The organism is Geodermatophilus sp. SYSU D01036, from assembly GCF_054050435.1.
Genome location: NZ_JBJGZJ010000008.1, coordinates 1 through 167,768 on the forward strand (window position 1 = coordinate 1; position 167,768 = coordinate 167,768).

The following is a 167,768-nucleotide window of genomic DNA, read 5'->3' on the forward strand; positions in this document are numbered from 1 at the left end:
GGGTGTCGGGCGCCAGCCCCGGGGGCCGGGGCGGGGCGGCGTCCGGCGGGCTCGCGGGCGCGGGGGCCGGCGGGCCCCCGCGGCCCCCCGGGGGGTGGGTGCGCTCGATGAGCTGGAGGCAGTTGTCGGTCATCCAGCGGATCATTCGGCCGATCTCGCCCCAGTGGGTGGCGTTGCGGAGAGCGAAGATGACGAGGAACGCTGCCATCACCGGAACGGCGCACGTCAGGGCCACGGACACCTGGGGCACGGGGCCACCGGTGTCCGGGTCGGGGAGCGCCCGGGCGACGAGGATCACGAAGGTCATCGCGCCGACGAGCGCACCCATGGCATGGCGTTGCACGGGATCGGTGAGGAAGCGACGCCGGACCCGGGCGGACAGCGGTTCCGCGCTCATCTGCAGCGCATAGATCCGGACCATGAAGACGACCGAGATCACGAAGAGCAGGCTGGTGCCGAAGCCGGTGGTCAGGGCCTGTGCGACCGAGGTGCCGACGTGCAACCAGGACGGCGTCCGGTCCGGGCCGAGCGATCGGTCGAGCGTCAGCGTCCCGGCCGCCAGGGCCGCCCCGCCCGCGACGTACAGGAGGGCCACGACGACGGGGTGGTCGGTCGGTGGCCTGAGGCTGGAGGCGGCAGAGGGACGCCGGCCGGCCGGCGTGCGCCGCGGGTCCGGTCGTGTCGGGGACGCCACCGTCGGACCTACCTCGATCCGGGCACGAGCCGGGCGAACTCCCCGCCCAGCTGGGACAGCACGTCGTCGAACTCGCCCGGCTCGACCGCGTCGCGGGTCGTGGCGAGCACGGCGACCATCCCGTCCCGCGCCTCCTGCTCGGGCAGGTGCGCCATCCGGGCGACCCGCCGGGCGAACTCGTCGGGTCCGAAGGGCTGCGCCTCCGGTTCCGGCGGGATGAGGTCGGGCTGCAGGGCCCCGGGCAGCTGGGCACGCAGGTCGTCGGCCTCACCGGCGGTGAGCCGCTGGGCCAGCACGCGCAACGTGGCGTGGACGAGCGTCTCGGTCTCGTCGCGGGGGCGCCCGCCGCGGGCCTGCACGGACGAGACGAAGTCGTCGTACTGCACTGCTCCTCCTCCTCGCCGGAGACCGGACGCGTCGGACACCGGCCGGTGCTCCCAACCTGGGGGATGCCGCCGCCGGAACACATCGGCAGACCTGCCGATGTGCACGCGCCGTCCGGGTACCGGTGCGCGAGCCGGGTAGGGCTGCCGCGCCGCCGACCGCGGCGCCCACCGCCGTCCCGGGGAGGACCACCATGCGAGTCGAGGACCTGTCGGGGGACGACGCCGCGGTGTACCGGGCCGTGGCCGAGGCGGAGGTCGGTGCCGGCGCTCCGCACCTGCAGGACATCGCCCGTGGTGCCGGTCTGGACCTCGAGCGGGCGCGGGCCGCCGTCCACCGTCTGCTGCACAGCGAGCCGAAGATCCTGCACGAGGTCCCCGACACCAGCCGCACCGAGCTGGGACCGGTGTACGAGCTGGCGCCTCGCACCTGACCCTGCTCGCCTGTTCCTGCGTACGCCGGGGCCCGGTCCCTCGCCCGCGTCCCGTCGTGGAGGGGGCGCGCTGGCCAGCCGCCGTGGGCGTGTTCTCTCTGGTGCCGGCGGACCCCTCAGGGGGACGTCGACCGGCCCGGTATCGGCATGTCTGCCGATTCCGGGCGCCCCGCCGCGGCGGGTGCAATCGGGGTCCCGACCCGAGCCGGGAGCGGGGACCACCCCGACGAGGAGGCAGCGTGAAGGCAGTTGTGTACGACGGACCCCGCCAGGTCAGCGTCAAGGACGTACCGGACGCGCGGATCGAGCGACCGACCGATGTCCTGGTGCGGATCACCTCGGCGAACATCTGCGGCTCGGACCTGCACATGTACGAGGGCCGCACCGACTTCGAGACCGGCCGCTGGTTCGGGCACGAGAACATGGGCCAGGTGGTCGAGGTCGGCGACGGGGTCGACAAGGTGCAGGTGGGCGACTGGGTCGTCCTGCCGTTCAACATCGCCTGTGGGCACTGCAAGAACTGCGAGCGGCAGCTCACGAACTACTGCCTGACCGCGCAGCCGGAGCCGAAGATGGCCGGCGCCGCCTACGGCTTCGCCGACATGGGCCCCTGGGCCGGTGGGCAGGCGGAGCTGCTGCGCGTGCCCTGGGGTGACTTCAACTGCCTGCGGCTGGGTGAGGACGCCGAGCAGCGCCAGACCGACTACGTGATGCTCGCCGACATCTTCCCGACCGGCTACCACGCCACCGAGATGGCCGGCGTGAAGCCCGGCGACCAGACGGTCATCTACGGCGCCGGCCCGGTCGGGCTGATGGCCGCCCTCTCGGCCACCATCCGGGGGGCCGGCAAGGTGATGGTCGTCGACCGGCACCCCGACCGGCTCAAGCTGGCCGAGTCGATCGGCGCGATCGCCATCGACGACTCGAAGGTCGACCCGGTGCAGGCCGTCCTCGAGCAGACGATGGGGCTGGGCGCGGACAACGGCTGCGAGTGCGTCGGCTACCAGGCGCACGAGCCCGACGGCCAGGAGCAGGCCAACCTGACGATGAACCGGCTGGTCGCCTCGGTGCGCTTCACCGGGACGATCGGCACCGTCGGCGTCTACGTGCCGCAGGACCCCGGCGCCAGCGACGAGCTGGCGAAGCAGGGCAAGCTCGCCTTCGACTTCGGCATGTTCTGGTTCAAGGGCCAGCACATCGGCAGCGGCCAGGCGCCGGTCAAGAAGTACAACCGGCAGCTGCGCGACCTCATCGCCGGGGGAAAGGCCGAGCCGTCGTTCATCGTGAGCCACGAGTTGCCGCTGGATAAGGCGCCGGAGGCCTACGAGCACTTCGACGCCCGGGACGAGGGCTGGACGAAGGTCGTCCTGCACCCGGCGATGGCGGGGAGCTGACGTGGCCGGGGAGCTGAACGGACGGCGGGTCGCGATCCTGGCGGCCGACGGGGTGGAGCGCGTCGAGCTGGAGCAGCCCCGTCGGGCCCTGGACGACGCGGGCGCGCGGACCGACGTGCTGTCGATCCACGACGGCGAGATCCAGGCGCGCAACAACGACCTCGAGGACGCCGGCACCTTCGGCGTCGACCGGCTGGTCGGCGCGGCGTCGGTGGACGAGTACGACGCGCTGCTGCTGCCGGGCGGCACGGTGAACCCGGACCAGCTGCGCATGCAGCCGGCGGCGGTCGAGTTCGTGCGGAACTTCGTCGAGTCGGGCAAGCCGGTGGCGAGCATCTGCCACGGGCCGTGGAACTTCGTCGAGGCCGGCGTCGCGCGAGGACGGCGGCTGACGTCGTTCCCGAGCATCCGCACGGACCTGCGCAACGCCGGCGCCGAGGTGGTCGACGAGCAGGTCGTCACCGACGGCAACATCACCACCAGCCGGTCGCCGGACGACCTGCCGGCCTTCTGCGAGCGCATCGTGCAGGAGTTCGCGCGGGCACCGCAGACCGCCGCCGCGGGAGGTCGGGCATGACCAACTCCATCGGGAACGTGGCGTCCTTCGCCGCCCGCGCCGGCGGGAGCGTCGTCCGCCAGGTGCGGTCGGCCATCGACCCGTCCGCCGCCCGGCCGGCCGGCGCGGGCCGGCCGGCGTCCGGATGGCTCGTGGTGACCGTGTTCCGCGAGCCGTCCGACGTCGACACCGCGCGGCTGCCTGCCCCCCTCGCGGGGTTCGGGGACCGGATCGAGGTCCGCGTCCGCCCGGCCGCGGGCGGCAAGGGCACCGAGCTCGCGGCCCGGTTGCGCGACCGGCCGTCGCCGGGCACCGCCCTCGGCCGGCTGAGCGGCAACGACCCGCAGGCCGACCTGCGGTCCGCGCTGCGCCAGGCCAAGCAGCTCATCGAGGTGGGCGAGGTGCTGGCGGTGGACCCGGCGCCGCACGGCAGGCGGACGGCGACGCCCGGTGGCGTGCTCCTGGAGGCGTGGACCCGGATGGCCCCCAGGGCAGGTGTGCGATGAAGGCGGTGACCTGGCGCGGGGTCAACGAGATCGGCGTCGAGGACGTCCCCGAGCCGAAGCTCCTCAACGACCACGACATCATCCTCGAGGTCGGCCTGTCGGTGACCTGCGGCTCCGACCTGCACCTGATGGGCGGGTACATCCCCGCGATGCGCGCCGGTGACGTGCTCGGGCACGAGTTCATGGGCACGGTCGCCGAGGTCGGGGCCGGGGTGACCAAGCACCGGGTCGGCGACCGCGTGGTGGTGGTCTCCTTCATCGGCTGCGGGCAGTGCTGGTACTGCAAGCAGGAGCTGTGGTCGCTGTGCGACAACGGCAATCCCAACCCGGGGATCACCGAGGCGCTGTGGGGTCAGTCCATCGGCGGCTGCTTCGGCTACTCGCACGCGATGGGCGGCTGGGCGGGCAGCCACGCCCCCTACATCCGGGTGCCCTACGCCGACCAGGGCGCCTTCACCATCCCCGACGGCGTCTCCGACGAGCGGGCGCTGTTCGCCTCCGACGCCGCACCCACCGGCTGGACCGGGGCGCACCAGGCCGAGGTCCGGCCGGGTGACGTGGTCGCGGTGTGGGGGGCCGGCGGCGTCGGGCAGATGGCCGCGCGCAAGGCGATGCTCATGGGTGCCGAGCGGGTCGTCGTCATCGACCGGTACGACAACCGGCTCGAGCAGGTCCGCACGCACATCGGGGCGGAGACCCTCGACTACGAGCAGGTCGACGTCCCCGCGGAACTGCGGGAGATGTCCGGCGGGCGCGGTCCGGACGTCTGCATCGAGGCGGTGGGCATGGAGGCGCACGGCAACGGCCCGCAGTACCTCTACGACCAGGTCAAGCAGCAGTTGCGGCTGCAGTCGGACCGGCCGACCGCCCTCCGGGAGGCCATCTACGCCTGCCGCAAGGGCGGGACGGTGTTCGCGCTGGGCGTGTTCGGCGGCCTGGTGGACAAGTTCCCGATGGGGGCGGTGATGAACAAGGCGCTCACCCTGCGCGGCGCCCAGCAGCACGGGCACCGCTACGTCCCGGAGATCCTCGACCTGATGAGCCGGGACGAGGTGCGGACCGAGCACCTCGCCACCCACGTGATGCCGCTCGACGACGGGCCGAAGGGCTACCGGATGTTCAAGGAGAAGGAGGACGGGTGCGTCCGTGCGGTGTTCCGTCCGGGTGGCTGAGGCGACACCGGCCGGCCCACCGTACGGCCCGGCGCCGGGCCGTACGGTGGGCCGGCGCCGGGCCCCCGCCGGCCCGGTGCGGGGCGACGCGGTGAGCGCCGCACCCCGCACGACGGCGGTGGAGGCGGGCCCACGGCCGACGATCCTGTCGTGGCGCCGCCTGCTGATCTGCCTCGGCGGCGGCCTCGTCGCGGGCGGACTGACCACGGTCGCCGGTGTCCCCGACCTCGCGGTCCTCGTCGGCTGGGCCGTGGCCGCCGGCGGCCTGCTGTTCTGGGTGTGGCGGATCAGCTGGCCGCGCGACGCGGAGGGGAGCAAACGCCTGGCCGAGGAGGAGGGGCAGACCCGGGTCACGGACACGGCCGTGCTGGGTGCGGCGGTGGCCAGCCTCGCCGCCGTCGTCGAGGGCCTCGTCCGGTCCAGCTCCGGGGGTGTCGTCGGCGTCGCCACCGTGGTGCTCGGCGTCCTGGTGGTGATCCTGTCGTGGGCGCTGGTCAACACGGTCTTCGCCCTCAAGTTCGCGCGCCACTACTACGCCGGTGGCGACGGCGGCATCGACTTCGGCCAGCGGGAGCCGCCTGCCTACAGCGACTTCGCCTACGTCGCGTTCACCGTCGGGATGAGCTTCGCGATGCCGGACACCCAGGTCGAGGACACGTCGATCCGCAAGGTCGCCCTCGGGCACGCTCTGCTGTCCTACCTTTTCGGCACCGTGGTGATCGCCGTGGCGGTGAACCTGGTGACCAACCTGGGGCAGTCGTCGTGAGGCCGCGCCGCCGCCGTGGTCCATCAGTCGCGGGCGCGCGGAGGTAGCCGTGGTCGCCGTGGTCGTCGGTCTGGGGTTGGTGGTGCTCGTGACCGTGGACGCCGTTCTCACGGTGCTGCACCCGACCCGTCGGGGGCCGCTGACGCTCGTGACCGGTGCGGCGGTCTGGACGACGGCGAGGGCCCTGGCCCGCGCTGTCGGACGTCCCGGTCTGCTGGCCGGGGCCGGGATGCTGGCTGTCGTCGCGGTCTTCGCGCTGTGGACGGCGCTGATGTGGTTGGGGTGGGCGCTGGTCTACCTGCCCAACCTCGATGACTTCTCCTACGACAGCGCGGTGCCATACGGCGACCGTGGGGCGGCCGAGGCGCTGTACGTGAGCGGCATGGCGCTGACCACGGTGGGCTACGGCGACGTCGTCGGGGCCACCGATCTGATGCGCTTGGCCACCGTCACCGAGGCCGCCGCCGGGTTCGGCCTGATGACCGCGGCGATCACCTACGTCCTGTCGATCTACCCGCTCACCACCGACCTGCGCAGCGCCGCCCGGATGGTGGAGACGCAGGCCGACGACCCCACCCGGGCCGCGCAGCTGGTCGTCCTGGGTGAGGCCTCGTACCTGCAGAACCTGCAGCACGAGCTGCTGACCATCGACGAGAACACCGAGCGTTTCCCGTTCCTCTACTACTTCCGGGCCAAGGACGCCGCAGCCTCCCTGCACACCCTGATGAGGGGTGCGACGATGGTCTGCCTGGCGGCGCGCTGGGGTGTGTCCGCGGAGGCGGCGCCCTACGCCCGGGTGCACGGGGAGGAACTGCAGCTGCGGCTGCAGCGGATCATGGACCACTACGCGATCCGCTTCCTCATGCGCGCCCGGGAGCCGCTGGGGCAGCCGCTCGACCTGGACGACGCGCGGAGCCGGCTGCAGCGGCTGGTGTGCGCAGCCGGGGACGACGGCGCCGATCCGTGCCCGGACGATGCGGAGATCCGCCGTTTCGCGCTGTTCGTGGGGCAGTGCCAGGCGTTCCTGGAGGACCTGGCCAAGCACCACCTGCAGCCTCCGACGCAGATCCTCGCCGCCGGCTGAGGGGCCCCGCGCGCTCTCCGGCACCCGGTCCGTGCCGGACGGTCCAATTCCGGCGGGATGCGCAGGCCGGTGCCCACCACCCGAGGTCAGCGGTGGCGGGTCCAGGGGCGTCGAGTGCGACCTGGCCCGGGGGAGGGCCCACCCAGCACGCCGAGGACGCCCTACGGGTCGAACCGCGGTAGTCGGCCCGGTCGTCCCGGCTGCCGCAGTGGGAAGGGAGGGCTGAGTCGATGGTCCGGATCGGTTCCTGCTTCTCGACCGCATCGACGAGATCGTCGCCCCGGACCTCGCCGTCGACTTCGACGACAACCGCTACGGCGCTTCCGAACTCACCCCGTCGGCACATCGCCGCCGACGGACCGGCCCCGGCCGGTTGCAGTTCTGGTTGCAGGTGTGGTGATTCCGGGGTGATGCGTCCCCGTCGGCCGCCGTCCCGAAGGATGACGAGCCCGCAGCTCAGAGCCCCGTCGCGGGCCATCGACGGACGCCTGGGAACGCGACCACGACGGCCTGGCGGTGTGGGGGTCGGGGATTCCAGTCCCCTCAGCTCTACCCGTTCGACGAGGGCCCGACCTGCAGCAACGCAGGGCGGGCCGTCGTCGTCGTGCGGGGGCGGCGCGGTCGCACGGCAGCCGGGGTCTCCTCCCTAGAGTTGCTCCATGTCGATGTCGCCGGTCTCCGGCCTGGACGTCGGCGTCCTGCTCGACCGGGTCGAGGGGACGGCGCCGATCGAGGCCCTGCGGGCCGCCGCGGAGGCGCTCGCGGAGATGCTCGGGGCGCGGGACCTGACCTTCCTGATCGCCGACTTCAGCGGCCGCGCCGTCGTCCGTCTCACCACGGGGATCGCCCGCGCCGAGGGCGGGCGGTCGCAGGCGGGCGCGCACGCGGAGACGCTGCAGCTGTCGGGCACCGTGTACGAGCGGGTGCTGTGGACCCAGGAGGCCGACGTCCGCCCGCTCGACGACGGGGCCCGGGTGATCGCCCCGGTCAGCGACCGGGGGGACGCGATCGGGCTGCTGGAGCTGGTCCTGCCGGTGCCCGCAGACCCGGCGGTGGTCGCCGACGTCGCCGCCGCCGCGCACGCCCTGGCCTACGTCGTCGTCGCCGCCCGCCGGTACACCGACGTGTTCGAGTGGGGGCAGCGCACCACCCCCTTCTCCCTGGCCGCGGAGATCCAGCGCCGGCTGCTCCCGGCGTCCTACACCTGCGAGGCCGGGCAGTTCACCCTCGCCGGCTGGCTCGAGCCGGCCGCCTCGGTGGGCGGGGACACCTTCGACTACACGCTCAACCAGGACTCGCTGCACGTGTCCATCACCGACGCCGTCGGTCACGAGGTCGAGGCCGCCCTGCTGGCCACGCTGCTGGTCGGGGCCCTGCGCAACGCCCGCCGGAAGGGCCTGGACCTCGCGGGGCAGGCCCGCTACGCGAACGACGCCCTCACCGACGGCGCCGCACCCGGGCAGTTCGTCACCGGACAGCTCCTGCGCGTGCACCTGTCGTCCGGTACGGCCGTGGTCGTGAACGCCGGCCACCCGCTGCCGCTGCGGCTGCGGGACCGCCGGGTGCAGGAGATCGGCCTGGACGTCGAGCCGCCGTTCGGTGTCGTGCCCCGCGCGTCGTTCCGGCCCCAGGAGTTCCGGCTGAGCCCGGGGGACCGGGTCGTCCTCCTCACCGACGGGATGCAGGAGCGCAACGCCGCCGTCCTCGACGTCGCGGCGGCCCTCCGCGACACCGCGGACCTCCACCCCCGGCAGGTCGTCCAGGAGCTGGGGGCCGCGGTCCTGCGCGCGACCGGCGGCGACCTCCGCGACGACGCCACCGTGGTCTGCCTGGACTGGTACGGAGGTCCCCCGCGCCGCCGGGACAGCGCGCACGGCGCCGACGCCGGCCGCGCCTCGTCCGCGCGGTCCCCCCACCGCCCGGACGCCTGACCGCGGGCGCGGACCCCCCCGGGGGTCAGGACGGCCGGTCCGTCTCGCGCCCGGCGGCCCGGTCGCGCTCCCGCGACGCGAACTCCCGGGCGTCGCGGGCCTCGCGGCGGAGGCGCTCGCCGTCCTCCGGACGGGTCTCGGCGAGCTGGTCGAGCGTCGCGGCGAGCCGCGTCTCGGTGTCGACGATGCTGCGGGAGGTCCGGACGAGCGCGTCGGCCAGCTCCTCCCGCCGGAGCAGGAGGTCCGCGGCGCGGCGCCGCCCGGCCTCCGCCCGCCGGGCGAGGTGCCGGGTCCGGTCCGCCGCGCCGGCGGGCGGTGCTCCGCCGTCCTCCCGGGACGCCATGGCCGACAGCGTGACGCACCGGCGCGCGCCGCGGCACCCCCGGGCCCCGGGACGACGGCGGGGGCCGGGACCCCACCCCGACGGGGGACGGCCCGGCGCGGCTGCTTGCGCAGGTCGGCACACTGCCGGGGTGATCGAGAGCGCCGACTCCGCCGGGACGACCGCACGCATCCCCTCCCTCCCGGCCCCCCGGACCGCTCCGGTCCCCACCCCGTCCGACGACACGCTGCTCGTCCCCGGGGAGACCTGCTGGCGGATCGAGCGCGCCGACCGGCACGCCGTCTTCGTCGACGCCGCCGACTACTTCGCCACCCTCAAGCGCGCGGTGCTGCGCGCCGAGCGGCGGGTGCTGTTCATCGGCTGGGACTTCGACCCGCGCATCCGGATGGACCCGCGCACGCCCGGCCGCGCCCGCGACGACCGCCTGGGCCGCGTGCTCGAGCACGCCGTCCGCGCCAACCCGCGGCTGGAGATCGGCGTCCTGCAGTGGGACCTCGGCATGGTGGTGGCGCTGACCCGCCGCATGGCCCCGATCGTGCTGCTCGACCGGCGCACCCCCGACCGGCTGCGGTTCACCGTCGACACGCACCACCCGCTCGGCGGCGCGCACCACCAGAAGATCGTCGTCATCGACGACTGCCTGGCCTTCGCCGGCGGCATCGACGTCACCGCCGACCGCTGGGACACCTCCGAGCACCGCGACCGCCACCCGCTGCGGCACCGGCCGCACACGACCCGGCTGCGGGGCCCCTGGCACGACGTCACCAGCCTGGTGTCCGGCCCGGCCGCCCGGGCGATCGGCGACCTCGCCCGCGAGCGCTGGGAGAGCGGCACCGGGGAGCACCTGGAGCCGGTGACCGACGTCGAGGTCTGCTGGCCCGAGGGGGTCGAGACCTTCCTCACCGACGTCGACGTCGCGGTCTCGCGCACCCGCCCCGAGTACGGCGGCGCCGAGCTGGTGCACGAGATCGAGCTGCTGTGGCTGGCCGTGGTCGCGGCCGCCCGGCGCACCGTCTACGTCGAGACGCAGTACTTCGCCAACCGCCGGGTCGCCGAGGCGATCGCCGAGCGGCTGCAGGAGCCCGACGGGCCGGAGTTCGTCGTCGTCCTGCCGCGGTCGGCCGACGGCTGGCTGGAGAGCAAGGCCATGGACACCGCCCGGGTCAAGCTGTTCGACCTGGTGTCCCGTGCCGACCGGTACGACCGGTTCCGGCTGCTCGTGCCGGTCACCGAGGAGCGCCGGCCGGTCTACGTGCACGCCAAGGTGACCTGCCTCGACGACCGGCTGCTGCGGATCGGCTCGGCCAACCTCAACAACCGCTCGATGGGCCTGGACACCGAGTGCGACCTGTCGATCGAGGCCCGCACCGGCGACCCGCGCCGCGACGAGCTGGCCGCGGCGGTCCTGGGCATGCGCCACCGCCTGCTCGGCGAGCACCTCGGGGTCGCACCGGAGGAGGTCGCGGCCGCGGTGGAGGAGCACGGCGGGTCGCTGGTGCGCGCCGTCGACGCGCTGATGCGCCCGACCGGGCGCTCGCTGGTGGCGTTCGAGGCGCCGGACCTCGACCCGGTGGAGCGGCTGCTCGCCGAGACCGAGCTGCTCGACGCCGAGCACACCCCCAACCGCTGGCGCCGGGTGCGGCGGGCCTTCGCGGGCCGCCGTCGCCGCCAGCGGGGCTGAGCGCGAGCGGGTCAGAACCCGAAGAGGAGGCCCAGGCCCGCGACGGTGAACAGCACCATCACCAGGACCAGCGGCAGCTGGTCCGACGCCGGGGCCCGCGGCGCCACCCGCAGCGCCTTCTCGTGGGCCAGCAGCACGCCGACGACGTGGCCGAGCACGACCGCGCCGACCTGCACCCAGGCGATGAGGTCCGGGCTCACCGCGCGCAGGTCCACCACGTTCGCCGCCGTCCCGAACAGGTCGGCGCCGGTGCCGAACGGGTCGCTGGCGAGGATCCACGTCGTCTGCCCGTCGAGGGCGAGCAGCGAGAAGTAGTGCGCCACCGTGTAGCCGACCGCGATCGGCACCACCGACGCCGCGTACAGCCGGGGCTGCGGGCCGACCGGGAGGCGGCCGAGGCGGCCCGAGAGCCGGGTGCCGAGCAGGTAGAGGACCGCGACCAGGGCGGTGCACGCGGCCAGCCCGGCGGTGCCCGACAGCGCGTCGTCCGCCGCTCCCGGTCCGGTCTGCCACCACGCGGTGCGCGACAGCCCGTCGAAGCCGGTGGAGCCGAGCAGCACCACGACGACGGCGGCCAGCCCCCGGCCGTCCGGGCCCGCCATCGCGTTGGTCAGCGGCGAGCGGACGACGACCACGCCGTCGTCGCGCCGGCCGACCACCGACAGCCGGCCGAGGACGGCCGAGTACACCTCGAAGCCGTCGCCGCGGGCGAACCACCCCTCGCCGAACCAGGCTGCCGCGGCCAGGTGCACGACCGCGTACCCGACGAGGAAGACCGCGACCGTGACCGCCTCCGACCGGCCCGGGTACACCAGCTCCAGCCAGACGAAGGCCAGCAGTGAGCCGGCCGCCGGCCACAGCCCCAGGGCCGGCAGCCGGTCGGCGCCGCGCGGCGGCCCGGTGAGCGCCCGCAGGCCGCGGGCGAGCAGCCGCAGCGGGTTGAGCACCCGCCACACCGGCCCGAGCAGCAGGCTCGCCGGCACCAGCCCGACCCAGAAGGTCACGTAGAGGACCCAGGGCGCGAGGTTGTCCGCCGTGTCGTCCGGGCCGGCCAGCGCCACCGCCAGCACCAGGACGGCGACGGCGAGCGCGACGGCCTGCAGGCCCCGGCGCAGCGGCACGCTGTCCACGGCGCGCTGCACCCAGGCCGGCACCGGGTGCCCGGAGGCGGCGTCGCCGAGCCTCGGCCGGCGCCAGAACAGCAGCAGGACGGTGAAGCTGACCAGGACCGCCGCGCCCGCGCCGTAGAGCGCCAGGCCCAGGGGGAGCGGCAGGTCGGTGCGCGACCCCACGCCGTGGGCGAGGACGGTCACCCGACCTGCAGCGACAGCAGCACCGTGCCCGTCCCGTGCAGCTCCACCTCGAACACCCCGGGGACGTCGGCCGTGAACTGCACCGTCGCGGGCGCGCCGGGGGCGAGCTCGGCCGTCCGGTCGTAGCCGTGCACGTGCACCTCGTCGGCGACGTCGCCGGTCACGGTGAGGGTCACCCGCTCCCCGAGGGGGACGGGGACCCGGCCGGTGTCGCCGGTGACCCGCCCGCCGGCGACCGCCACCGCCAGCGCGCGGCCGGCCGGGGTGGGTGCGGCCGCCGTCGACGCCTCCGGGGAGGGGGCCGGGGTCCCCGACGGCGCGCCCGCGTCGGACGGCGCGGTCCCGGAGCACCCGCTCAGCGCGAGGACCGCGAGGGCGGCCAGGGCCAGGCGGCGGGTCACCGGCCGGCCCCGCTCGGCGCCGGGGCCGGGCTGTCCACCGGCCGGTCGGGGAGCCGCTCACCGGCGCTGCCGCGGCGCGAGTAGCGGCCCACGCCCCAGGAGATCGCCGCGACGATCGCGACCGTGCAGGCGAGGACGACGAGGTTGGCCGCGGTCCACAGCCCGCCGCCGGAGTCCTTCAGCTCCCGCTGCAGCAGGTCGACCTCGGGGATGGCCGCGCGGGTGACCCCGTCGGTGGCGGCGATCTCCTCGGCCGGGATGGCCGGGTCCTCGGGCAGGTAGACCGGCACCGCGGTGAGCACGCGGCCGTCGTGGATGCGCAGCATCGTCTTCCAGTCGTCGTGCACCGGCACCGGCTCGGTGGTCCGGTACTCGCCCGGCCCGGTGCGCTCGAGGTCGGTGACGACCAGCCCCTGGCCCTGCCACGCGGTGATCTGCACCCACGCCGGGTCGTCGAGGGCGTCGGCGGGGTCCAGCCGCACGGTGACGTCCGCCGTCCGCGGGTCGGTGGTGACGTCCTCGATCGCGAGGGTGGCCTCGAGGTCGTCGGGCACGGTCGCGACCAGGCCGTTGGCCACGCCGCCGGCGAGGGCGAGCAGGCTGAGGACGAGCACGCCGCGCGCCACGGCGGGACGGGGCAGCCGGCGGCGCAGGCCCAGCGCCAGCAGGGCGCCGAGCAGCCCGCCCGCGACGCCGCCGACGACGGCCATGAGGGCGCCCTCGACCAGGACGTCGCCGTTCCACTCGAGCACCTGGGTGACCCGGGTCCACAGCCCCTCGACCGCGGTGCCGACCGTGCCGACCAGCACGCCGGCGACCGCGCCGAAGGCCAGCGGACGGCGGGCGAGCGGCCAGGCCAGCGCGAGCAGCTCGACCAGCAGCGCGGAGCCCAGGTAGAGCGGGAACTGCGGCGTGATCTCACCGAGGACCGGCCCGACGACGACCGCGATCGTGCCGCGGACGACGAGGAAGAACCCGGCGGCGGCCAGCGCCCCGCCCCGGCCCATCCAGAGCCGGGCGGCGACCAGCGCGGCCCCCGCGGCGCCGGCGATCATGAACGGCTCGAGCACCAGGCGGAACTGCGGGACGTCGAAGTCGAACTCGCCCTGGAACACCGACAGGCCCAGCAGCAGGCCGCCCATGGCCGAGGCCTGGCGCAGGAACCGGGCGCGGTGGCCCACCTCCCGGCCGCCGTGCCCCCGGTCGCCGTGGCCCTCCATCTCCAGCACCAGCAGCCCGACGATCGACAGGCCGGCGCCACCGATGAGCATGAGGTGGGTGGGGCCCCACAGCGTGACGTCCTGGCCGAACAGGCGGTGCCAGACGTCGTCGAGGGGGAAGCCGAGCAGGGCGTAGAAGCCCGCCGCGGTGAGCAGCACGCCGCCGACGGGCACGTCCCAGCCGCGGACGAACCGGACGGCGGCCGGGCCCGGGCGCTCGTCCAGCGGCATGGCGCAGGCCAGCACGCCACCGGCGAAGACCCCGAACAGGCCGAACAGGATCAGGTAGTGCGCCGGGTTGGCCAGCGGGCCCTCGTCGCGGCCGACGCCGATGTGCAGCGCGATGTCCCACATCATCCCGAGCAGCGCGACCAGCAGCGACGCCGTCGTCAGCACGGTCGGGAGGGCGACCCAGCCGGGGACGTGGGTGGCCCGGCCGAGGGCGTCCCCGGCGCGGGCGAGCACCGTGGTCCGGCGGGTGCGGTGCGCCCACACCAGGCCGAGCAGGGCGGCGGTGAGGGCGAACCCGATGGCGGAGGCGAGCACGACCTCGCCGAGGGCGGCACCGCCGGCGGGACGGTCCTCCACGGCGAGCAGCACGGGTCCCAGGGGCGTCACGCCGCTATAGAACACCGATCGACGTGACATCGCAAAGTGACACATCCTGATACCGTTACGATCGGGTCCTGATGGAGGCTGAGGAACGGGCTGCCGAGGGCGACCACGAGCGGGAGCTGACGGTCGACGAGCTCGCCGCGCGGGTGGGCATCACCGTGCGCAACGTGCGGGCGTACGCGGCCCGCGGGCTGCTGCCCCCGCCCCGGCTGGTGGGGCGCACCGGCTACTACGGGCCCGAGCACGTGGCCCGGCTGCTGCTGGTGCGCGAGATGCTCGCCGAGGGCTACTCGCTCGCCGTCATCGAGCGGACGCTGGCGACCGCCCCCGCCGTCGGCGGCTCGGCCGCCCTCGCGCTGCACCGCGCCCTGCTCGCGCCCTGGCTGCCGCCGGAGCCGGAGGAGACCACCGCCGAGGAGCTCGCCGCCCGGGCGGGCGTGCCGGTGGACCCGGCCACCGTCGACGAGATGGTCCGGCTCGGCCTGGTCGAGCGGCTCGACGACGGCCGGCTGCGGGTCAACGACCCGCCGCTGCTGACCGCGGGCCTGCAGGTCGTCCAGCTCGGCGTGCCGCCGTCGGCGCTCATCGCCGCCCAGGCCCGGGTCATCGAGCTGGTGCGGGAGATCGCGGCCACCTACGTCGGCATGTTCGTCGAGACCGGGTGGCGCGCGCTGTTCGCGGAGGGCTCGCACCCGGACCAGCTCGACCGGGTGCGGGCCGTGGTGGACCGGCTGCAGCCGGCCGCCGCGCAGGCGCTGCTGGCGAGCTTCCGCACGGAGATGGCCGCCGCGGTCGGCGCCGCGGTCGAGGCCGAGCTCGGCGCGCTCGCCGAGGAGTGAGCCGGGGCGTGCCCGTCAGCCGGTCCGGCGCCGGGGCTCCGGGAGGACGCCCAGCTCGCGCGCCCGGTCGACGGCCAGCAGGCGGTCGTGGCGGTCCAGCTTCCGGTAGGCGTTCTCCAGGTGCTTGCGCACCGTGCGGTCGCTGATCCCCAGCAGCCGCGCGACGGCGTCCGAGGTCAGCCCGGCGCCGACGTGGCCCAGCACCTCGACCTCGCGGGCGGTGAGCGCCGGCCGCCCGTCCGCCGCGGCGCCCCCCGGTGCCGCCGTCGCCGCGCCGACGGTCCGGTCCAGCAGCGCCAGGACCGGCTGCACGGCGCGGGCCGACGCCAGCTCCGCGTCGGTGAAGTCGGCCCCGCGGCGGTTGACCGTCCAGACCCGGCTGCCGCCGGCCGCCCGCCGCGCGGTCATGATCGTCATCTGGTGCTCGGCGCCGCCCGGCCGGAGCATCTCCACGTAGGCCGGGGACCGCAGCAGCTCCGCCCGCGTCGCCACGTCGCTCAGCCGCCGCGGGGCGGGGAGGCCGCGGGACCGGTCGGCGCGGTAGCTGCGCACCACCGGGTGGCCGTCGGCGAGGTCGAGCAGCTGCCGCGCCAGGTCGCCGGCGGGCCGCCCGCCCCGCGGGTGACGCTCCACCCGGGCCGACCGGCTCCCCAGGTCCAGCGCGACGCGGCCGACGAAGTCGGCGCCCAGGAGGTCCGCCAGGCTCTCCGCGACCACGCGCAGGTACTCGTCCCGGTCGACGACCCCGTCGAGCCGGTCGGTGAGTCCCGGCGCCGCCGCCGGCATCCGTGCCCTCGACAAGGCGACTCCCGCCACTCGCCGCCGCAGGTGTGCGGAGGTCAGCCTGGCACCGGCCCGCCCGGTCCGCGAGGGGGTCGGCCGGCCGACGGCTCGTCGACGTGCTCGTGGGAGCCGTCGAGCCCGTCGCGCTCGCGGGCGGCCAGCCGCCGGTCGCGCACCACGGCGGCGACGACGACCGCGACGAGGACCGCCGCCGGCACGAAGAACCCGGCGGTGGCGATCAGGCTCAACCCGTCGGTCGCCAGGACGCTCGTGCCGGACACGTCCCCCATGTGACACCGATCGATGTCACGGTGTCAAACCGGCGGCCTTGTCGGCACCCGGCGGTAGGACACCGGCATGAGCCCGCGCCGCCCGCTCGACCTGCTGGCCGCCCCCTCCAGCGCCGCGGGCACTGGCCCGGGCAGGAGCGCGCCTGGGCGGCCCTGGCCGCGGCGGGCCTGGCGGAGGAGCTCGGCCGGGCGCGGGAGGTCGCCGTCCGGGAGCTGTTCCCGCCGGCCTGGCCCCGGCGGGGCGGGCGCGCGACGCCGCCCGCGTCGCCGGCGGCCTGGCCGCGGTCCGGGACGCGGTGGCCGCCACGCTGCGGGCCGGCCGGCTGCCGGTCGTGGCCGGCGGCGAGTGCACGACGACGGTCGGGCTGGTCGCCGGCGCCCGCGCGGCCGGCCGCTCCCCGGGGCTGGTGTACGTCGACGGCGGCGTCGACCTGCGCACGCCGGCCGACAACCCGACCGGCGTCGCGGACTCGATGGCGCTGGCCCACGTGCTGGCCCTCCCCGGGTGCGACCCCGACCTGCTCGCGGTCGGCCCGGTCCGGCCGCTGCTCGCGGTGGACGACGTCGTGGCGGTGGGCGTCCGGGACGCCGAGCCGGACGCGACGACGGCGCGCCGGATCGGCCTCGCCGCCGTCCCGGCCGGCGCGGTGGCGGCCGACCCCCAGGGCGCCGCCGCGGAGGCCGCCGCGGCGGTGGACGGGCCCGACGGCTTCCTCGTGCACCTCGACGTCGACGTCGTGGAGTTCCTCGACCTGCCGCTGGCCGACGTGCCGGACCACGGGCGGGGCCTGCCGCTCGACGCCGTCGCCGCGGTGCTGCGCCGGCTGTGCGCCGAGGACGGCTTCGGCGGCCTGTGCCTCACCGAGGTCAACCCCGACCACGCGCCGGACCCGGGCGAGGTCGCCCGGCTGGTGGCGGTCCTCACCGCCGCGCTGGCCTGAGCCGCGGTTCCGCTCGGGCGCCGCGGGGGAGGAGCAGGACATGGCCACCACCACCTTCGACTTCACCGGCTCCGTCGTCCTCGTCACCGGCGGCGGGACCGGCATCGGCCTGGCGATCACCCGGGCCTTCCTCGACGCCGGCGCCACCGTCGCGATCACCGGCCGCCGGCGGGAGCGGCTGGAGTCCGCCCTCGAGGGCGTGCCGGCCGAGCGCGGGGCGGCGCTGCCCGCGGACGTCTCCGACCCGGCCCAGGTGCGGCGGCTGGTCGCCGGCGTCGTCGACCGGTTCGGCCGGCTCGACGTGGTGGTCAGCAACGCCGCCGGCTACGAGAGCGGGGAGGTCACCGACCTCGCCGGCGAGCGCTTCGACGCCGTCGTCGCCGTCGACGTCCGGGCGTTCTGGACGCCCCCGGCGCCGGAGTGGGACGTCGTCGCGCGGGTGCTGGAGCCGGGCGGGCGCGTGGTCCTCGGGTTCTCGGTGATGCGCCCGGACGACCGGGACCGGGTGCGGGCTGCCGTGGCCGGGCCCGCGGGGGAGCGCGGGTTCGCGGTGACCGCGACGGCGGAGGCGGCCACGGTCCCGTTCCCGACGGCCGCGATCGAGGTGCGCCGTCCCGGGTAGGGGAGGGGCACCCACCGACCGGAGGACCTGCGATGACCGACGAGCTGCCCGGCGACCTCTACGGCTACGAGACGCTGCTGGACGACGACGAGCGCAAGGAGCTGGCGGGCATCCGGCGCTTCCTGGCCGAGGAGGTCAAGCCGCGGGTCAACGACGCCTGGGCGGCGTCGGAGTTCCCGATGGACCTGGTGCCGCGCTTCGCCGAGGAGGGCATGGTCGGGCGCAGCTACGACCTGGAGCACCGGCCGCGCGCCTCGCGGCTGTTCACCGGGTTCATCGCGCTGGAGGCCGCGCGGGTCGACCCGTCGATGGCCACGTTCCTCGGTGTGCACAACGGCCTGTCGATGGGCTCGATCGTGCTGCTGGGCTCCGACGAGCAGCGCGCGCGGTGGGTGCCGGACATGGTCGCGCTGGAGAAGATCGGCGCGTTCGCGCTCACCGAGCCGCACGGCGGCTCCGACGTCGCCCGCGGGCTGGAGACCACCGCCCGCCGCGACGGCGACGGGTGGGTCATCGACGGCGCCAAGCGGTGGATCGGCAACGGCACCATCGCCGACGTCGTCGTGGTGTTCGCCCGCGACGTCGCCGACGACGCGGTGAAGACCTTCGTCGTGGAGAAGGGCACCCCCGGGTTCACGCCCACGAAGATGGAGGGCAAGTACGCCCTGCGCACCGTGCAGAACGCCGACATCGTCTTCGACGGCTGCCGCGTGCCCGCCGAGAACAAGCTCGAGCACGGCAACTCCTTCAAGGACGTCAACCGGGTGCTCAAGCTGACCCGCGGCGGCGTCGCGTGGTCGGCGGTCGGCTGCCAGATGGGCGCCTTCGAGGCGGCGGTCGCCTACGCCAGGGAGCGCGAGCAGTTCGGCCGTCCGATCGGGGGCTTCCAGCTGATCCAGGACCTGCTTGCCCGGATGGCCGGCAACGTGACCGCGAGCCTGGGCATGGCGGTGCGGGTGTCGCAGCTGCAGGAGGAGGGCGTGTTCAAGGACGAGCAGGCGGCGCTGGCCAAGGCGTTCGTCACCGGCCGCGCCCGCGAGACGGTGGCACTGGCCCGCGAGCTGTTCGGCGGCAACGGGATCCTGCTGGAGAACGACGTCGTGCGGTACTTCGCCGACGCCGAGGCCCTCTACTCCTACGAGGGCACGCGGGAGATCAACAGCCTGATCGTCGGGCGGGCGCTGACCGGCCTGAGCGCCTTCGTCTAGGGAAGGGCCCCTCGCGAGGGGGAGGCCGCCCGCGCCCGGCTGCACCCCGCGGCCCGGGGCGCCGATGCCCTCCAGGAGACGGGCGGGACCGCCGCCCGCGGGCCGGGGAGGTGCGGTGGGCGCGCAGTCGGTGCTCGTCGTCGAGGACACCGAGGAGATCCGCGAGCTGGTGGTCACGGTGCTGGAGCGGGCCGGGCTCGACGTCCGCGCCGTCGGCTCGGCCGCGGAGTGCCTGGCGGAGGTGCGCCGGTCGGCGCCCGACCTCGTCGTCCTCGACCTCGGCCTGCCCGACGGCGACGGCACCGAGGTGTGCCGGCAGCTGCGCGCCGAGAGCGGCTGCTACGTCCTCATGCTCACCGCCCGCGCCGAGGAGGTCGACCTGCTCGTCGGCCTCGCCGTCGGCGCCGACGGCTACATGGCCAAGCCGTTCTCCCCGCGGGAGCTGGTCGCGCGGGTGCAGGCGATGCTGCGCCGCCCGCGCACCGTCGTCGCCGTGCCGGAGCCCGACGACGCCGTCGTCCGGCTGGCCGACCTCGAGGTCGACGAGGACACCCGCGAGGTGCGCGTCGACGGCGTCGTGGTCGACCTGACCCGCACCGAGTTCGACCTGCTGGCCGCGCTCGCGTCGCGGCCGGGCCGGGTGCTGCAGCGCGAGACGCTGCTGCGCGAGGTGTGGCGCACCGACTGGGCCGGCAGCCTGCGCCTGGTGGAGGCGCACATGTCCAACCTGCGCCGCAAGCTGACCGCCGCCGGGCTGCGGGCGGCGCAGATCCGCACCGTCCGCGGGGTGGGCTACCGGCTGGTGGCCTGACCCCGCCGGGGCTCGGGCAGCCGGGTGCCGGCGCAGCAGGTGGCCCGCGCGCGCAGCCGCCGCACCAGGACCGGGTCGGCCGCGGGGGGCTCCGGGGCGGAGGGCGCCGCGGAGGAGTCGGCGAGGAAGGCCAGCAGCCGGGCCGGCAGCTCGCTGCCCGGCTCCGGGGCCCGCTGTACCGGGTCGGCGTCCTGCGTGCTCACGCCGGGGAGCCTGCCACCGGTCCCGCGGCCGGGCCGCAGGGCCCCCGCACGATCTCCGCGGGACCGGTGTGCTCAGCGCGGCAGGACCAGCGTCGCGGTGGTGCCGCGGCCCTCGGTGCTCGCGAGCTCCAGCCGCCCGCCGTGCGCCGCCGCGATGGCGTGCGTGATCGACAGGCCGAGCCCCACGCCCGGCACGCCGGCCCGCACGGCGGTGGTGGCGCGGGTGAAGCGGGTGCCCAGCCCCGCCCGGTCCGCGCCGGGGATGCCGACGCCGGTGTCGCGCACCTCGATGCACACCTCGCCGTCCGCCGTGCCCAGCCCGAGCTCCACCCGCCCGCCGCGGGGGGTGAACTTCACCGCGTTGGACAGCAGGTTGTCGACCGCCTGGCCCAGCCGCAGCGCGTCGCCGGGCACGACCGGCCCGGCCGCGGGCGCGGTCACCGCCAGCGTCACCCCGGCGGTGTCCGCGGTGACCTGCGCCGACTCCCCGGCGGCGCGCACGAGCGCGGCCAGGTCGACCTCGCCCGGGGTGAGCGCGAACCGGCCGGCCTCCACCTGCGCGGTGAACAGCAGGTCGCCGACCAGCCGCTCGAGGCGGGAGGCGTTGCGCTGCACGGTGGCCAGGTGGCGGCGGGGGCCGGCGCCCAGCGTCGGGTCGTCGAGCACCAGCTCCAGGTAGCCGAGCACCGACGACAGCGGGGTGCGCAGCTCGTGGCTGACCAGGGCGACGAACTGGTCCTTGAGCCGCTCGGCCGCGCGCACCTCGGTCATGTCGGTACCGACGAAGGTCCAGCCGGCGGGGCCGCCGTCGTCGTCGGCGCGTGGTGTGACGGCCACCGAGACGGTGCGCCGGGTGCCGTCGGCGGCCACGTAGGTCCAGTCGCGGACGTCGCTGCCGCGGTCGGCGGCGACGGACACCAGCGCGTCCAGGCCGCGGCCGGCGAGCTCCGCGGGGTCGTGGAAGTCGGTGATCCGGCGCCGGCGGACGACGTCGGCGCGGGGGAGCCCGAGCAGCCGCTCGGCACCGGGGTTCCAGACGCGGACGACGCCGTCGCGGTCGGTGCCGACGACCGACTGCTCGGTGATCGCGTCGACCACGCTGGTCATGGTGGCGGCGCGGGCGCGCAGCATGCGGGCGGCGACGGCGAGCTCCTCGCCGCGGGCGTCGACCAGCGCGGTCAGCGTGGCCCGCTCGGCCCGCAGCGCGGCGACCTGCGCGCGCAGCTCCGCGACCTCGGCGTCCGTCACACCGGCAGCGTCGGCGCCCGCCGGGCGCGGCTGCAGCCGGGGCCGGCCCGGGTCACCCGGCGAGGGGAGACGCGACAGCGCCCCGCCGGGGAGGACCCGGCGGGGCGCTGTCGACCTGCTGGAACGGCCCCTCTGCAGCGGCCCGCCGCGAGCGTGCGAGCGGTGGGGGCAGAGGGGTCCTTCGTCTAGCTCGACGAGGCCTGGCTCTGCACGGACTCGCGGGACTGCTGGGCCTGACCCTGCACGTCCTGCGCGGCCGACTGGCCCTCCTGCTTGACGTTCTGAGCCGCGTCCTGCGCGGTCGACTTGACCTCCTCGACGGCCTGCTGGGCGGCCGGCTTGAGCTGCTCGCCGACCTCCTGCGCCGCCTGCTTGGCCGGGGCGAGCAGCTCGTCCTTGTGCTCGCGGACCGCGCTCTCGGCCTGCTCGGCCAGCTGCCGCTCCTTCTCGGTGGCGGGCAGCAGGCTGGACACCAGCCAGCCGACACCGAAGGCGATCAGCCCGGCCGCGAGGGGGTTGCCCTGCGTCTGGCGGACCACCGCGTCGGGGGCCTGCTGGACGGCGTGCGCCGCCTGGGAGGCGGCGTCCTGGACGGTGCCGGCCGCGCTCGACGCCGCGCCCTGCACGGTGCCGGCCGCGTTGGAGGCCGCGCCCTGCACCGAGCCGACGGCGTGCTGTGCCATGCCGCGGGCGTCCTGCGCGGTGCCGCGCGCCGAGGACCGGGTGTCGTGGGCCGAGCCCATCACCTTGTCCTTGACGTTGGCGAAGCGGCCCTTCGCCGAGGACATCCGCCGGTCGATGACGCGGGCGGGGTTGACCTTCTCGTTGAGGGCGTCGACGTCGTAGCTCAGCTCGCGACGCGTCTCCTCGATCTGCCGCCGGATGACGTCCGGGTCACTGCTGCTGGTCATGTCTGCTCCAGGGGGTGTGGTGGCCTGACCGGTCGGGTCGCGGGCCGAGGGTCAGTGGGGCTTGAGGGCGCCGGGGACCTGCTGGAGGGTGTCCACGGTCCGTTCGGGCTTCGGGTTCACCTGCCGGAACTTCTTGCGTCCCATGGCGTAGGCGACGGCCCCGATGACGCCCCAGATGACCGCCACGATCAGTGCGGCCAGGCCGGCGTCCATCACGTTCTCCAGCGCCCACCACAGGGCGAAGGAGAGGAACAGCACCGTCATGTAGCCGGCGAAGCCCGCGGCGCCGAACATGCCCGCGCCCTGCCCGGCCTTCTTGGCCTCGACCTTGAGCTCGGCCTTGGCCAGCTCGAGCTCCTGGCGCATGAGCACCGAGAGGTCCGTGGTGACCTCGCTGATGAGCTCACCGACGGAGGTGCCGGAGACCTCGGGCCGGCCGGCCTCGGTCATCGGGGTGCCGCGCTCACCGGCGTGCGCCCCGTAGGACTGGGTCGGGTACTCCTGCTGGCCCGCGTACTCCTGCTGGCCGGCGTACTCCTGCTGGCCGGTGTAGCCCTGCTCGTAGCCGGGGGTCACGGCGTAGTTCGACTGCGGCGGCTCCGGGGGGTAGCCCTGCTGGCCGCCCACCGGCGTGGCGCCGGAGTAGGGGGAGCTCATGGTCAGACCCCCTGGCCCGGGCGGCGGGTCGGGTCGTCCCACCCGGCGGGCGCCGACGGCGGCACCACGCTGCCGGCCGGCGGGACAGTGCCGTACGGCGGGGGCGGCACCGGGGTGCCGGGGGTGGCGGCGTGCTCGCCGTAGGAGCCCGTCGTCGTCTCGTAGCCAGCGGTCGTCCCGTAGCCGGTGGTCGACTCGTAGCCCGTGTAGGTCGGGGCCGGGTCGACGTAGTTGCCGGTGGTGTAGGACGGCGGCGTCGAGGCGAACTGCTGCGAGCCGGACGAGGAGCCGTTGCTGTGCGCGGCCTTGACGCCGCTGGTCAGCCGCCCGGCGAGGACGCCGGCGACGGCGGCGCCGAGCAGGAAGGTGCCGGGCCGCCGGCGGGCGAAGGAGCGGACCTCCTCGAGCAGGTCGGCCGGCTCGCGGTTCTGCAGCATCTCCGCGAACTCCTGGACCTTGCCGGCGCCCTGCTGGATCAGGTCGCGGGCGGGGCCGGGGGCCGGGGCGTTGCCGTCGACCATGCCGCGCAGCTGCTCGGCCAGGCTCGACAGGCTCTGGCCGGCCTTCTGCTGCTGCGACACGACCTGCTGGCGGGCCTGGGTGCGGCCCTGCTCGACCAGGCTCTGCGCCTGCTGCTTGGTCTCGGCGACGACGTTCCTGGCCTCGTCCGCGGCGGTCGAGGCGACCTGGGAGCCGGCCTGCTTCGCGGTCTGGCCGACGTTGCGGGCCTCGTCCTTCGCGACGTCGGTGGTCAACGGCGAACCCGAGGTGGTGGTCGAGGTCGTACTCGTCTCCCCGTAGCCGCTGGCGCCCGAGGAGGGCGGCGGCGGGAGGGGGGCGTCGATGGAGTGGGTCATCGTTCCTCCTGAGTGGATCTCGGTCGAGGCTGGCGCTACCCAGAAATGGATCACTCACACACATCCCGGCGACGGCCGTCGCCGGGGCGGATGCGGGTGGAGCGGGGCCGGCGACCAGTGGCGCCGGCCCGGTGGACCGTGGGGAAGTGCGGTCGGGGAGCCGGCCGGACCGGACGTCCGTGCCCGGCGGCGTCGCCGTTCCCGCAGGCCACGGGCTACCCGGACGCGCGGGTCCGAAACGGCGGCGGGGCTCCCGGGGGACGCAGGTAAGGTGAGCCTTCCCTGATCCGAGGAGAGTTCATGGCCGACCAGCCCCCGCGCCGCAGGCGGACGCCCCGTACGGGCACCGTCGTGCGCACCAGCCGCGTGACGCCGCACGTCGTCCGCGTCGTCCTCGGCGGGGAGGGGCTGGCCGGCTTCGCGCCCGAGCACACCGACTCCTACGTCAAGCTGCTCTTCCCGCCGGCCGGTGCGCCCTACGCGGCCCCGTTCGACCTCGACGACGTGCAGGCCCGCCTGCCGCGCGAGCAGTGGCCCGCCACGCGCACCTACACGGTCCGCTCCTGGGACGCCGCGGCCGGCGAGCTGACCGTCGACTTCGTCGTCCACGGCGACCAGGGCGTGGCCGGCCCCTGGGCCCGGGCCGCCCGCCCCGGCGACACGCTGCAGCTGTTCGGCCCGGGCGGCGCCTACAGCCCGGCCGCCGACGCGGCCTGGCACCTCATGGCCGGCGACGAGACCGCGCTGCCGGCGATCGCCGCCGCGCTGGAGGCGCTGCCGGCGGGTGCCCGGGCGGAGGTGTTCGTCGAGGTGGCCGGGCCCGAGGAGGAGCAGGACCTCGCCACCGGCCCGGGCGTGCGGGTGACCTGGGTGCACCGCGGCGCGGCCCCCGGCGTCGCGCTGGTCGCGGCCGTCGTCGCGGCGGACCTGCCCGAGGGGGACGTGCACGTGTTCGTGCACGGCGAGGCCGGCGCCGTCCGCGAGCTGCGCCGGTTCGTGCGCACCGGGCTCGGCGCCCCGCGCGAGCGGCTGTCGGTGTCCGGCTACTGGCGGGTCGGCAGCACCGAGGACCGCTGGCAGGCCGAGAAGCGCGAGTGGAACGCCGCCGTCGAGGCGGAGGAGCAGGGCCTCGGCGTCGCCTAGCCGGGGGTCCAGGGGAAGCGCGGGGTGCGCCGCTCGGTGAAGGCGGCCACGCCCTCGGCGAGCTCGCCGGCGGCGATGGTCTCCCGGTACCAGCGGCGGGCCACCTCCTCGCCGTCGCCGCCCGCGGCCAGCGCGGCGGTGACCTCCTTGGCCGCGCGCTGGGTGAGCGCCGACCGCTCGGCCAGCACCCCGGCGAACCGGCGCACCTCGCCGGCCAGGTCGCCGGCGGGCAGCAGCCGGTCGACCAGGCCGGTGCGCAGCGCGGACCCGGCGTCGATGAGCTCCCCGGAGTACAGGAGGTAGCGGGTCGTCGCCGGGCCCACGAGCTCCATCAGCTGCCGGGTCGACGTCGGCGTGTAGACGATCCCGACCTTCGCCGGGGTGACCCCGAAGACGCCGGTCGGGTCGGTGAACCGCAGGTCGCAGCAGGTGGCCAGCTCGACGCCGCCGCCGATGCAGTGGCCGCGGATCATCGCGATGGTCGGCCGCGGGAAGTCCCGCAGCGCCGCCTGCGCGGCGAGGTTGTCACGGCGCAGGTGCGCCATGGGGTCGTCGGTGTCCGGCCCGCCGAGCAGGTCGGAGATGTCGGCGCCGGCGCAGAAGCTCGTCCCGGCGCCGGTGAGCACGAGCACCCGCACCGACGGGTCCTCGGCCAGCCCGGCCAGCACGCGGGGGAGCGCGGCCCACATGCCGGCGGTGAGCGCGTTGCGCTTGTCCGCGCGGTCGATGGTCAGGACGGCGACGGCGCCGTCGCGGCCGACCCGCAGGTGGTCGGTGGGGTCGCTCGAGGTCACGCGCTCAGCCCAGGTCGTCCGTCGAGAAGGTGTCGCACTGCCGCGGGTCGCCGGTCTCGTACCCGGTGAGGAACCAGCGCTGGCGCTGCTCGGAGGAGCCGTGGGTGAAGGTGTCCTGGTCCACGGTGCCGCCGCCGAGGTTCTCCTGGATGAAGTCGTCGCCGATGCGGCCGGCGGTGTCCAGCGCCCGGTCGACGTCGTCCTGGGTGATCTCGGCAATCAGCGGTGCGCCGGACTCGTCGGGCACCGTCTCGGCGTGGTTGGCCCACACGCCGGCGTAGCAGTCGGCCTGCAGCTCCAGCCGCACGGTGCCGCTGGTCGGGCCGGTCTCGCCCGGGGTCACCTGCCGGTTGGCGCCGAGCAGGTTCTGCACGTGGTGGCCGTACTCGTGGGCGAGCACGTAGGCGTTGGGGAAGGCGCCGCCCTCGGCGCCGAACTGGCTGCGCAGGGTGTCGAAGAAGGTCAGGTCGATGTACACGAGCTGGTCGGCCGGGCAGTAGAACGGCCCCGACCCGCTGGTGGCACCGCCGCACTGCGTCTGCACCTGGCCGGAGAAGAACACGGTGTCGGTGGGGACGTAGTCCGCGCCGAGCGCCTGCGACCAGTAGTCCTGGATGGAGTCGATGTCGGCGACGACGGCGCACTCGACGGAGGTGTTGGCGTCGCCGCTGTCGTCGCAGGACTGCTCGAGGGCGCTGTTGTCGGCCGTCTCGCCCTCGCCGAGGCCGCCGGACAGCGCGCCCAGCCCGGCCCCCGCGCTGCCCCCGCCGCCGAGGACCTGGAACAGCACGATCACCAGGAGCCCGACGAGGCCGATCCCGCCGCCGCCGACCGCGAGCCCCCGGCCCCCGCCCAGGCCCCCGCCGCGTCCGCGCCGGTCCTGGATCGACGACGTGTCGAGGTCGCCGCCCTCCCTGTACCTCATCCTGTGCAGTCCTCCCGGTGGCTGGCCGTCGTCCGACCGTGCCACCGGCCCCCGCACTCCGCGACCGGAGCGTCACCCGTCCGCGACCACGGCGTCGTGACTACTCCGGGACGCCGGACCGTGGTCCCGGCGCCGTGGTCGCGGAGAGGACGGAGGCGGGTCAGGCGCGCTCGGCGGGCTCGGCGCCGGTGCGCGGGGCGGCGTCGCGGTCCTCGCGCAGGAACAGGTACCAGTACGACGTCCCGACGAAGAGCACCGCGCCGACCAGGTTGCCCGCGCCGGCCAGCAGCCAGTTGGTCGCGGTGTCGCCCCAGTTCGCGCCCTCGACGCCGGCGAACACCGCCGCCGGCAGGAAGAACATGTTGGCGACGACGTGGTCGAAGCCCATCGCCACGAACGCCATGACCGGGAAGAAGACCGCCAGGATCTTGCCCGAGACGCTCGAGGACGCCAGCGACATCCACACCGCCAGGCAGACCAGCCAGTTGCACCCGACGCCCCGCAGGAACGTCTCCCACGCGGTGTGGTGGGTCTTGCCGTCGGCGATCTCCGCGAGCCGGGTGAAGGTCAGCTGCGCGCTGCCGGTGCTGTCCGGGTCGCCGATCACCCCGGTGGAGACGGCGAGGAAGTAGGCGACGAACAGCGCGCCCAGCAGGTTGCCGAGGAGCACCAGCGTCAGGTTCCGGAGGACGTCGGCGCCGGTGATCTTGCCGTTCATCGCGCTGAGCGGGACCAGCATCATGTTGCCGGTGGCGAGGTCGGAGCCCGCGATGAGCACCAGCACCAGTCCGAGGGTGAAGGCCGCGCCCATGAACAGCGTGGGCAGCGTGCCCCACGTCTCGCTGGACAGGCCCGAGGAGACGGTGATCGCCACCAGCGCGCCGAAGGAGATGTAGGCGCCGGCGAGGAAGGCGCTCACCAGCACCCGGTCCCAGGCGCGGTGCACCTTCTTGGCGCCGGTCGCGGCGGCGACCTTCGCGATCTCGGCGGGTTCCTTCGCGGTCATCGCGCCTCCCGGGACGGCGGGTCGTCCCGGGACGCTAGTGGAACAGCACCGTCCGCGCCGCCCGGGCACGCCGACGCCGCAGGTCGGGCCTAGGGTCGGGCCGACGATCACACGGGGAGGAGCCCATGGCGTTCGGCAACCGGGTGCGCAGCGCCCTGACCACCACGGTGCTGGCCACCGCGGCCACCGGCTTCCTCGCCGGCTGCGGGTCCGAGGACGAGCAGGAGCAGGTCGCCTACTGCACGAACGAGGACGGCGAGATCGTCGACGAGGACTACTGCGACGACGACTACCGCGGGGGCGGCGGCCTGTTCTTCCTGTACCTGGGCGCCTTCCGCCCGGGCCTGCCGGTCGGCACGGTGCTCCCGGCCGGCGGCACCCGCGTCAACCCCACCGACACCGCGGCCCGCCAGCGCTACGGGCTGCCCGCCACCGGCAAGGTGTCCGCCGGCCAGCGGGTGACCGGCGGCATCGGCTCGGGCGTCGGCGGCGGCTCGGGCTCCTGAGTGCGGCGCGTCGAGGGAGGCGTCGTCCGGCCCGGCTGGGAGGCCGAGGTCGAGGCGCAGGGGCTGGTCTACAACCGCACGACGACGCCGGGCGGCGAGGTCCGCAGCTACTGGCGGGAGGGCCCGTACTACGACTTCAGTGCCGCGGAGGTCGAGCGGCTCGAGGGCGCCGTCGCCCAGCTGTTCGAGATGTGCGTCGCCGCCGGCGACCACGTCATCGAGCACGACCTGTTCGACCGGATGGGCATCCCGCTGATCGCCCGCTCCGGCATCCGCGCCTCGTGGGAGGCCGAGCCGCCGAGCGTCTACGGCCGCTTCGACCTGCGCTACGACGGCGAGGGCCCGCCCAAGCTGCTGGAGTTCAACGCCGACACCCCGACCGGGCTGGTCGAGGCGGCGGTGACCCAGTGGAACTGGCACCTGTTCACCGGGCAGGGCCGCGACCAGTGGAACGCGCTGCACGAGCGGCTGGTCGCCGCCTGGCAGCGCAACCTGACCCGCTGGGAGCGGCGCACCGGGGTGCGGCCCCGGGTGCACCTGGCGTGGACCAGCGCGGAGACCTCCGGCGAGGACCGGATGACCGTCGCCTACCTCATGGACACCGTCGTCCAGGCCGGCTACGAGGCGGTCGAGGTCCTGGTGGAGGACATCGCGCTGGACTCCGGCGACGGCCGCTTCTACGACCCCGCCGGCCGCCACCTCGACGTCGTCTTCAAGCTCTACCCCTGGGAGTGGCTGGTCGACGACGAGTTCGGCGCGGCCGTCCTCGCCGACGCCGCCCGCCCGGGCGGCACCACGTGGGTCGAGCCGGTCTACAAGATGCTGTGGAGCACCAAGGCGCTGCTGCCGGTGCTGTGGCAGCTGTTCGGCAGCGACCCGGTGCTCGGGCAGTACCTGCTGCCGGCCTACTTCGCCGACGAGATGCCCTCGTCGTGGCGGGACTACGTGCGCAAGCCGCTGTGGGGCCGCGAGGGCGCCAACGTGCAGGTCGTCCGCGGCGGGCAGGTGGTCACCGCGATGCCCGGCCGCTACGGCACCGAGGGGTTCGTCGTCCAGGAGTTCGCGCCGCTGCCGGACTTCGCCGGCGTCGACGGGCCGCACCACCCCGTCCTCGGCGCCTGGGTGGTCGACGGCGAGCCCGCGGGCCTGGGCATCCGCGAGAGCGACGGGCTGATCACCGACAACCTGAGCTTCTTCGTCCCGCACACCGTCGACGCCCGCTGAGCGGCAGGACCCGCCGGGGCGACCTACGGTCGGGGCATGCCGCTCGAGGGTGAGTACGAGCCGAGTCCGCAGCAGTGGGTCCGCGACCAGGTGGAGCGCTACGAGGCGACCGGCGGGCGCGAGGCCAACACGCTGCTCGACACCGGCCTGCCGGTCGTGATCTTCACGACCCGCGGGGCGACGACCGGGAAGGTCCGCAAGCAGCCGCTCATGCGGGTGGAGAGGGACGGCGTCTACGCGATGGTCGGCTCCCAGGGCGGGGCGCCGAAGGACCCGGCGTGGGTGGCCAACCTGCGCAAGCACCCCGACCAGGTGACCGTGCAGGACGGCCCGGAGCCCTGGGACGGCGTCGCGCGCGAGATCACCGGCGGGGAGAGGGCCGAGTGGTGGGAGCGCGCGGTGGCCGCCTACCCGCCCTACGCCGAGTACCAGCAGAAGACCGACCGGGTCATCCCCGTCTTCCTGGTCGAGCGGAAGGGCTGACCCGCCCGCTCGACTGAGGGAAGGCTGTCCTAAGTTGACTCCCGGCGCCGGGTGGTCCGGCGCCGGGAGGGGGCAACGGTGCTCTGGGGACGGACGGGCCGGCGGGTCGCCGGGACGACGGCGGGCGGGCTGCTGGCGGCGGCGCTGCTGACCGGGTGCGGGGACACCGACCCCGTGGCCGCGGCGGCGCCCGCGGAGGAGACGCGCACGGTCGAGCACGCGATGGGGGAGACCGAGGTGGCCGGCACCCCGGATCGGGTCGTCGTCCTCGACACCGGTGAGCTCGACGCCACCCTCGCCCTCGGCGTGACCCCGGTGGGCGCGGTCCGCACCGACGTCAGCGACGAGCTGCCCGGGTTCGTGGCGGAGGCCGGCGTCGACCCCGCCGACATCGCCGCCGTCGGCACGATCGCCGAGCCCGACCTGGAGGCGATCGCGGCGCTGCAGCCGGACCTGATCCTGTCCAACTCGGTGCGGCACGCCGACGTCTACGACCAGCTCGCGCAGATCGCCCCCACCGTGTTCGCCGAGGCCATCGGGGAGAGCTGGCAGGAGAACCTGCTGCTCGCCGGCGAGGCCCTCGGGCGCGAGGAGCAGGCGCAGGACCTGCTCGACGGGTTCGCCGCGCGGGCCGAGGAGGTCGGCGGCCTCTACGGCGACCCGGGGCAGACCGAGGTCAGCGTCGCCCGCTTCCTCGACGGCACGACGGTGCGGCTCTACGGCGAGGGCTCGTTCATCGGGGCGGTGCTGGCCGAGGTCGGCTTCGCCCGGCCGGAGCTGCAGCGGACGGCGGAGACCTTCGTCGAGGTCTCGCCCGAGCAGGTGACCCAGGCCGACGGCGACCTGCTGTTCCACGGCGCGTACGGGGCCGACGGCGCGACGGCGGCCGACCAGGTCACCGCCGGGCCGCTGTGGCAGTCGATCCCCGCGGTCGCGGAGGGCCGGGCGGTCGCGGTGGACGACGACCGCTGGTTCCTCGGCCTGGGCCCGCTCGGCGCCGGGCTGGTGCTCGACGACCTCGAGGAGCTCGCGCCCCGGTTGGCGGGCTAGGGCGCGGCCAGCCGGCGGCCGAGGTCGGCGGCCACGGCGTCGTCACCGCGGGCGCGGGCGCCGAGCAGGCCCCAGCCGAGGTCGGCCACGACCCGCGCGGCGTGCACCCGGGCGGTGAGCGCCGGGGTGGTCGGGCACCACCTGCTGGGCAGCCCGGACGGCGCCCTGGCCGGGCGCGGCCCCGCCGGCGAGGCCGCGCCCGGCGCCGACCGGACCTCCGCCGTCGTCTACCTGACCCTGCAGGGCTGGTGAAGCTGGGCCTCGTCGTCGCGCTGCTGCGCGAGGTGCGGCCCGCCTGCCCGGTCGCCGCCGCCGTGCTCGGGGTGTTCGGCGCCTACGGGCCCACCTGGCGGTGGGCCGGGGCTCGTGGGGGATGTGGGCCGCGGGCGGCCTCGACCTGCTGCTGACCGTGCTCGTGCTGCGCGAGTACCGGCGGCTCAGAAGCCGACGACGGCGTGCGGGCGGTACGGCTCCTCCAGGCGGGCGACCTCCTCGTCGGTGAGCCGCAGGTCGACGGCGGCGACGGCGTCGTCGAGGTGGGCGGCCCTGGTCACCCCGACGATCGGCGCGGTGACCACCGGCTTGGCCAGCAGCCAGGCCAGCGCCACCTGCGCCCGCGGGACGCCGCGCTCGCGGGCCACCTCGGCGACCCGCTCGACGATCGCCCGGTCGCTGCGCTCGTCGTAGAGGCGGCCGCCGAACGCGTCGTTCTCCGAGCGGTGCGTCGTCTCGTCCCAGTCGCGGGTGAGCCGGCCGCGGGCCAGCGGGCTCCACGGGACGACGCCGATGCCCTGGTCGGCGCACAGCGGCAGCATCTCCCGCTCCTCCTCGCGGTTGAGCAGGTTGTAGTGGTCCTGCATCGAGACGAAGCGGTGCCAGCCGCGCTCGCCCGCCAGGTGCAGCGCCTTGCCGAACTGCCAGGCCCACATGCTGCTCGCGCCGAGGTAGCGGACCTTGCCGCTGCGCACGCACGCGTCCAGCGCCTCCAGCGTCTCCTCCACCGGCGTGGCCGGGTCCCAGCGGTGGATCTGGTAGAGGTCGACGTGGTCCACCTGCAGCCGGCGCAGGCTCGCCTCGAGCTCGCGCAGGATCGCGACCCGGGACAGCCCGCCGCCGTTGGGCCCCGGGCGCATCCGGCCGTGCACCTTGGTGGCCAGGACGACGTCGTCGCGGGTGGTGAACTCGCGGATCGCCTTCCCGGTGATCTCCTCGCTGGAGCCAGCCGAGTAGACGTTCGCGGTGTCGAGGAAGGTGACGCCGGCCTCGAGCGCCTTCCGGATCAGCGGCATCGCCTCGTCCTCGGGCAGGCTCCACGGCGTCATCCCGCGCTCGGGCTCGCCGAAGCTCATCATCCCGAGGCAGATCCGCGAGACCTCCAGGCCGGTGGCGCCCAGGCGCACGTGATCCATGCGCCCAGCCTTCCCCGGCGGCCCCGCCGTCGCCTCCTGGCCGCGCACTGCCGGGGTTCCTCGTGCACTGTCGGTGCCGCAGCGCGGGCAACGGACGAGGAGAGCCCGCACTGCGGTCGGGGCACGGCTCCCGGGGTGTTCTCCGCGCTCCTGGGGTCCTGCGGAGCTCCAGCTGCGCGAGACGGGCTCCAGGACCGGCGTCCCGGCCGACTCCCGCGGCGCCGCCCCCGCTCCTGCGCTGCTGCAACCCCGCAAGAGCGTCCACAGGACCGCAGGAGCGTCTTCTTGCCGGCGTCCCTCGGCGTCAGGGGAGGGCGGCGGCGAGCTCCGGCACGCGCTCGGCGACGCCGTCGGGGAAGGCGGTGAACGGCTCGGCGGTGGCGACCCGCTTCGCGCCCCTCCCGGTCCACCGCCACGTGCCCACCACCTGCCCGCCGCAGACGACGGTGGACCGGAACACCCCGTTGCCGCCGGGCACGATGCGGTCGGCGAACTCCGGCGGCACCGTGCCGGTGCGGTCGGCGTAGCCGAGGACGACCTCGTCGAAGCCGGGCAGCAGGTGCAGCCCCTCGGCGTCGGCGCGGCAGGCGGCCAGCCGCTCAGGGGTCTCCGGGTCGAGGTACATCTCGGTGCCGGCGACGTCGACCGTGGCCAGCCGCTCGCGCACCGGCGCCAGGCCCGCGCGGGCGTCGCGGACCGTCGTGCCCGCCCAGCGCACCAGGTCCGCGACCGTGGCCGGCCCGTGCCCGGTGAAGAACCGCAGCGCGAGCTCGGCCAGCGCCTCCTCGCGGTCGAGGCGGCGCGGCGCGGACACCCACTCGTCGAGCAGCACGAACGCCTGGTCGCCCTCGTCGGGAGGGCCGAGGACCAGCGTCCCGGTCTGGGAGAGGTACCAGAGCGTGTGGTAGCCCTTCTGGCCCGCGACGTCGCAGCCGGCGTCGGCCAGGGCGGCCAGCAGCGCGGCCCGGCCCAGCCGCCGCCCGCCGGTCAGCGCGGCGACGGCGACCTCCCGCGACCGCTCGAGGTCGCCCTCGGTGAGCCCGACGACGGCCCGCCGCTTGGCGGCGCCGGCCAGCACCCGCCCGCCGAGCAGCTCGAGCATCCAGGGCAGGTCGTCGGCGGCGACCAGGTGCAGCGTCCCGCGCATCGGCCAGGACCGGACGACGTCGCCGGCGTCGAGGGCCGCGGTGACCCCCCCGCGGGAGCGGCCGGCGGTGCGCAGCGCCACCGACGTCAGCGCGCCGGGCAGGTCCTGGCCCTGCACCGCGCCGAGCGCCCGCACCGCCGCCGCGGCGTCGGGGAACGGCGGCCCGGCCACCCGCTGGGCCACCAGGCGCAGCAGCGCGACCTCGTGGGGCGTCACCGTCGTCATGCCGGGAGGGTGCCAGCCGGGGGTGACGTCAGGCGTCCTGCCCGCGCTCGATCCCCAGCGTGGCGAGCAGGTCCTCATGCAGCTGGATCCACACCGTGTGGCAGGAGTCGACCTCGGGGGAGTCCACCCAGCGCCGCTCGCCGTGGTCGACCCGGGCGAGCGCAGCGGCGTAGCGGTCGGAGTAGCCGTCCAGGCGCTGCAGGCAGCGGGCCAGCGGGTCGGTCACCGCGGCCAGGTCGCGGCCGAGCGTCCCCAGCGCACGCAGCACCCGCTCGTCCCACCTCCAGTCGGTGTGGTCGTTGGCGGCCATCGGCTCGGTGCGGGTCGGCCGCAGCTGCCAGTCGGTGCACACCTTCCCGAACCTGCGGTTCAGCGGGACGAACCGGCCGTGGGCCTCGGCGACCACGTCCCGCGCGCCGGTCAGCTCCAGCTCCGCGCCCATCCGCCGCTCGTCCTCGGCGCGGCCGGCCTCGGTCAGCGACCACCCGGCGCTGTCGGCGAAGCGGGTGTGGGTGACCCAGCCCCGGGTGGCGTGCTCGATCAGCCGGTCCTCGACCTCGTCGCGGTCGAGCCCGTAGCGTGCGGCGATCCGTCCCGGGGAGGCGAAGCCGAGCACCCGGGGGCCGTGCAGCGCGAGGTCGTCGGGGTCGGAGACGTGTGCGGGCACGGGGCCATCCTGGGTCACGGCGCCCGCCCCGGTCAGCGCTCCCGGTGCAGGTAGACCATGTCCTCCGCGTCGGGCTCCGTGGTCAGCGGCGTGAACCCGGCGGCGGCGGCGACGCGCAGGCTCGCGGCGTTGTCCGGCTCGATGCCCAGCACGAACTGCTCGACGTCGGCGGTCTCGGGCGCGGCCACCAGCGCCCGGAGCGCGGCGCTGCCGTGCCCGCGTCCCCGGCACGCCGGGTCGACGACGTAGGCCACGCCCATCGTGCGGCGCCCGTCGGTGGCGAGGACCCGCTCGGCCACCGGGTCCCACGTCGTCCACCGGTCGTAGACGTCCCCGCCGATCTGGGCGAGCGGGCGCCCGGCGTCGTCGAGCGCGACGAACGAGTGGCTGCGCAGCAGTCGGCGTCCGCGGAACTCGTCGGTCCACCGCGTGCTGCGCAGCGCCATCTCGCGGACCGGCCACTCGCGGCCGCCCAGCCGCCGCCGCGTGGCCTCGTCGTCGAACCAGGGCGTGACGGCGGGCAGGTGCTCCGGCTCGAAGCGGACCAGCCGGAGGGTGCTCACCCGCCCACCCTCACCCCGGCCCGGGCGGCCCGCACGTCGTCGCCGCTCCACCGCGCCGCCGCACTCCGCTGCCAGACTGCGGCCCGTGCAGGCCGAGGACTGGGACGCGCGCTACGCCGAGCGGCAGCAGTGGTCGGGGGAGCCCAACCCGCTGGTCGCCGCGCTCGTGGAGGACCTGCCGCCGGGCGACGCCGTCGACCTGGCCGCGGGGGAGGGGCGGCACGCGCTGTGGCTCGCCCGGCGGGGCTGGCGGGCCACCGCCGTCGACTTCTCGGCCACCGGCCTCGCCCGCGGGCAGGCGCAGCCCGACGCCGACCGGGTCACCTGGGTGACCGCCGACGTGACCACCTGGTCGGCGCCGCCCGCCTCCGTGGACCTGGTGCTGGTCGCCTACCTGCACCTGCCGGACCCGCCGATGACCGACACCCTCCGCCGGGCCGTCGGCTGGCTGCGCCCCGGGGGGCGGTTCCTGCTGCTGGGGCACGACGCCGAGAACGTGACCGCGGGCGTCGGCGGGCCGCAGGACCCGGCGATCCTGCACAGCACCCGGCGGCTGGCCCCGGTCGCCGGCCTGCTCGACGTCGACCGGCTCGAGCAGGTCCACCGGGAGACGCCCGACGGCACCGCGCTCGACACCCTCCTGTGGGGACGGCGACCCGCCTGAACCCGGAAGGACCTTCTGCCCCCCGCCGCTCGCACGCTCGCGGCGGGACCCTGCAGGGGCCGGGGTCGATACCGTCCGGTCCGTGACCGACAGCGTCGAGGAGTGGTTCGCCGCCGCCGGGCCGCGCGAGGCGGAGCTGCGGCGGGTCGACGCCCTGGTCCGCGAGGCCGCACCCGGGCTGGACCGCGAGCTCGTGCCGGCCGGCGCGGGGCGGGTGCTCGGCTACGGCCTGCTGCCCTACCGGCCGCGCTCGGCCAGGGAGACCACCCGCTGGCCGCTAGTCGCCCTCGCCGCGCAGAAGCGGCACCTGTCGCTGTACGTGTGCGCCGTCGTCGACGGCGAGTACCTGCCCGAGGCGCGCGCCGCGCGGCTGGGGCAGGTGTCGTGTGGCAAGAGCTGCATCCGGTTCACCTCGCTGGACCGGGTCGACCGGGCCGAGCTCGCCGCGCTGGTGCGCGACGCCGCCGCGGTCACGTCGTCGGGTGGCAACGCGTTCTTCGTGTCCTGACCGACACGCCGGGCCGATCCTCGGCGGGGGACGAAGGTCCCTGTTTCACACCCGCCCCACCCGCCACCGTGGAGGCCGTACCCCGCACGGACCGAGCGAGGAGTCCCGCGCGCCCATGATCACGACCGAGCAGCCGACCGCCGACCCCGCCGTCGAGCAGGCCGTCACCCGGCTGGTGGACGAGTTCGGCACCCGGCTGCGGCCCCAGGTCGTCGGCAACGTCGTCCGCATGTGCCGGCAGGACCTCAGCGGCGTCCCGGCGACCGCGCTGCCGGAGATGGTGGAGCGGCTGGCCCGGACCCGCCTGCAGTCCGTCGGCTGACGAGGCCCCGCCGAATCCGGTTGCCCGGCCCCGGACGATGTCGGGGTGGGTTACGTCGACGTGAGCGGGGTCCGGCACACGCTGCCGGGCGGCCGGGTGCTGCTGGACGACGTCTCGTTCCGGATCGGCGAGGGCGCTCGCGCGGCGCTGGTCGGCGAGAACGGCGCGGGCAAGACGACGCTGCTGCGGATCGTCGCCGGTGACCTCGTGCCCGAGGCCGGCACGGTCGCGCGCAGCGGCGGGCTCGGCGTCATGCGGCAGTTCATCGGCTCGGTGCGCGACGACACCACCGTCCAGCGCTTCCTCGTCGACCTCTCCGCGCCCGCGGTGCGCGCCGCCTGGGACGCCGTCGAGGCCGCCGAGCTGACCCTCATGGAGACCGACGACGAGCCCGCGCAGCTCGCCTACGCCGACGCGCTCGCGCAGTGGGGCGACGCCGGCGGCTACGACGCCGAGGTCACGTGGGACACGGTCACCGTCGCGGCGCTCGGCGTCCCCTACGACCGGTGCAAGTACCGCGAGCTGTCCACGCTGTCCGGCGGCGAGCAGAAGCGGCTCGCGCTCGAGGCGCTGCTGCGCGGGCCCGAGCAGGTGCTGCTGCTCGACGAGCCGGACAACTACCTCGACGTCCCCGGCAAGCGCTGGCTGGAGCAGCGGTTGCTGGAGACCCGCAAGACGGTGCTGTTCGTCAGCCACGACCGCGAGCTGCTCGCCACCGTCGCCGACCGGGTGGTCACCGTCGAGGGCGGGACGGCGTGGGTGCACGGCGGCGGGTGGTCCTCCTACCCCGAGGCCCGCGAGGCGCGGCACGAGCGGATGGCCGAGCTGCGCCGCCGCTGGGAGGAGGAGCACGAGCGCCTCGTCGACCTGGTCCGCACGCTGCAGCAGCAGGCGGCCAACTCCCCGGACATGGCCTCGCGGTACCGGGCGATGCAGACCCGGCTGGCGAAGTTCGAGGCAGCCGGGCCGCCGCCGGACCGGCCCCCGCAGCAGCGGGTGACGATGCGGCTGCGCGGCGGGCGCACCGGCGTGCGGGCGGTCACGGCCGAGCAGCTGGAGCTGACCGGCCTCATGCGGCCGTTCGACCTGGAGGTCTGGTACGGCGACCGGGTCGGCGTCCTCGGGGCCAACGGCGCGGGCAAGTCCCACTTCCTGCGGCTGCTGGCCGGCCAGGACGTCGCCCACACCGGGTCGTGGCGGCTGGGGGCGCGCGTCGTCCCCGGCTCCTTCGCCCAGACCCACGCGCACCCGGAGTGGCAGGACCGGACGCCGGTGGACCTGCTGTGGCACGGCGAGCCCGGCCGGCCGGGCGTGGACCGCGGGCGGGCGATGGCGGTGCTGCGCCGCTACGGGCTCACCGACTCCGCCGACCAGCCGTTCCGGACCATGTCCGGCGGGCAGCAGGCGCGCTTCCAGGTGCTGGTGCTCGAGCTGTCCGGCGCCACGCTGCTGCTGCTCGACGAGCCCACCGACAACCTCGACGTCCTGTCCGCCGAGGCGCTGGAGGAGGCGCTGGCCGCGTTCGACGGCACCGTGCTCGCGGTGACCCACGACCGCTGGTTCGCCCGCTCCTTCGACCGGTTCCTCGTCTTCGGCGCCGACGGCCGGGTGTACGAGTCCGCCGAGCCGGTGTTCGACGAGACGCGGGTCGTCCGGGCGCGGTGAGGCGCCGTCAGGCCGTCCTGACGGAGGATGGGTCATGGACGTCGACGACCTCGAACGGCAGCACACCCTCGCCAGCGCCGTCCGCCGCTACGACGAGCTGCGCACGCGCGACTCGCTGGCCGACCCCGACCACCCGGCCGGCCCGCGGCCGCTGACCCGCGAGGAGGCGCTGGAGCTGCTGGCGCTGGGCGAGGTGGTCGCCCGGCGGGCGGCCCAGGGGCGCCAGCTCACCGTCCGGACGGCGCGGGCGACCGGCGCGTCGTGGGCACAGATCGGCCGGGCGCTGGGTGCCACCCGGCAGTCGGCGTGGGAGGCGCACCGGCGGTGGATCGACGCGCAGGTCGACCACCCCGAGGGCTCAGGCGGGCTCACCGCGGACGAGGCCGCCGAGGCCCGGGCCCTGCTCGCCAACGACGCCGACTGAGGCGGCAGGAATGGCCATTTCTGTCGCCGCTCCCAGTCGATCATCGGAGGCGTGCACGGTCGGCCGGCGTGTCCCGCCGTGTCGCGTGCACGCATCCGGTGATCGACACCTGCGAGCCGCACCGACTCAGCCGAAGGTGCAGCCCTCGCCGCGGTAGGTGGCGACGGCGCCGGTGAGCCGGTCCCCGGCCAGCGTGTGCAGGACGTCGACGTGCTCGCAGACCTCGCCGGCCTTGGCGTGCCGGAACCAGACGCGGTCGCCGACGGCGAGCCCGTCGGCGTCCGGACCGCGCAGCGGCGTCTGCACCTCCCCGGCGCCCTCGGTGCCGAGCACCCGCAGCCGCGCCGGGTGCACCGGGCGCGGCAGCCGGTCGGCGCCGGGCGGCCCGGAGGCGATCCACCCGCCGCCCGCGACGGTCACCGTCCCGGGGGCGGGGCGGCGGGTGACCGGCAGCGCGAACAGCAGCGCCGGCCGGCCGCGGAAGGCGCGGTACCCGTCGAACAGCGTCGGCTGGTACAGCCCCGAGCCCGCGGCGACCTCGGTGACCGACGGGTCGGCCGCGGTCCGCTCCAGGCTCCCGGTGCCGCCGCCGTTGACGAACGCCAGCGGCGCGACGGCGGAGACGGCGGCCACCGCGGCGGCGCGGCGTCCGGTCAGCTCCCGCACCGACAGCGCCTGCACCCCGCGCACCGCCAGGCCGCGCAGCGGGCGCCCGGGCGGCGCGTCCGGCACGCCCGCGACCTGCGCCTCGTAGGCCATGAGCCCGACCAGGGCGAAGCCGGGCCGGTCGCACACCGCCCGGGCCAGGGCCGCGGCGGCCGCGGGGTCGTGCACCGGCGAGCGGCGCACCCCGACGTGCAGCCGCCCGGCCCGCAGCGACGCGTCGAGGTCCAGGCAGATCCGCACCGGCGGCCGCGAGCCGGGCGGCGCCACCGCGTCGACGGCGTCGAGGTGGTCGGGGGAGTCGGCCATCAGCGTCACCCGCGCGGCGAGCGCGGGGTCGGCCACCAGCGCGCGCAGCGCCGCGCGGTCCACCGAGGGGTAGGCGACGACGACGTCCTCGGACACCGGGTCGTCCCCGCCGGCCAGCCACAGCGCCTCGGCCAGCGTGTAGGCGAGCACGCCGGCGAAGCCGGGCCGGGCCAGGACCCGCCGCAGCACCGCGCGGCTGCGCACCGACTTGCTCGCCACCCGGACCGGGCGCCCGCCGGCGCGGCGGACCAGGTCGGCGGCGTTCGCGTCGAGCGCGTCGAGGTCGAGGACGGCCAGCGGCGGGTCGAGGTCCGCGGTCGCCCCGTCCAGCCGGGCCCGCGCTGCGGCCGGGGAGGTCATGGCGCGGCAGCATCCTCGCGGAACGCCGACTGGGTCAAGCGTCCCAGTCGCTTGACCCGGTCCGGCGGGGCACGGGACGCTGCCGCGCACGACGGAGGAGGCGGGCGTGGGCACCTGGCGCAACTGGGCCGGCAACCAGCGGGCGGACGGCGTGACCGTGCGGCACCCGGCGGGCACCGGGGAGATCGCCGCCGCGGTGCGGGACGCCGCCGCCGCCGGCCGCCGGGTCACCGCGCTGGGCAGCGGCCACTCGTTCACCGGCATCGGCCGCCCGGAGGACGTCGCCCTGGCGCTGGACCGGCACGCCTCGCTGGTCGGCGTCGACGACGCCGGCCTGGTCACCGTGCAGGCCGGCATGCCGCTGCACCGGCTGGACGCGGAGCTGGCCGCCCGCGGCTGGGCGCTGACCAACCTCGGCGACGTCGACCGGCAGACCGTCGCCGGCGCGATCTCCACCGGCACCCACGGCACCGGGGCCCGGTTCGGCGGGCTGGCCACGCAGGTGCGCGCGCTGGAGCTGGTCACCGCCGACGGGTCCGTCCTGCGCTGCTCGCCCGAGGAGCACCCCGACGTGTTCTCCGCCGCGCGGGTCGGCCTGGGCGCCCTCGGCGTGCTGAGCACCGTGACCCTGCAGGCGGTGCCGGCGTTCGCGCTGCGCGCCGAGGAGGGCACCGCCGCGCTGCCGGACCTGCTGGCCGACTTCGCCGGGTTCACGTCCTCGACCGACCACGTCGAGTTCTACTGGTTCCCGCACACCGACCGGTGCCGGACCCTGCGCAACACCCGGGTGCCGCTGGCCGAGGTCGCGCCGCTGGGCCGGGCGCGCGCGTTCTGGGACGACGAGGTGCTCGCCAACGCCGGGTTCGCCGCCGTCGTCGCGGCCGGGCGCCGGGTGCCCGCGCTCGTGCCGCCGCTGGCGCGGTTCGCCACCGGGGCGCTGGGTGCCCGCACCTACACCGACGTCGCGCACCGGGTCTTCGTCTCCCGCCGGCGGGTGCGGTTCCGGGAGACGGAGTACGCGCTCCCGCGGGAGACGGCCCCGGCCGTGCTGGGGGAGCTGCGGCGGGTGGTCGACGCCGGCCCGCACCGGGTGCCGTTCCCGGTCGAGGTGCGCGTCGCCGCCGCCGACGACGTCCCGCTGTCGACGGCGTACGGCCGCGACACCGCCTACGTCGCCGTCCACGTCCCAGCCCGCGACCCTTCCGGCGGGTGGTTCGCCGCCTTCGAGGCGATCGCGCTGGCCGCCGGCGGGCGCCCGCACTGGGGCAAGGAGCACGGCCTCGACGCCGCGGCGCTGGCGCAGCGGTACCCGCGGTTCGGCGAGTTCGCCGCGCTGCGCGACCGGCTGGACCCCGCCGGGGTGTTCACCAACGCCCACCTCGCCCGGGTCCTCGGCCCGGCCGGGCAGCGGGCCGGGCAGGCCTGAGGTGCCCCGGCTGCCGGCCGCCCAGCGCCGCGCTGCCCTGGTGGAGGCAGCGCTGCGGGTGATGGCCCGGGACGGCCTGGCCGCCGGCACCACCCGCGCGGTCGTCGCCGAGGCGGGGATGCCGCTGGCCGCCTTCCACTACGCCTTCGCCTCGCGCGACGAGCTGCTGCGCGAGCTGGTCGCCCGCGTGGTCGGCCGCGAGCTGGCCGCCGCCACCGCCGCGCTGGACCCGGCTGCGGGCCTGGCCGGCTGCCTGCGCGCGGCCGCCGCCGGCTACCTCGACCACCTCGAGCGCGAGCCCGGCGCCGAGGCGCTGATGCTCGAGCTGACGCTGCACGCGGTGCGCGACCCGGCGCTGCGGGCGGTGGCCGCCGCGCAGTACCGCGCCTACACCGCGGCGGCGACCCGCCTGCTGGAGGAGGCCGCCGCCGCGACCGGCGCCACCTGGCGGCGCCCGGTGCCGGAGCTCGCCCGGCTGCTGGTCACCGTCGTCGACGGCGCGACGACGACCTGGCTGGTCGACCGCGACACCGCCGCCACCCGCGCGGTGCTCGACGCCGCGATCGACCAGCTCGCGGCCTGGGGCAGCTGACTCAGAGGTCGACGTCGGGCTCGCCGGTGCCGCCGATGCGGTCGAGCTCCGCCATCTCCAGCGGCCCCAGGACCCGCGCGCCGGCCTGCAGGTTCTCCTCGAGGTGCGCCACCGACGACGTCCCCGGGATCAGCAGGACGTTGGGGGAGCGGGCCAGCAGCCAGGCCAGCGCCACCTGCATCGGCGTGGTCTCCAGCCGCCGCGCCACCGTCTCCAGCGCCGCGGACTGCAGGGGCGTGAACCCGCCGAGCGGGAAGAAGGGCACGTAGGCGACGCCCTCGCGGGCCAGCGCGTCGAGCACCGGGTCGTCGGCGCGGTGCACGAGGTTGTAGTGGTTCTGCACGCACACCACCGGGGCGATCGACCGCGCCTCGGCGTACTGCTGCGTCGTCACGTTGGACACGCCCAGGTGCCGGATGAGGCCCTGCTGCTGCAGGTCGGCCAGCGCCTCGAACGGCTCGGCCAGCGAGCGCTCCACCGGCGCGGCGAACCCGGGCATGCGGAGGTTGACCACGTCGAGGACGTCGACGCCGAGGTGGTCGAGGTTGTCGTGCACGGCCTGCTTGAGCTCGTCGGGGGACAGCGCCTCGGGCCACGCGCCGTCCGGCGTCCGGCGGGCGCCGACCTTGGTGACGATGGTCAGCTGCTCGGGATAGGGGTGCAGCGCCTCGCGGATGACCTCGTTGGTCACGTGCGGGCCGTAGTAGTCGCTGGTGTCGACGTGGTCCACGCCCAGCTCCACGGCCCGGCGCAGGACGGCGACGGCGGCCTCCCGGTCGGCCGGCGGGCCCATGACGTGCGGGCCGGCCAGCTGCATCGCGCCGTAGCCGATGCGGTTGACCGTGCGGTCCCCGAGCGCGAACTGTCCCGACCTCTCGGCCGTCGGAGTCGTCATGCCCGCCTCCTACCCCGGGAGCCCGGGGGAACCCTCAGGCGGCCAGCCGGCTGCCGACCTCGGCGTGCCACCGGCCGACGTCGGCGGTCACCCGGGCGGTCTCGCGCCGGTCGGCCCGCCGGGCGACCAGCGCGAGGCCGCTGCCCAGGAGGGCGAGGCCCGCGCCCACCCACATCGGCGCGGTGTAGCCCAGGTCGAGGGAGATGACCAGCGCGCCCAGCGCCGCGCCCACCGCGTTGGCCACGTTGAACGCCGCCTGGTTGGCCGCCGACACCAGGCTGCCGCCGGAGACCCGCGCGGCCACGATCACGCCGTTCTGCACGACCGGGCCCATCGCGAAGGCGACCGTGCCGAACAGGACCAGCAGGACGACGGCGGCCGCGGGGGTGCGGGCGAGGAAGGCGAAGGCGGCCAGCAGCAGCGCGGTGGCGAGCAGCCCGACGACGACGAACGTCCAGCCGAACCGGTCGCCGAGGCGGCCGCCGGCCAGCGTGCCGACGGTGGTGCCGACGCCGAACAGCGCCAGCACCGGCGTCACCCAGCCCTCGGGCAGGCCGGCCAGGTCGGTGAGGATCGGGCTGACGTAGCTGTAGACGGCGAACAGCGCGGCGAAGCCGACCATCGTCAGGCCGAGCACCAGCCACACCTGGGGGCGGCGGAAGGCGGCCAGCTCGGCGCGCAGGTCCCCGCGCTCCCCGGTGCCGGCGGGCAGCCAGGCCAGCAGCCCGGCGATGGTGACCAGCCCGATGCCGGCGATCGCGCCGAGCACCAGCCGCCAGCTCAGCTGCTGGGCGACGAACGTGCCGAGCGGGACGCCGACCACGTTGGCCAGCGTCAGCCCGACCATCATCAGGGAGATCGCCTGGGTGGCCCGCTCCGGCGGGACCAGCCGCCGCGCGGCCACCGCGCCCACGCCGAAGAACGACCCGTGCGCCAGGGCGGTCAGCACCCGCGCCGCCGCCAGGGTCTCGTAGGTGGGCGCCACCGCCGACAGCGCGTTGCCGACGACGAACACGACCATCAGCGCGACCAGCGTCTGGCGCGGGGAGAACCGCACGCCGAGCGCGGTGAGGGTCGGCGCGCCGAGGACGACGCCGGCCGCGTAGGCGGAGATGAGCAGGCCGACGGCGGACACCGAGACCCCGAGGCCGCCGGCGATCTCGGGCAGCATGCCCATGACGACGAACTCGGTGGTGCCGATGCCGAAGGCGCCGATGGCGAGCGCGAGCAGACCGCGGGGCACGAGGGGACTCCAGGAGGGACGACGGCGGACGGAGAGCGTGCGGACGTCGTCGTCCGTGCTGGGTCCTGCGGGGTGGGACTTCCTACGGATGGGCAAGGCACCGGCCGCGCGGGACATGCCCCGCGCGGCCGGTGGGTGTGCTCACACCCGGGTCAGGGCTGCAGCAGCACCTTGACCGCGCCGTCCCTCTTCTCGCGGAAGTCGGCGTAGGCCTGCGGCGCCTGCTCCAGCGGCACCCGGTGGGTGGCGAAGTCGTCGACGCCCAGCGGGTCGCCGTCGACCAGCAGCGGCAGGATGTCGGGCACCCAGCGCCACACGTTGGCCTGGCCCATCCGCAGCTGGATCTGCTTGTCGAACATCCGCATCAGCGGCAGCGGGTCGGTGGCGCCGCCGTAGACGCCGGACAGCGAGATGGTGCCGCCGCGACGGACCGCGTCGATGGCGGTGTTGAGCGCGGCCAGCCGGTCGATGCCGGCGACCTGCATGACCTTCTCCATGATCGCGTCCGGGACGACCGCGGTCGCCTTCTGCGCGATCTGCGCCAGCGGCGAGCCGTGCGCCTCCATGCCCACGGCGTCGATCACCGCGTCGGCGCCGCGGCCGGCGGTCGCGTCCTGGATCTGCCGGACGACGTCGTCCTTCTTCGTGGAGCGGATGACGTTCGTGCCGCGGGCGGTGGCCCGCTCGAGCCGCTCGGGGACGACGTCGGAGGCGTACACGTTCTCGATGCCCAGGTGGTGGGCGATCCGGGTGCACATGTCGCCGATCGGCCCCAGGCCCAGCACGAGCAGCGTGCCGCCGGGCGGCGTCGCGGCGTACTGCACCGCCTGCCAGGCGGTGGGCAGGACGTCGGAGAGGTAGACGAAGCGGTCGTCCGGCGGGCCATCCGGGACCTTGATCGGCAGCGTGTTGCCGAAGGGCACCCGCAGGTACTCGGCCTGGCCGCCGGGCACCTGCCCGTAGAGCTTGGTGTAGCCGAACAGCGAGGCGCCGAAGCCCTGGTCGCGGTTCTGGGTGGTCTCGCACTGCGACTGCAGGCCCTGCGAGCACATCCAGCAGGTCCCGCAGGAGATGTTGAACGGGACGACGACGCGGTCGCCCGGCTTCACCGCCGTCACCGCGGAGCCGACCTCGCGGACGATCCCCATCGGCTCGTGGCCCATGACGTCGCCCTTGGTCATGAACGGCGCCATCACCTCGATCAGGTGCAGGTCCGACCCGCAGATGCCGCTCGAGGTGATCTCGACGACGACGTCGGTGTCCTCCTGCAGCGTGGGGTCGGGGACGGTGTCCACCTGTACGTCGGCACGTCCGTGCCAGGTCACTGCGCGCACGAGATCCTCTCCTCGGGTCGTCGGCCGGCAATGCCGTCGATCGGGCTGTCCAGGGCCTCGTGCCCGGTGTGGGCCTCCTCGCCCCTCGTTCAACGCTCAACCGGCGTGTTGATCACTCGGAGTCACATCGGTTCGACGCAACGTCGAATGACAACCGTGCAGCTCAGTGGCCCGCGCCACACATCCGGCCCTCCATACCCAGGTCCGCAGATCACGTAACGGTCACGGCGTGTTTACATGGGCCCCGCCCGCTCCCCCGGGCACAGAACGACGTCCCTGTCCCCGACGGAAGTCAGGTGCATGACCGAGCTCCACCCGGACCGCCTCCTCGACGGAGGGACGGCCGCGCAGTCCGCGGCCGGCACCCCCCTCCGGAAGGCAGCGGCAGCGTCGCCCGACCGGCGACCCGCCGACGCCGCGACGACGGCCCCGCGGCCCACCCCGTACCGACGTCAGGGGGAGACGTCGCCGAGCGGGGACCGCACCGAGTCCCGATCCGCGTCCCGCCCCGCCCGCCGTCCGAGCCCCCGGCCGCGGCCCACGCCGGCGCCGCGGACCTCGCCCGAGGCGACCGCCGCCGAGACGCCCGCTCCCGCGACCCCGGTGGCCGGCCTCGAGGTCCGCACCGTCGTCACCGGGACCGAGCCCGCCGCTGACGCGGCCGCCCCGCCCGCCGAGGTCCTCGCCGTCGCCGACGCCACCGAGCTGGTCGTGGCCGCCGACGCGCAGGCGCTGGCCGCCGTCGCGGCCGCGGGCGCCGACGACACCGCCGCCGAGGAGCCCGGGGGGACCGACGCCGCCGAGGAGCGGGTCCCGGTCACCGTCGTCGCCGGCCACGGCCGGCACCGGGCGCTGGCCCGGCTGCGGCAGCTGCCGTGCCGCCGGCCCGCCTTCTACCTCGCCGCCGCGCTGGTCGGCGCCGTCGGGATCGGCTCGTTCTCCGTGGGCGACCGCGTCGCCCAGGCCGACGGCCCGGAGGCGGTCAGCCACTCGGTGAGCGTGGCCGAGGAGCTGGGCATCGCCGACCAGGACCTCCCCGCGGCCGCCGAGGTCGCCACCCTGCGCTCGGAGGCCACCCTGCTCGGCGCGGTCACCGCCAGCCGCAACGCCCGCGAGGCCGAGGAGGCCGCCGCGGCGCAGGTCCAGGCCGACGCCGACCGCGCCGCCCAGGAGGCCGCCGCGGCCGCGGCCGCCGAGGCCGCCCGCCCCAGGACCGTGCTGCCGGTCAGCGGGGCGCGGCTCACCAGCGGCTTCGGCGCGCGCTGGGGCACGCTGCACGCCGGCATCGACCTCGCCGCGCCCATCGGCACGCCGGAGTACGCGGCCGCCGACGGCGTCGTGCTCGAGGCGGGCCCCGCCAGCGGCTTCGGCCTGGCGGTGTACATCCAGCACGAGAACGGCGACGTCACCGTCTACGGGCACATGGAGGAGATCCTCGTGCAGCCCGGCCAGGTGGTCCGCGCCGGCGACACCATCGCGCTGCTGGGCAACCGCGGGCAGTCGACCGGCCCGCACCTGCACTTCGAGGTGCACGTCGGCGGCATCGACGGCGAGCGGATCGACCCGGTCCCGTGGCTGCGGGACCGCGGCGTCGCGATCTGAGGAGGGACCACCCTTCCCCCCGCGCCTCGCAGGCTCGGCGCGGGCCCCTGAAGGGTGGCCGTTCCAGCACGTCACCAGACACGCGCCCCCATCCCGGCAGGTCCGGGCAGGGGGCGCGTGCCGTCGGAGGACACTGGAGGGGGAGGTGGGCCGATGGGAGCCGGGCACGCACACGGCCGTGCACACGGACACGCGCACGGGCACGCCACCGCCGCGGCGGCCTCGCGCGGGCGGCTGGCCGTCGTCCTCGGGCTCACCCTCGCCGTCCTCGTCGCCGAGGTCGTCGGGTCGCTGGTCTCCGGCTCGCTCGCCCTGCTCGCCGACGCCGGCCACATGGCCACCGACGCGCTCGGCGTGGGCCTCGCCCTCGGGGCGGTGACGCTGGCGCAGCGCCCCGCCCGCGGGCGGCGCACCTTCGGCTGGCAGCGGGTGGAGATCCTCGCCGCGGTGGCCAACGGGCTGCTGCTGGCCGGCGTCGCGGTGTTCGTCCTCGTCGAGGCGGTGCGGCGGATCGGCGACCCGCCCGAGATCACCTCCGGCGTCGTCCTCGCCGTCGCCGCCGGGGGCCTGGCCGCCAACCTCGCCGGGCTGGCGCTGCTGCACCGCGGCCGGCGGGGGTCGCTCGCCGTCCGCGGCGCGCACCTGGAGGTGCTCGGCGACGCGCTGGGCTCGGTGGCCGTCCTCGTCGCGGCCGGCGTCGTCGCGCTCACCGGGTGGACGCCGGCCGACACGATCGCCGCGCTGCTCATCGGCTGCCTGGTGCTGCCGCGGGCGTGGGCGCTGCTGCGCGAGTCCCTCGACGTCCTGCTGGAGGCCGCGCCCCGCGACGTCGACCTCGACCAGGTGCGCGCGCACGTCCTCGGGGTGCCCGGCGTCATCGGCGTCCACGACCTGCACGCCTGGACGATCACCTCCGGCCTGCCGGTGCTGTCCGCGCACGTCGTCGTCACCGACGAGGCGCTGGCCGCCGGGCACGGCGGCCGGGTCCTCGACGCGCTGTGCGCCTGCCTCGGCGACCACTTCGACGTCCCGCACTGCACCTTCCAGATCGAGGCCGAGGCGCACGCCGGCCACGAGGCCCCCGTCCACGATTAGCCGCCGCCCGCTGTCCGACCGGGTGGGACAGTGGACGAGTACGTCGGACGGTCTGGAGGCGCAGGTGGAGCACGGGCACCACTCGGGCATGTGGGTGCCCGACGAGCCACCCACGTGGGGGCGGGTCTTCCTGCCCCACCTGGACGCGTGGTCGGTGCTGCCGGTCCTCGCCCTGCTCGGCGTGCTGGCCTACCTGGTCGGCCTCGTCCGGCTGCGCCGCTCGGGCGTGGCCTGGCCGTGGTGGCGCACGGCGTCGTGGGTGGCCGGCTGCCTGTCGCTGTTCGCCGTCACCGGGACCTGGCTGAACGGCTACGGCATGGTGCTGTTCAGCGTGCACATGGCGCAGCACATGGTGCTGTCCATGGTCGCGCCGCTGCTCCTGCTGCTCGGCCGGCCGGTGACGCTGGCGCTGCGGTCACTGCCGCGGGGGAGGGGAGTGGCCGGCGTCCCGCGGGCGCTGCTGCTCGACGCCCTGCACAGCCGGGTCGCGCGCTTCCTCTCGCACCCGCTGTTCACGCTGCCGCTGTTCCTGGTCAGCCTCTACGGCGTCTACTTCACGCCCGTCTTCGACGCGCTGATGGGCGACCCGGTCGGCCACCAGTTCATGCTCGCCCACTTCACCGTGACCGGGCTGCTGTTCTTCGGCCCGATCCTCGCCCAGGACCCGTGGCCCCGGCAGGTGGGTCACGCCGGCCGCATGCTCGAGCTGCTGATCCCCATGCCGCTGCACGCCTTCTTCGGCGTCGCGATCATGATGTCGACGTCGCTGGTGGTGCGGACCTTCGCCGACCCGCCCGCCGGCTGGGGCGTCGACCCGCTCGCGGACCAGAACGCCGCCGGCAGCATCGCGTGGTCCTTCGGCGAGCTGCCGACGGTGCTCGTCCTCGTCGTCGTCCTGTTCAGCTGGATGGGCTCCGAGGAGCGCCGCGGCCGCCGGATCGACCGCGTCGCCCAGCGCACCGACGACGCCGAGCTCGAGGCCTACAACGCCCGCCTCCGGCAGCTCGCCTCCCGCCCCGGCTCCTGAACGCGGCACCGCCCGCGTCCCCGGGCGGGGACGCGGGCGGTGCGCTGCGGAGAGGCAGGGTCAGCCGACGTGGACGGCGACGTCGCCGGCCGGCAGGTCCTCCTTGGTGGCCTTGATGAGCACCGCGGCCACCAGCGCGCCGACGACGAGCAGCGCGGCCGCCCAGGTGAAGGCGGTGGTGTAGCCCTCCACCTGGCCCTGCAGGCCGACCGCCGGGTCCTGCGGGTCGGCGCCCGAGGTCAGCGCGTCCGCGGTGTAGGCGCTGATCGCGCCCACCGACAGCGAGGCCAGGACGGCGGTGCCGATCGAGGCGCCGACCTGCTGGGTGGCGTTGAGCATCGCGCTCGCCGCCCCCGCGTCGTGCTCGCCGGCGCCGACCAGCGCGAGGTTGGACAGCGGCACGAAGGTGAAGCCCAGGCCCAGGCCGAGCAGCAGCTGGCCGGGGAAGGGCAGCTCCCAGAAGCCCGTGTCCAGGCCGACGAACGACAGCGTGAACAGCCCGCCCGCGGCGAGCAGGCCGCCGAGCACCATGAGCGGCTTCGGGCCGACCCGCGGCACCAGCGCGCTGGCGGCGCCGGCCGAGACGAACACGCCCAGCGTCGTCGGCAGCGAGGCGACGCCCGCGACGACCGGCTCGTAGCCGAGCACCTGCTGGAAGTACAGGCTCAGGAAGAAGAACGCCCCGATGAGCCCGGCGCCGACCAGCGTCGAGGTGAGGTAGGCGCCGCCGCGGTTGCGGTCGAGCACGATCCGCATCGGCAGCAGCGGGTTGCGGGTGCGCAGCTCCAGCAGCACGAACAGCGCCAGCAGCACGAGGCCCGCGACGATGAACACCCACGCCAGGCCGTCGGCCCACCCGCTCTCGGGCGACACGAGGGTGGTGCTGCCCTGCGCGGCGGCCTGGGCGTTGGCGGCCGCGGCCTCGGCGGCGTTGGTCTGCGACGCCTCGGCCACCCGCGTGAAGCCGTAGACGATCGAGGCCAGGCCGAGGGTGACCAGCACGGCACCGGGGATGTCGTACTTCGTGTCCCCGGGCGCCCGGCTCTCCGGGACGATCGGGATCGCCAGGACGACGGCCAGCAGCGCGACCGGGAGGTTCACCCAGAAGCACCAGCGCCAGTCGGCGTACTCGGTCAGGACGCCGCCCAGCAGCAGGCCGACCGCCGACCCGCCGCCGGCGATCGCGCCGTAGACGCCGAACGCCTTGGCGCGCTCCTTCGGGTCGGTGAACAGCACGGTCAGCAGCGCGAGCGACGCCGGCGCCAGCAGCGCGCCGAAGACGCCCTGCAGCGCGCGGGCGCCGAAGAGCATCGCCTCGTTCTGCGCGATGCCGCCGAGCGCCGAGGCGATGGCGAAGCCGGCCGCGCCGACCAGGTAGGTGCGCTTGCGGCCCCAGAAGTCGGCGATGCGGCCGCCGAGCAGCAGGAAGCCGCCGAAGGTGAGGGTGTAGGCGGTGACGATCCACTGCTGGGTCGCGGCCGAGATGCCGAGGTCGGCCGACACCGCCGGCAGCGCGATGTTGACGATCGTGGCGTCGAGGATGACCAGCAGGACGGTCATCGCGATGACGCCGAGGGCGAGCCAGCGCTTCTCGTAGGGCGCCGCGGCCGGGGTGTCCGGCCCGGCGGCAGGGGTGGACGACGGGTGGGTCATGGGGTCCTCAGGGAGTCGTGAGAGGGGGCCGAGGTCGTCGGCCGAGGGAGCAACCTAGCCCCCTGCGACCATGGGGTCGTGTCCGTCTCGCTGGTGGTGACCGCCGACACGCACCTCCCGAAGCGGGCCCGTGACCTGCCTCATTCCCTGTGGGCGGCCATCGAGGCCGCCGATCTCGTCGTGCACGCCGGCGACTGGGTCGACGTCGCCCTGCTCGACGCCCTCGAGTCCCGCGCTCGGGCCCTGCTCGCGGTGTACGGCAACAACGACCACGGGCCCCTGCGCGAGCGGCTGCCGGAGGTGGCGCGCGCCGAGGTGGGCGGGCTGCGGGTCGCCGTCGTCCACGAGACCGGGGACGCCAAGGGCCGCGAGCGCCGCTGCGCCGCGCGTTTCCCGGACACCGACGTCCTGTTCTTCGGCCACAGCCACATCCCGTGGGACACCACCACCGACACGGGCCTGCGGCTGCTCAACCCCGGCTCGCCCACCGACCGGCGCCGGCAGCCGCACGGCACCTTCGTCACCGCGGTCGCCGACGGCGGGGCGCTCACCGAGGTGGTCTTCCGCCCGGTCGCCCGGTGACGGCCCTCCCGCCGGCGTCCCCTCCCGCCGCCCGCTGGCGGCACCTGGCCGTCGGCCTGACCGGGCTGGTCGCCGCCTGCGCAGCGCAGAACGGGATGCCCTTCCTCACCCTCGCGCTGCGGGAGGAGGGGCTGACGCTGCCGCAGGCCGGCCTGCTGGTCGCCGCGCCCACCGCCGGCCTGGTGTGCGCGCTGCTGCTCTGGGGCGTGCTGGCCGACCGGTACGGCGAGCGGCTGGTGCTCTCCGCCGGGCTCGCGGTCGCCGCCGGAGCGCTCACCGGCGCCGCGCTGGCCGACGCCGCCGTACCCACCGGCCTGTGGCTGCTGCTGGCCGGGGCCGGCAGCGCGTCGGTGCACGCGGCCAGCGGCCGGCTGGTGCTCGGCTGGTTCCCGCCGGAGCAGCGTGGGCTGGCGATGGGCGTCCGGCAGGCCGGGCAACCGCTGGGCGTGGGCCTCGCCGCGCTGGCGCTGCCGCGGCTGGCCGCCGACGGCCCCGGCGGCGCCTTCGCGTTCCTCGCCGCCGGCTGCGCGGTCACCGCCGTCCTCGTCGGCCTGCTCGTCCGCGACCCGGCCCGGCCGCCGCGCACCGACGGCCCGCGGCCGGCCTCGCCCTACCGCAGCCCGGTGCTGTGGCGGGTGCACGCGGCCAGCACCCTGCTCGTCGTGCCGCAGTTCGCCGTCGCCGGGCTGGCCTTCGACTGGCTGGTGCGCGGCGCCGGCTGGAGCGCGGCCGGCGCCGGGACGCTGCTGGCGGTCACCCAGGCCGGCGGCGCCGCCGCACGGCTCGGCGCGGGCACCTGGTCGGACCGGGTGGCCAGCCGGCTCGGCCCGCTGCGGCAGGTCGCGGGGGCGGTGGCCGTCGCCGTCGGGCTGCTCGCCGTCGTCGCGGCCCTGACACCGGACCCCCTCGGCCCGGGGGCCGCCGCGGCGGCGGTGGCGCTGGCCGCGGTCGCCACGGTGAGCCCGAACGGGGTGGCGTTCACCTCGGTGGCCGAGCAGGCCGGCAGCGCCTGGGCCGGGCGCGCGCTGGGCGCGCACAACACCGCGCAGAACCTGGCGGCCGCGCTGACCGTCCCGCTGGCGGCACTGCTCGCCGACGGCGGACCCGGCTACCCGGCGGCGTTCGCGCTCGGCGCGGCCGCCGCCGCGGCCGCCGTCGCCGTCGTGCCGGCCCGCACGGCCGAGCCGGCGCCGCCGCCGGTCCCGGCGGGTGCGCCGTGAGCCGGTGGCGGCCCTGGCCGCCGCGGGCGGTGGCGGTGCTGGCCTGTCCCGTCTGCGGCGCGGAACTGGCCGCGCTCCCCGGCGACGCCGGCCTGCGCTGCCCGGCCGGCCACGCCTTCGACCGCGCCCGGCAGGGCCACGTGACGCTGCTGCCGCCGGGCCACACGCCGCCGACCGGGGACACCGCGGCCATGGTCGCCGACCGCACGGAGGTGCTCTCCGCCGGCACCTACGCCGGGCTCACCCGGGTCCTGGCCGACGCCGTCGCCGCGGGGGAGGGGCCGGTGGACGCCGTCCTCGACCTCGGCGGGGGGACCGGGCACCACCTGGCGGGCGTGCTGGACGCGCTGCCCGGCGCCGTCGGCGTGGTGCTCGACTCCTCGCGGTACGCCGCCCGGCGCGCGGCCGGTGCCTCGCCGCGGGCGCTCGCCGTCGTCGCCGACACCTGGGCCCGGCTGCCGGTCCGCGACGCCGCCGTCGACCGGGCGATGGTGGTGTTCGCCCCGCGCAACGGCCCGGAGACCGCGCGGGTGCTGCGCCCCGGCGGCCGGCTGGTGGTCGCCACCCCGGCGCCCGAGCACCTCGCCGAGCTGGTCGGCCCGCTGGGGCTGCTGCGGGTGGACCCGGAGAAGGAGACCCGGCTGTCCGCGGCCCTGGAGCCGCACCTCGTGCCGGCCGGGCGGGTGCGGCACCGGGAGGAGCTGGAGCTCGACCGCCGCACCGTGACCACCGTCGTGGGGATGGGGCCGCACGCCCGGCACCTGGCGCCGGAGCGGCTGGCCGCCGCGGTCGCCGCGCTGCCGGAGCGCGTGCGGGTGACCCTCGCCGTCGACGTCACCACCTGGACGCCGCCCGCACACACAGGAGGGGCCCGGCCGTGACGGCCGGGCCCCTCCTGGGCGACTGAGCGCAGGGCTCCCGAGATCCCCCGGGGCGCCGGGAGTCCCGCGGGGTCAGACGCGCGTGCGGGTGCGTCCGCGGGTGGCGAAGACGTAGACCAGCAGCACGACGATCGCGCCGAGGATCGAGCCGATGATGCCGGCGGTGCCGAGCTCGAAGCCGTTGCCGCTGATCAGGCTGCCGAGCAGGTTCCCGACGAAGGAACCGATGATGCCGAGGACGATCGTCATCCCGACGCTCATGGACTGCTTGCCGGGGACGACGGCCCGTGCGATGAAGCCGGCGATGGCGCCGACCACGATGAGCACGATGATGTTCCAGAGAAGCTCCACGTGGGACCTCCTGAGGGGGATGGCCGGGTGGCCGAGGCGCTGGGATCTCCAGGCTCGGACGGTCCTGTTCCCCTGGTGAGCAGCGCGGAAACCCGTCTTGATCATGACGTGACCTGGACGCCGTCCCCGACGGCGCCGTGAGCTGCGGCGCGCCTCCCCGGTCGGGCCCGACGGGCCCGACGCCCTCGGTCTAAGCTGCGCTCGTGACGATCGCGCCTGCACCGATCGTGAGCCGGCCCAGCCCGGCTCGCGAGGTCCAGCGGGGTGCGCGGCTCTCGAACCTGCTGCGGACCACGGACCACAAGACCATCGGCCTGATGTACATGGCCACCTCGTTCGCCTGGTTCATCGTGGGTGGCTTCATGGCCATGCTGATCCGCGGTGAGCTGGGCCAGCCCGGGCTGCAGTTCCTGTCGCCCGAGCAGTACAACCAGCTCGTCACGATGCACGGCACGATCATGCTGCTGATGTTCGCGACGCCGCTGTTCTTCGCGTTCTCGAACCTCATCATGCCGCTGCAGATCGGCTCGCCGGACGTCGCCTTCCCGCGGCTGAACGCCTTCTCGTTCTGGCTGTTCTTCTTCGGCAGCCTCATCGCCGTCTCGGGCTTCTTCACGCCCAGCGGCGCGGCCGACTTCGGCTGGTACGCCTACGCCCCGCTGTCCGACGCCGTCCACTCCCCGGGTCCCGGCGCGAACCTGTGGTTCTCGGGCCTGGCGGTCAGCGGTCTGGGCACGATCCTCGGCGCGGTCAACTTCACCGCCACGATCGCCTGCCTCCGCGCACCGGGCATGACCATGTTCCGGATGCCGATCTTCACCTGGAACACGCTGGTCACCAGCCTGCTGGTGCTGCTGGCCTTCCCGATCCTCACCGCGGCGATCTTCGGCATGCTGGCCGACCGCAACCTCGGCGCCCTCGTCTACTCGGACGAGAACGGCGGCCCGATGCTGTGGCAGCACCTGTTCTGGTTCTTCGGCCACCCCGAGGTCTACATCATCGCGCTGCCGTTCTTCGGCATCATCACCGAGATCATCCCGGTGTTCTCGCGCAAGCCGCTGTTCGGCTACAAGGGCATGGTCGGGGCCACGCTGCTCATCGGCGGCCTCTCGCTCACCGTGTGGGCGCACCACATGTACGCCACCGGCGCGGTCCTGCTGCCGTTCTTCGCGTTCCTGACCTACCTCATCGCCGTGCCGACCGGCATCAAGTTCTTCAACTGGATCGGCACCATGTGGCGCGGCCAGCTGACGTTCGAGACACCGATGCTGTTCTCCATCGGCTTCCTGGTGACGTTCCTCCTGGGCGGTCTGACCGGCGTGCTGCTGGCCAGCCCGCCGCTGGACTGGCACGTCAACGACAGCTACTTCGTCGTCGCGCACTTCCACTACGTGGTCTTCGGCACCGTGGTGTTCGCCGCCTACGCCGGCATCTACTTCTGGTTCCCGAAGATGTCGGGCCGGATGATGGACGAGCGGCTGGGCAAGCTGCACTTCTGGCTGGTGTTCATCGGCTTCCACGCGACGTTCCTCGTCCAGCACTGGCTGGGCACCGAGGGCATGCCGCGCCGGTACGTCGACTACCTGCCCACCGACGGGTTCACCACCCTGCACGTGATCTCCACGATCGGGTCGTTCGTCCTGGGCGCCTCGACCATCCCGTGGCTGTACAACGTGGTGAAGTCGTGGAAGTACGGCCGGCTCGCGCTGCGGGACGACCCGTGGGGCCACGGCAACTCGCTGGAGTGGGCGACGTCCTCGCCGCCGCCGCGGCACAACTTCACCGAGATCCCGCGGATCCGGTCGGAGCGCCCGGCGTTCGAGGCGCACTACCCGCACCTGGTGGAGCGGCTGCACGCCGAGGCGCACGTCGGCAAGCGGCACCAGCCCTACGCCGGGGTCAGCGAGCTCGCCGAGGGCACCGGCCCGCGTCAGGGTCCCAACGACCCCGACCCGTTCTGATCCCCCGGGGGCCCGGCCCCCGCGCGATCGCACGTCACGACGACGCCCCGTCGGCTCCGGCCGGCGGGGCGTCGCCTCGTCTCCGGGGCCACCGCCCGGCGCCGCCGGGGGAGTGCGGCACGATGGCCGCCGTGCCGCTCGACCCCGCACCCCGCACGCGTCCGCAGGCCGCCCCCGACGGGCCCCGCGCGGTCCTCACGGTCACCGGCGCCGACCGGCCCGGCGTGACCGCCCGGCTCTTCGGGGCCCTCGCCTCCGGCGACCAGGGGCTGCCGCCGGTCGAGGTCGTCGACGTCGAGCAGGTCGTCGTGCACGGCCAGCTCGTCCTCGGGGTGGTCATCGGCGCCCGGCCGGCCGACGGCGCGGTGGACGAGGCCGGTTTCCTCGCCTGCCTGGGCCGGCTGGCCACCGAGGTCGCCCGCGCCACCGGGCTCCGGGTCGCGGTGGAGACCGCCTCGGACCGCGGCGCCGGCAGCACGCCCACCGGACGGCCGCACCACGTGATCCTGCTCGGCCGGCCCGTGCCGCCCTCCGCGGTCGCCGGCGCGGCCACCGCCATCGCGGGGGTCGGCGGCAACATCGACGCGATCCGGCGGCTGTCGGACCACCCGGTCACGTCCCTCGAGCTCACCGTCTCCGGCGCCGGGGCCACCGAGCTGCGCACCGCGCTGGCCGCCGTGGCCGCCGCCACCGGCGCCGACATCGCCGTCGAGCAGGCCGGGCTCGCACGGCGCAGCAAGCGGCTGATCGTCCTCGACGTCGACTCCACGCTGGTGCGGGGCGAGGTCATCGACGAGCTGGCCGCCCGCGCGGGGCGCGCGGCCGAGGTCGCCCGGATCACCGCGGCGGCCATGAACGGTGAGCTGGACTTCGCCGAGTCGCTGCGGGCCCGGGTGTCCACGCTGGCGGGCCTGCCGGTCGAGGTGCTCGACGAGGTGCGCGAGCACCTGGAGCTCACCCCGGGCGCCCGCACGCTCATCCGCACGCTGCAGCGGCTCGGGTTCCGCTGCGGCATCGTCAGCGGCGGCTTCAGCCAGATCACCGACCCGCTGGCCGCCGCGCTCGGCCTCGACTTCGCCGCGGCCAACACCCTCGAGGTCGCCGACGGGAGGCTCACCGGCGGCCTGGTGGGCGAGATCGTCGACCGGGCGGGCAAGGCCCGCGCGCTGGCCCGGTTCGCCGCCGAGCACGGGATCCCGCTGGAGCAGACGGTCGCGGTCGGCGACGGCGCCAACGACCTCGACATGCTCAACGCCGCCGGGCTCGGCATCGCGTTCAACGCCAAGCCCGTGGTGCGCGAGCAGGCGCACACCGCGCTCAACCAGCCCTACCTCGACGCCGTCCTGCAGGTCCTCGGCTTCACCCGCGACGAGGTGATGGACGCGCTCTGACCTGCTGTGCGGGTCCTCCTCGCGCTCTGCCGGTGCTGCAGGACCCGCGGTGCACGAGGAACACCCGCAGAGCGGGGTCAGCCGCGGGTGACCGCGCCCTCGAGCTCGACGCCGGCGGTGCGCAGTTGGTCCAGCGCCGCCTCGGTCGAGGCCTCGGACACCCCCGCGGTGAGGTCGAGCAGCACGCGGGTCGCGAAGCCCGCCGCGACGGCGTCCAGCGCGGTGGCCCGCACGCAGTGGTCGGTGGCGATCCCGACGACGTCGACGGCGTCCACGCCCCGCTCGCGCAGCCAGTCCGCCAGCGGCACGCCGTCGGCCCGCCCCTCGAAGCCGGAGTAGGCCGCCGCGTAGTGGCCCTTGTCGAAGACCGCGTCGAGCGGCCCGCGGTCCAGCGACGGGTGCAGCTCGAGCCCGCTCGTGCCGGCGACGCAGTGCGCCGGCCAGGTCTCCAGGTAGTCGGGCTGCTCGTGGAAGTGGTCGCCCGGGTCGACGTGGTGGTCGCGGGTGGCGACCACGTACGCGTAGTCGGCGGACCTCATGTGCTCGGTGATCGCCGCCGCCACCGCCGCACCCCCGGCCACCGCCAGGCTGCCGCCCTCGCAGAAGTCGTTCTGCACGTCCACCACCAGCAGTGCGCGCGTCACCGTGGGACCTCCGTTCACGCCGTCACCGTCTCCAGTGCGGGTTCCCCACGGGAGAGCGCCCATGCCTCCTGCGGCAGGGCCTCGCGTGCCCGGCGGTGGTGCGCGGCCGCCGCCTCGAGCGCGTCGGCCGGCGACGACGGCGCCACCGGCTCCCCGGCGCGGACCAGCTCCACCACCAGCCGCCGGTCGCCGTCGCGCGGCTCGACCGGCCCGCTGCTGACCACCTCGGCGGTCGCCGTCCCGTCGGGGTCGTGCCGGCGGACGGCGGTCTTGCGGCCGCCGGTGGAGTTCTTGCCCTCCGAGCGCTTGGCCACCGGCACGCCGTCGCGCTGGACCAGCTTGTAGACCATCCCGGCGGTCGGCGCGCCCGACCCGGTGACCAGCGAGGTGCCGACGCCGTAGCCGTCGACCGGCGCGGCCATGAGCCCGGCGATCGCGTACTCGTCGAGGTCGCTGGTGACGATGATCCGCGTCTTCGTGGCGCCGAGGTCGTCGAGCTGGCGGCGGGCGGCGGTGGCCAGCGTCGGCAGGTCGCCGGAGTCCAGCCGGATGGCGCCGAGCTCCGGCCCGGCCACCTCGACCGCCGTCCGGATGCCCTGGGCGACGTCGTAGGTGTCCACCAGCAGCGTGGTGCCGGCGCCCAGGGTGTCCACCTGCGCGCGGAAGGCGGCGGCCTCGTCGTCGTGCAGGAGGGTGAAGGCGTGCGCGCTGGTGCCTGTCGTCGGCACCCCGTACCGGCGGCCGGCCTCCAGGTTGGAGCTGGCGGTGAAGCCGACCAGGTACGCCGCCCGCGCCGCGGCGACCGCGGCCTGCTCGTGGGTGCGCCGCGAGCCCATCTCGATGCACGGCCGCTCGCAGGCGGCCCCCACCATGCGGGCCGCGGCCGAGGCGATCGCGCTGTCGTGGTTGAGCACGGAGAGGACCAGGGTCTCCAGCAGCACGCCCTCGGCGAAGGGCGCGCGCACGGTGAGCACCGGGGAGCCGGGGAAGAACAGCTCGCCCTCGGCGTAGCCGTCGACGTCGCCGGAGAAGCGGAAGTCGGCCAGCCAGTCCAGCAGCCGCGCGTCGGTCAGGCCCTGCTCGCGGAGGGTGGCCAGCTCCTCGTCGCCGAAGCGGAAGGAGGGGAGCAGCTCCAGCAGCCGGCCGGTGCCGGCGACCACGCCGTAGCGGCGGCCGTGCGGGAGGCGCCGGGCGAAGACCTCGAAGACGCAGTCCCGGTCGGCGGTGCCGTCGGCCAGGGCGGCGGCGACCATGGTCAGCTCGTACCGGTCGGTGAGCAGGGCGGTACCCGTCGGCATGATCCGAACCCTAGGTCGACCGCCGCGACCGCACCCGGGGGAGCGGGGGAGCGACCGTCCTAGAGTGGTCGGGTGGCCGGACCACTCGCGCCGACACGGACGCCCGAATCCACGGTCGAGGAGACCGCCGACCTCGACCGGCTCTGGGTCACCATCGTCTGGAACGACCCGGTGAACCTCATGACCTACGTGACCCACGTGCTGCGGGAGCTGTTCGGCTACGACGAGCCGACGGCGACCACGCTCATGCTGCAGGTGCACAACGACGGCAAGGCGGTGGTCAGCTCCGGGCCGCGCGAGCGGATGGAGCACGACACCAGCCGGCTGCACGCCTACGGCCTGTGGGCCACCTACCAGCAGGACGCATGAGGCCGTTCCGCCGCAAGGGGTCCGACGTCGTCGCGCGGCTCGAGCCGGCCGAGGCCGGCGTCCTCGGGCTGCTGCTCGACCAGCTGGAGCAGCTGCTGGGCGCCGACCCCGAGGACGTCGACGGCGACCCGGTGGTCGCCCGGCTGCTGCCGGCCGGGCACCGCACCGACCCGGAGATCGCCGCCGACTACCGCGAGCTGACCGAGTCGGCGCTGCGCGCGGGCAAGACCGAGGACCTGGCCGCCGTCCGGGCCACCCTCCCCGCCGACGGCGGCGAGGTGCGGCTGGACCGGGACCAGGCCGGCGCGTGGCTGCGCACCACCAACGACCTGCGGCTGGCGCTGGGCGAGCGGATCGGGATCACCGAGGAGACCGAGCCGCCCGAGGACCCGTCCGGCGAGGAGGGCCAGCAGCTGGCCGTCTACTACTGGCTCACCGGGCTGCAGGGGTCGCTCGTCGACGCGGTCGCCGCCGGGCGCGACGCCCGAAGGTGAGCAGCACCAGCGCCGCCAGCAGCAGGTCCAGCACGAAGAAGACCAGCACCAGGCTGGGCAGCTCCAGCTCGCGGACGACCGCCCCGACGGTGGAGACCAGCGTGACCGCCGACAGGACGAGCACCAGCAGGAGCACCAGCACCCGCACCGCGACGAGCACGACCAGCGACAGGCGGTCGGCGGCGGCGTCGCTGCTGTAGTGCCCGCTGCGCAGGGTCAGCCCCCGGAGACCGAGCCACAGCGCCGGCAGCGCGACGGCGACCACACCGGCCGCCATGATCAGCTCGAGCACCACGGGTCCGCACCGTATCCGGTCGGTGACGACCGGGTGTCCTGCCCCGGTCGGGCGGGGGTCCGCCGGTGCCCGCGGTGCCGCTCCCGGGCGCCGCCTAGACTGGGGGCGTGCTGCGCATCGACCGCGCGACCTACGACGCCATCGTGGCCCACGCCCGGGAGGACCACCCGGACGAGGCCTGTGGCGTCGTCGCCGGGCCCGAGGGCAGCGACCGTCCCGAGCGGTTCATCCCGATGCTCAACGCCGCCCGCTCGCCGACGTTCTACGAGTTCGACTCGGCCGACCTGCTGCGCCTGTACCGGGAGATGGACGACCGGGACGAGGAGCCGGTGGTGATCTACCACTCGCACACCGCCACCGAGGCACACCCCTCGCGGACGGACGTCGCGTACGCGTCCGAGCCGAACGCCCACTACGTGCTCGTCTCGACCCGCCACCACGGCCGGGAGACCGGCCTGGCCGGGGACGACGTCGAGTTCCGCAGCTTCCGGATCGTCGACGGCGAGGTGAGCGAGGAGGACGTCGAGGTCGTCGAGTCCTACCTGTTCGGCCACTCGCCGACCACCGTCGTCTACGACTGAGGAAGGACCCCGTCCTCCCGCCCCTCGCGAGCTCGGGGCGGTGCCTGGACGGGGCCGGCCGCGGAATGACCCGCGGCGAGCGGGCGTTGCCCGCACCGACACGCGCTCGCGTCGAGCGCTCCCGCACGTCCCCACCCTCCCGAGGAGAACCGCACGCCATGGCCATCGAGGTCCGGATCCCGACCATTCTGCGCACCCACACCGGCGGCAACAAGACCGTCGAGGGCAGCGGGGACACCCTCGGCGCGCTCGTCGACGACCTCGACGCCCAGCACCCCGGCCTCAAGGGCCGCCTGGTGACCGAGGAGGGCAAGCTGCACCGCTTCGTCAACGTCTACGTCAACGACGAGGACGTGCGGTTCACCGGCGCCCTCGACACCGCGGTCAAGGACGGCGACTCGGTCACGATCCTCCCGGCGGTCGCCGGCGGCTGCTGAGGCAGCCCCGTCCGCTCCCGTCCCCAGACCCGGAAGAGTTCCCGATGGCCCGCTTCAACTCCCTCGTCGACTCCCTCGGCGGCACCCCGCTGGTCGGGCTGCCGAACCTGTCGCCGACGCCGGACGTGCGGCTGTGGGCCAAGCTCGAGGACCACAACCCCACCGGGTCGATCAAGGACCGCGCCGCGATCTCGATGATCGAGGCGGCGGAGAAGGACGGCACGCTGCAGCCGGGCGCCACCATCCTCGAGCCGACCAGCGGCAACACCGGCATCTCGCTGGCGATGGTGGCCCGGCAGCGCGGCTACCGGCTCATCTGCGTCATGCCGGAGAACACCTCCGTCGAGCGGCGCCAGCTGCTGGAGATGTACGGCGCGCAGATCGTCAGCTCGCCGGCGGCCGGCGGCTCCAACCAGGCCGTCGCGATGGCCAAGGAGATGGCCGCCGAGCACGACGACTGGGTGATGCTCTACCAGTACGGCAACCCGGCCAACGCCGAGGCGCACTACACCGGCACCGCCCCGGAGATCCTCGCCGACCTGCCGTCGATCACCCACTTCGTCGCCGGGCTGGGCACCACCGGGACGCTCATGGGCTGCTCGCGCTACTTCCGCGAGCACAAGCCCGGCGTCCAGGTCATCGCCGCCGAGCCGCGCTACGGCGAGCTGGTCTACGGCCTGCGCAACATCGACGAGGGGTTCATCCCCGAGCTCTACGACCCGTCGCTGCTGGACTCGCGGTTCTCCGTGGGCCCCGAGGACGCCGTCCACCGCACCCGGCAGCTGGTCGAGCGGGAGGGCATCTTCGCCGGCATCTCGACCGGCGCGATCCTGCACGCGGCGCTGGGCGTCGCCGACCGCGAGGTCGCGGCCGGCCGCAAGGCCGACATCGTGTTCATCGTCTGCGACGGCGGCTGGAAGTACCTGTCCACCGGCGCCTACGCCGGCACCCTGGAGGAGGCCACCTCGGCCCTCGAGGGCCAGCTCTGGGCATGACGAGGGGCCACCCTGCCCCCCGCCGCTCGCACGCTCGCGGCGGGGGGCAGGGTGGCCGACGGCTTCTCGCCCGGGGCCTGCTGTTCGACAACGACGGCGTCCTGGTCGACTCCGACGCCGCCGTCACCTCCTCCTGGTCCCGCTGGGCCGCCGAGCACGGACTGGTGCCCGCCGACGTGCTCGCCGTCGTGCACGGCCGCCGGTCGGCCGACACCGTGGCCGACCTGGTGCCCGGGCCCGGCCGGGCCGCCGCGACGGCGCTCATCGACCGGTACGAGCTCGAGGACGCCACCACCGTGGCCGCCGTCCCCGGCGCCGCCGACCTCCTGGCCGGCCTGCCCGCCGGCGTCTGGGCGGTGGTCACCTCCGGCACGCCCGACCTCGCCACCGCCCGGCTGACCGCCGCGGGGCTGCCGCTGCCCGGCGCCCTGGTCACCGCCCGCGACGTGCGCACCGGCAAGCCCGACCCCGAGGGCTACCGCCTCGGCGCCCGCCTGCTCGGCGTGCCGCCGGAGGACACCGTGGTGTTCGAGGACAGCCCCGCGGGCATCGCCGCCGGCCGGGCCGCCGGCGCGCGGGTCGTCGGCGTGGGGGAGCGGGCCCTCGGCGCCGGGGCCGACGTCGTCGTCCGCGACCTGGGCGGCCTGTCCTGGGCCGACGGCGTCCTGTCCGTCCCGGCCGCCGCCCTGCTCCCGACCGGCGGCTAGCCTGGCGCCCGCCATGGACAGCGGATGGACGTGCGACCGGCCGGGGGGCGCGGCATGAGGCTCACGGTCGTGGGCTGCTCGGGCAGCGGGCCCGGCCCCGTGTCGGCGGCCTCCTGCTACCTCGTCGAGCACGACGGCTTCCGGGTGCTGCTCGACCTGGGCAGCGGGTCGTTCGGCACGCTGCAGGCGCTGGCCGACCCCGACTCGATCGACGCGGTCTACCTCTCCCACCTGCACGCCGACCACTGCCTCGACGTCGTCCCGTTCGTGGTGTGGCACCGCTACTCGGGCCGCTCCTCGCGGCGCCGGGTGCCGCTGATCGCCCCCGCCGGCGCCGAGCGGCGGCTGGGCCTGGTCTACGACGAGGGCGGCGCGCCGCTGACCGACGTCTTCGACTTCGCGGCCACCCCGGTGTCGGCCGTCCTCGGCCCGTTCACCGTGCAGACCGCGCGCACCGCGCACCCGATCGAGTGCCACGCCGTCCGGCTGACCGCGCACGGCAGCTCGCTGGTCTACACCGGCGACACCGGGCCGTCGCAGGCCGTCGTCGACCTCGCGCACGGCGCGGACGTGCTGCTGGCCGAGGCCGCCCACCCCGACCGGGACGGGCTGCCGCCGGACCTGCACCTCACCGGCCGGCAGGCGGGGGAGGCCGCGGCCGCGGCCGGGGTGAGCCGGCTGCTGGTCACCCACGTGCCGGCGTGGGTGGACCCCGCCACCCAGCTCGCCGCGGCGCGGACGGCGTTCCCCGGCGCGGAGCTGGCCACCCCGGGCGCCACCTACGACGTGTAGCCGTCTTGCCGCGCCCGGGCCAGGGCGGCACGGTGGGCCGGTGGTCGACGACGAACGGGACGGCGTCCGGCTGACCAGCCTCGACGCGCCGCTGGGCGACGGGCTGGAGGTCACCAAGGGCGCCCTGGTCGACCACCTCGACGCGTTCGCGGACCGGCTGGTGCCGCAGCTGGCCGGCCGGCCGCTGTCGGTGAAGCGGGTGCGACCCGGCCAGAAGCCGTTCATGCAGCGCAACGTGGCCAAGGGCGCGCCTGGCTGGGTGCGCACCGTGCCCGTGTGGTCCTTCGGCGCCCACCGCGAGGTGCACCAGGTGCTGTGCGACGACCGCCGCACCCTGCTGTGGCTGGCCAACCAGCGGGCGGTGGAGTTCCACGTCCCCTTCTTCCGCGCCGGCGCGGAGACCGAGCCGACCGGCATCGTGCTCGACCTCGACCCCCCGGAGGGCGCCGACTTCGCGGTGGTCGTGCAGGCCGCGGAGCTGGTGCGGCGGGCGCTGGCCGACGCCGGGCTGGCCGGGGCGGTGAAGACCAGCGGGTCCAAGGGCGTGCACGTCGTCGTCCCGGTCCGGGGCGTCGGGCACGAGGACGCCGCCGCCGCGACCCGCGCGCTCGCCGCCCGCGCGGCGGCCCTCGACCCGGACCTGGCCACGACCGCCTACATCAAGGAGGACCGGCACGGCCGGGTCTTCCTCGACTCCACCCGCTCCGGGTCCTCGACGATCGTGGCCGCCTACAGCCCGCGGATCCGCCCGGGCCTGCCAGTGTCGGCGCCGGTCGCGTGGGAGGACCTGCCCTCGGTCCGGCCGGGCGACGTCACGGTGACGACCGCGCCGGACCGGCTGGGGGACGGCGACCTCTGGGCGCGGCTGCTGCCCGCGCCGCAGGAGCTCCCGGCCGACCTGGTCGCCGAGGGCCACACCATCCCGGTCGCGCGGGTGGCCGCGATGCACGAGGGCAAGCGGCGGGCGCGGGCCAGGCGGTCCGCGGAGGGCTGAGCGGGGCGACCCGGGGGACCGACGGTCCGGCCGCCGTCGTCCACAGGCGGACCCGCGTCCACCACCGGGTGTACGCGGGCGCGTCCTGTCGGTGCCGACCCGCAGGCTCCCGGGCATGACGCACGACCCGCAGACCACCGCCTGGCTGGACCAGGAGGACGCCCACCTCGCCGCCGTCATCCGCCGTGCCCGCTTCGCCGTGCAGTACGTCGGGCCGGGGGACCGTCCCGACGAGCCGGCGTTCGGCTACACGATCGGCCTGTTCGGCCTCGGTCACCCCGAGCTGGTGCTCGTCGGGCGCGGGACCTCCGCCACGCACTCCCTGCTCGACGCGGTGGCCCGCGAGGTCGTGGCCGGCCGGTCGCTGGTGCCCGGGGAGCTGCTCGAGGCCGGCCGGGAGGAGCTGGTCGTGGAGGAGTGCCCCAACCCGGGCGAGGTCCTGCTCGGCGCCAACCGCTGGTACCAGCGGCCGGCCGAGTACTCGGTGCCGGCGCACGTGCTCACCTGGGCCTCGCCCGCCGGGTGCTTCCCGTGGGACCCGGGCTGGGACGGCGGTCGGTACGGGCAGCCCCGCCCGGGCACGTGGACGGCCTGAGCCGCGGGTCGTGCTCAGCCGGTCTGCACTTCGCGGCGGTCCTCGGCCCAGACCGTGTGGAAGACGCCGTCCCGGTCGACCCGCCGGTAGGTGTGCGCGCCGAACAGGTCGCGCAGGCCCTGGACCAGCGCGGCGGGCAGCCGCTCGGCGCGCAGGCCGTCGTAGTAGGCCAGCGCGGTGGAGAAGCCCGGCGCCGGGATGCCGGCCCGGGCGGCCTCGACGACGACCGTCCGCCAGCCCTCGAGGCAGTCGGCGACCGCGTCGCGGAAGTAACCGTGCGTGAGCAGGGTCGTGAGGTCCGGCTCGTCGGCGTAGGCCTGGCGGATCCGGTCGAGGAAGCGGGCCCGGATGATGCAGCCGCCGCGCCAGATGGTGGCCAGCGCGCCGGGGTCGACGGCCCACCCGTGCTCGCGGGCGCCGGCGGCGATCTGGTCGAACCCCTGCGCGTAGGCGACCACCTTGGAGGCGTACAGCGCCTGCCGGACCGCCTCGACGAACGCGTCCCGGTCGGCCACCGGCTCCGGCGCGGACGACGGGCCGGGCAGCACCGCCCGGGCGGCGGCCCGCTGCGCGGTGTGCCCGGACAGCGAGCGGGCGAACACCGCCTCGGCGATCCCGCTGACCGGCACCCCGAGGTCGAGCGCCGACTGCACCGTCCACCGCCCGGTGCCCTTCTGCTCCGCCTGGTCGAGGACGACGTCGACGAACGGCCGGCCGGTCGCGGCGTCGACGTGACCCAGCACCTCGGCGGTGATCTCGACGAGGTAGGACTCCAGGTCCCCGGCGTTCCACCCGGCGAACACCTCGCCGATCTCGGCGGGGGACAGGCCGAGCCGGGCGCGCAGCAGGTCGTGGGCCTCGGCGATGAGCTGCATGTCGGCGTACTCGATGCCGTTGTGCACCATCTTCACGAAGTGGCCGGCGCCGTCGGTCCCGACGTGGGTGCAGCACGGCGTGCCGTCGACCACCGCCGCGATCGACTCCAGCAGCGGCCCCACGATCGCGTAGGCCTCGGCCGATCCGCCGGGCATGATGCTCGGCCCGAGCAGGGCACCCTCCTCACCGCCGCTGATCCCGCAGCCGACGAAGTGCACGCCGCGCTCGGCCAGCGCCTGCGTCCGGCGGATCGTGTCGGTGTAGCGGGCGTTGCCGCCGTCGACGAGCACGTCGCCGGGCTCCAGCAGGAGCGCGACCTCCTCGACCACCGCGTCGGTCGGCGCGCCGGCCTGCACCATGACGATGACCTTGCGCGGCCGGGCGAGCGCGGCGACGAACTCCTCGACCGAGCCGGTCGGGACGAGGGCGCCCTCGTCCCCGTGGGCGGCCACCAGCGCGTCGGTGCGCGCCTGCGTCCGGTTGTGGAGCACCACCCGGCAGCCGTGGCGGGCGAGGTTGCGGGCGAGGTTGGCGCCCATCGTGGCCAGCCCGGTGACGCCGATGTCGCCGTCGGGGGCAGGGGTCGCGTCTGCGCTGCTCATGTCCGCCGATGCTCGTCCACCGGCCCCCCGTGGCGGCACCCCGGCGGACCCGGTCGTCACGGTCCGCCCCGGTGTCCTGACGACGGGGGCGGCCACCGTGCACGCACGGTGGCCGCCCTCCCGCGTGCGGGTGAGGCCGGTGCCGCGGCCGTGTCCGCGCCGCACGCCCCCGCCTACGCTGCGTCCGTGATCGCGCCGCGTGAAGAGGTCGTCCGCCGGGCGGCGCGGACCCTCCTCGACGGCGAGCGGCTCGACACCACGACCCTCTCCGCCCAGCTGGGCATCTCGCGCGTGACGCTGTTCCGCCGGGTGGGCAACCGGGACGCCATCCTCGGCGAGGCGATGTGGTGGCTGGCCGAGCGCACGCTGCGTCGAGCCGCGGAAGCGCACGACGCCCGGCCCGAGGGCGCGGAGCCCGCGGGCCGGCTGCGCAGCCTGGCGATCATCGAGGACTACCGCCACGTCCTGGGCACCGCGTCGTCGCTGCGCCGCTTCATCGACGACGAGCCGACCACCGCGATGCGCGTCCTCACCGACCCGCGCGGCCGGGTGCAGCCGCGGCTGGTCGAGGCCTACACCGCGCTGTTCGAGCGCGACGTCGAGGAGCGCGGGCTGACGCCGGAGGTCGCCCTGCCGGTGCTGGCCTACGCCGTCGTCCGGCTGGGGGAGTCGTTCCTCTACTCCGACGTCATGGTCGCCCGCGACCCCGACCTCAAGGCCGCGACGACGGTGGTCGACGCGCTGGTGACCGGCGTGCTCGGCGTCCGCGGGGACTGAGCACTCAGCCCAGGCCGAGGTCGCGGCGCAGCTTCGCGACGTGCCCGGTGGCCTTGACGTTGTAGGCGGCCCGCTCGATGCGGCCCTCGGCGTCGACGACGAAGGTCGAGCGGATGACGCCCTGCACCTCCCTGCCGTACAGCTTCTTGGTGCCGAAGGCGCCGTAGGCGGTGAGCACGCGCTTGTCCGGGTCGGACAGCAGCGTGATGTTCAGGCCCTCCTGCTCGCGGAAGCGCTGCAGCTTCTCCGGCGGGTCGGGGGAGATGCCGATGATGTCCAGCCCGGCCTCGGCCAGCTCGCCGGCCGCGGCGGTGAAGTCGACGGCCTGGGTGGTGCAGCCCGGGGTCAGGGCGGCGGGGTAGCAGTAGACGATCACCCGGCGGCCGCGGCGGTCGGCGAGGGAGACCGGGGTGCCGTCGGCGTCGGGCAGCGTGAAGTCCGGCGCCGGGTCACCGGGCGCGAGGCGGACGGAAGCGGTCTCGGTCACGCCCGCCATGATGCCGTGCCCGCCTGACGGGGGACGGGAGCAGGGGCGTCAGCCGCGGAGGAACGACAGCCGCACCTGCCGCTCCGGGTTGTCGCCGTTGGGGTCGACCAGGCAGATCCGCTGCCAGGTGCCCAGCTGGAGCCGGCCCTCGAGCACCGGCACGCTCAGGTGCGGCGGCAGGAACGCCGGCAGCACGTGGTCGCGCCCGTGGCCGGGGCTGCCGTGCCGGTGGCGCCAGCGGCCGTCGCGGGGCAGCAGCTCGTCGAGCTGGGCGAGCAGGTCGTCGTCGCTGCCCGCGCCGGTCTCGATGACCGCGAGCCCGGCCGTGGCGTGCGGGACGAACACCTGCAGCAGGCCGTCGTCCTCCTGCCGGACGAAGTCCTCGCACTCGCCGGTCAGGTCGACCACCACCGGCGCGCCGCCGGTCCGCACCCTCCGCAGCTCCGATCGCACGCCGTCGATCGTGACAGCTCGCCCGGAGGACGGCGTGCCGACGTCGATAGGCTCGGTGCCCGTGACCCGCCCCGACGGCCGCGCGGCCGACCAGCTCCGCCCGGTGACCATCACCCGCAACTGGCTCGACCACGCCGAGGGCTCGGTGCTCGTCGAGTTCGGCCGCACCCGCGTGCTGTGCGCGGCCAGCGTCACCGAGGGCGTGCCGCGCTGGCGCAAGGGCTCGGGCCTGGGCTGGGTCACCGCCGAGTACGCCATGCTGCCGCGCGCCACGCACACCCGCGGCGACCGCGAGTCGGTCAAGGGCCGCATCGGCGGGCGCACCCACGAGATCAGCCGGCTCATCGGCCGCTCGCTGCGCGCCTCGATCGACCTCGCGGCGCTGGGGGAGAACAGCATCGCCCTCGACTGCGACGTCCTGCAGGCCGACGGCGGCACCCGGACGGCGGCCATCACCGGTGCCTACGTCGCCCTCGCCGACGCCGTCTCGTGGCTGGCCGACCGGAAGAAGCTGGCGAAGAAGCAGCCGATCGTGCAGTCGGTGGCGGCGGTGAGCGTCGGCGTGATCGACGGCGAGCCGCGGCTGGACCTCGCCTACGAGGAGGACGTGCGCGCCGGTACCGACATGAACGTCGTCTGCACCGGCGAGGGCGGCTTCGTCGAGGTCCAGGGCACCGCCGAGGGCGCGGTGTTCGACCGGCCCACCCTCGACCGGCTGCTCGACCTCGCCGTCGCCGGGTGCGCCGAGCTCACCCGCGTCCAGCAGGACGCGCTGCAGCGATGACGACCCGCCTGCTGCTCGCCACCCGCAACGCCGGCAAGCTCGCCGAACTCCAGCGGCTGCTGTCCGACGCCGTCCCGGGGATCGAGGTGGTCGGCCTGCGCGACGTCCCCGAGTACCCGGAGGCCCCCGAGACCGGCGCGACGTTCGCGGAGAACGCGCTGCTCAAGGCGCGCGAGGCGGTCCGGTACACGGGCCTGCCCGCGGTGGCCGACGACTCGGGCCTCGCCGTCGACGCGCTCAACGGGATGCCCGGGGTGCTCTCGGCGCGGTGGTCGGGCCGGCACGGCGACGACGCCGCCAACACCGCGCTGCTGCTCGGCCAGATCGGCGACGTCCCCGACGAGCGGCGCGGCGGGGCGTTCGTGTGCGCCGCCGCCCTGGTCACCCCGGACGGGGCGGAGTCGGTCGTCGAGCGGCAGTGGCGCGGCCGGGTGGTCCGCGAGCCGCGCGGCAGCAACGGCTTCGGCTACGACCCGGTGTTCGTCGCCGACGGCCTGGACCGCACCGCCGCCGAGCTCGAGCCCGCGGAGAAGGACGCCCGCAGCCACCGCGGGCAGGCCTTCGCGGCGCTGGTGCCGGTGATCGCGCAGACGCTCGGCGCGGCCTGACCTCCGCGCCGCGGCGGCACCTCGGCGCCGCCCCGACGACGTAGGGTCCACGCCCGCGGCGGGCGGGGGCCCGCGGGAGGGGAGCGGGGTGCGCGCGGACGTCAGGGCGTGGAGGACCGGGCTGCGGCCCTCGCCGGTGGGCTACCGCCGCTCGGAGGTGCTCCGCGGCGGGCTCGGCGCCCTGGCCGGCATCGCGCTGGCCGCGCTCACCGCCCACGCGGTCCCCGGCGGGCCGGCCGGGCTGCCGTGGATCGTCGCGCCGATGGGCGCCACCGCGGTGCTGCTGTTCGCCGCGCCGGCCAGCCCGCTGGCCCAGCCCTACCCCGTGCTGGCGGGCAACACGGTGTCCACGCTGGTCGGCGTCGCGGCGGGCAAGCTGCTCGACGACGTCACGCTCGCCGCGGCGGTCGCCGTCGGCGTGGCGATCCCGCTGATGATGGTGCTGCGCTGCGTGCACCCGCCGGGCGGGGCGTGCGCGCTGTTCGCGGCGGTCGGCGAGGCGGCGGTGGCCGACCACGGCTGGGCGTTCGCGCTGTGGCCGGTCGGCGTCGACACCCTCGTGCTGCTGCTCGTGGCCGCGCTGGTGAACAACCTGACCGGCCGCCCCTACCCGCACGTGCCCGAGCCGCCGCGCACCGGGCCCGAGGCGCCGCCCACCGAGCGGGTCGGGCTGCGGGCCGAGGACGTCACCGCGGCGATGCAGCGGCTGGACCGCGGCCTGGACGTGCTGCCCGGCGACGTGCTGGCGCTGGTCCGCGATGCCGAGGCGCACGCCCTGGACCGCCGGCTCGGGCAGCTGCGCGTGGGCGCGCTGATGGAGCGCGACGTGCGGACGGTGCAGCCCGACGAGACCCTCTACCGCGCGCGGATGCTCATGAACCAGCACGCGGTGAAGGCGCTGCCGGTGGTCACGCCGGACCGCCGGGTGGTCGGCATCGTCACCGTCCACGACCTGTTCAACCTCGACGTCGTGGACTTCGACCCGGTCGCGAAGGTCATGACCTGCCCGGTCACCACGGTCGGCGCCGACACCCCGGTCTCCGAGCTGGTCGGGCTGATGGCCGACCGCGGGCTGCGGCACCTGCCGGTGGTCGACGCCGACGACCGGCTGGCCGGGATCGTCACCCGCGCCGAGCTGGTCGCCGTCCTGCACCGGGCGCTGGTCGGCTCCTGACCCGTTCGGGTGGTCCGGCCGGCGCCGGCTGCGGGATCCGCCGCCGGCTGCCGTTGTCCCCCTGTCGGGACGACGGCAGGGGGCGGGCATGGCAGGGGACGACGGGCGCCCGGCGGCGCGGCTGGTCGTGCTGATCCCGGCGCACGACGAGGCCGCGAACATCGGGGACACCCTCGACGCCCTGCAACGGCAGACGCGCCGTCCCGACCGCGTGGTCGTCGTCGCCGACAACTGCACCGACGACACCGCCGGGATCGCGCGCGGGCGGGGAGCCGAGGTCTACGAGACCGTCGGCAACACCGAGAAGAAGGCCGGCGCCCTCAACCAGGCGATCGTGCAGCGGTTCCGCCGCACCGCCACCGCCGACCGGCGGGGCGCCTCCGACGACCCCCGGCGCGGCCCGGACCGGCGCAGGGGCGCGGGGGACGCCGGCCCCGTCCCCGACCTGCGCGACGACGACCTCGTCCTGGTGATGGACGCCGACACGGAGCTCGCGCCCGGGTTCCTCGCGGCCGCCGCGGCCAGCCTCGAGTCCTCGCCGCGGATCGGCGCCGCCGGGGGCCTGTTCTACGGGCACCCCGGGGCGGGGGTCCTCGGGCAGCTGCAGCGCAACGAGTACCTGCGGTACAGCCGCGACGTCTCGCGGACCGGTCGCGTCATGGTGCTGACCGGGACGGGCACGCTGTTCCGCGTCCGGGCGCTGCGGGAGGTGGCCGCCGCCCGCGGCACCACGCTGCCCGGCCGGGAGGGGCAGGTCTACGACACCCTCGCGCTCACCGAGGACAACGAGCTGACCCTCGCGCTCAAGACCCTGGGCTGGCGCATGACCAGCCCGGCGGCGTGCTCGGTGGTCACCGAGATCATGCCGACCTGGCGGGACCTGTGGAAGCAGCGCATGCGGTGGCAGCGCGGCGCCCTGGAGAACCTCCGGCACTACGGGCTCACCCGGGTCACCCTGCGCTACTGGGGCCAGCAGCTGGGCATGGGCCTCGGCGTCCTCGCCTTCCAGGCCTACCTGCTGCTCACCGTGCTGGTCCTCGCCCGCGACGGCGGCCTGCACATGGACCCGTTCTGGACCTCGGTCGGCCTGGTCTTCCTGGCCGAGCGGCTGGTGACCGTCCGCCGGGGCGGCCCGCGGGCGCTGCTGCTGGCGCTGCCCCTGGTCGTCGAGCTGGTCTACGACCTGTTCATCCAGGCCGTCTTCGTCCGCTCCCTGGTGGACGTCGTCCGCCGGCGGGAGGCCACCTGGCACCACGTCGCGGCTCCCGCGGCGGGCTGACCCACCGAGAGGAGGTGCACGTGTACAGCAAGGCGGGTTACGTGACGGCCAGCGGCGTGGGCGGGTCGACCGCCCTCGCCTACACCGGCTTCAACGCGCTGGCGGTCGTGGTCGCCGGCGTCACCCTGCTGTTCGCCGGGCTGGCGTTGCTCAAGCTGGTCCCGCGGCGGGCGAAGGACTGATCCCGGGGCGGCCGGCTCAGGCGGCCGGCTGCGCCTCGCTGCCGGCGTCGGCCTGCGCCCCGGTGTCCGCCTCGGCCTGCGGCTCGGTGCCCGAGCCGCTGTCCGGGCCGGAGCCCGAGCCGCTGTCCGAGCCGGTGCCCGAGTCGCCGTCGGACCCGCTGCCCGAGTCGGTCCCCGGCGCCTGCGTCGACGGCTCGGCGGGCGCGGACTCCTCGGCGCCGTCGCCGGTGCCGTCCTCGCCGTCCTCGTCGCCGCCGCTCTCGGTGGCGGGCGCGGACTCCTCGGGCGGCGTCGCGCTCTCCCCGGCGTCCCCGGGCGTGCCCGTGGCCGGCGCCTCGGTCGTCGGGGTGGTCGGGTCGGAGTCCGACGGGGTCACGTCGCGCGAGGACGAGGCGTTGGACAGCTCGCCGATCGTGGTGGACGACGAGGAGTCCTCGGTCCCGCCGACCAGCGCCGACACCGGCTTCTGGCCGATCAGCTCGATCGCGGTGACGATGCCCATCGCCAGGACGAAGACCGCGGCGGCGTACGCCGCCACCCGCGGCCAGCGGATCCGCCGGCGCGGTGCCGGGGCCTGGCGCGGGTCCAGGTGCGCGGGCAGCTCCCGGGTCGCCGCCTCGTCGGCGGCGGTCCCGGCAGCGGGCATCGCCCGGGTCGGGGCCTCACCGGCTGTGGAGCCGGGGCGGGTCGCCAGCTGCTCGCGGGCCTTCCGCAGCTTCTCGCTCGTGCGGTTCAGGGAGGTGCTGTAGAGCGCGGAGCCGACGGTGCTGACGATGCTGACGAGCGCCGCGCCGATCACCGTACCGGCGACGCCGAAGAACGAGGCGAGGACCGCCGCGGACACCGCGGCCAGGGCGCCGGCCGCCACCTGGGTGACGGTGAGCGAGGTGCGGGGCTTGTCGGGGGCCGGCTCGGGGTTCGTGCCGGGGGAGGGGCTGGTCTCGGTGCGCGGGGAGGTCATGAGCTCCGACGGGTCGTGTCCGGAGGACTGTGTGCAGGGGAAGAGGGCCGGCCCCGGGCACCCCGTCGTGCGGCCGGCCGACCCGAGGCTACGTCGGCTTCGCCGCGCGTGCAGCGGCCCTGGACGGAGTTCAGCGTGCTGAGCTGCGAGAAGACGGTTGTGTGATCCCGTCCCGGAACCTGCCCGCGTGAGGCGGCGCCCGAGCGGGCACCCCGTCCCCGTGCGCGTCGACCTCACCGCCGTCCGCGGGCTCCGCTTCGACGACGGGACGCCGGTGACCGCGGCCTCGGGTCTCGCGCCGCTGGGCGACGGCTGGCTCGTGGTCCAGGACGACGCCACGTCCGCGGCCTGGCAGCGCCCGGGCGGCGTCGTCCCGGTGCGGCTGCTGCCGCCGGTCGAGGGGCACGACCGGTTCTCCGAGGCGGCCGGGACCAAGTCCCTCAAGCCCGACCTGGAGACGGCCAGCCCGGTGGAGGCGGGCGGGCGGCCCGCGGTGCTGCTGCTCGGGTCGGGGTCCACGCCGCGGCGCACCCGCGGGGGGCTGGTCGTCCTCGACGGCGACCGGCCGTCCGCCCGGGCGGCCGACCTCGGCCCGCTGTACGCCGCGGTCGGCGACCGCCTCGGGGTGCCGGACGGGCAGCGGAACCTGGAGGGCGCCGCCCGCGCGGGCGACGTCCTCCGCTGGTACCAGCGCGGCAACCGCGCCGCCGGGGTGCCGAACGCCTGCGTCGAGGTCCCGCTGGCGCCGTTGCTGGCGGCCGTGCTCGGGCACGCGGACCCCGGCGCGGTGCCGCTGGGGCCGGTGCACGTCCTCGACCTCGGCGAGGTCGCCGGCGTCGGGCTCGCCGTCACCGACGCCGTCGGGCTGCCCGACGGCCGGGAGCTGCTGTCCGCGGCGGCGGAGGACACGCCGAACGCCGTCGACGACGGCCCGGTGGTGGCCACGGCGCTCGTCCTGGTCGAGCACGGGCGGGTGCTCGACGTCGCGCCGGTGCCGGAGGTGGACGGGCGGGTGGCGAAGGTCGAGGGCCTGGCCCTGCGCGGCGTGGACGGCGACCGGGTGGACCTGCTGGCGGTGGTCGACGCGGACGACCCGGGGCTCGCCTCGCCGCAGGTCGAGCTCACCGTGCGCCTGGGCTGAGCCCTGGGTGCGGGAGGCGGGAGTCGAACCCGCACGCCCGAGGGCACCAGATCCTAAGTCTGGCGTGGCTGCCGTTACACCACTCCCGCGTGGCCGCCGAGTCTAGGGCGCGTCCCGGGGCGCATCGCCCGCGCGGGTGCCGCTGATCGCCGGAACGGGCCGGTCGGCGCGGTGTCTGGCAGGCTGTCGCCGTGCCTCGCGACCCTCGAGAGATCCAGCTGGAGATCGACGCCGCCCGTGAGTCGCTGGCGGCCACCCTGGACCAGTTGGCGTACCGGAGCAGCCCGACGCGGCTCCGCGCCCAGGGGCAGGCCGCCGTCGTGCGCTTCCTGCAGTCGACGGCGGGGCGCGCCACCGTCGGTGCCCTCGGCCTGCTGGTGACGCTGGTCGTCGTCCAGAAGGCCCGGCACCGCAACGACTGAGCCGCACCGTGCGCCCGCCGCGCCGCGACCCGGTCGGCCCGGGTCAGGAGTCGGTCTGGGACTACCCGCGCCCCCCGTCGGCGGAGGTGACGCCGCGCCGCGTCGTCGTCGAGCTGGGCGGGCGGGTGGTCGGGGAGACCAGCCGCGCGGTGCGGGTCTGCGAGACCAGCCACCCGCCGGTCTACTACGTGCCCCGCGAGGACGTCGTCCCCGGCGTGCTCGAGCGGGCCGCCGGCTCGTCGTGGTGCGAGTGGAAGGGGCGGGCCACCTACTGGGACGCCGTCGTCGACGGGCGTCGCTACCCGGCGGTCGGCTGGTCCTACGAGGACCCGGCCCCGGGGTACGAGCACCTGCGCGGGGCGGTGGCGTTCTACCCGAGCCGGGTCGACCGGGCGCTGGTCGACGGCGAGCAGGTGCGCGCGCAGGCGGGGGACTTCTACGGCGGCTGGATCACCGCGGACGTCGTCGGCCCGTTCAAGGGCGAGCCGGGCACGCTCGGCTGGTGAGCGTCAGGCCCGGCGGACCAGCGGGAGCACCACGGTCTCGAGCACGGCGTCGGCGTAGGCGGCGTCCACCGGCTCACGGGTGACCAGCCAGCGCTGCACGAGCAGCGCGGTGGTGGCCTCGGCGGGGATCGACTGCGGCAGGCCGGGGCCCACCTCGCCGCGCGCCTGGGCGCGGGTCCACACCTCGTCGTAGGCCCGCCGCCAGACGGCCAGCGGGCCCTCGCGGAACGCCTCGATCAGCGCCGGCTCGTGCTGCATCGCCGCGAGCAGCGAGCGGGTCGCGGCCCCGACGGGGCTGGCCATCATCTCCACCATGCGGTGCACGAGCTGGCGGAGGTCGCCCTCGAGCGACCCGGTGTCGGCGGTGACCGTCCAGGCCCGGTTGAGGTCGGAGACGGTGTCGACGACGAGGTCCTGCTTCGTGCGCCAGCGGCGGTAGATGGTCGCCTTCCCGACGCCGGCCTCCGCCGCCACGGCGTCCATGGTCAGCGCGCCGTACCCGACCTCCCCGAGCAGCCGGAGGATGGCCGCGCGGATGACGTCGTCACGGCTGGGGTCGCGCGGGCGGCCGCCGCGGCCATGGCGCGTCGGCGGCTCGGTGATCACAGCAGCCATGGATCGACAGTAGGGCCTCCGCGCCGCGTGCAGACCGGTCGGCCGCGCGGCATCCTGAACGGTCGGGACCCGTCCGCGCGCCTGCCCGCACCGGCCGGGCCGGTCGGTCATCCTGCTGCGCGTGGCGAGTCCGATCGGCGCGGCGCGGCGGCGCGAGCAGTGGCCCCTGCCCGAGGCCGCGACCCGCGTGCTGCTGGCGACCGCGGAGGAGAACGTGCTGCCCGCCGTGGCCGCCGTCGCCCGGTCGGCCGGGCTGTCGGTCTTCGCCGCCCCCGGCCTGCTCGACCTCTCCGACGAGCGCGACGGCGTCGGCGTGGAGGTCTTCTTCGACCGGCTCTCCCGCGCGCTGACCGGCGCCGAGGCCGAGGCGGTGCGGGTGGCCACCGACCCGGCCAACGAGTACACCGCGCTGACCCTCGGCCTGCTCACGGCGCCGACCCTGGCGCAGGAGCTGGCCCGCCGCGGGGTGACCGCCGAGGTCGGCGTGCTCGCCGAGGCCGAGCTGTGGTCGGCGTACCAGCCGATCGTGGCGCTGGCCGACCGCGCCGTCGTCGCCCACGAGGCGCTGCTGCGCGGCGACTCCGACGGGCGCACCGTGGACGGCGGGGACCTGTTCTTCGTGGCCGACTCCGCCGGCTGGCTGACCCGGCTGGACCGGGTCGGCCGCGAGTGCGCCATCGCCGGCGCCGCGGGCTGGCTGGGCGGCGCCGACCTGTTCGTCAACACCCGGCCCACCTCGGTGCTGCACCCCGACGCCGACCTCGCCAGCACCGTCGAGGCGCTGGAGGCCGCGGGGCTGGAGCCGCGGCAGCTGGTGCTGGAGGTGGGGGAGCGGGCCGCCGTCGCCGATCGCGGGCACCTGCTCGCCGTCCTCGAGTCCTACCGGGAGCGCGGCTGGCGGGTGGCCCTGGACGAGGTGGCTGCCGGGTGGTCGAGCCGCTCGCTGCTCGACGTCGTCCGGCCCGACGTGGTCAAGCTCGGCCGGGCGCTGGTGTCCGCGCTGCCCGACGACGGCGCCCGCGCGGTGGTCCGCACCGTGACCGAGCACGCGCACCGGCTCGGGGCGGTCGTCGTCGCGGAGGGGGTGGAGACGGAGCAGGTGGCCACGGAGGTGGCCGCGCTCGGCGCCGACCTCGCCCAGGGCTGGCTGTTCGGCCGGCCCGCCGCGCCCGCCGGCGTCACCTCGCCGGTGGAGCTCAGCCCAGTCCCCATCCCGTGAGCACCGGGCGCGCGTGCTCGTGCCCGAGCACGCCGTAGGCGCCGGCCGGCAGTGCGAACAGCGCCCCCGCGGCGGGCTCGAGGCCCAGCCAGCGCGCGGTGAGGACCCGCAGCACGTGCCCGTGCGCGACGAGGGCGACGTCGCCGTCGTCGAGCCGGGCCCGCGCCCGGTCGAGCACCCGGTCCACCCGCTCGGCGACCTGCTCGAGGGTCTCGCCGGGGGTCTCGCCCGCCACCACCGGGTCGCGCCAGACCGACCACTCGCGGCCGAGCTCCTCGCTGATCTCGGCGGTGGTGCGGCCCTCGTAGCCGCCGTAGTCGAGCTCGACGAGGTCCTCGTCGACGCCGGTGGCGGTCAGCCCGGCCAGCTCGGCGGTGCGCCGGGCGCGCTGCCGGGGACTGGTCCACACCTCGACGACGTGCCGCCCGGCCAGCGTCGGAGCCAGGGAGCGGGCCCGCTCCTCGCCCTCGGGCAGCAGCGGCAGGTCGGTCACGCCGGTGTGCTGGCCGCTCCTGCTCCACTCGGTCGCGCCGTGCCGCAGCACCAGGATCTCGCCCATCGCCGTCCTCTCGTTCGCGTGTCGCCGGTCACATCGTCGGCGCGCCGGGAAGAGCGGCGCGGACCGCCGTGCTGGCGGGGTGCGGGACCCCGGGCGGCCGGCCCGGGGCACACGCACCGGGAGGGTCCATGACCGCCACCGCACCTGCCGACACCTTCGCCATCGGCGGTGACCTCGCCGTCCACCGGCTCGGCTACGGCGCCATGCAGCTGCCCGGCCCGGGCGTCTGGGGCGAGCCGGCCGACCGCGACGCCGCGCTGCGCGTCGTCCGCGCCGCCGTCGAGCAGGGCGTCGACCTCATCGACACCGCCGACTCCTACGGGCCGTTCGTCAGCGAGCTGATCATCGCCGAGGCGCTGCACCCGTACCCGGAGGGCCTGGTCGTCGCCACCAAGGCCGGCCTGACCCGCCAGGGCCCGGGCATCTGGACGCCGGTCGGGCGCCCGGCCTACCTCAAGCAGCAGGTCGAGCTGTCGCTGCGCCACCTGCGGGTCGAGCGCATCGACCTCATCCAGCTGCACCGCATCGACGCCGAGGTGCCGCTGGCCGACCAGCTCGGCGCCTTCAAGGAGCTGCAGGACGAGGGCAAGGTCCGCCACATCGGCGTCTCCGAGGTCTCGGTCGAGGAGCTGCGGGCGTCGCGCGAGATCGTCGACGTCGTCAGCGTCCAGAACCTCTACAACCTGACCAACCGGCAGTCGCAGGACGTCCTGGACTACGCCACCGACAACGGGATCGCGTTCATCCCGTGGTTCCCGATCGCGACCGGCGACCTCGCCGCCCCGCACAGCCCGGTGGCCGACATCGCCCGGGAGCTGGACGCCACCCCGGCGCAGGTCGCGCTGGCCTGGCTGCTGCAGAAGTCGCCGGTGGTGCTGCCCATCCCGGGCACGAAGTCGGTGGACCACCTCACCGAGAACATGGGCGCGGCGCAGCTGACGCTGTCCGACGAGGACATGGCCCGCCTGGACGCCCTGGCCTAGGCGCACCCCGCTCGTGCCCCGGTCCGCCGCGTACGGGCCGGGGCACGAGCGCGTCCGGCGTCAGCGCCAGCGGTCCAGCGGGACGGGGACACGGCGGCGGGACGCCCCGGCCGGTCCCCGCATCGGGTGCGCCGCGGCCCGCGGCCGGCGGGCGTCCTCGAGCGCCGGGGGCTGCCCGTCCGCCGCGGCGAGCAGCGACCCGACGGGGAGGGGCTGGGTGGGGCGCGGGTCGGTCACGGACTCCGGCGCCGGCCGCGGCAGGGGGCGCACGGGGTCTGCGCCGGTGAGCGGGCCGTCGAGCTCGAGGACGCCGGCGAGGCCGGCCTCGGCCACCTGGCGGCGGGTGGCCGCGGGCGCGCCGACCACCCGGCACCGCCGGCCGGCAGCGGTGAGGGTGTCGCTGAAGCCGGCGAGGGTCCGCAGCGCCGCGCGGTCGTGGAAGCGGGCGCCGGCCACGTCGACGACGACGCTGGGGGTGCCGTGCTCGGCGGCCCGGGTCAGGCCGGCGGCTAGGCGGGGGAGGGTCGGCCGGCCGGCGTCGCCGGTCAGGCGGACGACGACCTGGTCCGGTGCGGGCACGACGGCGACGGAGAGGTGCACGAGGGCTCCCGGGGGAGGACACGGCGCCGCTGGTTCGGGTGCCGTCGGTGACGCTAGTGCGGCTGATCGTGACCGGCAACGGGGTGTGTCCGGTTCACGACGTTCCGTCCTCGGCCGTCCGCAACACCTCCGGCGTTGTGTTGCACCCCCGGCTCGTCGGGAGGCCGCCGGAGGCGGCACGATGGGGGCGTGGACGCCGAGGACTTCACGCAGATCCGGGACGCGGTGCGCCAGTTGGTGCGGGAGGTGGTCGTCCCGCGCGAGGAGGAGATCGACCTCGACGACCGCATCCCCGAGGAGCTGCGCGGCGCGGCGGCGGACATGGGCCTGTTCGGCTACGCGCTGCCCGAGGAGTACGGCGGCCTGGGCGTCTCCATGAGCGAGGACGTCGAGCTGGCCTTCGAGTTCGGCTACACGACGCCGGCCTTCCGGTCGCTGTTCGGTACGAACAACGGCATCGCGGGCCAGGTGATCGCGAAGTTCGGCAGCGAGGAGCAGAAGAAGGCCTACCTGCCGCGGCTGGCCGCCGGCGAGCTGATCGGCTCCTTCGCGCTCACCGAGGCCGAGGCCGGCTCCGACCCGGCGGGCCTGCGCACCAGCGCCCGCCGCGACGGCGACGGCTGGGTGCTCAACGGCGCCAAGCGGTACATCACCAACGCGCCGCTGGCCGACCTGTTCGTCGTCTTCGCCCGCACCGACCCGGAGGAGAAGGGCGGGCGCGGGATCTCCAGCTTCGTCGTCGACGCGAAGGCGCCCGGCGTCTCGCTCGGCCCCAAGGACAAGAAGATGGGCCAGTCGGGGGCGTGGACCTCGGAGGTGTTCTTCGACGACGTCCACGTGCCGGCCGACGCGCTGATCGGCGAGGAGGGGCGCGGCTACGCGAAGGCGCTCACCGTGCTCTCCCGCGGCCGGCTGCACATCGCGGCGCTGTGCGTGGGGATGGCGCAGCGGGTGCTCGACGAGTCGGTCGCCTACGCCGCCACGGCCAAGCAGGGCGGCGCCCCGATCGGCCGGTTCCAGCTGGTGCAGGCGCTGATCGCCGACATGCACGCCGAGACCCTGGCCGGGAAGGCGATGGTCCGCGAGGTCGCCGCCCGTTACGACTCCGGCGAGGACACCTCGATCGGCCCGTCGTCGGCGAAGCTGTGGTGCAGCGAGATGGTCGGCCGGGCGACCGACCGCGCCGTCCAGGTGCACGGCGGGCTGGGCTACCTGCGGACCACGCCGGTCGAGCGCTTCTACCGCGACGCCCGCCTCTACCGGCTGTACGAGGGCACCAGCGAGGTGCAGCGGGTGATCATCGGCGGCGGGCTGCTGCGCGCGGCCGGGATGCCGCGTGGCTGACGAAGGACCCTCCTGCCCCCCGCCCCTCGCTGACGCTCGGGACGGGTCCCTGCAGGAGGGCCGTTCCAGTCTGTCACCGGATGAGCGGGCCGCCCGGCGGGTCGCCGTCGGGGAGCTGGGGGACGCGCTGCGCGACCTGGTCGACGCCGCCGTCCGCACGGAGGTGCCGGAGGCGGAGCTCGAGGCGGCCGCCGCCGTCGCGCGGGAGCTGGCGGCGCGGCTGCGGATGGCCGGTCGCGGCCTGCACGAGATCGCCCGCGTCGACGACCCGGAGACCGGTGAGCGCTGGTACAGCCCGGTGTACGGGCCGGGCAGCCCGGTGGCGCCGCCGCTGGTGGCCACCGACACCCCCGACGGGACGGCGACCGGCCGGGTCACCGTGGGCAAGGCGCACGAGGGACCGCCCGGGCTGGTGCACGGCGGCGTCGTGGCGACGCTGCTCGACCACGTCCTGGCCCGCGCGCTGCGCGCCGCCGGCCGCGGCGGGCTGACCGCGACCCTCACCGTGAGGTACCGGCGCCCGGTGCACCTGGGGGTGCCGCTGCTGCTGACCGCCGAGATGGGGGAGACCGTGGGCCGGCGCACCACCGCGCACGCCCGGCTGGTGGCCGAGGACAGCCCCGAGGTGGTGCTCGCCGAGGCCGAGGGCCTGTTCGTGGCACTGCGCGCGGAGCAGGCCGCCGACGTCTTCGCGGCCACCGGCCGCTCGGTCGGCGCCTGGACGACGCGCGCCTGACCAGGAGCCGTCCCGCGGCTCAGACGGTGCGGGGGCGCCAGGGCTCGTGCTCGTGCGCGAGCCAGACCAGCTCGGGGTCGAGCGCACGCACCAGCAGCTGACCCTCGGTGCGTGGCTCGTCGAGCTCGCCGAACCAGACCGCCATGTCGCCGCCGATGACGATCGGACGCCCGCCGGTCTCGACGACGACCACCTGCGTGCCGGGTGTGTGGCCCGGCGCCGGGACGAGCCGGAGCCCGGGGAGCAGTTCGAGCTCGCCGTCGACCGGCACGTACCGCACGCCGGGCGCGTCGACCCACTCGCGGATGGTGTAGCCGTCCTGGCTGCGCGCGTCGTCGAGCTCCCGACGCTGGACGTGGGTCGGCTTCCCGGCGAAGAGGTGGTTGCCTCCGCAGTGGTCGAAGTGCAGGTGCGTGTTGACGACGACGTCGATGGCGGCCAGGTCGAAGTCCTGCTCGCTGAGTGGCCGGAGACGGGGATCGAGATCGGCTCCCGCTGGGTGCAGCTGCGTCATGCCGGTGTCGACCAGCACGCGCGCGTCGGGATGGTCGATCACGTGCACGTAGACCGGCATCCGCTCGCCCTCGGCGAGCAGGTCGGCGACGAGGACCGGCGTGATGGTGACGGGTGCTGCGGTGTCCGTCGTGGACCGACCGCCGGGACGGTGGGGGACGTGGGTCATGACGAGCTCCTCCGCCGTCTGCACGGCTGCGGGGTGAGGTCACGCTGATGCGTAGACGGTGCGAGCGGTCGTGACTCATCGGTGTGATCAGCCGCTCGGAGGAAGGACGAGGACCACCGCCGATGACACGACTGGTCGGTTGGCGACGTTGCTACGTGCACCCCTGGAGCCACCCTCGGAGCCGAGGAACTGACGGCGGTGTCCCCGAGCGGCCCGTTCAGGGCGACAGCCGAGCCCGCGCCGATCCGATGTCGGGCACTCAGTACCTGGTCTCGTACCTGGTCAGGAGCACGCCGTCGGGAAACGTCCGGGTCTCCACCAGGGTCAGGCCCACCCAGTTGTCCAGGGCCGTGAAGAACGGCGTGCCGCCGCCCACCAGGACCGGGTGGGTGACGATCGCGTACTCGTCGATCAGCCCGGCCCGCATGGCCGCCGCGGCGAGGGTGGCGCCGCCGATGTCCATGGGGCCGCCGTCCTCGGTCTTGAGCCGGGTGATCTCGGTGACCGCGTCGCCGGTGACCAGGCGGGTGTTCCAGTCGACCGCGCTGATCGTGGAGGAGAACACCACCTTCGGCATGTCCCGCCAGCGGCGGGCGTACTCGATGTGTGCCGGTGTGGCGCCGGGCTGCTGGTCGGCGGTGGGCCAGTGGGAGCTCATCGTCTCCCACAGTCTGCGCCCGTACAGCGCCGTGCCCGTCGCCCCCACCCGGTCGGACCACCACTGGAACAGCTCGTCGCTCGGCACGCTCCAGCCGAGGTCGTCGCCGGGCGCGGCGATGTAGCCGTCCAGGCTCACGTTCATGCCGAAGGTCAGTTTCCGCATGGCGTCATGCCTCCCGTGAGTCGGTGATCGGCGTCCGGGCCGGCACGGCCCGGAAGGGTCATCGGTCAGGCCACACCGAGGTCCTGGGTCGCGGTCGGGCTCAGCAGGGCGGCGGGGTGGTCGTCGCGGTCAGGCCGGACGGCGTCGTGACGACGAGGGTCGCGTCCGGGGCGAGCCGGTACGTCCAGCCGGGCGCCTGGTGCTTGCCGCGGTGGTGCGTGGTGCAGAAGCCGGCCAGGTCCGCTGCCGACGTCGGGCCCTCGGGCCAGGGGCGGACGTGGTCGAGCTCGCCGTTTCCGGGGACGCGGCGGCGGCAGCCGGGGGAGCGGCAGCGCCGGTCGCGGGCGCGGACCCTGCACGTGGGTGCGCACGGCGTCGTCGGCGATCGGGGCGACGTGCTCGATCAGGCACCACAGGTGCCCGGGGTGCAGCGTCCCGGACTCGAGGGCGTCGAGCACCAGGGGCAGCCGCCGGGTCAGGGTGAGCGCCCGCTCGAGGTCGTCCTCGGCGCGCTGCACGGGAACGTTCAGCGCGAGGGACAGCTCCTGGGCCGCCCACTCGCTCACCGGCCGCAGCACGTCGGCCCGCGCCGCCCACCGCTCGGCCGACACCGCCCCCGGCGAGCCCTGCGGCCGGTCGACCGAGGCCGGGCGGGTGGCGGCGAAGGCGGCGAGCGCCCGGTACCGGCGCGCGGTCTGCCGGGCGATCGCCCGGTCCGCGGCCTGCACCTCACCCAGCGGCCCGGCCGCCCAGCCGGCCGGAGGGCCGGACGCGGCAGGAGCGTCGAGCTCCTGCGTCGCGGACCCCGTCACGAGTTCGACCATACGTTCGAGTGGAGTCCGCGAGCAACCCCTGTGGACCGGGAAAGTGCTGGTCAGAGGCGAGAGAGGCGTCTCAGCCGGGACGGTGGTCCGGCACGTTGGCCGGGTCGCCGCCCGGGTCGTGCTCCTTGCCGCCGGTCGCGGCGAGCAGCGGGCCGGGCCCGCCGTCCCCGCGGCCGAGGGCGGCCACGAACTGGCGCAGGACGTCGTCGCCGCGGTAGGCGGGCTGCCAGTCCAGCTGGGTGCGGGCACGGGCGGTCTCGAGCACCGGCGACTGCAGGCCGAGGTCCAGCCAGCCCGGCTCGGTGGGCACCAGGTGCGCGTGGAAGGCCGCGCTCAGCCCGGCGCGCAGCACCGCCGCCGGCACCGGCACCCGGACGGTGCCGAGCGCCCGGGCGATCCCGTCGGCGTCGAGGGCCGGGTCGGCGGAGAGGTTGAACGGGCCGGGCGCGCGCCGGTCGAGCATCCGGGTGATGGCGTCGGCGACGTCGTCGGCGTGGATGAAGCCGACCCGCAGCGACGGCAGCGGCAGCGGCAGTCGCGAGGCGACCTGCCCGGGCACCAGCCGGGCGGCGCCGAGCAGCAGCGGCCCGAGGAAGTAGCGGCCGATCTCGCTGGCCGCCTCCGGCTGCATGACCAGGGTGGGGCGGACGACGGTCAGCGTGACGTCGCGCCTCCGCCCCACCACCTCGCGCACCACCCGCTCGGCCTCGGACTTCTGCCGGCTGTACTGCGAGCTCGGGATGCCGGTGACCGGCCAGTCCTCGGTCACCGGCCGGTCCCCGCCCCCGGCGGCGTAGGCGCCGAGCGAGGACATGTGCACCACGTGCCGCACCCCCGCCGCCACCGCCGCCCGCATCACCCGGCGGGTGCCGTTGACGTTCGCCTCGTGCAGCTCGTCGGGCCTGCGGCCCGGCTGCAGCACCCAGGCCAGGTGGACGACGGCGTCGACGTCCTCGAGCAGGTTGGTCAGCGCCTGCTCGCTGGACGTCTCCCCGAGGTCGGCGGTGTACCAGGTGACGGAGTCGTAGGGCGCGGTGTCCGGCGGCTGCCGGCGGGCCAGCCCGCGGACCTCGGCGACCCCGCTGCCCGGCGCGGTCAGCCGCCGCAGCAGCGCCGTCCCGACGTTGCCGCTCGCGCCGGTGACGGCGACCCGGAGGCCCTTCAGGTGGTCGCGGGGGAGATCAGCCATGCCCCGCCGCTACCCGCGCTGCCGCGAGGCAACCGGGGCGGCCGGCCCGGACGGCGCCGCCGCCGCGGAGCGCAGCCCCACCGACACCGCCGCGACGACGAGCAGCGCCCCCGCGGCCACCCAGAACCCGGTCGCGGTGCCCAGCGCGTCGGCCAGCCGCAGCACCAGCAGGCTGGCGAGCAGGCCGCCGACCTGCAGCGTCAGCGACGACGCCGACAGCGCGGTCGCCCGCTGCCCGGCGGCCACCCGCGCGTGCAGCGCGTCCTTCCACAGCGGCCACGCCGCGGCGTTGCCCACGTAGAAGACGGTGAACAGCCCGCCCAGCACCAGCGGCCCGCCCAGGGGGACGACCGCGACGGCGAGCGCGCCGAGCAGGGCCAGCCCCGCCGTCGCCGCGCCCGCCGACCCCCGCGCCGCCCGGCGGGCGAGCGGTGCGAGCAGCGCCCCGACCCCGGCCGCCGCGTACGACACCGCCATCACCACGCCGAAGACTGCGGCGCCCTCGGCGTCGTCGCCGGTGAGCGCGGCGACGTGCAGCGGCCCCACCAGCTCCAGCGTGCTCAGCGTGCAGCCCACCAGCAGCGAGATCGCCAGCAGCCGGCGCAGCACCCGGTCCCGGGCGACCAGCCGCGCGGTGCCGCGGACGAGCGCGGGCACCTCCCGGACGCCGGCGCGCAGGGCGGCCGTCCCCGCCTGCCGCGCGGGGCCCACCGGGACGACGAGCGCCGCGACGGCGGCCACCGCCAGCAGCGCCACCACCGCGGCGGCCAGCACGGGCAGCACGAGCACCGCGTCGCCCGTGCCCACCGCCACCAGGGGCAGCAGCCCGCCGAGCACCGCGCCCAGGCACAGGCCGGCCCCGTCGGCGGCGCCCGCGCGGGACAGTCCCGGGGTCACGTCCGCGGACGGGTCGGCGGCGTGGACGGCGTCGACGTACCAGGCCTCCAGCGGCCCGGAGTCCAGTGCCCGGCCGACGCCCTTGAGCGCCCACGCCACCGCGAACGCCGCGACGGAGTGCGCGAGGGCCGAGGTGACCAGCCCGGCGGCGGTCATCAGCCCGGACAGCACGAGCACCTGCCGGGTGCCGATCGCGTCGGCCAGCCCCCCGGTGGGCAGCTCCAGCAGGAGGGTGACCAGCGAGTAGACCGCGACGACGACGCCGATGTCCGCCGGGGAGAGCCCGCGGGAGGCGGCCAGCAGCACCGCCACCGGCGCGGCGAGCCCGATCGGGAACCAGCGCAGCGCGGTCAGCCCGACGAACCGGCGGCCGGCCGAGCGGACGGTCAGCGGCGCGCTCACGCCGGGTCCTCGGTGAGCGGGAAGAGGTCCAGCAGCACGTGGACCAGCGGCTGGCCGGGCTCCTCGCGCTCGGCCCGCCAGCGGGCGAGCACGCCGTTGAGCTCCTCGGTGAGCGCGGCGGCGGCCTCCGGCGACAGGTGCAGCGCCCAGTCGTTGAGCGAGACGGCGTCGCGCCAGACGGGCTCCAGGGCCTCGCGCTGCTCGGCGTGCGCGGCGAGCATCCGGCGCTGCCGGCCCAGCGACTGGTGGGTCAGCTCCTCGACGACCTCGCGGCCGCCGGGCTGCCCGACCAGGTCCTCGGTGCGCCACCGGGTGCTGCGGTGCCGGGCGCGCCACCAGCGCTCGCGCGCGGTGCCCTGGTCGGCCACCTCCTCGACGAAGCCGAGGTCCGCGAGCTGGCGCAGGTGGTAGCTGGTCGTCCCGCTGCTCTCGCCCAGGCGCTGGCCCAGCCGGGAGGCCGTGGACGGGCCCTCCGACCGCAGCAGGGCGAGCAGTCCGGTGCGGATCGGGTGCGCCAGCGCCCGCAGCGTGCGCGGGTCGGTGACGTCGACGGTCTCCTCGGGGGCGTTCTCGGCCACGCCTCCAGGCTAGGGATGCAGAGACCTCTTTGCAAAGAGGTCTCTGCATCTGGTCCCGTCAGCCGTCGGAGTCCTCGCCGTCGGTGGCGTCCTCGACCTCCTGCTCGGCCTCGTCGACGCCCTCCTCCACGTTCTGCTCCACCTCGTCGTTGACGACGTCGGAGCCGCAGGCGGCGACGGGAAACCCGGACAGGGCGAGGGCGAGGCCGACGGCGGCGAGGCGCCAGCTGCGGCGGCGGGGCGTGGTGGCGAGCGACATGGCGGCTCCCTGGGGATCGGGGGTGGAGGCACGGAGTGCCCCGGACCGGCGGCGTCCATGCGCCCGGGCCCGCCGCCCGGGGTGATTGACAGGCCGCGACCGCCGGGTCGAGGCTCGCGGCCACAGGCATCCGCCGACGTCGCCGGGCCTCGGAGCAGCGCACTCGCGCTGCCCGGCACCGGTGGGGGATCGAGGTGGCGCTCAGGTGACGTCCCGGGTGCGACCGACCCCGGCGGAGGGCCTGCGGATGGGCACCCCGCAGGGGCGCTGGGTGCTGCTGGCCACCGTCCTGGGGTCGAGCCTGGCGCTGCTGGACGGCACGATCGTCAACGTCGCGCTGGAGCGGATCGGCCAGGACCTCGACGCGGGGTTCGCCGGGCTGCAGTGGACGGTGAACGCCTACACGCTCACCCTCGCGTCGCTGATCCTGCTCGCCGGGTCGCTGAGCGACCGGTTCGGCCGGCGACGGGTCTTCGTCGTGGGCGTCGTCTGGTTCGCCGTCGCGTCGCTGCTGTGCGGCCTCGCACCGAACGTCGAGATGCTCGTCCTGGCCCGGGCCCTGCAGGGGGTCGGGGGAGCGCTGCTCACCCCGGGCAGCCTGGCGATCATCTCGGCGTCCTTCGCCGGGGAGGACCGGGCCGCGGCGGTCGGCGCCTGGTCGGGGCTCGGCGGGGTCGCCGGCGCCGTCGGCCCCTTCCTCGGCGGCTGGCTGGTGGAGTGGAGCTGGCGGGCGGTCTTCCTCGTCAACCTGCCGCTGGCCGTCGTGATCGTGCTCGTCGCGGCGCGGCACGTGCCCGAGACCCGGGACCCCGCCGCCGCGCCGGGCCTGGACTGGAGCGGGACGGTCCTGGTGACCGTCGGCCTGGGCGGGCTCACCTACGCCCTGACCGCCGCCGGCGGAGCCCGGCCGGGATCGGGCGTCTGGGTCTGGGGAGTCGTCTCGGTGGCCGCGCTGGCCGCCTTCGTCGTCGTGCAGCGCCGCTCCCGCCACCCGCTGGTGCCGCCCGTGCTCTTCCGGAGCGTGCAGTTCACCGCGGCCAACGTGGTGACGCTGCTGGTCTACGCGCCCCTCGGGGTGGTGTTCGTGCTGTTGGTCCTGCAGCTGCAGGTGGTGGCGGGGTACAGCCCGCTGCTGGCCGGGACCGCGCTGCTGCCGGTCACCGTGCTCATGCTGCTGTTCTCGGCACGGGTCGGTGCGCTCGCCCAGCGGATCGGGCCGCGCCCGCTCATGACCGTCGGGCCGCTGCTGTGCGCCGTGGGCCTGCTGCTCCTGCTGCGCATCGGCGAGGACGCCTCCTACCTGCTCGACGTCCTGCCCGGGACGGTGCTGTTCGGCGCCGGGCTCACGCTGCTGGTCGCCCCGCTCACCGCGACCGTGCTCGACTCCGCCGACGACCGGTTCGCCGGCGTCGCGTCCGGGGTGAACAACGCCGTCGCGCGGGCGGCCAGCCTGCTCGCGGTGGCCGTCGTCCCGGTCGTGGCGGGCATCGGCGGCGACGACTACGCCGACCCGGACGCGTTCGGGTCCGGCTTCCGCACGGGGATGCTCGTCTGCGCCGGGCTGCTGGTCGCGGGCGCGCTCGTGGCCCTCACCTGGATCCGCCGCCCGCTCCGGGCGGCACCCGCCGGACCCGGCGAGCGGCTGCCGGTCGAGGAGTGCCTGCACTGCGGGATCGCCGCCCCGCAGCTGTACCCGCGCGAGCCCGCGGGGGCAGCGCCGCGGGACGACGCATGACCGCGCGCGACGGCCGGGACCTGCGGCCGGCACCGGAGGGGAGCCTCCGGCCCGACCGGGCCCGCGCGCAGTCGGTCGCCGGGGGCAGGGGCCTGCTGGCGCGGGTGGCGCCGCTGCGGCGCTCGCTGCGCACCGAGGCGGGCAGCGCGGGGCTGCTGCTGGCGGCCACGGTCGTGGCGTTGGTGTGGGTCAACTCCCCGTTCGGCGACAGCTACGCCGCCTTCTGGCACACCGAGTTCGCCGTCCGCCTCGGGAGCACCGAGCTGTCCCTGGACCTGCAGCACTGGGTCAACGACGGGCTGATGGTGTTCTTCTTCTTCGTCGTCGGACTCGAGATCAAGCGCGAGCTGGTCCTGGGGGAGCTCACCGACCGGCGGCGGGCCGCGGTGCCGGCGCTGGCCGCCGTCACCGGGCTGGTGGTGCCGGCGCTGGTCTACGTCGCCTTCACCCTCGGGGACGAGGCGGCCGCCGCCTGGGGCGTGGTCATCTCCACCGACACCGCGTTCCTGCTCGGCGTCCTGGTGCTCGTCGGCCCGGCCTGCCCGGCCCCGCTGCGGCTGTTCCTGCTCACGCTCGCCATCGCCGACGACGTCGGCGCGCTCGGCGTCATCGCGCTCTTCTACACCGACGACGTGGAGCTGCTCCCGCTCGGCCTGGCCGTCGTGGGGCTGGCCCTGATGGTCGGGCTGCGCTACCTGCGGGTCTGGCGCGGACCGGCCTACCTGGTCCTCGGTGTGGCCGTCTGGGTGGCGATGCACGAGTCCGGCGTCCACCCGACCCTCGCCGGTGTGGTCATCGCGCTGTTCACCCCCGCCTACGCCGCGCGACGCGAGGAGGTCGCCGACGCCGCGCGCCTGGTGCGGGCCTACCAGCAGTCGCCCAGCGCGGGGTACGCCCGGGCGGCGCGGCTGTCCCTGGACCGGTCGGTGTCGGCCGGGGAGCGGCTCCAGCAGTTGTGGCAGCCCTGGACCAGCTTCGTCATCGTGCCGGTGTTCGCGCTGGCCAACGCCGGCGTCCCGCTGACCGGCGAGACGCTGCGCGCCGCGGCGACCTCGCCGGTGACGCTCGGCGTCGTCGCCGGGCTGGTCCTCGGCAAGCTGGTGGGCATCCTCGCCGGCGCCGGCCTCGCGGTGCGGCTGCGGCTGGGGGAGCTCGCACCGGGCCTCACCGCGCTGCAGCTGGCCGGCGGCGCCGCGCTGTCGGGCATCGGCTTCACCATCTCGCTGTTCATCGTGGACCTGGCCCTCGCGGACGACGACCGGCTCGGCGACCAGGCGCGGGTGGGCGTGCTGGCGGCGTCGGTGCTGGCCGCGCTGCTGGGCTGGGCGCTGTTCCGGACCGCCGACCGCCGCCGGCCGCCCGGCCCGGCCCGGCCGTCCCGGCTCGACCCGCCCGTCGACCCGGCCCGTGACCACGTCCGCGGACCGGCCGACGCGCCGCTCACCCTGGTCGAGTACGGCGACTTCGAGTGCCCCTTCTGCGGCCGGGCGACCGGCGCGGTGGAGGAGGTGCGCGAGCGGTTCGGCGACCGGCTGCGCTACGTCTTCCGGCACCTCCCGCTGGCCGACGTCCACCCGCACGCCCGGCTGGCCGCCGAGGCGGCCGAGGCCGCCGCCGAACAGGGGCGGTTCTGGGCCATGCACGACCGGCTGTTCGCCGCGCAGGACCGGCTGGCCCCGGCCGACCTGCTCGAGCACGCGGCCGCCCTGGGCCTGGACGTGCAGCGCTTCGCCCGCGACCTCGGGGCCGCCCGGTTCGCGCGGCGGGTGCAGGAGGACGTCGACTCCGCGGAGGCCAGCGGGGTGGCGGGGACGCCGACCTTCTTCGTCCACGGGCGCCGGCACACCGGCCCGCACGACGCCGACTCCCTGGCCGCCGCGCTGCTCGCGGGCGCCGGCGGGAGCCCGGCCGCGGTCCCCGCCGGCGGTGGGGCCGGCGCGCAGGTGGTGCCCGTGCTGGGGACCCGCCGGGCGGACCGGCCGGGGCCCTCCGACGGCCTCCCCGTCCCGCTGCCGGCCGACCTGCCCGAGACGCCGGACCGCTACGGCGCCTTCCCCCGCCTCGACGACGCCCAGGTCGCGCTGCTCTCGCGGCACGGCACCCGCCGCACGTGGCAGCCGGGGCAGACCCTGTTCCGCGAGGGCGACCCGGGCTACGACTTCCAGCTCGTGCTGTCCGGCTCCGTCGCCGTGGTCGAGCACCACGGCCGGCCCGACCAGCGGGTGGTCTCGGTCCACGGCGCCCGGCGCTTCCTCGGGGAGCTCGACCTGTTCAGTGACCGCCCGGTCTTCCTGACCGCCGTCGTCCTGCAGCCGGCGGAGGTGGTCACCGTCCCCGACGCGCGGATCCGGGAGGCGTTCGCGGCGGACCCCGCACTCAAGGAGCTGGTCCTGCGCACCTTCCTCATCCGGCGGTCCATGCTGCTCGAGCTCGCCGCGGACCTGCGCGTCGTCGGGCGGGGCGCCTCGGGCGACACGGCCCGGCTGCGGCGCTTCGCCGCGGACCGCGGGCTCACGGCCACCGTCGTCGACGTCGAGACCGTCGACGACGCCGCCGCGCTGCTCGCCGACCTCGGCGTGACCGAGGACGACCTGCCGGTGGTGGTGTGGCGCTCCGGGCGGGTCCTGCGCCGCCCCACCGACGCCGAGCTCGCCGGACTCGTCGACGACGGGCACGCGCCCGACGGGCCCGCCCCCACCCGCGTCCCCCAGGAGGAACCGTGACCCAGGCCCCGGAGGCCGGCGCCCGCGCCCGGCCCGTCCTGCTCACCGTCGACGACGACCCCGGGGTGTCCCGGGCGGTGGCGCGCGACCTGCGCCGCCACTACGGCGAGCGGTTCCGGGTGGTCCGGGCCTCCTCCGGCGAGGAGGCGCTCGGGGCGCTGCGGGAACTCAAGCTGCGCGGGGACCGGGTGGCGGCGGTGCTCGCCGACTACCGGATGCCCGGGATGAACGGCATCGAGTTCCTCGAGCAGGCGATGGACCTCTTCCCCCGGGCGCGCCGCGCGCTGCTCACCGCCTACGCCGACACCGACGCCGCCATCCAGGCGATCAACCTCGTCGACGTCGACCACTACCTGCTCAAGCCGTGGGAGCCGCCCGAGGAGAAGCTCTACCCGGTCGTCGACGCCATGGTCGCGTCCTGGGAGGCCAGCCCCGACACCGCGGTCGAGGACGTCAAGCTGGTCGGCCACCACTGGTCGGCGCCGTCGTTCGCCGCCCGCGACTTCCTGGCCCGCAACGCCGTCCCGTACCGCTGGTACAGCGTCGAGGAGCCCGAGGGGCGGCGGCTGCTCGCCGCGGCCGGCGCGGGTCCCGACGACGTCCCGGTCGTGGTACCGCCGGGCGGCGAGGCGCTGCTCGCGCCGACCGAGGCCCAGCTCGCCGCCGCGGTCGGGCTCACGGTCGAGCCGAGCACCGACTTCTACGACCTCGTCGTCGTGGGCGGCGGCCCGGCCGGGCTCGGCGCCGCCGTCTACGGCGCCTCCGAGGGGCTGCGCACGGTGCTGGTCGAGCGGCAGGCCACCGGCGGGCAGGCCGGGCAGAGCAGCCGGATCGAGAACTACCTCGGCTTCCCCGACGGCGTCTCCGGCGGGCAGCTGGCCGACCGCGCCCGGCGGCAGGCCGTCCGGTTCGGCACCGAGGTGCTCACCGCCCGCAAGGTGACCGCGCTCGAGGTCCGCGGCTCGGCCCGGGTGGTGCACTTCGCCGACGGCGGCAGCATCGCCGCGCACGCGGTCGTGCTGGCCACCGGCGTCGCCTACCGGACGCTGCCGGCCGCGGGTGCCGACGGGTTCACCGGCCGCGGCGTCTACTACGGCTCGGCGCTGACCGAGGCCGAGGCCTGCGCCGACCAGCCCGTGTACGTCGTCGGCGGGGCGAACTCGGCCGGGCAGTCGGCGGTGTTCTTCTCCCGGCACGCCAGCTGCGTCACGCTGGTGGTCCGCGGCTCCTCGCTGGAGGCGTCCATGTCCCACTACCTGGTGCAGCAGCTGGCCGCGATCCCGAACGTCGTCGTCCGGACCGGCACCACGGTGACCGCCGTGCTCGGCGACGACCACCTGGAGCAGATCGAGCTCACCGACCGCTCCGGCCGGGTGGAGACCGTGCCGACGTCGCACCTGTTCGTCTTCATCGGCGCCGAGCCGCGCACCGACTGGCTCGACGGCGTCCTCGCCCGCGACGAGCGCGGGTTCGTGCTCACCGGCCCGGAGCTGCTCGTCGACGGCGAGCGGCCCCCGGGCTGGCGGCTGCAGCGCGACCCGTTCTTCCTCGAGTCCAGCGTCCCGGGCGTGTTCGTCGCCGGCGACGTCCGCGCGCAGTCGGTGAAGCGGGTGGCCTCCGCCGTCGGCGAGGGCGCCATGGCGGTCACGCTGGTGCACCGGTACCTGGAGGAGCGGTGACCGCGCCCACCCGCCTGGAGCCCGCGCGGCTGCGGGAGCTGTTCCTGTTCACCGACCTGGACGAGGCGCAGCTGGCGTGGGTGGCGGAGACCGGCGACGTCGTCGCGTTCCCCGCCGGCAGCGACGTCTCGACCGAGGGCGAGCCGGCCGAGTGCTTCTACGTGCTCCTGACCGGCACGCTGCGGATGGTCCGGCGGGTGGGCCGCGACGAGGTGGAGACCACCCGCACCGACCAGCCGGGCGTGTTCAGCGGCGCGGTGCAGTTCTACCTCGGCGACCAGGTCCGGCAGGTCTACCCGGCGACGGTGCGCGCGGTCACCGACTGCACCTTCCTGGCGCTGCCCGCGGCCGAGTTCGCCGCCGTGTTCCGCCGCTGGTACCCGATGGCCGTCCACCTGCTGCAGGGCCTGTTCCTGGGCACGCGGAACTCCGAGGAGCTGGTCGGCCAGCGGGAGCGGCTGCTGGCGCTGGGCAAGCTGACCGCGGGGCTCACCCACGAGCTCAACAACCCGGCCGCGGCCGCGTCCCGGGCCACCGCGGCGCTGCGCGAGCGGGTGGCGGGCATGCGGCACAAGCTCGCGCTGCTGGCCGACGGGACCTTCGACGGCTCGCAGCTGCGGCGGCTCACCGAGCTGCAGGAGCGGTTCGTCGCGCGCATCGGCACCGCGGCCGAGCTGACCGCGCTGGAGCGGTCGGACCGGGAGGACGAGCTCGGCGACTGGCTCGAGGACCACGACGTCGACCGGCCGTGGGAGCTGGCGGCGGTGTTCGTCCCGGCCGGGGTGGACACCGAGTGCCTGGAGGCGGTCGTCGACGCCGTCGACGCCGACTTCCTCGAGCCGGCGCTGCGCTGGCTGGCCTACACCGTCGAGACCGAGACGCTGCTCGCTGAGATCCTCGACAGCACCTCGCGGATCTCCCACCTGGTGGGCGCGGCCAAGCAGTACTCGCAGGTCGACCGCACGCCGCACCAGCTCACCGACCTGCACGCCGGGCTGGACGCGACGCTGGTCATGCTCAGCGCGAAGACCGGCCCGGGGATCCGCGTGGTCAAGGAGTACGACCGGTCGATGCCGCCGGTGCCGGCCTACGCCGCCGAGCTCAACCAGGTGTGGACCAACCTCATCGACAACGCCGTCGACGCGATGGCGGGGGAGGGCACGCTCACCCTGCGCACCGCCGTCGACGGCGACAACGCCGTCGTCGAGGTCGCCGACACCGGCCCGGGCATCCCGGAGACCATGCGGCGCCGGGTGTTCGAGCCGTTCTTCACCACCAAGCCGGTGGGGCACGGCACCGGCCTCGGGCTGGACGTCGCCTGGCGCATCGTCACCAACCGGCACGGCGGGGTGATCAAGGTGCGCTCGGAGCCGGGGAACACCCGGTTCGTGGTGCGGCTGCCGCTGTCCGAGCCGCCGGAGGCCTGAGCCTCAGGCCGCCGCCCGGGTGTGCTCGACGACCAGGGCGGCGGTGCGCTCGGCGGCGAGCTCGGGGATCCAGTGCGGCACGTCCTCGAGCACCTCGAGCCGGTAGGGGCCGCGCACGTGGTCGCGCGTGCGCTCGGTGGCGGCGCGGCCGAGGAACGTGTCGCCGGTGCTCCACACGTGCAGCGCCGGCGCGGTGACCTCGCCGACGGCGTCGCGCGCGCCGAAGGGCACCGCCCGGTACCAGGCCAGCGCGCTCGACAGCGCCCCCGGCTCGCGCATGCGCTCGACGTACCGGTCGACGGCGTCCGTGGGCAGCCCGCCGTTCTCCAGCACGCCGCGCAGCGCCGCGCCGCCGCGGGCGAGCAGCAGCCGCTCGGGCAGCAGGGGGACCTGGAAGGCGGCCATGTAGGACGAGCGCAGCCCCTGGTCGCTGGTGAGCACCGCGCGCGCCACCGCGGCCGGGTGCGGGGTGGACAGCGAGGTCAGCGTGCGCACCCGGTCCGGGTGCCAGGAGCCCAGCGCCCAGGCGACCGCGCCGCCCCAGTCGTGCCCGACGACGTGCGCGCTCTCCAGCCCCGCGGCGTCGAGCAGGGCCAGGACGTCGCCGGCCACCGCGCGCAGCCGGTAGGCCGCCCGCCCGCGCGGCCGGGCGCCCGGGCTGTAGCCGCGCTGGTCGACCGCCAGGGTGCGCAGGCCCGCGGCGTGCAGCAGCGGCGCCATCCGGTCGAAGGCGCTGGCGTCCTGCGGGAAGCCGTGCAGGAGCACCACCGGCTCGCCGCCGGGCGGGCCGTCGTCGCGGACGTCGAAGGTCAGGCCGTCGTTCCGGAACCCCTGCATGCCCCTCCGGTGCCCGCCCGGCGGCTGCCGGAACCCCCGGTATCGGGGAGGATGGGCCGGTGACGGTGACCGCGGCGGAGCTGATCGTGCTGGTCGACGACGACGGGACGCCGATCGGCACCCTGCCCAAGCCGCTGGTGCACCACGGCGAGACGCCGCTCCACCGGGCGTTCTCCGCCTACCTGTTCGCCGACGACGGCCGGCTGCTGGTCACCCGGCGCGCCGCGGACAAGCAGACCTTCCCGGGCATGTGGACCAACACCGTCTGCGGCCACCCCGGCCCCGGCGAGGACGACGGCACCGCGATCGCCCGCCGCGCCGCGCAGGAGCTGGGCCTGCAGGTGGCCGACCTGCGCCCGGCGCTGCCCGGCTACCGCTACCGCGCCGAGTTCCGCGGCGTCGTCGAGAACGAGGTCTGCCCGGTCTACCTGGGCCGCTTCACCGGCACGCCCGACCCCGACCCGGCCGAGGTGGGGGAGTGGGAGCTGCTGGAGTGGGCGGCGTTCCGCCGCCGCCAGGAGGACTCCGAGCGCGACGAGTGGTCGCCCTGGTGCCGCGAGCAGGCGCGCCTGATCGAGCAGGCCGGCCTGGTCCCCGGGAGCCGGTAGTCGCCAGGACACGGACGGTGGCGGGCGCGCCCGGCCGCTCGTGTCGCTGCGCCGGACGCGCCGGAGCGCCCTCCTAGCGTCCGCCGCGTGGACCGCCGGGGCTTCCTCCTCCTGCTCGCCACCGGACTCGCCGGGGCCGCCGTCGGGCGCGGCGCCGCCGAGCTGGACCTGGCGGCACCCGACCTCGTCGCCCCGCCGCCCGCCGCGGCGGCCACCCCGACCGGCCCGGGCGGCCTGGTCGCCGTCCCCGCCCCGGCCGGCGTCGTCGACCAGATCCCCGGCAGGGGCAACCAGCTGGCCCTGACCATCGACGACGGCAGCGACGGCGAGGTGGTCGCGGCGCTGGTCACCCTCGCCCGCGAGACCGGCACCCGGCTGACGTTCTTCCCCAACGGCAGCTACCGCACGTGGGGCGACAACGCCCGCGACCTGTGGCCGCTCATCGAGTCCGGCCAGGTCGCCTTCGGCAACCACACCTGGTCGCACCCGGACCTCACCACCGTCTCCGACGCCGAGGTGGCCGAGGAGCTGCGGCGCAACCAGGAGTTCATGCGCCGCACCCTCGGCGTCACCGACACCCCGTTCTGGCGGCCGCCGTTCGGCTCGCACGACGAGCGCGTCGACGCCATCGCCGCCGACCTCGGCCACCCGACCACCGTCATGTGGAACGGCACCTTCGACGACGCGCGCGCGATCGGCGCCGAGGAGCTCATGGCCGCCGCGGAGCAGTGGTTCGCCGCCCGGGCGATCATCGTCGGCCACGCCAACCAGCCGGCCATCACCACCGTCCTCGACCGGATGCTGGAGCTGATCGAGACCCGGCAGCTGCAGACGGTGACCCTCGCCGACGTCTGGTCCTCCCCGGCCTGACCGCTCCGACCTGCGGGCCGCGCGGACCTCGGCGAGAGTGGCGGGGACGCATCGTGATCACGGTCCCGCTGGTCGTGTACCGGTAGGGGCCGGAGGACGGAGGAACGGGTGGCAGGGGAGCTGAAGGGCCGCGTGGCGCTGGTCACCGGCGGGGCCAGCGGGCTGGGCCGGGCGACGTGCGTGTCGCTGGCCGAGGCCGGCGCGCACGTCGTCGTCGCCGACATCGACGCCGACGGCAGCGAGCGCACCCGCGAGCTGGTGACCGACGCCGGCGGCAGCGCCGAGGTCGTCCCGCTGGACGTCACCGACGACGCCAGCCGCCGCGAGGTCGTGGCCCGGCTCTTCGACCAGCACGGCGACGCCTTCGACGTCCTGGTCAACGTGGCCGGCATCGACCGCCCGGGCTACGTCACCGACATCGACCTCGACGACTACCGCCGCGTCATGGCGGTCAACTGCGAGGGCCCGATCTTCCTCACCAGCGAGTTCGTGAAGCGGGTGCAGCACCTGCCGGAGGGCCGCACCGCCGACGTCGTGCACGTAGTGTCGCTGTCGGCGATCACCTCGGGCAGCGGCGCGATCGCCTACAACGGCTCCAAGGCCGGCTTCCTCAACGCCACCCGCTGCATCCAGCGCGAGCTGCGGGAGAAGGCCGTGACGCTCGAGGACGGCAGCGAGCGCCCCTTCCCGGCGCGGGTCATGAGCGTCATCCCGGCCGCGATGGACACGCCGATGATGGAGCAGTGGGGCATCCCCGGGCACCTGATGATGCCGCCGTCGGCGGTGGCCGACACCGTCCGCACGCTGCTCCTGCTGCACCCCTCGGCCTTCGTGCCGGAGATGCAGGTGGTGCCGCGGCTCGAGCCCAACTTCCCGCGCTGATGGAGGTCCCGATGACCGACCCGGACCTCCCCGACAGCGGCATGGCCTCCGGCTCGGACGCCGGCCAGCCGGGGGAGCACCTCGGCGGCGGCGACCTGCGCCCCGACGAGCAGCGGCTGCTCGCCGAGCTGACGCGCGGCGTCGACGCCCCGACCGACGGCACCGAGGCCGAGGTCCGCGCCGCGGAGGACGAGGCGCCGCTGCCCGACGACGGCGGTCCCCAGGACGACGGCCTGACGGCCGGCTTCTCGGACCCGCCCGCCGGCTGAGTCCGTGCACTTCCGCGGAGATGCCCGGTGCACCTCCGCGGAAGTGCACGGCCACTCCCCGGGAGCTACTCCTCCGGGGCGAGGCGGACGGCGACCAGGGCGACGTCGTCCTCGGCGCCGTCGGGGACCATCCGCGCCAGGACCTCGTCGCAGACCTCGTCCACCGGCCGGTCGCGCAGCTCCGCGAGGGCGTGCGCGAGCCGGTCGACGCCGTCGTCGAAGCCGTCGGCCCGGCGCTCGACCAGGCCGTCGGTGAACAGCAGCACCGTGGAGCCGCGGGCGAGGACCACCTCGGCGTCGGTGCGGACCGCCTCCGGGCTCACCCCGAGCAGCAGGCCCGGCCGGCCGCCGTCGAGCGGGGCGCTGGTGCCGTCGGGGCCGGCGGCCAGCGGGGGCAGGTGGCCGGCGCTGGCCCACCGCAGGCGGGTGACCCCGGCGGCGCGGTCGTCGTCGGTCTGCTCGAGCCGGCCGACCAGCACGGTGGCCATGGCGCCGAGTTGCAGCCCCTCGATCGCCGCGTCCAGCCGGGTGAGCACCGCCGCCGGGCTGTCCCCGCTGTCGTAGGCGATGCCGCGCAGCAGCCCCCGCAGCTGGGCCATGCAGGCGGCGGCCTGGACGTCGTGGCCGACGACGTCGCCGATGACCAGCATCGTCGAGCCGTCGGGCTGGACGAAGGCGTCGTACCAGTCGCCGCCGACCTGGGCCTCGCGGGTGGCCGGCACGTAGCGCACCGCCATCTGCAGGTGGCCGGGCTGCGGCGGCTCGGACAGCAGGCTGCGCTGCAGCGTCTCCGCGGCGCGGACGATGCTGCGCGAACGGGCGTAGAGCGCCTCGAGCAGGTGGCTGCGCAGCTGCACCACCTCGGCGCGTTCCTGCGGCGTCCACGGGTGCGAGCGCTCGCGGACCGTCTCCCGCCAGCGGTCGAAGCTCTTGCGCGGGCTGAGCCGGACGTCGTCGCCCTCCCGCTCGGCGATCGCCTTGTTGTGCGGGTCGCCGCCCCAGTCGACGTGCCGCACCACCTCGCGCCGGTGCCACAGCACGTACTGGCCCTCGGGCAGCGGCAGCACGAGCACGCCGCAGGCGACCTCGACCGGGACGCCGAGCTCCGGCGCCTCGCGCTGCAGGGCGTCGGTGGCCACCACGTCCGCGCCGCGGGCGGCGGCCCAGGCCACGACCCGCTCGACGACGTCGTCCGGCAGGTCCGCGCCCTTGGTGCCGCGGCTGCCCTGCAGGCAGACGGCCACGCCGTCGGCGGGCAGCACGTCGAGCAGGCTGGTGGTGCCGAGCAGCGTGTCGGCCAGCGCGCGGTCCTCGTCCAGGGTGGACGCGGTCAGCCAGGCCAGCGTGGAGCGGACCTGCAGCGCCCGGTGCACCTCGTCCTCGGCGGTGCGGTCGACCAGGCGCAGCGACAGCGTCGAGCCGAGGAACTCGGCCGCGGCGCGGGTGGCGTAGGGCGGCTGGTGCGGGCCCGAGTAGTGGTGGCAGGCGATGAGGCCCCACAGGCGGTCGTCCTGCAGCAGTGAGATCGACATGGAGGCGCGCACGCCCATGTTCTGCAGGTACTCGACGTGGATCGGCGAGACGCTGCGCAGCGTCGAGTAGGTGAGGTCCAGCGGCCGGCCGGTGGCCGGGTGCGCGGCCGGCTGGATGCGGCTGGGGACGTAGCCGACGTCGCTGATCAGCCGGATCCAGTTCTTCTCGTACAGCGCCCGGGCCTGAGCCGGGATGTCCGAGGCCGGGTAGTGCAGGCCGAGGAAGGAGTTGAGGTCCGCGGCCTTCGCCTCGGCCACGACCTCGCCGTTGTAGTCGGCGTCGTAGCGGTAGACCATCACCCGGTCGAAGCCGGTGAGCGCGCGGATCGCCCGCGCGGTGATCTCGTAGAGCTCCTGCAGCGTGGAGGCCCGGTTGAGCTCGGCGATGGTCCCGCGCACCGCCTGGTAGGTGTTCGGGAAGGAGAACGGCCGCGGCCCGCGCGCGGGCTCGAGCTCCACGACGAGGTTGGTCAGCGGCGCGTCGCCGTCGTCCGCCCGGCCGTGCTCGTCCCGGCCGCCGAGCACCGCCCGGTGCAGGATCGCGTCCACCGGCACGGGGTCGCCGTCGACGTCGAGGGTGACCTCCACCGGGTTGCGCTCGCGCAGGTCGCCGAACGCGCTGGCCGAGCGGACGACGGCCTCGGTCTGCGCCACCCCGATGACGTCGGCGAGCGGGCGGCCGAGCGCGTCGGACCAGACGACGCCGGTCAGCCCGGCGAGGTTCTCCGACGCCTGGACGACGACCAGGTCCGGCTCGCTGACCGCCAGCAGCACGCCGCGCGGCTGGACGCTGCCCGGGACGTGGATCGGCTCGCGGGCGCAGTTGTCCAGGTCGACCGGCTCACCCGGCGAGAGCCACGCGACGTCCGCCCCGGCGGTGTCCGCCCCGGAGGTGGCGTCGACGTCGGTCACGCGGTGGCCCCCTGCGCCGCCGGGGCGCACCAGTCGGCGAGGACGGCGAAGGTCTCCCGGGCCGCGGCGACCACCCGCCCGGCGTCCCCGGCGCCCGCGACGTGCGCCCGGGTGACCCGGCGGAACGCGGCCCACATCGCGCCGGTGTCCCCGTCGTAGGGGCTGAAGCAGCGCAGCCGGGGCAGCCCCGGCAGGGCCGCCAGGTGGCGGTCGATGAAGGTGCCGCCGAGGGTCGAGCCCTCCATCACGTACAGCCGGCCCAGCGCCTCGTCGGTGCCCGGGACGGCGGGCAGGTCCGGCCGGCCGGCGTCGGCGGAGCCGCCCAGCGCGGCCAGGTCGGCGGCGTAGAGGCCGGTGCGGCGGCGGCGCGCCCAGTCGAGGGCGGCGGCGTCGGCGGGGTGGCGGGCGGCCCAGTCGTCCAGCCCGGCCTCGGCCGCGGCCCAGAAGGCGTGCAGCCGCGCCAGGACGGTGACCAGCCGGCCGCGGTCCAGCGCGGGGTCCATGAGGTCGAGGGTGGCCTCGACCTGTCCGTGCTCCACGGCGGTGGCCGTGCGCAGGTCCCGGAGGACGTCGCCGGCGCCGCCCGCGTCTCGAGGCAACGCCTCTCCTCCCGCAGCCATCAGCCCTTCGAGCGTAGGTCACGCCCCGGACAGCGTCGCGGGGGAGAAGGTGCAGTGCGCAACAGTTCCCCTCCGGCGGGTCAGGACCGCGGCGGACGGTCCAGCAGCAGGTCGGCGGCGCGGGCGAGGACCTGCGCCCGGGTGCGCCCCCCGTGGCCGGTGGCGAGGAGGTGCTCGCCGATCGCCAGGCAGAAGGCGGTCAGGGCGCGCGCCTCCACCTCGTCGGGGTCGGCGCAGAACGTGCCGATCAGCTCGCGCAGCAGCCCCATGCGCCGCTCGTCGACCCGGCGCAGGCGCGCGGCGACCGCCTCGTCCCGGCGGGACGACGTGCCTGTCCTACGACCGGCTGCGGGGCCGGCTGCTGTGGCCGCCGCTGTCGGCCGTGCACCGCCGGCTGGTGCCGCGGGTGCTGGCCGCCGCCGGGCAGCGGCTCGGGGAGGCGGACGGTCAGGGCAGCCGGGCGCGGCGCAGCGAGGCGTGCGCCAGCAGCCGGGTGTCGCCGTCGGCCAGGTCCAGGCCGGTCAGCGCGGTGATCCGGCCCAGCCGGTAGTACAGCGTCTGCCGGTGGATCGACAGCGCCGCCGACGTCCGGACCACGCTGCCGGCTGCGTCGAGGTAGGCCTCGGCCGTGGCGGCGAGCACCGGGTCGGCGAGCAGCGGCGCGACCGCCGGGTCGGGCGCGGGCAGGGCCGCGGCGGCCCGCCAGCCGCCGAGCTCGGACCAGCGGGCCACCGGCGCGAGCCCCGGCGCCACGGCCGCGACCCGGGCCGCGGTGCGGGCCTGCGCCCAGCACGCGGGCAGGCCGGCGGGACCCGTGGCGGGGTCGGACACCCCCGCGGCCGCGCCGACGGGCATCCGGGCGAGCGCCGCGGACGCGGTGGTCGCGGCCGGGCGCAGGTCGCCGGGCCGGGCCAGCCGGACGAGGACGGCGGCCTCGCGGCGGTCCTCGCCGAGCACCGCCGCGGCCGGCGGGAGCCGCTGCCCCTCGGGGAGCGCGCCCCGCAGCGCGACCAGCGCCAGCGGGGTGTCCGCGCCGAGCCGGGCGGTCAGGGTGCGCGTCGCCCGCTCCCGCGCCGGCGCGGTGCCGGCGAGCGCCGCGGCCAGGGCCTCGCCGAGGTCGCCGTCGTCGTCCCCGCCGGCCAGCAGCCGTCCCGCGCGGGCGGCGAGGCCCACCGCCGCGGCCAGGTCCGGGTCGGCGTCGTCGTCGGGATCGGTGCGGCCGCCGTCGAGCAGCCAGAGGTAGCCGAGGGTGCGGCCACCGTGCCGGACCGGCAGCAGCAGGCGGGTGAGGATCCCCGCGGCCGGGTCGGCGGGGGTGCGCACCGGCCGCTGCGCGGTGGCGATGCCGAGGTCCTCGAACCAGCGGCGGGTGTCCGGGGTGGAGCCGCGGCCGAGGATCGACCGGGTGCGGACGGCGTCCATCGCGGTGTCGCCGCCGTCGAGGGGGTGCGCGGCGAAGGCCAGCAGCGTGAAGTCGACGTCCTCGAGCGTGGCCGGGGCGTGCAGCAGCCGGGCGACCTCGTCCACCACGTCCTGCAGGTCGTCGCGCACCGTACGACTGTATGAAACCGGACGTCCGGAGTCCGTACGTCCGTCCCTGGTGGACCCGATCGGGCGCTCCTAGCGTTCGAGGCCAGTCACGACGACGGAGGTGGCCGGTGCTCACCACGAAGACCCTGCTGCTGGGGGCCTCCCGCCGCCCGGCGCTGCGCCGCGCGCTCGTGGGCACCCCGGTGACCCGGCGCGTGGTCGAGCGGTTCGTGGCCGGCGAGACGCTGCCCGACGCGCTCGCCGTCGTCGGCCGGCTCACCGGGGAGGGCATCGAGGTGACCCTCGACCACCTCGGTGAGGACGTCACCGACCCCGCCGAGGCGCGCGCCTCCCGCGACGCCTACCTCGCCCTCCTCGAGGCGCTGGCGCCGCTGGGCCTCGGCCCGCGCGCCGAGGTGTCGGTCAAGCTGTCCGCCTTCGGCCAGGCGCTGCCCGGCGGGGAGGACCTCTCGCTGGAGCTGGTCCGGCCCGTGGTCGAGTGCGCGGCGCGGATCGGCACCACGGTCACCCTCGACATGGAGGACTCCTCGACCGTCGACGCCACCCTCGCCGTCCTCGCCGAGCTGCGCCGCGACCACCCGCAGACCGGGGCGGTGCTGCAGGCCGCGCTGCACCGCACCGAGGACGACGTGCAGGCGCTGGCCACGCCGGGCTCGCGGGTGCGGCTGGTCAAGGGCGCCTACGACGAGCCGCCGTCGGTCGCCCACCAGGGCCGCCGCGACGTCGACGCCGCCTACGCCCGCTGCCTCGGCGTGCTCGTGCGCGGGCCGGGCTACCCGATGGTCGGCAGCCACGACCCGGCGATGATCGCGCTGGCCCAGCGGCTGGCCGTCGAGTACGGGCGCGCCGCCGACTCGTGGGAGGTGCAGATGCTGCACGGCATCCGGGTCGACGAGCAGCGCCGGCTGGCCGCCTCCGGCACCCGCGTGCGCGCCTACGTGCCCTACGGCCGCGACTGGTACGGCTACTTCGTCCGCCGGCTGGCCGAGCGCCCGGCGAACCTCCGCTTCTTCCTCCGCGCCCTCGTCTCCCGCTGACACACCCCCTGGAGGTCCCCGTGGACGGCACCACCCGCGTCCCCCCGCCGCGCAACGAGCCGGTGCTCACCTACGCCCCCGGCTCGCCCGAGCGCGCCGAGCTCGAGGCCCGCCTGGCCGAGCTCGCCGCCGCCCCGGTCGAGCTCACCTCGACCCTCGGCGGGCGGCAGCGCATGGCCGGCGGCGAGCGGTTCGACGTCGTCCAGCCGCACCGGCACGCCGCAGTCCTCGGCACCTCCGCGCACGCCACGCACGCCGACGCCGAGGAGGCGCTGCGCTGCGCGAAGGACGCCGCCCCGGCCTGGCGCGACCTGTCGATCGACGACCGCGCCGCCGTCTTCCTCAAGGCCGCCGACCTGCTCGCCGGGCCCTGGCGGCAGACGCTCAACGCCGCGACGATGCTCGGCCAGTCGAAGACCGCGCAGCAGGCCGAGATCGACAGCGCCTGCGAGCTCGCCGACTTCTGGCGCTACAACGTGCACTTCGCCCGCCAGGTGTACGCCGAGCAGCCGCAGTCCTCGCCCGGCACCTGGAACCGCATCGACCACCGGCCGCTCGAGGGCCCGGTCTACGCGGTGACCCCGTTCAACTTCACCGCGATCGCCGGCAACCTGCCCACCGCGCCGGCGCTCATGGGCAACACCGTCGTCTGGAAGCCCGCGCCCACCCAGCAGTTCGCCGCGCACTTCCTCATGCGGCTGCTCGAGGCCGCCGGCCTGCCGCCCGGGGTCGTCAACATGGTCACCGGCGACGGCGTCGCCGTCTCCGAGGTGGTCCTCGCCGACCGCGACCTCGCCGGCATCCACTTCACCGGGTCGACGGCGGTCTTCCAGCACCTGTGGCGGACGGTGGGGGAGAACATCGCCTCCTACCGCGGCTACCCGCGGGTCGTCGGCGAGACCGGCGGCAAGGACTTCGTCGTCGCCCACCCCTCGGCCGACCTCGACGTGCTGCGCACCGCGCTGGTCCGCGGCGCCTTCGAGTACCAGGGGCAGAAGTGCTCAGCCGCCTCGCGCGCCTACGTGCCGCGCTCGGTCTGGCGGCGGCTGCGCGACGACCTCGTCTCGACGACGGAGTCGCTGACGGTGGGCGACGTCACCGACCTGTCCCACTTCATGGGCGCGGTCATCGACCGGAAGTCCTTCTCCAAGCTCTCCGGCGTCCTGGACCGGGTCGAGGACGACCCCGCGCTGTCCATCGTCGCCGGCGGCAAGGCCGACGACAGCGAGGGCTTCTTCGTCCGGCCGACGATCGTCGAGGGCACCGACCCCGGGCACGAGGTGTTCACCACCGAGTACTTCGGGCCGGTGCTGGCGGTGCACGTCTACGAGGACGCCGAGTACGACGCCGTGCTCGAGCAGATGGAGTCGGTGGCGCCCTACGCGCTCACCGGCGCCGTCATCGCGCAGGACCGCGCCGCCATCGCCCACGCCGAGCGGTTCCTGCGGTTCGCGGCCGGCAACTTCTACGTCAACGACAAGCCCACCGGCGCCGTGGTCGGGCAGCAGCCCTTCGGCGGCGGCCGGGCGAGCGGCACCAACGACAAGGCCGGCGCGGCGCAGAACCTGCTGCGCTGGACGTCGACGCGGGTGGTCAAGGAGACCTTCGTGCCGCCGACCGACCACCGCTACCCGCACATGGGCTGACGCCGGATGATCAGGTGAGCTGATCGTGCTGCGTCCTGGCTCACCGTCGGTGGTGGGCCAGGACGCAGCACGGTGAGCCAGGACGTCGGTCAGCCCGGCCAGCGGACGAGACCGTCCTCGCCCGGCACCGCACCCTCGGACGGGCGGTGCGGGGCGAGCCGGCCGTCGGGCATGAGGTGGGTGACCGGCACGCCCCGGGCGAGGACGGCGACGTCGGCGACCAGCCGCCGGTGGCAGCGCCACCACACGCCCTCGCTGCACATCACCGCGACCGTCGCGTGCGCCGCCTCGGCCAGCACGCCGTCGAGCGCGGCCGCGAACTCCGCCGTCCGGGTGTGCGCGGCGTAGGCGGCGAACTGGGCGACGGTCCACCAGCCGTCGGCCACCGGCTCGCCCGCGGGCAGCCGGCGGCGCCCGCCGAGCCGCTCCTCCCACCGGTAGCCGATGCGCGCGGCCGGCAGCCACTCCTCGAGCGCCTCCCGCCGGACGTCGGGGTTGCTGCGGCTGCCGGGGAAGCGGCGGACGTCGACGACCCGGTCCACCCCGGCAGCGGACAGCCGGGCGGCGAGGGCGGTCCGGTCGTCGGCGCCGTGGCCCACGGTGAGCAGCACGGGCACTCCCTACCCGCTGCGCGCGGGACCCCGGGGCCGCCCGCGCGCGGCGGAGGGCCCCGGGGCCGGGAGGGTCAGCGCCACCGCACCTCGACGTCGACCGTGTCGGTGCCGGGCCGGAAGGTGCCGACGACCTCGCCCTCGGCTCCCGCGTACCGGCCGGTCCCGCCGGTGACCGCCCAGGTGAAGCCGGCGGGGCCCGCGCTCGGGTCCTCGTCGAAGGCGCCCTGGGCGGTGACCTGGCCGCGGGGGAGGACCAGCGTGACGGTGCAGGCGGCCGACAGCCGCGTCTCCGAGAGGCTGGTGACGGTGCAGCTGCCGGCGCTCGTCCCGATCGTCCGGCCGTCCTGCTGGACGTCGTCCAGGAAGACCTGGGTGTCGCCTGCGCTCGGGCCGGGCGTACCCAGGTCCAGGTCGGTGTTGCGGTCGGGGACGGCGACGGTGGTCAGCCGCAGGGTCGTGTCGGCGGCCGCGGTCGGGACCACGGCCAGGGCGGTGCCGGCGCCCGCGAGCAGGACGGCGGAAGCGAGTGCGGTGCGGCGGGTGCGCGGGGTCAGGGACACGGGGAGCTCCTCGGGGACGGAGGGGTCAGCCGGCGAACGCCAGCCAGAGGGCGGAGGCGACGGTGAGGACGGCGAGGGTCAGGGCCACGGCGGCGGGAGCGGGCACCCGACCGAGGCGGCGGCGGGCGTCCAGGGCGAGGCCCGTGGCGGCGCCGGCGAGGACGGCGGGGACGCCGGTCCAGAAGACGAGCAGCGAGACGGCGCCCAGGCCGGCGAGGACCAGCGCCCGGACGGCGGTGCGCCGGGGCGCGGCGGCCCGGGCGCGGGCGGCCACGGCACCGGCGAGGACGGCTGTTCCCGCGACGAGGGCGACCAGCAGCGCGAGGGAACCCCAGCCCCCGTTGCCGGCGAAGGCCACGTCCCACTCGCCGGAGCCGGACTTCCAGGGCGTCTCGACGTACTGGCCGACCAGCGTGCAGGCCAGCGCGGTCCCGGCGCCGGCGAGGGTGGGGGCGTCGAGCACGACCGCCGGACGGGGGGCGGTGGTGGGGGTCGGGGACGTGGTGGTCATGGCGGGTCCTCCCGGGTCGGGCCGGCCCTCGCGGCCGGACGGGACGACCGTGGCCGCCCGGGACGACCCCGCGGATGAGCCTGGTGACCCGGTCGGCCCGGGAGGACCTCCCGGGTCCACCGGGACGCCGGAGCACCCGTCCGGGACGCCGCCGCCGACACACTGACGCCGTGCACAGGCGCTCCCTGACGACCGGTGCCGCCGTCGCGGTGACGCTGTCGTGCGCCGCCGCGACCGCCCTGGGGGCGTGGGTGGCGCCCCGGGTCCCGGATCTGGGGTTCTCGCCGGCCGCCGGCACCTACAGCGTGGTCTGCGCGGCCACCGGTGCGCTGCTGGTGCACCTCCGCCCGCGGAACGCGATCGGCTGGCTGCTCGTCCTCACCGGCCTGCTGCAGGCGCTCAGCCTGGGAGGGAACGCGTACGGCGCGTACGGGGCGGGCGTCGCGGAGCCGGACTGGCCGCTGGCCGACTGGGTGGCGGCGCTGACGGCGATGGTCTGGCTGGCGTCGTTCGTGGTGCCGGCCGCCGTCCTGGTGGCGCTCTACCCGACCGGCCGGCTACCGGCCCGCTGGTGGCGGTGGCCGGTGGCCGCCGTCTCGGGGGGGCTCGCCGTCGTCACCGTCGTGACGGGCCTGACGCAGAGCGCCTACGACGACGTGGCACCGGGACGGGCGCCGCTGGACCTGTCGGGCACCGGGTGGACGGCGGTCACGGCCGTCGCTGCCGTCGCGCTCGTGGGGGGTGCCGTCGTCATCTGGGTCGCCACGGTGCTCCGCCTGGTGCGCGCCCGGTCGCCGGAGCGCCAGCAGCTGGCCTGGCTGGTCTGCGTCGTGTTCCCGCTGTTGGTGGCGATGTTCGTGGCCGGTGAGTGGACCCCCGAGTGGCTGGTGGCGCCGCTGGTCCTCATGGTCCCCGGCGCCGTCCTGGTCGGTGTCGTCCGCTACCGGCTGCTCGGCATCGTCGTCAGCCGGACGCTGGTCTATGCGGCCCTGACGGCCGGTGTCGTCGCCCTGTACCTGGCCGTGGCGGGCGCCACCGCGGCCGCCCTCGGGCGGACCCTGTCCCCGGTCAGCGGCGCGGTGGTCGCCGCCCTGCTCGCGGTGGCCCTCAGCCCCGCCCGCACCCGGCTGCAGGCGGCGGCCGACCGGTTCGTCTACGGGCGGCGCGGTGACCCGGTGACGGCGGTGGCCGAGTTGGGGGACCGGGTGGCCTCGGCCGACGAGGCCGACCTGCTGCCGGCGGTCCTCGGGACGGTCGCCACGGCGCTGCGGGCCCCGGACGCCCGGGTGCTGCGGCCGGGGCGGCCGGTGCCCGACGACGGGGTGGTCGCCGTCCCCCTGCGGGTGGGCGGCCGGGACGTCGGCACCCTCTGCGTGACCGAGCGCGCTCCCGGGGAGCCGTTCACGGCAGGCGACCGGAGGCTGCTCGCGGCCCTGGCCCCCCAGGTGGCCGCCGTCGTCCGGGCGCTCGAGCTGACCGGGTCGCTGGAGCGCGAGCGCGACCGGGTGCTCACCGCGACGCACGCCGAGCGTGACCGCATCCGGCGGGACCTGCACGACGGGCTCGGGCCGTCGCTGGCCGGGGTCGGCCTCGGGGTCCAGGCGGTGCAGACCCGGCTCGGGGAGGGGGCCGACCCGGCCACCCGGGCGCTGCTGGCGCGGATGCGGGAGGAGGTCGACGGCGCGGTCGGCGAGGTGCGCCGGATCCTCGACGGGCTCCGGCCGGCCCCGCTCGACGACGTCGGCTTCGTGGCCGCGGTCCAGCGGCACGCCGAGGCGCTCGCCCCGTCGGTGCCGGTGCGGGTGGTCGCCGAGCCGCTCCCGCCCCTCCCGCCCGAGGTCGAGACGGCGGCCTACCGGATCGCGCAGGAGGCGCTGACCAACGTCGCCCGGCACTCCGGCGCCCGCTGCGCCGAGGTGGGACTGCGAGCCCGCAACGGCCGGCTCGAGGTGGCGGTGGTCGACGACGGCGCGGGCTTCCCGTCGGCGGACGGCCAGGCCCTGCCCGCGGGCGTCGGGCTGACCTCGATGCGGACGCGCGCCCGGGCGGTGGGCGGCGAGCTCACCGTGACCAGCGGTCCCGGCGGCACGCGGGTCGTCGCCGGCCTCCCCCTGGAGGTGGAGCGGTGACCGTCCGCGTGGTGCTGGCCGACGACCACCCGATGTACCGGTACGGCCTCCGCTCGGTGCTCGACGCCGCGCCGGAGGTCGAGGTGGTGGGCGAGGCCGTCGACGGCGCCGAGCTGCTCGCCCTCGTCGCCCGGACAGCGCCGGACGTCGTCCTCACCGACCTGGCGATGCCCCGGCTGCCGGGCATCGCCGCGATCGACGAGCTGACCCGCCGCCGGCCGGGCCTCGGGGTCCTCGTGCTGACCATGCACGAGGACGACGCCTCCCTCTTCGGCGCGCTGCGCGCCGGTGCCCGCGGCTACCTGCTCAAGGGCGCCGACGCCGGGGAGATCGTGCGGGCCGTGCTCGCCGTCGCCGACGGTGACGCCGTCTACGGGGGAGCGGTGGCCCGGCGGGTCGTGGACGCCCTGACCGGTCCGGTCGCCCGCGCACCGGCGTTCCCGGAGCTCACCGGCCGGGAGCGGGAGGTGCTCGAGCTGCTCGCCGCCGGGCTCCCCACCGGCCAGATCGCCCGCCGGCTCTCGCTGTCGGACAAGACGGTGCGCAACCACGTCTCCGCGGTCCTCACCAAGCTCCAGGTCCCCGACCGCGCGGCCGCCGTCGCCCGCGCGAGGGACGCCGGCCTGGGCTGAGACCGGTCCACCCGCTGCCGGGAGCCGCCGGATCCCCGGTCATGCTGGGCGGCCGGGCGACGACGCCCGCGGAGGGGAGCGGTGTGAGCAGGGGGACGACGGACCGGGTGTCGCTGTGGCGGCTGCCGGCGATGCGGGCGCTGGTGGGGGCGACGACGCTCGGCTTCGCCAGCTACTGCCTGACCCTGGCCTCGCTGCCGGCGTACGCGGTGGCGGGCGGGGCGTCGGCCGACACCGCCGGCGTGGTGACCGCGGTCTTCCTGGCGGTGACCATCGCGGTGCAGTCGGTCGTCCCGGCGCTGACCGCGCGGTTCGGCCTGGGCCCGGTCCTCGCCGCCGGCCTGCTGGCCCTGGGCGCGCCCTCGCCGCTGTACGCCCTCGGCGACGGCGTCCCGTGGCTGTCGGCGGTGTCCGCGGTGCGCGGCGCGGGCTTCGCGGTGCTCACCGTGCTCGGCGCGATGCTGGCCGCGCAGGTGGCGCCGCCCGAGCGCCGCGGCGAGTCGATCGGGCTCTACGGGCTGGCGATCGCGGTGCCCAACCTGGTGGCGGTGCCGGCCGGGGTGGCGCTGGTGCTCGACGGGCACCCCGGCTGGCTGGCGTGGCTGGCCGCCTCCCCGGTGCTCGCGCTGCCGCTGGTACCCGGGCTGGCCCGCTCGGTGCACTGGGAGGGCGGCGCCGGCACGTCCTCGCGCGCCGCGGCCCGCGCCGCGCTGGCGCCGTCGGCGGTGCTGCTGCTGGTCACCCTCGCCGGCGGCGGGGTGGTCACCTTCCTGCCCATCGAGCGCCCCGACGGCGTCCTCGCCACCGCCGCGCTGCTCGTCTTCGGCATCACCGGCGCGCTCACCCGCTGGCGCGCGGGGCTGCTGGCCGACCGGCTCGGCAGCCGCCGGCTGCTGCCCGCCGCCCTGGTCGCGGGCGCGGTCGGGCTGGCCGCCGTCGCGCTCGGCCTGGTCACGGGCGACGCCGTCGTGCTGGTCGGGGCGGCGGTCTTCGGGGCGGGCTACGGCGCGGTGCAGAACCTCACGCTGGTCACCGCCTTCGCCCGCGCCGGGGAGGGCGGCTCGACCGCGGCGAGCGCGCTGTGGAACGCCTCGTTCGACGCGGGGACGGCGATCGGCGCGCTGGTCCTCGGGCTGGTCGCGGCCGGTGTCGGGCTGCCCTGGACCTACGTGCTCGTCGCCGGCGTCCTGCTGGCCGGGCTGCCGCTGGCCCGGGCGGCGACCCGGGTGCCGCGCGCGCTTTGACCTCTCCGGACGCGCCCCCTACGGTGCGTGTCCTCCCGATCACACCCTGACAGAGAGGTCAGCGCGTGCTGCTCCCCATCCCCGGCTCCGGCCGGAGTCCACGGCGGGGCCCGACCCCGTTCCGCAGGAGGCCCCTCGGCTCGTGCGTCGCCGCGGTCCTCGCGGCCGGCGTCCTCGGCGCCGCACCGGCGCACGCCGCCCCGGACGTCGCCCCCGGGGCACCCGGCGGCGGGTCCAGCTGGACCAGCGGCGCCAAGGTCGGCGTCGGCACCGCGGTCACCGAGGAGTCAGAGGTCTGGTACACGCTGGTCGACGGCCTGATGAGCGAGGTCTACTACCCGCGCGTCGACGTCGCCAACGTCCAGGACCTGCAGCTCGTGGTCACCGACGGCAGCACGTTCACCGAGCTGGAGCGGGACGCCACCACGCACGAGGTCGTCCTGGCCGACCCGCGGGCGCTGAGCTACCAGCAGGTCAACACCGACCGGGACGGCCGCTACCGGATCACCAAGAGCTACGTCACCGACCCGGCCCGGTCGACCGTGCTCGTCGACGTCCGCGTCGACAGCCTCGACGGCGGCCGGTACACGGCCTACGTCCTCTACAACCCGTCGCTGGCCAACAGCGGCCTGCACGACAGCGGCTCGACGGTCGGCAGCGCGCTCGTCGCCGAGGACACCGGCGGGGACACCCCCGTCGCCTCGGCGCTGGTCGCCTCCCCGGCGTTCGCCCGCGTCTCCACCGGCTTCTCCGGGGTCAGCGACGGCTGGACCGACCTGCGCGACGACCACCGGCTGGACCGGACGTACGGCTCGTCGCCGGACGGGAACGTCGTCCAGGTCGGCCAGCTGGCGACCCAGGGCACCAGCCGCACGCTCCGGGCCACGATCGCCCTCGGCTTCGGCCCCTCCGGCACCGACGCCCTCACCACCGCCCAGGCGTCCCTGCGCCGGGCGTTCCCCGCGGTCCGCGACGCCTACGAGGAGGGCTGGGCCGGCTACCTCGCCTCGCTCGACGCCGCTCCCGCCAGCGTGGCCGGCGACCCGCAGCTGCGGACGCAGTACGACGTCGCGCTGATGACGCTCAAGGCGCACGAGGACAAGACCTACCCGGGCGCGAACATCGCCTCGCTCACCGTGCCGTGGGGCCAGGCGATCGACGCGGACGAGCCCGGCGTCGGCGGCTACCACCTGGTGTGGGCCCGCGACCTCTACCAGGTCGCGACGGCGCAGCTGGCCGCCGGCGACGAGGCCGCGGCCCACCGGTCGCTGGACTACCTGTTCGACGTCCAGCAGCGGCCCGACGGCTCGTTCCCGCAGAACACCCTGCTCGACGGGACGCCGTACTGGGGCAGCCTGCAGCTCGACGAGGTCGCGCTGCCGCTCGTCCTCGCCGGGCAGCTCGGCCGGTTCGACGCCGGCACGTGGGAGCACGTGGAGAGGTCGGCCGACTTCCTGGTGGCCCGCGGCCCGTCGACGCCGCAGGAGCGGTGGGAGGAGGAGGGCGGCTACTCGCCCTCGACCATCGCCGCCGAGATCGCCGGGCTGGTGACCGCGGCGGAGATCGCCCGGCGCAACGGCGACGAGGCGTCCGCGGCGCTCTACACCGGCGTGGCCGACGACTGGCAGCGCCGGCTCGAGGACTGGACGTTCACCACGACCGGCCCCCACGGCGACGGGCGCTACTTCGTCCGCATCGACGCCAACGGCAACCCCGACGGCGTCGACTGGGTGGAGATCAACAACGGCGGCGGGTGGCACCCCGAGCGGGAGGTGGTCGACGCGGGCTTCCTCGAGCTGGTGCGCCTCGGCGTCCGTCCGGCCGACGACCCGAGCGTGCTGGCCTCGCTGCCCGAGCTGGACGAGATCCGCGTGGACACCCCGCACGGGCCCATGTGGTACCGCTACGGCTTCGACGGCTACGGCGAGAAGGCCGACGGCAGCCCGTACGACGGCACCGGCGTCGGGCGGCTGTGGCCGCTGCTGAGCGGGGAGCGCGGCGAGTACGAGCTCGCGGCCGGACGGAGCGCCGATGCCTTCCTGCGCACCATGGCCGGCGCGGCCAACGAGGGCCTCATGATCCCCGAGCAGGTCTGGGACCGGCCCGACGCCGCCGGCTTCCGCTTCGGCGAGGGCACCGGGTCGGCGACGCCGCTGGCCTGGTCGATGGCGCAGTTCGTCCGGCTGGCGGTGTCCATCGACGCCGGCCGGCCGGTCGAGACGCCGGCCCTCGTCGCCGACCGGTACGCCGACGGCGCCCTGCCCGGGGGGCCCGCGCTCACCGTCACGGCCCCGGCCGACGGCGCCCGGACCGACGCCGGCCAGGTCGAGGTTACCGGCACGACCGACGGCGCGCAGGTCCACGTGGCCACCGGCGGGGGGACGGTGGCGGCGCAGGTCGTCGACGGCGCCTTCACCGCCACGGTGCCGGTGTCGACCGGCCGCAACACGGTCACCGTCGTCGCGGTCGGCGAGGACGGCGGCACGAGCGTCGTCCGGCGCACCGTCGTCTCCACCGCCGTCGGGACGCCGGTCGGCGTGGTCGACGACCCGGCCGGTGACGACCACGGCCCCGGCAGCTACGTCTACCCGACCAACGCCGCCTTCGTGCCCGGCGCCTTCGACGTCACCCGCTTCGGCGTGTACGACGACGGGTCGCAGGTGAACTTCGTCGTGACCCTGGACGGCGAGGTCACCAACCCGTGGGGCGGCAACCAGATCTCGGTGCAGCGGTTCGACGTGTACGTCCGCGCCGGGGACGGCGAGGGGACGGTGCCGGCGCTGCCCGGCACCAACGCCGCGCTCGCCGCGCCCTACGACCTCGTGGTCACCGCGGACGGGTTCACCGACCTCGGGGTGCGGGACGCGGCCGGGACCACCGTCAGCGCGGCGACGCTGACCGCCGTCCCGGAGAGCCGGCAGGTCGTGGTCTCGGTGCCGCGCTCGGCCCTGGGCGACCTCGACCTGGCGGGCGCCGAGTACGCGCTGGTCATGGCGAGCCACGCCGACGGCACCGGCGAGGGGGTCGGCAACGTCCGGCCGGTCTACGACCTGGGCTACTGGCAGTCCGCGCCCGAGCGCGGCATGTCGTGGATCCAGGAGTACCGCTTCGGCGGCGGCGCGGGGGAGTGGACCGACGCCACCGCGGCCCGCGACACCGACACGGGGGACCCGAACGCCCTCGACGTCCTGGTGCCGCCGGGCAGCACGCAGGCCGACGTCCTCGACTGGACGCGCGGGGCGCCGGTGACGCTCCCGTACGTGTCCCTGACGGGGGCCTGAGACCGCTGCGCTGGGGCCCGGGCGTGCCCGGGCCTCAGCGCAGGACGGAGGTCAGCAGCAGGCTCGTCTGGCTGTTGATCACCCCGGGCACCGACCGGATGCGGTTGAGCAGCCGGTCGAACTCCACGAGGTCGGTGGTGCGGTGCTCGGCGACGAGGTCCCAGGCGCCGTTGGTCGAGTGCATCGACTCGATCTCCGGGAAGCCGCGCAGGCGCCGGATGACGTCGTCGGTGGAGCGGCCCTCCACCTCGACCAGCGACACCGCCCGGACCCCGCCGGCGGCGGCCTCGTCCCGCACCCGCACCGTGAACCCGACGATGACGTCCTCGGCCACGAGCCGGTCCAGGTGGCTGGTCACCGTGGCCCGGGTGACCCCGAGCCGACGGGCCAGCTCGGCCACCGGCGCGCGGCCGTCCTCGCGCAGCGCCGAGAGCAGGCGGCGGTCGAGGTCACTGAGGTCGGCCATGCGCAGAACGTACAGCTGATCTTGCTGAAGTGGTCGGTGTCTGGGCACAACGCGCGCCGTTCGCTCATTGTGTGTGCAGATCGCCCAGCAATACCGTTCCGGCATGACCGCGTTCGTCGACGTGCGCAACATGGTCCGCTGGACGGCCGAGACCGGGCCGGAGCGGATCATCGCCGGGATGTCCCGCTCCATCGAGGACGACTTCCGCCGGTGGGAGTCCTTCGACAAGATCGCCCGCGTCGGCAGCCACACGCCCTGGGGCGTGATCGAGCTGATGCCGACCAGCGACGGCGAGACCTACGCCTTCAAGTACGTCAACGGGCACCCGAGCAACCCGGCGCGCGGCTTCCAGACGGTGAGCGCCTTCGGGGCGCTGGCCGACGTCTCCAACGGCTACCCGGTCTTCCTCGCCGAGATGACCCTGCTGACCGCGCTGCGGACGGCGGCGACGTCGGCGATGGTCGCCCGCCTCCTGGCCCGGCCGGACTCCCGGCGCCTGGCGCTCATCGGCGCCGGCAGCCAGTCGGAGTTCCAGGCGCTGGGCATGCGCGGGGCGCTCGGCATCAACGACGTCACGGTCTGGGACACCGACCCCGCCGCGATGGCCAAGCTGGTCCGCAACCTGGAGCCGCTGGGCTTCGACGTGACCGTGGCGTCCTCCGGCCGCGAGGCGGTGCGCGGCGCGGACGTCGTCACCACCTGCACGGCCGACAAGGCCCGGGCCACCGTGCTGCAGGCCGACTGGATCGAGCCGGGCATGCACCTCAACGCCATCGGCGGCGACTGCCCGGGCAAGACCGAGCTGGACCCCACGATCCTGCTGCGCGAGGACGTCGAGGTGTTCGTCGAGTTCCCGCCGCAGACCCGCATCGAGGGCGAGATCCAGGCGATGCCCGCCGACTTCCCGGTCACCGAGCTGTGGCAGGTGCTCACCGGCCGGGCGGCCGGGCGCACCTCGGCGGCCCAGGTGACGCTGTTCGACTCCGTCGGCTTCGCGATCGAGGACCTGTCGGCGCTGCGCTACGTGCGCGACGCCGTCGCCGGCACGCCGTGGGTCGACGACATCGACCTGGTCGCCGAGCCGGACGACCCCAAGGACCTGTTCGGGATGGTCGCGGCGTTCACGCCGATCCCCTCGTGACGCCCGGGGCCGCAGCCCAGGCCCCCTCGGCCGTCGTCCTCGTCCGCCCGCACGCCTTCTCGCCCAACCCGCTGACGCTCGGGGACAACGCCTTCCAGGTGCCCGTCGTCCGCGAGGACCCGGGCGTGCTCGCGCGGCGCGCCCACGACGAGGTCACCGCGCTGGCCGAGGCGCTCACCGCCGCGGGCGTGACGGTGCACCTGTTCGACGATCCCGATCCCGGCCGGCCCGACAGCGTCTTCCCGAACAACTGGCTGTCCACCCACGCCGACGGCCGGGTGGCGCTGTTCCCGATGTACGCGGCCAACCGGCGCGGGGAGCGGCGCGGCGACGTCGTCGAGTTCCTCAAGGCGGCCTACCGGGTGCACGAGGTGGTCGACCTCTCCGGCCTGGAGCACGACGGCCGCTACCTCGAGGGCACCGGCGCGATGGTGCTCGACCACGTGGCGCGCACGGCCTACGTCGCGCGGTCGCTGCGGGTCGACCCGTGGGCGCTGGACCGCTTCTGCCGCGGCTTCGGCTACGAGCCGGTGGTCTTCGACGCCGTCGACGCGGCCGGCCGGGCGGTCTACCACACCAACGTGATGATGAGCGTGGCCGGCGACTACGCGCTCGTCGGGCTGGAGCTGCTGCCGTCGGCGGCCGAGCGGGCGGAGCTCGTCGCCCGGCTGGAGGCGACCGGGCGCACCGTCGTCCCGCTCACCGGGCGGCAGGTCGGGGAGTTCGCCGGCAACGCCATCGAGGTGCAGGGCGCCGACGGCCCGGTGCTGGCGCTGTCCGCGCGGGCCGCGGCGAGCCTGGACGCCGGCCAGCGCCAGGCGATCGAGGCGTCGGCCCGGCTGCTGCCGGTCGCCGTCCCGACGGTCGAGCTGGCCGGTGGCTCGGTGCGCTGCACGATCGCCGGGGTGCACCTGGAGCCGCGCACCGCGGCGGTCCCGCTCCCGGTCTGACCCCCGGAGGTCAGGAGACGCGGTCGGCCGCGGCCCGCAGCGAGCGGATGAGCAGCAGCTCCTCGCCGGAGCGGCGCAGCCACTGCCGCAGCGCGGCGACGTCGGTGCGGGCGGCGTCCCGGACCGCCCCGAGCCGCAGCTGCCGGGTGTTGGCCTGCGCCCGCTGCGCCGGCGGCAGCGCACGCCCCTCGGCCCGGGCCTGCGCGGTGAGCGCCGCGCCGACGTAGACCAGGTCGCGCACCTCGTCGACCTCGGCCAGCAGGGTGTCGGCGCCGGCGTCGTCACCGGCCTCGAGGCGGGTCAGCAGCAGGTCGGCGCGCTCGCGCCCCAGGGCGGCGGGATCGGGGGAGGTCACCCCTCCACGGTGCCAGCCCGCCCCCTCCGTCCGGACGGAGGGGGCGGGCCGGAGCCCCGGCCCCTCTGCACGGTCCCGCGCCGAGCTCGCGAGGCGTGGGGGGCAGAGGGGTCCTTCGTCAGGCGTCGCGGCGGGTGAAGGCGACCGCGGCGACGGCGAGGACGACGGCGACCTCGGCGGCGAAGACGGCGAACCCGGCCCACGGCTCGAGCAGCAGCGGGTTGAACGACTCCGGCATCGCGATCCGCGAGCCCGCGTTGCCCGGCATGAGCTTGGTCAGCCACTCGCCCAGGGCGCCGGGCAGCAGCATCACCAGGTTGCCGACGAGGAAGACCAGCGCCAGCACCACCGACACCGCGGCGGCGGTGGAGCGCACCAGCAGCCCGACGGCCATCGCGAACACCCCGAGGCCGGCCATGTAGAGGCCGCTGCCGAGCAGCGAGCGCAGCACCCCGTCGTCGCCGAGGGACAGGCCGATGCCCTCCGCGGACAGGAACGCGTTGCCGCCGAGCCAGCCGAGCGTCGCGGTGACCACCCCGGCGACGAACAGGACGGCGCTGAGCACGACCGCCTTGGCCACGAGCACGGTGCCGCGGCGCGGGGTGGCGGCCAGCGTCGCGCGGATCATCCCGGTGCCGTACTCGGCGGTGACGACGAGCGCGCCGAGGACGACGGCGGTGACCTGCGCGAACAGCAGCCCCCAGGTGATGAACGCGCCGACCGGCTCGCCGGTCTCGCCGGCGGCGAGGTCGGGGGCGACCAGTGCGCACACGAGCGTGGTGAGCCCGGCGCCGAGGGCGACCATCGCGGCCACCGACCAGCCGGTGGAGCGCACCGACCACAGCTTGATCCACTCGGCGTGCAGGGCGCGGGGCAGCCCGGCGGTCGCGGCCGGGGCGGGGGAGGACGCGCGGGGCGCGGCCAGGGTGGAGGCGGTCACCGGGTCACCTCGGCGGGGCGGGCGGCGGCGTACTCGACGCTGCCGGCGGTCAGGGTCATGAAGGCGTCCTCGAGGGAGGACCGGACGAGGCCCAGCTCGTGCAGCACCAGGCCGGCGCCGGCGGCGAGCTCCCCGGTGGCGGCGGCGTCGACGCCCTGGACGCGCAGCTCGTCGCCGTCGCGGGTGACGTCGGCGCCCGCGCGCCGCAGCAGCTCGGCGAGGTCGGCGGGCCGGGGGGTGCGGACGCGCACGTAGGAGGCGGCGTGCTCGGCGATGAAGTCCGCCGTGGGGCAGTCGGCGAGCACCCGGCCGCGGCCGATGACGACGAGGTGGTCGGCGGTCAGCGCCATCTCGGCCATGAGGTGGCTGGACACCAGCACGGTGCGGCCCTCGGCGGCGAGGTCGCGGGCCAGGGTGCGCACCCAGCGGATGCCCTCGGGGTCCAGCCCGTTGACCGGCTCGTCGAGGACGACGACCGGGGGGTCGCCGAGCAGCGCGGCCGCGATGCCCAGCCGCTGGCCCATGCCGAGGGAGAACCGGCCGACCCGCTGCCCGGCCACCGCCTCCAGGCCGACCAGGCCGAGCACCTCGTCGACGCGGGCGGCGGGGATGCCGTTGGAGGCGGCCATCCAGCGCAGGTGCGCCCAGGCGGTGCGGCCGGGGTGCAGCGCGCGGGCCTCGAGCAGCGCGCCGACCGCGCGCAGCGGGGCGGGGTGGTCGAGGTACCGGATGCCGTCGACGGTGACCGAGCCCTCGGTGGGCCGGTCCAGGCCGATGACCATCCGCATCGTCGTCGACTTGCCGGCGCCGTTGGGGCCGAGGAAGCCGGTCACCCGGCCCGGGCGGACGGTGAAGGAGACGCGGTCGACGGCGACCCGGTCGCCGTAGCGCTTGGTGAGGCCGCCGGCGACGATCACGGGGTCACCGCCGGGGGAGGGGAGGGCTGCGAGGTCATGCCGGGAAGGCTCTCGGCAGCGGGGTGCCCGGCACATCGGGGAGGACCCCCGGCCCGACCCTGGACCGTCCCCCATCCGGTGCTGGGGGACGCCCCGGTCAGGCGCTGCGGGGCAGGTCCGCGGCGAGCAGCCGGCGCAGGGTCACCGCCGCCGTCCGGCCGGCCCGGTTGGCGCCGATCGTGCTCGCGCTGGGCCCGTAGCCGACCAGCTGCAGTCGCGGCTCGTCGACGGCGGAGGTGCCGTCGAGCCGGATGACGCCGTCGCGGGTGCGCAGCCGCAGCGGGGCCAGGTGGCCGACCGCGGCGCGGAAGCCCGTCGCCCACAGGATCACGTCGGCGGCGACCGTGCGGCCGTCGTCCCACGCGACGCCGTCGGGGGTGATCCGGTCGAACACCGGCAGGCGGGTGAGGACGCCGTCGTCCAGGGCGCGGCGCACCCACGGGGTGACCACCAGCCCGGTCGCGCCGACGACGCTGCCGGGCATCCGGCCGGCGCGCACCGCGGCCGCGACGCGGGCCACCGCCTCCCGGCCCTGCTCCTCGCCGAAGGGGCCCTCGCGCCGGACCGGCGGGCGGCGGGTCACCCAGGTGGTGCGGGCGACCGGCGCGATCTCGCCGAGCAGCTGCACCGCCGAGGCGCCGCCGCCGACGACCACGACCGACCGCCCGGCGAACTCCTCCGCGCCGCGGTAGCCGACCGTGTGCAGCTGCCGGCCGCGGAAGGTCTCCTGGCCCGGGTAGCGCGGCACGAACGGCCGCGTCCAGGTGCCGGTGGCGTTGACCACGCCGCGGGCCCGCCAGGTCCCCTCGGGCGCCTCGACCAGGAACCGGCCGTCGCCGGTGCGGCGCACCGCGGACACCCGCACCGGCCGCTGCACCGGCAGGGCGAAGCGCCGCTCGTACTCGGCGAAGTAGGCCGGCACCGCCTCGGCGGCGGGCCGGTCCTCCGACGCCGGTGCGAACGGCAGGCCCGGCAGCTCGTGCACCCGGTGGGTGGTCGCCAGGGTCAGCGAGGGCCAGCGGTGCTGCCAGGCCCCGCCGGGTGCGGCGTCGCCGTCGAGGACGACGAAGCCGCTGCCGGGCGGGAGGCCCTGGCGGGCCAGGTGGTACGCGGCGGACAGGCCGGCCTGGCCCGCGCCGATGACCACGACGTCGACGTCCCGCGGGCTGCTCACGCCCGCGGAACGCTCCCCGGGCCGCCGCTATGCCGGGGTGAGCCGGCCGAGGTCCGCGCCGGCCAGCGGCACCGGCGCCGGGTCGTATCCGAACCGCACGACGACCGCCCCGGGCCGGGCCTCGACCAGCCACGCGGTGCGCGGCTCACCGCGCTCGGGCGTGTAGGTCCAGCGCCCGGCGAGCAGCGCCAGGCCGCGCTCGCGCAGGAACGCGACGGCCTGCTCGCGGGTGGGGAAGTGCCGCAGCGGCATGCCGGGGACGGCGTGCGCGGTCCACCCGTCCCGGCCGTCGGCGGCGGTCAGGTGGCCGACGAGCTCGCCGTCCTCCGGACGGTGCACCGGATCGAGCGCGGGGGGAGTCGTCATGCCCTCCATGCTGGGCACGGGCTCAACCGGTTTCCGGGCGCCAGGCGTCGGCGTGGTCCTCGACGAACCGGCGCAGGGGAGTCGGCTCCCGGCCCAGCAGGCGGGCCAGGTCGTCGGTGGTGCGCGCGGCCAGCCCCAGCCGGGTGGTCGTGAACAGCAGGGTCATGACCAGCACCAGCCCGGGAGGCCTGCGCTCGGCCAGCTGCTCCCGTACGAAGGCGACCGCGCCCGGCCGCGGGTAGACGACCGGGCGGCCCAGCACCGCCGAGAGGGTCGCCGCGATCTCGGCGAAGGTCGGCGCCTCCCGGCCGGTCAGCTCGTAGGCCCTCCCCTCGTGGCCCGGCTCCGTCAGCGCCGTGGCGGCCACCTCGGCGAGGTCGCGGACGTCGACGTGGGCGGTCCGCCCGTTCCCGGCCGGCACCGAGATCCGCGACCGGTCCCGGATCTCCTCGCGGTGCACGGTGAGCAGGTTCTGGAGGAAGTTGGCCGGGCGCAGGTGGGTCCAGGCCAGGCCGGTGGCCTCCACCCGCCTCTCCAGCGCCCGGTGGGGGAGCAGCGGGTTGCGCCCGGCGGCCTGCACCGACAGCACGACGACCCGCCGCACCCCGGCGGCGGCGACCGCGTCGAGGAAGGGCTGCAGGCGTCCGGCCCGGGCGACGTCCGGCGGGCGGAGCAGGAACAGCGCCTCGACGCCGGAGAGGGCGGCCGGCCACGAGGTGGGGTCCTCCAGGTCGAGCCGGACGGCGGGCACGCCGGCCGGGAGCGCGGGAGCCGCCCGCTCCGGGTCGCGCGCGCCGGCCCGGACGTCGGCCCCGCGGCCGGCCAGCCGGCGGACGACCTCGCTGCCGACCGTGCCGGTGGCCCCGGCGACGAGCACGGTCACCGGTCGCCGGCCACGACGAACGGCGCCGCCGAGAGCCAGCTCCACCCCGCGGCGAGCTCCACCAGGGCGAGCGCGGCGTCCGCCTTGGCCAGCGGAGCCGCGCGCAGCCCCGGGGCCTCGGTCGTCAGCCGGTACCGGCCGGTGCCCGGCCGCTCGGCCAGGCGCGGCGGGCGCACCTGGGTCCAGTCCAGGTCCGAGCCGGCGAGCACCCGGTACTCGCCCTCCTTGTCCTCGACGACGTCCCGTGCCAGCCGGTGGGTCAGGCCCGAGACGAGGCGGGCGCCGCGTCCCTTGCGGTCGCCGGGCAGGTCCGCCCCCGCGCCGGAGATCCCGACGAACCGCCGCACCCCGGCCGCGCGCATGGCCGCGACCACCCCGGGCAGCGCCGCCCGGCCGACGTCCCCGCCCGAGGACCGGGTGACCCCGACGCACCACAGGACGGCGTCGGCCCCGCGCACCGCCCCGCCCACCAGGGCGGCGTCGCGGACGTCCCCGGGGCACTCGACGACCCCGGGCAGGCCCGTCGCCCGGCGGGCCACGGCGACCACCGTGTGCCCGCGCTCGGCCGCCAGCCGCACGGCGTGGCGGCCGACGCCGCCCGCCGCTCCGAACACCACGATGCGCACTCCGACCTCCCTGTCAGGTTCCCTGACAACAGGATGTCAGGTAACCTGACGTCCGTGCAACGGCGGGAGGAGCTGCCGCTGGCCTACCTGCTGCTGCAGGCGGGCCGGTCCTTCGACGCCGTCCTCCGGGACGAGCTCGCGGCCCGCGGGTGGCCGCGGCTGTCGGCGGCGCAGTCCCTCGTCTTCGCCTTCCTCGAGCCGGACGGGACCGCCCCGGCGGAGCTGGCGAGGCGGCTGGGCACCACCCGCCAGGCCCAGCAGGACCTCGTCGCCGGCCTGGTCCGCCTGGGCCTGGTCGAGACGGTCGCCGACCCCGCCCGGTCCCGCGGGCGCCTGGTCCGCCTGACCACCGCCGGCCGGCGACTCGCCCGCGACGCCGGCGCCGTCCTCGCCGGCCTGGAGGAGGACCTCGGCGAGCACGCCGCGGACCTGCGCCGGCTGCTCGAGGACGTCACCCGTGCCGCGGAGCGGAGGCGGTCCCGGGGCGCCGCCCGGGCGCCCGACTCGACGACCGCCTGAGCGGTCCGCGGCCCGTCCGGACGTCCGAGGCCGTTTCCGGCCGCCGGGTGCCGGGCACGGCTGCGGCAGCGCCGGTGTGCAGGGCCCGGCACGAGGAGAGGGGCGCTGCGTGCGCGCGATGGTCTACCGCGGGCCGTACAAGGTCCGCGTCGAGGACAAGGACGTCCCGTCGATCGAGCACCCGAACGACGCGATCGTCCGGGTCACCCTGGCCGCGATCTGCGGCTCCGACCTGCACCTCTACCACGGCCTGATGCCGGACACCCGGATCGGCCACACGTTCGGCCACGAGTTCATCGGCGTCGTCGAGCAGGTCGGCCCGTCGGTGCGGAACCTGCAGGTCGGCGACCGGGTGATGGTGCCGTTCAACGTCTTCTGCGGGTCGTGCTGGTTCTGCGCCCGCGGCCTGTACTCCAACTGCCACAACGTCAACCCGAACGCGACGGCGGTCGGCGGCATCTACGGCTACTCGCACACCACCGGCGGCTACGACGGCGGGCAGTCGCAGTACGTCCGCGTCCCGTTCGCCGACGTCGGTCCGGTGCGGATCCCCGAGTGGATGCACGACGAGGACGCCGTCGTCATGACCGACGCCGCGGCCACCGGCTACTTCGGCGCCCAGCTCGGCGAGATCGCCGAGGGGGACACCGTGGTCGTGCTCGGCGCGGGGCCGGTCGGGCTGGTCGCCGCCCAGTCGGCGTGGCTCATGGGCGCCGGCCGGGTGATCGTCGTCGACCACCTGCAGGAGCGGCTGGAGAAGGCGCGGACCATGGCCCACGCCGAGACGATCGACTACGACGAGCACGACGACGTCGTGGTCGAGATGAAGAAGCAGACCGACCACCTGGGCGCCGACGTCGTCATCGAGGCGGTCGGCGCGGAGGCCGACGGCAACTTCCTCCAGCACGTCACCGGGACGAAGCTGAAGCTGCAGGGCGGGTCGCCGGTCGCGCTCAACTGGGCGATCGACGGCGTGCGCAAGGGCGGCACGGTGTCCGTGGTCGGCGCCTACGGGCCGATCCCCAACGCGGTGAAGTTCGGCGACGCGCTGAACAAGGGGCTCACCCTGCGGATGAACCAGACGCCGGTGAAGCGGCAGTGGCCGCGGATGTTCGAGCACGTCCGCAACGGCCACCTGACCCCGCGCGAGGTGGTCACCCACCGCTTCCCGCTGGAGCACATCGCGGAGGCCTACCACGTGTTCTCCAGCAAGCTCGACGGCTGCATCAAGCCGCTGATCCTGCCCGACGCGGCCTGAGGGGCGACCATGACCGAGTCCGACATCCCGAGCGCGTACGTCCGCGACAAGCGCACCCCGACGCCGGGCCGCGAGGAGCTGCGGGCCCGCATCCCCGGGTGGGGCGCCGACCTCGACCCGGCCGACCGGCCCTCGTACCCGAAGCTGCAGTACCCGGCCGACACCGGCGCCCACTGGGACTTCCCCGAGCGCCAGCCCGGCAGCGAGGGCCGGGAGCGGTCGATCGAGCACGCCTTCGTGACGCCGGTGTTCGGCACCGCCCAGCCGCTGCGCGGCCTGTCCGGGACGATCCGCCGGTTCGCCTACGCCCGCTTCAGCGAGGGCCGGCTCGCGCACTGGCTGCTGCTGGTCGTCGGCGACCGCGTCGACGCCTGGGAGCACCACCTGCGGTCGTTCGCCTCCTCCCGGCCCGACGTGCCCGCCACCGGCCTGCGGACCGAGTTCACCCGCGGCGGCCTGCGCTCACGCCGCGGGCGCTCGGACGTCCGGCACCAGCTGCTCGACCCGGTGGTCGTCGCCGGGCCGTGGCTGGCGGGCGCCGGGGCCGCGGTGCTCGGCGTCCGCCGGGTGGTGCGCGCCGTCCGCGGCTGACCCGGCCCGCCCGGGGCCGCTACGGTCCCGGGCGTGACGCCGCTCGACGAGCTGCCCCGGATCGGCGCGCCGGCCACCCGCGCCCTGCAGCAGGCCGGGTACCCGGCCCTGTCCTCGCTCGACGGCGTCCCGCGGGCGGCGCTCGCCGCGCTGCACGGCGTCGGCCCGAGGGCGCTGCGCATCCTCGACGAGGCGCTGGCCGAGCACGGGCTGCGGCTGGGCTGAGCCGGAGGTCCGGACCTGCGTGTTCGTGCGGATCTGGGAGTACGACGTCGCCCCCGCGGTCGTGGGGCGGTTCGTCGCGGCCTACGGGGCGGACGGGGACTGGGCGCGGCTGTTCCGGCGGGCCGGCGGGCACGCCGGCACGGAGCTGTTCCGCGACGCGGGGGGCGGCGGCCGCTTCCTCACCGTCGACCGCTGGCGGGACCGGGGCGCCTGGACCGCCTTCCTCGAGCGGGAGGGGGAGGCGTACCGGGCCCTCGACGCGGAGCTCGCCCCGCTCACGACCCGCCAGCGCCCGCTGCTCGAGGGGACGGTCCCCGACGACGGCCCCTGAGACGGCGAGAGCGGCCCTCCCGCCGGGGGAGGAGCCGCTCTCGTGTGCTGTGCGCCATCAGGGACTCGAACCCCGAACCCGCTGATTAAGAGTCAGCTGCTCTGCCAATTGAGCTAATGGCGCGTGTCTCCCGGCTGCCCGGGTCACGAGGGAGAACGATACCAGCGGTCGACGGCGTCCCGCTCGGGGGTCCGCGGGTGGCGGACGCCACGGTTCCGTGATCCGCGTGGACACTGGGTGGGTACGGCTGTGCCGGGTGCGGGCGCGGCTCCGCGGGGACGAGGGGGCAACACGGTGCGACGGATGGCTGCGCTGGTCACGGCGGGGGCGCTGGTCCTGCTCAGCGGGTGCCAGAGCGGCGACGACGGCGGGACGTCGTCGGCGTCGTCGTCCGCGGCCCCGACCCCGGCCGACGCGGCGCCCGCGCAGCTGCAGCTCGCCCCGGCCGACGGCGCGGTCGACGTCGCCCCGGCCGACCCGGTGGAGATCTCCGTCACCGACGGCGAGCTCGCCGACGTCACCGTCACCGACCGGGCCGGCGCGGACGTCCCCGGCCAGGTGGCCGACGGCGACACCGAGGGCACCGACGTCTGGACGCCGGACGAGGACCTCGCCTACGGCAGCACCTACACGCTCACCGCCACCGCGACGAACGCCGACGGCGAGCAGGCCGAGGCGACCAGCACCTTCACCACCGTGGACCCGGAGACGGTGACCACCCCCTCGATCGGCCCGCTGGACGGCCAGACGGTCGGCGTCGGCATGCCGATCCGCGTGTACTTCGAGCAGCCGGTCGCCGACAAGGCCGCCGCCGAGAGCCACCTGCTGGTCACCAGCTCCACCCCCACCGACGGCGTCTGGAGCTGGATCAGCGACACCGAGGTGCACTTCCGCCCGTCGCAGTACTGGCCGGCGCAGACCGACGTGACCCTCGAGGCCGACCTCTACGGCGTCCCCCTCGGCGACGGCGTCTGGGGCGAGAAGGACCGCACGGTCTCCTTCCGCATCGGGGACCGGCACGTGTCCGTCGCGGACGTCGCGACGCACCGCATGCAGGTCTACGACGGCGACACGCTGGTGCAGGACTGGCCGATGAGCGCCGGCAGCCCGGACAACCCGAGCTACAACGGCCCGCACGTGGTCACCGAGCTCAACGCCGACCGGGTCATGGACTCGAGCACCTACGGCGTGCCCGTCGACAGCCCCGAGGGCTACCGCACGCCGGTGAAGTGGGCCGTGCGGCTGTCCGACAGCGGCGAGTTCGTGCACGGCGCCCCGTGGTCGGTGGCGCAGCAGGGCCGGGAGAACGTCTCCCACGGCTGCATCAACCTCTCCGACGAGAACGCCCGCTGGTTCTACGAGTTCTCCCAGCCGGGGGACGTCGTCGAGATCGTCAACTCCGACGCCGGACAGCTCACCTCGCCGATCGCGGACTGGACGATCCCGTGGGACCAGTGGCAGGCCGGTTCCGCGCTGAAGTGATCTCGGTTTCCCGGGGCGCTCACCAGGGCACTCTCGAGTCGATCTCGGGAGGGAGAGCGTCGTGGACACCTGGTTGATCGTGCTCATCGTCGTCGTGGCGGTCGTCGTGCTGGCCCTGATCGGGCTCGCGCTGGCCAAGCGCAGCCGGGTCGCCGGCGCACGCCGCCGCGAGCAGCAGCGCGCCCAGGCGCGCGAGCACCTCGAGGAGGCCCGGCTGCGCGGGGTGCAGGCGGAGAAGGAACAGGCCCTGGCCGAGGAGCAGGCCGCCCGCGCCCGCCGCGAGCGCGCCGAGGTCGAGGAGCGCACGCGCCTGGCCGAGCAGGAGGCCCGCCAGCGGGCCGAGGCGGCCCAGGAGCACGCCTCGGCGGCGGACAAGCTGCGGGCGGAGGCGGAGCGGCTGGCCCCCGGCCTCGCCGACCGGCACGCCGACGGGCACCCCGGCCGGACCGCCGAGGGCTCGGAGGGCTCCACGCGCCTCTGAGCGGGCCCACCGCTCAGTTCCGGCGCCGGCCGCGGTCTGCCGTGTCGGGAGGGACCCGCCGGGTCCCGCCGACGCCGCGGAGGCACCGTGACCGACCTGCTCGCCATCGGGACGCGCAAGGGACTGTGGCTGGCCCGCAGCGACGACGGCCGCCGCACCTGGACCGTGGACGGGCCGCACCTGCTGGCGCAGGAGGTGGCGGCGGTCGGCATCGACACCCGGGGCGGTGACTCCGACGGCGGGGCGCCGCGGGTGCTGGCCGGGGTCCGGTACGGCCACTGGGGCCCGACCGTCACCTGGTCCGACGACCTCGGCCGCACGTGGACCGAGACCGAGCAGGGCGCCATCCGCTTCCCGGCCGACACCGGGGCCGCGCTGGCCCGCGTCTGGCAGATCCGCCCGGACACCGCCGACCGCCCCGGCGTCGTGTGGGCCGGGTGCGAGCCGCACTCGCTGTGGCGCAGCGACGACGGCGGCCGCACCTTCGCGCTGGTCCGCGGCCTGTGGGACTACCCGCACCGGCCGACCTGGGAGCCGGGCGGCGGGGGCGGCGCGGTGCACACCGTCCTGCCGGACCCCACGACCGACCGGGTGCTGGTGGCGATGAGCGCCGGCGGTGTCTACGCCAGCGACGACGGCGGGGCGACGTGGGTGCCGCGCAACGCCGGCATCACCGCGCCGTTCCTGCCCGACCCGCCGCCGGAGTACGGGCAGTGCGTGCACAAGGTCGCCGCCGACGCGGGCGACCCCGACCGCTTCTACGCGCAGAACCACTTCGGCGTCTTCCGCACCGACGACGGCGGCGCGTCCTGGACCTCGATCGCCGAGGGCCTGCCCGTCGACTTCGGCTTCCCGGTGGCCGCCTCGCCGCGCACCCCGGGCACCGCCTGGGTGGTGCCGCTGGTCGCCGACGCCGAGCGGGTGCCGCCGGACGGGCGGCTGCGGGTGCACCGGACCCGCGACGCCGGCGCCACCTGGACCGAGCTGGGCGCGGGGCTGCCCGACGCGTCCTGGACCTCGGTGCTGCGCGACGCCGTCTGCGTCGACGAGGGCGACCCGACCGGCGTCTACGTGGGCACCCGGGACGGCTGCGTCTACGCCAGCGCCGACGAGGGCGACACCTTCACCACGGTGGCGGAGCACCTGCCCGACGTCCTGTGCGTCCGCGCGGCGGTGCTGCCGTGAGCGTCGAGGTGCTGCTGCCGGGCGCGCTGGCCGACCTGGCCGGCGGCTCCCGGCGGCTGCAGGTGGACCCGGGCGACGCGACGCTGGCCGGCCTGCTCGACGCGCTGGCGGCCACCCACCCGGTGCTGGAGCGGCGGATCCGCGACGAGGCGGGGGAGGTCCGCCGCTTCGTCAACGTCTACGTCGACGGCGACGACGTCCGCTTCTCCGCGGGCCTGGCGACGCCGGTGCCCGCCGGGTCGGTGGTGCAGGTGCTGCCCTCGGTCGCGGGCGGCTGAGGGTCGCTCAGAGGCGGGCCAGCTCCGCGCACTCCCGGCAGAGCTGGTGCTCCTCGTACTCCTCCGGCGGCCACTCCGTCTGCTCGTCCACCGCCACGTACGCGCCGCACAGCGACTTGCGGCTGCGGCCGGTGACCCGGCCGATCGTCGCGTGCGCCGGACCGATCTGCCGGGGCTGCAGGCCCTCGGGGCTGCCGACCGAGCCGACCATCACGACCGCGTGCGCGGTCCCGTAGGAGAAGGCAGTGGTCATACCGCCAGGGTCCGAGGCGGCGCGGCGGCGGGCCAGCACCGCCCGGTGCGTGTCCGGATCGGGGCGGCGCACCCGCCCCTGCCGTCACAGGCGGCACACCGGGGTCAGGCGCCGGGGGCCCCGTCCGGGGTCGCGCTGATCCGCGCGGCGGCCGCGTCGATCCACGGCTGCCCGGTGTCCAGGCCCTCCGCCGTCGCGACGGCCCGCACCGCCGCCGTCGTCACGTCCAGCGGCTGCCCGGGCACGCGGTCGGAGGCCAGCTCGTACACGAGCAGGGCCTTGAGCCGGCTCTCCAAGGGCATGCCGTCCAGCTGTTCCCGCCAGTCCCCCACGGGGGAGCGGTGCCCGGTCCGGGTCCGGTCCATGCGCGTTTCCGGAACCCCGGCGGCGTGGTTCCGGCGGGCGGCGGGAGGGCGGCCCGCGCTGCGGGGCACCATGGGCCGGTGACCGCCTCCCCGCGGGCGCTGGCGCCGCTGCGCTCGGCGGCCTACCGCCGGCTGGCGCTCTCCCTGGCCCTGTCGCTGGTGGCCAACGGCGCCTGGGCGGTGACCGCCGTCTGGCAGGTGGTGGCTCTCGGCGGCGGCCCGGCGGAGCTGTCGCTGGTGACCGGCGCCTCCGCGGTCGGGACGCTGGCGACGGCGCTGCCCGGCGGGGTGCTCGCCGACCGGGTGCCGCAGCGCCACCTGCTGGTCGCGGTCACCCTGCTGGCGGCGGTGCCGGTGGGCCTCGCCGGGGCGCTGTCGGTGGCCGGCGCGCTGCCGCTGCCGCTGCTCGCCGTCGCCGGGCTGCTCGGCGGGGCCGGGCTCGGGCTGCACTACCCGGCCTACTCGGCGCTGGTGCCCGCGCTGCTGCCCGAGGACCAGCTGCTGGCCGCCAACGGCCTCGAGGGCGCGATGCGGCCGCTGCTCTACCAGGTCACCGGCCCCGCGCTGGCCGGGCTGCTGGTGGCGGCGGCCTCCCCGGGCGCGGCGCTGCTGGTCACGGCGGCCACCTCGCTCGCGGCCACCGTCTGCGTCCTCGGGCTGCCGCTGCTGCCCGTGCACCGCGCCGCGGACGGGCCGGCGCACCCGGCGCGGGCGCTGCTGGCCGACCTGCACGAGGGGCTGGCCTTCCTCGTACGCACCCGCTGGCTGCTCGCCACGCTGCTGTTCGGGGCGCTGATGCTGCTGGTCACCACCGGGCCGCTGCAGGTCCTGACGCCGTTCGCCCTGCGCGAGCGCGCCGGCGGCGGCCCCGTCGAGCACGCGCTGGTGCTCGCCGGCTCCGGCGTCGGCGGCGCGCTGAGCTCGCTCGTCGTCGCCTCGCGGCCCCTGCCGCGCCGCTACCTCACGACGACGGTGCTGCTGTGGGCGGCCGGCTGCCTGCCGCTGGTCGCGTTCGGCACCACGACGTCGGTGCCCGTCATGGTCGCCGCCGCGGTCCTCGTCGGCGCCGGGGTGCACGGCGGGATGACGATCTGGGGCACCCTGCTGCAGCGCCGCGTCCCGTCGGCGCTGCTCGGCCGGGTGTCCAGCCTCGACTTCGTCGTCTCGGGCGCGCTGGTGCCCGTGTCGGTGGCCCTCGCCGGGCCGCTGGGCGAGGGCGCCGGCCTGCGGGCGGCGTTCCTCGTGGCCGGCCTGGCCCCGCCGGTGCTGGCCGCGGTCACCCTCCTGGCCGCCCGGCTGCCGGCCGACGAGCGCGCCCACCCGCTGGACCGGCCGCTGCCCGCCCCGGACGCCGGACGCTGAGGGAAGGGGTGTCGGCTACCGTCGGGCGAACGACCAGGTGTCCAGCCCCGGGCACCCGGTGACGCGGCCCCTCCGCCCCGCCCGCACGGAGACCACCCGTGGTTGACCACGCCCCCGCGGAGCGCCCGCCGGCCGGCGCCGACGGCCGGTCGCGTCCCTCACCCGGCTCCACCTCGGCGGCCGTCGCCGCCGCTCTGCAGCGGGCCGCCGACCAGGTCGCCCGCATGGAGAAGAACCTGCTCGTCGCCGACGAGCAGATGACGCACCTGCGCGTCGCCCTCGAGTCGAACCGGCGGATCGGCATGGCGATCGGCATCCTCATGGCGCTGCGCAAGGTCGACGAGGAGGCCGCGTTCGGCCTGCTCAGGACCGCCAGCAGCCACCGCAACGTCAAGCTGCGCCAGGTGGCCGAGGAGGTCATCCGCACCGGGACGCTGGACTGACCGCTCCCCGCTCAGCCGTCCTGCGCGCGGTCGACCGCGGCCTGCTCCCGGTCGATCCGGGCGGCGGCCCGGTCGCGGGCCGCCTGCTCCCGGTCGGCCGCGGCCGCCTCGCGGTCACGGGCCGCGGCCCTGCGGTCGGCCTCCTGGGCGTCGCGGTCGGCGCGGGCGGCCTCCCGGTCGGCCGCCCTGTCCCGGCCGACGGTCGCGTGCCGGTGCCCGGCGGCCGTCATGCGCTCCAGGGCGCGCTCGTCGCGGTCCTCGGCGTCCCGGTCGCGGTCGCGGGCGTCGGCGTCCCGCTCGGCAGCGGCGTCGTCGCGGTCCCAGCCGGCGGTGACGGGGTCGCCGGTGCCGGTGTGCCGTCGTCCGGCATCGGGGGCAGAGGTGCCAGGCACGGGGGACCTCCTCGCCTCGGCGGTTCCTGGGGCCATCCTCGCCCGGCGGCCGTCCCTCCGCACCCTCCCGGGGAACGGCAGAGGCCCTATTCGAGCTTCGTCGGCGACACCGGGATGGTGCATCCCGAGACGCCGCGGACGGCGAGCAGCGGCTGCGGCGTGCGAGGCCTGGCCGCCCTGATGCTGCTGGCGTGGTGGCCCGCAGCCTGGCGCCGCGTCATCGACCGCGGTCCGTACGTCGGTCCTCGCATCCGTGCCGATGACGTCGTGGAGGCCGGGTCACTTGGCGCCGCCGGAAGTTCTCACGGCGTCAGCGTCTCGTCCGTGGTCGGCGTCGTCGTGGAGGAGATGGGAACTCAGGTGCAGCCGGCTCAGCGCGCTGCGCAGCTGTGGTGACGCGCCGTGCGCGGTGATCCGTCGGCCCTGCCGCATCGCTCGGCGGTGGGCGTCCCCGATGGCCCGCAGCGCGGCGTGATCGGCGACCTCCAACTCGCTCACGTCGATGACCAGGGTCGGCTGCTCGGTGCCCAGCAGGACCGACACGGCTTCGCGCAGCAGTCGTGCGCTGCGGCCGTCCAGCCGACCGATCGCGGTCACGCGACCGGTCGGCAGGTCCAGGTGCACGTCGAGCGTCGACGAGCCGGCGGGACGCCTCGGCTCCTGCCGCTCGCGTGGTCGGGGGACCGCTGCCGGCCCCCTCGGCAACGCCGGGCCCGGATCCGGCGCGGGGTCGCGGAGGTGGCGTCGCCTCCCGGTCCGCCGGTGGCGTCGCTGACGTCACGCTGGCCTCCTCGCCCTCCCGGTCGGACGGCCGCGCCGGCCGAGGACGTCCGGCCACATGCTCGGGCTCCCGTGGCGGGGTGCGCCTCACCCGACGCGGAGGATCGCGCTGCGCTCACCGGCGGAATCCCGCGCGATCGAACACAGGGTCGGGGGCGCTTCGGCCTGGTACACCTGCGGGACGCCGGCCGTTCACGTGTGGATCGAGAAGAAGGTTCACGTGGAGATCGCGAAGAAGTACGCCGCGCAGAAGTCGTTCGAGCTGCCGTCGTCGACCGAACTGGTGGCCAGATCCGCGGAGGGCCGCAGCACGGCGGTCGACCCGGCGACCCCGGTCGCCGAGGGAGAGCCGGAGGCCCAGCGGCTGGAGGCGGTCTACTTCGACACCGCGGACCTCCGTCTGGCGACGGCGGGGTTGACCCTGCGCCGGCGCACGGGCGGCGAGGACGCCGGATGGCACCTCGAGGTCCCCGCGGGGACCGGGGCGTGCTCGGAGGTGCGCCTGCCGCTGGGCCGCGCCACCCGGACCGTCCCCGAGGCGCTGCAGAACATGGTCTGGGCCCACAGCCGAGGCGCCCCGCTGCGGCCGGTCGCCGAGATCACCACCGACCGGACGGTGCGCCGGCTGGTCGATGCGACCGGGCAGGCGCTGGCGGAGATCGCCGACGACCGCGTCAGCGCGCGCAGGCTGTGGCCGACCGATGGCAGCGGAGACGCGGCCGGCGCCGCCACGTCCTGGCGGGAGATCGACGTGGGACTCGTCGGCGGCGCGACCGACCTCCTCGACGCCGTCGACACCCACCTGCGGGCTCGGGGACTGCGCGAGGCCCCGAGCTCCTCGGAGCTCGTGCAGGTAATGAACGGGCACCAGCGCGTCGCGCCGGCGGAGCGGAAGGCGGCGAAGCTCACGACCGAGTCGGCCGCCGGGGAGGTGGTCCTCGCCTACGTCCGCGAGCAGGTGGAGCAGATCCGGTCGCAGGACCTGCCGGTGCGCCTGGACGCCCCCGACGCCGTCCACAAGATGCGGGTGGCCACCCGGCGGTTGCGCAGCGCCCTGGCCACGTTCAAGCCGCTGTTCGCCGGCGACGTGGTCCGCCCGCTGCGCGGGGAGCTCAAGTGGCTGGCCGCGGAGCTGGGCGCAGCCCGGGACGCCGAGGTGATGCGCGACCGCGTGCGCTCGGCGGTCGAGGCGGAGAACCCGCTCGGCGAGCCGGGTCCGGTCGCCGAGGTGACTGCAGCGGAGCTGGGCGCCGCCTACCGCAGCGCCCACGACCGGGTGCTCGCCGAGCTGGACGGCGAGCGCTACCACCGCCTGCTGACCGACCTCGACGACCTGGTCGCCTGCCCGCCGTTCACCGCGCGCGCCGGAGCCCGCGCCGGGAAGGCGCTGCCGCGACTGGTGGCCCGCAGCTACACCGGGGTCCGCCGCCTCGTCGAGGACGCATCCGCCCGGCCCGCCGGCCCCGAGCGGGAGGAGCTGCTGCACGACGCCCGCAAGGCCGCGAAGGCCGCCCGCTACGCCGGTGAGTCGGTCAGCCGGGTCTTCGGTGCCGACGCCACCGCGTTCGCGCGGGCGATGGAGGCGGTGCAGGAGGCGCTGGGGGAGCACCAGGACTCCGTCCTCACCCGGGAACGGCTGCGCGACCTGGCCGAGCACACCTCCAGCACCAGCACCGCCTTCCTCTACGGGCGCCTGCACGCACTCGAGGAGGCGCGATCAGCGCAGTCCCGGCAGCACTTCGACGACGCCTGGAAGGCGGCGGGCCGCAAGTCCCTGCACCGCTGGCTGCGATGACTGCTCGTCGCTCCGGTCGGCTGCTACCCGGCGGTCAGGCGCGGCAGGCCGGACCTCGCCCACGACGGGCGGATCCGGGCCGATGCAGCGGTCGTGCCAGAGGCGACTGCTCCGACCGGTCGCCCGCCCGCTACAGCAGGCCCAACTCGCGGGCGCGGCCGACGATGCCGTCCCGATCCTGGGCGGTGAGCTTGCGCTGCAGCGTCCGCACGTGGCCTCGCACGGTGTTCGTCGACAGGGCCAGCGCGGCGGCCATCCGTGCGGTGGAGTGCCCCCCGGCGAGCTGGTGGAGGACGTCGCGTTCGCGCCGGCTCAGATTCGGGGCGGCGTCGCGGTTTCCTCGGCGGTGCAACGGGGAGGGATCCGTCGACCCGGGCGGGCTGCGGCGCGGTGGGGACGGCCGGGGTCACGCCGTCGTTCAGCGGTCCGGCGGCGGCGTACCAGGCGGTGCTCGTCCGGCGCAGGGCGGTGAACTCCTGCGGGGACTCGTGGGCCAGCTGAGCGGAGAGCATTGGCGTCGTGACCGGTCGCCGCGCCTGCGCGTCGCTCCGCGGTCAGGTGGCGGGGGCGGCGTGGCGCGCGTCGTCGGGGTGGGCGCGCCGGCCGAGGGCGAGGACGGCGAGGGCGAGCAGCGAGGCCACGGGCACCCATCGCAGCGCGGCGGTCAGGCCGAGTCGGTCGGCGAGGGCACCGGTGACCAGCGGGCCGGCGGCCAGGCCGATCAGGTTGTTCGCCATCGCGAGCACGCCCAGGGCGCTGGCCCGGACCGCCGCGGGGGTCAGCTCGGCCACCAGGGCACCGGCCGGGCCGGAGGTGCCGGCCGAGAAGAAGGCCCCGGCGCCGATCAGGGCCAGCTGCGCCGGCCCGGCGGGCAGGGAGAAGCCGATGCCGAGCAGGACGAGTGACGCCGCGGCGTAGCCGATCGCGGTCGTCCAGCGGCGCGCTGACCGGGTGCGGGCGAGGCGGTCGGTGAGCAGCCCGCAGCCGATCATGCCGACGCCCATGAGCAGCAGTAGGGCCGCGGCCAGCGTGGCGGCGCTGCCGGCCGGCAGCGCGTAGGCCCGGTTGAGGTAGCTGGGCAGCCACGCGATCAGGGAGCCGGCGACGAACAACTGCAGCCCGTTGCCGAGGTAGCACAGCGCCGCCGGCGGGGACAGCACCGCCGACAGCGGTGCTCGTGACCGCGCGCCCGGCGGGCCGTCGGTCCCGTCGGGCTGCGCGTGGCGGGCGAGCCGGTCGTCGGTGACCCACCGCCGGAACGCGACCAGCAGCACCAGGCCGAGCCCGGCCATCGCCGCGACGGCCGGGCGCCAGCCGAACCGGGAGGCCAGCGCCCCGCCGAGGAAGACCCCCAGCACGGCGCCGAACGCGCCGCCGGCGGTGAACGCCCCGGACAGCGCGGCGCGCCGGTGCGCCGGGAAGACCGCGAGCACGATGGCCAGGCCGACGCTGCCGTAGGCGGCCTCACCGACGCCGACGAGCGCCCGGGTGGCAAGCAGCTGCCAGTAGCCGGCGGCCAGCGCGGACCCGAGGGTGGCCAGGCTCCACAGCCCGGCCATCAGCAGGACGGCGCGGCGGCGGCCGTACCGATCGGCCAGAAGCGACAGCGGCACGGTCAGCACCGCGACGGTGAGCGCGACGACGCTGCTCAGCGCCCCGAGCTCGGTGTCGCTCAGCGCCCATTCGGCCTTGAGCGCCGGGAACACCGCCACGAGGACCTGCCGGCACATGAAGTCCGACAGCAGCAGCGCGAACGCCAGCGCGAAGACGACACCGGGGAACCCCGACCGGGCCGCCCCGGGCACCGGCGGGTCGGCGACGCCGTCAGCCACGGTCGCCGACCCCGTCCTCCAGCGGCGGGCGCCGGGCCCGCCGGCACTGCGCGCGCCGGCGCCACTCGGTTGCGGTGGCGCCGAACTGCCCGCGGAACCAGACGGAGAACGCGCTAGGAGTGGCGAATCCCAGCAGGTGCGCGATCCGGGTCAGCGAGTAGGCGTCGTTGGCCAGGTACCGCTCGGCCCACTGGATGCGGGTGGCGTGCACGATCGTCGAGAAGGTCTCGCCTTCCTCGGCCAGGTGCCGCCGCAGCGTGCGCGGCGGGATGTTGAGCGAGCGGCTGACGTGCACCAGCGAGCAGCGGCCGGTCGGCAACAGCACCTCGACCATCGAACGGACCTGCTCGGTGGGACTGGTCGGCCGCGGGGCGGGCACGGTCTCCAGCAGCCGGCGGGCGTACGCCCGCATCCCCGGATCGGCGGTCACCGTCGGCAGCTCCAGGTCACGCGCCGGGAAGACCACCCCGGTGAACGGCTCGTCGAACCGCAACCCCGGGCCGAACACCTGGTGGAACAGCGTGGGATCGGCCGGTGGGCCGTGGGCGAAGACCACCGACAGCGGCTGCCAGTCCGCCCGCACCAGGCTGCGGACGACACCGACCAGGACCGCCGTGGTGCCGTCGAGGAACTGGCGGACGGGGACCGGCGCGCCGAAGTTCAACCACACCTGCACCGTCGCCGGCCCGTCTGCCTCGAGCAGCCGCAGGTCCAGCACGCCGTTGTAGGCGTGCTCGTAGCGGATGAGCAGGTCCAGCGCACTGCGCAGGTCCGGCTCCTCGCGCAGCACCACGCTGAGCGGGCCCAGGGCCGACAGCCGCCGGTAGCCCGCCATCCGCACGCCGAGGTCCTCGCAGCCGGATGCTGCCGCCGAGCGCTCCAGCAGCCGGGCCACCGGCGCCGCAGGGATCCACCGGTCCTGTTCGGCCAGCGCGCTGAGGTCCAGCCCCTCTGCCGCCATCAAACGCGCCGGGTCGAGGCCGACGGAGCGGGCTACCTCCGGGTAGCCGGTCAGCGCCGCGTAGCGGACGAGGCGCTCCATGCCGGCTCCCTCCGCTGGTGGCCCGCATCCGCAAGTAAAGCGGCCTCATCGGGAAAGCGGGCCGACCTGCGACTTCCTACCGTGGCGACACCCGGAGCTGCGCCGCCTGAGCAGGTCGCCGGTCCCCGGGGTGCTGCAGAGGATCCGTCGCACCGGACCGGGAGCGGCCGGCCCCGGCGCGACCGCAGGGAACGGAGCGCGGCCATGCCCGACCCGCCCACGGCCGAGCCCGGCGACGGCCACCACGACGGGAGGCCGGTCCTGTCCGCCCGAGAGCTCGACGCGCTGCGCCTGCTCGCCGCGGGGCGATCGACGGCGCAGATCGCCGCGGCCCTGTCGCTCTCCCCGAACACCGTCCGTGCCCGCATTCACCACCTCCGCGCCAAGCTGGACGTCACCGACCGGCAGCAGGTGGTGCCGCGAGCACGAGACCTCGGCCTGCTCTGATCGAGCCGACCCGAGGACCGCGGCCCGGACCACCGGCCGAGGATGCCCCGTCTCAGGACCAACGGCCCCGGGCCACAACGGATTGGTTGTGCCCAAGATGACTGCACACCGCCTGGCAGGCGAGCCCACCGAGAAGCGGCCCGTCGCATCGTCCGTCCGGCACGACCGGCGATGGAGAGGGCAGATCGTGGAGACGCGTGAGGGGGTCGGCCAGGCAGGGCTCCGACCCGAGCAGAGTGCGCCCGAGTGGGCGGGCCCTGTGCTGCTGGCGGACAAGTTGAGCCCACCTGTGCTGGGCTTCCCGCCGCTGCGCCGGCCGCGGCTGCTGACGCAGCTGACCCGGGCGGTGGCCACCACGCCGGTGACGCTGCTGTCCGGCCCCGCCGGTTCGGGCAAGACGGTGCTCGCAGCCACGTGGATGCGAGCGCAGCAGAGCCGTCGTGTGGCCTGGCTGTCCCTGGACGCCGGCGACGACGACCCGGCCGTCTTCCGGTCCTACCTGCTCGCGGCGCTCCGGCAGAGCGGGACCGACCTGCCGGACCTGCCTGCGCGGGGGCCGGCCGAATCCGCGCCGGGGGCGTGGGCCGCGGGGCTGGCCGCGGCGCTGGCCGCGACGCCGGAGCCGGTGGTGCTCATCCTGGACAATGCCGACAGCCTCACCGCCCGGGAGGTGATCGGCGCGCTGGACCTGCTGGTGCGGCACGTCGGGGCGCGGCTGCGGTTGGTGCTGTGCGCCCGCGCCGACCCGTTGCTGCCGCTGCACCGGTACCGGCTCGACGATCGGCTCACCGAGATCCGCACCGACAAGCTCGCCTTCACCGCAGAGGAGACCGGTGAACTGCTGGCCGCGCTCGGCACACCCGTGCCCGCTGAGGTCGCCGCGGCCCTGCACCAGCAGACCGAAGGCTGGACGGCCGCGCTGCGGCTGGCCGCCGTCCCGCTCATCCAGGGCATCGACCCCGCCCGGCTGCTGACGACGCTCGCCGCGGACGACGGCAGCGTCGCCCAGTACCTGGTCGCCGAGGTGCTCGACCGGCAGCCGGCGCCGGTGCGCCGGTTCCTGCTGCGGATCAGCGTCACCGAGGAGCTGTGGCCGGAACTGGTCGACCGGCTCGCCGGCCGGTCCGGTGGCGGCCGCGTGCTGGCCTCGCTGGCCGCGGCGAACGCCTTCGTCGAGCGTGCTCCCGGCGCCCCCGGCGGCTTCCGCATCCACGCCCTGTTCCGTGAACTGCTGAAGGCGCAACTGGCCTACGAGGATCCCCGCGCGTTCACCGCCGCGCATCGCGCCTGCGCGGCCTGGTACGCCGCCGCCGGGCGCCTGCCGGTCGCGGTTGAGCACGCCCGCGCCGCCGGCGACGAGAAGGTGGCCGCCCGGCTGCTCAGCGACGACCTCGCGGTCGGCCCCCTGCTGGCCCGCGGATCCGCCCCCGCAGCTCCACCGCCGAGCACGGGCGGACCGGACGCTGCGGTGCTGAGGGCCGCGGCCGCGCTCGCCGCGGACCACCCGGCGGCGCTTGCCGATCTCATCGTCGCCGCGGCGGTCGCCGGCGATTCCGATGCCCGCCCCGCCCTGCGCATCGGCGCGGCCGTCGTCTGCGCCACCGCCGCGGCCGCCGGCCCGGTCGCCGATCGCGTGCGTGCGGCCGCCGCGACCGCTGAGCCACTCATCGCGGCGCTGCCCGACGGACAGGCGCAGCGGCGAGCAGAGCTGACCGCCGTGCTCGCCTGCAGCCAGGCCACCGCGCTGCTGTCCAGCGAGCTTCCCGAACGGGTGCTGCGTGAAGCCTCCGCGCGCGCTCTGGCCGCCGGCCGCGCCGGCGACGCACCCCGGCTGGTCGCTCGCTGCCTGGCCGACCTGGCACTGCTCGAGGCGTTGGTCGGACGGCTGCGGCGCGCGACCAAGCTGGCCGCCGACTACGAGGCCCTCGCCGACGAAGGCCGCCTGCCGGAGCCGGATCGGGCCCCCGCCGCGGCCATCACCGCCGCCTGGGCCGCCGTGGACCGCCACGAACTCGCCGCCGCCCGCCGCTGGCTGGCCCGCGCCGCGCAACGGCGCCCGGACCCGCACATCAGCGGCCCATTGCTCGCCGTGCTGAACAGCCGGCTGCGTCGGGCCCGCGGCGAGCTCGACTCCGCCGAGCAGGCCCTCCAGCCGACCCTGGACATCGTGGGGATCCCGGGCTGGGTGCGCGAGCACGTCCTCACCGAGGCCATCCGCATCCGCCTCGCCCGCCACGACGGTCCGGGCGCGCGGGGGCTGCTCGACCGCCTGCCGCCCGGCTCGCCCCGGCGCCGCGTGCTGCGCACCACCGCCGCGGCCCTCGGGCTGCCCGCCGCCGGCGAGGTCCTTCCGGCTTCCGGCGCGACCGATGCCGGCGGCCCGCTACCGCTCGGGCTCGCCGTCGAGGACGCCGTCGCCCGCGCCTGCCGGCTCACCGACGCCGGCGAGACCGCCACCGCCGTCGCCACGCTGCAGCAGGCCCTGGAGCTGGCCGCCCCCGAACGACTGCGGCGGCCGTTCCTCGACGCGCCGGCGCAGCTGCGGCCGATGCTGCGCACCCATCCCGCACTCGCCGCCGCCGGCGCCTGGCTCAACCCCACCGCACCGGCGATCCCCGCACCCCGCCACCCGGCCCAGGCGACCACCGGATCACGTGCCCCGGAGCCATCGGCGGTCATCGGCGAGCTCAGCCCGCGCGAGCTGGAGGTGCTGCAGCACCTCGCCGCGATGCTGTCCACCGCCGAGATCGCCGCCGCGCTGTTCGTCTCGATCAACACCGTGCGCACGCACATCCGCAGCGTCCTGCGCAAGCTCGGCGTCACCCGCCGCAACGAGGCCGTCCGCCGGGCCCGTGAACTACACCTGCTCGAGCCCGTCGACGCAGCCCCCCGGGCGGCCCCGGCATCGACCGCCGTGCCGCAGGGGACGGCGATGTAGAAGACCGCCCACCGAGCCCCGCCGCGGAGTACCCGCAGCGCGCATCCTCGTGGTGAGCCAGCCGGCGGTTGGCTGCTCCGCAACGACCGCGTGATGCCGCCGGACCGTGCCCCACGGCGGCCCCGTTGCGCTCCCCACGACGGCCGCCTCGGCTCCGTGTCGGCGACGGCCGCCTTCGAGCCGCGCGAGGACGTGCATGCGGCGGCGCCCGAGGGGTGCCGGTTCGGATGCGAGGGGCCGCTTCACGTTCGTGCGGGTGATGCTGCGCCGTTGGCCGAGTTCTGGCTCGAGCGAACCGACAGGCGCGAGAGCGGGAGCCCAGCGGGTCCCGATTGCCGCCGCGCACGCGCCGGAACGGGAGAGGCCCTGGTCAGTCGCCTGACCAGGGCCTCCACCGCGTGGGGTGAGTGACGGGGCTCGAACCCGCGACACCCAGGATCACAACCTGGTGCTCTACCAGCTGAGCTACACCCACCGCGTGCCCCCGGTCGCGGACCCGCGCCGGAGGCAGGGACGAGGATACCGGAGCCGGTCAGCTCCCCGACGCAGCCGGGGGGGTGCCGTCCTCCGCGGCCGTGGCGGGCGGCGTGGCGTCGGCCGCGGAGAGCACGTCGGCGAAGCCGGCGACGACCTCCCCGGCGGCCCGCTGCGCCTGCGACGTCGACGGGCCGGGGACGTCGACGAACAGCGTCCGGCGGTAGTAGGCCAGCTCGCGGATCGACTCGACGATGTCGGCCAGGGCGCGGTGGGCGAGGCCCTTGGGCGGCTGGGCGAAGTAGACCCGCGGGAACCAGCGGCGGGCCAGCTCCTTGATCGAGCTGACGTCGACCATCCGGTAGTGCAGGTGGTCGTCGAGCTCGGGCATGTCGCGGGCGAGGAAGCCGCGGTCGGTGCCGATCGAGTTGCCGCACAGCGGGGCGGTGCGCCGCTCGGGCACCCACCGCTTCACGTAGGCGAGCAGTTGCTGCTCGGCCTCGGCCACGGTGAGGGTCGAGGCGCGGACCGCGTCGGTCAGGCCCGACTTGGCGTGCATCTCGGTGACGACGTCGGCCATGTCGTCCAGATCGACGTCGTCGGCGGAGATCACGAGGTCCAGGCCGGGGTCGAGGACCCGCAGCTCCGAGTCGGTCACGACGACGGCGACCTCGATGAGCTTGTCCCGGGTGAGGTCCAGCCCGGTCATCTCGCAGTCGATCCAGACCAGGTGCCCGCCGTTGTCCGCCACGTCGGCCGACCCTACGTCCCGTCCGTCCCGCACGCCTCGCGTGTCGGCCCACTACTCCATGCGCCACACCGGCGCCACTCGGGGGGTCGGCTTCGGCGACCGGCGCCGTTACGGTGGGTCCATCCCGTCAGCGAGACCAGGGAGTCCTCCCGTGCCCCATCCCGCCCCTGCCGCTCCCGCCCGAGCGGTCCCCCCGGCACCGGGCTCGCTGGCGGCCGGGCTGCGGCACCCCGTCGCGCTGCTGCGCTGGCTGTGGCTCGCGTACATGACGCCGGGCCGGCCCGGGCGCCCGACGGGGGAGACCGAGCTGCGCTGGATCTACACCGCCTGGCTCGGGGCCTTCCTGCTCAAGATGCTCGGCTCGTCCTGGGACGTCTCCTGGCACTTCAAGTGGCTGCGCGACGACCTCGCGCCCCCGCACCTGCTCAACTCGGCCGGCACCGCGGTGGTCGTCGCGCTGGTGGTCTTCCACAGCTACAGCGGCTTCGGCGTCGACCGCCGGGCACTGCGGCTCATGCAGTGGGGGATCGGCACCTTCCTCGTCGCCATCCCGGTCGACATCGTCAACCACCGGGTCAACGGCCTGGACATCACCAGCTGGAGCCCCAGCCACGCGCTGCTCTACATCGGGACGGCGATCATGCTGGCCGGCGCGATCCGCGGCTGGTGGCTGTACGCCGCGCCCGGCCGGGTCCGCACGCTCGTGTCGCTGGGCCTGTGGCTGTTCTTCGTCGAGAACGTCGTCTTCCCCAACCAGCACCAGGAGTACGGCGTCCTGTCGCTGCGCGCCTACGAGGCCGGGCGGACGACGGCCGAGCCGCAGCTGCTGGACTTCGCCGCCGCGCAGGGGCAGACGCCGACGATGTTCATGCTGCCGGTGCCCTCCTGGGTGCACCCGGCGTGGCTCCTCTGCGCCGGCCTGCTCGCGCTGGTCGTGGCGCGCAGGGTCGTCGGCCTGCGGTGGACCGCGACGGTCGTCGCCGGCACCTACCTCGCCTACCGCGCCGTGATGTGGGGCGGGCTGGTCGCGATGGGCTTCCCGCCGTCGGTGCTGCCGCTGGTCCTGCTGGCCGGCGCCGTCTGCGTCGACCTCGCCATCACGCGCGGGCTGCCCGGCTGGAGCGCCGCGCCGGCCACCGCCGTCGTCGTCTACGCCGCCGGCCGGCTGCAGGACGCCGCCGGGGCCCTGCCGCCGTGGAACTGGTCCTGGTGGTCGATCGCGCTCATCGTCGCGGCGTTCACCGCGCTGTGGTCGGCGGTCGACGTCGTCGCCCGCAGCGCCCGGTTCGCCGGCTGGCGCCGTCCCGTCGAGCCGGGCCTCCCGTCCGCCGCGGTCCCGGCCGGCGGCGCGCCGTCCCGCTGAGGCGCGGGACCGGCCCGTCACCTGACGTAACGTCGGACGGAGCCGCCCGACCGGACCCCGCTCCCGGGCCGCGCCCCGCGCCCTCGCGCGCGCCCGGCCTCCCCCCGACCCCCACCCGCCCCCGGAGGACGACGTGCTGGCCCTGACGCCCGTGCCGCCGCAGACGGCGGGGGAGCGTGCGCTCTTCGCCGAGCTGACCCGCTGGGACCGCGGCGGCGCCGTCCGGGGCGCCGTCGTGGCGTCGGTGCCGGTCGTCGACGGCCCCATGGAGCGGCGCCTGTCCGACGCCGTGGTCTTCGTCCCCGAGGGCCTGGCCGTCGTGCGGGTGGTCGAGGTGGTCCGGCAGGCCGGCGTCGTCACCGCGACCCCGGAGGGCTCCTGGACCATCGGCCCGGGCGCCGGTCCCGGCGAGGTGCTGCAGCTGGCCGGCGGCGGCTCGACGCCGCTGGACGGCCTCATGCGGGCCGGCATGGACGCCGCGGTCCGGCTGCGCCGGGCCGGGCTCGAGCCCGGCCGCATCGCCCGGCTCACCGTCCTGGCCGGCGACCTGACCGGCCTGGTCCCCGCCGACGGCGACCTCGGCGACGGCGACCAGGTCGCGCTGCTGGAACCCCGCTCCCTGCTGCTCGGCATCTCGCGGGCCGCCCGCTACGCCGGGGTGGACAACCCGCGGCTGTGGACCACCGCCGACGTCCGCGCCGCGCTGACCGCGCTCGGCCTGCAGGGCCGCGGGCCCACGGTCGAGGAGCTCAACGGCGAGGGCTTCCCCTACTCGCCCTACGTCCTGCGCCGGCGGGAGCTGCTCGCCCCCGCGGCGATGGCCGCCTCGGCCGCTCCTGCGGCGCCGCCCACCCCGGCGCCGGCCCCCGTGGCCGTCCCGCCGCCCGCCCCGGCCCCGGCCGGTCCGCTGGTCGACCCGGTCGCGGCCGCCGCCGTCGCCGCCGCGGCGATCCGGGCGGACGAGGAGGCCGCGGCGCGCGCGGTGGCCGCCGGGGTGGCCGCTCCGGTCGCGCCCGGCCCCGTCGCGCCGGCGCCCGTCGCGCCCGCCCCGGCGCACCCGGCCACCGCGCGGTTCGAATCGCCCGCCGTCCAGTCCGGGGGCGGCGTCCCGGACGCTCCGGTCGCCGATCCCGTTGCCGACGTCGCCGACGAGACCGGCGGCATCGGCGGCCTGTTCGGCCGCGCCGACACCGACGCCGGGTACGAGGCGCCTCCGGCCTCGCCGCCCGTCGCGCCGCCGGTCGCGGCCCCCGTCCCGGTCCCGTCGTCCCCGCCGATCCCGCTGGTGGGGCCGCGCCGCCGCTCGCCGGCCGCGCGGCGCCGGCTGGTGCTGCTGGCCGCCGCCGCGCTGGCCGTGGTGGTCGTCGCGGTGGTCGCGCTGGTGAGCCTCACCGGCGGCGGGGGCGACGCCTCCGCCGCCCCGCCCAGCACGAGCGCCCCGGCGCCCTCCCCGGAGCCGCAGGAGGCCGGCCCGCAGCCGGGCGAGCGCACCGTCCTCGACGGCCTGGAGTTCGTCCTGCAGCGGGTGCAGGTCGACGACACCTGCGTCGGCAACTCCTACGGCGACGTCGCCGACTCCTTCGAGCGGACCGATTGCACCGGCCTGGCGCGGGCGCTGTGGTCGACCGACGTCGACGGCCGGGCCGTGGTGGTCTCGGTCGCCACCGTGGACATGGGCGACACCGTCGCCGCCCGCGACCTGCGCGACCTGACCGACCGCAACGGCAGCGGCAACGTCAGCGACCTGCTGCGCGAGGGCGTGACCTACCCGGGGGCGCCCGCCGGGCTGTCCGGCGCCGAGTACGCCAGCGCCGTCCAGGGCCCGGTGGTCACCATCGTGGAGACCGCCTGGACCGGCCCCGGCGAGGGCGGCACCGCCGAGTTGGACCTGGTCGCCGGCACCGGCCTGAGCCTGCCGATGCCCGACCCGTCCGCGGACTGACGACCCCCGCGACGACGCCGCGTCAGGCGGTCGCGGCCGCCTCGGCCATCGCGGCGAGCAGCGCGGCCGTCCGCGCGCGCGGCAGCCGGCCGGCGCTGTGCGGCGTGGAGTTGACCAGCCCGAAGACGGCGTGCGCGCGGGCCCGGCTGGCGTCGGTGCCCTCCTCGGGCCGCAGCCGGGCCAGCACGTCCACCCACACCTCGACGTAGCGGCGCTGCAGCCGGCGCACCGCGGCCGCGTCGTCCGCCGGCAGCGAGCCGAGGTCGCGGTCCTGCACGGTGATCAGCGCGGGGTTGTCCAGCGCGAAGTCCACCTGGAAGGCGATCAGCGCCCGCAGCTGCGCGGCGGGGTCGGGACCGGCGGCGGCGACCTGCTCGCGCGCGCCGGCCAGCAGCCGCTGGCTGATGCCCTCGAGCATCTCGGCCAGCATCGCGTCCTTGCTGGCGAAGTGCCGGTAGATCGCCGGGCCGGTCACCCCGACCGCGGCGCCGACGTCGTCGACCCCGACCGCCCGCGCTCCGCGCTCGGCGAACAGCTGCGCGGCCGCCCGCAGGATCTGCTCCCGCCGGGAGGGCCGGGCGGCGTCGGCCGTCAGCGCCGAGTCGGGCTGGCTGGCGGTCACGCCGCGGATGCTAACCGCCGCCGTCTGGACCCCGATGTGAACCGTCGTTAACATCGCGGGGGAGCGGCCGGCCGACCGGTGCGGCCGCAGGCGGGCCCCGGGGAGGACCCCACCGGCGGCCCCGGCACCAGGGAGCACACCGTGCTGGACTACCGGCTCGACGACGAGACCGAGGCCCTGCGGCAGACCGTCCGCGAGTTCGCGCTCGAGGTGGTGGCCCCGCAGATCGGCGGCTTCTACGAGCGCGACGAGTTCCCCACCGCGATCGTGCGGCAGATGGGTGAGCTCGGGCTGTTCGGCCTGCCCTTCCCCGAGGAGTACGGCGGCTCGGGCGGGACCTACTTCGACCTGTGCGTGGCGATCGAGGAGCTGGCCCGGGTGGACAGCTCGGTGGCCATCACGCTGGAGGCCGGCGTCTCGCTCGGCGCGATGCCGCTGTACCGGTTCGGCAGCGAGGAGCAGAAGAAGCGCTGGCTGCCGCGGCTGTGCACGGGCGAGGCGCTGGCCGCGTTCGGCCTCACCGAGCCCGGCGGCGGCTCCGACGCCGGCGCCACCCGCACCACCGCGCGCCTGGAGGACGGCCACTGGGTGGTCAACGGCTCCAAGGCCTTCATCACCAACTCCGGCACCGACCTCACCGAGCTGGTCACCGTCACCGCCGTCACCGGCACCCGGCCCGACGGCGGCAAGGAGATCTCCGCGATCGCGATCCCGGCGGGGACCCCCGGGTTCACCGTGGGGCCGCGGTACTCGAAGGTCGGCTGGAACGCCTCGGACACCCGCGAGCTGTCCTTCAGCGACTGCCGCGTGCCCGAGGACTCGCTGGTGGGGGAGCGCGGCCGCGGCTACGCGCAGTTCCTCTCCATCCTCGACGAGGGCCGCGTGGCCATCTCCGCGCTGGCCACCGGCCTGGCGCAGGGCTGCGTGGACGAGTCGGTGCGCTACGCCGGCACCCGCGAGGCCTTCGGCCGGCCGATCGGCCGCAACCAGGCGGTCCAGTTCATGATCGCCGACATGGAGGTGCGCGCCTCCACCGCGCGGCTGGCCTACTACCGCGCCGCCGAGAAGATGCTGCGCGGCGAGCCGTTCCGCCGCGAGGCCTCGATCGCCAAGCTCTACAGCTCCGAGGTCGCGATGGACAACGCCCGCGCGGCCACCCAGGTGCACGGCGGCTACGGGTTCATGAACGAGACGCCGGTCGGGCGCTTCTACCGCGACGCGAAGATCCTCGAGATCGGCGAGGGCACCAGCGAGGTGCAGCGGATGCTCATCGCGAAGGACCTCGGCGTCGGCTGATCTCGCGGGCGGTCAGGCCGTCACCTCGACCAGGACCTTGCCGACGGCGCCGTCCTGCACCGCCCGGTGGGCCTGTGCGGTCTCGGCCAGCGGGAAGACGTGCAGCGGCAGCCCGGCGTCGTCGCCCACCCGCAGCGCGCCGTCGAGCAGCGCGGCGTTGACGTCCTCGACGCCGAGGACCTTGGCCCGCTCGGGCACGGTGTAGACGTACACGAACTGCCAGCGCGCGTTGGGGTTCATCTGCGCCCGCACCGGGATGGTGACCTCGGCGCCGCCGTCGTCGGCGTACATCGCGACCGCGCCGTGCATGCCGACGACCCGGGCGTCGACGGCGGCGTTGCGGGCCGCCGACACCTCCACGACCGTGTCGACGCCCTTCGGCGCGATCTTGCGGACCTCGGCGACGACGTCCTGCTGCCGGTAGTCGACGACGTGCGAGGCGCCGGCCGCCGCGGCCAGCTGCGCCTTGCGCGGGCTGCTCACCGTGGCGATGACCGTGGCGTCGGCCCAGCGCGCCAGCTGGATCGCCGCGTTGCCCACCGCGCCGGCGCCACCCTGCACCAGCACGGTGCGCCCGGTCAGCGAGCCGGGGCCCATCCGGTCGGGTACGGACTCGCCGAGGGTGAGGCAGCGGTGTGCGGTGAGGAACGGGATGCCCAGCGCCGCGCCGAGCTCGAAGGAGGGGCTCGGGCCCATGGGCACCGCCTGGCGGGCGGGCACGACGGTGTACTCCGCCGCCGTCCCCCAGGGGCGCTGCCAGGCCGCCTCCCACACCCAGACCCGCTCGCCGCGGATCGCGGGGTCCACGCCCCGGCCGACCGCCTCGACCGTGCCCGCGCCGTCCTGGCCGGGCACCTGGCCGTCGGGCCCGGGCTCCGCGTTGGTGCGGGACTTCCAGTCGGTCGGGTTGACGCCGGCCAGCGCGAGCCGGACGAGGACCTCGCCGGGGCCGGGGTCGGGGGTGGGCCGGTCGGTCAGCTGCAGGACCTCGGGGCCGCCGGGCCGGGTGTAGGTGATGGCACGCACCCCGCGGCTCTACCCCGCGCGGCGTCCCTGTTGCGCACGGCCCTGTTCCGATCGGGGCGCGGCGCGGTAGGGAGGGTGCGTGAGCGAGTCCGCGCCGGCCTGGAGCTGCGTGCTCCCGTCCTCGCTGCGGCGGGCCCGGCTCTACCGGCAGCACCACGGCCGGCTGCCGCCGTGGGGGGAACCGCGCACCTTCACCGAGAAGCTGCAGCGGCGGATCACCCGCGACCGCCGTCCGCTGCTGGCGCCGACCTGCGACAAGCTGGCCATGAAGGACCACTTCACGCGGCGGGCGCCGGACCTGTTGCGCGTGCCGCGGACGTACTGGACCGGCACCGACGTCGCGGAGCTGGCCGGCGTCGACCTCCCTGGCCCGTGGGTGCTCAAGCCCAACCACTCGTGCCGGCGGGTGCTGGTGGGGGAGGGGCGACCCGACGTCGCCGATCTCGCTGCGCGCACCGCCGGCTGGGTCGCCGAGCGCTACTGGCGCGACAGCGAGGAGTGGGCCTACCGCTGCGCCCGGCCGTGCCTGCTGGTGGAGGAGCACGTCGGAGAGCCCGGGGAGGTGCCCACCGACCTCAAGGTCCTGGTGTTCCACGGCGTGCCGCGCGTGGTCGGCGTGCACACCGGCCGACGGGACGTCCACTGTGCGCGCCTGTACACCGCCGACTGGGAGCCGCTGCCCTGGACGTGGGGATACCCGCCCGGGCCCGACGTGCCGCGCCCGGCCTGGCTGCCCGAGCTGCTGGAGGCCGCAGCCGCGGCGGCGGCCGGCTTCGACATGCTGCGGGTGGACCTCTACCGGCACGACGGCCGGTTGTGGGCGGGGGAGCTGACGCCCTATCCGGGCGCGGGGCTGTCCCGTCTCGAGCCCGGGCTCGACGCGTGGCTGGGCAACTGGTGGACGCTGCCCGCCGAGGTGGACCGGCCGCGCTGGCGCACCGCGGCGGCGCGCAGGGTGTGGCAGGGCTCACCCCCGGGGGTGAGCACCGCGGAACGGAACTGATCCGGTACGGATGGGCGGCCGATGGGGGCACCATGGAGCTCCCCGTCATCGGCCGACTCCGCCGCGCGCTGCCCGAGGGGCGGCCCCTGCCGGACGAGGTCTGGCAGCGGCGGCACACGCTGCTGCTGCGGCTGGCCGCGGTGCAGGCCGTGGTGATCGGCGTCGTCGCGGTGGCCCGGGGCTGGTCCCCGGCCGCGGCGGTCGGTGCCGCCCTCGCCGTCGCCTACCCGCTGTCGTTCAGCCTGCTGCCGAACGCCGGCCGCACGCTGCGGGCCGCGGGGGTGACCGGGAGCCTGCTGGCCGCCTCGGTGCTCCTCGTGCACGCCTGCGACGGGCTGACCGAGGCGCACTTCCACTTCTTCGTCGTCGTCGGCCTGGTGTCGCTCTACCAGGACTGGGTGCCCTTCGGGCTGGCCCTCGTGGTCGTCATCGGGCACCACGGCGCGATCGGGACGCTCTTCCCGCACTCGGTGTTCGACCACGAGGCGGCCTACCGCGACCCGTGGCTGTGGGCGCTCGTGCACGGCGGGTTCGTGCTGGCCGCGAGCCTGGCGCACCTGTCCTCGTGGCGGCTCAACGAGCGGCAGGGCCTGCACGACCCGCTCACGGGGCTGGCCAACCGCACCCGCCTGCTGCAGACCACCGCCGCGCTGCTGGCCCGCCGCACCGGCCCGGTCAGCGTGCTGTTCCTCGACCTGGACGACTTCAAGGACGTCAACGACACCCGCGGCCACGCCGCCGGCGACGTCCTGCTCACCACGGTGAGCGACCGGCTGCGGGCCTGCGTCCGCGAGGGCGACGAGGTGGGCCGGCTGGGCGGCGACGAGTTCGCCGTCGTGGTCGACGGCGGCGCCGACGAGGCGGCGGCGGTCGGCGAGCGGGTCCTGGCCGCGCTCGCCGAGCCGGTCGACGTCGGCGGGCGTCCGCTCGCGGTGCACGTGAGCATCGGCGTCGCCGACACCGCGACCGCCGGCGACCGGCGGCCCGGCACGCTGCTGCGCAACGCCGACCTGGCCATGTACCGCGCCAAGGCGCTGGGGAAGAACCGGCTGGTCCGCTACGTGCCCGGCATGGCCGAGGCGGCCGAGGACGAGGTCACCCTGCTGCAGGACCTCGCCGCCGCGGTCCGGGCCGACCAGCTGGAAGTCCACTACCAGCCCACCGTCGACCTCGCCGACGGCCGCACCACGGGCTACGAGGCGCTGCTGCGCTGGCACCACCCGGAGCGGGGACTGGTGCCGCCGGCGGAGTTCGTGCCGCTCGCCGAGGCGAGCGGCGCGATCGTCGAGATCGGCCGCTGGGTGCTCGAGCGGGCGGTCGGCCAGGCGGCGGCCTGGACGGCGGAGGCCGGCCGGCCGATCGGCATCGCGGTCAACCTCTCGCCGCGGCAACTGGCCGACGACGACGTCGTCGCGCTGGTGTCCGCCGTCCTCGCCGCGAGCGGCCTGCCGGCGGCGCAGCTGACGCTGGAGGTGACCGAGGGCGTGCTTCTGCGCGACGTCGACCGGGTGGCCGGCCAGCTGTGCGCGCTCCGGGAGCTCGGCGTGCGGATCGCGATCGACGACTTCGGCACCGGCTACGCGAGCCTGTCCTACCTGCGCCGGCTGCCCGCCGACGTCCTCAAGATCGACCGCAGCTTCGTGCAGGACCTCGGCGGCGACGTCCGCGCGACCGCGCTGGTGGCCTCCATGATCGAGCTGGCGCACAACCTGCGGCTGGAGGTGGTCGCGGAGGGCGTGGAGACCAGCGAGCAGCACGCCGTCCTCGGCGGCCTCGCCTGCTCGCACGCGCAGGGGTTCCTGTTCGGCCGCCCGCTGCCCGCGCCCGCGCACGACCCCGCGCAGCCGGCGGCCGCCGCCGTCGTCCCCGCGCCGCGGGAGCCGGTACCGACCGCCTGACCTGCGCGGGCGTCCGGGGTGGTTGCGGCTGAAACGGAACGGTCCCCTAACCTGTGTGCGCACCGTGACAGCAGTCACACCGTGCGTACACCCCTCGACGATGAGGACGTCCGTGCAGCCAGCATCCCTCCCCGCGGCCCGCCGGCGCCGTCTCGGCGCCGCGCTCGCCGTCGCGACGGCCCTGTCCGTCTCGCCCCTCGCGGTGGGGGCGGCCTCCGCCGCCCCGCCGCCCGCCACCAGCCCGACCGCGCCGGGCCTCGGCGTGAACGTCACCGTGTTCGACCCGTCCATGCCGGTCAGCCGGATCCAGGCGACCCTCGACGCCACCTGGGAGAAGCAGCGGGACAACGAGATGGGCAGCGAGCGCTACGCCTATCTCTTCGAGCCCGGCGTCTACGGCACCGACGACCAGCCGCTGCAGATCAAGGTCGGCTACTACACCGAGGTCACCGGCCTCGGGGACTCGCCGTCCGACGTGGTCATCAACGGCAAGGTCGAGACCTACAACCGCTGCCTCGAGGGCGGCGGCACCAGCAACTGCATCGCGCTGAACAACTTCTGGCGCACCGTGTCGAACCTGACGATCGACGTCAACGGCGCCGGCCAGGACGGCTGCCGTGCCTCGGCCAACTTCTGGGCCGTCTCGCAGGCCGTCTCGCTGCGCCGGGTGGCGGTCACCGGCGCCAACCTGTCGCTGATGGACTACTGCACGGCCGGCCCGCAGTACGCCAGCGGCGGCTTCATCGCCGACTCGCAGCTGCCCTTCACCATCAGCGGCTCCCAGCAGCAGTGGCTGACCCGCAACAGCACGGTGGCCGGCTGGTCCAACGGCGTCTGGAACCAGGTCTTCTCCGGCGTCGAGGGCGCGCCCTCGGAGGCCGGCTTCCCGAACCCGCCCTACACCACCCTGGACACCACCCCGGTCAGCCGGGAGAAGCCGTTCCTGTTCCTCGACGACGCGGGCCGCTGGAACGTGCGGGTGCCCGCGGCGCAGCAGGCCTCACGCGGCACCAGCTGGGGCGCCGGGCTCACGCCGGGCCGCACGCTCTCCCTCACCGACTTCCTCGTCGCGACGCCGTCGACGCCGGTGCAGCAGATCAACAACCACCTCGCCCGCGGCGGCCACCTGCTGCTCACGCCGGGGGTCTACGACGTCGCGCGCAGCATCGACGTCAAGCGGCCGGGCACCGTGGTGCTCGGGATCGGGCACGCGACGCTGACCGCGGTCGACGGGGCGGTCCCGCTGACCGTCGCCGACGTCCCCGGCGTCGTCGTGGCCGGCGTGACCGTCGACGCCGGCACCGTCGAGTCGCCGGCGCTGCTGCAGGTCGGCAAGCCCCACGGCGACGGCGGGACCTCCAGCGCGGCGGACCCGACGACGCTGTCGGACGTCTACTTCCGCGTCGGCGGCCCGCACGTGGGCAAGGTCGACACCGCGCTCGTGGTCGACAGCGACGACGTGCTCATCGACCACACCTGGGTGTGGCGCGCCGACCACGGCGTCGAGCCCGGCTTCACCCAGGGCGTCAACGGCGACACCGACCGCTGGCGGACCAACACCGGCCGCGTGGGCGCCGAGATCAACGGCGACCGGGTGACCGCGACCGGGCTGTTCGTCGAGCACTTCCAGACCTACAACACGATCTGGAACGGCGAGCAGGGGACGACGGTCCTCTACCAGAACGAGCTGCCCTACGACCCGCCGTCGCAGGCCGACTGGCAGCAGCCCGACGGCACCCTCGGCTGGGCCGGCTACAAGGTCGCCGACGACGTGCAGCAGCACCGCCTCCACGGCGGCGGCGTCTACGGCTACCAGCGCAACGCCGGTCCGGGGATCACCACCGAGAGCGGCTTCGAGGTGCCGACGACGCCGGGCGTGCGGCTGCACCACGTGATGACCGTCCACCTCGACGGCCTCGGCATCATCCGGCACGTGGTGAACGACGTCGGCGGCCAGGCCGACGGCAGCAACCAGGGCCAGCCGCGGTACGTGGTCGACCACCCGACGGCCTGACGCAGTGAGCCCGGTGGGCCGTCGCGGACTCCCGCGGCGGCCCACCGGTGCGTTCCGGCGGTCCCGGTGTCACCCGAGGAGTCGGGGGGACGACGGTCGACAGGGCGCCGCGGCGTCACAGGCAGTAGGGACAGCCCGTGCCACCGGCGGCGACCGTGCGCACGCAGCGGAGCAGCGCGTGGAGACGGGTGCCCTTCGGCACCAGCGCGTGGGCACCCGCGGCGAGGGCCTCGAGTCGTGCCTCGTCGGCTTCCGCGGTCAGCACGACGACCCGGGCCTCGGATCGAGCGGCGCGCAGCGCCTCCGTGGCCGCCAACCCGTCCATCACCGGCATGGACAGGTCCATGCACACGACGTCGGGACGCAGGCGTGCAGCGGCCTCCACCACCTGTGACCCGTCCTCGCACTCGCCGACGACGACGAGGCCGTCCTCCTCGGACAGTGCCTCCACCAGGGTCCTGCGCAGGTGCGGGTGGTCCTCGACGAGGAGCACGCGGATCTCGGCGGTGACGTCACCGACGTCGTCGGCTCCGGCCATCCGTGCACCTCCTGACCGTGCGGCGAGCACCCCGCGGGGACCTGTCCGCCGTGACACCTCGAACGGTGCGGCGACGATCCTGGGAGACGTCGGCGCTCACCGCAAGCCCGACGGGCTGTCCTCCTGGGGCGGCCCGCCGCGCCCGAGCCACGGGGTCGCTCCCGGCGGCTCAGACGGGGGTGATCGAGAGGGTCAGCGCGCGGCGGCCGGCCTCGGAGCGGGCGGTGCGCAGCCGCTCCTCGGACGGGGTGCCGTAGTCGGTGGTGCGCTGCCGCGCGGGCCGGCCGATCGCCGCGGCCATCGCCTCCAGCTCGGCGATCGTCTTCAGCGAGCCGTTCTCGCTGCCGGCCATCCGGCTGATGGTCTCCTCCATCAGCGTGCCGCCGAGGTCGTTGGCGCCGCCCCGCAGCACCGCCTGGGTGCCGGCGTCGCCGAGCTTCACCCACGACGTCTGGATGTTGCGGATGCGGCCGTGCAGCAGCAGCCGGGCGACGGCGTGCACCGCCCGGTTCTCCCGCACCGTCGGGCCCGGCCGGGCGACACCGGCGAGGTAGATCGGCGCGTTGTGGTGCACGAAGGGCAGCAGCACGAACTCGGTGAACCCGCCGGTCTCGTCCTGCTGGCGGGCGATGGTGCGCAGGTGCGCCACCCAGTGCGCCGGGGTGTCGACGTGGCCGTACATCATCGTCGACGTCGTCGGGATGCCCACCCGGTGCGCGGTGCCGATGATCTCCAGCCAGGTCGCCGCGGGCAGCTTGCCCTTGGTCAGCACCCAGCGGACGTCGTCGTCGAGGATCTCCGCCGCCGTGCCGGGGACCGAGTCGAGCCCGGCCTCCTTCGCGGCGAGCAGGAAGTCCTCGAACGACAGCCCGGTCCGCGCCGAGGCGTTGACGATCTCCATCGGGCTGAACGCGTGCAGGTGGATTCCCGGCCGCCGGCGCTTCACCTCACCGATCAGGTCGAGGTAGGCCGAGCCGGGCAGGTCGGGGTGGATGCCGCCCTGCATGCAGATCTCGGTGGCGCCGGCGGCCCAGGCGCGGTCCACCCGGTCGCCCACCTCGGACAGCGACAGCGTGTAGGCGTCGGCGTCGGTGCGCCGCTGCGCGAACGCGCAGAACCGGCAGCCGGTGTAGCAGACGTTGGTGAAGTTGACGTTCCGGTTGACGACGTAGGTGACGTCGTCGCCGGTGACGTCGCGGCGGACGGCGTCGACCAGGGCGCACAGCGCCTCGAGGTCGGGACCGTCGGCGCCGAGCAGCGCGAGGTACTGCGCGTCGGTGAGGCCGGCGGGGTCGCGCTCGGCGGCGCGCAGCGCGGCGGCCACCTCGGGGTCGCCGACGGCGAGCGCGGTGGAGGAGCCGTCGCGGGCGGACTCGGTGCGCGCGCGGAGGTCGGCCCAGTCGCCGTAGACGGCGTCGAAGTCCCCGCGCCGGTCGCCGGTGCGGCCGACGGTGTCCACCTCGACGTGCAGGTCGGTGCGGCCGGAGGACACCCACGCCTCGTCGGGCTCCTGCCACGGCAGCCCCGCCGGGATCCGGCCCTCGACGGCGAGCCCGTCCGGCCCGGCCAGCGCGGCCACGTGCGGGCGCACCCGCGGGTCGAGCCACGGCTCGGGCTCGAGCACGTAGCGCGGCTGGGCGGCCAGCCGCTCGCGCAGGGTGAACCCGCCCTCGGCGGTGAGCGCGGCGAGCTTGTCGGTGTTGGGCCAGGGCCGCTCGGGGTTGACGTGGTCGGGGGTGAGCGGGGAGACCCCGCCCCAGTCGTCGACGCCGGCCCGCAGCAGCAGCCCGAGCTCGGTGGAGTCGGACAGGTTCGGCGGCGCCTGCACCCGCGCCCGCGGGCCGAGCAGCAGCCGGGTGACGGCGACGGCGGCCACGTACTCCTGCAGTGCGAGGTCGTCGTGCGCGGCCATCGCGGTGCGCGGCTTGGCGCGGAAGTTCTGGACGATGACCTCCTGCACGTGCCCGTGCCGCTGGTGCGCGGCGCGGATCTGCAGGACGGCGTCGACCCGCTCGGCCGGCGTCTCGCCGATGCCCAGCAGCACGCCGGTGGTGAACGGGACGGCGGAGCGGCCGGCGTCCTCGAGCACCCGCAGCCGGACCGCCGGCTCCTTGTCGGGGGAGCCGTAGTGGGGGCCGCCGCGCTCGGACCACAGCCGGGTTGCCGTCGTCTCGAGCATCATCCCCATCGACGCCGCGACCGGCTTGAGCCGCTGGACCTCCTCCCAGGTCATCACCCCGGGGTTGAGGTGCGGCAGCAGCCCGGTCTCCTCCAGCACCCGGACCGCCATCGCGCGCAGGTAGGCCAGGGTGGAGTCGAAGCCGTGCGCCTCCAGCCACTCGGCGGCGACCGGCCAGCGGTCCTCGGGGCGGTCGCCGAGGGTGAACAGCGCCTCCTTGCAGCCCAGCGCGGCGCCCTGCCGGGCGACGTCGAGCACCTCGTCGGGGGAGAGGAACGGCGCCTTCCCCTGGGCCCGCAGCTGCCCGGGCGTGGTCACGAAGGTGCAGTAGTGGCAGCGGTCGCGGCACAGGTGGGTGAGCGGGATGAACACCTTGCGGCTGTAGGTGACCACGCCGGGGCGGCCGGCCGAGGCGAGGCCGGCGTCGCGCACCCGGGAGGCGGCGGTGAGCAGACGGTCCAGCGGCTCGCCGTCGCCGAGCCCGCGGGCCGACAGCAGGGTCTCGGCCTCGCCGGCGTCGAGGGTCACGCCCCGCTCGGCGCGGGCGAGGGCGCGGCGCAGCGCGGACGGCACGGGGGTCTGGGGCTCGCTCATCGCCCCCGAAACTAGACCCGGTCCGGCCGCCGGGCCCTAGTGAGTCCCGGGGGCGTCGACGTAGCGGCCGCGCAGCCGGAGCAGGGGTGCGGCGTCCTCGCGCAGCACGGGCACGTCCTCGACGGCGAGCAGCGCCAGCACGTGGTCCCCGGCCGGCACCAGCCGGTCGAGCCGGCAGTCCAGCGCGACGACGCCGCCGTCGAGCACGATCGCGCCGCTGCCGGCCGCCCGCGACCACGGCACCGACTCGAGCAGGTGCCGCGCCGAGGGCCGCCCGGCGGAGGAGAACCGGCTGGCGAGGATCGCCTGCCCGGCGGCGAGCACGGTGAGCCCGCAGGTGCCCACGGCCTCCAGCACCTCGGCCGGGTACCCGTCGGCGGTCAGCCCGACGGCGACCAGCGGCGGGTCGGCCGACACGCTCATCACCGAGGTGACCGTCGTCCCGACGTCGTCGATGTCGTCCCGGACGGTCAGCAGCGCCACCCCTGCGGCGTACTGCCGCAGGGCGGCGCTGAACTCGGAGGGTGACACCGGCATGGCGGCCAGTCGACCACAGCCGGTCAGGGGAGGTGCCGGAACGGCCACCCTCCAGGAGCCCACGCCGAGCCTGCGAGGCGTGGGGGAAGGGTGGTCCTCCGTCAGAAGACCCGGACGGCGACCTCGGCGGGCGCCGCCAGCAGGCGCTCGACCTCCTCGTCGAGCCGGACGAGGGTCAGGGAGGCGCCGGCCATGTCGAGCGAGGTGCAGTACTCGTTGACGTAGCTGCGCGCCACGGTGATCCCGCGCCGCTCGAGCTGCTCGTGCGCGCGGCGGAAGAGGATGTACAGCTCGCTGATCGGCGTGCCGCCCAGCCCGTTGACCATGAGCGCGACCCGGTCGCCGGAGACGTAGGGCAGGTCGGAGACGACGGGCTCCAGCAACTGGTCGGTGATCTCGTCGGCGCGGACCAGCTCGCGGCGTTCCCGGCCGGGCTCGCCGTGGATGCCGACGCCCATCTCCATCTTGTCGGGGCCGAGGTCGAACAGGGGCGAGCCCTTGGCCGGCGGCGTGCAGGCGGTGAGCGCCACCCCCATGGTGCGGGTGACGGAGTTGACCTTCTCCCCGACCCGTACCAGCTCGTCGAGGTCGGCGCCCTCCTCCGCGGCGGCACCCACGGCCTTCATGACGAAGAAGTTCCCGGCCACGCCGCGGCGGCCGACGGTGAACGTGGAGTCCTTGACCGCGACGTCGTCGTCGATGGTGAGCACCCGGACCCGGATCCCCTCGGACTCGGCCATCTCCCGGCCCATGTCGAAGGCCATCCGGTCGCCGGTGTAGTTGTTCACCAGCAGCAGCACGCCCTTCGGGGAGGCCAGGAGCTTGGTCGTCTCGTAGACGTAGTCCATCGGCGGGGCCGCGAACACGTCGCCGGGGCAGGCGCCGTCGAGCATCCCCCTGCCGACGACCATGACGTGCGCCGGCTCGTGACCGGAGCCGGACCCCTGGACGATCGAGACCTTGTCGTCCCGGGGCGCGTCCGCGCGCATGATCAGGTTGTAGTCCGGGACGTACCGGAGCGTGTCGGGGTTCGCACGGGCGATCCCCTCGAGCATCTCGCGGACGTAGTCCTTCGGGTCGTTGACGAACTTCTTCACGAGGACGCTCCCTGTGTCTGCCAGGCCTGGCTGACCCGGTCGGTGATCACGGCCACCGCCATCGCCCCGGCGTCGACCGAACCCCTGCTGCGCTCGCCGGTGTAGGCCGCGCGCCCCCGCTGGGCGACCATGTCCTTCGTGGCCTCGGCCGCGTCGCGGGCGGCCCCGGCGGCGGCGGCCAGCGCGGTGGGGACGTCCGAGCCGCCGTGCAGTTCCTGCTCCAGCCGGTCGGTGTAGGGCACCAGGGCGTCGATCAGGGTCTTGTCGCCGACGTCGGACTGCCCGCGGGCCTTGATGCCGTCGATGGCCGCCCGCAGCATCGCCACGACCTGGTCGCCGGAGAGCTCGTCGGTGCCGCCGGCCTGCATCCCGGCCCGCATGAACGCCGTCCCCCAGATGGGGCCGGACGTGCCGCCGATGCGGGAGCTGATGACCATGCCCGACTTCTTGAGGAACGTGCCCGGGTCGCTGCGGTCGAGGTCGGACCAGCCCCCCAGCAGCTTCTCGAAGCCGCGGGCGAGGGAGTAGCCGAAGTCGCCGTCACCGACGACGGCGTCCAGGTCGCCGAAGTACCGCTCGTTCTCGATCGCCGTCTCGGCGATGGTCCGGACGACGAGTTCCACCCGCTGCTGTGCACCGCTCACGCCGTTCCTCCCTCTGCCGGCCTGTCCGCCGGACCCTCGACCGGGTCCTGCACCCCTCCGGAGGCCGGGCCGGAGCCGGCCGGGACCGGCTCCGGGGCCAGGCACGCCCGCAGGTCGTCGAGCGTCACCATCTGCCGGGGCCGTGCCGCGCCGCGGTTGGCGAGCACCTCGACCGGAGGCCGGCCGGGGTCACCGAGCTCGGAGACGACCAGCACCGCCTCCGAGAAGTCCTCGTCCCGGGTGTAGCCGTTGACCGTGACCAGGCAGCGCAGCCCGGCACCGGTGGCGGCCAGCAGCCCGTTGCGCGAGTCCTCGACGACCAGGGTGTCGGCCGGGTCGAGCGCGAGTCGCTCGACGGTGAGGGCGTAGATCGCCGGATCGGGCTTCTTGGCCGGGACGACGTCGCCGGCGAACAGCGGGATGCGGGCGGCCGCCTCGGCGCCGACGGCGTGGACCAGCACCGCGCGCACCGACTCCTCGGCGGAGGTCGAGGCCACCGCGACGGTCCAGCCGGCGTCGAGCGCGCCGTGGACGATGCGGCGGATGCCGGGCCGCGGGGGCAGTGCGCCCGCGGCGACGAGCTCCCTGAACCGCGCCGTCTTGGCCCTGTGCCAGCGGGCCAGCAGGTCCGCGCGCTCGGCGTCGTCGTCGGGGATGCCGGCCTGCCGCACGAGGTCCGGGTCGTGGAAGAGGCTGGCCATGCGCTCCTTGCCGCCACCGATGCGCAGCTTCTCCGCGTACTCGTCCTCGCTCCAGCGGACCGGCAGGCCGAACTCCTCGAAGGTGGCGTTGAACGCCGGGAGGTGGCCGTGGCGCTCGGTGTCGGCCAGCACGCCGTCGCAGTCGAAGACGAGCGCGGTCACCGTGCCTCCCTCACCAGGCCCGTCCCGCGCCGCCGAAGAGCCGGATGTGGCGCCGGGCCATCTCCACGACCGCGGCCCGCTGGTGGCGGAACAGCGAGGGCGGGTCCCACCGGTCCCTGGCCCGGGCCTCCTCCAGGTGCTCCAGGCCCGACCGCATGAAGGCCTCCTTGAGCGCCGTGGAGATGTTGACCTTGGCGCAGCCGCGGGCGATGAGGTCGGTGAACTGCTCGTCGGTCAGGCCGGTGCCGCCGTGCAGCGCCATCGGCACGCCGGTGGCCGCGACCAGGTCGCTGACCCGCTGGTGGTCCAGCGTCGGCGTCCCCCGGTACTGGCCGTGCGCGTTGCCGATGGCGGGCGCGAAGCAGTCGACCTCGGTCCGCTTGATGAAGTCGACGGCCACCTCGAGGCCCAGCAGCACCGACGCCTCGTCGGAGCCGACGTCGTCCTCGACGCCCTGGATGCCCTCGATCTCCCCCTCGACGTGCGCGCCGTGGCGGCGCGCCTCGGCGACGACCTCCTGGGTCTGGCGCAGGTTCTCGGCCACGTCGAGCTCGTGCGCGTCGAACAGCACCGAGTTCCACCCGCCGGCGAGGCAGTCGCTGATCACCGACCGGTCGGGGCAGTGGTCCAGGTGCAGGGTGACCGGCACCGGCACCTCCCGCACCAGTGCCGTGACGACGCCGAAGAGCTGGTCGCGGCCGTACTGACGGACCGTCTTCACCGAGGTCTGCAGGATGACCGGGGCCCGTTCCTCGACCGCGGCCGCGAGCACGGCCTCGATGGTCAGGTCGTTGACGACGTTGAAGGCGGCCACGCCGTACCGGTCGGCCAGCGCCCGGTCGAGCATCTCCTTCATCGGGACGACGGGCATGGGACCCCCCAGCGCTGTGGTCCAGGTCACCGCGCAGCATGCCCGACACGGGTCCTGGTGAGGACCGGTTCCGTCGCGCCGCCAGGTGGTCGGCGCGCCCGCCTCCCGTCGGGCCGTCACGATGAGCGCATGGACGGTACGCGGACCGGCGAGTACGACGTCGTCGTGATGGGAGCCGGCTCGACCGGGGAGAACGTCGCCGACGTCGTCGTGCGGGGCGGGCTGTCCGCGGTGCTCGTCGAGGAGCACCTCGTCGGCGGGGAGTGCTCGTACTACGCGTGCATGCCGAGCAAGGCGCTGCTGCGCGGCACCGAGGCGATCGAGGAGGCCCGCGCGGTCAGGGGCGCCGCGGCCGCGGTGACCGGCGAGCAGGACGTCACCGCCACCCTCGAGCGGCGCGACTCCTTCGCCGGCCACTGGGACGACGCCGGCCAGGTGCGCTGGGTCGAGGGCGCCGGCATCGACCTCGTCCGCGGCACCGCCCGGCTCGAGGGCGAGCGCACCGTCGTCGTGACCCGGCCCGACGGCGGGGAGACCCGGCTGACCGCGCGGCACGCGGTCGCCGTCTGCACCGGGTCGGAGCCGGCGGTGCCGCCGGTCGAGGGCCTGGCCGACGTCGAGCCGTGGAGCCCGCGCGAGGCCACGAGCGCCAAGGAGCCCCCGCGCCGGCTGCTGGTGGTCGGCGGCGGCTACGTCGGCTGCGAGATGTCCTCCGCCTGGCACGCCCTCGGCTCGCGGGTGACGCTCCTCCAGCAGGGCGACCGGCTGCTGCCCGGCGCCGAGCCGCAGGCCGGGGACGCCGTGCTCGCCTCGCTGCGCGACCGCGGCGTCGACGTCCGGCTCGGCGCCGAGGTCCGCGCGGCCCGCCGCGAGCACGACGAGGTGGTCCTCACGACCGCCGAGGGCGAGGTCCGCGGCGACGAGGTGCTCGTGGCCGTCGGGCGGCGGGCGCGGACGACTGCGATCGGCGTGGACAGCGTCGGGCTGGAGCCGGGGGAGTACCTCGACGTCGACGACACGCTGCAGGTGCGCGGGCTGCCCTGGCTCTACGGCGTCGGCGACGTCAACGGCCGCCGGCAGCTCACCCACATGGGCAAGTACCAGGCCCGCCAGGCCGGCGCGGCGATCGTCGCGCGGGCCCGCGGTGAGGAGGTGCGCGGGGACGACTGGTCGCCGCACACCGCCACCGCCGACCGCGCCGCCACGCCCTCGGTCGTGTTCACCGACCCGCAGGTGGCCAGCGTCGGCCTGACCAGCGCCCAGGCGGAGGAGCGGGGCCTGCCGCACCGCGTCGTCGAGTACCCGATCGGCTCGGTCTCGGGGGCGGCGCTGTTCGCCGACGGCTACGAGGGGACCGCGGTCGCCGTCGTCGACACCGAGCGCGAGGTGCTGCTCGGGATGACCTTCGTCGGCCCGGCGGTGGCCGAGCTGCTGCACGCGGCGACGATCGCCGTCGTCGGGGAGGTGCCGATCGCGCGGCTGTGGCACGCGGTCCCGGCCTACCCGACGGTCAGCGAGATCTGGCTGCGGCTGCTCGAGACCTGGCGCGGCTGAGCCCCCGGGATGCGCCTCGGGCTGGTCCTGCACCCCACGCGGGACTCCTCCGCCGCGGTCCGGCAGGTCACCGAGTGGACCGCCGGCGCCGGGGTGCAGCTGCTGGCCGACCGCGACGACGTCGCCCGGCTGTCCCTGACCGGCGTCACCGCGGTGGCGCGCCCGAGATGCGGGGCATCTCGCGCACGGTGCTGCTCGGCGCCCGGGAGACCCTGGCGCTGACCATCGGCGCCGGGCGGCCGGCGATGGAGTTCGACGGCGTCCTCGGCGGCCGGCTGCAGCCCGGCGACGAGGTGACCGTCTCCTACCGCCCCGGCGCCGGGCAGCTCGTGCGGATCGAGGGCTCCCGCTCGGCGCAGCGCAGCCGGGCCGAGCTCCCGCTGGACCTGCCGTTCCTGCCCGCCGAGATGGTCGAGCTGCTCCCGAGCGACCTCCGCGAGCGGCTGCGCGAGGCGCCCGAGGAGGGCTGAGCGCTCAGGGCAGCGGGAACGGCGCGCCGTCCGGCGCGGGCAGGTCGCCGTCGACGGCGGCGGTGACGGTCATGCCGAGGAACCGCGCCCCGCCGAGCGTGGTGAGGAAGGCGGTGTCGGCGGCGTCGCGGCCCGAGCAGATCCGCACCAGCGACGACGTCGGCGCCAGCCGCGTCGCGTCGACCACGCACCACGTCCCGTCCACGTCGGCCTCGGCGACGGCGTGGAAGTCCATCGGGTCCAGCCCCGGCGCGTAGACGGCGACCAGCCGCGCCGGCACCTCCAGCGCGCGCAGCAGGGTGACCGTGAGGTGCGCGTAGTCGCGGCACACGCCGCGCCCGGCCAGCAGCGTGTCGACGGCGGTGTCCACCGGGCGGCTGGCGCCCGCGGCGTAGACGAGCCGGCGGTGCACCCAGTCGGTCACCGCGCCCACCAGCTCGGCGCGGGGCAGCGAGCGGTCGAACTCGGCGGAGGCGAACCCCTCGAGCTGGTCGGACGGGCAGTAGCGGCTGGGCCGGATCGCCTCCGCCCACGCCTCCGGCGTCACCGCCCGGCCCGGGCCGCCGCGCTCCGCGGTCGCGGTGTAGGTGACCTCGGTGGTGCCCGCCTCCAGCCGGACCCGGTGCACCCGCGCCTCGCCCACCCGGACCTCCTCGACCTCCAGCGGGCGCCCCTCGCACAGCACGGTCAGCGTCTCGGTGGCGGGCGCGGCCACCGCCACCTGCAGCAACGCGGTGGCCGGGCCGGCCGAGGAGAGGGTGAGCGAGGCGGCGACGGAGGTCGGCATGCCCGAGATCGTCGCCGCGGCCGGGGTCCCGGCGCGCTGTGTGCTCGCTCACCGTGCTGCAGTGGATCCGTGCCCGCACCGTCCCGCAGCTCCTGGCGCCGCTACGTCGCCCTCGGCGACTCCTTCACCGAGGGGCTCAGCGACCCCGACCCGGCCCGCCCCGGCGAGTACCGCGGCTGGGCCGACCGGCTCGCCGGGCACCTGGCCGAGGCCTCGCCGGGCGCCGACGTCGAGTACGCCAACCTCGCCGTCCGCGGGCGGCTGCTCCCGCAGGTGCTCACCGAGCAGGTGCCGGTCGCCCGTGCGGCGCGGCCGGACCTGGTGAGCCTGGTGGCCGGCGGAAACGACCTGCTCCGCCCCGGCGCCGACCCCGACGTGCTCGCCGCCGCGCTGGAGGAGGCGGTGGCCGGCTTCCGCGCCGACGGCGCCGACGTGCTGCTGGCCACCGGTGTCGACCCGCGGCTGACGCCGATCATCCGGCGCACCCGCGGCCGGGTCGCGGTGTTCAACGCCTCGCTGTGGTCGATCGCCGCCCGGCACGGCGCCGTCGTCGTCGACCAGTGGGGCGCGGACTGGCTGCTGGACTGGCGGCTGTGGGACAGCGACCGCATCCACCTCACCGCCGAGGGACACCGGCGGATGGCGCTGGCCGCGGCCGACGCGCTCGGCGTCCCGGTCCCCGGCGACGGCGAGTGGCGCACCCCGCTGCCGCCGGCGCCGCCGCGGGCGCTGCGTGCGGCCCTGGCCGAGGAGGCCGCGTGGGTGCGCGGGTTCGTCGCGCCGTGGATCGCCCGCCGCCTGCGCGGCCGGTCCTCCGGCGACGGCCGCGCCCCGAAGCGGCCGGTGCCGCTGGCGCTGCCGCGCGGCTGAGCGTGCCCGTCCGCGGAGGTGCACCGTGCACCTCCGCGGACCGGCACGGGGGGCTCAGGCGGGGTCCGCGTCCCCGTCGTCGTCGGGCTCGTCCTCGGGCTCGTCGTCGGTGGTGGTGTCCTCCACGACCACGAGGAACGGCCGGGAGGCCGGGGGCTCCTCGGCGTCCTCCAGCGGGAACAGGTCGACGCCGTCGCCGCCGGCCGGGTCCGGCACCGGGGGCAGCTCGCCGGTGACCGCCTCCAGCTCGCCGGTCACCGCCTCGAGGACGGCGGCGGCCTCCTCGGCGGCCTGCTCGACGAGCACCTCGGCCATCAGCGCCTCGGCGCGGCTGGGCAGCGGCGCGGGCCGGCCGAACGCGTAGCCCTGCGCCATCGCGCAGCCGTGCCGGCGCAGCCACTCGGCCTGCTCGAGGTCCTCGATGCCCTCGGCGATCACCTGCAGGCCCATGCCCTGCCCGAGCTGCAGCAGGCCCTGGACCAGCGCGGCGGTGGAGGGCCGGGTGACGACGTCGGCGACGAACGACCGGTCGATCTTCACGGTGTGGATCGGCAGCCGGTGCAGTGCGGTGATCGCCGAGTAGCCGGTGCCGAAGTCGTCGAGCGCCAGCGTCACGCCGCGCGCGGTCACCTCCGACACCGCCTGAAGCGTGGCCTCGGCGGCGAACAGCGCCGTCGACTCGGTGATCTCCAGCTCCAGCCGCTCGGGCGGCAGACCGGACTCCTCCAGCGCGGCAGCGACCAGGTCGCTGAAGCCCTCCTCGGCCAGGTGCCGGGCGGAGACGTTCACGTGCACGCGCAGCCCGGCCGGCCAGCCGGCGGCGTCGGTGCACGCCTGGCGCAGCACCCAGGCGCCCAGGCGGGAGGTGAGCCGGTTGTTCTCCGCGGCGTCGAGGAACGCGCCGGGCGGCAGCAGCCCGCGGGTGGGGTGCTGCCAGCGGATGAGCGCCTCGTAGCCGAGCAGCGTCTCGTCGGCCAGGGAGACGATCGGCTGGTAGAACAGCCGCAGCTCGTCGCCGTCCAGCGCCCGGCGCAGGTCGGTCTCCAGCTGCAGCAGGTCGACCTCGTCCTCGGTCAGGCCGCCGTCGTGCACCTCGATCCGCGCCCGGCTGCCGTCCCGCTTGGCGCGGGTGAGCGCGCTGTGCGCCTGGCGCAGCAGGTCGTCGGGGGCGACGTCGGAGCCCATGGTCAGCCCGACGCTCGCCGACAGCACGATCTCGCGGTTGCCCAGCTGGAAGGGGTCGTCGAGCACCGACAGCAGCCGGTCGGCCAGCGCCCGCAGCCCGTCGAGGTCCTCGACGTCCTCGGCGAGGATGAGGAACTCGTCGGCGCCGAGCCGGACGGCGGTGTCCTCGACGCGGGTGCTCCAGCGCAGCCGGTCGGCGACCTGGCTGAGCAGCTGGTCGCCGGCCTCGGTGCCGAGGGTGTCGTTGACCGCCTGGAACCGGTCGAGGTCCAGGTGCACCAGGCCCACCTGCAGCCCGCGGCGGCGGGACAGCGCGAGGGCGTGGGCGAGCCGGTCGGTCAGCGCACGGCGGTTGGGCAGCCCGGTGAGCTGGTCGGTGAAGGCCCGGCGGACCAGGTCCTCCTCGGCGCGCCGCCGGTCGGTGACGTCGACCAGCGACAGGACGACGAAGTGCGGCTCGCCGGTGGTCCGGTGGACGACGGTGTGCGACTGCTGCACCCACAGCTCGGTGCCGTCGGCGCGGCGCAGGCGGCGCTCGCCGTCCCGGCGCAGCCACGGGTCCAGGGCGGCCTCGACGCCGGGAGCGCCGTCGCCGTCGGGGATCGGGGCCTCGTCGGGGTGGGCGAGCAGGTCGACGTGGCGGCCCACCACGTCGTCGATGCCGCGGCCGGACAGCGCGCACAGCGCGTCGTTGACGACGAGCAGGTGGCCGTCGAGGCCGACCAGGGCCTTGGGGACCGGCGAGTTGAGGAACAGGGCGCGGAACACCTGGCCGCGGTCGGCCAGCAGCGTGTCGATGGCCCGCAGCCTCGTCCCCGCCGGTGCACCGCTCGGCTCGCCGGGCTGGTCGGCCCGGGGCCGGGGCACGTGGGGGGCGCTGAGAGTCACCTGCACAGGGTGGCCGACCGGACGGCCGGAGCAGCGGAACCCGCACACGGAGAGTCGTGGTCGGTCGCTCACGTTCCGTCACGGCGGGAGGCTGCCGTGTCGTCCGGTGCGCGTGGGACGTCGCCGTGAGCAGCGCCTCCACCCGGGTCCGCGGTGTCCGGACCCCCGGGTCTCCGCCGCCCGCGCCCGGGAGGGTGCCCGCGCACGGCTCCGGGGAGCAGGGTGGGCGCCCCGAGCGGAGGAGCGCGTCATGGACTGGAAGCTCGAGCTGGTCGCCGTGCCGGTCAGCGACGTCGACCGTGCGATCACCTTCTACACCGAGGGCGCCGGGTTCCACCTCGACCACGACCACCGGGTGAGCGACGAGGTCAGGTTCGTGCAGCTCACCCCGCCGGGGTCGGCGTGCTCGATCGCGATCGGCACCGGCCTGCTCGACGTGCCGCCCGGAGCGGCGCAGGGGCTGCAGCTCGTCGTCCCCGACGTCGAGCTGGCCCACAAGGAGCTGACCGGGCGCGGCGTGGAGGTCAGCGAGGTCCAGCACCTCCCCTGGGGGTCGTTCGTGTTCTTCAGCGACCCGGACGGGAACGGCTGGGCGGTCCAGCAGCTGCCGCCGCGCTGACCGCCGGGGAATCCCGCGCCCGGCCCGCGTGCTGTGCCGGGCATGGACGTCGGCAAGCGCATCGGGTTCCTGTCGTTCGGTCACTGGCAGCCGCTGCCCGGCTCGGAGGTGCGCACGGCGCGGGACGCGCTGGTGCAGACCGTCGAGCTCGCCGTCGCCGCCGAGGAGCTCGGCCTGGACGGCGCGTTCGTCCGGGTGCACCACTTCGCGCGGCAGCTGGCCTCGCCGTTCCCGCTGCTGGCCGCCATGGCCGCGCGGACCTCGCGGATCGAGCTCGGCACCGGCGTCATCGACATGCGCTACGAGAACCCGCTGTACATGGCCGAGGAGGCCGCGGCCACCGACCTGCTCGCCGGCGGCCGGCTGCAGCTCGGCGTGAGCCGGGGGTCGCCGGAGACGGCGCTGCGCGGCTCGGAGGCGTTCGGCTACGTCCCGCCGGAGGGGTCCTCGGACGCCGACCTGGCGCGGGAGAAGACGGCGCTGTTCCTCGCCGCGACCCGGGGCGCGACCGTCGTCGACGCCGACCCCGGGATGACCGGCGGCGCCCGCGGCCGGCTGGCGATCCAGCCGCAGTCGCCGGGCCTGGCCGACCGGATCTGGTGGGGCGCCGGCACCCGGGCGACGGGGGAGTGGGCCGCCCGCCAGGGGCTGAACCTCATGAGCTCGACGCTGCTGTCTGAGGACACCGGCGTGCCCTTCGACGAGCTGCAGGCCGAGCAGATCGCCCGCTACCGCGCCGCCTGGGCCGAGGCCGGGTGGGACCGCGCGCCGCGGGTGTCGGTGAGCCGCAGCGTGATCCCGATCGTGTCCGACCTCGACCGCGCCTACTTCGGCGACGAGCGCCGCTCGTCGGACCAGGTCGGCCTGCTGGAGGGCGTGCGCGCCCGCTTCGGCCGCAGCTACGCCGGCGAGCCCGACCAGGTGGCCGAGGAGCTGGCCAAGGACGCCGCCGTCCGCGAGGCCGACACCCTGCTGCTCACGGTGCCGAACATGCTCGGCGTCGAGTACAACGCCCGGCTGCTGGAGAACGTCGCGCGCCACGTCGCGCCGGCGCTGGGCTGGACGCCCGCCGCCGCGCGCTGACGCACGCACGCGAGAGGCCCGGGGGGCGGGGGGGGGGGGGGGGGGGGGCGCTGGGGGGGGGGGGGGGGCGCGGCTCGGCCCCCACGCAGCGGGGCGGGCGGGGCCTCTT

Annotated in this window: 177 protein-coding genes and 3 tRNA genes; 99 read left to right on the forward strand and 81 right to left on the reverse strand. The window is 76.0% G+C overall.

Annotated elements, in window-relative coordinates; all coding sequences use genetic code 11:
* Positions 1 to 595, reverse strand: a 595-nt coding sequence (locus ACI8AR_RS10220; RefSeq protein WP_457050926.1) for a DUF2254 family protein, incomplete at its 3' end; no start/stop codon positions are given.
* Between the two features lie 107 nt (positions 596 to 702).
* A complete protein-coding gene (locus tag ACI8AR_RS10225; protein WP_457050927.1) occupies positions 703 to 1,080 on the reverse strand; it encodes a DUF2267 domain-containing protein in 378 nt (125 codons plus the stop codon).
* A 191-nt stretch (positions 1,081 to 1,271) separates the two neighbouring features.
* On the opposite strand from ACI8AR_RS10225, the gene ACI8AR_RS10230 reads away from it, so the two are divergent.
* From ACI8AR_RS10230 to ACI8AR_RS10265, 8 genes are all read left to right on the forward strand, one after another.
* Entirely contained in the window at positions 1,272 to 1,511 is a 240-nt protein-coding gene (locus ACI8AR_RS10230) for a hypothetical protein (protein WP_457050928.1), read from the forward strand.
* 239 nt (positions 1,512 to 1,750) lie between these two features.
* The gene (locus ACI8AR_RS10235; protein ID WP_457050929.1) at positions 1,751 to 2,905 is read left to right on the forward strand and encodes a glutathione-independent formaldehyde dehydrogenase; all 1,155 of its coding nucleotides are present in this window, start codon (positions 1,751 to 1,753) and stop codon (positions 2,903 to 2,905) included.
* A gap of 1 nt (position 2,906) precedes the next feature.
* Positions 2,907 to 3,482, forward strand: a complete 576-nt coding sequence (locus ACI8AR_RS10240; RefSeq protein WP_456938745.1) for a type 1 glutamine amidotransferase domain-containing protein — start codon at positions 2,907 to 2,909, stop codon at positions 3,480 to 3,482.
* Positions 3,479 to 3,967, forward strand: a complete 489-nt coding sequence (locus tag ACI8AR_RS10245; RefSeq protein ID WP_457050930.1) for a hypothetical protein — start codon at positions 3,479 to 3,481, stop codon at positions 3,965 to 3,967. Before ACI8AR_RS10240 ends, ACI8AR_RS10245 begins: the two co-directional genes overlap by 4 nt.
* Positions 3,964 to 5,139, forward strand: a complete 1,176-nt coding sequence (locus tag ACI8AR_RS10250; RefSeq protein ID WP_457050931.1) for a zinc-dependent alcohol dehydrogenase — start codon at positions 3,964 to 3,966, stop codon at positions 5,137 to 5,139. The genes ACI8AR_RS10245 and ACI8AR_RS10250 overlap by 4 nt, the downstream gene beginning before the upstream one ends.
* A 91-nt stretch (positions 5,140 to 5,230) precedes the next feature.
* Positions 5,231 to 5,905, forward strand: coding sequence for a DUF1345 domain-containing protein (locus ACI8AR_RS10255; protein WP_457050932.1), 675 nt, complete (start codon positions 5,231 to 5,233; stop codon positions 5,903 to 5,905).
* A 49-nt stretch (positions 5,906 to 5,954) separates the two neighbouring features.
* Complete coding sequence (locus tag ACI8AR_RS10260) at positions 5,955 to 6,989, forward strand: potassium channel family protein (RefSeq protein ID WP_457050933.1); 1,035 nt, start codon at positions 5,955 to 5,957, stop codon at positions 6,987 to 6,989.
* A 659-nt stretch (positions 6,990 to 7,648) separates the two neighbouring features.
* Positions 7,649 to 8,920, forward strand: coding sequence for a PP2C family protein-serine/threonine phosphatase (locus ACI8AR_RS10265; protein WP_457050934.1), 1,272 nt, complete (start codon positions 7,649 to 7,651; stop codon positions 8,918 to 8,920).
* A gap of 25 nt (positions 8,921 to 8,945) precedes the next feature.
* Here the strand turns inward: ACI8AR_RS10265 and ACI8AR_RS10270 are convergent, their stop codons facing one another.
* A complete protein-coding gene (locus ACI8AR_RS10270) occupies positions 8,946 to 9,263 on the reverse strand; it encodes a hypothetical protein (protein ID WP_457050935.1) in 318 nt (105 codons plus the stop codon).
* A gap of 130 nt (positions 9,264 to 9,393) precedes the next feature.
* Here ACI8AR_RS10270 and ACI8AR_RS10275 point away from each other — a divergent pair, with 130 nt between their 5' ends.
* The gene (locus tag ACI8AR_RS10275; protein WP_457050936.1) at positions 9,394 to 10,944 is read left to right on the forward strand and encodes a phospholipase D-like domain-containing protein; all 1,551 of its coding nucleotides are present in this window, start codon (positions 9,394 to 9,396) and stop codon (positions 10,942 to 10,944) included.
* 11 nt (positions 10,945 to 10,955) lie between these two features.
* On the opposite strand, the gene ACI8AR_RS10280 is transcribed toward ACI8AR_RS10275, so the two are convergent.
* From ACI8AR_RS10280 to ACI8AR_RS10290, 3 genes are read right to left on the reverse strand one after another with little or no spacing between them, the layout of a single operon-like run.
* Positions 10,956 to 12,257, reverse strand: a complete 1,302-nt coding sequence (locus ACI8AR_RS10280; RefSeq protein WP_457050937.1) for a hypothetical protein — start codon at positions 12,255 to 12,257, stop codon at positions 10,956 to 10,958.
* The gene (locus ACI8AR_RS10285) at positions 12,254 to 12,658 is read right to left on the reverse strand and encodes a hypothetical protein (protein ID WP_457050938.1); all 405 of its coding nucleotides are present in this window, start codon (positions 12,656 to 12,658) and stop codon (positions 12,254 to 12,256) included. Before ACI8AR_RS10285 ends, ACI8AR_RS10280 begins: the two co-directional genes overlap by 4 nt.
* Positions 12,655 to 14,496, reverse strand: a complete 1,842-nt coding sequence (locus ACI8AR_RS10290) for a hypothetical protein (RefSeq protein ID WP_457050939.1) — start codon at positions 14,494 to 14,496, stop codon at positions 12,655 to 12,657. The genes ACI8AR_RS10285 and ACI8AR_RS10290 overlap by 4 nt, the downstream gene beginning before the upstream one ends.
* A gap of 71 nt (positions 14,497 to 14,567) precedes the next feature.
* Between ACI8AR_RS10290 and ACI8AR_RS10295 the strand changes: the two genes are divergently transcribed.
* Positions 14,568 to 15,332, forward strand: coding sequence for a MerR family transcriptional regulator (locus ACI8AR_RS10295; protein WP_457050940.1), 765 nt, complete (start codon positions 14,568 to 14,570; stop codon positions 15,330 to 15,332).
* 15 nt (positions 15,333 to 15,347) lie between these two features.
* Here the strand turns inward: ACI8AR_RS10295 and ACI8AR_RS10300 are convergent, their stop codons facing one another.
* Together ACI8AR_RS10300 and ACI8AR_RS10305 are read right to left on the reverse strand one after the other, a co-directional pair.
* Positions 15,348 to 16,133 carry a response regulator transcription factor gene (locus ACI8AR_RS10300; RefSeq protein WP_457050941.1) on the reverse strand — a complete coding sequence of 262 codons (786 nt, stop codon included), beginning with the start codon at positions 16,131 to 16,133 and terminating at the stop codon, positions 15,348 to 15,350.
* Between the two features lie 38 nt (positions 16,134 to 16,171).
* Entirely contained in the window at positions 16,172 to 16,396 is a 225-nt protein-coding gene (locus ACI8AR_RS10305; protein WP_457050942.1) for a hypothetical protein, read from the reverse strand.
* A 284-nt stretch (positions 16,397 to 16,680) separates the two neighbouring features.
* Between ACI8AR_RS10305 and ACI8AR_RS10310 the strand changes: the two genes are divergently transcribed.
* From ACI8AR_RS10310 to ACI8AR_RS10325, 4 genes are all read left to right on the forward strand, one after another.
* On the forward strand, positions 16,681 to 17,346 hold the full coding sequence (locus ACI8AR_RS10310) for an arginase family protein (protein ID WP_457051081.1): 666 nt from the start codon (positions 16,681 to 16,683) through the stop codon (positions 17,344 to 17,346).
* Between the two features lie 40 nt (positions 17,347 to 17,386).
* Positions 17,387 to 17,968, forward strand: coding sequence for an SDR family NAD(P)-dependent oxidoreductase (locus ACI8AR_RS10315; RefSeq protein WP_457050943.1), 582 nt, complete (start codon positions 17,387 to 17,389; stop codon positions 17,966 to 17,968).
* A 32-nt stretch (positions 17,969 to 18,000) separates the two neighbouring features.
* The gene (locus ACI8AR_RS10320; protein WP_456926069.1) at positions 18,001 to 19,176 is read left to right on the forward strand and encodes an acyl-CoA dehydrogenase family protein; all 1,176 of its coding nucleotides are present in this window, start codon (positions 18,001 to 18,003) and stop codon (positions 19,174 to 19,176) included.
* Positions 19,177 to 19,291: 115 nt separating this feature from the next.
* Positions 19,292 to 19,987 (forward strand): response regulator, encoded by a 696-nt coding sequence (locus ACI8AR_RS10325; protein WP_457050944.1) that lies wholly within the window; start codon positions 19,292 to 19,294, stop codon positions 19,985 to 19,987.
* Here ACI8AR_RS10325 and ACI8AR_RS10330 read toward each other — a convergent pair.
* The 5 genes from ACI8AR_RS10330 to ACI8AR_RS10350 all read right to left on the reverse strand — a co-directional run bounded on the left by ACI8AR_RS10330 (position 19,969) and on the right by ACI8AR_RS10350 (position 23,863).
* The gene (locus tag ACI8AR_RS10330) at positions 19,969 to 20,190 is read right to left on the reverse strand and encodes a hypothetical protein (RefSeq protein WP_457050945.1); all 222 of its coding nucleotides are present in this window, start codon (positions 20,188 to 20,190) and stop codon (positions 19,969 to 19,971) included. The genes ACI8AR_RS10325 and ACI8AR_RS10330 overlap by 19 nt on opposite strands.
* A gap of 72 nt (positions 20,191 to 20,262) precedes the next feature.
* Complete coding sequence (locus ACI8AR_RS10335) at positions 20,263 to 21,438, reverse strand: sensor histidine kinase (RefSeq protein ID WP_457050946.1); 1,176 nt, start codon at positions 21,436 to 21,438, stop codon at positions 20,263 to 20,265.
* A 185-nt stretch (positions 21,439 to 21,623) separates the two neighbouring features.
* Positions 21,624 to 22,349 (reverse strand): DUF3618 domain-containing protein, encoded by a 726-nt coding sequence (locus tag ACI8AR_RS10340; RefSeq protein WP_456938914.1) that lies wholly within the window; start codon positions 22,347 to 22,349, stop codon positions 21,624 to 21,626.
* 51 nt (positions 22,350 to 22,400) lie between these two features.
* Positions 22,401 to 23,006, reverse strand: coding sequence for a phage holin family protein (locus tag ACI8AR_RS10345; RefSeq protein ID WP_457050947.1), 606 nt, complete (start codon positions 23,004 to 23,006; stop codon positions 22,401 to 22,403).
* A gap of 2 nt (positions 23,007 to 23,008) precedes the next feature.
* A complete protein-coding gene (locus ACI8AR_RS10350; protein ID WP_457050948.1) occupies positions 23,009 to 23,863 on the reverse strand; it encodes a hypothetical protein in 855 nt (284 codons plus the stop codon).
* A gap of 300 nt (positions 23,864 to 24,163) precedes the next feature.
* Between ACI8AR_RS10350 and ACI8AR_RS10355 the strand changes: the two genes are divergently transcribed.
* Entirely contained in the window at positions 24,164 to 25,006 is an 843-nt protein-coding gene (locus ACI8AR_RS10355) for a siderophore-interacting protein (RefSeq protein ID WP_456938917.1), read from the forward strand.
* Here ACI8AR_RS10355 and ACI8AR_RS10360 read toward each other — a convergent pair.
* The 3 genes from ACI8AR_RS10360 to ACI8AR_RS10370 all read right to left on the reverse strand — a co-directional run bounded on the left by ACI8AR_RS10360 (position 25,003) and on the right by ACI8AR_RS10370 (position 27,731).
* The gene (locus ACI8AR_RS10360) at positions 25,003 to 25,800 is read right to left on the reverse strand and encodes an enoyl-CoA hydratase/isomerase family protein (protein WP_457050949.1); all 798 of its coding nucleotides are present in this window, start codon (positions 25,798 to 25,800) and stop codon (positions 25,003 to 25,005) included. The two genes, ACI8AR_RS10355 and ACI8AR_RS10360, sit on opposite strands and share 4 nt — an antisense overlap.
* Before the next feature lie 4 nt (positions 25,801 to 25,804).
* Complete coding sequence (ypfJ, locus tag ACI8AR_RS10365) at positions 25,805 to 26,725, reverse strand: KPN_02809 family neutral zinc metallopeptidase (RefSeq protein ID WP_457050950.1); 921 nt, start codon at positions 26,723 to 26,725, stop codon at positions 25,805 to 25,807.
* A 160-nt stretch (positions 26,726 to 26,885) separates the two neighbouring features.
* Complete coding sequence (locus ACI8AR_RS10370) at positions 26,886 to 27,731, reverse strand: formate/nitrite transporter family protein (RefSeq protein ID WP_457050951.1); 846 nt, start codon at positions 27,729 to 27,731, stop codon at positions 26,886 to 26,888.
* Between the two features lie 125 nt (positions 27,732 to 27,856).
* Here ACI8AR_RS10370 and ACI8AR_RS10375 point away from each other — a divergent pair, with 125 nt between their 5' ends.
* From ACI8AR_RS10375 to ACI8AR_RS10400, 6 genes are all read left to right on the forward strand, one after another.
* Complete coding sequence (locus ACI8AR_RS10375) at positions 27,857 to 28,237, forward strand: hypothetical protein (RefSeq protein WP_456938921.1); 381 nt, start codon at positions 27,857 to 27,859, stop codon at positions 28,235 to 28,237.
* A complete protein-coding gene (locus ACI8AR_RS10380) occupies positions 28,238 to 29,461 on the forward strand; it encodes a glutathionylspermidine synthase family protein (protein WP_457050952.1) in 1,224 nt (407 codons plus the stop codon).
* Between the two features lie 36 nt (positions 29,462 to 29,497).
* A complete protein-coding gene (locus ACI8AR_RS10385) occupies positions 29,498 to 29,944 on the forward strand; it encodes a nitroreductase family deazaflavin-dependent oxidoreductase (protein ID WP_457050953.1) in 447 nt (148 codons plus the stop codon).
* Between the two features lie 78 nt (positions 29,945 to 30,022).
* On the forward strand, positions 30,023 to 30,994 hold the full coding sequence (locus tag ACI8AR_RS10390; RefSeq protein ID WP_457050954.1) for an ABC transporter substrate-binding protein: 972 nt from the start codon (positions 30,023 to 30,025) through the stop codon (positions 30,992 to 30,994).
* Between the two features lie 114 nt (positions 30,995 to 31,108).
* Positions 31,109 to 31,246 (forward strand): hypothetical protein, encoded by a 138-nt coding sequence (locus tag ACI8AR_RS10395; RefSeq protein ID WP_457050955.1) that lies wholly within the window; start codon positions 31,109 to 31,111, stop codon positions 31,244 to 31,246.
* Entirely contained in the window at positions 31,243 to 31,401 is a 159-nt protein-coding gene (locus tag ACI8AR_RS10400) for a hypothetical protein (RefSeq protein WP_457050956.1), read from the forward strand. The genes ACI8AR_RS10395 and ACI8AR_RS10400 overlap by 4 nt, the downstream gene beginning before the upstream one ends.
* A 30-nt stretch (positions 31,402 to 31,431) precedes the next feature.
* Here the strand turns inward: ACI8AR_RS10400 and ACI8AR_RS10405 are convergent, their stop codons facing one another.
* The 4 genes from ACI8AR_RS10405 to ACI8AR_RS10420 form a co-directional block, all read right to left on the reverse strand.
* The gene (locus tag ACI8AR_RS10405) at positions 31,432 to 32,403 is read right to left on the reverse strand and encodes an aldo/keto reductase (RefSeq protein ID WP_457050957.1); all 972 of its coding nucleotides are present in this window, start codon (positions 32,401 to 32,403) and stop codon (positions 31,432 to 31,434) included.
* A gap of 304 nt (positions 32,404 to 32,707) precedes the next feature.
* A complete protein-coding gene (locus ACI8AR_RS10410; RefSeq protein WP_457050958.1) occupies positions 32,708 to 33,775 on the reverse strand; it encodes a winged helix DNA-binding domain-containing protein in 1,068 nt (355 codons plus the stop codon).
* Positions 33,776 to 33,803: 28 nt separating this feature from the next.
* The gene (locus ACI8AR_RS10415; RefSeq protein WP_456938927.1) at positions 33,804 to 34,442 is read right to left on the reverse strand and encodes a hypothetical protein; all 639 of its coding nucleotides are present in this window, start codon (positions 34,440 to 34,442) and stop codon (positions 33,804 to 33,806) included.
* Positions 34,443 to 34,474: 32 nt separating this feature from the next.
* Positions 34,475 to 35,005 (reverse strand): GNAT family N-acetyltransferase, encoded by a 531-nt coding sequence (locus ACI8AR_RS10420; RefSeq protein WP_457050959.1) that lies wholly within the window; start codon positions 35,003 to 35,005, stop codon positions 34,475 to 34,477.
* An 85-nt stretch (positions 35,006 to 35,090) separates the two neighbouring features.
* Between ACI8AR_RS10420 and ACI8AR_RS10425 the strand changes: the two genes are divergently transcribed.
* The 5 genes from ACI8AR_RS10425 to ACI8AR_RS10445 all read left to right on the forward strand — a co-directional run bounded on the left by ACI8AR_RS10425 (position 35,091) and on the right by ACI8AR_RS10445 (position 38,588).
* Positions 35,091 to 35,669: a class I SAM-dependent methyltransferase gene (locus tag ACI8AR_RS10425; protein ID WP_457050960.1), complete on the forward strand. Its 579-nt coding sequence runs from the start codon at positions 35,091 to 35,093 to the stop codon at positions 35,667 to 35,669.
* A gap of 82 nt (positions 35,670 to 35,751) precedes the next feature.
* Positions 35,752 to 36,177, forward strand: a complete 426-nt coding sequence (locus ACI8AR_RS10430; protein ID WP_457050961.1) for a DUF1801 domain-containing protein — start codon at positions 35,752 to 35,754, stop codon at positions 36,175 to 36,177.
* A 115-nt stretch (positions 36,178 to 36,292) separates the two neighbouring features.
* A complete protein-coding gene (locus ACI8AR_RS10435; protein ID WP_456926046.1) occupies positions 36,293 to 36,499 on the forward strand; it encodes a three-helix bundle dimerization domain-containing protein in 207 nt (68 codons plus the stop codon).
* Between the two features lie 45 nt (positions 36,500 to 36,544).
* Positions 36,545 to 38,164: an ABC-F family ATP-binding cassette domain-containing protein gene (locus ACI8AR_RS10440; protein ID WP_457050962.1), complete on the forward strand. Its 1,620-nt coding sequence runs from the start codon at positions 36,545 to 36,547 to the stop codon at positions 38,162 to 38,164.
* Positions 38,165 to 38,198: 34 nt separating this feature from the next.
* Positions 38,199 to 38,588 carry a hypothetical protein gene (locus ACI8AR_RS10445; protein WP_457050963.1) on the forward strand — a complete coding sequence of 130 codons (390 nt, stop codon included), beginning with the start codon at positions 38,199 to 38,201 and terminating at the stop codon, positions 38,586 to 38,588.
* A 126-nt stretch (positions 38,589 to 38,714) separates the two neighbouring features.
* Here ACI8AR_RS10445 and ACI8AR_RS10450 read toward each other — a convergent pair whose 3' ends face one another.
* The gene (locus tag ACI8AR_RS10450) at positions 38,715 to 39,920 is read right to left on the reverse strand and encodes an amino acid deaminase/aldolase (RefSeq protein ID WP_457050964.1); all 1,206 of its coding nucleotides are present in this window, start codon (positions 39,918 to 39,920) and stop codon (positions 38,715 to 38,717) included.
* A gap of 106 nt (positions 39,921 to 40,026) precedes the next feature.
* Here ACI8AR_RS10450 and ACI8AR_RS10455 point away from each other — a divergent pair, with 106 nt between their 5' ends.
* Positions 40,027 to 41,346 carry a D-arabinono-1,4-lactone oxidase gene (locus tag ACI8AR_RS10455; protein WP_457050965.1) on the forward strand — a complete coding sequence of 440 codons (1,320 nt, stop codon included), beginning with the start codon at positions 40,027 to 40,029 and terminating at the stop codon, positions 41,344 to 41,346.
* 1 nt (position 41,347) lies between these two features.
* A complete protein-coding gene (locus tag ACI8AR_RS10460; protein ID WP_457050966.1) occupies positions 41,348 to 41,938 on the forward strand; it encodes a TetR/AcrR family transcriptional regulator in 591 nt (196 codons plus the stop codon).
* 1 nt (position 41,939) lies between these two features.
* On the opposite strand, the gene ACI8AR_RS10465 is transcribed toward ACI8AR_RS10460, so the two are convergent.
* The 3 genes from ACI8AR_RS10465 to ACI8AR_RS10475 form a co-directional block, all read right to left on the reverse strand.
* Positions 41,940 to 42,833: an aldo/keto reductase family oxidoreductase gene (locus ACI8AR_RS10465; protein WP_457050967.1), complete on the reverse strand. Its 894-nt coding sequence runs from the start codon at positions 42,831 to 42,833 to the stop codon at positions 41,940 to 41,942.
* A gap of 34 nt (positions 42,834 to 42,867) precedes the next feature.
* Positions 42,868 to 44,076, reverse strand: a complete 1,209-nt coding sequence (locus tag ACI8AR_RS10470; RefSeq protein WP_457050968.1) for an MFS transporter — start codon at positions 44,074 to 44,076, stop codon at positions 42,868 to 42,870.
* 152 nt (positions 44,077 to 44,228) lie between these two features.
* Positions 44,229 to 45,410 (reverse strand): alcohol dehydrogenase catalytic domain-containing protein, encoded by a 1,182-nt coding sequence (locus ACI8AR_RS10475; protein WP_457050969.1) that lies wholly within the window; start codon positions 45,408 to 45,410, stop codon positions 44,229 to 44,231.
* A gap of 603 nt (positions 45,411 to 46,013) precedes the next feature.
* Here ACI8AR_RS10475 and ACI8AR_RS10480 point away from each other — a divergent pair.
* The 3 genes from ACI8AR_RS10480 (at position 46,014) to ACI8AR_RS10490 (ending at position 49,134) form a co-directional block, all read left to right on the forward strand.
* Complete coding sequence (locus tag ACI8AR_RS10480) at positions 46,014 to 47,012, forward strand: M23 family metallopeptidase (RefSeq protein WP_457050970.1); 999 nt, start codon at positions 46,014 to 46,016, stop codon at positions 47,010 to 47,012.
* 153 nt (positions 47,013 to 47,165) lie between these two features.
* Entirely contained in the window at positions 47,166 to 48,107 is a 942-nt protein-coding gene (locus ACI8AR_RS10485) for a cation diffusion facilitator family transporter (RefSeq protein WP_456926034.1), read from the forward strand.
* A gap of 64 nt (positions 48,108 to 48,171) precedes the next feature.
* The gene (locus ACI8AR_RS10490) at positions 48,172 to 49,134 is read left to right on the forward strand and encodes a cytochrome c oxidase assembly protein (RefSeq protein WP_457050971.1); all 963 of its coding nucleotides are present in this window, start codon (positions 48,172 to 48,174) and stop codon (positions 49,132 to 49,134) included.
* Between the two features lie 60 nt (positions 49,135 to 49,194).
* Here ACI8AR_RS10490 and ACI8AR_RS10495 read toward each other — a convergent pair whose 3' ends face one another.
* A complete protein-coding gene (locus ACI8AR_RS10495; RefSeq protein WP_457050972.1) occupies positions 49,195 to 50,787 on the reverse strand; it encodes an MFS transporter in 1,593 nt (530 codons plus the stop codon).
* Between the two features lie 78 nt (positions 50,788 to 50,865).
* Between ACI8AR_RS10495 and ACI8AR_RS10500 the strand changes: the two genes are divergently transcribed.
* The 3 genes from ACI8AR_RS10500 to ACI8AR_RS10510 are packed head-to-tail and all read left to right on the forward strand — an operon-like array spanning position 50,866 to position 53,470.
* On the forward strand, positions 50,866 to 51,369 hold the full coding sequence (locus tag ACI8AR_RS10500; protein ID WP_457050973.1) for a metallophosphoesterase family protein: 504 nt from the start codon (positions 50,866 to 50,868) through the stop codon (positions 51,367 to 51,369).
* A complete protein-coding gene (locus ACI8AR_RS10505) occupies positions 51,366 to 52,589 on the forward strand; it encodes an MFS transporter (RefSeq protein ID WP_457050974.1) in 1,224 nt (407 codons plus the stop codon). Before ACI8AR_RS10500 ends, ACI8AR_RS10505 begins: the two co-directional genes overlap by 4 nt.
* Positions 52,586 to 53,470, forward strand: coding sequence for a putative RNA methyltransferase (locus ACI8AR_RS10510; RefSeq protein ID WP_457050975.1), 885 nt, complete (start codon positions 52,586 to 52,588; stop codon positions 53,468 to 53,470). Before ACI8AR_RS10505 ends, ACI8AR_RS10510 begins: the two co-directional genes overlap by 4 nt.
* Before the next feature lie 72 nt (positions 53,471 to 53,542).
* Here the strand turns inward: ACI8AR_RS10510 and ACI8AR_RS10515 are convergent, their stop codons facing one another.
* Positions 53,543 to 53,821 carry a GlsB/YeaQ/YmgE family stress response membrane protein gene (locus tag ACI8AR_RS10515; protein WP_456926028.1) on the reverse strand — a complete coding sequence of 93 codons (279 nt, stop codon included), beginning with the start codon at positions 53,819 to 53,821 and terminating at the stop codon, positions 53,543 to 53,545.
* 203 nt (positions 53,822 to 54,024) lie between these two features.
* Here ACI8AR_RS10515 and ctaD point away from each other — a divergent pair, with 203 nt between their 5' ends.
* Positions 54,025 to 55,782 (forward strand): aa3-type cytochrome oxidase subunit I, encoded by a 1,758-nt coding sequence (gene ctaD / locus ACI8AR_RS10520; RefSeq protein ID WP_456926027.1) that lies wholly within the window; start codon positions 54,025 to 54,027, stop codon positions 55,780 to 55,782.
* Between the two features lie 122 nt (positions 55,783 to 55,904).
* On the forward strand, positions 55,905 to 57,173 hold the full coding sequence (serB, locus tag ACI8AR_RS10525) for a phosphoserine phosphatase SerB (RefSeq protein WP_457050976.1): 1,269 nt from the start codon (positions 55,905 to 55,907) through the stop codon (positions 57,171 to 57,173).
* Between the two features lie 77 nt (positions 57,174 to 57,250).
* Here serB and ACI8AR_RS10530 read toward each other — a convergent pair whose 3' ends face one another.
* Together ACI8AR_RS10530 and ACI8AR_RS10535 are read right to left on the reverse strand one after the other, a co-directional pair.
* Positions 57,251 to 57,817: an isochorismatase family protein gene (locus ACI8AR_RS10530; RefSeq protein WP_457050977.1), complete on the reverse strand. Its 567-nt coding sequence runs from the start codon at positions 57,815 to 57,817 to the stop codon at positions 57,251 to 57,253.
* Positions 57,818 to 57,831: 14 nt separating this feature from the next.
* Complete coding sequence (locus ACI8AR_RS10535; protein ID WP_457050978.1) at positions 57,832 to 59,115, reverse strand: nicotinate phosphoribosyltransferase; 1,284 nt, start codon at positions 59,113 to 59,115, stop codon at positions 57,832 to 57,834.
* 72 nt (positions 59,116 to 59,187) lie between these two features.
* On the opposite strand from ACI8AR_RS10535, the gene clpS reads away from it, so the two are divergent.
* Together clpS and ACI8AR_RS10545 are read left to right on the forward strand one after the other, a co-directional pair.
* Positions 59,188 to 59,484, forward strand: a complete 297-nt coding sequence (gene clpS / locus ACI8AR_RS10540) for an ATP-dependent Clp protease adapter ClpS (RefSeq protein ID WP_457050979.1) — start codon at positions 59,188 to 59,190, stop codon at positions 59,482 to 59,484.
* Positions 59,481 to 59,978: a DUF2017 family protein gene (locus ACI8AR_RS10545; RefSeq protein ID WP_457050980.1), complete on the forward strand. Its 498-nt coding sequence runs from the start codon at positions 59,481 to 59,483 to the stop codon at positions 59,976 to 59,978. Before clpS ends, ACI8AR_RS10545 begins: the two co-directional genes overlap by 4 nt.
* On the opposite strand, the gene ACI8AR_RS10550 is transcribed toward ACI8AR_RS10545, so the two are convergent.
* Positions 59,917 to 60,273, reverse strand: a complete 357-nt coding sequence (locus ACI8AR_RS10550) for a hypothetical protein (RefSeq protein ID WP_457050981.1) — start codon at positions 60,271 to 60,273, stop codon at positions 59,917 to 59,919. The genes ACI8AR_RS10545 and ACI8AR_RS10550 overlap by 62 nt on opposite strands.
* Before the next feature lie 107 nt (positions 60,274 to 60,380).
* Between ACI8AR_RS10550 and ACI8AR_RS10555 the strand changes: the two genes are divergently transcribed.
* The 7 genes from ACI8AR_RS10555 to ACI8AR_RS10585 all read left to right on the forward strand — a co-directional run bounded on the left by ACI8AR_RS10555 (position 60,381) and on the right by ACI8AR_RS10585 (position 65,374).
* Positions 60,381 to 60,854, forward strand: a complete 474-nt coding sequence (locus tag ACI8AR_RS10555) for a Mov34/MPN/PAD-1 family protein (protein WP_457050982.1) — start codon at positions 60,381 to 60,383, stop codon at positions 60,852 to 60,854.
* 158 nt (positions 60,855 to 61,012) lie between these two features.
* The gene (locus ACI8AR_RS10560; RefSeq protein ID WP_456935201.1) at positions 61,013 to 61,291 is read left to right on the forward strand and encodes a ubiquitin-like small modifier protein 1; all 279 of its coding nucleotides are present in this window, start codon (positions 61,013 to 61,015) and stop codon (positions 61,289 to 61,291) included.
* A gap of 44 nt (positions 61,292 to 61,335) precedes the next feature.
* Positions 61,336 to 62,286, forward strand: coding sequence for a PLP-dependent cysteine synthase family protein (locus ACI8AR_RS10565; RefSeq protein WP_456935200.1), 951 nt, complete (start codon positions 61,336 to 61,338; stop codon positions 62,284 to 62,286).
* Positions 62,283 to 62,993, forward strand: coding sequence for an HAD-IA family hydrolase (locus tag ACI8AR_RS10570; protein WP_457050983.1), 711 nt, complete (start codon positions 62,283 to 62,285; stop codon positions 62,991 to 62,993). The genes ACI8AR_RS10565 and ACI8AR_RS10570 overlap by 4 nt, the downstream gene beginning before the upstream one ends.
* Before the next feature lie 54 nt (positions 62,994 to 63,047).
* On the forward strand, positions 63,048 to 63,785 hold the full coding sequence (locus ACI8AR_RS10575) for an MBL fold metallo-hydrolase (protein ID WP_457050984.1): 738 nt from the start codon (positions 63,048 to 63,050) through the stop codon (positions 63,783 to 63,785).
* A 40-nt stretch (positions 63,786 to 63,825) separates the two neighbouring features.
* Entirely contained in the window at positions 63,826 to 64,779 is a 954-nt protein-coding gene (locus ACI8AR_RS10580; protein WP_457050985.1) for a DNA polymerase domain-containing protein, read from the forward strand.
* Positions 64,780 to 64,894: 115 nt separating this feature from the next.
* A complete protein-coding gene (locus tag ACI8AR_RS10585) occupies positions 64,895 to 65,374 on the forward strand; it encodes a DUF4262 domain-containing protein (protein ID WP_457050986.1) in 480 nt (159 codons plus the stop codon).
* Between the two features lie 14 nt (positions 65,375 to 65,388).
* Here ACI8AR_RS10585 and gndA read toward each other — a convergent pair whose 3' ends face one another.
* Complete coding sequence (gndA, locus tag ACI8AR_RS10590; RefSeq protein ID WP_457050987.1) at positions 65,389 to 66,852, reverse strand: NADP-dependent phosphogluconate dehydrogenase; 1,464 nt, start codon at positions 66,850 to 66,852, stop codon at positions 65,389 to 65,391.
* A 186-nt stretch (positions 66,853 to 67,038) separates the two neighbouring features.
* Between gndA and ACI8AR_RS10595 the strand changes: the two genes are divergently transcribed.
* On the forward strand, positions 67,039 to 67,629 hold the full coding sequence (locus tag ACI8AR_RS10595) for a QsdR family transcriptional regulator (protein ID WP_457050988.1): 591 nt from the start codon (positions 67,039 to 67,041) through the stop codon (positions 67,627 to 67,629).
* 4 nt (positions 67,630 to 67,633) lie between these two features.
* On the opposite strand, the gene bcp is transcribed toward ACI8AR_RS10595, so the two are convergent.
* Together bcp and ACI8AR_RS10605 are read right to left on the reverse strand one after the other, a co-directional pair.
* Positions 67,634 to 68,116 (reverse strand): thioredoxin-dependent thiol peroxidase, encoded by a 483-nt coding sequence (bcp, locus tag ACI8AR_RS10600; RefSeq protein ID WP_457050989.1) that lies wholly within the window; start codon positions 68,114 to 68,116, stop codon positions 67,634 to 67,636.
* Positions 68,117 to 68,164: 48 nt separating this feature from the next.
* Positions 68,165 to 68,569: a YjbQ family protein gene (locus ACI8AR_RS10605; RefSeq protein WP_457050990.1), complete on the reverse strand. Its 405-nt coding sequence runs from the start codon at positions 68,567 to 68,569 to the stop codon at positions 68,165 to 68,167.
* Between the two features lie 61 nt (positions 68,570 to 68,630).
* Here ACI8AR_RS10605 and rph point away from each other — a divergent pair, with 61 nt between their 5' ends.
* The 5 genes from rph to ACI8AR_RS10630 all read left to right on the forward strand — a co-directional run bounded on the left by rph (position 68,631) and on the right by ACI8AR_RS10630 (position 72,596).
* Positions 68,631 to 69,353 carry a ribonuclease PH gene (gene rph / locus ACI8AR_RS10610; protein WP_457050991.1) on the forward strand — a complete coding sequence of 241 codons (723 nt, stop codon included), beginning with the start codon at positions 68,631 to 68,633 and terminating at the stop codon, positions 69,351 to 69,353.
* Positions 69,350 to 69,961, forward strand: a complete 612-nt coding sequence (gene rdgB, locus ACI8AR_RS10615; RefSeq protein ID WP_456926007.1) for an RdgB/HAM1 family non-canonical purine NTP pyrophosphatase — start codon at positions 69,350 to 69,352, stop codon at positions 69,959 to 69,961. Before rph ends, rdgB begins: the two co-directional genes overlap by 4 nt.
* Before the next feature lie 88 nt (positions 69,962 to 70,049).
* Entirely contained in the window at positions 70,050 to 71,135 is a 1,086-nt protein-coding gene (locus ACI8AR_RS10620) for an HPP family protein (protein WP_457050992.1), read from the forward strand.
* 88 nt (positions 71,136 to 71,223) lie between these two features.
* Positions 71,224 to 72,414, forward strand: coding sequence for a glycosyltransferase family 2 protein (locus tag ACI8AR_RS10625; RefSeq protein WP_457050993.1), 1,191 nt, complete (start codon positions 71,224 to 71,226; stop codon positions 72,412 to 72,414).
* Positions 72,415 to 72,434: 20 nt separating this feature from the next.
* Positions 72,435 to 72,596 (forward strand): hypothetical protein, encoded by a 162-nt coding sequence (locus tag ACI8AR_RS10630; protein WP_456935188.1) that lies wholly within the window; start codon positions 72,435 to 72,437, stop codon positions 72,594 to 72,596.
* 16 nt (positions 72,597 to 72,612) lie between these two features.
* Here the strand turns inward: ACI8AR_RS10630 and ACI8AR_RS10635 are convergent, their stop codons facing one another.
* Positions 72,613 to 73,557 (reverse strand): hypothetical protein, encoded by a 945-nt coding sequence (locus tag ACI8AR_RS10635; protein ID WP_457050994.1) that lies wholly within the window; start codon positions 73,555 to 73,557, stop codon positions 72,613 to 72,615.
* Between the two features lie 220 nt (positions 73,558 to 73,777).
* Between ACI8AR_RS10635 and ACI8AR_RS10640 the strand changes: the two genes are divergently transcribed.
* The gene (locus tag ACI8AR_RS10640; RefSeq protein WP_457050995.1) at positions 73,778 to 74,698 is read left to right on the forward strand and encodes a DUF6910 family protein; all 921 of its coding nucleotides are present in this window, start codon (positions 73,778 to 73,780) and stop codon (positions 74,696 to 74,698) included.
* A gap of 8 nt (positions 74,699 to 74,706) precedes the next feature.
* Here the strand turns inward: ACI8AR_RS10640 and ACI8AR_RS10645 are convergent.
* Positions 74,707 to 74,787, reverse strand: a tRNA-Leu gene (locus ACI8AR_RS10645).
* A 102-nt stretch (positions 74,788 to 74,889) separates the two neighbouring features.
* Here ACI8AR_RS10645 and ACI8AR_RS10650 point away from each other — a divergent pair.
* Positions 74,890 to 75,120, forward strand: a complete 231-nt coding sequence (locus tag ACI8AR_RS10650; protein WP_387985736.1) for a DUF3618 domain-containing protein — start codon at positions 74,890 to 74,892, stop codon at positions 75,118 to 75,120.
* Between the two features lie 8 nt (positions 75,121 to 75,128).
* Positions 75,129 to 75,626 carry a DUF427 domain-containing protein gene (locus ACI8AR_RS10655; protein ID WP_457050996.1) on the forward strand — a complete coding sequence of 166 codons (498 nt, stop codon included), beginning with the start codon at positions 75,129 to 75,131 and terminating at the stop codon, positions 75,624 to 75,626.
* A gap of 3 nt (positions 75,627 to 75,629) precedes the next feature.
* On the opposite strand, the gene ACI8AR_RS10660 is transcribed toward ACI8AR_RS10655, so the two are convergent.
* Positions 75,630 to 76,241, reverse strand: coding sequence for a TetR/AcrR family transcriptional regulator (locus ACI8AR_RS10660; protein WP_457045275.1), 612 nt, complete (start codon positions 76,239 to 76,241; stop codon positions 75,630 to 75,632).
* Between the two features lie 121 nt (positions 76,242 to 76,362).
* Between ACI8AR_RS10660 and ACI8AR_RS10665 the strand changes: the two genes are divergently transcribed.
* Positions 76,363 to 77,460, forward strand: a complete 1,098-nt coding sequence (locus ACI8AR_RS10665) for an EAL domain-containing protein (RefSeq protein WP_457050997.1) — start codon at positions 76,363 to 76,365, stop codon at positions 77,458 to 77,460.
* Here the strand turns inward: ACI8AR_RS10665 and ACI8AR_RS10670 are convergent.
* Positions 77,438 to 78,019 carry a histidine phosphatase family protein gene (locus tag ACI8AR_RS10670; protein WP_457050998.1) on the reverse strand — a complete coding sequence of 194 codons (582 nt, stop codon included), beginning with the start codon at positions 78,017 to 78,019 and terminating at the stop codon, positions 77,438 to 77,440. The two genes, ACI8AR_RS10665 and ACI8AR_RS10670, sit on opposite strands and share 23 nt — an antisense overlap.
* Positions 78,020 to 78,147: 128 nt before the next feature.
* Here ACI8AR_RS10670 and ACI8AR_RS10675 point away from each other — a divergent pair, with 128 nt between their 5' ends.
* Positions 78,148 to 79,002, forward strand: coding sequence for an aldo/keto reductase (locus ACI8AR_RS10675; protein ID WP_457050999.1), 855 nt, complete (start codon positions 78,148 to 78,150; stop codon positions 79,000 to 79,002).
* A 60-nt stretch (positions 79,003 to 79,062) separates the two neighbouring features.
* On the opposite strand, the gene ACI8AR_RS10680 is transcribed toward ACI8AR_RS10675, so the two are convergent.
* The gene (locus tag ACI8AR_RS10680) at positions 79,063 to 79,602 is read right to left on the reverse strand and encodes an STAS domain-containing protein (RefSeq protein WP_457051000.1); all 540 of its coding nucleotides are present in this window, start codon (positions 79,600 to 79,602) and stop codon (positions 79,063 to 79,065) included.
* Positions 79,603 to 79,791: 189 nt separating this feature from the next.
* Between ACI8AR_RS10680 and ACI8AR_RS10685 the strand changes: the two genes are divergently transcribed.
* Together ACI8AR_RS10685 and ACI8AR_RS10690 are read left to right on the forward strand one after the other, a co-directional pair.
* Positions 79,792 to 80,946 (forward strand): acyl-CoA dehydrogenase family protein, encoded by a 1,155-nt coding sequence (locus ACI8AR_RS10685; RefSeq protein WP_457051001.1) that lies wholly within the window; start codon positions 79,792 to 79,794, stop codon positions 80,944 to 80,946.
* A complete protein-coding gene (locus tag ACI8AR_RS10690; RefSeq protein WP_457051002.1) occupies positions 80,939 to 81,682 on the forward strand; it encodes a PaaI family thioesterase in 744 nt (247 codons plus the stop codon). Before ACI8AR_RS10685 ends, ACI8AR_RS10690 begins: the two co-directional genes overlap by 8 nt.
* A 19-nt stretch (positions 81,683 to 81,701) precedes the next feature.
* Here ACI8AR_RS10690 and ACI8AR_RS10695 read toward each other — a convergent pair whose 3' ends face one another.
* The 7 genes from ACI8AR_RS10695 to ACI8AR_RS10725 form a co-directional block, all read right to left on the reverse strand.
* On the reverse strand, positions 81,702 to 82,364 hold the full coding sequence (locus ACI8AR_RS10695; protein ID WP_457051003.1) for an MBL fold metallo-hydrolase: 663 nt from the start codon (positions 82,362 to 82,364) through the stop codon (positions 81,702 to 81,704).
* A gap of 259 nt (positions 82,365 to 82,623) precedes the next feature.
* Positions 82,624 to 83,187 (reverse strand): dihydrofolate reductase family protein, encoded by a 564-nt coding sequence (locus tag ACI8AR_RS10700; protein ID WP_457051004.1) that lies wholly within the window; start codon positions 83,185 to 83,187, stop codon positions 82,624 to 82,626.
* Positions 83,188 to 83,252: 65 nt separating this feature from the next.
* Entirely contained in the window at positions 83,253 to 83,999 is a 747-nt protein-coding gene (locus ACI8AR_RS10705) for a hypothetical protein (protein WP_457051005.1), read from the reverse strand.
* Positions 84,000 to 84,081: 82 nt separating this feature from the next.
* Positions 84,082 to 85,200 (reverse strand): NAD-dependent epimerase/dehydratase family protein, encoded by a 1,119-nt coding sequence (locus ACI8AR_RS10710; protein ID WP_457051006.1) that lies wholly within the window; start codon positions 85,198 to 85,200, stop codon positions 84,082 to 84,084.
* A gap of 9 nt (positions 85,201 to 85,209) precedes the next feature.
* Positions 85,210 to 86,499, reverse strand: coding sequence for an MFS transporter (locus tag ACI8AR_RS10715; protein ID WP_457051007.1), 1,290 nt, complete (start codon positions 86,497 to 86,499; stop codon positions 85,210 to 85,212).
* On the reverse strand, positions 86,496 to 87,077 hold the full coding sequence (locus tag ACI8AR_RS10720; RefSeq protein ID WP_457051008.1) for a helix-turn-helix domain-containing protein: 582 nt from the start codon (positions 87,075 to 87,077) through the stop codon (positions 86,496 to 86,498). Before ACI8AR_RS10720 ends, ACI8AR_RS10715 begins: the two co-directional genes overlap by 4 nt.
* 58 nt (positions 87,078 to 87,135) lie before the next feature.
* The gene (locus ACI8AR_RS10725) at positions 87,136 to 87,336 is read right to left on the reverse strand and encodes a hypothetical protein (protein WP_457051009.1); all 201 of its coding nucleotides are present in this window, start codon (positions 87,334 to 87,336) and stop codon (positions 87,136 to 87,138) included.
* A gap of 217 nt (positions 87,337 to 87,553) precedes the next feature.
* On the opposite strand from ACI8AR_RS10725, the gene ACI8AR_RS10730 reads away from it, so the two are divergent.
* From ACI8AR_RS10730 to ACI8AR_RS10745, 4 genes are read left to right on the forward strand one after another with little or no spacing between them, the layout of a single operon-like run.
* Positions 87,554 to 89,071 carry an MFS transporter gene (locus ACI8AR_RS10730; protein WP_457051010.1) on the forward strand — a complete coding sequence of 506 codons (1,518 nt, stop codon included), beginning with the start codon at positions 87,554 to 87,556 and terminating at the stop codon, positions 89,069 to 89,071.
* A complete protein-coding gene (nhaA, locus tag ACI8AR_RS10735; RefSeq protein ID WP_457051011.1) occupies positions 89,068 to 91,794 on the forward strand; it encodes a Na+/H+ antiporter NhaA in 2,727 nt (908 codons plus the stop codon). Before ACI8AR_RS10730 ends, nhaA begins: the two co-directional genes overlap by 4 nt.
* On the forward strand, positions 91,791 to 93,473 hold the full coding sequence (locus ACI8AR_RS10740; protein WP_457051012.1) for an FAD-dependent oxidoreductase: 1,683 nt from the start codon (positions 91,791 to 91,793) through the stop codon (positions 93,471 to 93,473). Before nhaA ends, ACI8AR_RS10740 begins: the two co-directional genes overlap by 4 nt.
* Positions 93,470 to 94,900, forward strand: coding sequence for an ATP-binding protein (locus ACI8AR_RS10745; protein ID WP_457051013.1), 1,431 nt, complete (start codon positions 93,470 to 93,472; stop codon positions 94,898 to 94,900). The genes ACI8AR_RS10740 and ACI8AR_RS10745 overlap by 4 nt, the downstream gene beginning before the upstream one ends.
* A 3-nt stretch (positions 94,901 to 94,903) precedes the next feature.
* On the opposite strand, the gene ACI8AR_RS10750 is transcribed toward ACI8AR_RS10745, so the two are convergent.
* Positions 94,904 to 95,737 carry an alpha/beta fold hydrolase gene (locus tag ACI8AR_RS10750; RefSeq protein WP_457051014.1) on the reverse strand — a complete coding sequence of 278 codons (834 nt, stop codon included), beginning with the start codon at positions 95,735 to 95,737 and terminating at the stop codon, positions 94,904 to 94,906.
* 59 nt (positions 95,738 to 95,796) lie between these two features.
* Here ACI8AR_RS10750 and idi point away from each other — a divergent pair, with 59 nt between their 5' ends.
* The 4 genes from idi (at position 95,797) to ACI8AR_RS10770 (ending at position 98,366) form a co-directional block, all read left to right on the forward strand.
* A complete protein-coding gene (idi, locus tag ACI8AR_RS10755; RefSeq protein WP_457051015.1) occupies positions 95,797 to 96,345 on the forward strand; it encodes an isopentenyl-diphosphate Delta-isomerase in 549 nt (182 codons plus the stop codon).
* An 87-nt stretch (positions 96,346 to 96,432) separates the two neighbouring features.
* Positions 96,433 to 97,215, forward strand: coding sequence for a polysaccharide deacetylase family protein (locus tag ACI8AR_RS10760; protein ID WP_457051016.1), 783 nt, complete (start codon positions 96,433 to 96,435; stop codon positions 97,213 to 97,215).
* A gap of 108 nt (positions 97,216 to 97,323) precedes the next feature.
* Positions 97,324 to 98,097: an SDR family NAD(P)-dependent oxidoreductase gene (locus ACI8AR_RS10765; protein WP_457051017.1), complete on the forward strand. Its 774-nt coding sequence runs from the start codon at positions 97,324 to 97,326 to the stop codon at positions 98,095 to 98,097.
* A gap of 11 nt (positions 98,098 to 98,108) precedes the next feature.
* Positions 98,109 to 98,366, forward strand: a complete 258-nt coding sequence (locus ACI8AR_RS10770; RefSeq protein WP_457051018.1) for a hypothetical protein — start codon at positions 98,109 to 98,111, stop codon at positions 98,364 to 98,366.
* Positions 98,367 to 98,431: 65 nt separating this feature from the next.
* On the opposite strand, the gene ACI8AR_RS10775 is transcribed toward ACI8AR_RS10770, so the two are convergent.
* The 4 genes from ACI8AR_RS10775 to ACI8AR_RS10790 form a co-directional block, all read right to left on the reverse strand.
* A complete protein-coding gene (locus ACI8AR_RS10775; protein WP_457051019.1) occupies positions 98,432 to 100,810 on the reverse strand; it encodes a SpoIIE family protein phosphatase in 2,379 nt (792 codons plus the stop codon).
* A complete protein-coding gene (locus ACI8AR_RS10780) occupies positions 100,807 to 101,409 on the reverse strand; it encodes a biliverdin-producing heme oxygenase (protein ID WP_457051020.1) in 603 nt (200 codons plus the stop codon). Before ACI8AR_RS10780 ends, ACI8AR_RS10775 begins: the two co-directional genes overlap by 4 nt.
* Positions 101,410 to 101,510: 101 nt before the next feature.
* Entirely contained in the window at positions 101,511 to 101,699 is a 189-nt protein-coding gene (locus ACI8AR_RS10785) for a hypothetical protein (RefSeq protein WP_457051021.1), read from the reverse strand.
* 178 nt (positions 101,700 to 101,877) lie between these two features.
* Positions 101,878 to 102,981 carry a PucR family transcriptional regulator gene (locus ACI8AR_RS10790; protein WP_457051022.1) on the reverse strand — a complete coding sequence of 368 codons (1,104 nt, stop codon included), beginning with the start codon at positions 102,979 to 102,981 and terminating at the stop codon, positions 101,878 to 101,880.
* A 107-nt stretch (positions 102,982 to 103,088) separates the two neighbouring features.
* Between ACI8AR_RS10790 and ACI8AR_RS10795 the strand changes: the two genes are divergently transcribed.
* Both ACI8AR_RS10795 and pruA read left to right on the forward strand, forming a co-directional pair.
* The gene (locus tag ACI8AR_RS10795; protein WP_457051023.1) at positions 103,089 to 104,018 is read left to right on the forward strand and encodes a proline dehydrogenase family protein; all 930 of its coding nucleotides are present in this window, start codon (positions 103,089 to 103,091) and stop codon (positions 104,016 to 104,018) included.
* Between the two features lie 20 nt (positions 104,019 to 104,038).
* Complete coding sequence (pruA, locus tag ACI8AR_RS10800) at positions 104,039 to 105,664, forward strand: L-glutamate gamma-semialdehyde dehydrogenase (protein WP_457051024.1); 1,626 nt, start codon at positions 104,039 to 104,041, stop codon at positions 105,662 to 105,664.
* A gap of 89 nt (positions 105,665 to 105,753) precedes the next feature.
* Here the strand turns inward: pruA and ACI8AR_RS10805 are convergent, their stop codons facing one another.
* From ACI8AR_RS10805 to ACI8AR_RS10815, 3 genes are all read right to left on the reverse strand, one after another.
* Positions 105,754 to 106,275, reverse strand: coding sequence for a DUF488 domain-containing protein (locus ACI8AR_RS10805; protein ID WP_457051025.1), 522 nt, complete (start codon positions 106,273 to 106,275; stop codon positions 105,754 to 105,756).
* A 74-nt stretch (positions 106,276 to 106,349) separates the two neighbouring features.
* Positions 106,350 to 106,838 carry an allene oxide cyclase barrel-like domain-containing protein gene (locus tag ACI8AR_RS10810; protein ID WP_457051026.1) on the reverse strand — a complete coding sequence of 163 codons (489 nt, stop codon included), beginning with the start codon at positions 106,836 to 106,838 and terminating at the stop codon, positions 106,350 to 106,352.
* A gap of 25 nt (positions 106,839 to 106,863) precedes the next feature.
* Positions 106,864 to 107,349, reverse strand: coding sequence for a hypothetical protein (locus ACI8AR_RS10815; protein ID WP_457051027.1), 486 nt, complete (start codon positions 107,347 to 107,349; stop codon positions 106,864 to 106,866).
* Positions 107,350 to 107,519: 170 nt separating this feature from the next.
* On the opposite strand from ACI8AR_RS10815, the gene ACI8AR_RS10820 reads away from it, so the two are divergent.
* The 4 genes from ACI8AR_RS10820 (at position 107,520) to ACI8AR_RS10835 (ending at position 114,635) form a co-directional block, all read left to right on the forward strand.
* Complete coding sequence (locus ACI8AR_RS10820) at positions 107,520 to 109,478, forward strand: histidine kinase (RefSeq protein WP_457051028.1); 1,959 nt, start codon at positions 107,520 to 107,522, stop codon at positions 109,476 to 109,478.
* Positions 109,475 to 110,110: a response regulator gene (locus tag ACI8AR_RS10825; RefSeq protein ID WP_457051029.1), complete on the forward strand. Its 636-nt coding sequence runs from the start codon at positions 109,475 to 109,477 to the stop codon at positions 110,108 to 110,110. Before ACI8AR_RS10820 ends, ACI8AR_RS10825 begins: the two co-directional genes overlap by 4 nt.
* Before the next feature lie 83 nt (positions 110,111 to 110,193).
* A complete protein-coding gene (locus tag ACI8AR_RS10830) occupies positions 110,194 to 111,354 on the forward strand; it encodes an MFS transporter (RefSeq protein WP_457051030.1) in 1,161 nt (386 codons plus the stop codon).
* Positions 111,355 to 111,419: 65 nt separating this feature from the next.
* Positions 111,420 to 114,635, forward strand: coding sequence for a glucan 1,4-alpha-glucosidase (locus tag ACI8AR_RS10835; protein ID WP_457051031.1), 3,216 nt, complete (start codon positions 111,420 to 111,422; stop codon positions 114,633 to 114,635).
* A 34-nt stretch (positions 114,636 to 114,669) separates the two neighbouring features.
* On the opposite strand, the gene ACI8AR_RS10840 is transcribed toward ACI8AR_RS10835, so the two are convergent.
* Entirely contained in the window at positions 114,670 to 115,101 is a 432-nt protein-coding gene (locus ACI8AR_RS10840; protein ID WP_456925970.1) for an Lrp/AsnC family transcriptional regulator, read from the reverse strand.
* Positions 115,102 to 115,204: 103 nt separating this feature from the next.
* Here ACI8AR_RS10840 and ACI8AR_RS10845 point away from each other — a divergent pair, with 103 nt between their 5' ends.
* Together ACI8AR_RS10845 and ctlX are read left to right on the forward strand one after the other, a co-directional pair.
* Positions 115,205 to 116,242, forward strand: a complete 1,038-nt coding sequence (locus tag ACI8AR_RS10845) for an ornithine cyclodeaminase (RefSeq protein ID WP_457051032.1) — start codon at positions 115,205 to 115,207, stop codon at positions 116,240 to 116,242.
* Entirely contained in the window at positions 116,239 to 117,192 is a 954-nt protein-coding gene (gene ctlX, locus ACI8AR_RS10850; protein ID WP_457051033.1) for a citrulline utilization hydrolase CtlX, read from the forward strand. Before ACI8AR_RS10845 ends, ctlX begins: the two co-directional genes overlap by 4 nt.
* 10 nt (positions 117,193 to 117,202) lie before the next feature.
* Here the strand turns inward: ctlX and ACI8AR_RS10855 are convergent, their stop codons facing one another.
* The 7 genes from ACI8AR_RS10855 to ACI8AR_RS10885 form a co-directional block, all read right to left on the reverse strand.
* Complete coding sequence (locus tag ACI8AR_RS10855) at positions 117,203 to 117,547, reverse strand: hypothetical protein (RefSeq protein ID WP_457051034.1); 345 nt, start codon at positions 117,545 to 117,547, stop codon at positions 117,203 to 117,205.
* A gap of 118 nt (positions 117,548 to 117,665) precedes the next feature.
* Positions 117,666 to 118,487 carry an ABC transporter permease subunit gene (locus tag ACI8AR_RS10860; protein WP_457051035.1) on the reverse strand — a complete coding sequence of 274 codons (822 nt, stop codon included), beginning with the start codon at positions 118,485 to 118,487 and terminating at the stop codon, positions 117,666 to 117,668.
* Positions 118,484 to 119,404: an ABC transporter ATP-binding protein gene (locus tag ACI8AR_RS10865; protein WP_457051036.1), complete on the reverse strand. Its 921-nt coding sequence runs from the start codon at positions 119,402 to 119,404 to the stop codon at positions 118,484 to 118,486. The genes ACI8AR_RS10860 and ACI8AR_RS10865 overlap by 4 nt, the downstream gene beginning before the upstream one ends.
* 136 nt (positions 119,405 to 119,540) lie before the next feature.
* Complete coding sequence (locus ACI8AR_RS10870) at positions 119,541 to 120,617, reverse strand: FAD-dependent oxidoreductase (protein WP_457051037.1); 1,077 nt, start codon at positions 120,615 to 120,617, stop codon at positions 119,541 to 119,543.
* Positions 120,618 to 120,644: 27 nt separating this feature from the next.
* Positions 120,645 to 120,983, reverse strand: coding sequence for a hypothetical protein (locus ACI8AR_RS10875; RefSeq protein WP_457051038.1), 339 nt, complete (start codon positions 120,981 to 120,983; stop codon positions 120,645 to 120,647).
* A gap of 22 nt (positions 120,984 to 121,005) precedes the next feature.
* Positions 121,006 to 121,866: an SDR family oxidoreductase gene (locus ACI8AR_RS10880; protein ID WP_457051039.1), complete on the reverse strand. Its 861-nt coding sequence runs from the start codon at positions 121,864 to 121,866 to the stop codon at positions 121,006 to 121,008.
* Positions 121,863 to 122,492: an NAD(P)-dependent oxidoreductase gene (locus tag ACI8AR_RS10885; RefSeq protein ID WP_457051040.1), complete on the reverse strand. Its 630-nt coding sequence runs from the start codon at positions 122,490 to 122,492 to the stop codon at positions 121,863 to 121,865. Before ACI8AR_RS10885 ends, ACI8AR_RS10880 begins: the two co-directional genes overlap by 4 nt.
* A 54-nt stretch (positions 122,493 to 122,546) precedes the next feature.
* Here ACI8AR_RS10885 and ACI8AR_RS10890 point away from each other — a divergent pair, with 54 nt between their 5' ends.
* The 5 genes from ACI8AR_RS10890 (at position 122,547) to ACI8AR_RS10910 (ending at position 125,416) form a co-directional block, all read left to right on the forward strand.
* Positions 122,547 to 123,011 (forward strand): MarR family winged helix-turn-helix transcriptional regulator, encoded by a 465-nt coding sequence (locus tag ACI8AR_RS10890; RefSeq protein WP_457051041.1) that lies wholly within the window; start codon positions 122,547 to 122,549, stop codon positions 123,009 to 123,011.
* 118 nt (positions 123,012 to 123,129) lie between these two features.
* Complete coding sequence (locus ACI8AR_RS10895) at positions 123,130 to 124,269, forward strand: zinc-dependent alcohol dehydrogenase (protein WP_457051082.1); 1,140 nt, start codon at positions 123,130 to 123,132, stop codon at positions 124,267 to 124,269.
* A gap of 9 nt (positions 124,270 to 124,278) precedes the next feature.
* Positions 124,279 to 124,860, forward strand: a complete 582-nt coding sequence (locus ACI8AR_RS10900; protein ID WP_457051042.1) for a hypothetical protein — start codon at positions 124,279 to 124,281, stop codon at positions 124,858 to 124,860.
* Positions 124,861 to 124,893: 33 nt separating this feature from the next.
* Complete coding sequence (locus tag ACI8AR_RS10905) at positions 124,894 to 125,085, forward strand: DNA-binding protein (protein ID WP_457051043.1); 192 nt, start codon at positions 124,894 to 124,896, stop codon at positions 125,083 to 125,085.
* 19 nt (positions 125,086 to 125,104) lie between these two features.
* Complete coding sequence (locus ACI8AR_RS10910; protein WP_457051044.1) at positions 125,105 to 125,416, forward strand: antibiotic biosynthesis monooxygenase family protein; 312 nt, start codon at positions 125,105 to 125,107, stop codon at positions 125,414 to 125,416.
* Positions 125,417 to 125,466: 50 nt separating this feature from the next.
* On the opposite strand, the gene ACI8AR_RS10915 is transcribed toward ACI8AR_RS10910, so the two are convergent.
* Positions 125,467 to 125,539, reverse strand: a tRNA-Lys gene (locus ACI8AR_RS10915).
* A gap of 180 nt (positions 125,540 to 125,719) precedes the next feature.
* On the opposite strand from ACI8AR_RS10915, the gene ACI8AR_RS10920 reads away from it, so the two are divergent.
* From ACI8AR_RS10920 to ACI8AR_RS10935, 4 genes are all read left to right on the forward strand, one after another.
* Positions 125,720 to 126,898: a L,D-transpeptidase gene (locus tag ACI8AR_RS10920; protein WP_457051045.1), complete on the forward strand. Its 1,179-nt coding sequence runs from the start codon at positions 125,720 to 125,722 to the stop codon at positions 126,896 to 126,898.
* A gap of 61 nt (positions 126,899 to 126,959) precedes the next feature.
* A complete protein-coding gene (locus ACI8AR_RS10925) occupies positions 126,960 to 127,379 on the forward strand; it encodes a hypothetical protein (RefSeq protein ID WP_457051046.1) in 420 nt (139 codons plus the stop codon).
* A gap of 87 nt (positions 127,380 to 127,466) precedes the next feature.
* On the forward strand, positions 127,467 to 128,564 hold the full coding sequence (locus ACI8AR_RS10930; RefSeq protein ID WP_457051047.1) for an exo-alpha-sialidase: 1,098 nt from the start codon (positions 127,467 to 127,469) through the stop codon (positions 128,562 to 128,564).
* On the forward strand, positions 128,561 to 128,842 hold the full coding sequence (locus ACI8AR_RS10935; RefSeq protein WP_457051048.1) for a ubiquitin-like small modifier protein 1: 282 nt from the start codon (positions 128,561 to 128,563) through the stop codon (positions 128,840 to 128,842). Before ACI8AR_RS10930 ends, ACI8AR_RS10935 begins: the two co-directional genes overlap by 4 nt.
* Before the next feature lie 7 nt (positions 128,843 to 128,849).
* Here the strand turns inward: ACI8AR_RS10935 and ACI8AR_RS10940 are convergent, their stop codons facing one another.
* Both ACI8AR_RS10940 and ACI8AR_RS10945 read right to left on the reverse strand, forming a co-directional pair.
* Complete coding sequence (locus ACI8AR_RS10940) at positions 128,850 to 129,095, reverse strand: hypothetical protein (protein WP_456935133.1); 246 nt, start codon at positions 129,093 to 129,095, stop codon at positions 128,850 to 128,852.
* Positions 129,096 to 129,199: 104 nt separating this feature from the next.
* On the reverse strand, positions 129,200 to 129,460 hold the full coding sequence (locus ACI8AR_RS10945) for a hypothetical protein (RefSeq protein ID WP_457051049.1): 261 nt from the start codon (positions 129,458 to 129,460) through the stop codon (positions 129,200 to 129,202).
* A gap of 78 nt (positions 129,461 to 129,538) precedes the next feature.
* On the opposite strand from ACI8AR_RS10945, the gene ACI8AR_RS10950 reads away from it, so the two are divergent.
* The gene (locus tag ACI8AR_RS10950) at positions 129,539 to 130,822 is read left to right on the forward strand and encodes an MFS transporter (RefSeq protein WP_457051050.1); all 1,284 of its coding nucleotides are present in this window, start codon (positions 129,539 to 129,541) and stop codon (positions 130,820 to 130,822) included.
* A 98-nt stretch (positions 130,823 to 130,920) separates the two neighbouring features.
* Positions 130,921 to 131,265: an ANTAR domain-containing protein gene (locus ACI8AR_RS10955; protein ID WP_457051051.1), complete on the forward strand. Its 345-nt coding sequence runs from the start codon at positions 130,921 to 130,923 to the stop codon at positions 131,263 to 131,265.
* An 11-nt stretch (positions 131,266 to 131,276) separates the two neighbouring features.
* On the opposite strand, the gene ACI8AR_RS10960 is transcribed toward ACI8AR_RS10955, so the two are convergent.
* Positions 131,277 to 131,657, reverse strand: a complete 381-nt coding sequence (locus ACI8AR_RS10960) for a hypothetical protein (RefSeq protein WP_457051052.1) — start codon at positions 131,655 to 131,657, stop codon at positions 131,277 to 131,279.
* Between the two features lie 279 nt (positions 131,658 to 131,936).
* On the reverse strand, positions 131,937 to 132,281 hold the full coding sequence (locus ACI8AR_RS10965; RefSeq protein WP_457051053.1) for an STAS domain-containing protein: 345 nt from the start codon (positions 132,279 to 132,281) through the stop codon (positions 131,937 to 131,939).
* Positions 132,282 to 132,657: 376 nt separating this feature from the next.
* Here ACI8AR_RS10965 and ACI8AR_RS10970 point away from each other — a divergent pair, with 376 nt between their 5' ends.
* Entirely contained in the window at positions 132,658 to 134,232 is a 1,575-nt protein-coding gene (locus tag ACI8AR_RS10970) for a CYTH and CHAD domain-containing protein (protein ID WP_457051054.1), read from the forward strand.
* 130 nt (positions 134,233 to 134,362) lie between these two features.
* Here ACI8AR_RS10970 and ACI8AR_RS10975 read toward each other — a convergent pair whose 3' ends face one another.
* The 3 genes from ACI8AR_RS10975 to ACI8AR_RS10985 form a co-directional block, all read right to left on the reverse strand.
* Positions 134,363 to 134,584 carry a LuxR C-terminal-related transcriptional regulator gene (locus ACI8AR_RS10975; RefSeq protein ID WP_457051055.1) on the reverse strand — a complete coding sequence of 74 codons (222 nt, stop codon included), beginning with the start codon at positions 134,582 to 134,584 and terminating at the stop codon, positions 134,363 to 134,365.
* 202 nt (positions 134,585 to 134,786) lie between these two features.
* On the reverse strand, positions 134,787 to 136,064 hold the full coding sequence (locus ACI8AR_RS10980; protein ID WP_457051056.1) for an MFS transporter: 1,278 nt from the start codon (positions 136,062 to 136,064) through the stop codon (positions 134,787 to 134,789).
* Complete coding sequence (locus ACI8AR_RS10985) at positions 136,057 to 137,106, reverse strand: AraC family transcriptional regulator (protein ID WP_457051057.1); 1,050 nt, start codon at positions 137,104 to 137,106, stop codon at positions 136,057 to 136,059. Before ACI8AR_RS10985 ends, ACI8AR_RS10980 begins: the two co-directional genes overlap by 8 nt.
* 204 nt (positions 137,107 to 137,310) lie before the next feature.
* Here ACI8AR_RS10985 and ACI8AR_RS10990 point away from each other — a divergent pair, with 204 nt between their 5' ends.
* Both ACI8AR_RS10990 and ACI8AR_RS10995 read left to right on the forward strand, forming a co-directional pair.
* Entirely contained in the window at positions 137,311 to 137,553 is a 243-nt protein-coding gene (locus ACI8AR_RS10990; RefSeq protein WP_457051058.1) for a response regulator transcription factor, read from the forward strand.
* A 277-nt stretch (positions 137,554 to 137,830) separates the two neighbouring features.
* Entirely contained in the window at positions 137,831 to 140,491 is a 2,661-nt protein-coding gene (locus ACI8AR_RS10995; RefSeq protein WP_457051059.1) for a LuxR C-terminal-related transcriptional regulator, read from the forward strand.
* A 399-nt stretch (positions 140,492 to 140,890) separates the two neighbouring features.
* On the opposite strand, the gene ACI8AR_RS11000 is transcribed toward ACI8AR_RS10995, so the two are convergent.
* Both ACI8AR_RS11000 and orn read right to left on the reverse strand, forming a co-directional pair.
* Positions 140,891 to 140,966, reverse strand: a tRNA-His gene (locus tag ACI8AR_RS11000).
* Between the two features lie 57 nt (positions 140,967 to 141,023).
* Entirely contained in the window at positions 141,024 to 141,716 is a 693-nt protein-coding gene (orn, locus tag ACI8AR_RS11005) for an oligoribonuclease (RefSeq protein ID WP_457051060.1), read from the reverse strand.
* A gap of 151 nt (positions 141,717 to 141,867) precedes the next feature.
* Between orn and ACI8AR_RS11010 the strand changes: the two genes are divergently transcribed.
* Together ACI8AR_RS11010 and ACI8AR_RS11015 are read left to right on the forward strand one after the other, a co-directional pair.
* Positions 141,868 to 143,079 carry a hypothetical protein gene (locus ACI8AR_RS11010; protein WP_457051061.1) on the forward strand — a complete coding sequence of 404 codons (1,212 nt, stop codon included), beginning with the start codon at positions 141,868 to 141,870 and terminating at the stop codon, positions 143,077 to 143,079.
* Between the two features lie 133 nt (positions 143,080 to 143,212).
* On the forward strand, positions 143,213 to 145,021 hold the full coding sequence (locus tag ACI8AR_RS11015) for a hypothetical protein (protein WP_457051062.1): 1,809 nt from the start codon (positions 143,213 to 143,215) through the stop codon (positions 145,019 to 145,021).
* Between the two features lie 22 nt (positions 145,022 to 145,043).
* Here ACI8AR_RS11015 and ACI8AR_RS11020 read toward each other — a convergent pair whose 3' ends face one another.
* Positions 145,044 to 145,643 (reverse strand): SACE_7040 family transcriptional regulator, encoded by a 600-nt coding sequence (locus ACI8AR_RS11020; protein ID WP_456927025.1) that lies wholly within the window; start codon positions 145,641 to 145,643, stop codon positions 145,044 to 145,046.
* A gap of 141 nt (positions 145,644 to 145,784) precedes the next feature.
* On the opposite strand from ACI8AR_RS11020, the gene ACI8AR_RS11025 reads away from it, so the two are divergent.
* Positions 145,785 to 146,939 carry an acyl-CoA dehydrogenase family protein gene (locus tag ACI8AR_RS11025; protein WP_457051063.1) on the forward strand — a complete coding sequence of 385 codons (1,155 nt, stop codon included), beginning with the start codon at positions 145,785 to 145,787 and terminating at the stop codon, positions 146,937 to 146,939.
* 12 nt (positions 146,940 to 146,951) lie between these two features.
* Here ACI8AR_RS11025 and ACI8AR_RS11030 read toward each other — a convergent pair whose 3' ends face one another.
* Complete coding sequence (locus ACI8AR_RS11030; protein ID WP_457051064.1) at positions 146,952 to 147,965, reverse strand: NADPH:quinone reductase; 1,014 nt, start codon at positions 147,963 to 147,965, stop codon at positions 146,952 to 146,954.
* A gap of 79 nt (positions 147,966 to 148,044) precedes the next feature.
* On the opposite strand from ACI8AR_RS11030, the gene ACI8AR_RS11035 reads away from it, so the two are divergent.
* The 3 genes from ACI8AR_RS11035 to ACI8AR_RS11045 all read left to right on the forward strand — a co-directional run bounded on the left by ACI8AR_RS11035 (position 148,045) and on the right by ACI8AR_RS11045 (position 152,880).
* Entirely contained in the window at positions 148,045 to 148,968 is a 924-nt protein-coding gene (locus ACI8AR_RS11035; protein ID WP_457051065.1) for an ATP-grasp fold amidoligase family protein, read from the forward strand.
* 32 nt (positions 148,969 to 149,000) lie between these two features.
* Positions 149,001 to 150,866: a putative bifunctional diguanylate cyclase/phosphodiesterase gene (locus ACI8AR_RS11040; protein WP_457051066.1), complete on the forward strand. Its 1,866-nt coding sequence runs from the start codon at positions 149,001 to 149,003 to the stop codon at positions 150,864 to 150,866.
* A gap of 112 nt (positions 150,867 to 150,978) precedes the next feature.
* Positions 150,979 to 152,880: a glycosyl hydrolase family 28-related protein gene (locus ACI8AR_RS11045; RefSeq protein WP_457051067.1), complete on the forward strand. Its 1,902-nt coding sequence runs from the start codon at positions 150,979 to 150,981 to the stop codon at positions 152,878 to 152,880.
* A 115-nt stretch (positions 152,881 to 152,995) separates the two neighbouring features.
* On the opposite strand, the gene ACI8AR_RS11050 is transcribed toward ACI8AR_RS11045, so the two are convergent.
* The 7 genes from ACI8AR_RS11050 to ACI8AR_RS11080 all read right to left on the reverse strand — a co-directional run bounded on the left by ACI8AR_RS11050 (position 152,996) and on the right by ACI8AR_RS11080 (position 160,203).
* Complete coding sequence (locus ACI8AR_RS11050; protein WP_457051068.1) at positions 152,996 to 153,418, reverse strand: response regulator; 423 nt, start codon at positions 153,416 to 153,418, stop codon at positions 152,996 to 152,998.
* 169 nt (positions 153,419 to 153,587) lie between these two features.
* Entirely contained in the window at positions 153,588 to 156,191 is a 2,604-nt protein-coding gene (locus ACI8AR_RS11055; RefSeq protein WP_457051069.1) for a bifunctional FO biosynthesis protein CofGH, read from the reverse strand.
* Positions 156,192 to 156,227: 36 nt separating this feature from the next.
* A complete protein-coding gene (locus ACI8AR_RS11060; protein ID WP_457051070.1) occupies positions 156,228 to 156,728 on the reverse strand; it encodes a flavin reductase family protein in 501 nt (166 codons plus the stop codon).
* Positions 156,729 to 156,829: 101 nt separating this feature from the next.
* The gene (gene dhaK / locus ACI8AR_RS11065; RefSeq protein WP_457051071.1) at positions 156,830 to 157,825 is read right to left on the reverse strand and encodes a dihydroxyacetone kinase subunit DhaK; all 996 of its coding nucleotides are present in this window, start codon (positions 157,823 to 157,825) and stop codon (positions 156,830 to 156,832) included.
* Positions 157,822 to 158,469 carry a dihydroxyacetone kinase subunit DhaL gene (gene dhaL / locus ACI8AR_RS11070; RefSeq protein WP_457051072.1) on the reverse strand — a complete coding sequence of 216 codons (648 nt, stop codon included), beginning with the start codon at positions 158,467 to 158,469 and terminating at the stop codon, positions 157,822 to 157,824. The genes dhaK and dhaL overlap by 4 nt, the downstream gene beginning before the upstream one ends.
* Complete coding sequence (locus tag ACI8AR_RS11075) at positions 158,466 to 159,332, reverse strand: HAD-IA family hydrolase (RefSeq protein ID WP_457051073.1); 867 nt, start codon at positions 159,330 to 159,332, stop codon at positions 158,466 to 158,468. Before ACI8AR_RS11075 ends, dhaL begins: the two co-directional genes overlap by 4 nt.
* A 10-nt stretch (positions 159,333 to 159,342) precedes the next feature.
* Positions 159,343 to 160,203: a class II fructose-bisphosphate aldolase gene (locus tag ACI8AR_RS11080; RefSeq protein ID WP_457051074.1), complete on the reverse strand. Its 861-nt coding sequence runs from the start codon at positions 160,201 to 160,203 to the stop codon at positions 159,343 to 159,345.
* A 129-nt stretch (positions 160,204 to 160,332) separates the two neighbouring features.
* Between ACI8AR_RS11080 and ACI8AR_RS11085 the strand changes: the two genes are divergently transcribed.
* Positions 160,333 to 161,757 carry a dihydrolipoyl dehydrogenase family protein gene (locus tag ACI8AR_RS11085; protein ID WP_457051075.1) on the forward strand — a complete coding sequence of 475 codons (1,425 nt, stop codon included), beginning with the start codon at positions 160,333 to 160,335 and terminating at the stop codon, positions 161,755 to 161,757.
* A 167-nt stretch (positions 161,758 to 161,924) separates the two neighbouring features.
* On the forward strand, positions 161,925 to 162,227 hold the full coding sequence (locus ACI8AR_RS11090) for a hypothetical protein (RefSeq protein ID WP_457051076.1): 303 nt from the start codon (positions 161,925 to 161,927) through the stop codon (positions 162,225 to 162,227).
* Positions 162,228 to 162,231: 4 nt separating this feature from the next.
* On the opposite strand, the gene ACI8AR_RS11095 is transcribed toward ACI8AR_RS11090, so the two are convergent.
* Positions 162,232 to 163,014 (reverse strand): transglutaminase-like domain-containing protein, encoded by a 783-nt coding sequence (locus ACI8AR_RS11095; protein ID WP_457051077.1) that lies wholly within the window; start codon positions 163,012 to 163,014, stop codon positions 162,232 to 162,234.
* A gap of 69 nt (positions 163,015 to 163,083) precedes the next feature.
* Here ACI8AR_RS11095 and ACI8AR_RS11100 point away from each other — a divergent pair, with 69 nt between their 5' ends.
* Positions 163,084 to 163,884, forward strand: a complete 801-nt coding sequence (locus tag ACI8AR_RS11100; protein WP_457051078.1) for an SGNH/GDSL hydrolase family protein — start codon at positions 163,084 to 163,086, stop codon at positions 163,882 to 163,884.
* A 54-nt stretch (positions 163,885 to 163,938) separates the two neighbouring features.
* Here ACI8AR_RS11100 and ACI8AR_RS11105 read toward each other — a convergent pair whose 3' ends face one another.
* The gene (locus ACI8AR_RS11105) at positions 163,939 to 165,957 is read right to left on the reverse strand and encodes a putative bifunctional diguanylate cyclase/phosphodiesterase (RefSeq protein ID WP_457051079.1); all 2,019 of its coding nucleotides are present in this window, start codon (positions 165,955 to 165,957) and stop codon (positions 163,939 to 163,941) included.
* Between the two features lie 250 nt (positions 165,958 to 166,207).
* Between ACI8AR_RS11105 and ACI8AR_RS11110 the strand changes: the two genes are divergently transcribed.
* Positions 166,208 to 166,576, forward strand: coding sequence for a VOC family protein (locus ACI8AR_RS11110; RefSeq protein WP_456927010.1), 369 nt, complete (start codon positions 166,208 to 166,210; stop codon positions 166,574 to 166,576).
* Between the two features lie 42 nt (positions 166,577 to 166,618).
* Complete coding sequence (locus ACI8AR_RS11115) at positions 166,619 to 167,659, forward strand: LLM class flavin-dependent oxidoreductase (RefSeq protein WP_457051080.1); 1,041 nt, start codon at positions 166,619 to 166,621, stop codon at positions 167,657 to 167,659.
* Positions 167,660 to 167,768 lie beyond the last annotated feature (109 nt).

Coding starts and splice junctions, on each gene's coding strand:
- ACI8AR_RS10230 (WP_457050928.1), top strand. CDS start 1,272: ATGCGAGTCGAGGACCTGTCGGGGGACGACGCCGCGGTGTACCGGGCC.
- ACI8AR_RS10245 (WP_457050930.1), top strand. CDS start 3,479: ATGACCAACTCCATCGGGAACGTGGCGTCCTTCGCCGCCCGCGCCGGC.
- ACI8AR_RS10250 (WP_457050931.1), top strand. CDS start 3,964: ATGAAGGCGGTGACCTGGCGCGGGGTCAACGAGATCGGCGTCGAGGAC.
- ACI8AR_RS10265 (WP_457050934.1), top strand. CDS start 7,649: ATGTCGATGTCGCCGGTCTCCGGCCTGGACGTCGGCGTCCTGCTCGAC.
- ACI8AR_RS10270 (WP_457050935.1), bottom strand. CDS start 9,263: ATGGCGTCCCGGGAGGACGGCGGAGCACCGCCCGCCGGCGCGGCGGAC.
- ACI8AR_RS10295 (WP_457050940.1), top strand. CDS start 14,568: ATGGAGGCTGAGGAACGGGCTGCCGAGGGCGACCACGAGCGGGAGCTG.
- ACI8AR_RS10315 (WP_457050943.1), top strand. CDS start 17,387: ATGGCCACCACCACCTTCGACTTCACCGGCTCCGTCGTCCTCGTCACC.
- ACI8AR_RS10320 (WP_456926069.1), top strand. CDS start 18,001: ATGACCGACGAGCTGCCCGGCGACCTCTACGGCTACGAGACGCTGCTG.
- ACI8AR_RS10340 (WP_456938914.1), bottom strand. CDS start 22,349: ATGACCAGCAGCAGTGACCCGGACGTCATCCGGCGGCAGATCGAGGAG.
- ACI8AR_RS10345 (WP_457050947.1), bottom strand. CDS start 23,006: ATGAGCTCCCCCTACTCCGGCGCCACGCCGGTGGGCGGCCAGCAGGGC.
- ACI8AR_RS10350 (WP_457050948.1), bottom strand. CDS start 23,863: ATGACCCACTCCATCGACGCCCCCCTCCCGCCGCCGCCCTCCTCGGGC.
- ACI8AR_RS10355 (WP_456938917.1), top strand. CDS start 24,164: ATGGCCGACCAGCCCCCGCGCCGCAGGCGGACGCCCCGTACGGGCACC.
- ypfJ (WP_457050950.1), bottom strand. CDS start 26,725: ATGAGGTACAGGGAGGGCGGCGACCTCGACACGTCGTCGATCCAGGAC.
- ACI8AR_RS10370 (WP_457050951.1), bottom strand. CDS start 27,731: ATGACCGCGAAGGAACCCGCCGAGATCGCGAAGGTCGCCGCCGCGACC.
- ACI8AR_RS10375 (WP_456938921.1), top strand. CDS start 27,857: ATGGCGTTCGGCAACCGGGTGCGCAGCGCCCTGACCACCACGGTGCTG.
- ACI8AR_RS10385 (WP_457050953.1), top strand. CDS start 29,498: ATGCCGCTCGAGGGTGAGTACGAGCCGAGTCCGCAGCAGTGGGTCCGC.
- ACI8AR_RS10405 (WP_457050957.1), bottom strand. CDS start 32,403: ATGGATCACGTGCGCCTGGGCGCCACCGGCCTGGAGGTCTCGCGGATC.
- ACI8AR_RS10410 (WP_457050958.1), bottom strand. CDS start 33,775: ATGACGACGGTGACGCCCCACGAGGTCGCGCTGCTGCGCCTGGTGGCC.
- ACI8AR_RS10435 (WP_456926046.1), top strand. CDS start 36,293: ATGATCACGACCGAGCAGCCGACCGCCGACCCCGCCGTCGAGCAGGCC.
- ACI8AR_RS10445 (WP_457050963.1), top strand. CDS start 38,199: ATGGACGTCGACGACCTCGAACGGCAGCACACCCTCGCCAGCGCCGTC.
- ACI8AR_RS10450 (WP_457050964.1), bottom strand. CDS start 39,920: ATGACCTCCCCGGCCGCAGCGCGGGCCCGGCTGGACGGGGCGACCGCG.
- ACI8AR_RS10465 (WP_457050967.1), bottom strand. CDS start 42,833: ATGACGACTCCGACGGCCGAGAGGTCGGGACAGTTCGCGCTCGGGGAC.
- ACI8AR_RS10485 (WP_456926034.1), top strand. CDS start 47,166: ATGGGAGCCGGGCACGCACACGGCCGTGCACACGGACACGCGCACGGG.
- ACI8AR_RS10495 (WP_457050972.1), bottom strand. CDS start 50,787: ATGACCCACCCGTCGTCCACCCCTGCCGCCGGGCCGGACACCCCGGCC.
- serB (WP_457050976.1), top strand. CDS start 55,905: ATGGCCGCCGTGCCGCTCGACCCCGCACCCCGCACGCGTCCGCAGGCC.
- ACI8AR_RS10535 (WP_457050978.1), bottom strand. CDS start 59,115: ATGCCGACGGGTACCGCCCTGCTCACCGACCGGTACGAGCTGACCATG.
- ACI8AR_RS10545 (WP_457050980.1), top strand. CDS start 59,481: ATGAGGCCGTTCCGCCGCAAGGGGTCCGACGTCGTCGCGCGGCTCGAG.
- ACI8AR_RS10560 (WP_456935201.1), top strand. CDS start 61,013: ATGGCCATCGAGGTCCGGATCCCGACCATTCTGCGCACCCACACCGGC.
- ACI8AR_RS10565 (WP_456935200.1), top strand. CDS start 61,336: ATGGCCCGCTTCAACTCCCTCGTCGACTCCCTCGGCGGCACCCCGCTG.
- ACI8AR_RS10570 (WP_457050983.1), top strand. CDS start 62,283: ATGACGAGGGGCCACCCTGCCCCCCGCCGCTCGCACGCTCGCGGCGGG.
- ACI8AR_RS10575 (WP_457050984.1), top strand. CDS start 63,048: ATGAGGCTCACGGTCGTGGGCTGCTCGGGCAGCGGGCCCGGCCCCGTG.
- ACI8AR_RS10585 (WP_457050986.1), top strand. CDS start 64,895: ATGACGCACGACCCGCAGACCACCGCCTGGCTGGACCAGGAGGACGCC.
- gndA (WP_457050987.1), bottom strand. CDS start 66,852: ATGAGCAGCGCAGACGCGACCCCTGCCCCCGACGGCGACATCGGCGTC.
- rdgB (WP_456926007.1), top strand. CDS start 69,350: ATGACGACCCGCCTGCTGCTCGCCACCCGCAACGCCGGCAAGCTCGCC.
- ACI8AR_RS10625 (WP_457050993.1), top strand. CDS start 71,224: ATGGCAGGGGACGACGGGCGCCCGGCGGCGCGGCTGGTCGTGCTGATC.
- ACI8AR_RS10635 (WP_457050994.1), bottom strand. CDS start 73,557: ATGACCTCCCCGCGCACCGAGACCAGCCCCTCCCCCGGCACGAACCCC.
- ACI8AR_RS10660 (WP_457045275.1), bottom strand. CDS start 76,241: ATGGCTGCTGTGATCACCGAGCCGCCGACGCGCCATGGCCGCGGCGGC.
- ACI8AR_RS10670 (WP_457050998.1), bottom strand. CDS start 78,019: ATGGGCGAGATCCTGGTGCTGCGGCACGGCGCGACCGAGTGGAGCAGG.
- ACI8AR_RS10675 (WP_457050999.1), top strand. CDS start 78,148: ATGACCGCCACCGCACCTGCCGACACCTTCGCCATCGGCGGTGACCTC.
- ACI8AR_RS10695 (WP_457051003.1), bottom strand. CDS start 82,364: ATGACCCACGTCCCCCACCGTCCCGGCGGTCGGTCCACGACGGACACC.
- ACI8AR_RS10700 (WP_457051004.1), bottom strand. CDS start 83,187: ATGCGGAAACTGACCTTCGGCATGAACGTGAGCCTGGACGGCTACATC.
- ACI8AR_RS10710 (WP_457051006.1), bottom strand. CDS start 85,200: ATGGCTGATCTCCCCCGCGACCACCTGAAGGGCCTCCGGGTCGCCGTC.
- ACI8AR_RS10725 (WP_457051009.1), bottom strand. CDS start 87,336: ATGTCGCTCGCCACCACGCCCCGCCGCCGCAGCTGGCGCCTCGCCGCC.
- nhaA (WP_457051011.1), top strand. CDS start 89,068: ATGACCGCGCGCGACGGCCGGGACCTGCGGCCGGCACCGGAGGGGAGC.
- ACI8AR_RS10750 (WP_457051014.1), bottom strand. CDS start 95,737: ATGCAGGGGTTCCGGAACGACGGCCTGACCTTCGACGTCCGCGACGAC.
- ACI8AR_RS10770 (WP_457051018.1), top strand. CDS start 98,109: ATGACCGACCCGGACCTCCCCGACAGCGGCATGGCCTCCGGCTCGGAC.
- ACI8AR_RS10785 (WP_457051021.1), bottom strand. CDS start 101,699: ATGGGGCTGCTGCGCGAGCTGATCGGCACGTTCTGCGCCGACCCCGAC.
- ACI8AR_RS10815 (WP_457051027.1), bottom strand. CDS start 107,349: ATGACCACCACGTCCCCGACCCCCACCACCGCCCCCCGTCCGGCGGTC.
- ACI8AR_RS10840 (WP_456925970.1), bottom strand. CDS start 115,101: ATGGCCGACCTCAGTGACCTCGACCGCCGCCTGCTCTCGGCGCTGCGC.
- ACI8AR_RS10845 (WP_457051032.1), top strand. CDS start 115,205: ATGACCGCGTTCGTCGACGTGCGCAACATGGTCCGCTGGACGGCCGAG.
- ACI8AR_RS10875 (WP_457051038.1), bottom strand. CDS start 120,983: ATGACGACTCCCCCCGCGCTCGATCCGGTGCACCGTCCGGAGGACGGC.
- ACI8AR_RS10895 (WP_457051082.1), top strand. CDS start 123,130: ATGGTCTACCGCGGGCCGTACAAGGTCCGCGTCGAGGACAAGGACGTC.
- ACI8AR_RS10900 (WP_457051042.1), top strand. CDS start 124,279: ATGACCGAGTCCGACATCCCGAGCGCGTACGTCCGCGACAAGCGCACC.
- ACI8AR_RS10920 (WP_457051045.1), top strand. CDS start 125,720: ATGGCTGCGCTGGTCACGGCGGGGGCGCTGGTCCTGCTCAGCGGGTGC.
- ACI8AR_RS10940 (WP_456935133.1), bottom strand. CDS start 129,095: ATGACCACTGCCTTCTCCTACGGGACCGCGCACGCGGTCGTGATGGTC.
- ACI8AR_RS10945 (WP_457051049.1), bottom strand. CDS start 129,460: ATGGACCGGACCCGGACCGGGCACCGCTCCCCCGTGGGGGACTGGCGG.
- ACI8AR_RS10985 (WP_457051057.1), bottom strand. CDS start 137,106: ATGGAGCGCCTCGTCCGCTACGCGGCGCTGACCGGCTACCCGGAGGTA.
- ACI8AR_RS10990 (WP_457051058.1), top strand. CDS start 137,311: ATGCCCGACCCGCCCACGGCCGAGCCCGGCGACGGCCACCACGACGGG.
- ACI8AR_RS11040 (WP_457051066.1), top strand. CDS start 149,001: ATGGAGCTCCCCGTCATCGGCCGACTCCGCCGCGCGCTGCCCGAGGGG.
- ACI8AR_RS11050 (WP_457051068.1), bottom strand. CDS start 153,418: ATGGCCGGAGCCGACGACGTCGGTGACGTCACCGCCGAGATCCGCGTG.
- ACI8AR_RS11055 (WP_457051069.1), bottom strand. CDS start 156,191: ATGAGCGAGCCCCAGACCCCCGTGCCGTCCGCGCTGCGCCGCGCCCTC.
- ACI8AR_RS11060 (WP_457051070.1), bottom strand. CDS start 156,728: ATGCCGGTGTCACCCTCCGAGTTCAGCGCCGCCCTGCGGCAGTACGCC.
- ACI8AR_RS11080 (WP_457051074.1), bottom strand. CDS start 160,203: ATGCCCGTCGTCCCGATGAAGGAGATGCTCGACCGGGCGCTGGCCGAC.
- ACI8AR_RS11085 (WP_457051075.1), top strand. CDS start 160,333: ATGGACGGTACGCGGACCGGCGAGTACGACGTCGTCGTGATGGGAGCC.
- ACI8AR_RS11090 (WP_457051076.1), top strand. CDS start 161,925: ATGCGGGGCATCTCGCGCACGGTGCTGCTCGGCGCCCGGGAGACCCTG.
- ACI8AR_RS11095 (WP_457051077.1), bottom strand. CDS start 163,014: ATGCCGACCTCCGTCGCCGCCTCGCTCACCCTCTCCTCGGCCGGCCCG.
- ACI8AR_RS11110 (WP_456927010.1), top strand. CDS start 166,208: ATGGACTGGAAGCTCGAGCTGGTCGCCGTGCCGGTCAGCGACGTCGAC.
- ACI8AR_RS11115 (WP_457051080.1), top strand. CDS start 166,619: ATGGACGTCGGCAAGCGCATCGGGTTCCTGTCGTTCGGTCACTGGCAG.